Raw genomic sequence first — 224,993 nt, 5'->3', positions numbered from 1 at the left:
CGGGGCACGAAATATGATCACTCCCGACCCTGATCCACTTCCGAAGTGGGCCTCGGGAGGACGACGGTACGACCGGGCGGTCTCCCGGGCGGGCCGGGTCAGCGTGTTCACCTGCGCGGACGACCGCCCGCGACGGAGGATGGGCCGCGAACCGGTGACCCGGCCGGCCCCGGACAGCGACCGAGAGAGCGAGGGTGCGCCCGTCATGCCCCAGAGCCAGATCCCCACCGAGAGCCCGACCGAGGGCCCGAGCGAGGGCCAGGAGCAGACTCCGCCGGAGTTCCGGAAGGTGACCACCGCCGTGGTGACCGGCAGCGCCTCCGGCGTCCCGTACCACGTGGACGTCCGCTCGGGGACGCACCACCTCACGGCCGACGAGCCCGTCCGGCGCGGCGGGTCGGACAGCGGGCCGGAGCCGTTCGCGCTGCTGCTCTCCGCGCTCGGCTCGTGCACCGCGATCACCCTGCGGATGTACGCCGGGCGCAAGGGCTGGCCGCTGGCCGACGTCAAGGTCCGGCTCGGGTACGAGACCGACGGCCGGAGCGGCCGGATCTCCCGCCGGGTGACCCTGGGCGGTGAACTGGACCAGGAGCAGCGCGCCCGGCTGCTGGACATCTGCGAGCGCACCCCCGTCACCCTGGCCCTGCGGGAGGGCGTCGCGATCGACACCACCGAGGAGCACTGATGGGCGAGCAGCCCGAGCAGTACGACGTGATCGTCCTCGGCGCCGGCCCGACCGGGGAGAACCTGGCCGACCGCACCACGGCAGCCGGGCTGCGGACGGTGATCGTCGAGAGCGAGCTGGTCGGCGGCGAGTGCTCGTACTGGGCCTGCATGCCCAGCAAGGCGCTGCTGCGCCCGGTGGCCGCGCTGGCCGGCGCCCGGGCGCTGGCCGGCTCCCGGGAGGCGGTGGGCGACGCCACCCTGGACGCCGCGGCCGTACTGGCCCGGCGGGACTCCTTCACCTCGCACTGGCGGGACGACGGCCAGGTCCAGTGGCTGAACGGCGCCGGCATCGACCTGGTCCGGGGCCACGGCCGGCTGACCGGTGAGCGGACCGTCACGGTCACCGGCCCGGACGGCGCCGAGCGCCGGCTCACCGCCCGGCACGCGGTCGCGGTCTGCACCGGCAGCCGGGCCGTACTGCCCGCGGACGTACCGGGCCTGGCCGAGGCCCGCCCGTGGACCAGCCGGGAGGCGACCGCCTCGCCGAAGGTGCCCGGCCGTCTGGTGGTGGTCGGCGGCGGCGTCGTCGGCGTGGAGATGGCGACCGCCTGGCGGGCGCTCGGCGCCGAGGTGGTGCTGCTGGTGCGCGGCGGCGGTCTGCTGCCGCGGATGGAGCCCTTCGCCGGCGAGCTGGTCGCGGACGGACTGCGCGAGGCCGGGGTGGACGTCCGCACCGGCGCGTCGGTCGCCTCCCTGGAACGCCCCGCGGCGGACGGTCCGGTGACGGTCGTGCTGGCGGACGGCGAGCGGCTGACCGCCGACGAGGTGCTGTACGCGACCGGCCGGGCGCCCCGCACCGACGACCTCGGCCTGGAGCTGGTCAGCCTGCGGCCCGGCTCCTGGCTGGAGGTCGACGACAGCTGCGCCGTACGCGGCGTCGAGGGCGGCTGGCTGTACGCGGCCGGCGACGTCAACCACCGGGCCCTGCTCACCCACCAGGGCAAGTACCAGGCGCGGATCGCCGGCAACGCGATCGGCGTGCTGGCCCGCGGCGGCACGCCGGACACCGGGCGCTGGGGCGCGCACGCGGCCTCCGCGGACACCGCCGGCCCGCCGCAGGTGGTCTTCACCGAGCCGGAGGCCGCCTCGGTGGGCCTGAGCCTGGCCGAGGCGAAGCGGGCGGGACTGCGGGTGAAGGCGGTGGACCACGAGCTGGGCCAGGTCGCCGGCGCCTCGCTGTACGCGGACGACTACCGGGGCCGGGCCCGGGTGGTCTTCGACCTGGACCGGAACCTGCTGGTCGGGGCGACCTTCGTCGGCCCCGGGGTCGCGGAGCTGCTGCACTCGGCGACCGTCGCGGTGGTCGGTGAGGTCCCGATCGACCGGCTGTGGCACGCGGTTCCCTCGTACCCGACGATGAGCGAGGTCTGGCTGCGCCTGCTGGAGGACTGCCGAGGCTGAACCCCGCCGGGCCCGGGCACCCGCCGCGCGCGGGGCCCGGGCCGGGCGGGTCGGGCCCGCCCAGGTCACGGGCGGACGGGCGGGCGCCCGCGGACGCGGACGCGGACGCGGACGCGGCGCGACCGGCGCGGCAAGGTGAACGGGCGGGCGGTCGGCGGGACACTGGCACAGGGGCCGAGACGCTGACCAGGTGGTGTGTTGTGATGACCGAAGTGTTGCTGGCCGTCGGGACGGAGAAGGGCCTGTTTCTCGGGCGCAGCCGCGACCGGCTGGACTGGGAGTTCAGCGGACCGCACTTCCCGATGAACGCGATCTACTCGGTGTCGGTGGACCGCCGCGAAGGCCGGGTCCGGCTGCTGGTGGGCGCCGACAGCAGCCACTGGGGGCCCTCGGTCTGGCGCTCGGACGACCTCGGCGCCAGTTGGTTCGAGCCGCCGCGGCCCACGATCAGGTTCCCCGAGCACACCGGCGCCTCGCTGACCCGGGTCTGGCAACTCCAGCCGGCCGGCGAGGAGGCGCCCGGGGTGGTCTGGGCGGGCACCGAGCCGGCCGCCCTGTTCCGCTCCGAGGACGGCGGCGAGAGCTTCACGATGGTCGAGTCCCTGTGGACGCACCCACAGCGGCCGGAGTGGGGCGCCGGCTACGGCGGCCAGGGCCTGCACACCATCATCACCGACCCGCGCGACCCGCAGAAGCTGCTGGTCGCGGTCTCCAGCGGCGGCGTCTACCGGACGAAGGACGGCGGGCAGAGCTGGCAGCCGTCCAACCAGGGCCTGCGGGCGGAGTTCCTGCCGGAGGAGAACCAGTACCCCGAGTTCGGGCAGTGCGTGCACAAGATCGCCACCGACCCGGTCGACCGGGACCGCCTCTACCTGCAGAACCACGGCGGCGTCTACCGCAGTGACGACGCCGGCGAGAGCTGGCGGTTCATCGCCGACGGCCTGCCCGCCGACTTCGGCTTCGCGATCGCCGCCCACCCGCGGCGGGCCGACACCGCGTACGTCTTCCCGCTGGAGGGCGCCGGCAGCCGGATGCCGCCCGGGCGCCGCTGCCGGGTCTTCCGGACCGAGGACGCCGGCGACAGCTGGCAGCCGCTGGCCGAGGGCCTGCCGGGCGAGGACCACTACGGCGTCGTCCTGCGCGACGCGCTGCGCACCGACGACGCCGACCCGGCCGGCCTCTACTTCGGCAACCGCAACGGCGAGGTGCACGCCAGCGCGGACGAGGGCGCCAGCTGGCGGCTGCTGATCTCCCACCTGCCGGACGTGCTCTGCGTCCGGGCCGCCGTGATCGGCTGAGGCTCCGTCCGGCCCGGACCGCCGCCTGCGACACGCCCGGCGGGACGGGCCGGGCCCCGGCCGGTACCGGGTGGCCGACCGGGTGCCCGGATGGCAGCTGAGAGCCCGCCGCAGCACTTCGGCCCGCATCTGCGACGACCCGTCAGGATGCCCTCTGACCTGCACATTCGTAGCGACTAGGGTGGGATTCGGCACGATCGGACGTCACCTGTTTCCCTGATCGAGAACGAGGCATTCCCCATGAGCCTGAGCATCCGCAACCAGCTCCCCGGCACGGTCACCGCTATCGCCACCGGCGAGGTGATGGCCACCGTCAAGGTCCGGCTGGGCTCCGGCCAGGAGGTCACGGCCGCCATCACGCTGGACTCCGTCAAGGACCTCGGCCTCGCCGAGGGCAGCAAGGTCCGCACGCTGGTGAAGTCCACCGAGGTTTCGCTGGCCACCGGCCCGGTGACCGGGCTGAGCATCCGCAACCAGATCCCCGGCACCGTCGTCGAGGTGGCGACCGGCGGCGCGATGGCCGGGGTGAAGGTGGCCGTGGACGGCGGCGAGCTGACCGCGGCGATCACCGCCGACGCGGTGGCCGACCTGGGCCTCGCGGCCGGTACCCCGGTGGTCGCGCTGATCAAGTCGACCGAGGTCTCGCTCGCGACTGCCTGACACCGGGCGACGTCGTCGCGCCGAGCGCCCCTGGCCCTGCCGGGGCGCTCGGCGGCGTCCGGCCGTGCGGGACCAGTCCCCCTGCCGCGCCGGGCGGTCTCCCGGCCGTGCCGAGCGGTCTCCCCGCCGCACGGGCGGCGACGCGCCACGCCACGCCCTCGTCCGGGTGAGATGCCGGGGCGGCGAGGCCGCGGGCGGTAGCTGTTGACGCATGATCAGCCCCTTCCGGTGGCGCGCGGCGGCGACCGCCGCGGTGTTCGCCGCCACCTTCAGCACCTTCGCCCACGCCGTCACGGCGCAGCCGGTCCCGCTCCCGGACGGGGTGGCCGGGGACCGGCTCACGGTCACGGTCTCCGACGGCGACGGGCCCGCCTCCGGCGGCACCCACGAGCTCTTCTGCCACCCCGCCGGCGGCGACCACCCGGCCGCGCAGGCCGCCTGCGACCGGCTCGACTCGCTCACGACCTGGGGGCGGGACCTCTTCGCGGCCGTCCCGCCGGACGCCGTCTGCACGCTGCAGTACGGCGGCCCGGCCACCGCGCGGGTCACCGGCCACTGGGCCGGCCGGCCGGTGGACGCCCGCTTCTCCCGCCGCAACGGCTGCGAGATCGCCCGCTGGGACTCCTTCGTCCCGTTGCTCCCGGGCGGTGACGACCCGCAGGCCTGAGGTGGCGGCGCCGGGCCCACGCCGGCCCCCGGGACGGCGGAGTGCGGGCCCGAGCCGGGCTCAGGCCCGAGCCGGGCTCAGGCCCGAGCGGCTCCGGCCGGCTCCGCGCCGGGCGCCGGCCCGAGCCAGACCGCCGTGACACCGCTGACGTAGCGGGCTCCGCAGTGGTCGGCGGGGACGACCAGCTGGGGGCCGCTCTCGTCCAGCGGGGCGCCGTCCATGCTGGTGGCGAGCAGGATCCGCTGGCCGCCGAAGTCGGGGTCGATCTCGGCCCAGGAGACCACCGCGCGGTGGCCGTCCGAGCCGGTGACGGCCAGCAGGAACTTCAGCCGGGGCTTGCGCGCGGCCAGATCGACCTTGGGCCCGGCGGCGCACAGCACGTCCCAGAGGGTGGGCCCCTCGTACCCGTGGCGCTGCTCGCCCTCCGTGCGGCAGTCGAAGCTGACCTGGACCCGGTGCGAGGGCAGGTCGCGGAGCTGGCCGATCGTCAGCTCGGCCGGCCGGTCCAGGTGACCGTGCAGCCGGACGGTGGCGGGGTGTCTCATACGGCATGCTCCTCCCGGCCCGCGGGGTGCGGCCCTGGAGGGTGGTACCCGAGGCGGGTGCCGCTCATTCGCACCTGCGGCCGTGGAATCATTCCAGCAGCCGCAAAAGCAAGGGATACCACTCATTTACCGTCGCAAGTGCGGATTCGCCAGCACTGCACGAGCCGCAACGATCCGCGGGCACCGCGTTGCACCGCGCGGAGTCCGCACGAGCGCCGCCGGAGCAGGCCACCGGACAGGTGCGTCAGCCCCGAACCCGAAGGCTGATCCCAGGACCTCCGACACCGGTCAGCCGGCGGGGCCTGGCGCCACCACGCCCCTGGCAACCACGATCGTGACCGCCGGCGCCCGGGAACTCAGGCGGCCGACACCCGGAAAGGATCGGTGGGGATGATCCGCGCCTCGTCGAAGAGCCGCTCCAACGCCTCGTGCCCATGGCGCCTACGGAACTCGATCTCGGCCGTCGTCACGGGTAGGGCCCACAGGATGCGGGCGTGACCCCCGGGGACGGGACAGTGTTCGAGGTCCGGGCCGTGGAGATAGGGCAGGCTGATCAGCAGATGGTCGCAGGCCGACCCCGGCACCCACGGTTCGCCGATGGGCATGCTGTGCTCCAGGTCGAGCCGATGTCCCCCGCGGTGGTAGTAGGCGATCATCGCCATGAGCTCGACGAAGCGCTGGTCGCGGACGTGGGCGGTCATGACGAACTCAAGGCCGTGACCGTCCTTCCCGGTCGCCGCCCAGCACCCGGCGGTCACATAGGCCCAGCCTTCGCCGCGGGGGCCGGGCCCCACCACGAGCACGCGCAGATCGGGCACCACCTCCCGCCGTACGGGCCCGAGGCCGGGGTCGACGACCTCCACGGAGTGCCCCTCGAAGAACGCCCGGACATGTGACTCGACGGCCTCCGCCGCCAACACCCTCGCATCGCTCACCGGGCGATCCTCCCACCGCGATCGGCCGCCGTGGACGGCGCACCCACGGTCATGGGCGACCGGCGTCGGCCACGGATGCGCGGCGCCCCGACGGGCGGGCCCACCGTGCCGCCCTCGGGCCGCGCACTCCCCCGACGCCCCCCGATGCCGCCCCTCAAGTCCGCCCCACCGATGGGAGCAGGAGCGCAATGTGCGGGACGACCGGATCCGAGCACCGTCCGAGGGTGCCTGCCCTGGAGGATCGACCAAGGCGGATTCCGGTTCCCTGCCTTGCATTTACGATGCTTGTGCGCACTTCGCGCTTGCACCTGCAAGGCGAAGTCCGGCGCGGAGCACAAGGAGCAAAGAGCATGATCGTCGGAGACCTGCTGCACCTGGACGACCTGGACATCCGGCTGGCCTGGGGCACGCCCGAACTCCTGGCCCGCCAGGTCACCGGCGTGACCTCCACCGACCTCCAGGACCCGGCCCGGTACCTGCAGCCCGGCGAGCTGGTCCTGACCGGGTTGGTCTGGTGGCAGCCCGAGGACGGCTCGGCGGCCCTGCGCTTCGCCACCGCCCTGCGCAGCGCCCGGGTCGCCGCGCTGATGGCCGGCGAGGGCACCCACGGCGCCGTGCCGTCGAGCCTCGCCGAGGCCTGCCGCACCCACGGCATCCCGTTGCTCGCCGTCCCCGCCGGCACCAGCTTCCGCGCTGTGACCGACCGGGTCTACCTGCGACTCTGGGGCGGGCTGCAGGCCGGTGTGCAGGACGCCGCCGCGATCCCCGAGGCGGCCCGCCGGGAGCTGGCCGGCCTGATCGACTCCGGGGCGCAGGCCGCGGAGGTGCTGGCGCACGCCGTCAGCCGGCTCGGGGTGCCCGAGTGCTCGGTGAGCACCACCGGCGGGCGGGTCATCGCCGAGCCGCCCGCTGCGGCCGCCGCACCGCCGACCGGCCGGGCCTCCAACGCCGGCTCCGGCTCCGGCTCCGGCACGGGCACGGGCACCGGCACCGGCACCGGCACCGGCACCCCACTGCCGGTCGGCCCGCAGGAGAACTCCCCCTTCGACGGCTGGCTGCTGCACGGCGGCCCCGCGACCGAGGGTGCGGCCACCCCGATGCTCCGCGGCCTGGCCGACCTGCTCGCCCCGCTCGCCGCCCGGGCCCACGCCGAGGCGGCCGCGCGGCGCCAGGCGGCCGGCCGGCTGCTGGGCCTGCTGGCCGCCGACGGCCCGGCCGACCTCGCCGAGGCGCTCGCCGCCTGCGGCCTGCCCGCCGAGGGCCCGCTGGTCACCGTCGCCGCCCGGATCGACGGCGGCCCGCACGACTGGGCGGCGCACGCCCTCGCCGAGGCGCTGCACCCGCTGGGCGTCCCGTTCGCCGCCGGTGCCGACCCGGCCGGGCGCACCGCCGCCCTGGTCGCCGCGCCCGCGGCCCAGGTGGCGGAGCGGCTGCGCCGGGCCCGGCCCGCCCTGCAGGCCCGGCTGACCGGGCGCCGCGGCCTGCGCGCCGGGGTCGGCCCGGCGTCGCCGGCGGCCGCCGGGCCGCTGCGCGCGGCCCTCGTCCAGGCCCGGTACGTGCTGGCCGGGTCCGCCGGGCCGGTCGGCAGTACCGCCGAGCTGGACTCGCTGGCCGGCCTGCTGCGCGGGATACCGCCGGAGGTGACCGCCGCCTTCCACACCAGGCTGCTGGCGCCGCTCGCCGCGCACGACCGCGAGAACGCCGTCTCGCTGCTCGGCACCCTCACGGTCTTCCTGGACCACGACGGCTCCTGGGCCCGGACGGCCGAGTCGCTGCACATCCACGTCAACACCGTGCACTACCGGATCCGCCGGATCGAGGAGCTGACCGGCCGCAACCTGGCCAGGCTGCAGGACCGCCTCGACCTGCGGGCCGCGCTGCTCTGCGCGCCGGCCGGGCGCTGAACCGGGGCGGCCGACACCCGGTGCGGGCTCTGGACGACCCTCATTACCGCTGAGTAAGGTTCCCGGCATGCCTACCGGCCGCAGCTACGACATCGTCCTGTTCGGCGCCACCGGGTTCACCGGTGAGCTCACCGCCGAGTACCTCGCGCGGCACGCGCCCGCCGGCACCCGCTGGGCGCTGGCCGGGCGCAGCCCGGCGAAGCTCGCCGCCGTCCGGGACAAGCTGGCCGCCGTCGACCCCGCGCTCGCCGGGCTGGACCTGCTGACCGCGGAGGCCTCCGACCCGGCCGCGCTGCGGTCGGTCGCCGAGGCGGCCCGGGTGGTGGTCAGCACGGTCGGACCGTACCTGCGGCACGGGGACCCGCTGGTCGGCGCCTGCGCGGCGGCCGGCACGGACTACCTGGACCTCAGCGGCGAGCCGGAGTTCGTCGACCGCAGCTACCTGCGCCACCACGCCACGGCGGTGGCCAGCGGCGCGCGCCTGGTGCACTGCTGCGGTTTCGACTCCGTCCCGTACGACCTGGGGGTCCGGTTCACGGTCGAGCAGCTGCCGGAGGGCGTGCCGGTCACCGTGCGGGGGTTCGTGAGCGCGTCCGCGACCTTCTCCGGTGGCACCTTCCACTCGGCGCTCACCGTGCTCTCCCGGCTGCGCCCGGCGGCGCGGGCCGCCAAGGAGCGCCGGCGGGCGGAGGCCGGGCCGCCCGGCCGCCGGGTGCGCGGGCTGCCCGGCCTGCCCAAGCGGGAGCGGCGGATCGGCGCCTGGGCGCTGCCCGCCCCCACCATCGACCCGCAGATCGTGCTGCGCTCGGCCCGCGCCCTGGAGCGCTACGGCCCGGACTTCGCGTACGGCCACTACCTGGCGGTGCGCCGGCTCCCGGTCGCGGCCGGACTGGCCGGCGGGGTGGGCGCCCTGGTGGCGCTGGCCCAGATCGGGCCCGTCCGGGAGTGGTTGCTGGGCCGCCGCCGGCCGGGCGAGGGGCCGTCCGCCGAGAAGCGGGCGAAGTCGTGGTTCCGGGTGGTGTTCCTCGGCGAGGGCGGCGGGCGGCGGGTGGTCACCGAGGTGTCGGGCGGCGACCCGGGGTACGGCGAGACGGCGAAGATGCTCGCCGAGGCGGCGCTCTGCCTGGCGTCCGACCGGCTCCCCGACACCGCCGGCCAGGTCACCACGGCCGTCGCGATGGGCGAGGCGCTGACCGAGCGGCTGATCGCGGCCGGCATCGGGTTCAAAGTCCTGGAGAGCTGACCGGGACCGTCGCGGGTACCTCGCGGCAGGGCGCGGCGGCCGGCTCCGGCGGTCAGCCCCGGCGGGCGGCCAGGTGGTCGGCCGCCGTCCGCCAGGCACCGGTCACGGCCGCGTGGGCCCGGGCGGTGGCGGCCTCCACATCACCGCCGAGCACCAGCGGCGCCCCGACGTGGACGTGCACGCCGGGGCGGCGCAGCGGTGCGGTGAACAGGCCCGCGACCTGCTTGGCCGTGGACCCGGAGCTGATCCGCCGGGCGCCGGCCTGCCCGAGCGGGACGACCGGCGCGCCGTCGGCGGCGAGCCGGGCCAGGCCGGTGCGGAACGGGCCGGGCGCGCTGTCGGCGGCGTCCACCCGGCGCGGGAGCCGGCCCTCGGCGTAGATGACCACCACCCGGCCGGCGGCCAGCGCGGCGGCGGCTGCCTCCAGTGCCTCGGTGGCCCGCTCGGTGCCGCGGTGCACGGGTATGTGCCCCTCGCGGACCAGCGCGCCGGCCAGCACCGGGATCCGCCACAGCCCGGCGGTGGCCAGCACGACCGGTTCGACGCCGAGCCGGCGGACGGCGGCGAGCACCACGCCGGGGTCGACCAGCGAGGAGTGGTTGGGGGCGACGATGCTGCCGGGGGCCAGGACGGCGTCGTCGTCCGTGGTCACGGTGAAACGGCCGAGGGCCGGGACGACGGCGCGGGCGACGGCGCTCAGCATGGGTGGTCCTCGGGGTAGGGATCGGGTGCGGCGCGGCCGGGGCGGCCGCCGCCCGCCCATTGTGGCGGCAGCGCGGCCCGCCGGGCCTGAGTGCGGGTACTCAAAGCGGTACTCACCCGGCGCCCCGCGCCCGAGCTGACCGGTGGCCCGGGCCCGCCGCGTGGTCCGCCCGGGGGCGGCGAGGGGCGGCGGCCCGGCCGGTGGTCAGGAACGCTCGTCCGCCCGCAGGCGCCGGCTGACCTCGCCGAGGCCGTCGGCGAGGACGGCGAGCTGTTCCCGGCTGAGGACGTCGATGAGCAGCTCGCGCACCATCGCGAGGTGGCCGGGCGCCGCGCTGCGGACGGCCTCCCGGCCTTGCTCGGTGAGGTCGGCGAAGATGCCGCGCACGTCACTGGGGCAGGAGCGGCGGCTCACCAGCCCGGCCTTCTCCAGCTGGGTGACCTGGTAGGTGAGGCCGCTCTTGGAGGTGATCAGCCGGTCCGCCAGTTCGGTCATCCGCAGGGACCCCTCGGGGGCGGCGGAGAGGTGGACCAGGATCTCGTACTGGGTGTGGGAGAGCCCCGAGTCGTCCTTGAGCTGCCGCTCCAGGCGCCGGTTGAGGAGGTTGCTGGCGGCCACGAAGCCCCGCCAGGCGGCCATCTCGTCCTGGTCCAGCCAGCGGGGTTCGTCCATGGGGGAATCGTACTCCCGTTGTTCGAATTCGAACCAAGGTGTACTCTCCACGTATCGAGGTTCAAATTTGAACTACCCTGTGGCGAGGCACCCCGAACCACCGGCGGAACCACCCGAGGAAGGCCCCGATGAGCACCGCAGCCCCCGAGCGCATGCCAGCCCTCTACCTCTCGCACGGCGCGCCGCCGCTCGCCGACGACCCGATCTGGCCGGGCCAGCTGGCCGCCTGGTCCGCCGGGCTGCCGCGCCCCAAGGCCATCCTGATGATCTCCGCCCACTGGGAGGAGGCCCCGCTCGCCCTCGGCGCGACCACCACCGTGCCGCTGGTCTACGACTTCTGGGGCTTCCCCGAGCACTACTACCGGGTGCAGTACGGCGCCCTGGGGGCGCCCGAACTCGCCGAGAGCGTGCGCAAGCTGCTGCGCGCCCCCGGTACTCCGGTACAGGACATCCCCGACCGCGGCCTCGACCACGGCGCGTACGTCCCGCTGGTGGAGATGTTCCCGGAGGCCGACATCCCCGTCCTGCAGGTCTCGATGCCGACGCTCGACCCGCAGCGGCTGCTGGAGATCGGCCGCCGGCTCGCGCCGCTGCGGGACGAGGGCGTGCTGATCGTCGGCAGCGGCTTCTTCACCCACAACCTGCGCGCCATCAGCCCCGACGGCACGGTGCCGTCCGTGATGGCCGAGTTCGACGACTGGGGCCGGCGCGCCCTGGAGGCCCGCGACCTCGACGCCCTGCTCGACTTCGAACGCAAGGCCCCGGCCGGCCGCCTCGCCCACCCCCGCACCGAGCACTTCGCACCGCTCTTCGTGACCCTGGGCGCCGGCGAGGCCGACCTCGCCACCCAGCGCAGCGTGATCGACGGGTTCTGGATGGGCCTCGCCAAGCGCTCCGTCCAGCTCGGCTGAGCCCCGGGCGCGTCACCCGCCCGCCCCCGCCGCACTGTTGCGACGGGGGTCGCCCGGCTGTCAGGGTCGGGGCATGCGCGCGATGGACGAACGGGACGTCGACCAGGCGGTGGCCGAGCTGCTGGCGGTCCTCGAACCGCAACCGGACGGGCCCCGCTGGCAGGCCCGGGCCGGAACCCTGGACTGGACCTGCCGGGAGACCGCCGTCCACGTCGCGCACGACCTGCTGGCGTACGCCGGACAGCTCACCGGCCGCCCGGCCGCCGGTTACCTGCCGTTCGACCTCACCGTCCCGGCGGGGGCCACGACCGCCGAGGTGCTCCGGGTGGTCGCCGCCTGCGGCGGACTGCTCAGCTCCGCCCTCGCGACCGCCGCCCCCGGCACCCGGGCCTGGCACTACGGGCCCTGCGACCCGGCCGGATTCGCGGCGATGGGCGTCGCGGAGGTACTCCTGCACACCTACGACATCACCCGGGGCCTCGGCGTGCCCTGGCTGCCGCCGGCCCCGCTCTGCGCGGCGGTGCTGGAGCGCCTGTTCCCGGGCGCCCCGGCGGGCGACCCGGTCCAGGTCCTGCTCCGGTCGACCGGCCGGGCCGCACTCGACGGCCACCCCCCGCTCACTTCGTGGAGCTGGCAGGCGGCCGTCGGCTGAACGCACGCCCGGACGGCGGCACCGCACAGGGCCTGCCGGGCCTCGGTGCGGCTCCGACGGCGGCCGACCGGAGGATCAGGCCCGCTCGGCGGCGCTGCGCTCGACGCAGAACTCGTTCCCCTCCGGGTCGGCCAGCGTCACCCAGCCCAGGCCGTCCTCCCGCCGGTGGTCCGAGACCAGGACGGCGCCGAGGGCGAGCAGCCGCTCGACCTCCTCGTCCCGGGTGCGGTCCTGCGGCTGGACGTCCAGGTGGACCCGGTTCTTGACGGTCTTGGTCTCGGGCACGGTGACGAAGAGCAGCACCGCGCCCTCGGAGGCCACCAGGGCCTCGGGATCGCCGGGGTTGTCGTCCTCGTGCACCGAGGCGCCCAGCACCTCCGCCCAGAAACAGCCGAGCCGGTAGGCGTCGGCACAGTCGAAGGTCACGTGTCGCACAAGGGAAGCCATGATCGCCACTATCCCCCCACGGGGCACGGCTGCCCATCGATTTTCCGGGATCTTCACGGGACCGGGGCCGCGGACCGCTGCGGTGGGCCACCCGGTTCCGGAATCAGCCCCGGACCGGGCCGCCGGCGGCCCACCGCAGGTGCAGGTGACCGTCCCTGGGGAACGGCGGCACCGCCGGCAGGATCCGCTCGAAGCCGTAACCGGCCTTCTCGGCGACCCGGCAGGACGCGGTGTTGTCCACCTGGTGCATCAGCTCCAGGTACTCGACCCCTCCGGCGGCGAAGCTCTCGAACACCCAGTCGGTGAGCACCTGCAGCGCTCTGGGGGCGACCCCTCGGCCGCGGGCGTGCGCGGCCGTCCAGTACCCGACCTCGCCGGCCGGCCCCGCCGGCTCCGGGCGCTTGAGCACCACGTTGCCGGCCAGCCGGCCCCCACCACCCGGCTCCTCCTCCAGCACGGCGAAGCTCAGCCGGGTGCCGCTCTCCCAGCCCGCCCGCTGGACCTCCACCCAGTGGGCGGCCGCCTCGGCGTCCGGAACCCCCAGCCTGGTCCAGGCCCGGAGCACCGGATCGCGGTACGCCTCGACCAGCGCGTCGGCGTCCGAATCGGTCCAGCTGCGCAGCAGCAGCGACGGGCCACCGTCGGCGGCCTCCGCACGGAGTACGACGGGCATGGCAATCCCCCTTGAGTGCACCGTCGTTCAGCTCCCGCCCTGCAGGCCGTCCCAGCCCCAGCGCGGCGTGGGGCCGGGGTCACCCAGGTCCTCGCCGACCGGTGCGGCCGAGACGTCGCGGGCGATCCTGGTGCCCCAGTCGAAGTACTCCAGCACCCGGCGGCGCAGCAGTTCGTCGTCCGGGAGCTCCTTCCCCACCGCGACGGTCATCAGCTCCATCCAGCGGACCCGCTGCTCCTCGGTGATGGACAGGCCCAGGTGGGATCTCAACAGCGCCTGATGGCCGCCGAGTTCGGCGGTGAACGCGGCCGGTCCGCCGAAGATCTCGGCCAGCCACACGGCGACGTGCTCGATGTGCGTCCGGGTGAAGTCCGCGAAGACGGGGGCGAGCAGCGGGTCGGCCAGCACGCCGTCGTAGAAGGTGTTGCTCAGGCGCCGGAGCGCCTCCAGCCCGCCGACGGCGTCGTACAGGCTTTCGCTCGGGTTCTGCTCCCCGGTCATCGGACCCTCCCAAGGTCGGTGTCCCCCCACCATGCCCGGCGGCGGGCCCGGAACCAGGCATGTTCGCGATCGGCTCACCGAGCGGAAGGGCCTGATCCTCTTCCACCGCACCCGACGCCCTTGTGCGGCCGTGGTCCTGCCATCACCCTCCCCGGCGGAGCGGGCGGGCGGCTTGACCTTGTCACTGGCGGCAGGGTTGGAGGCTGCTGCCATGACTACCGGCAGCCGACCCACGGCCCCTCCTCCTCTTCCTGCTCTCCCTCCTCCATGTCCGCCCTCGGCGAGCGCGTCGCGAGTCGCGCTGGTCACCGGCGCGGGCAGCGGGATCGGCCGGGCCACCGCGCAGGCCTTCGCCGCCCAGGGCGTCCACGTCCTCGCGGTCGGGCGCCGGCCCGGCCCGCTGGCGGAGACCGCCCGGGCGGCCCCGGATCACATCCACCCGTTCGCGGCGGACGTCACCGGCGCCGGCGCGCCCGAGGAGATCGTCCGGGCCGCCCTGGACGGGTTCGGGCGCCTCGACGTCCTGGTGAACAACGCCGGCATCGTCCGCGCCGGCGGGCTCGGTTCCTACACCCGGGAGTTGATCGACGAGCAGGTGGCCACCAACCTGACCGCCCCCGTCCTGCTCACCCAGGCCGCGCTGCCCGCGCTGGAGTCGGCGGGCGGGGTGGTGGTGAACGTCACCACCTCGGTCGGCCAACGCGGCTGGCCGGGGAACGCGGTGTACCCGGCCACCAAGTCGGCCGTCGAACTGCTCACCCGCAGCTGGGCGGTGGAGCTGGCGCCGCGCGGCGTCCGGGTCGTCGCGGTGGCTCCGGGGGCGGTCGCCACCCCGATCGCCGAGCACTCCGGCCTCTCCCCGGAACAGCAGGCGGCGCTCCGACGGTGGCAGCTCGCCCACACGCCGCTCGGCCGGGTCGGCCGGCCCGCCGAAGTGGCCTGGGCGATCACCCAACTCGCCTCCCCGCAGGCGTCGTTCGTCACCGGAGTAGTCTTGCCCGTGGACGGTGGAGCCGTCGTGGCATGACGAGGAAGGGGTGCCGGCCCGTGCTGATCGGTGAACTCGCGGCGGCCACCGGCGCCTCGGCGCGGGCCCTGCGGCACTACGAGCAGGCCGGGCTGATCAGTTCGGAGCGGGCCCACAACGGCTACCGGGTGTACGGGGAGCAGGCCGCCGTCCGGGTCGGCAACATCCGGCGGCTGCTCGCCGCCGGGCTCACCCTGGACGACGTCCGGGCCTTCCTGCCCTGTCTGGACGGTGACCTGACGGCCGGGCCGCCGTCCGCGAAGGCCCTGCGGATCGCCCGGGAGCGGCTGGCCGTCCTCGAACGGCGGATCGCCGCCCAGAGCGAGGCCCGCGACCGGCTGGCGGCCGCGCTGGACGGCGCCGGCCCGGGCCTTCCCGAATCCGGGCCGCCCGCGCCGGCTCCCCCGGCGGCGGAGCCGCTCGGGACGCGCGCGGTGGCGGCGGCGGTGCGACCGTCCGGGTGACGACACCCCCGTTCGGGGGTGTGCAGCGGGCAAGACCGGTAGCAGAGTGAGGGGTATGCAGACTCCACTCTCCGTGATGGACTTCCTGGACCGGGCCGAGCTGGTCTACGGCGACCGGGTCGGGATCGTCGACGAGCCGGTGCAGCCGGCCCGGTCCTGGGGCGAGCTCAGCTACCGCAGGGTCGCCGAACTCGCCCGCGCGCAGGCCGCCGGACTCGACCGCCTCGGCGTCGGCCCCGGCGAGCGGGTCGCGATCGTCTCGCACAACTCGGCGCGCCTGATGACCTCGATGTTCGGCGTCAGCGGCCACGGCCGGGTGCTGGTGCCGGTCAACTTCCGCCTCCGCGCCGACGAGGTCTCCTACATCGTCGAGCAGAGCGGCGCGTCCGTCCTGCTCGTCGACCCCGAACTCGCCGAGCCACTGGCCGATGTGAAGGCCCGGCACACCTACGTCATCGGGGCCGAGAGCGACGCCGTGCTGTACGACTTCGACCACGCGCCGCAGCGGTACGAGATCGCCGAGTCCGACACCGCCACCATCAACTACACCAGCGGAACCACCGCCCGGCCCAAGGGCGTTCAGCTCACCCACCGCAACATCTGGCTCAACTCCGTACTGATGGGCCTGCACTTCGGCGCCAGTGACCGCGACGTCTACCTGCACACCCTGCCGATGTTCCACGCCAACGGCTGGGGTCTGCCGTTCGCGCTCACCGGGCTGGGCGCGCAGCACATCGTGCTGCGCAAGGTGGACGGCGCCGAGATCCTGCGCCGGGTGGAGCGGCACGGGGTGACCTTCCTGTGCGGGGCGCCCGCCGTGATCGCCATGGTGCTGGAGGCGGCTGCCGAGTGGGACGGACCGGTGCCCGGCCGCGACCGGGTGCGGATCATCGTGGCGGGCGCGCCGCCGCCGACCTCGGTGGTGCAGCGGATCGAGTCCGAACTCGGCTGGGAGTTCATGCAGATCTACGGCCTCACCGAGACCTCCCCGCTGGCCACCGTCAACCGCGGCCGGGCCGAGTGGGACGAACTGCCGGCCGTCGAACGGGCCGAGAAGCTGGTCCAGGCCGGCGCGCCGGCGCTCGGCAGCCAGGTGCGGGTGGACGCCCAGGGCGAGGTCCTGATCCGCTCGAACAACGTCCTGGAGGGCTACTGGGAGCAGCCGAAGGAGACCGCCGAGGCACTGAAGGGCGGCTGGTTCCACACCGGCGACGGCGGCACCATGACGGACGGCTACCTCAGCATCTCCGACCGCAAGAAGGACGTCATCATCACCGGCGGGGAGAACGTCTCCTCGATCGAGGTCGAGGACTGCCTCTACGACCACCCCGCCGTCGCCGAGGTCGCCGTGATCGGCGTGCCGGACGAGAAGTGGGGCGAGACGGTCAAGGCCCTGGTGGTGCTCAAGCCGGGCACGAGCGCCGACGAGGCGCAGCTCATCGCGCACTGCAAGCAGCGGCTGGCCGGCTACAAGTCGCCCACCTCGGTGGAGTTCCGGGAGGTGTTGACCCGGACCGCCACCGGTAAACTGCAGAAGTTCCGCCTGCGCGAGCCGTACTGGGAGGGACGCGAGCGGGGGGTCAACTGACGCCGACTCCCGCCGGGCGGCCCGACATCCTCAGCCGAGCAGGCCGGACTCCCTCGCCGTCAGGGCCAGTTCCACCCGGTTGCGGACGCCCAGCTTGTGCATCGCACTCTTCAGATAGCCCGTGACGGTGTTGCAGGTCAGCCCCAGCTGGGCGGCGATCTCCGGATTGGTCCGGCCGGTCGCCGCCCAGCGGAGCACCTCGTGCTCGCGCGGGGTCAGCCGCGCCGGCGGCCGGGCCCGGGCCGCCGGGTGGCCGGCGGACGGTCGGTGCGGCGCCGGGAGGTCCGGCCCGCCCGGCCGCGGGCGGGGGCGAGCGGCGGGGCGCCGGTCGTCCGGCCGGGCCCAGGCGGCGGCTCCGGCCAGCGCCCGGGTGGCGGTGGCCGCCAGCTCGGCGACCGCCCCGATCCGTACGTCGCCGAACGGGACGACGTCGCGCAGCGCCGCGTACACCACGCCGTGCACCGCGCCGTCGTGGAGCAGGGGCACCGTCAGCATCGCGTACAGGTCCTCGGCGTCGACGGCGGCGTCGTGCTCGTGCGAGATGGTGGTGGCGGCCCGGTAGTCGGGCACCCAGGTGGCGGCCCGCTCGGCCAGCGCCCGGCCGCCGAGGCCGGTCCCGCTGGGGACGACCAGATCGTGCAGCAGGCCGGCCCGGGTGCCGGACCAGTGCCGCAGCACCATCCCGGCCGGCCCGCCGTCGCGCCCGCCCGCCTCGCCGGTACCGGCGCCGCCCCCGCCACCGCCGGGCGGCGGACCTGCCGGGGACGGGGCCGCGCCGATGCGGGGCCGGGGGCGGTCGGGGACCCCGACCAGGCCGACGTCCACGCCGCAGTCCGCCACCACCCGCCGGGCGAGATCCGCCAGGACGGCAGCCCTGACCAGCTCCGCGGCCCGGGCGTCGAGGCCGCCGGCCGCCCGGGCGGGGGTGTCCGCAGCCCTTGTCATCGCGCGATTCTCACACGCGCCGAGGCGGCTGGCGAGACCTGCGCAGGGCCGGCTCCGCGCTCCCGGGCGGCCCGCGCGCCGCCCGCCGGCCCGATCGCCGGCCCGGGCCGCGCCGTCCTGGTCCCCGCCGACCTCCCGCCGTAGTCTGCGGCCGTAGCCTGTGCCACACACCCGCGGGCCCCGGCCCGCGGACGCCGGCGGGCCGGCCGGACGACCGAACCGGCCCGAGACCAAGGGGAGACGATCATGACGAGCCCGGACGGCCTGCTGGCCGACCTGCGCGCGGAGAACGCCGAGCTGGACGCCCTGGTGGCCGCACTCGCCCCGGCCGACTGGACCCGGCCGACCCCGGCCGAGGGATGGACGATCGCCCATCAGATCGCCCACCTGGCCTGGACCGACGACTGGACGGTGCTCTCCGCCTGCGACCCGGAGGGGTTCTTCGGCGCGGTGGAACGGGCCTTCGTCCCCGGCACCGACCCGGTCGGCGAAGGCGCGGCGATCGGGGCGGCCGGCCCGCCGGCCGGACTCCTCTCCCGTTGGCGGGCCGGCCGCGAGGAGGTGCTGGCGGTGCTGGCCTCGGCGCCGGGCGACGTCCGGCTGCCGTGGTTCGGACCGCCGATGAAGCCGGCCTCGATGGCCACCGCCCGGCTGATGGAGACCTGGGCCCACGGACAGGACGTGGCCGACGCGCTCGGCGTGGCCCGGGTACCGACCGCCCGGCTGCGCCAGGTGGCCCACCTCGGCGTCCGGACCATGGGCTTCGCCTTCGTCCAGCACGGCCGGCCGGCACCTTCGGAGCCGGTGCGGGTGGAGCTGACCGGCCCGGACGGGGAGCTGTGGACATGGGGGCCCGAGGAGGCGGCGGACCGGATCACCGGACCGGCCCTGGACTTCTGCCTGCTGGTCACCCAGCGACGGCACCGGGACGATCTCGCCGTGACGGCCTCGGGCGCGACCGCGCTGGCCTGGCTGCCGATCGCCCAGGCCTTCGCCGGCCCGCCCGGCAAGGGCCGGGCCGCGGGCACCGGGGGCTCGATCGGGATCTGACGAAACGTCAATCTTACTGACGCAAAGCCAAACCACACCTTTCGGGGATGGCGGAGCTTCGCCGACGAATGATGTGATCCGTCCCATGTTCTCCACTCCGAGGTACCGCACCGCCGTCGCCGGCGCCGCCCTGCTGGCCGCCGGCGGCGGCCTCGTCGCCACCCCGGCCGGCGCCGTCGCCCACTCCCCCAGCGACACGCCCCCGATCAGCCACGCCGTCCGGGCCGGACCCGCCGAGACGCAGGTCAACGCCTTCTTCGAGGAGTACCGGCTAGCGATGCTCGGGGAGATCGACGACTCGCCCCGGGCCGTCCGGCAGAAGTACCTCGGCGCGCCCCTGAACCTGAGGCTGGACACCTGGGCCGCGCACAACGGCGTCGACCCGGTGTTCCGCGCCCGGAGCATCCCGGTCTCCTGGTCGGTGCGCGAGGTCGGCACCTCCCCCGGCTACGCCACGGTCCGCCTCGGCGAACACTGGGGAGACGGCACCGACCGTGAAGTCCGGTACACCGTCCGGCTCGCCGACCGCCGGATCACCGACCTCGAGGACGAACCGTCCCGCTGACGCCTCCCCGCCCCCGTCTCCCCGCCCCCGTCTCCCCGCCCCCGTCGCGGCGGGGCCCACGGCATCGGAGCCACCACATCGGGGCCACCGCATCGGGGGCCCACGGCCTCAGCGGGACGCGTCGAGGACTTCGTGCAGGCGGGCCGCGAACGCCCGGGGGTGGGTGGTGTTGCCGTTGTGGCCGCCCGGGAACTCCACGATGTCCGTACCCAGCAGGGCGGCCAGCTCCTCGGCGCACCGGTAGTTCCAGGCCTGGCCCGAGGTCCGTCCGGCGGCGGGCACGATCCGGACCCGGCGGGTGGCCGGGGCGGCGAGGTCGGCCGCGCAGAGCGTGCTGTCGCGCAACTCGGGGAGGTCGTTGGACAGGAAGAACTCGATGTTGGCGATGCGCCGCGCGGTGGTCGCCGGCATGGTGAAGCCGGGCTCGGTCTCCATCGCCGCGGGGTCGATCGCGACGGCCTCGGCGATCCGGCGCATGGCGGGGGCCCAGCCCGCACTCCGGTGGGTACGGACGATCCCGTCCAGGGTCCGACGGATGCCGGCCCGGTCGGTGGCAGGGAGCAGGCCAGGCGTGGCGGGGTCGTGGGCCACGAGCGTCCGCACCTGGTCGGGGTGGGCGGCGACCAGGTGCAGACCGTAGAGGGCACCGAGGCTGCAGCCGAGCAGCAGGGCGGGCCGGTCGGTCAGCGCGGCGAGGAGGTGGTGCAGATCCTCGGCATGGGTCTGCGGGGTGACGGGCCCCTTCGCCTCGAGGCGGGTGCTCCGCGACAGGCCTCGCCGGTCGTAGGTCGCGACGGTGTAGCGGTCCGCGAGATGGCCGACGAGCGCCTCGGTGCGGTCGGCGTCCCCCTCCCCGCTCTGCGCGACGAGCAGCAGGGGGCCCGTGCCACGGAGTTCGTAGTGGAGCATGGCGCCGGGCACGGACAGCGTGTTGCGTACGGCAGTGGTCATGGGGTGCTCCCGTCCGGTGGCGGCCTCGGTGGCCTGCCTGCTCCTTCACCGTAAAGCATCCGAATAGATACATCAAGATAGATGCATCTTCTTCGATACATCTCACCTGATGTATTCTCCTGGACATGAACGGAGTCGAACTCTTCCTACTGGGCCGCACCCTGATGAAGATCGGCGAGGAGGCGCTCCCCCAGCCCGCCGGCGACCACGGGCGCCGCCCCGGCGGTACCCGCTCGGTCCTCGTCGTGCTGAGCGACATCGTCGAACACCCGGACAGCGCCGTGGGCGAGATCGCGGCCCGCACCGGCCTGCCGCAGAGTCAGGTCTCCACCGCGGTCGCCCGACTGAAGGAGGCGGGCTCGATCACCACCGCCCCCGATCCGGCCGACCGCCGCCGCCTGCTGGCCCGCCCGGCCGCCGAACCCTCGGCCCGGGTCGCCGAGGTCCGCACCGGGACGATCGACACAGCACTCGCCGCCGCCCTCGGCACCGACGACCCCGCGCGCGTCGAGGAAGTCACCGCCGCCCTGGACATTCTGGCCCGGCACCTGACGCCGGCGACGCTGTCCCGACTGCGCGGCTGACGGCTGTCCCGTCCCGAGAGTGGGGACCATGCGCCGCGGTGGCCCTGGACCTGCGGCGCGTGCCCGGGGAGGCTTCGACGATGGGATCCGACGAACCGCTGTCCGAGGACGAGCTGTCCGCGATCGAGCGGCGTGCCGCCGCTGCCACTCCGGGCCCGTGGATCGGGTGCCTGGAGAGCCGGCACGGGATCGGCGGCTCCAGCTTCATCGAGCTCCCCGGCGACGAAGAGGTGCACGACGAGTTCTACCTGACGCGCGCCACCGGCGGCCGCCAGGTCGGAGGAGTGGACGCGCAGACCGACGCGGACATCGAGTTCATCGCCGGCGCGCGCCAGGACGTGCCGCGACTGCTCGACGAGGCGAGGCGACTGCGCGCCGCCCCGGAGGCGGCACGGCGCGCCGGCTGACGAGCGCTTCCGGGTCGTCACCCCCGCACGCCTCGCCGGGAGGCCGGTGGCAGGCGTACTGCCGTCGAGGCGTCACGGTGTCGAGCCGGTAGCTGCCGGCCTGGCTGTGGAATTCCGCGTCCGTGGTCAGTTCCCGGGCGGGCGGCTCCCCGGCCCGGCCGGCTGCAGGCCGACGTACCTGCGCAGTTCAGCGAGGCCGGTGGGCAGTCCGTGAGTGCCGAGGTTCTCGCCGAGGTCACCCGCCGAGTTCCACCGCCCTTCGCCGAGGTCGGCGAGGGCACGCAGGAGCCGCTGCTGAGGATGGGTGAGGTCGGCTTACAGCGGGCGGGGGTCCGGCAAGGGGCTGGGGAACAGGTCCGGCAGGACCGTCCTCGCCCTGGACGTACTTGGATGATTCGGGCGTGCGTTCAGGCGGGATGATCCGGCGTCGTGCGCCCGGCAAGATCCGCCGGACAGGCCCGAGGGCCTGCGAGAGCGATCCGGGCGAGGAACGGCACCACGTACGGAGATGCCTGACAGCGGGTGCCCTGGTACGCGAGGTGGTTGAACAGGCAGGCGAGGGAATCCTCTTGTGCCTGCTCGTCGTCTCCGCACAGGGCGCGCAGTTGACCGGGGACGTCGCCGGCCGTCCCGAAGGCGTGGTTCAGGTTCGCCCAGTCCAGTTCGTCCAGGCCGGACAGCAGGTCGGTTTCGTTCCCGGTGATCACGGCCGGATGATGTCAGAGACCTCCGACATGGGCGCAGGGGCCGCCGGAGGTCCGGAGGCCGTGCTCAGAACCACTGGGCCCAACCGAAGGTCAGCAGGTAGCTGCGGCGGAGCAGATCGCGGCCGCGGGCCCCGGTGGCGAAACGGCCGGCCAGCATCGCGCAGAAGAGTGCCAGGAAGGCAGCCGGCACCACCGCCCCGAAGCGGATCCCCTTGAAATATCCGACGGCCACCGCGACGAGCGTCATCAGGCCGAGACCGAGATGCGCGTGAGGCAGTTCCGCGCGAAGTGCCTGCCGGGCGGCACCGCGGGTCTCCCGCATGTCGTGCTCGTACCGCGCGCGGGCCGCGTCCGGATCAGCCGCGGAGCCCTCGGGCCATTCCTGCCGGCGGGCCGGGGCTCCCGCGATCGACGGGGTGGCGCCCGTACGGGCCTTACGGTGGCTCAGCGCCACTCCTCCATCCGCTCGACCGCCTCCTTGGCCTCGCGCAGGTCGGCGCCGGTGATCTCCCGGTAGGCCTTGATCGCGTGGATCTTCTTGCCGTCCCGTACCAGGGCCGCCACCCGCTGGAGGGCGGGCTCGGGGCCGTCGTCGGCGGGGTGGGCGCCCAGGTGATCGATGATCAGGCCGAGCCTGCGGTCCATGGCGACGAGCCTGCGGTCCATCCCGCGGAGCCTGCTCTCCATCCCGGAGACCAGCAGCCCGAGGGCGACGACCAGGACGAGAACGATGATCAGGGCAGTGTCCATGGTCGGCGATTCTAGCCAGCGCGCCCCGGCGCCTCTCCGGGCGGAGGGCCGGGGCCGACGGCGGCGGCCGGAATCAGCAGGACCGGGCGAGCCGGAACCCGAGGTCGTCGATCCGCAGGGTGGGGTGGCTCTTGCGGCGGCAGGACGCGCGGCAGGAGCGGGGCTTGTCGTACGCCCCGCCGCCGCGGAACACCCGGTAGGCGCCGTAGACCCGGGGGTCGTAGAGGTCCCAGCACCACTCCCAGACGTTGCCGATCATGTCGTGGAGGCCCCACGCGTTCGGCTCCCGGGTCGCGACCTCGTGCACCTCGCCGCCGGAGTTCCCGTCGTACCAGGCGATGGCGTCCAGGTCGCCGGGGCGGACGTCCGTGCTGCCGGCCCGGCAGGCGTACTCCCATTCCGCCTCGGAGGGCAGGCGGTAGCCGTCGGCCTGCGGGTCGCAGAGCACGTCCTGCGCGTCGGGGTCCTCCCCCGTCGTGTAGCAGGGCCGGAGCCCCTCCTGCCGGGAGAGCAGGTTGCAGAAGCGGACGGCGTCCTGCCAGGAGACCTCGGTCACCGGTGTGCGCGGGCCCGCCGCGCTCTCGGGTGCCTTGCCCAGCACGGCGGCGTACAGCTCGCGGGTCACCGGGTACGGGGCCAGCCGGAAGGCGGCGACGGGGACCGTCCAGTCGGTCAGCGTGCCCTCGTCCCGCAGGACGATCTCGCCGGCCGGCAGCGCGATCAGGGGATCGGCGGCGGCCCGGTGCGGCATCGGTAGCAGGCTCATCGCGGCCCCTCAGAAGGTCGTTGGACGGTCGGTCGGGGCCCCTGGGCACACCGGCCGGACGACCGGGCCGGCGGACGGCCGACGCCGAGGACGGAGACCTCGTGCGCTTCCACGAGCTCCCGGGTTGTCATGGGCCGATCCTACAGACCCGGCGAGTGGGCCCCCGAGCCTTCGGCGTCGCGCCGGCCCGCACGGTACTTTGCCTGACCACCCCTCATGTTCCGTCCGGCGAAGGGCCGGTGCTCGGCGGCGGCGCCGGGCTGGCAGATCGCCCCGGCGCGGTGCTGCCGGGGGCGGGGGCCCGGGCCGGTGGACGATTCGGGATCATGGACCGGTGCCGGTACACCCGGAAACCGGCCGAACCGACCCGGACCAAGGGAATTGGAGCTGTCGATGGACAAGTCTCAGGTGGACGCCTACCTGGCCAGGATCGGGGCCGAACGGCCGGAGCGGCCGGACGCGGCGGCGCTGCGGGTGCTGCAGCGGGCCCATCTGGGGGCCGTCCCGTTCGAGAACCTCAGCATCCATCTCGGCGAGCCGGTGCTGCTGACCGAGGAGGCGCTGCTGGCCAAGGTGGTCGACCGGCGGCGGGGCGGCTTCTGCTACGAACTGAACGGCGCCTTCGCCGCGTTGCTCACCGCCCTCGGCTACCGGGTGACCCTGCTCGGGGGCCGGGTATTCTTCGGCGAGCGGCTGGGCTCGCCGATGGACCACCTGGCCCTGCGGGTCGACCTGGACGAGCCGTGGCTGGTGGACGTGGGGTTCGGCCGATTCAGCCACGGCCCGCTGCGCCTGGACGAGCGCGGCGACCAGCAGGACACCGCGGGCGTGTTCCGCCTGTCGGAGCACGGGGAGGACCTCGACGTCCTGCAGGACGGCTCCCTGCAGTACCGGCTGGAGCCGCGCGCCTTCGCGCTGGCGGACTTCGGGCCGACCTGCTGGTGGCAGACCACCTCGCCCGAGTCGCACTTCACCAAGGGGCTGACCTGCTCGCTGCTGACCGAGGACGGCCGGGTCACGCTCAGCGGCACCCGGCTGATCCGGACGGCCGGCGAGGAGCGCCAGGAGACCGAACTCGGCGAGCCGGAGGCCCTGGAGGCGTACCGGAAGTGGTTCGGCATCGCGCTGGACCGGCTGCCCGTGGCGCCGCCCGCCCCGGCGCAGCCGGCGGGCTGACTCCCCCGCCGTCTGCCCCGGCGCGCCCGGCGGGTCGATCCCCCGACGCGCCGGGCGGGCCGGGCCCCGAGCCGGGGCCCGGCCCGGTCCGTCAGCGGCGGGTGCTCAGGCCGAAGCCGTACGCGAACAGCGGGTCGTACTGCTCGTCGCCGATGTTGATCGGCTCCTGGGCCTCGCTGCGCGGCCAGCTGACCGGGAGCTTCCCGGTGAACGGCCGCTTGCCGAAGAGTACGTCGGAGACGCCCGCGCCCTCACTGCCGGGCAGCCAGGACATCACGAACGCGTCGGTCTTGGGCAGTTCGTCGGTGACGATCTGGGGGCGGCCCGCCACGTCGAGGACGACGCAGGTCCTGATCGCGCCGCAGACCCGGTCGATGTTTGCCCGGTCGGCGGCCGAGATGTTCAGGGTGTGGCCGTTGCCGACGTCGCCGACCCCCTCGGCGTACGGGGTCTCGCCGATCACGACCACGCCGACGTCGTAGCCGTCGGTCGGCGCCGAGGCGTCCGCGCTGTAGGTGGTCCGCGCGGCGTTCTGCCGGATGCCCTGGAGGATCGTGGTGCCGGGGATGGTGGCGCCGGACTGCCCCTGCCAGGTCACCGTCCAGCCGCCGGCCTGGTTGCCGATGTCGTCCGCGTCGGTGCCGGCGACGTAGATCCGCTGGGAGGGCCCCAGCGGCAGCGCGTGGCCGTCGTTCTTCAGCAGCACCTGCGACTCGGCGACGGCCTTGCGGGCCACCGCCCGGTGGGCGGGCGAGCCGATCGCGGCCGCACCCGACCGGTCGGTGTACGGGTGCTCGAAGAGTCCGAGCCGGAACTTGGCGCGCAGGATCCGGCGGACGGCGTCGTCGATCCGGGCGCCGGTGACCCGCCCGGCCTGCACCTCGGCCAGCAGGGTCTGCTCGAACTTGTCGGCGCTGTACGGCTCCATGAACATGTCGAGCCCGGCGTTGACGGCGGTCCGCACCTGGGTGGCGTAGTCGCCGGGCAGCTGATGAACGGCGTCCCAGTCGCTGATCAGGAACCCGTCGAAGCCGATCTTCTGCTTGAGGACGTCGGTCAGCAGCTCCTTGTTCGCGCTCATCTTGACCGGGTTGCCGATGCCGTCCTCGGTCCAGTCCACGCTGGAGTACGAGGGCATGATGCTGCCCACGCCGTGCTCGCGGACGGCCGCGACGTACGGGGCGAGGTCGATCGTCCGGAAGTGCTCGCGGTCGGTGATCGTCACGCCCTGGTCCAGCTTGTAGGCGCCGTTGGTGGAGCTGCCGTAGGTGGTGTCGCCGTCCCCGGCGAAGTGCTTGGCGGTCGCCAGCACCCGGTCGGGGCGGGCCAGGTCCCGGGGGTTGTCACCCTGGAGGCCGTCGATCGAGGTCTCCATCCGGGTGACCAGGTCCGGGTCCTCGCCGTAGCTCTCGTAGGTGCGGCCCCAGCGGTCGTCGCGGGCCACGCAGACGCAGGGCGCGAACACCCACTGCGGGCCGGTCGCCCGGGTCTCGGCGGCCGTGATCCGGGCAGCCTCCCGGACGAGCTCGGGGTCACGGGTCGCGCCGAGGCCGATGTTGTGCGGGAAGACGGTGGCGCCGACCAGGTTGTTGTCGCCGTGCACCGAGTCGATGCCGTAGAGCAGCGGGATGTGCAGCCGGGTGTCGAGGGCGCGCTTCTGGTAGCCGTCGATCATGTCCGCCCAGGCCTGCGGCGTGTTCGGGGTGGGGGTGGAGCCGCCGCCGGAGAGCAGCGAGCCGAGCGCCAGGGTGGTGATCCGGCTCTGGTCCGACTCGACGGAGTTGCGTTCGGCCTGGGTCATCTGGCCGATCTTCTCCTCGACGGTCATCCGGCCGAGGAGGTCCCTGACCCGCTGCTCCACAGGCAGTCTCGGGTCGAGGTAGCTCGTGGCGTCCTGGCCGGCGGGCGCGGCCCGGGCCGCGGTGACGGGTGTCGCGCCGAACGCCAGTGCTGTGGCGGCGAGCAGCGCGCCGCCCAGCAGGGTCCCGCGGCGGGCGCGGCCGGTCGTGCCGTTGGGGTGGATTTTCACCGGTGTCTCTCCGTCTCGAAGGGGTGCTACGAACGGGGTGGGACCGCCGGCCGCGCTCCGTGCGCGGCGAACGGGGTGCGGGCGACGAGCAGCGGACCAGGTCCTGAGGGCGCTGAAACTGACGGGGTACCGGGAACGGGCACGACGGCCCGCATGCCGACCGGACGGGCCCTGACGCCGTGTCCGGCCGGGTGCGACGGCTGACATGCAATCAGACCTACCGACCACTTGGTAAGTATCGTGCGCCGGCTTTTTTCAGGACATGACATATCCGGCCGTCGTAGGCCCTTCGCTCGGGCCGCGAGCCCGCGGGCGCCGGCCCGTAGACTTCGCCCGGTGACACCCAGAAGCACGAACAAGGCGGCCGGCGGCGGCGCGACGCCCGCGACCGCAGCCCGCCGGGCCTCCGGTGCGCAGCGACGCGAGGAGATCCTGCGGATCGCGGTCGAGACCTTCGCCACCCGCGGCTACCACAACGCCTCACTGGCCGAGATCGCCGAACGGGCCGGCCTCACCCAGGCCGGGCTGCTGCACCACTTCCGCTCCAAGACGGCGCTGCTGAGCGGCGTTCTGGAGCTCCGGGACACCTCGGAGATCGAGCGGCTGGGCCCCGAACGCCCGCGTGGTACCGCCTTCCTGGACCACCTGGTGGAGACCGTCCGGCTGAACTCCACCCAGGAGGGCATCGTGCGGCTGTACGCGGTGCTGTCCGCCGAGAGCGTCACCGAGGGCCACCCGGCCCAGCAGTTCTTCCGCGACCGTTACGAGGGCCTTCGGGTGCTGGTGGCCGAGGCGCTGCGCGAGGCCTGCGAGCTGGGCGACGCGGACCCGGACCTCGACGTCGAGGGCGTGGCCAGCGCCGTCATCGCCGTGATGGACGGCCTCCAGGTGCAGTGGCTGCTCGCGCCCCGGTCCGTCGACATGGCGGCGGTGACGCGGCGGGTGCTCTCGGCGCTGCTGTCCGACCTGCGGCCGCCGGCCGCCGGGCCGGGCGGGAACGGGCCGGGCGGAAGCGGGCCGGGCGACACCTCCGGGCCGGGCTGATCCGGGGCCCGGCCGCACGGGCCGTCGACGGGCACCCCCGCCTGCGCTGATGGCCGGGGACGGCGGGCTCCTCGGATAGCCTGGGTCGACCATGAACCGTCTGACCACATCGTGGGGCGAGTACGACCTCACCCGCTTCCCCGAGGACCCGCGCGACCAGCTCCGTGCCTGGGACACCGCCGACGAGTACCTGCTGCGGCACCTCGACGGCACCGCCGGCACCGGCGCGGGACCGGGCACCGGCACGACCCCGGGGGCCCCGGCCGAGCCGCCGGCGGCCCGGCCGGTGGACCTGAGCGGCACCGTCGTGGTGCTGGGCGACCGCTGGGGTGGGCTGGTCACCGCGCTCGCCGGGCGGGTGGAGCCCGGGGCGACCCGGCTGGTCCAGATCAGCGACTCCTACCTCGGCCAGCAGGCCACCCTGGCCAACCTGGCCCGCAACAGCTCCGACAGCGCGGACGGCTCCCCCGGCGCGGCCGGCCGCCCGGACGGCGCGGAGCGGCCCGCCGGGCCCGGCACCGTCGAGCTGCTCTCCACCAGGGACGCGCCGCCTGAGCGGATCGACGTCCTGCTGGTCCGCGTCCCCAAGAGCCTGGCGCTCCTGGAGGACCAGCTGCACCGGCTGGCCCCCGGTGTGCACGCCGGCACCGTGGTCGTCGGCACCGGCATGGTCACCGAGATCCACACCTCCACGCTGAAGCTGTTCGAACGGATCCTCGGCCACACCCGCACCTCGCTGGCGGCCAAGAAGGCCCGGCTGATCTTCTGCGCGCCCGACCCGGCGATCCCCCGTACGCCCGGCCCGTGGCCGCACAGCTACGCGCTGCCCGAGGACATCGGCGTGGTGGGCGGGCGGACGGTGGTGAACCACGCCGGCATCTTCTGCGCCGAGCGCCTCGACATCGGCACCCGGTTCCTGCTGCGCCACCTGCCCGAGCGGCGCGGCCCCGAGCGGGTCGTCGACCTGGGCTGCGGCAACGGCGTGGTCGGCACGGCGGCGGCGCTGGCCAACCCCGAGGCCGAGGTGCTGTTCGTGGACGAGTCGCACCAGGCGGTGGCCTCGGCCCGGGCCACCTACCGGGCGAACACCGATCCGGCCACGCACGCCGGCGCCGAGTTCCTGACCGGTGACGGCCTCGCGGGCGTCCCGGCCGGGTCGGTGGACCTGGTGCTGAACAACCCGCCGTTCCACACCCACCAGGCCACCACGGAGGCGACCTCCCGGCGGATGTTCACGGGTGCCCGGGACGCCCTGCGACCCGGCGGTGAACTCTGGGTGATCGGCAACCGGCACCTCGGCTACCACGTGAAGCTGCGCCGGCTGTTCGGCAACTGCGAGGTTGTCAGCAGCGATCCGAAGTTCGTCATCCTACGGGCCGTCAAGAGCTGAACTCCGGGAGCCCGCGCGGCCGGACGCGCACGTCCGGCCCGCGGCTCCCCGGTCGTCGCGCCCCCGTGCCGGCGGCCCGGCGGCAGCGATCCCGCCGGCTTCGACCCCTGGTGCCGACGCCCCGGACGAGTAAGATCATCCCATCGGGTGGTGACCGACCGTGACGCGCCGGCTTGCTCGCGCGAGCGCCGACACCGCCCGCGACACTGGGGGGTGGGTGACTTGTCCGTGCGGTCCGGGCTGCGCGCGCTGGAACGGCTCGCGGGTCGACTGCCGTCCGGTGTCGACCTGTACCAACTGCGCCCGGACGGCCGGGTGCTGCTCGCCGACCGTCAGGGCGCCCGCGAACTGGGCCCGCAGGACCCGGGCGGCGGGGAGCTGCTGCGCTTCATCGACGACGGCCAGTTCGCGCACTACCTCGTGGGCGACGCCAAAACCTCGCCCGAGCGCCCCTCCAACGCCACCTACAAGCTCGGCATCGTGGGCCCGCGCAGTGCCTTCACCCCGCACGCGCACGGCGGCGAACACCTCGTCCTCAGCCTCGGCCACGCCTCCTGCGGCCTCTACGACGCCGAACGCCGACGGGTGGTGGACCTCCCGCTCGCCCCGGGCCTGCTGGTCCGGATCCCGGAGCTGATGCCGCACTCCTTCGCCAACCGGGGCACCGGACCGCTGAACATCCTCGCCGCCAACACCGGCTTCGGCATCGACCACGAGGACTACGCGATCACCGCCGCCGAGGCCGAACGGCGGTCCGACACCGAACTCGCCGCCCAGCTCCGGGAAGTGGAACGGACCCAGCGCCTGGGTACGGTCACCGCCGGAGAGCGGCTGGCCGCCCGGCTGCGCCGCCTCGCCACCGCGCTGGAGGTCCCGAGATGATCTGCCCGCACTGTTCGGCGAACCTGCTGTACAAGGAGCGGACCGGCAACACCTGCTCGAAGTGCCGCAAGTCCTTCGCGCTGGAACCCAAGTCGACGCCGCACGGCCTCAGCGACGTCGGGCTGCGGCGCGCCGTCGAGCGGCTGACCGCGAACGGACGGATCACCGTCACCGTCGGCCAGCTCTACCACGGCACCGGCCGCCGGCACCTGGTCGGCGGGGCCGACCCGGAGCGGCGCGGCAGCCTCGGCTGCGCGATACCCGCCCTGCTGGTCGGCCTGCCCGCGCTGGGCTTCGCCCTCCCCCACCCGGCCGGCGCCGGCGCGGTGGCCGCCGTGATCGGCCTCGTCCTGGTCGCGATCGGCATCGGGTCCGCCGTCCGCTGGACGAAGTTCAAGCCGATGAAGCCCCGCGAACTCGTCTGGAGCCCCGACGGGTTCCGGCGCTCGGTGACCGACATCTGGCAGCGGCACTACGGCGGGCTGCCGGCCGGGCTGGTCACCGAGGACAGCGTCCGGCCCCGGCCGCCGGCCGCGCCCGTCGCCGCCGTGCTGTGCGAGGACCGGACCGTCCGGGCCTTCCTCCAGGCCAACGCCTTCGAGGAGCGGAGCCGTGTGGTGGTCGTCCCCGACCCGGCCTCGGTGCCCGCCGGCCTGCCCGTCGTCGTGCTGCACGACGCCGGCGCGGAGGGCTGCCTGTCGGCCGGCCGGGCCCGCGCCGCTCTGCGCGGCCACCGGGTCCTCGACGGCGGCCTGCCGCCGCGCGTGGTGATGGCGCAGCCCAAGGCCCTGAAGCTGCGGCGGCCGGACGTCCTCCCGCAGACCGTGGAGCGGCTCCGGGCCGAGGGGGGCCTCGCCGAGGCCGAACTCCGCTGGCTCGCCGAGGGCTGGTGGAGTCCGCTGGCCGCCGTACCGCCCACCGCCCTGCTGGACGCCGCGACCCGGGCCGTCGAGCGGCTGGCCGGCGCCGTGCGGGCCGAGGACGACCCGGCCGAGGTACGCCGCCGGGCGCTCGCCGTCGGCTTCCTCACCTGGCCCGAGCAGAGCGCGTGACGACACCCCGGAGCACCCGATGAGCCCCCGGCCGCCGATGGACCGCACCCGGCTCGGCCGCACGCTGATCGGCCTCGCGCTGATCGACCGCGCCCTGGCGCGGGCCGCCGCCCGCGCGGGCGAGCCCGGCGGCATCCGGTTCACCGAGCGCCAGCTGTACTACGAGCTGTGCCGGGTGCTCCGGCCGCTGCACGCCGGGCCGCGCCGGATCCCGTACACCCTCGCCCCGCCGGTGACGTACTCGCGGTTCCGCGAGGCGCTCGCGCGGACCGGCGGCCTGCCCGGCCTGCTGCCCGCGCCGGCCCCGGCGGCGCCCGTCCGCACGACCGAGAGCGACCTGTACGACTACGGCTTCCCCCGGCTGCTGGTGTGCCAGGACCGGGCCGTCGCCCGGATGCTGATCGCCAACGACCTGCACCTGGAGGCGGCCTGCCCGGTCTTCGCCGCCGAGGAACTGCCGCTCGACCCGCGGCTGCTGGCCGCGCTCGACCGGGCCGGGGACGCCGTGATCCACGTCCTGCACGACGCGAGCCCCGCCGGGCTCGCCTGCTACCGGCGGATCCGCGACGCGCACGCGACTCCGACCCGCTCGATGGGCCTGGTGCCACGGCACGCGGGCACCCTGCACCTGACCGCCGGGCGGGCCCCGAAGCCGTTCCGGGTCCCCTTGCCGGAGCACCTCACCGCCGGGCTGCGCCCCGCCGAACGCGCCTGGCTGGCCTCGGGCCGCTTCACCGAGGTCGCCGCCGTCAATCCGGCCCGACTGCTGCACGCGGTCATCCGCACCGTACGCGGCACCACCGGCACCCGCACCCCGGTCCGCCACCACCTGCGCGGCCTGCGCGAAGCCGGCTTCATGACCTGGCCGACGCCATGATCCCCACCCGCGAGGACCTCGGACGATGACCCAGCCACGCCACCTCACCTACTCCGACGAACTGCTGGCCGACGGGACGGCCCACCGCCGCTACGAGGACGGCCGCAGCGAGTGGCGCCGCCGGGGCGCCGACGGGCTGGTGCACTGGCACGACACCCTCGGCGACGCCGGCACCGACGAGCGGCTCGGCAGCGACCTGATCAAGCGCGTCCACGCGGACGGGCGGGTCGGCTACGGCCGCGACATCGGCTACGGCCGCACGGTCTGGGGCGACGGGACGACCGTGCTGGTCAACCGCACCTCGTTCGGGGGCCGGCTGGGCGTGGTGCTCACCGCCCTCGGCCTGGCCGGCGCGGTCGCCGTGAGCCAGTACCCGCCGCTCACGCTCTCCCCGGAGGAAGAGGAGGAGCTGCGTGCGCAGGCCCGCGCACAGGCCGCCGACAGCTCGGCCGCGGACGGCGGTTCCGCAGGCTCCGGGGACTCGGGCGGCGGCGACTACTCCGGCGGCTGGGACGACGGCGACGACGGCGGCTGGGACGGCGACGACTTCGGCTGACGGCCGCCGCACCCCGTGACCCCGGACGCCCCACCGGGCCCCGGGCCGAACCGACCCGCTCCCGGCTGAGAGGCACCTCCCCCATGGCACGCTGCTGCGCCTGCGCAGGACCGGACGACGACCGGGCCCGCACCCAGCTGGCCGCGATCACCGGAGCCCCGGCCCGCCCCGACGCGGCGCCGGCCGCCCTGATCGACGGCGAACCCGGCCACGCGAGCGGCCCGTTCACCCTCGACGGGCTCACCGCGGTCGGCGAGGTCACCCTGCACAACCGGTCCGAGCTGCTGGCGGCCCTCGCCGCGGCCGGCGCCGCCGCACCGGCCGGCTGCCCCGACGGGGAGCTGCTGCTGCGCTGCTGGGCCAGGCTCGGAGCGGCCGGGGTCCGGGCCGCCGAGGGCATGTTCGTGCTGATCGTCGTGGACGGCGCCGACCTGGTCCTGATCCGCGACCAGGTCGGTGCCCGGACGGTCTTCTACGCCCGCGCCGGCGGCTGCTGGGCCGCCTCCACCTCGCTGCGCTCGCTGCGGCACTGGCCGGCGCTCGGCACCGGGTTGAACCTCGCGGCCGTCCGGTCCTTCCTGACCTTCGCCTACCTGCCCGGCGAGGAGACCCTGCTGAGCGGGGTGCTGGAGGCGCTGCCGGGCCGGATCCTGCGCCTGGCGGCCGACGGCACCAGCACCCAGGAGTCCTACTGGGAGCCCTCGGACGCCGTCGCCCGGGCCGACGGGCTCCCCGCCGGCGAACTCGGCCCCGGCGTCTACGCGTCGCGGCTGCGCACCCTGCTGGAGGACGCCACCCGCAGCCGGCTCCCGCAGGGCGAGAAGGTAGCCGTGCTGCTCTCCGGCGGCGTGGACAGCTCCCTGGTGACCGCGCTGGCCGCCGAGCTGCACACCCACCCGGTGCACACCTACTCGATCAGCTTCGGCGACGAACTGCCCAACGAGCTGGGCTACTCGGGCCTGGTGGCCGAGCACTGCGGCACCCGGCACCGGATCCTCACCGTCTCCGGCGACCAGGTCGCCGCCCGCCTCGCCGACACCGTGGCCCTGCTGGACAGCCCCGTCGGGGACCCGCTGACCGTGCCCAACCTGATGCTCGCCGAGGCGGTGGCCGGCGACGGACTGCGGGTGTCGCTCAACGGCGAGGGCGGCGACCCGGTGTTCGGCGGCCCGAAGAACCTGCCGATGCTGGTGCACGAGCTGCACCGGGACGACCCCTCCCCCGGCGCCCGGGCCGAGGCGTACCTGCGGTCCTACCGCAAGTGCTACCAGGACCTGCCCGCGCTGCTCACCCCCGAGGCGCTGCGGGCGCTGGCGGACGAGCCGCACCCGGAGCGCTTCGTCGCGCCGTACCTGCGCCCCGGGGCGATGCAGTCGCTGCTGAACCAGCTGCTGCACTGCAACCTGCGGACCAAGGGCGCCCACCACATCCTCACCAAGGTGGAACGGCTCACCGCCTCGCAGGGTGTCCAGGGCCGCTCGCCGCTGTTCGACCGGCGGGTGATCGACCACGCCTTCGCCACCCCGCCGCGCTGGAAGCTCAACGGCACGGTGGAGAAGTGGGTGCTCAAGGAGGCCGTCCGGGACCTGCTGCCCGACACCGTCACCGACCGCCCCAAGAGCGGCATGCGGGTGCCGGTGCAGAAGTGGCTGCGCGGCCCGCTGCACGAGCTGTCCGGCGACCTGCTGCTCGGCGGGCGGTCCCGGCAGCGGGGGCTGCTGCGCCCCGACACGATCCGGACCTGGATGCGCGGCGAGGGCGCCCTGCTGCCGCGCCAGGGCGGCAAGTTGTGGCTGGTCCTCACCCTGGAGCTGTGGCTCCGCGCCTACGACCTGTGAGCCGCCGACGACCCGGCCCGCGACCCGCGACGCGCCCGCGACCCCCGAAAGGCACCCCCTTGGACACCTCCACCGGCAGCCCCGACGCCACGCCGACCGGCAGCGCCCCCGCCCCCGTCCTCGATCTGACCGACCCCCGTACCGGCCTGCGCCGGGGCACCCTGGAGCCGGCCCGCGCGGAGCGGGTCACGGCGGCCGTCGGCGCCGCCCGCGGCGCGCTGCCGGCCTGGCGCGGCCTGACCCCCCGGGAGCGGGAGCGGCGGCTCGACGCGCTCGCCGACCTCGTCGAGGAGTACCAGGAGGCGTACGCCGAGCGGGAGCGGGCCGGCACCGGCAAGCCGCTCGCGGAGGCGCTCGGCGAGGTTCGGCAGGTCGCCGACCTGTTCCGCTTCTACGCGGGGGCCGCCCGCGCCGGCAGCGCGCCCGCCGCCGGCCGGTACGTCCCGGGCCACGAGAGCTGGGTGCGCTGGGAGCCGGTCGGGGTGATCGCCGCGATCGTCCCGTGGAACTACCCGCTGCTGATGGCCGCCTGGCGCTGCGCACCCGCCCTCGCGGCCGGCAACACGGTGGTCGTCAAGCCCGCCGAAACCACCCCCGACTCGGTGGCGCTGCTGGCCGAGCACGCCCGGCAGGCACTGGGCGAAGGTGTGCTGGCCGGCCTGCCGGGTGACCGGACCACCGGGCGGCTGCTGGCCGCGGCCGCCGTCGACATGATCGCCTTCACCGGCAGCGCCGCCGCCGGGGCCGAGGTGGCGGCGCTGGCCGGCGGCCGGCGCACCAGCCTGGAACTGGGCGGCAACAGCCCGGTGCTGATCCTCCCGGACGCCCCCGCGCACACCTGGGCCGACCTGGCCGCCGCCTGCACCTACAACGCGGGCCAGAGCTGCGCCGCCCCGGCCCGGGTGATCACCCTCGCCGAGAACCACGACCAGGTGGTCGCCGAACTGACCGCCGCCCTGGCCGCCCGGCAGGCCGGCCGGGACTTCGGGCCGCTCAACAACCCCGACCAGGCGGCCCGTTACGACCGGATCGTGGCGGCCTCCGGCGCCACGTACTCGGTGGCGGCACCCGGGCGCACGGACGGCCTCTGGCGGCCGGCCCGGCTGCTGGCCGAACTCCCGGACGACGACCCGGCCGTGCTGGAGGAGGTCTTCGGCCCGCTGCTCACCGTGCAGCGGGCGGCCGGCCCGGAGCAGGCGCTCGCCCTGGCCGACGGCGTCCCGCAGGCGCTGGCGGCCAGCGTCTGGACGAGCGACCTGTCGGCCGGGCTGGACCTGGCGGCCCGGCTGAACGCCGGTGAGGCCTGGCTCAACTGCCATCTGGTGCAGTCCGCCGAGCTGCCGCACGGCGGCCGGGGCGCCTCGGGCAGCGGCACCGACCTGAGCGCCCTGGCCCTGCACGAGTACCAGCGGCCGAAGACGGTCACCGCCCGGCTGGGCCGGCCGGTCTGACACGCCGCCGGCCCCGGCACCGTACGGAACGGTGCCGGGGCCGGTGCGAGTGCCGGGGCCGGATCAGCCCTCGACGGCGCCGTCCTGCGGCTCGCTGGCGCGGAGCATCTCCGCGCGCTCGACGACCTTGATCCGCTCGCGGCCCTCGCGCTCGCCGAGCGCGCGCTCGTGGGCGTCCAGGCGGTGCCAGCCCTCCCAGGTGGTGTACCGGACGCCGCGACCCTCCAGGAAGGCCGTGACGGCGTCCTCGGCGGGGGCCTCGGGGGTGCGCAGCCGGCCGCCCTTGAAGTCGTCGACCAGGCAGGCGACCGTCTCGTTGGCGTCGCCCTTGGTGTGGCCGATCAGGCCGACCGGGCCGCGCTTGATCCAGCCGGTGACGTACGTGGACGGCAGGTGGGTGCCGTTCTCGACCACCCGGCCGGCCTCGTGCGGGACCGTCCCGGAGATGGTGTCGAAGGGCAGCTTGGGCAGTTCGGCGGAGCGGTAGCCGACGGCGCGGTAGGCGGCCTGGACGTCCCAGTCGCGGAACCGGCCGGTGCCTTTCACGTTGCCGGTGCCGTCCAGCTCGGTGCGCTCGGTGCGCAGCCCGACGACCCTGCCGTCCTCGCCGAGCACCTCGACCGGCGACTCGAAGAAGTGCAGGAACAGCTTGTGCGGCCGGTCGCCGATGTCGCGGATGGCCCAGTTCTCCAGGGTGGAGGCGACCATGTCGGCCTGCTTGTTGCCCCGGCGGGTGGCGATGCTGCCGTCGTCGTAGTCGATGTCCTCGGGGTCGACGACGACCTCGATGGTCGGGGAGTGGTCGAGCTCGCGCAGCTCCATCGGGCTGAACTTGGCCTGGGCGGGGCCGCGGCGGCCGAAGACGTGCACCTCGACGGCCTTGTTGGCGGCCAGCCCCTGGTACACGTTGGCGGGGATCTCGGTGGGGAGCAGTTCGTCCGCGGTCTTGGCCAGGATCCGGGCCACGTCCAGGGCGACGTTGCCGACACCGAGCACCGCGACCTTCTCGGCGTCCAGCGGCCAGTCGCGCGGCACGTCGGGGTGGCCGTCGTACCAGGAGACGAAGTCGGCCGCGCCGTAGGAGCCGTCCAGCTCGATGCCGGGGACGGTGAGGTCGCGGTCGGCGTCGGCGCCGGTGGAGAAGATCAGCGCGTCGTAGAACTGGTGCAGCTCGTCCAGGCTGATGTCGCCCGGGTAGTCGACGTTGCCGAAGAGGCGGATCTGCGGCTTGTCCAGCACCTGGTGCAGCGCGGTGATGATGCCCTTGATCCGCGGGTGGTCCGGCGCGACGCCGTACCGGATCAGGCCGAAGGGCGCGGGCATCCGCTCGTAGAGGTCGATCGACACACCCGGGTCCTGGGCCACGTCGGACTTCATCAGCGCGTCCGCGGCGTAGATCCCGGCGGGACCGGCTCCGACGATGGCCACACGTATGGGACGGGGCATGGGGCGTTCCTCCGACTGGCAGGGCGGGCGAGCGGGCGACGGATCCGGGCGGGCCGGGGCAGCCCGGTGCTGCAGGGACCACGATTTCCCGGCCGGCGCCCGTCCGGTAGACGTGCTGGACCTATGGACCCATAGACCAGACCTATGCCCGGACCCGTTTCTTGTTAGGACACCCTTACACAGTCCGCGGCCGAATGGGGAGCCACCCCCGCCCGAACGGCCCGCCGCGACCGCCCCACCGACGACTTTCGGCCGTCCCTGCCACCTCCCGAACCACCCGCCGCCCGCCGGCCCGCCGACGGCGGTGTGCGGTCAGCGGTGCGCCCTCAGCGGGCCGCCGGGGCGTAGCCGCGGGTGACGATCCGCTCCGCGCCCTCCTCGTAGTAGCCCGGGTCGGCCGGCAGCTCGGTGTCGAGGCAGGTCACATAGCGGTTGTACAGGCAGAACGCCGCCGCGATCAGCACCGTGTCGTGGATCTGGTCGTCGTCGGCGCCGGCCGCCCGGGCCTGCGCCACCAGCTCCGGCGGCAGTGCTCGGACGGGCCCCCGGACGGCGCCGGCGATCCGCAGCAGGGCCCGCAGCCGCGGCGTGACGGGCGCCTCGTCGAGCCCGTGCAGCACCGCCTTCACCAGCTCCGCGCCGCCGTCGAGCTGCGCCGCGGCGAAGGCGCTGTGCGATCCCGAGCAGAACTCCGTCTCGTTGAGTTCCGAGGTGTACGCGGCGATCAGCTCCCGCTCGCCGCGGCTCAGCGACAGCGGGCTGCGGAGCAGCGTCTCGGCGAGCTGGTTCAGCGGGGCGGCGGTGTCGGGGCGCCGGGCCATCAGGCCGCTGATGCCCGGGAGACCGTTGGTGATGCTGATGTGGGGCATGACTGTTCTCTCCGCAGGGTCGGCCGGACGAACGGACGGTCCATGCTGGGGCCCGGGCCACTCGCGTGCCTACTCCCAGGTTGCCCTCCTCGCCCCGCCGGGCGGCCGGCGCGGACGCCCGCCGGCTGCGGCCCGCCGCGCGCCCGGCTTCTTGACGAACCGTCCACGCTCGCGGAGCCTGGCCTTGAGAATCCACCCGGTGCGGGGAGGATCGGCGATGGACGTACTCGCGGCGGGACATTCCCGCACGGCGGCGTGGCACACCCCACAGCAGGCTGCTCGCCCGCCGCCGACCCGGTGATCTAGGCTGGACGACGTGCTCATACTCGTCAGCCGTCGCCACGTGGACCTGCTCCGCGTCACGAGCATGTCCTGTCGACGCTCCGGCTGACCCTCCCCACACCTTCACGGCGGGCCCCGCGGGGCCCGCATCCCCCTCCCGGCCCCGCGGCCCCCGCCCTACCCGGCGCGGCCTCGGCGTCCCCGGTCACCACCGGGCCCGGCCGGGACGAGACACAGCGGATGTCACCCATGACGCAGCAGGCACCCATCCCTTCCTCCGGCTCCACCCCCGACGGCACGCCCGCCGCCGGACTTCCGGTGATCGACCTCTCGCTCGCCGCCGGCGCCCCGGAGGAGCGCGCCCGGCTGCACGACGACCTGCGGGCCGCCGCCACCGAGGTCGGCTTCTTCCAGCTCACCGGCCACGGCATCACCGCCGAGGAGACCGCCGCGCTGACCGACGCGATGCGGGCCTTCTTCGCCCTCCCCGAGGCCGACCGGCTGGCCGTGAGCAACCTGAACTCCCCGCACTTCCGCGGCTACACCCGCACCGGGGACGAGCGCACCGGCGGCAGCCAGGACTGGCGCGACCAGCTGGACATCGGCGCCGAGCTGCCGCCGCACGTCCCCGCCCCCGGCGAGCCGCCCTACTGGTGGCTGGAGGGCCCGAACCAGTGGCCGCAGGCCCTGCCGGAGCTGCGCGCCGCCGCCCTGCACTGGATCGACCGGCTCAGCGCGGTCGCCGAGCGGCTGCTGCACGAACTGCTGGCCTCGATCGGGGCGCCGGCCGACTTCTACGACTACGCCTTCGCCGGCCACCCGCACCTGCGACTGAAGCTGGTGCGCTACCCCGGCACCGCCCCCGACGGCGCCGGCCAGGGCGTCGGCGCGCACAAGGACTACGGCTTCATCACCCTGCTGCTGCAGGACAGCGTCGGCGGCCTGCAGGTGGAGCGCGCCGACCGGTCCTTCCTGGAGGTCCCGCCGATGGAGGGCGCCTTCGTGGTCAACCTCGGCGAACTGCTGGAGGTCGCCACCGACGGATACCTCAAGGCCACCAACCACCGCGTGGTGAGCCCGGCCGGCGCCCGCGAGCGGTTCTCCGTCCCGTTCTTCTACAACCCGCGCCTGGACGCCCACATCGAACCGCTGGACTTCCCGCTCGCCCACCACGCCCCGGGCGCCACCCAGGACCCGGGCAACCCCCTCTTCGCCGACTTCGGCCGCAACGAGCTGAAGGGATACCTGCGGGCACACCCCGAGGTGACCCGCCGGCACCACGCCGACCTGCTGGAGAGCGGCTCGCGCTAGTTCATCGGGCGGGCGGGCGGCCCCTAGGCTGGCTCCATGTCACGACGAAAGCCGCCGCCCGCCCCCGCCCTCTCCGCCACCGCCGCCTGCCCGTGCGGCCTGCCCGCCTCGTACGGGGACTGCTGCGGCCGGTTCCACCGGGGTGAGGCCGTCGCCCCGACCGCCGAGCGGCTGATGCGGTCGCGGTACAGCGCCTTCGTCGTCCGGGACGAGGCGTACCTGCTGCGGTCCTGGCACCCGGGGACCCGGCCGGCCGGGGTGGACTTCGATCCGGGGCTGCGCTGGCAGCGGCTGGAGGTCCACGCCGGCACCGAGGGCGGGCCGTTCCACACCGAGGGCACGGTCGACTTCAGCGCCCACTTCACCGACGGCGGGAGCCCGGACGTGCTGCGCGAGCACAGCCGCTTCGTCCGGGTGGACGGCGCCTGGGTGTACCTGGACGCCCTGCCGCCGGGCCGCTGATCCCGGCCGCCCACGGTCCGGCGGGCGGGTACCGGTGCGCCCCGGCCGGGCGGTGACCCCGGGGCGCTAAATTTTTTTCGCGGCATCCCGCCGAGGATGTCGAAGGCGCGGGGCCGGCTTCGACCTGTCCGTGAAAGCGCCCCCACCGGGCGCACCGATCAGAGGAGCAGGCCATGAAGTACATGCTGTTGATGCAGTTCAGCCAGCAGACCGCCGATTTCGCGCCGATCGACAGCTGGACGCCGGAGGAGCTCCGGGCGCACATCGGCTTCATGCGGGACACCAACCTGAAGCTGGCCGAGTCCGGCGAGCTGGTGGACGCCCAGGGCCTGGCCATGCCGGACACCGCCAAGATCGTCCGCTCGCACGCGAAGGGCGCCCCGGTGGTGACCGAGGGACCGTTCGCCGAGACCAAGGAGTTCCTGGCCGGCTGGTGGATCGTGGACTGCGAGGAGCCCGGCCGGGCGGTGGAGATCGCCGCGGGCATCTCGGCGGCCCCCGGCCCGAAGGGCGAGCCGCTGAACATGCCGATCGAGGTCCGCCAGGTGATGTCCGGCCCGCCCTCGGACCTGTGACGGAGGCCGTGGACACCGTGATGGACACAGCGGTGGACGGAGCGGTGCGCTGACCCGCCCCGTGAACGCCGTCAACGACCTGCTGCGCGAACTCGCGCCGCAGGTCGTCGGCGTGCTCACCCGCCGCCACGGCGACTTCTACGCCGCCGAGGACGCCGTCCAGGAAGCGCTGCTGGCGGCCTCCGCGCAGTGGCCGGCGGAGGGTGTGCCGAACAACCCACGGGGCTGGCTGATCCAGGTCGCCTCCCGTCGGATGACCGACCAGGTGCGCAACGAGCAGGCGCGCCGCCGCCGCGAGGACCTCTCCGCCCGGCAGGTGCCGGCCGACCGGCTGGCGGCCCCGCCGGCCGACGAGGAGGACCCGGTCGGCCGCGACGACACGCTGACCCTGCTGTTCCTCTGCTGCCACCCCTCGCTCTCGCCGGCCTCCGCGATCGCCCTCACCCTGCGCTCGGTGGGCGGCCTGAGCACCGCCGAGATCGCGGGCGCCTTCCTGGTGCCCGAGTCGACCATGGGGCAGCGGATCAGCCGCGCCAAGCAGCGGATCCGGACCTCCGGGCTGCCGTTCCGGCTCCCGGAGCCGCAGGACCGTCCGGCCCGGCTCGACGCCGTGCTGCACGTGCTCTACCTGATCTTCAACGAGGGCTACACCAGCAGCGCCGGCCCCGACCTGCAGCGGGTGGAGCTCTCCCACGAGGCGATCCGGCTGACCCGGGCCCTGTACGCGCTGCTCCCCGAGGACGGCGAGGTCGCCGGGCTGCTCGCGCTGATGCTGCTCAGCCACGCCCGCAGCACCGCCCGGACCGGACCGGACGGCGACCTCGTCCCGCTCACCGAGCAGGACCGTACCCGCTGGGACGCGGCCCTGGTCGCCGAGGGCGTGGCGCTGATCACCGCCGCCCTGCCGCGCGGCCCGGTCGGCCCGTACCAGCTGCAGGCGGCGATCGCCGCCGTGCACGACGAGGCGCCGACCGCGGGCGAGACCGACTGGCCGCAGATCCTGGCCCTGTACGAGGTGCTGGAGAGCGTCTCGGCCGGCCCGGTGGTCACCCTCAACCGCGCGGTCGCCGCCTCGATGGTGCACGGCCCGGCCGCCGGGCTCGACATCCTGGCGGAGCTGGAGGCGGACGGCCTGCTGACGGGCCACCACCGCCTGTACGCCGTCCGGGCGCATCTGCTGGAGCAGGCCGGCGACCCGGCCGGCGCCGTCGAGAACTACCGCGCGGCCGCCAACCGCACGGCCAGCCTCCCGGAGCGGCACCACCTCACGCTGCGGGCCGCCCGGCTCGCGGCCGCGACTCCCCCACCGGCGGCCGGCCCGGCCGGGCACTGACGCGGCAGCCGGCCCGGGCCGGGCCCAGGTCGGCCGGGGCGCCGCCTGGTCCGCCGAGGGAAATTCCTTTGTCCGGCGCACCCGCCCGCCCCGACAATCCGGATATGTCACGTTCCTTCGAAGAGCTGGTCGGGGAGGCCGAGGCCGTCCCGGTGGACGGCTGGGACTTCTCCTGGCTGGACGGCCGCGCCACCGAGCAGCGCCCCTCCTGGGGGTACCAGCGGACGATCGGCGAGCGGCTGGCCCGGGTGGACGCCGCGCTGGACCTGCAGACCGGTGGCGGCGAGGTGCTCGCGGGCGTCCCGAAGCTGCCGCCGGTGATGGTCGCGACCGAGGGCCGGCCGCCGAACGTGGCCCTGGCGACGCGGCTGCTGCACCCGCTCGGCGCGGTCGTCGTCGCGGACGGGGAGGAGGGGCCGCTGCCGTTCGCCGCGGAGGCCTTCGACCTGGTCACCAGCCGGCACCCGGTGGCCGTCCGGTGGGCGGAGATCGCCCGGGTGCTCCGACCCGGCGGCAGCTACCTCGCCCAGCACGTCGGTCCGGCCAGCGTCTTCGAACTCGTCGAGTACTTCCTCGGGCCGCAGCCCGAGGCGGTCCGCCGGGGCCGCCACCCCGACGACGCCCGCCGGGAGGCGGCGGCCGCCGGGCTGGAGGTGGTGGACCTGCGCCTGGAATCGCTGCCCACCGAGTTCCGGGACATCGGCGCGGTGGTGTACTTCCTGCGCAAGGTGATCTGGATGGTCCCCGACTTCAGCGCCGACCGGTACCGCGACCGCCTGCGGGAGCTGCACCGGCGGATCGAGGCCGAGGGGCCGTTCAGGGCCCGCACCACCCGCTACCTGATCGAGGCCCGCAAGCCCGGCTGAGTGCGCCCCGCCCACCCGCCCACCCGCCCACCCCGCGCACCGCGCCGGCCCCGCCGCCACTACAGCGGGTCGCCCGGGAGGTCCAGGTACTTCTGCCGCAGCAGGTCGATCACCGGGTGGCTGCCCGGCAGCGCCAGCCCGTCGACGGCGGAGATCGCCTGGACGCCGATGGCGACATTGGTGGCGAAGGCCGCCTCGAAGCCCGCCAGGTCGGCGAGCCGCACCGGCTCGGTGGCACCCCCGTGCACCTGCTTGACCAGCTCCATCGTGGTGCCCACCAGGCACCGCGCGGCCGGCCAGAGGACTTGGCCGTCCCGGACGAAGCCGACGTTCCAGGTACCGCCCTCGGAGATTTCCTGCTCGGCGTCGGTGAACAGGGCGTCGTCGAAACCGGCCAGCTGGGCCGCCCGGCGCTGCCGGAGTGAGCCGAACAGGCCGACACTCTTGATCTCCGGCGCGTCCCGGAGGAACTCCACCGACCGGACCCGCAGGGGTGGCAGCGGCAGCGCACCGGCCGGCCGGGTCGTCACCAGCACCTGCGGGCGGCCGCCCGCGCCCAGCCGGCCGATGTCCAGCGCCGGGTCGAAGACGGTGACCCGCACCACGCCGGTGCCGGCGGCCGGCGCCGCGCGCCGGGCCAGTCCGCGGACCCGCCCGGTGTCCAGCTCGACGCCGAAGACGGCCCGGCAGTCCCGGGCCAGCCGCTCCAGGTGCAGCGCCAGGCCGCGGACCCGGCCGTCCTCCACCCGCATGGAGGTGAAGTGGCCGTAGTTGGTCAGGGCCAGCGCCTGCAGCTCGTCCGCCCCGACGGGCCTGCCGTTGAGTTCCGCCATGCGCCCAGCATGCCAGCAGCTCCCGGGGCGTCGGGCCGGCACCTGCGGGAGGGCCGGGCGGGGCGGCTCAACTCGTCTCGGGATGCACCCGGTGCAGGCCGCGGCGGTCGTAGTAGGTGGTCATCGCGAAGCCGAAGACCAGTGCGGCGACGGTGGCGATCGCGATCATCACCCAGGCCCGGGCCAGCCCGGCGTCGGCCTGCGCCCCGAAGTACAGGATCGACCGGACGCCGTCGCTGAGCTGGCGCATCGGCTCGAACACCGCCAGCCCGCGGTAGAAGGTCGGCAGCGCCTGCAGCGGGATGGTGGCCCCGGAGGAGGGCAGGGACAGGGCGATGAAGATGAACATGGCGATCAGCTGCCCGATCCCGCCGAAGGCCGCCAGCAACGCCTGGACCCCGAGCCCGACGGCGGCGCTGGCACAGACCGAGAACACCCAGAGCAGCGGCAGGTGCGAGGCGTCCATGTCCAGGATCACCACCGTCGCCAGCATCACCAGGCTGGACGTCAGCATCGCCAGCACCGCGGACATCACGCTGGTGACCGCCAGGGTCCCGGTGCGGCTGATCCGGACCAGCGGCAGCTGGGTGCGCAGCGGGCCGAGCTCGCTGGCCGCGTACCCCAGCGAGACGTCCACGCCGTTGCTGATGATGTTGGCCCCGAGGAACCCGCAGAGCACCAGCAGCAGGGTGTAGTAGAAGGCCGTCAGGCCGAGTCCGCTGTGCGGGCCGATCGGATGGCCCACCTGGACCACCACCGCCAGCGGGTCGGCGACCAGCAGCCGGGCCGCGTTGGTCGCCGCGCCGCCCTGGGCCGCGGGCAGCGCGCTCAGAGTCGCGCCGAGCTGCAGCGAGGCCTGGTGCGCGGCCTCCTGGGAGATGGCGGAGGCCAGCGAGGAGGCCAGGCTGCCCACCCCGGGGTTGGTGAGAACGAGCATGCTCGGCCGGGCCGGTTCCGGCTGGGCCGCGGCGCCGAGCGCCGCCACCGCGGCGGTGAGGCCGGCCGGCGCCTCCAGCACCCCGTACAGCTTGCCCGAGGCCAGCTGCTCCGTTGCGGCGGCCTTGTCGAGCGGCCGCCAGGAGACCTGCTGCTGCGGGTCCGGCGCGGCGAGGACGCCGGCGGTGATCCGCGCGCCGAGGTTCTCCTGCTGCCCGCCCAACTGGGCGCCCTGGTCGGAGTTGACCAGGCCGATCGGCAGCCGGTGCAGATCCGTGCGCGGGTTGACGATGCCGCCCATGTAGAGCAATGAGAGCAGCAGTGCGACCGCCCCGACGATGATCGTCGGCAGCGCCCAGACCTTGGGGTTGCGCAGCACCTGCCAGGCGCTCACCCCGGCCCCGGACTGGTTCGAAGTCATGGCTCTCCCGCGAGCGTCGGTCGGGCGGCCCCCGCAGCAAGTTAGCCGCTCACGGCCGGACGGCCTCGGCGCCTCGCCCGCACCGACCCCGGGTCGGACCCGGTCGGCGGCGCCGCCGAGTCGCGCCGGCCGCGCGCGGAGAAGTGAAGTGGTGCCCGATGGGACGGCCTGCCGGACCGACGCCCTCGGACCGAGTCCCTGTCGTCGGGGGTGTGACCATTCAGCGGATGGACAACGTCGGCATCGTCGTCCACGACCTCGAGGACACCCTCGCCCGCCTCCGCCCGCACGGCGCCGAACTCGTCGGCGAGGTGACGCGGTACGAGGACAGCTTCCTGCTCTGCTGTCTCCGCGGACCGAGCGGAATCATCCTCGCGCTGGCCGAGCAGTTGGGCTGAGAGGGCGGCTGAGAGGGCGGGAGTCCGCTCCTGGCGGAGGACACCGGGTGGGCGGCGCGGCCGCCGGGGGCGGGCCCGGGCCGGTTCGCCGGCCGGGCCCGCCGGGCGGGAGCCGTCAGGCCTTGCCCTTCAGCCCCGCCGCCAGCTGGCCGGCCAGCTTGGTCGCGGTGGCCGTCCCCTTGTCGGCGCCGCTGCTCGCCAGCACCGTCACCACGGCGGTGCCCACCCGGGCCGCCACCAGGGTGGTGCCGCCCTGCCAGGCGGGGCTGGTCTGGGTGATCACGTAGGCCTCGTCGCCGACGCCCGGCAGCGCCTTCTCGGTGACCGTCACCTTGCTGCTGGTCTGCGGGTCGGTGTAGCCCGGGCAGGCCAGCGAGAGCTTGCCGAGCGCCCCGACCACCGTCTGGGCCGTCTTGTCCCGGTAGACGTCGATCTCCTGGGCCGACTCGGCTGAGGCGTTCTTGTCGATGTAGGCGTTCTCCGCGAACGAGACCCCGGCGATGCCGGTGATCTCCGTCCAGGAGGTCCCGCCGAGCCTGGTGCAGTCCGGCTCGGGCACCTCGGTGACGGCCGGCAGCTGGTAGGTGTCGCCGGTGTCGCGGGTGCTGGCGGCGTCGATCGCGAAGCCGGTGGCGAAGGCGGTGGCGGGCGCCAGCAGGGCCTTGAGCTGCGTCCCCGTCAGCAGGCCGGCGTTGGGGTCGGCGGCGGCGGGCGTCGCGGCGGGGGTGGCGGAGGGTGCCGCGGCCGGGGTCGCCGGGGCGGCCGCGGTGGTGGCCGGCGCGGGGGCGGCGGCCTGCGGGGAGGTGGCGGAGCAGGCGGTCAGCGCCAGCGGGAGCACGGCGACGGCAAGGAGTCCGGCGGCAGGGGTGATGAGACGCACGATGGGGCCCGACCTCGATGTTCGAATGATGCGCGCACCGGATCGTCCGGGCGCTCGGAGGTGTCCGCGGCCCGATCGGAGGGACCGCCGCCACGGCCGGACCCGTCGCCGGCCCGCCCGGCCGCCGGCCCCTCGCACCGGGGCGGCGTGGTGGCGCTGCGACGGCGGGCGGGGCGGGCAAGGCGGCGGGGCGGGCCGGGGTACGGGCCGGAACGGGCGGGTCGGCGGGGCGGCGGACGTCGGGGGACGTCGGCCAAGATCGGCGGAAGGACTCGCGCATCCCATCGGGTAACCACCGGTAGGACAAGGGTCCGGCGGAAGTCTTTGCCGGGACATGTGAAGTGTTTGCCAAAACGCCTGCGATCGAAGCGGATCAGGCGTATAAGCAAGGACGTCCTACCGCTCGGGACCCCGGCCGTGGCCTTCGCCGCCCGTACCGGCCCCGCCGCGGCGGAGCCCGCCCGCACCGGCCCCCCGGGCCGGGCCGGGTCTGGACGCACCGACTACCGTCGGTGTCACACTGCTACTGTCACAGCGAGAGTGTCCCGACCGGTCACCGCCGACAGGTTCCCCCGAGCAGCAAAGGCGCCGAGCCATGACAGCCACGCCCGCCACGCCCGGCCTGTCCGCCACCCCCGCCGCACCCGCGGTACCCGGCTCCTCGGCGGCATCCGACTCGGCAGCATCCGGACCCGCCGCCCCGGCCGCCGGCGACGCCCCGGGCACCCCGCCGCTGCGGCTCACCGTCGACGAGCTGGCGGCGCGGGCCGGTGTCACCGTCCGGACCTTGCGCTTCTACAGCACCAAGGGCCTGCTGCCCCCGCCGGAACTGGGCCCGCGCCGGGTCGGCCTGTACGGGGTCGCGCACCTGGACCGGCTGGAGCTGATCGAGGAACTGCAGCGGCAGGGCCTCACCCTCGCCGCGATCGAGCGCTACCTGGCCCGCCTGCCCGAGGACATCAGCTCGCTCGACCTCGCGATCCACCGCGCGCTGGTCGCGTCCTGGATGCCGGAGACCGCCGAGGAGACCGGCCGGGCCCAGCTGGAGCGCCGGGCCGGGCGCGCGCTGTCGGACGCCGACATCGCCCGGCTGGCCGCGATGGGCGCCCTGGAGCGGACGGCCGACGCCGACGTGTTCCGGGTCGACCCGGGCCTGCTCCCGCTCGGGGTGCGGGTGCTGGACGTGCCGATCCCGCTGGAGACCCTGGTGGCGGCCCGGGCCGTGGTGCTCGGGCACAGCCGGGCGACGGCGCACGAGCTGCACCGGCTGTTCCGGGAGACGGTCTGGAAGCCGTACCGGGAGAGCGGCCCGGCGCCGGCCGAGCTGGAGCGGATGAAGGGGCTCACCGACCACATCCAGCCGATGATCGCGCAGGCCCTGGTGACGGCGTTCCAGCGCTCGCTGCGCGAGGAGCTCGGCGAGGACCTGGGCGACCAGGCCGACGGGCCCGCCGAAGGCTGACCCTGACCTCGGCCCCGGGCCCCGGCCGGGCCGGCCCGGCAACGACGGACGGCGCCGCGCGCGGGTGTGATCCCCGCGCGCGGCGCCGTCCTTACCGGTCCGGACCGGTCCCGCAGGTCCGGCTCAGTCCGCGAACCGGCCGCCCTCGGCCGCCAGCCGCTCCAGCATCGCCGGCGGCTGGAACCGCTCGCCGTACGCCGCCGCCAGCTCCCGGGCCCGGGCGGTGAACCCGGGCAGGCCGCCCCGGTACCCGTTGATGTACTGGAGCACGCCGCCGGTCCACGCCGGGAACCCGATCCCGAGGATCGAGCCGACGTTGGCGTCCGCGACCGAGGTCAGCACGTTCTCCTCCAGGCAGCGGACGGAGTCCAGCGCCTCGGCGAAGAGCATCCGCTCCTTCATGTCCTCGAACGGGATCTGCGCCTCGGCGCCCCGGGTGAAGTGCTCGCGCAGCCCGGGCCACAGCCGGACCCGGCGGCCGTCCTCGTACTCGTAGAAGCCCGCGCCGCCGCTGCGGCCGGGGCGGCCGAACTCGTCGAGCATCCGGTCCATCACCACGTCGCCGGGGTGCTCGGCCCAGGTGCCGCCGGCCTCCTCGACGGCCCGCCGGGCCTCGCCGCGGATCTTGCGCGGCAGGGTGAGGGTGAGCTCGTCCAGCAGCGAGAGCACCTTCGCCGGGTAGCCGGCCTGGGCGGCGGCCTGCTCCACCGAGACCGGGTCGACGCCCTCGCCCACCATGGCGACGCCCTCGTTGATGAACTGCCCGATCACCCGCGAGGTGAAGAAGCCGCGCGAGTCGTTGACCACGATCGGCGTCTTGCCGATCAGGCGGACCAGGTCGAAGGCGCGGGCCAGCGCCTCGGCGCCGGTCTCCGGGCCGCTGATGATCTCCACCAGCGGCATCTTGTCGACCGGCGAGAAGAAGTGCAGGCCGATGAAGTCCGCCCGGCGCTCGACCCCCTCGGCGAGCAGCCCGATCGGCAGGGTGGAGGTGTTGGAGCAGAGCAGCGCGTCCGGCGCGACGACCTGCTGGACCTCCTGGAACACCTTGTGCTTCAGCTCCGGGTTCTCGAACACCGCCTCGATCACCACGTCGCAGCCCGCCAGGTCGGCGGCGTCGGCGGTCGGCGTGATCCTGGCCAGCAGCTCCGCCCGCTGCGCCTCGGTGGAGCGGCCGCGCGCCACCGCCTTGTCCAGCAGGCCGGCGGAGTACGCCTTGCCGCGCTCGGCCGCCTCCACGGTGACGTCCTTGAGCAGCACCTCGACGCCGGCCTTCGCGCAGGAGTACGCGATGCCCGCGCCCATCATGCCCGCGCCCAGCACCGCGACCTTGCGGACCTCGCGCGGCGCCACGCCCTTGGGGCGGCCCGCACCGGAGTTGACGGCCTGCATGTCGAAGAAGAAGGCCTGGATCATGTTCTTCGAGATCTGGCCGCAGGCCAGCTCGGTGAAGTACCGGGCCTCGATCACCATCGCGGTGTCGATGTCGACCTGGGCGCCCTCGACCGCGGCGGCCAGGATGTTGCGCGGGGCCGGGTAGTCCGCGCCGGCCAGCTGCTTGCGCAGGTTGGCCGGGAAGGCCGGCAGGTTGGCCGCGAACGCGGGGGTGCTCGGGGTGCCGCCGGGGATCCGGTGGCCCTTGACGTCCCAGGGCTGGACGGCCTCCGGGTTGGCCGCCACGAAGGCGTGCGCCTTCTCCAGCATCTCCTCGCGGGTGGAGGCCAGTTCGTGCACCAGGCCGTTCTCCAGGGCCTGCGCCGGGCGGTACTGCCTGCCCTGCAGCAGGACCTTGAGCAACGCGTCGGTGATGCCCATCATCCGCACGGTGCGCACCACGCCGCCACCGCCGGGCAGCAGCCCGAGGGTGACCTCGGGCAGTCCGATCCTGCTGCCGGGCGCGTCCATCGCGATCCGGTGGTGGCAGGCCAGCGCGATCTCCAGACCGCCGCCGAGGGCCGCGCCGTTGATGGCGGCGACCACCGGCCGGCCGAGCGTCTCCAGGGTGCGCAGGGCGCGCTTGATCCGCATCGAGTTGGCGAAGACCTGGTCGGCGCTCTCCGGCGTCGCCGCGGAGATCAGCCGCAGGTCGCCGCCGGCGAAGAAGGTCTTCTTCGCGGAGGTGACGATCACGCCGCGCAGGCCCTCGGTGGCCTTCAGCCGCTCGACCGTCGCCTCCAGGGCGTCGATGAAGGCGGCGTTCATGGTGTTGGCGGACTGGGCGGGGTCGTCGAGGACGAGGGTGACCACGCCGTCCTGGTCCTGCTCCCAGCGGATGGCAGTCGTGTTGCTCATGAGGTGGAGGTCTCCCGTTTCAGATGCGCTCGATGACGGTGGCGACGCCCATACCGCCGCCGACGCAGAGGGTGGCCAGGCCGTAGCGCAGGTCGCGGCGCTCCAGCTCGTCGATCAGGGTGCCGATCAGCATCGCGCCGGTCGCGCCCAGCGGGTGCCCGAGGGCGATCGCGCCGCCGTTCACGTTCACCTGGTCGTGGCGGAAGCCGAGTTCGCGGATGAAGCGGAGTGCCACGGCGGCGAAGGCCTCGTTGATCTCGACCAGGTCGATGTCGGCGGCGGTCAGGCCGGCCTTGGCCAGGGCCTTGCGGGTGGCGGGGGCCGGCCCGGTCAGCATGATGGTCGGCTCGGAGCCGGAGACCGCGGCGGACACGATCCGGGCCCGCGGGCGCAGCCCGTACCGCTCGCCGATCTCGCGGGAGCCGATCGCGACCAGGGCCGCGCCGTCCACGATGCCGGAGGAGTTGCCGGCGTGGTGGACGTGGTCGATGGACTCGACCCAGTGGTACTTCTGCAGGGCGACGGCGTCGAAGCCGCCGGCCTCGCCGATGCCGGCGAAGGAGGGCTTGAGGCCGGCCAGGGTCTCCACCGTGGTGCCGGGGCGGATGAACTCGTCGTGGTCCAGCACGACCAGGCCGTTGACGTCCTTGACCGGGACGACCGAGCGGTCGAAGTACCCGTCGGCCTGGGCCTTGGCGGCGCGGGCCTGGGACTCGGCGGCGAAGGCGTCCACGTCGGTGCGGGACAGGCCCTCGATGGTGGCGATCAGGTCGGCGCCGATGCCCTGCGGGACGAAGCCGGTCTGATAGCTGGTCATCGGGTCCATCGCCCAGGCGCCGCCGTCGGAGCCCATCTTCACCCGGGACATCGACTCGACGCCGCCGGCCAGGATGAGGTCCTCCCAGCCGGAACGGACCTTGGCGGCGGCCAGGTTGACGGCCTCCAGGCCGGAGGCGCAGAAGCGGTTCTCCTGGACGCCCGCGACGGTGTCCGGCAGGCCGGCCGCGATGGCGGCGATCCGGGCGATGTCGGAGCCCTGGTCGCCGATCGGGCTGACCACGCCGAGCACGATGTCGTCGATCGCGGCCGGGTCCAGCCCGGGGAACCGGGCCTGCAGTTCGTGGATCAGGCCGACCACGAGGTCGATCGGCTTGGTGCCGTGCAGCGATCCGTTCGCTTTGCCCCGGCCTCGCGGCGTGCGGACAGCGTCGTAGACGTACGCTTCGGTGGTCACGGTGGGTGCCTTTCCGGGAGGGTCTAGCCGAGGAGGGAGCGGCCGACGATCTCTTTCATGATCTCGGTGGTGCCGCCGTAGATGGTCTGGATCCGGCCGTCGGTGAATGCCTTCGCCACCGGGTATTCGGCCATGTAGCCGTATCCGCCGTGCAGTTGGAGGCAGCGGTCGGCGGTGCGCTTCTGCAGTTCGGTGGCCCACCACTTGGCCATCGAGGCGTCCACCGGGGTGAGCGCCCAGCGGTTGTGCTCGGTGATGCACCGGTCCACGAAGGCGCGGGTGACCGCGCACTCGGTGGCCAGTTCGGCGATCTCGAAGCGGACGTGCTGCAGCTTGGCGAGCGGTCGACCGAAGGCCTCGCGCTGCTTGACGTACTCGGTGGTGATCTCGACCAGGTGCTCGGCGCCGGCGATCGCGGACACCGCGATGGCGAGCCGTTCCTGGGCGAGGTTGCGCATCAGCGAGACGAAGGCGCCGTTCTCCTCGCCCAGCAGGTTGGCCTTCGGCACCCGGACGTCGTTGAAGAACAACTCGGCTGTGTCCTGGGCCTTCTGGCCGATCTTGTCGAGGTTGCGGCCGCGCTCGAAGCCGGGCATCCCGCGCTCGACCACCAGCAGGCTCAGCCCGTGCGCGCCGCCCTCGGGGGTGGTGCGGGCGACCACCACGACCAGGTCGGCGAGGATCCCGTTGGAGATGAAGGTCTTGGAGCCGTTGAGCAGGTAGTGGTCGCCCTGGTCGACGGCGTGCGTCCGGATGCCCTGGAGGTCGGACCCGGCCCCGGGTTCGGTCATCGCGACGGCGGTGACGAGCTCGCCGCTGCAGAAGCCGGGCAGCCAGCGGCGCTTCTGCTCCTCGTTCCCCAGCGAGGTGAGGTACGGGCCGATGATGTCGTTGTGCAGGCCGAGCGCCAGGCCGGAGGCGCCGGCCCGGGTGAACTCCTCGGCGAGGACCGCGCTGTAGCGGAAGTCGCCGCTGCCCCCGCCGCCGTACTCCTCGGGAACGGCCAGGCCCAGCAGGCCCTGCGCGCCGGCGGCCGTCCAGGCGGAGCGGTCGACGATGCCGGCCCGCTCCCAGCGGTCGTGGTGCGGGAGCACCTCCTTGGCGAGGAAGGCCCGGACGGTCTCCCGGAAGGCCTCGTGCTCCTCGGTGTAGATGTCTCGCTGCACTGCGGTGTCCTCTCGGGGCGGTCGGAGCCGGGGCGGCGGTCAGCGGGGGGCGAGCGCGGGTACGCCCCAGTCGCGGGCGACCTCGGCGGTGTCGGCGCCCGGGCGGGCCGGGGGCCGGCGCAGCGTGCCGGGAGTGGCGGAGAAGCGCGGGGCCGGGGCCGGCTGGGTGACGCCGTCGACCTGGGTGTAGGTGCCGCGCGCCGCCAGGTGCGGGTGGCCGGCCGCCTGCCGCATGCTCAGCACCGGCTCGACGCAGGCGTCGGTGCCGTCGAAGACGGCGGTCCATTCGGCCAGCGTGCGGGTGGCGAACCGGGCGGCGATCCGGGCCCGCAGCTCCGGCCAGCGCGGGATGTCGAACTGGCCGGGCGCGTCCGGTCCGAGGTCCAGCAGCTTGCCGAACTCGGCGTAGAACTGCGGTTCCAGGGCGCCCACCGCGAGGTGGCCGCCGTCGGAGGCCTGGTACACGGCGTAGCAGGGCGCGCCGCCGTCGAGCAGGTTGACGCCGCGCCGGTCCTGCCAGCGGCCGGCGGCGAGCAGGCCCCAGAGCATCGAGGTGAGGTGGGCGGCGCCGTCCACCACGGCGGCGTCGACGACCTGGCCGGTGCCGGTCTCCCGGGCGTGGTGCAGGGCGGCCAGCAGGCCGACGACCAGGTAGAGCGAGCCGCCGGCGTAGTCGCCGAGCAGGTTGGCGGGGATCGCCGGCGGGCCGTCCGGGTCGCCGATCAGGCCGAGGGTGCCGGCGAGCGCCGTGTAGCCGATGTCGTGGCCGGCCCGGGCGGCGAACGGGCCGTCCTGGCCCCAGCCGGTCATCCGGCCGTAGACCAGGGCGGGGTTGCGGGCGAGGCAGGCCTCGGGGCCGACGCCGAGGCGTTCGGCGACGCCGGGGCGGTAGCCCTCGATCAGCAGCTGGGCGCGCTCGACCAGGCCGAGCACCTGGCCGGGCCCCTCGGGGGACTTGAGGTCGACCAGGACGGACCGCTTGTTGCGGTTGGTGACGTCGTACGCCGGGTCGATGCTGAGCGGCCCGGCGCCGGGGCGGTCGACCCGCACCACGTCGGCGCCGAGGTCGGCCAGCAGCATGGCGGCGAACGGGCCCGGGCCGATGCCCGCGAGCTCCACCACCCGCACGCCGGCCAGCGGGCCGGGGTTGGTCGCGCCGTCCACTGCTGCCCCCTTCGTCGGTTTGACAGTAAAGCTGTAACACTGGCGATGATAGATAAGCGACCCGCCGGTAACAAGGGCGGCGCGCACCCGGTCCGCGGGCGCCGGCCGGGACGGCCGGGGCACGCCGGCCGGCTCCCGCCACCGCCCCACCCCGCCCCACCACCGGGCCGTCACCAGGCGGTCACCGACCCCCGGCCCCGGCCGGTTCCGGCCACCGACCGCGCCGCTGCCCGCCGCCGCTGCGGGCGGCCCGGCACCTGACGTACAGTCGGTCCGGTGAACGCGGGGGTACGGGGGATCGGCAGCGCGCTGCTCGGACGGCGGCCGCGCCGGCGGTGGGTGCATCTGGTGCTGGGCGGCGCCCTGTTGATGCCGTACTGGCTGCTGTCCTCGGTGATCCTGGGCGCGCTCTACCCGGGTGGTGAGCCGCTGCGACGGGTCGCCCTGCAGTTCGTCGCCTTCGGCACCGCGCTGCCGCTGGCGGCGGTCACCGCACTGCTGCCGATGGTCCGGGTGCTGGAGGGCACGGCCGCCCGGGTGCTCTGCGCCGGGGCCGCCGGAGAGCTGTCCACCGGACCGGCCCGGTCCTGGGCGGCCCGGCGGCGGACGGCCGCCTGGTACGTGCTGCACCTCTTCCTGGGCGGCGTGGTGAGCGGGATGTCGCTCTCCGTGCCGCCGGCCGCCGTGACGCTGCTGCTGCCCTTCGGCGCCCTGGACCACGCCCCCACCTGGTGGCGGGAGCACCAGTGGTTCGGCGGCCCGGCGCTGGGCCTGGCGCTCGTCCTGCTGCTGCTGGCCGCCAACGCCGGGGCCGGCGCCGTGCTCGCGCGGTCGGCGCCGGCGCTGCTCGGGCCGACCCCGGAGGAGCGGCTCGCGGCGGCCGAGCAGCGGGCCACCGTGCTGGCCCAGCGCAACCGGCTGGCGCGGGAGCTGCACGACTCGGTGGGGCACGCGCTGAGCGCCGTCGGCCTGCAGGCCGCGGCCGCCGCCCGGGTGCTGACCGACGACCCGGCGTTCGCCGCCGAGGCCCTGCGGGCCATCGAGCGGACCGCCCGCGAGGCGGTGGCCGAACTGGACAGCGTCCTGGGCCTGTTGCGCGAGGAGGAGTCGGCGGGGTCGGCGCCGGCCGGTCCGACGCTGGCCGTCCTCGACGACCTGCTGCGCCAGCTGGAGCGCACCGGCGTCAAGGTCCGGGCCTCCCTCCCGCCCGGCCTGCCCGGGCTGCCGCCGGCCGTCTCCCGGGAGGCCTACCGGATCGTCCAGGAGGGGCTGACCAACGTGCTGCGGCACGCGGGGGCGGCGCCGGCGGTGCTGCGCATCGAGCTACGTCCGGACCGGCTCGAGCTGGAGCTGACCAACCCGCTGGCCGCCGGGCGGTCGCCCCGGCCGGGCGGGGGCCGGGGGCTGCGCGGGATCGCCGAGCGGGTCACCGTGCTGCGCGGGGGCTGCGAGGCCGGGCCGACCCCGGACGGCGGGCACTGGCGGCTGGCCGTCCGGCTGCCGCTGCGCACGGCGGCGGACCCGGCACCGGCGGGCAGCCCGACGACGGGGAGCCCCACGGCAGGGAGCCCGACGACGGGGAGCCGGACGACGGGGGCGACACCATGACGGGCGCCGTCGGGACGGCCGGACGCCGCGAGCACCGCGAACCCGCGCAACGACAGGGTGGACATGATGACGGGGGCGACGACATGACGACGGCGGACGGTTCGGCACAGGACGGTTCACCGACGGGCGCCGCGGCGGCCGGGCGGGCCCCGGGTGAAGGCCCGGAGCCGATCCGGGTGCTGGTCGCCGACGACGAGCGGCTGGTGCGGATGGGCCTGCGGGTGGTGATCGATGCCGAGCCGGACCTCACCGTGGTCGGCGAGGCCGCCTCGGGCGCCGAGGCGGTGCCGCTGGTGCGCGAGCTGCGGCCGGACGTGGTGCTGATGGACGTCCGGATGCCGGGGATCGACGGTATCCGGGCCACCGAACAGCTGATGGCGACCATGGACGAACCGCCGAGGATCCTGGTGGTGACCACCTTCGAGCACGACGACCACGTCTACGACGCGCTGCGTGCCGGGGCCGCCGGGTTCCTGCTGAAGCGGGCCAGCGCGGACGAGATGGTGCAGGCCGTCCGGCTGGTGGCCCGGGGCGACTCCCTGCTGTTCCCGGCCGCCGTACGGGAGCTGGCCCGGCGGCAGGCCCCCGTACGCCGCCCGGACGCCGGCCTCGGCCCGGTCGGCCGGCTCACCGGGCGGGAGGGCGAGGTGCTGCGGCTGATGGCGGCGGGGCTGAGCAACGCGGAGATCGCCGGCCGGCTGGTGCTGAGCACCGAGACGGTCAAGACGCACGTCGGCGCCGTGCTGGCGAAACTCGGCGCGCGCGACCGCACCCAGGCGGTGATCGCCGCGTACGAGTCGGGCTTCGTGCTGCCCGGCTAGCAGCGCCCGAACCCCTGGCCGGGCCCTTCCCGACCTGCGGCCGGGCCCGGCCGGCCCGCGTACCGCCGACCCGGCGGCGCCGACCCGGGATGATCCTTCACGACCGCCCCTACCAGCCAGTAGAGTGCGACGACCTTCCCGTCCGATACCTCCCGAAAAGATCAGGTGACAGTATGACCGTCTGGACCCGGCCCGCGCTCTGGTGGCGCCTGGCCATCGTGATATCGGCGGCCACGGGCCTGACCCTCGGCACCGGCTCCCTGGTCTACTTCACCATCCAGAGCAACGTCTTCGTGCTGGCCTACTTCGCCGGCGCGGTCTACTGGATGAAGCAGCGCGGCACCGCCGACGCCCCCGCGCCCCGGCTGCGCGGCGCGGTCACCCTGTACATCCTGATCACCGGGCTGGTCTCGCACATCCTGCTGGAGCACGGCGCCAACCCGCTGCCCGGCCTGTTCGACGGGCCGGACAAGCTCCAGCACTGGTCCTCGTTCTTCCTGCACTACGTCACCCCGGTGCTGGTGATCCTCGACTGGCTGACCCTGCGCCCCCGCAACGCCTCGCACTGGCGCGACATCCCGCTCTGGCTGGCCTTCCCGCTCGGCTACGCCGGCATCGTCATGGCCCGCTCGGCACTGTTCTCCAACTACCCGACGCCGTACCCGTACTTCTTCTTCGACCCGACCGAGAAGGGCTACGGCTACGTCTGGGGGCAGATCGTGCTGCTCACGGTCGAGTTCGTGGTCCTCGCGGCCGTCGTGGTCGGCCTGGACCGGCTCGGCACGCTGGTCGCCGGCAAGCTCCGGCGGACCGTGCCGGCCGAGGCCTGAGCGGAAGTGCCCGAAGGGCGGTGCGGTGTCCGGGCAGGACACCGCACCGCCCTTCGGCCTGCCGGTCCCCGGCCGCCGCGGCACCGGGCGGCGCGCCCGCCCGGATCAGGCCGTCGGGCCCGGCTTCGCCGCTGTGTACAGCCAGGCGTCGAACAGCGGGCCGAGCTCCCGGTGGGAGATCTTCTCGGCCAGCCGGAGCAGGTCGCAGGTGTTGGCGTTGGCGTGCCGGTAGGTCGCGGCCCACTCCCGCAGCAGGGTGAAGAAGTCCCGGTCGCCGATGGTGTCGCGGAGCGCCTGCAGGGTCATCGCGCCCCGGGTGTAGACCACGTCCCCGTTGAAGATGTCGTCGTGCCCCGGGTCACCGGTCTTCAGCAGCCAGAACGGGTCCGCGGCCGGCGTCGCGTAGAAGCCCTCGAAGGTCTCCTTGGCACTCGGACCGCCGTGCTCCTCCTGCCAGAGCCACTCCACATAGGTGGCGAAGCCCTCGTTGAGCCAGATGTCCTGCCAGGTCTCGGGGGTAACGCTGTCGCCGAACCACTGGTGGGCCACCTCGTGCACGACGGTCAGCTCGTCCGGGGCACCGTCGTAGACCGGCCGGCTCTGGGTCTCCAGCGCGTAGCCGACCCCGACCCGGTCGATGATCCCGCCGGTCGAGTCGAACGGGTAGCGGCCGAACCGCCCGGCCTCCCAGGCCACCGCCTCGGCCGTGCTGCGCTGCAGGAAGGAACCGTCGCCGCCGGCCGGGTCGTACGCCGTGATGTTCGGGATGCCGCCCGCGTCGCCGCGGGTCACCGTGAAGTTCCCGATCGCCACCGTCGAGAGGTAGCTGGCCATCGGCTCGCGCATCTCCCAGACGGCGGTGGTCCGGTCGCCGTGGGTCCGCGGTTCGCCCTGCGGCTCGCCGTTGGCCAGCGCCCGCACCCCGTTCGGCGTGCTGAGGCGGAAGGTGTAGGTGGCCTTGTCCCGCAGGTCGTCGTTGACGGGGTACCAGGTCCGGGCGCCGTCCGGCTCGTTCAGGGCGACCGCGCCGTCGTCGGTGTTGAACCATCCGTAGTCGCCCAGGACGCTGTCCCTGATCGGCTCCGGGACGCCCCGGTAGCGGACCTTGACGGTGAACTCCGCGCCGGCCCGGATCGCGCGCGCCGGGCGGATCTCCAGCTTCTGCCCGCTGCGCAGGAACTCCGCGGGCTGCCCGTCGACCAGCACGCTCTCGATCCGCGGCCCCGAGTAGTCCAGCTGGAAGCGCTGCAGACGCTGCCCCGCCGTCGCCGAGACGGTCGCCTCGGCGGCCAACTCGTGGGAGGCGGGCGTGAAGTCGAGGTCGAGGTCGTAGTGCCGGACGTCGTACCCCTGGTTACCGGTCAGCGGGAAGTACGGATCTCCCGCGCCGGCCGGACCGGGCGCACCGGGTTCGGGCCCGCCCGCCGAGGCGGGCACGGCGGCCAGCAGGACCAGGGCGCAGGCCGCGGACACGGCCGCGGTCACACGTGTGCTTCTCGTCATGGGCGTCATGCTCGGACACGGCTGCCCCCGGCCTGATCTGACGCGCCGCGGGGCGGCCCGCGATGCCTCGCATGGCGTCACCGGGCCCCGGCGGCCCGGGCGTGCTCAGATCCGCCAGGCGCGGATCCGGCCGGCCGCCGCGAACACGTCGGCCGTACCCGCCGCCACGTCCCGGGCCAGCTCCACCAGGGCGCCGTACGGCGGGTCGATGCCCTCCGCGGCCGCGTGCATGTACGCGGCCGTCGCCATGCAGGCGTACAGGTTGTTGCGCACCGGCAGCGGCCGCAGCAGCACGATGGTGTGCATCAGCGTCGCCGCGCACCAGGCCGGGTCCGCGGTGTGCCCGAGCTGCGCGGTGTTGACCCGGTGCCGGGCCACCGCCGCCTGCAGCGCCGAGTAGTCGCGCACGCTGAGATCCTCGGGCGAGGCCTGCTCCTGGACGTCGAGCAGCCAGCGGATGTCGACGTGCAGGATCATCACGCCGCGGCGGGCCTCGCCGGGGGCGCGTCCTCGGGGAAGGCCGCGTCGAACTCCTCGACGTGCTCGTTCCAGAACGCCACCGCGTGGTCGACGAAGGTCCGCCGCTGCTGCTCGCGCACGCTCAGGTCGTGGACGTACGCCTTCACGCTCTTGCCGTCGGCGGCCGCCGCCTCACGGATGGCCGCGAGTTCGTGCTCCGTGTACTCGATGTTCAGGGCCGGCATGGCGCCGATGGTACCGGCGGGGTACCGGCCGCGGTACCCCGCCGGAGCGGGAACCGGGCCGGCCCGCGGCCGCGCCGGCCCGTCACCTCGGACCGGTCGGCCGCAGCGCACCGTCCAGTTCCAGCCAGCGGGTGACACCGATCTCCCGCAGGAAGGGCAGGTCGTGGCTCGCCACGACCAGCGCGCCCCGGTAGGCGGCCAGCGCCTGGGTGAGCTGGCGGACGCTGGCGAGGTCCAGGTTGTTGGTCGGCTCGTCCAGCAGCAGCAGTTGCGGGGCCGGGTCGGCGAGCAGCAGGGCGGCCAGGGTCGCCCGGAACCGCTCTCCGCCGGACAGGGTGCCCGCGAGCTGCTCGGCGCGCCCGCCGCGGAACAGGAACCGGGCCAGCCGGGCCCTGATCGCGTTGTCGCCGGCCGCCGGGGCGAAGGCCTTGACGTTGTCGGCGACGCTCAGCGAGTCGTCCAGCAGATCGAGCCGCTGCGGGAGGTGGCGCAGCGGTACGGGGGTGGTGATCTCTCCTTCCAGCGGGGCGAGTTCGCCCGCGATCGTGCGCAGAAGGGTGGTCTTGCCGGAGCCGTTGCGCCCGACCAGGGCGATCCGCTCGGCGCCGCGCAGCTCCAGGTCGGCCGTCACGCCGTACGGCAGCCGGACCTTGGCGAGGCTGAGCACCGTCCGGCCGGCCGGCACCGAGGTGCGTGGCAGGTCGACCCGGATCTCGGCGTCGTCGCGGACCGCCTCCTCGGCGGCGGTGAGCCGCTGCCGGGCCTCGTCCAGGCGGTCGGTGTGCATGCCCTGGAGGCGGCCGGCGGTCTCCTGGGCCCGGCTCTTGAAGGTGCCGGCGAAGATCTTCGGGTCGTTGCGGGTGACCGCGCGCTTCTTGCCATAGCTGGCACTGCGGTCCAGTCGGATCCTGGCCTCGGCCAGGTCCCGCTTCTGCCGCTGGACGTCGGCCTCGGCCGTCCGGAGCAGCCGCTCGGCGGTCTCCTGCTGGGCGGCGACCGTCCGCTCGTACTCGGCGAGGTTGCCGCCGTACCAGGTGACCGCGCCGTCCCGCAGGTCGGCGATCTGGTCGACGTGCTGGAGGAGTTCGCGGTCGTGGCTGACGACCACCATCACCCCGCCCCAGCTCGCGACCGTCTCGTACAGGCGACGGCGGGCTGCCAGGTCGAGATTGTTGGTGGGCTCGTCCAGCAGCAGCACGTCGGGGCGGCGCAGCAGCAGGGCGGCCAGCCGCAGCAGCACCGCCTCGCCGCCGGAGAGTTCACCGGTGGTGCGGTCCAGACCGAGCCGGTCCAGGCCGAGCCGGTCCAGGGTGGCGCGGGCGCGCTCCTCGACGTCCCAGTCCTGGCCGACGGCGTCGTAGTGCCGCTCGTCGGTGTCGCCGGACTCGATGGCGTGCAGCGCCTCGCGGGCGGCCCGGATGCCGAGTGCCTCGTCCACCCTGAGAGTGGTGTCCAGGGTCAACCCCTGTGGGAGGTAGCCGAGTTCACCGTTGACGCGGACGCTGCCGGCGCTCGGGGCGAGCTCGCCGGCGATCAGCCGCAGCAGGGTGGACTTGCCTGCCCCGTTGAGGCCGATCAGGCCGGTCCGGCCGGGGCCGACGGCGAGCTGGAAGCCGTCGAACGCGGTGGCGCCGTCGGGCCATTCGAAGCCGAGGCCGGTGCAGAGGACGGAGGTGGTGGTCGGTTGAGCCATGGTCGGCCTCCCGGTTGGTTGCTGGGGGTGGTGGTGGAGGTAGCAACACGGGGAGACACCGCGGGCACGACATGGTGCGGCGGGGTACGACGGGGATGCCGCGACGGCCGGCCGGGCCGGGTCGACGGAGCTGCCTGGGCCTACGGGGCCGGCTCACCACTGGGGTCGCACGCTCGCGCGCCGCGCTCTTCGAGGGCGCGGGGGCGGTGTCTCAGGACCTCAGTAGAGCAACGGCCTTCTCCTGTTCCGGCGGGGGCAACGCGTTCCACGGTACGAGAGGCTTCCGTCGACCCGCAACCGGATTTCCGGCAGGCGCCCGCCGAAGGCCGTCCCCGGGCTGCCCCGCGTCGGCGCGGATCGTTCGCGTCACCGGCCACCGGACCGGGTGGACGAACCGGGGGGTGCCTGTCGGTGGCCGGAACGCGACGTGGGAGACTCCCTGCTGCTGTACCGGCGGCCTGAGGCCGTTCGGGGAGTCCAAGGGGGAAATGATCTCGTGTCACCTGTATTTCGTGCTGCCCGCGACCAGCATGCGAAGAGCGCCCGCACCGGCCGTGGCGCCCGCACCGCCCGCGCCGCGCTCACCACGTCCGTCGCCGCGCTGACCCTGCTGGCGGCCGCCGCCTGCGGCCCGGAGAACAGCGAGCCCGTTCCGGACGGACCGCCGCCCGCGTCCGCCGCCGGCACCCCGGGCGGGGCCGGGGCCGCCGCCGCGCTGCACCTGCCGACCCTCGACGAGCTGAAGAGCTGGAAGTTCGAGGACTGGGACAAGTGGGCCCAGCAGAACGTGGTCAAGCCGGCCATCGCGGGCTACTGGAACATCCAGCGGATGCTCGACGCCAAGCCGCCGACGCAGGCACCGGACGCGCCGGTCCCGAGCGCCAAGCCGACCGGGCAGCCGAGCGGCCAGCCCAGCGCGAAGCCCAGCGCCAAGCCCGCCGACGGCGGCAACGACCCGCGGCCCGCCCGGATCGAGGCGAAGCCCGTCGCGCACCCGTTCGCCAAGCCGTTCCACGTCAACGGCAAGATCTTCTTCCAGTCCGGCGGCAAGGACTACGTCTGCTCCGGCACCGTGATCTCCGACCCGGCGCACCCGGGCAAGAGCAACCTGGTGTGGACGGCCGGCCACTGCACCCACGAGGGCAAGGGCGCCGGGTACCACGAGAACATCATGTTCGCCCCGGCCTTCAACAGCACCGCGGCCCTCAGCGGCGGCAAGAAGGGCGCCATCGAGCAGGCCGAGCCGTACGGCGAGTGGGGCACGGTCGGCGCCATCGTCTCCCCGCAGTGGGCGGGCGAGGCGGAGCCCGAGGGCGCGCTCAACGGGTCGATCCACTACGACTTCTCGATCATCAAGGTGGCCAACCCCAAGGCGGGCGGCAAGTCGCTGGAGGAGACCGTCGGCGGCTCCGTCCCGGTCTGGTTCAACGCCCCGCGCGACCAGCTGAGCATCAACACCTACGGCTACCCCGCGGCCGACCCGTACGACGGCTTCGAGCTGGAGACCTGCGCCGGCGGCAAGCCGGTCCGGCTCTCCAAGGACGCGAGCCGTCCGCCGCTGCTCACCGTCGGCTGCAGCAACACCGGCGGCAGCAGCGGTGGCGGCTGGTTCAGCACCAAGGACGGCAAGCCCGCCCTGGTCAGCAACACCTCGATCGGCAACGACGAGGGCGGCTGGCAGGCCGGCCCCTACCTGGACGACGTGGCCGCGCACGCGCTGGACTTCATGTCGAAGAAGTGACGCCGGCGAGCTGACACCCGCAGCACCCACGACGGCCCCGGGCCCCGCACGGCGGCCCGGGGCCGTCGCGCTGCGTCACCGCCGGCCACCGCCCGGTCCGGGCCCGGGGAGCAGGGCGGCGCCCCCGATAGGATCGGGGCATCATGAGCGCCACTCTCGTAGTCAAAGACCTCAGCGCCGGCCACGGCGACCGCACCCTCTTCTCCGGCCTGGACCTGGTCGTCGCCCCGGGCGACGTGATCGGGCTGGTCGGGGCCAACGGCGCCGGCAAGTCGACGTTGCTGCGGTTGATGGCCGGGCTGGACACGCCGGAGGGCGGCTCGCTCAGGCTCAGCCCGCCGTCCGCCAACGTCGGGCACCTCCCGCAGGAGCCGGAGCGGCGCGCGGGCGAGTCGGTCCGGGACTTCCTGGCCCGCCGGACGGGCGTGGCGGCCGCGCAGGCGGCGCTGGACGCGGCGACCGAGGGCCTGGTGGAGGGGCGTGCCGGGGCCGACGACGCGTACGCGGTGAGCCTGGACCGCTGGCTGGACCTCGGCGGCGCGGACCTGGAGGAGCGGGCCGAGGAGGTCGCCGACTCGCTCGGGCTGAAGGTCGGCCTGGACCTGCCGATGACGGCACTCTCCGGCGGCCAGGCCGCCCGCGCCGGACTGGCCTCGCTGCTGCTCTCCCGCTACGACCTGTTCCTGCTCGACGAGCCCACCAACGACCTGGACCTGGACGGCCTGGACCGGCTGGAGGCCTTCGTCAAGGGCCTGCGCGCGGGCACCGTGGTGATCAGCCACGACCGTGAGTTCCTGGCCCGCACCGTCACCCGGGTGCTGGAGCTGGACCTCGCCCAGCAGCAGGTCAACCTCTACGGCGGCGGCTACGACGCCTACCTGGAGGAGCGGGCGGTGGCCCGCCGGCACGCCCGCGAGGACTACGAGGAGTACGCCGACACCAAGGCCGGCCTGGAGTCGCGGGCCCGGATGCAGCGCGGCTGGATGGAGAACGGCGTGCGCAACGCGCGCCGCAAGTCCAGCGACAACGACAAGATCGGCCGCAACATGCGGTCGGAGTCCACCGAGAAGCAGGCCGCCAAGGCTCGGCAGACCCAGCGGATGATCGAGCGGCTGGACGTGGTGGAGGAGCCCCGGAAGGAGTGGGAGCTGCGGATGGAGATCGCCGCCGCGCCGCGCTCCGGTTCGGTGGTCGCCACCCTGCGCGGGGCCACCGTGAAGCGCGGCGACTTCGGCTTCGGCCCGGTGGACCTGCAGATCGACTGGGCCGACCGGGTCGCCATCACCGGCGCGAACGGCGCCGGCAAGTCGACCCTGCTGGCCGCCCTGCTCGGCCGGCTCGAACTGGACGGCGGCAGCGCCTCGCTGGGCTCCGGCGTGGTGGTCGGCGAGGTCGACCAGGCGCGCGGGCTGTTCCTCGGCGGCGAGCCGCTCTCGGCGGCCTTCGAGGCCGCGGTGCCGGAGCTCACCCCGGAGGAGGTCCGCACCCTGCTCGCCAAGTTCGGGCTGAAGGCGTTCCATGTGACCCGCCCGGCGGCGACCCTCTCCCCCGGCGAGCGGACCAGGGCCGCACTGGCCCTGCTGCAGGCCCGGGGCGTGAACCTGCTGGTGCTGGACGAGCCGACCAACCACCTGGACCTGCCCGCGATCGAGCAGCTGGAGTCGGCCCTCTCCTCCTACACCGGGACGCTGCTGCTGGTCACCCACGACCGGCGGATGCTGGAGGCGGTGACCGTCAACCGGCGGCTCGAAGTCAGCGGTGGTCTGGTCCACGAGAGCTGACCGGGCGGGGGCGTCCGCGCCCTTCCGCCGACGGGCCGTCATGTGCTGTGCTGGCCACCATGGTTGACATCGATGCGGCCGGGACGTCCTACCCGAGCGTCCCGCACCGCCCCATGACCGTGCCCGCCCACGAGGCCGAGGCACGCAGCAGGTCCTTCCACGACGTGATGGCCCGGCGCCGGACCGTCCGCGACTACTCGACCCGGCCGATCCCGGACGGCGTGCTGGAGTGGGCGGTCCGGACGGCGTCCACCGCGCCCAGCGGCGCGCACGTCCAGCCGTGGCGGTTCGTGGTGATCACCGATCCGGAGCGCAAGCGGCGGCTGCGGGAGGCCGCCGAGGCGGAGGAGCGCGAGTTCTACACCCACCGGGCCTCGGCCGAGTGGCTGGCCGCGCTGGCGCCGATCGGCACCGACTGGCAGAAGCCGTTCCTGGAGGACGCCCCCGCCGTGATCGTGGTCTTCGAGGTGCACAAGGGGCCGCGGAGCCCGCGCCCGTACTACACCAAGGAGTCGGTGGGCATCTCGGTCGGCCTGCTGCTGGCCTGCCTGCACCAGGCCGGGCTGGCGACCCTGACCCACACCCCGAGCCCGATGAAGTTCCTGGGCGAGGTCTGCGAGCGCCCCGCCGAGGAGCGGGCCGCGTACGTGATCCCGGTCGGCTACCCGGCGGCGGGGGCGCGCGTCCCGGACCTGCACCGCAAGGAGCTGGACGAGATCCTGGTCCGCCTCTGACCCCGGGAAATCCGCTGGTCGGCGGCCCGGGTGGAGCGGGATACTCGCGGCCATGAGCCGAACGCCCCAGACAGTGGTCCAGACCTTGGTTCAGACCACTACCGCCCGACCGCCCGAGCTGCTGACCGTCGCCGACGGATACTCCCTGCACCGTCGCACGGACGCCCACGCACCGGCGCTCAACGCGCTGGTGCGGGCCAACCTCGACCACCTGCACCCGTGGATGCCCTGGGCCGACCACGCCCCCGCCCCGGAGGCCACCCTGGCGATGGTCCGGGCCGGCGACACCGCCTGGCAGGCCGGCACCGACTTCCTGTACGTGCTCACCCCCGACACCGAGCCCACCGCCGTGGTGGGCGCGTTCGGCCTGCACGGCCGGATCGGTCCGGGCGTCCTGGAGATCGGCTACTGGACGGACGCCGGACACGGCGGCCGGGGCCTGGCCACCGCCGCCGCCCGGGCCCTGACCGCTGCCGCGCTCGCCCTGCCCGGCATCACCCGCGCGGAGATCCACTGCGACGAGGCCAACACCCGCAGCGCCGCCGTCCCGCGCAGACTCGGCTACCGGCTGGACCGGACCGACGCCGCCCCGGTCACCGCGCCCGGCGAGACCGGCCGCAAGATGATCTGGATCCAGGCCCGCGCCACGTCCTGACCGGACCTTGCCCCGACCGGCCCCTGCCCCGGCCGCCGGCCGCGGCCGGGCACAGCTGCAGGACCGCCCCCACCCCGTCGAGAAACCATCGAGAGACCGAGGACCCATGGCCGGGATCGCCTACGACAGACAGACCGCCGAGGACTACCGGATCGCCCGCGAGGTCCCCCGGGCCGGGCTGGACGCCTGGCGCGCGGCGATCGCCGACGAGGCCGCCCTCGCCCCCGGCGGCACGGTGCTGGACGTCGGAGCCGGGACGGGCGCCTTCGCCGCCGCCTTCCACGACTGGTTCGGCGTCCGGGTGCTCGCCGTCGACCCGGCCGAGGCCATGCGCGCGATGATCCCCCGGACCGACGGCATCACCGTCCTCGACGGCCGCGCCGACGCCCTCCCGGTGCCGGACGGCTGCGCGGACGCCGCCTGGCTGGGCTCCGTCGTTCACCACCTGCCCGACCTGGCGGCCGCCGCCGCGGAGCTGCGGCGGGCCCTGAAGCCCGGGGCCCCGGTGCTGATCCGCAACATCTTCCCCGGCCGCGCCGACCGGGACCTGCGGGTGCGGTTCTTCCCCGAGACCGAGCGGCTGATCGAGGGGTACCCGACCGTCGAGCAGGTCTGCGCGGCCTTCGCCACCGCCGGGTTCACCCGGACCGCCCTGCGCGCCGTCCCCCAGGAGAGCGCCGCCGACCTGGACGCCTTCACCGCCCGGATCCGCCGGGACGCCGACTCCAAGCTGCGCGGCCTCACCGACGAGGAGTTCGAGCGCGGCATGGCCCGACTGCGGGCCACCGCCGCGGCAGCGCCGGGGCACCCCGCCACCAGCTGGATGGACCTGCTCGTACTGTCCTGAGCCGGGAGCCGCCCGGGTCCGGCGAAGTCACCGGGGCCCGGGCGGCCGGGTGCTCAGTACCGCGTGCCGGTGGGTGCGGGCAGCCCGTCCAGTTCGGCGAGGTCCCCGGCGGTGAGCAGCAGATCGGCCGAAGCCGCGTTGTCCGCCAGGTACTTGGGCGTCTTGGTGCCCGGGATCGGCAGCACCAGCCGGCCCTGGGCCAGCACCCAGGCGAGCGCGACCTGGGCCGGCGTGGCGCCGCGCCGGTCGGCGATCCTCCCGACCCCCGCCACGATCGCCTGGTTGGCCGCCAGCGCCTCCCGCTGGAAGCGCGGCAGCGCCCGGCGGAAGTCGTCGGCCGGCAGGTCGTCCGAGGAGCTGAAGCGGCCCGCCAGGAACCCCCGGCCGAGCGGTGAGAAGGGCAGGAACGCGATGCCGTGCGCCTCGGTGTAGGGCAGTACCTCGGCGAGCGCGTCCCGTGTCCAGAGCGAGAGTTCGGACTGCACGGAGGCGACCGGGTGGACGGCCCGCGCCCGCTCGATCTGCTCGACGCTCACCTCGGACAGGCCGATCTGTCGGGCCTTGCCGGCCGCCACGACCTCCGCCAGGGCGCCCCAGCTCTCCTCGATCGGCACCTCCGGGTCCACCCGGTGCAGCTGGTAGAGGTCGACGTGGTCGGTGCCCAGCCGGCGCAGGCTCTCGTCGATCGAACGGCGGATGTGGTCGGGGCGGCCGTTGTTGACCACCGGCCGCTCGCCGTCGCTCACCACCAGGCCCACCTTGGTGGCCAGCACGGCCCGCTCGCGGTACCCGCCGCCCAGCGCGGCGCCGACCAGCTCCTCGTTGCTGTAAGGCCCGTAGACGTCGGCCGTGTCGATCAGGGTGACCCCGAGATCGAGGGCGGCGCGGATCACCCCGGTGGAGGTGGCATCGTCGCGCCCGCTGGGGTCGTAGGCCCAGGTCATGCCCATGCAGCCGAGACCCACCACGCCGACCTCGGGACCGCCGGCCCCGAGTGTGCTGCTACGCATGACTGATACTCCTTCAGGTACGGGACCGGTGTACGGGGACAGCCTGCACCTTCGAGTGCACTCGAAGGCAAGCATGATCGGCCCGGCGCGGCGGGCCTACGCCGCCGACCCGTGCCCGGGACCGGCCCCTGGCAGCACCCCCGGTGCCGGGGGTGCTGCCAGGGGTACTGCCGGAGGTGCCGCCGGGACTACTGGCCGAGGCCGCTCGCGATCGCGTTCAGCAGCGTGCCGGACGCGTCGTCGTTCTCCAGGGCGAAGGCGAACATGCCGCCCAGGCCCTTGTTCCTGGCGTAGGCCGCGCGGGCCTGGATCGCCTGCGGGGTGTCACCCGTCCAGAAGTTGGTGCCGTCGTAGATCCACGAGCTCTCCGTGGTGGCGTCCCAGTGGGTGTTGGCCGCCGTCGGGGTGAGCTCCTTCCAGGCGGCGAGACCGGACTCCGCGCTCAGCGGCTTGGCCGCCGTCGGGCCGGTCGCGCTCTGGTAGAGGCCGAAGTTGGCGCCGGCCGGCACGCCCGTCCAGCCGCGCCAGTAGAACGGGATGCCCAGCACGATCTTGGCCGCCGGGAAGCCGCCCGTGATGCCGTACTCGGGCAGGCCGGCGGTGTACGCGGTGAGCGTGGTGTCCACGTTGTACTTGCGGGTGCCCGGGGTGATCGGTGTGGTCGGGTCGGCGGGGCTGTCGTGCAGCGGGTCCTGGTGGTTGGTGGGGCCGGTGGCGTCCCAGGCGCCGTGCATGTCGTACGTCATGATGTCGGCGTAGTCGAGGTAGGCGCCGATCTTGTCGGTCTCGATCCAGCCGATCTTGTCCTGACCGCTCGGCAGGGCCGCGGTGAGCAGGAACTTCTTGCCCACGGTGGCGCCGTAGGCGTCCAGCTGGGTGCGGAACTCCTTCAGCAGCAGGGTGAAGTTGGCCTTGTCGGCGGCCGAGTAGTGGTTGCCGGTGTGGCCGCCGGGCGAGCCGGGGTACTCCCAGTCGATGTCGATGCCGTCGAAGAGGCCGGCCGCCGAGGCGACGCCGCCGGAGGCGTCCCCGGCGATGTTCTTCGGCAGGTTGCCCTTGAGGAACATGTCGACGCAGGAGGAGACGAAGGCCTTGCGGGAGGCGTCCGTGGCGGCCGCGTCCGAGAAGTACTTCGAGTAGGTCCAGCCGCCCAGCGACATGGTCAGCCGCAGGTCGGGGTACTTCGCCTTGAGCTGGCGGAGCTGGTTGAAGTTGCCCTTGATGGGCTGCTCCCAGCTGTCGGCGGTGCCGTCCACGCTGTCGGCCGCGGCGAAGGTGGCCTGGTAGTCGGCGTACGCGTCGCCGGCGCCGTCACCGGCGTCGGGGTTGTCCTCGTGCGCCGCGTCGGAGGCCTTGACCGCCTCGAAGCAGGTGTGCGAGGTGGGGTGGACGTTGCCGAACGCGTAGGTGATGACGTCGAGTTTGCCCGCCGCGCCGCTGCTGGCGACGTTCTTCGGGAAGTAGGCGTTCTCGTAGATGCCCCACTGGTCGAAGTAGGCCGACTTGACCGGCTTCGCGGCGGGGGCGGCCGCCGTGGTGGTGGAGACCGGCGCGGACTGGCCGGAGGCGTGCCCGCTCGCGTCGTACCCCTGCACGGTGTACGTGTAGGAGGTGTTGGGCAGCAGCGAGGTGATCGCCACCTGGGTGCCCATCGAGGTCGCCACGACCTGGCCGTTGGCCCAGACCTTGTACGCCGGGGTGTCGCCGTTCTGCGAGTTGTCGGTGGACGCGTTCCAGCTGAGCACGATCGCGTTGTGGGTCACCTTGCCGACGGTCACCCCGGTCGGAGTGGTCACCTTGCCGTCACCGGTCGGCCCGCTGGTGGTGGTCGCGGTGGCCGTCGCCGTGCCGGTGGTGGTGGCGGTCGGGCTGGCAGTGGTCGACGGGCTCGCGCTGCTCGACGGGGAGGCGCTGGCGGACGGACCGGCGGACGCGCTCGCGCTGGCCGAGGCGCTCGGGCTCGCGGTCGAGCCGCCCGGGCCGGCGAGGCTCAGATCGTCCGCCTTGTAGGCGCCCTGGCCGTACCAGCCGTGCGTGAAGACGGTCACCGAGGTGGTGCTCGCCCCGGTGGTGAAGGTGGTGGAGAGCTGGCTCCAGGCGGCGGACGAGGGCGCCCAGACGGTGGAGTTGACACCCGTACCGGTCGCGCCGAGGTAGACGTAGCTGCCCTGGACCCAGGCCGACAGGGTGTACGCGGTGTTCGGCTGGACGGCCACCGTCTGCTGGCACTGCCCGGTGTCGGACGCCGAGGCGCCGCCGTTCAGCGCGTACGAGCCGCTGTGCACGGGGGTGGTGACCACGGACCCGTTGGAGCAGCTCCAGCCGCTGAGGGTGCCGGTCTCCAGCCCCGGGTTGGCCAGCAGGTTCACGGTGGCGGCCGAGGCGGAGCCGAAGGTCGTGGCGAGGGCCGCGCCTCCGGTGGTGAGCACGGCCGCCAGGGCCAGTGCTCCGGCTCTGCGACTCGGGTGGGCCCGGTGCGCGGACGCGCGTTCGGGCATGGCTCGGTCGAGCATGGACAGTCCTCCGGACAGTGGGGTTTCCGGCGGTGCAGCGACCCGGGATGGATCGGCGGGGAGCCCGGGCATGGAGGTGCGACGGGCTCCCGGTGAGGCGGGGCCCGCGCGGAGCGACGTCGCGGTACGGCGGCGCCTCGGGTGGAGGCGCCGGGCGGCCCTGCGACGACGCGGGGCTTGCGATGGTGCGGTGGTGCGGTGCTGCGGTGGATCGGTGGTGCGGGTGCGGTGCGGGCGTGCGGGACCGTCCGAGGCGGGCGCTCCACCGACTTCGGCGGAGCGGGACTCGGCGGCACCGCACCCAAAGATTGGACTGGACCAATCCTGGCGTCAAGGGCGATCCCGGAGGACAGGTCGGCACGCGGGCGGGACTCTGTTGACACTCCGTCAACAGGGTGCCCGGTATTGCGTCGGTTCGACCGGTGGCCCCGGGCGGGCCGGCCCGCCCGGGGTGACGCTCGGTCATCGAGAATTTCGCTCCACCCCGTAGCGCCGGGCCCCTGCCCTTCAGGGCGCCCAGGCGGGGCAGCCAGGAGTGCGGGAACCTCCGAATACTCGTTCTGCTGCTGGAGCGGGCTTCGCTGCGAGCCGAAATCACCCGACTCCCGGGTCAGTTGGCGATGCCGACGGTGTGCCCGACGCTCTCCGGCTCGCCGAGGACGCGCAGCATCAGATGGGCGACGTCGGCCCGGGAGGCGAAGGCCCCGCCGCGGATGTTCCGGTCGAAGGCCGTCCGGTAGTCGGCGGTCAGCGGCTTGTCGGTCAACCGGGGCGGGCGCACCACCGTCCAGTCCAGGGCGCCGGCACGCAGCACGTCCTCCATCCGGGCCAGATCGGCGTAGTGCTTGCGCAGCGCCGCCCGGACGATCGGGGTGCCGAGTCGGCTCATCAGGAACCCGTCCCCCGGGTCGCGGCGCGGCGGGTTCGGACGGCCCGGCGAGGCCACGGTGCCGATCGGTGCGGCGCTGACCACGACGATCCGGCGAACGCCGGTCGCCGTCATCGCCGAGCTGATCGCCCGGGTGCCGCGCCAGGCCACCCCGGCCTCGGCGCTCGACCGAGCGCCGAGGCCGGAGAGGACGGCGTCCGCCCCGGCCACCGCGCTCTCCAGCACACCTGGATCGGCGGCCGACAGGTCGGCCCGCACGGCCCGCACCGGCCGGGACAGCCGGTCGGGATCGCGGACCACCGCGATGACCTCGTGGCCTGCGGCGAAGGCCTGGTCGAGGAGTTCGCGGCCGATGCCGCCGGTGGCCGCGAGGATGACGATCTTCATGTCGATCTGCCTCTTTTCAGGGAGGTGCTCGGTGTTCGGGGAGGGCTCAGGAGTGCTTCGGACGCGCAAGGCCCGGCGGGCGTACGGCACGCCCAGGGGTTCGCCCAGGGGCGCATTCGCCGAGCCACGCGCTCGTTCAGGCGCGCGGCGCTCAGGCGCGGAAGGCGTCCGCGTGGTCGGTGGCCCAGTCGGCGAAGGTGCGGGCCGGGCGGCCGAGGAGGGCGCCCAGCTGGTCGGTGCCGGGGTGCTGGGGCTGCCGCAGATGGGCGGCGTACCGGGCCATCAGGGCACGGACGAACGGCTCGGGCAGGCCCTGCCGGAGCATCCCTTGGACGGCGGCCTCGGGCGGGACCTCCGCCATCCGCAGCGGCCGGCCGAGCACCTCGCCGAGGACGGCCAGCATCTGCTGGTGGGAGAGCGACTGCGGTCCCGGCAGTGCCAGCCGCCGGCCGGCGTACTCGTCGGTGAGCAGCGCGCGGGCCGCCACCTCGGCCAGGTCCCGCTCGTCGGCCGGCGACTCCTGGAAGTCCGGGTGGACGTAGCGGACCACGTCGCCGGCCCGGATCTGGGCGCCCCAGGCGGTCAGCGCGTTGCCGGCGAAGGAGCTCGCCCGCAGGCTGGTCCACTCCAGCCCGCTGGTGGCGGCGGCCTCCTCGGCCTCCTTGTTGCGGTCCCCTCGGAAGCGGGAGGGCTGCTGGTCCAGCGGGTCGTCTACGTTCAGTGCGGACAGCGCGACCACCCGCCGGACGCCGCGGTCGCGGGCCAGCGCGACGAGTTCGGCGGCGGCGTCCCCGACGGCGCGCGGGTGCAGGAAGAGGGCCGTGACGCCGTCCAGGGCGGGGGCGATCGAGGCCGGCCGGGACGGGTCGCCGCCGACGGTCTCGACGCCGGCGGGGAGGTGGGCCGTGGCCGGGTCGCGGGTGACGGCGCGGACCGCCGCGCCGCGCGCGTGCAGGGCGGCGGTCAGCGGGTGTCCGACGGAGCCGGTGGCACCGGTTATCAGGATCATCGTCTTTCCTTTCGAACGGCCGGCTGGTGCGGTCAGGCCTGATCGGCGGCCGGGTCCAGCCGGGAGAGCTTGTCGGGGTTGGTCACGAAGTAGATGCCGCGGACCGTCTCGCCGTCCGGGTCGAGGTCCAGCACCAGGACGGCGAAGGGCGAGCCGGCGATCAGCAGAACCGCCGAGGGGCCGCCGTTGACCTGCTGGAAGCGGATGTCCAGCCGGGGTGCCAGGTCCGGCCCCCGGGTGGTCAGCAGGCGGGCGACCCGGTCCCGGCCGTGCAGCGGCCGCAGCCCGGCCGCCACGGCCTTGCCGCCGCCGTCCGCCCAGAGCGTGACGTCCGGGGCCAGCAACCGCAGCAGCGCCTGGAGGTCCCCGTCGTACACCGCCGCCGCGAAGCGCTCGGTCACCTGCTGCCGCAGCCGGGGGTCGGCCTGGTAGCGGGGGCGGCGGGCCTGGACGTGCTCGCGGGCGCGGTGGGCGAGCTGGCGGACCGCCGAGGGGCGGCGGCCGAGGATCTCCGCGGTCTCGGTGTGGGCGTAGCCGAAGACCTCGTGCAGGACGAAGACGGCGCGCTCCAGCGGGGTGAGGGTTTCCAGCACCACCAGCAGGGCCATCGACACCGATTCGGCCCGGTCCACCGCCTCGCCGCCGTCCTCGGGCGCCCGCGGGCCGTCGGCGAGGGTGGTGGGCAGCGGTTCCGGCAGCCAGGGGCCGACGTAGGTCTCCCGGCGGCGGCTGATCACGGCCTGCCGGGCCAGCGCCTTGTTGACCGCGATCCGGACCAGGTAGGCCCGGGGGTGCTCGATCGGGCCGGCCTCGGCCGTCCCGGCGGCCCCGGCCCGCGCCGACCAGGCCAGCCAGGCCTCCTGGAGCACGTCCTCGGTGTCGGCGACGCTGCCGAGCATGTTGTAGACGATCGAGAACAGCAGCTCCCGGTGCCCGACGAAGACCTCGGTGGCGTCCACCGCGACGCCGTACGCGTCCTCGGGCGCGCCTTCCCCCGGTACCGGCGGGGTGTGCTGCTCGCTGTCCTCCCGGGGGCTGCCGGGCGGCGGGACGTCGGTCATGGTGGGGCCTCCTTCGCGGTCGTCATCTGTGAGCCCCTCCGCGCCGGGAATGTGACATCGGGGCCGGTGGCTGTGACGCAGGTCTCACCGCAGGGGCAGCCGCCCGCCCGGCGAGCGGACGCGGCACGGTCCGGACACGCCGAAGGCCCCGGGCGGCCTGGGGCCGTACCGGGGCTCTCGCGGGCCCCGGGCGCGCGATCCGGGGCGGGCCCGGCCGTCAGCCGCCCGGGGTGCTGCCCGCGGCGGTGACGGACTGCTTGTGGTGGAAGACGTTCTCCCGGTCCCAGATGCTCTTCGCCAGCTGCAGCCGCGGGTAGTTCTGCTTGTAGTACAGCCGTGGGTAGAGCGGGGCCGGGTCGGCGGTGGTGCCGAGGTCGACGTCCGGGTAGTTGACGTACGCGCCGTCGGTGCCGAGGTCGTGGCCGGCGTCGCTGATCTCGGGGACGCCGCCGGTCTCGGCGTAGACCTCCCGGTAGAAGCCGCTGAGGAAGTCCAGGTGGGCCTGGTCCTGGGCGGGGCTGGTCCAGTACGTCTGGTACTGCAGCTTCATGAAGGAGTCCCGCTGCGGGACGGCGGTGGCGCAGGGGTCGACGGCGTTCGTCCGGCAGCCGTAGGAGTCGATCTGGACCAGGGTCTGGGTCAGGTCGACGCCGGGGTCGTCGCGGGTCAGCCAGTTCCAGATGCCGGTGACGTTGCCGGCCGAGAACGGCTTGCGGTGGTAGGCCGACTTGTACTTGCCGCGCTGGTTGGCGCCCGACCCGTTCAGCGTCATGGTCGCCTCCATCCAGGGCATCTGCCGGCGCTTCTCCGGCAGCGGCAGGAAGAGGCCGCCCGCGCCGGTCGTCTGGACGGTGGCCTCGGTGGTCAGACCGGCCTGCATCGCCCGCAGGAAGTCGTCCAGCGGGCCGACGTCGTCGCGGACCCACTCGGTGAACAGCGCGATGTTGCCGTTGGTCTTGTGGGTGAGCTTCAGAATGCTGAAGAGGTCCTGGTAGACCTGCTCGTCCGGGCTGCTGTGCGCGGCGAAGAACTCGCCGTAGTTGGCGAGCAGCCGGGGGAAGTCGTCCGGGTTCTTCAGCAGGTCGGCCCAGGGCCAGGCGATGCTGCTGAGCCAGACCCGCGGCGGCGGGGTCGGCAGCTGCTCGGTGAACCAGTAGCGCAGCACCACGCCGAAGTTCCCTCCGCCGCCGCCGGTGTGCGCCCAGAACAGGTGGGCGGTGTCGGAGCCTTCGGGGTCGTCGCGGTGGGCGCTGGTGATCTCGGCCCGGCCGTCCTTCACGGTGACCACGTCGACCTGGACGAGGTGGTCGACGGTGAGCCCGTCGCGCCGGTTGAGGACGCCGTAGCCTCCCCCGCAGATGTGGCCGCCGGCTCCGACCGAGTAGCAGGATCCGCCCGGGATCGCCACGTCGTACTTGCGGAAGAGCTCGGTGTAGACGTCCCAGAGGCTGGCGCCGGCCTCCACGCAGTAGGCGGTCCGGCCGTACTTGTCCCGGCCCCGGCCGACGCCCTTGCGCAGGCTGAGGTCGAGGATGGCGCCGCCGGTGTTCTCGACGAAGTCCTCGTAGCAGTGACCGCCGCTGCGGACGGTGGGGCGCAGGCCCTGCCGCAGGGCGCCGTTCACGGTGGCGACCGCCTCGGCGTCGGCGGTGATCAGCTGGATGTAGCGCGGCTCGCTGGTCCACCGCTGGTTGAAGCCCTGGCTGAGGGCCTGGTAGCGCCCGTCGCCGGGGAGCACCCGCAGCTGCGCGCCCGGGTCGGCCGGCCCGCCCGGCGCGGGGACGGCGGAGTCCGCCCGGGCGCCGGTGGCGAACACTCCGAGCGAGGCTCCGGCGGCCACCGCCCCGGCCGTGCCCAGGAGTCCTCGTCGGGAAATGTCTTGGCTCATGTGCCGGATCTCCTTCGCCCTGCAGTTCTGCGAAAACCACACGAAATGATCGGATTCACCGAGGAAAGCGGGAGCAATTCGCTGACGAATGTTCAAACATGGTCATGGGAAATCGAATTGAAGCTAGCACGGCACCCCGGCAGCCCCGGAGATCCGACACTCCGAGGGGGTGGGGCGAGGCCCGCCCCGGGTACGGCGGGTACCGGGCCGGCCCCGCCCCCGGCCGGGTCCGCGACGAGGCGCACGCCGCCGCCCGGACGGACCCGGGCCGAACCTTAAACCGGACCTAAGCCCCGCCAAGGTTCTTGACGTGCACAGTTGGTCTAGTCCACTTTGATGGCTAGCACCGCGCACACCCCCACTCGGAACCACCCCCGACCCGCCGCCCGGCGCACCCCCACCAGCGCCCGGCAACGGCGAGCCCCGTCCCGGAAGGCTCCCCCCATGGCCCGCGCGCACCACCGCCGGACAACGCCCCGGCGCGCCAAGCTCCTTGCCCTCACCGCCGCCTCGGCGCTCGCCGCCGGCACCCTGGTCACCGTCGCCGTCAACGCCAGCGCGGCCGACACCAACCTGCTCGCCAACCCCGGCTTCGAGAGCGGCTCGCTGGGCGCCTGGAGCTGCTCGGCCGGCACCGGCTCGGTCGTCGGCAGCCCGGCCCACACCGGCTCGTACGCCCTCAAGGGGGCCGCGAGCAGCAGCGACACCGCCCAGTGCGGCCAGAGCGTCGCCGTGAAGCCCAACACCAAGTACACGCTGAGCGCGTGGGTCCAGGGCAACTACGTCTACCTCGGCGCCACCGGCAGCGGTGTCACCGACCCGGCCACCTGGACCCCGGGCGGCGCCAACTGGCAGCAGCTGTCCACCAGTTTCACCACCGGCGCGGCCACCACCAGCGTCACCGTCTACTTGCACGGCTGGTACGGGCAGGGCGCCTACAGCGCCGACGACGTGGCGCTCAGCGGCCCCGGCGGCACCCCGACCACGCCGCCGACCAGCCCCGCGCCGACCAGCGCCTCGCCCACCGCGACCGCCACGCCCACGGCCACCTCCTCGCCGACCGTCCCCGTCCCGAACGTCCCGGTGCCGGCTGCGCCGTACGTGGACATGGGCGCCTGGCCGACCCCCTCGCTGCCCGCGATGGCCACCGCCGGCAACCTCAAGTCGTTCACCATGGGTTTCGTCACCAGCGTGGGCTGCAAGGCCAGTTGGTTCAACGCCTACGACCCGCGGACGGGCTGGGGCAAGGACCAGATCGACGCCCTGCGGGCCAAGGGCGGTGACGTCAAGGTGTCCTTCGGCGGCGCCAGCGGCACCGAACTCGCCGCCGCCTGCGGCTCGGTGGACGCGCTGTTCGCCGAGTACGACGCCGTCGTCAAGGCCTACGGCCTCAAGTACGTCGACTTCGACATCGAGGGCGCGGCGATCGCCGACACCGCCTCCAACGACCGGCGCTCGGCCGCCCTGGCCAAGCTGCAGAAGGCCAACCCGGGCCTGAAGGTCTCCTTCACGCTGCCCGTCCTGCCGGAGGGGCTGACCGCCGAGGGCGTCGCCATCGTCCGCTCGGCCCGTGACGCCGGGGTCGACGTCAACCTGGTGAATGTGATGGCGATGGACTACTACCGCGCCGGCTCCGACTACGGGGACGCCGCGGTCCAGGCCGCCCAGGGCACCTACAACCAGCTCAAGGCGCTCTACCCGGCCAAGAGCGACGCCCAGCTGTGGTCCGCCGTCGGCGTCACCCCGATGATCGGCGAGAACGACGACCACCAGATCTACAACCAGGCGGACGCCCAGCAGTTGGTCTCCTTCGCCAAGCTGCACCACCTGGGCATGCTGGCCTTCTGGGACGCGACCCGGGACGCCAACGCCTGCACCGGCGCGCTCTACAAGTGCACCAACATCGCCCAGCAGCCGTACGAGTTCTCGAAGATCTTCGCGCAGTACACCGGCTGACCTGCCGCTCCGGACCGGGGGCCGGGCCACGGGAGGGATCCCCGTGGCCCGGCCCCCGGCACCCGGCCGGCGGTCAGGGCGCGGCGACCACGGCCCGCGAGCGGTCGGCGGCGATCCGGACGGCGAAGGCCGCCAGCGCGGTGCCCATCAGATAGCGGTGCACCCTGGTCCAGAGCGGGCGGCGGGCGAAGAAGACCGACACCGAGCCGGCCGTCAGCACGAAGACACCGTTCATCGTCAGGCCGACCACGATCTGGGTGAGACCCAGCAGCAGGCTCTGCACGCCAATGTGACCGCGCTGCGGCTCGACGAACTGCGGCAGCAGCGACACGTACAGGATCGCGATCTTCGGGTTCAGCAGGCAGGTCAGCAGCCCCATCGCGAACAGCCGGGCGGGCGGGTCGGCCTTCAGCTCACGCGGGGTGAACGCCGAGTCCCCGCCGGGCCGGACGGCCTTCCAAGCCAGCCGGAGCAGGTAGGCCGCGCCGGCCAGCTTGATCGTCAGATAGATCTCGGGGACGAGCGCGAACACCGCGGCGATGCCGGCGGTGGCCGCGAACAGGTAGGTCAGGAAGCCCACCCCGACGCCGGCCAGCGAGATCAGCCCGGCTCGGCGGCCCTGCGCCACCGAACGGGACACCAGGTAGATCATGTTCGGCCCCGGCGTGAGCACCATCCCGAACGCCACCACCGCGATCCCCGCTATCGCCCCTGCTCCGACCACCATCACGCCTGCCTCCCCCACGCCCGCCGCCAGCCGCCGAGCCGTGCCGATCCTAGACGAACGGCCGTACCCGGACCGCTCACCGGCCCGGTCGGACGGCGGCCCCGCACCCGTCTCCGTAGAGTGCGCACATGCACCTCGGCCGCCGCGACCTGCACCGGGCCCACGCCTCCCTCGCCGCGCGGGCCGGCGACGGCCTCTCCCCGGAGCGCCTGCGGCAGTATGCCGCGGTGCTGGGCGAACTCGAGCGCGCGGCGGCCGCCGGCGACCTCCCCGCGGACCCGCGCGCGCCCCTCACCGCGGACCTGGTCACCGCGTTCCTCGAGCACGCCGAGGCCGGCCGGTACCGCGCCTCGACCGCCGCCACGGGCCCGACCTCCCCGTCCACCAACCGGGTCCGGATCGGCTGCCTCAACGGCTTGTCCGAGCAGGCCGGCCACCCGTACGACCTTGAGCACCGCACCCCGGCGCCGCCCCTGAAGCCGGGGACGACCGCCCGCGAGGCCGCCGACCTGCGCGAGTACCTGCGCTCGCAGAACCGGCGCTCGCTGCTGGACGACGGCCACGCCCGCATCCTCGCCGCGATCGGCATCTGCCTGGACACCGGCGGCCGTTCGGGCGAACTCGCCGCGATCCGGCTGGCCGACCTCGGGCCCGGCCTGCGCACGGTACGGCTGCGCCCGAACCCCCAGCGCCTCGCCGGTCGCGGCCCCGGGCCGGGCGAGCCGATCGGGCTGTACGCGCCCACCCGGGCCGCCCTGGTCCGCTACCTGCCCGTCCGCGAGGGTCTGGTGGCCGCCATGCGGGCCTGGTACGCGCTGCACCCCGACCAGGACGTCGACCCGAACCACGACTTCCTGTTCGTCTCGCTGCGGCCCAACCACACCGGCGGGCGCCCCGCCGTGGAGGGCGGCACTCCCCTGCGCCCCGAGGGTGTGCCGCTCCACCCGCAGGGGCTGCGCCGGGCGCTCGACCGGGCGGCGCTCCGGATCAACGCCGGCCGCCCGAAGGCCCGTCCGCTCCCGACCATGGAGCAGCTGCGGCGGATCACCGACGGGGCCCCCGGCCCCAGGTAGCCGGGTTCTGGTCCTGGACGCCGAAGGCCCTGACGGCACCGGGCCCGTTAATAGCTCAATAATCCCATCGTGCAAGTCATGTGGGCCGTAGTAGCCTCACCGGCACTGCCCAGGCGTGGCGCAGAGGCAGGCGCACCGCTTGCGCAGGGCGGACACGCCGGTTCGAATCCGGCCACCCGGGCAGCACCACGGACTCCGCGGCGCGGCGGCCGGCGCCCCGGAGCACCACTCCGGGCCCGCCGCCCCGCGTCCGGTCGGGTCCACCGACGCGAACGACACGGGGAGCGGCAGTGCGGGACAGTGCGGGCGGGACCGGGGACGGGCAGGACGGCCCGGCCGTTCCGGGCGGCCGTACGGCCGACGAGGTCCCGACGGCGGACGAACTCGCCGCGTTCTCCCGCACCGTCGGACGACTGCGGGCGCTGCCCCTCACCCACCCGGCGAGGTGGCGCGCCGAGCAGGAGGCCGGGTCCTTCGTCCGGGAGGGCCGCAAGCGGCGGCGGCAGGAGAGCCGCGAGCGGGAGCGCCGGGCGGACGCCGAGCTGGTCGCGGCCACCGCGACCGGCGGGCGCGACCGGCGCGAGGACGCGCCGCTCACCCTGCCGTCCGAGACCGCCCCGGTGGGCGAGTACCTCCAGCGCCGGCGTTGCTACGTCTGCAAGTCGACATACCGTCAGGCCGACAGCTTCTACCACTCGCTCTGCCCGCCCTGCGCCGGCGACAACGCCCGCCGGCGCGGCCTGAGCACCGACCTGCGCGGACGGCGGGTCCTGCTCACCGGCGGCCGGGTCAAGATCGGGTTCCAGCTGGCCCTGATGATGCTCCGGGACGGCGCCGACCTCATCGTCACCAGCCGCTTCCCGCACGACACCCTGCGCCGGTTCCGGGCCGCCCCGGGCAGCGCCGGGTGGCTCGACCGGCTATCCGTCGTCGGCATCGACCTGCGCGACCCCCGCCAGGTGCTCGGCCTCTGCGAAGGCCTGCGCGCCGACGGCCGCCCGCTCGACATCCTGGTCAACAACGCCGCCCAGACCCTGCGCCGCCCGCCCGAGTCGTACGCCCTGCTGGCCGCCGGCGAGCACCGCGCGCTGCCGTCCGACGCCGCCCGCGCCGTCACCCACGCCCCCGGGTTCCGCCCGATGCCCGCGCTGGCGCCCGCCTGGCCCGCCGCCGAACTAGACGCCGGCGCGGTCGTCCCGCTCCCCCGCACCGGTGAGTTCGCGGCGCACCCGCCGGCACCGGCGGCGGACGAGGCCGGGCTGCTGCCCGACCCGGCGCCCGCCAACTCCTGGTCCGTCCGGCTCGGCGACCTCGACCCGTCCGAGCTGCTGGAGACCCAGCTGGTCAACGCGCTCGCCCCGGCCCTGCTCTGCGACCGGCTGCTCCCGCTGCTGCTCGCTTCCCCGCACCCCCGCCGCTACATCGTCAACGTCACGGCCGTGGAGGGGCGGTTCGCCGTCCGCAACAAGACGGCCGGCCACCCGCACACCAACATGGCCAAGGCCGCCCTGAACATGCTCACCCGCACCAGCGCGGCCGAACTCGCCGCCCAGGACGTCCACATGTGCGCGGTGGACACCGGCTGGATCACCGACGAGAACCCGGCGCCGAAGAAGTCCAGGATCGCCGACCGGGGGTTCCGGACCCCGCTGGACATCGTCGACGGCGCGGCCCGCGTCTACGACCCGATCGTCCGCGGCGAGGCCGGTTCGCCCGTCTCCGGTGTGTTCCTCAAGGACTACCAGGAGGCGCAGTGGTGACCGGCCCGGGGCGCGGCGAGCGCCCGGCGGCTACTCCCCGCTCAGGAACCGGGCCTCGGTGTCCGGGTCCAGGCCGCAGCGGCTGAGGTCCTCGCGGATCGGGGCGCCCGAGGTCTCCCCCGGCGGGCTGACCAGGTTGTACGCCCCGCCGAGGCCGTGCACCGAGGTGTCCAGGGTCCAGGCCGCGAGGTCGCGGGCGACGGGGGCGGGCGACATGCATGACGGGTGCCCGACTGTGGATCCGGCGCCGTGACGGGCGCCGCAATTCGCTGGAGCGGCGCGACCCGGCGGGCGAGGATGTCACCCATGACCGAATCGCAGCTCACGTACATCGCCGCCCCCGAGGGCGTCGCCCCGGGAACGGGTTACACCCAGGTCGTCACCGGCACGGGCCGCCTGGTCGCCGTCTCCGGGCAGGTCGCGCTCGACGAGCGGGGGCAGTTGGTGGGCGCGGGCGATCCGGCCGCGCAGACCCGGCAGGTCTTCGAGAACCTCCGCCGGTGTCTGGCCGCCGCCGGCGCGACCTTCGACGACGTCGTCAAGCTCACCTACTTCGTCACCGACATCGGCCACCTGCCGGCGATCCGGCCCGTCCGGGACGAGTTCGTCGACGTCCGGCGGCCGCCCGCCAGCTCGGCCGTCCAGGTCGCCGCCCTGTTCCGTCCCGAACTGCTGCTGGAGGTGGAGGCGTTCGCCGTGGTCCCGGAGAAGGCCGGCTGACGGGCGCCCGACCTGGGGCCGGCGGCCGGTACCCGACCCGGGGCCGGAATGGGCCGCGACGCGCGCGAGGTGCCAATGATCTGACAGGCACTCACTCCACCAGCCCCTGAGCACTACGATCAGGCAATGACGGATACCACGGAAACCGCGACGGAACTCACCGACCTGGCCTCCCGGTTCCCGCTGCTGCATGCCCCGCAGCGCTGGACCTGGGGTGGCTACGACGCCCAGTTCTCGTCGGCACTCCCGCCCGACGAGTTGATCACCAACATTCACGTGGTCGGGTTCTCCGACGACCAGGTGGTGCTCTGCCGCGACGCCCGCGGCCACTGGTTCCTCCCGGGCGGCACCCGGGAGGCGGGCGAGAGCGTCGAGTCCTGCCTGGCGCGCGAGTTGCGCGAGGAGGCCGGCGCCCGGCTGACCGGCTCGCCGGTCTGGATCGGCGCGCACAGATGCGTGACGGACGACCCCGTCCCGTACCGGCCCTGGCAGCCGCACCCGGAGAAGGCCTGGCTCTGGGGCTGGGCCGAGGTCGACGTCGACTCCGCGCCGACCAACCCGGCCGACGGCGAGGAGGTCGTCGAGGTGCGGGCGGTCGACCCGGAGGAGGCCGGGCGCCTGCTGGTACGGGCTCGCGAGGGCTGGTGGCGGGAGCTCGTCCAGCTCGCGGTGGAGTCGCACTCCCGGCCCTGAACCGGCCGTGGAACTGCCCTGACCGGGCACTCGACCGGCGCGGCGGCCGGGAGCCGCCGCGCCGGTGGTGCAACGCGCGATGCGCCCCTGGCCCCTGTGGTGGGGTCAAAGGCGCATCGCGGTGAGCGGCGGGCGGAACGGCCCGGGGGTGTTGCTTACTTGGTGAGGCCGGCCTTGACGGAGCAGACGGGCCAGGCGCCGGGGCCCTGGGCGGCGAGGACCTTCTCGCCGACGGCGATCTGCTGGGCCTTGGTGGCCTGGTGGGCCTGCGGGGCGTAGGCGGTGCCGCCGAACGCCGCCCAGGTGGAGGAGGTGAACTGCAGGCCGCCGTAGAAGCCGTTGCCGGTGTTGATCGCCCAGTTGCCGGTCGCCTCGCACTGCGCGACCTTGTCCCAGGTCGACGCCGGCGCGGCGGAGGCGGAGGTGGCCGTGACGAGGCCTGCCACCGGCAGGGCCAGCACGGCGCCCGCCATCAGAGCCGTCCGCACCCGGTTGCGCTTGACGGCGGTCTTGGCGGTGGCAGCGGCGGTCTCGTTACGGAAGATCATGCACAGTCCTCTCCAGAACCCCGGGCAGGCATGCGGAACCGGACCCCGTGAAGGGCCTACGACTTCCAACGCCTCGACTGGACGAGCGACGACCACCGGACGTCAGGGACGCACCGTGCCGGAAGAACCCGGCGGGGCCGTGCTGCGGGATGAACCCGGGCGGTGCTCGTTGCACCGACAACAACGAAGCTACGGACCCACCAGGTTTACATCAAGCAATTCCACGTTCCCCCAGGCCACAGGCCCGTTACCGGCCGTACCGATCAAGAAAAAACGCCCGGAACCACCCGAAACCACCCCAAATCCATGATCCAACAAGCCCCCGAGTGCCCCCGCTCACACCACACCCCCTGTGACCCCACCCACACCATCCACCCACCGTCACCACCACCCCACCCACCGCCCAACAACCCACCCCCACACCCACCCACCACAGTGACCCCCACCACAACCACCACCCCCAGCCACCACACCACCACCCCCAGCCACCAAAACCCCACCCCCGACCGACCAAGTCCCGCACAGCGGCCGCCCACGGCGATAGGCCGCCGTAGGCCGCACCCGCCGCAGCGGCGCAGTCCGTACGGCGGCCCTCGGTCGCGGCGACCCTTACCCGGCGGCGGCCCTCACCCGGCGGCCCCGGGAAGGTTCCGGCCCGCCGGTACCCCCTCCTGTCGCTCGCCCTGCTCCCCCGTCGGCTCCGGCCGGGTGTCCCCGGGGAGCGGCCCCCCGAGCAGCCAGGCGGCACCGAAGGCGACGGCGGACAGCACCGCAGCCCCGACCAGCACACCGTGCAGACCGCTGACCACGGCGTCCTGCACCGCCTCGCGGACGACAGCGGGTACGTCCCGCAGCAGGGCCGGGGTCAGCTGTCCGCCGGTGACCAGCCGGTCCGCGGTCTCCCGCCCGAGCCGGCCGGCCAGGACGGCGTCGGTCCGTCCGGTGTAGACGGCGCCCAGCGCGGCGACCCCCAGCGAGCCGCCGATGGTGCGGGCCAGCGTGACCGTACCGGTGGCCGCGCCCATGTCGCGGGGTGCGGCGCTGCTCATCGTGGTGAGCAAGGTGCTCTGCATGACCAGGCCGATGCCGAGACCGCTGACCAGCGTGAGCGCCGAGGCCGACGCCGTCGGGGTGTCCCGGCCGAGCAGGAGCAGCAGCAGGGTGCCGGCCACGGCCAGGGCGCCGCCGAGGACGGCCGGGCCGCGCTGCCGGGCGCCGGTCCGGCCCAGGTACCGGCCGGTGGCGAGCTGTGCGCCGAGCATGCCGAGCATCAGCGGGAGCAGCAGCAGGCCGCCGCCGGTCGAGGAGGTGCCCCGGACGAGCTGCAGGTAGAGCGGCAGGTGGATCATCACCGCCAGCATCAGCGCGCCGACCAGGAAGCTGAGCAGCTGGGCCACGGTGAAGGTGCGGCTGCGGAAGAGCCGGGGCGGGATCACCGGCTCCGGGGCCCGCCGCTCCACCCGGACGAACCAGGCGAGGGCCCCGGCGCTCACCGCGCCCAGGGCGAGGATCCGCGGCGAGGACCAGGGGTAGGAGGTGCCGCCCAAGCTGCTGAGCAGGGTGAGCCCGAGAATGGCGACCGTGAGCAGAGCGGCGCCGGCGAAGTCGATCCGGACCCGGGTGCGGGCGGTCCGCAGCCGGACCCCGACACCGACGGCCAGCAGGGCCAGTGCGCCGACCGGCAGGTTGACGTAGAAGGCCCAGCGCCAGCTCAGGTGGTCGGTGAGGAACCCGCCGAGCAGGGGGCCGCCGACGAAGGCGACCGGCATCAGTACGCCGATCATGGACTGGATCCGGCCGCGGTCCTCGGCGGCCACCAGCACACCGATGATCGACAGCGCGCCGACCATCAGCCCGCCCGCCCCCAGCCCCTGGAGGGCGCGGAAGGCGATGAGCTGGTTCATGTCCTGGGCCAGGCCGGAGAGCACGGAGCCGGCCAGGAAGACCACCACCGAGGACAGGAAGGCGCCCTTGCGCCCGTACAGGTCGCCGAGCTTCCCCCAGATCGGGGTGGCCGCGGCGGCGGTGAGCAGGTAGGCCGTCACCACCCAGGAGAGCCGGTCGAGGCCGCCGAGGTCACCCACCACGGTGGGGAGCGCGGTGCTGACGATCTGCCCGTCCAGGGTGGCCAGGAAGATGCCGAGCATCAGTCCGAGGACGCCCGGGTAGGGCAGCGGCGGGCGGCCCGCGTCCGGCGGCCCGGTGGTCGTGCTGGTGGCGGCGCCCGGGTCGGTCACGTCGTCCCCTCCCCTCCCGCCGTTCGTGTCCTTCCCGCCGTTCCCGCCGCTCATGTCATTCATGTGGTTCACGCTCTTCATGCTGTTCACGCCCCTCCTTCCGGTCCGCCCGCCGTCGCCGTCAGGCGGTGTAGGGACGCAGGCGCTTGGCGTCGCGCAGAGCGTGGGCCCACCAGGCCAGCTGGTCGAGCATGGTCTTGGCGGCGCCCTCGGCGGCCGGGTCGAGCACGTTGCCGTCGGCGTCGAACTTGTCGCCGTAGTCGTGGAAGCTGACGGTCTCGCGGAGGGTGACGGCGTGCAGTTCGGCCAGCACCGGGCGCAGCTGCTCGACCGCGCGCAGGCCGCCGGAGCGCCCACCGTACGAGACGAAGCCGACCGGCTTGGCGTGCCACTGGTGGGTGTGGAAGTCGATGGCGTTCTTCAGCGGTGCCGGAAAGCTGTGGTTGTACTCCGGCGTGACGATCACGAAGCCGTCGGCGGCCTCCAGCCGTGGTGACACGGCGGCGAACTGCGCCTGGACGTCCTCGGGCAGCGGTGCGCCGAAGGCGGGGAAGGCGCTGGGCAGCGGGGTGGCGACCAGGTCGACGAGGTCGGTCTCCAGTTCCCCGTGTTCGGCGGCCCGGCCGAGCAGCCAGTCCGCGACGACGGGTCCGAACCGCCCCGCCCTGGTGCTGCCGAGGATGACGGCGATCCGCAGTCGGTGGCCGGTCGGGTCCGCAGGGTCCGGCTGCCTGGCCTTCGGCCCGGTCGTCTCCTCGTCCGCCCCCTCGATCGCCTGGCCGGTGGCCTGCGCGGTTCCGTTCGTCGTGGTCATGGGAATCCCCCTCGATGTGTACGCCGTATCGATTGAGATACAACGTACACAGAAGCGTATACGTTGTCCACTGCTGATACGGTGTACACATCACCCCCGGACCGAGGAGCCAGCCCATGCCCGCCGACCAGCAGCAGGACAGCCGGGCGAAGGGCGCGGAGAAGCCCCGGACCTCCCTCTGGGAGCGGCTCGAACGACCGGCGCCGGCCCCGCGCTCCACACTCACCCCGGAGCGGATCGCCGCCGTCGCGGTCGGTGTCGCCGACGCCGAGGGGCTCGACGCCGTCACCATGCGCCGCCTCGCCACCGAACTGGGCGTCGCCCCGATGGCCGCCTACCGGTACGTCTCCGGCAAGGACGAACTCCTGGAGCTGATGGTCGACTTCGTCTACGGCGAGCTGGCCCCCGCCGGGACCGGCGCCGACTGGCGGGAGGTCATGCGCGGGCTGGCCCTCCGCACCAGGACCCTACTGCTGGACCACCCCTGGATGACCCAGGCCTCGGTCCTCGCCCTGACCCCGAACCAGCTGGCCGTACCGGAGCGGGTGCTCAAGGCGCTCGACGACCTCGGCCTGGACGCCGACCGGATGATGGCCGTCTTCCGCACCGTGACGGCCTACGCCAAGGGCGCGGCCGAGGTCGAGGTCAACCTCCTCCGCGAGATGCGGAAGCGGGGCTGGACCAGCGGGCACGACACCAGGACGGGGCTGGCCCCGCAGATGACCTGGCTGATGAACACCGGCCGCTACCCGGCCTTCCGCCGGTACGCGCTGACCGCCACCCGCAAGGACGACCCGCAGTGGCAGTTCGAGACCGGGCTGGACTGCGTCCTCGACGGCATCGCGGCCCGGATGGGCATCTGACCGGGCCGGGCCGGTGACCGCCCGCGCCGGCGACGGCTCGGGCCGCGGCGAACGGCCGGGCCGCGCCCGGGCCCACGAACCCGGACCGTAACGGCCGCAGGAAAAGGGACGGGAACAGGGACGGGAACAGGGACGGGCCGGCGGACGCGATGTCCGCCGGCCCGTCCCGTCCTCAGGTGTCGCGCGCTCAGCGGCGTCCGGACCTGCCGCCGGAGCCGGAGCCCGACCCCTGGCCCGGTCCCGAGCCGCCGGCCAGACCGGCCCGGCGCAGCGCGTCCGCCATGGCGCTGTTGCCGGCCGGGGCCGGGGCACCGCCGCCACTGCCGGAGCCACCGCCGCCGGAGCCGCGCCGGTCCTGCCGCGGCGGGCGCGGTCCGCGCTCACCGCCCCGGTCCGCGCCGCGCTCACCACGCTCGCGGCCACCGCCGGAACCGCCGCCCTGCGACCGGCCGACCTCGTCGTCCAGGCGCAGCGTCAGCCCGATCCGCTTACGCGGCACGTCCACCGCGGTCACCCGGACCTTGACGATGTCGCCGGGCTTGACCACCTCGCGCGGGTCCTTGACGAAGTTCTTCGACAGGGCGGACACGTGCACCAGGCCGTCCTGGTGCACGCCCACGTCCACGAAGGCGCCGAAGGCGGCGACGTTGGTGACCACGCCCTCCAGCACCATGCCGACCTCCAGGTCGCCGATCTTGTCGACGCCCTCCTTGAAGGTGGCGGTCTTGAAGGCGGGGCGCGGGTCGCGGCCGGGCTTGTCCAGCTCGCCCAGGATGTCGGTGACGGTCGGGACTCCGAAGGTGTCGTCCGCGAAGTCACCGGGGCGCAGGGCCCGCAGAGCGGTGCTGTTGCCGATCAGCGCGGGCAGGTCGCCGCCGGTCGCGGCGAGGATCCGGCGTACCACCGGGTAGGCCTCGGGGTGCACGCTGGAGGCGTCCAGCGGGTCCTCGCCGCCGGGGATGCGCAGGAAGCCGGCGCACTGCTCGAAGGCCTTCGGGCCGAGCCGGGCGACGTCCTTGAGCGCCCGCCGGGTCCTGAACGGGCCGTTGGCGTCGCGGTGGGCGACGATGTTGTCGGCGAGCGTGCCGGTGATGCCGGAGACCCGGGTGAGCAGCGGGGACGAGGCGGTGTTGACGTCCACGCCGACGGCGTTGACGCAGTCCTCGACCACGGCGTCCAGCGAGCGGGAGAGCTTCAACTCGCTGAGGTCGTGCTGGTACTGGCCGACGCCGATCGACTTGGGGTCGATCTTGACCAGCTCCGCCAGCGGGTCCTGCAGGCGCCGGGCGATGGAGACCGCGCCGCGGATCGAGACGTTGAGGTCGGGCAGCTCCTGCGAGGCGTACGCGGAGGCGGAGTACACCGAGGCACCGGCCTCGGAGACCATCGCCTTGGTGAGCTTCAGCTCCGGGTGCCGCTTGATCAGGTCCTCGGCGAGCTTGTCGGTCTCGCGGGAGGCGGTGCCGTTGCCGATCGCGACCAGGTCGACGTCGTGCTTCTTCGCCAGCGCCGCGAGGGTCGCGATCGAGGCGTCCCACTTGTTGGCCGGCTGGTGCGGGTAGATGGTGTCGAACGCGACCACCTTGCCGGTGGCGTCGACCACCGCGACCTTCACACCGGTACGGAAGCCCGGGTCCAGGCCCATCGTGGCGCGGGTGCCGGCGGGCGCGGCGAGCAGCAGGTCGCGCAGGTTGGCGGCGAAGACCCGGACGGCCTCGTCCTCGGCCTCCTGTCGGAGCCGGGTCCGCAGGTCGATGCCGAGCCGGACCAGGATGCGGGTGCGCCAGGCCCAGCGGACGGTGTCGCCCAGCCACTTGTCGCCCGGACGGCCGTGGTCGGCAACGCCGAAGCGGGCCGCGATCCGCTGCTCGTACGCGCTCTGGCCGGGCAGGTCCCCGGAGTCCTGGCCGTCCTCGGGCGAGAGTTCGAGGTCGAGGACCTCCTCCTTCTCCCCGCGCAGCATCGCCAGGATGCGGTGCGAGGGGAGCTTGGTGTAGGGCTCCGCGAAGTCGAAGTAGTCGGAGAACTTGGCCCCGTCCTGCTCCTTGCCGTCCCGGACGGTGGCGACCAGCCGGCCGCGGGTCCACATCCGCTCGCGCAGGGTGCCGATCAGGTCCGCGTCCTCGGCGAAGCGCTCGACCAGGATCGACCGGGCGCCCTCCAGCGCGGCGGCCCGGTCCGCGACCGACTCGTTGAGGTAGCCGTCGGCGGTCGCCTGCGGGTCCAGGCCCGGATCGGCGAGCAGCGCGTCGGCGAGCGGCTCCAGGCCGGCCTCGCGGGCGATCTGCGCCTTGGTGCGGCGCTTGGGCTTGAACGGGAGGTAGATGTCCTCCAGCCGGGCCTTGGAATCGGCGGCCAGGATCTGCCCGCGCAGGGTGTCGTCCAGCTTGCCCTGCGCCTCGACGGACTCCAGGATCGCGCTCCGCCGCTCCTCCAACTCGCGCAGGTAGCGCAGCCGCTCCTCCAGCGCGCGCAGCTGGGCGTCGTCGAGCTCGCCCGTCGCCTCCTTGCGGTAGCGCGCGATGAAGGGGACGGTCGAGCCGCCGTCGAGCAGGTCGACCGCCGCCTTCACCTGCCCCTCGCGGACGCCGAGTTCCTCGGCGATCTTGCGCTCCACCGCCCGCTGGGCCGCCTGTTCGACTGCCGTGCTCACTAGCCGGTCACCTTCTCCAGTGTCGCCGCGTTGCCGGCGCCGTACGCCCAGCATGTACGCCCAGCATTCTGGCAGCCCCGGGCGCGTGCGCGGCCCCCGACATCCGTCTCTCCCCCGCTGAACCTTCCCCGGCCTTCCCGGCACCCATGTCCGTCCCGGTGCCGCGCCGCCGCCCCCGTACACTTCCGCCCATGGACGCCACGCCCGAGCAGCTCGAACGCATCATCCGCCTCGCCGCCGGGAGCTACCTGCTGGTGACCACGTACAAGAAGGACGGCAGCACCGTCGCCACCCCCGTCTGGGTCGTCCGCGACGGCAACGCCCTCGGCATCTGGACGGTCGCCGACTCCTGGAAGGTCAAGCGGATCCGCAACCGCGCCGACGTCCTGGTCGGCCCCTGCGACGTCCGCGGCAACCCCACCGGCGAGTCCGTCCCCGCCACCGCCGAGATCCTCTCCCCCGCCGAGACCGCCGCCTACCGCACCCTGCTGCGCCGCAAGTACGGCCTGCTCGGCGTGCTGACCCTGGCCGGCAGCAAGCTGCGGCGCGGCGACAAGGGCACCGTGGGGATCCGGATCACGCCGACGGACTGAGGCCGTTCCGACAACCCGTCGCGGTCCGACACCGGCAGCATCTGTCGCCAGAGCCCGTCGGACCGACTGCGGTGCCGAGCACCGCCGGGCCCGATGTCTCACGACAGCGGGCCCTGACCTCCGCACCCGTACGGGTCCAGCCGTCCCGCGGGGCAACCGAATCCGCGCCCACCGATGGCCGTTCGGCAACGGTGTCCTACCTACGATCCGCCAGACGGCGGCCTTGCTTCGAGACGCTCACCACCATCGGGGCGCTCCGGACCCAGCATGAGAAGCAGGTCGCTGAAGCTGTTGGAAACCGTTCGCCAGGCCCCCTCCTCCCCGAGAAAGACGACTCTCGGATCAGCAAAGGAATCGCGGTAGTCCAGGGCAAAGAGCAGATCCGGCCCGATACTCCCGATGATCACGGTCTTCATCCGCGACATGTACTCAGGCGCAGAGAACTCTTCGGATGTGCCGAAATAACATTCCATCGTCTCGTCATCGAGGTCTTCGCGCCACCACTTGGTGGTTGCAACGATCCCCGCAGTCGAGTAGAAGCGGGGCTGCACGGGGGCCTGCCCGAACGTCTCCCTCAGCCTGGGAGAGCCGGCGAGGGCCATCCAGCTGAGATCTTGGATGGATTCAATCAGACCGCGAGGGAGAGGCATGCCGAAAATCGAGTCACAGAACTCTGCCTCGGCCTTCATCGCGACCTCACCGCCATACCCGTGGCTGATGCTATCGCGTCCATGATTCCCTGCCTTCCACCGAGAGGCGCCATGGGATCCCCATGATTCCTCCTATTGACACTCCGAGAGAACCAGGCTACAGATATGCCGTCTTCTTCGAAGAACATATTGAATGCAACGGTGTCCCGAGACCCCTGGAAGTGCCAGAAATTGACCTCTCCGTGCCCCCCGGACGACAAGACGGCGTTCGGGAATTTCGCAGGGTTCTTCTCCTCGACGCTCAAGCGGGCGTAAAAGGTCCCGCCATTCGGATCGTAGACTCCACTGTAGACATCTCCGGCAGCGGCCTGGGAGAGCTCTGCCGAGTTATCGAAATCCTCCGCGTTGGAGAGGATGTTCTTGTTGCAGTTGTGGACCAGGACCGGAGCGGCACCCGCCAGCACATAGTACGTGTGCACGTTTGCGACGGTGAGATTCCGTACCGTCGTCTGTTCGGTCCAGCGCCGGACAGAGTCGATCTGGACGTACGTTCCGGCGCTGGTCCGGAGCCACTGGCCGGCCTTGAGGTCGGTGGCGTCGGTCCAGGTCTGCGTCTCGGCGATCCAGAACGGGTGGTGGTCGGTGGCCGTGATGGTGTCGGCCTTGGCTCCAGCGAGACCGTCGGTGTCGACGGTGATCTCGACCAGGTTCTTGCTGCCGGTGCCGATGATGGTGGCGAGGACGGTGTGGCCCCCGTCGACCTCCTGCTCGGGCTCGGTGGTGGCGACCTGGTCGCCGACCTGGACCTGGTCGATGGGCCTGGTGCTGCCGTCGGCCATCAGGACCGGGGTGTCTGGTGTGAAGCTGTTGACCTCGCAAGACGGACCCGCGCCGCCCGGCGCATCGTCCACCTTCCCCGCCCCCGGCGGTTCAGGTGTCCCCTTCTTCGCCAGTGCCGCCTTGAGGTCGTCCGCCTTCCTGGACGCGTACGCCGCCGCGTCGTCGGCCCACTTGAGGATGGCGTTGGCCTCGGTGAGGCGCTTCTCGAAGGAGCGGTAGGCGTCGTAGGCCTTGTCGAGGGCTTTGACGATCTTCTTGGCCTTGAAGATCTTGCCCCAGGGGATGACACCGATGATCATCGAGGCGCAGGCGCCGATCGAGCCCTTGGTGAAGCAGTCCCTGATGTCGTTGATCCCGAGGACCTCCATCAGGATCTCGCCGCCGGCCTCGACCACGACGTCGACCAGGGTCTTCTTCTTGGTCTTCTTGGCCTCCTCGACCTTGTCGGCCGGCGGCGCCGGGATCGGCGGGTCGGCGTCGTCGCTGCCGCCGCCCCCGTCGTCCTCGTAGCCGTTGGGAGTCGGCCAGCCCTTGCCGTCGTTGCAGCTGTCGCAGTAGAGGCCGCTGGGGTCGCTGCTGGTGACCGGCGAGTTGTTGGAGTACGCGTAGGCGTTCATCAACTGGGAGTTGCCGGTGTCGAGCACCGGGTCCACCGAGACGAAGCGGCCGGTGGCGGGGTCGTACTCGCGGGCGCCGAGGTGGACCAGGCCGGTGGACTCGTCCTTGGTGCCGCCTACGAAGCCCTTGGTGCCGGGCCACAGGGTGGGGGCGGTGCCGCGCTCGCCGCCGAAGGGCATCGACTTGCGTCGGGTGACCGTGCCGGTGGCGGAGTCGATGGAGAGCTGGGCGGTGCCCTGGTGGTCGGCGGTCTGGATGGCGATCTTGCCGTCGCAGCCGCGGACCAGGGTGGGCGAGGAGCCGTGGCTGTAGTAGCGGGTGCCGCAGACGGCGGCGGACGGGGTGCCCGCGCCGGTGAGCTTCAGCTCGGTGGTGCCGAGGTAGAGCGTCACGCCGTCCGGGGCACGCTTGATCAGCCTGGAGCCGTCGGCGCTGTAGAGGTAGGAGGTGACCTTGGGCCCCTCGGTCACCTTCGCCAGGTGGCCCTCGGTGTCCCATTCGAGGCTCTGCTCGGAACCGGAGATCCGCCGGGTGATCTGGTTGCCGGCCGCGTCGTAGACGTACTCGTCGAGGCGGGTTCCGCCGGGGCCGGTGGAGGTGGTGGAGGTGGAGGCGTGCGGCCGGGCCGCGCCCGGCGCGGGGTAGGCGAGGGTGCGGTTGATGTTCTTGGTGGTGTCGCCGGTCGGGTCGTTGACCGTCTCGGCGATCCGGTTGCCGGTGACGTCGAAGCCGTAGGTGTTCCAGTAGGCGTCCGGGCCGCCGACGGTGGTGGCCGCGTTGGCGGCGGTCGGGGTGGTGGCGCAGTCGGTCTTCGCCGTCCAGGCGGCGTTCATCCGCCGCAGGTAGTCGTAGCGGAAGCACTGCTGGTCGACGGCTCCGGTGTCGGCCGTCTCCTTGATGCCGGTGATGTTCCCGGCCTTGTCGTAGCTGTAGGTGGTGGCGGAGATCTCGGAGACCGTCCCGGTGGTGCGGGAGACCACGGAGTCGGTGAGGCGGTGGGTGCCCGTCTCGTAGTAGTAGGCCTGGGTGATGGGGTTGGCGGCGCTGCCCACGACGTGCGCGAGCACCTCGCCGCTGTCGCTGTAGGTGGTGCCGCGCACGTAGGAGGTGGCGCCGCTCAGCGAGGTGGGCTGGCCCATCGAGGAGTAGCCGAAGACCAGGTTCTCCAGCGGCAGGCCGCCGGCCTTGGGGAGCAGGGTGGAGCCGAGGGCGCCGACCGAGGTGTACGACATGCTGGTGCTGTAGCTGCCGGCCAGCGGTTCCTCGCCCGGGACGGACGGGATGGTGACGTTGGTGCCGAGCGGCTGGCCGGCGGCGTTGTAGCCGGTGACGGCGGTGGTGTAGGACGCTCCGCCGGCCACCCGGGTGGACGAGGCGGGCAGGCCGAGGCCCTTGGTCGCGGTGTCGAAAGTCCAGTTGGCGAGGGTGGTCCCGGTGGCGGCGTCCTTGATCGCGGTCTTGCGGCCGAGGACGTCGTACTGCGGCTGGACGGTCCTGCCTCGCGCGTCGGTGCTGGTCAGCACTCGGCCGGCGAAGTCGTAGGTCGCGGTTGACCGGCCCTTGTCGGGGTCGTTGATCTCGACCGGACGACCGCGCAGGTCGTACGTCCAGCTCCAGGTGTTGGCGCCGGTGGCGTCGACCACGGAGGCCTGCTCGCCGCGCTTGGTGTAGGTGTATCGGGTGGTGTCGTACGCGGTGGCGGTGGCGTCGATGGCCGGGACGGCGCTCTGCGAGTGGTACTGCCGCATCTCGGTCGGCCGGCCGGTGGCGTCGTTGACCACCAGGGTGCGGGTGCCGCCGTCCGGCGGGACGGTCGCGGCCCAGTTGCCGCCGTAGGTGGTGGTGGTGCGCCACTTCTCGACGGCGAGCGAGTAGGTGATCTCGTCGGTGGGGCGGCCCTGGCCGTCGAACAGGAAGCCGTTCTGGGTGGGGATCTTGTTGTCGGGGATCGCCGCCACGGCGCCGTCGGGGGCGCCCTCGGCCATGTGCGGCGGGTTGGTCTGGTTGACCGCGCCGAGCGAGTTGTAGAAGGTGTCGGCCACCATCCGGTTGGTCACCGTGGTGCTGGTGGACTTGGCGCCGGGCTCCTGGGTCTGCCGGATCCGGCCGAGGCCGTCGAAGATCTGCTGGGAGGTGCGGTAGCCGCCGGCCTCCATCCGGGTCGAACTGCTTGAGGAGACGGGACCGTTGACGTTGTTGCCGGCGTCGACCGGCAGGGCGTAGCCGAAGCTGCTGCTGGGCTGGGTGGGGTGGGCGGCCTTGGTCCAGGCGGGCAGCCAGACCTTGGCGAGCCGGCCGGCCGCGTCGTACTCCAGGTCGGTCCGGTTGGCGTTGGCGTCCTCGGAGCCGGTCTGGTCGCCGCGCAGGCCGTCCAGGTAGGTGGTGCTGGTGAGCCACTTGGTGGCCGGGCGGTCCATCGGCACCTTGGTGGTGACGGACGTGGTCAGGCCGTTGGTGTTGGCGGTGTAGCTGGTGAGGGTGGTGTCCCCGTAGGCGTCGGTGGAGGTCAGCGGGCGGCCGTTGGCGTCGAATCCGGCCCTGGTGAGGGTCTGGTACTGCGGGGTCTGGCCGCTGTACGAGGCGAGCTCCTCCGTCCTGGTGACCAGGCCGCGGGTGGGTGCGGCGGTCAGGCTCGCGGAGTCGTCGTAGTAGATCCGGGCGTCCTGGACGCTGTCGGCCGGGTAGGACGGGGTGGTGGCGCAGTCGACCGCGACCTTCTCCGTCCGGTAGACCTTGTCCTTGATCCGGCCGCCGCTGTCGGTGTACCAGAAGCGGGTGCAGGAGTCGTCGTCGGCGCGGGTCGGGTCGCCCTCCTCGTTGACCGTGGAGATCCGGCCGAGCGCGTCGAAGGTCTTGCCGAGCTCGGTGCTCTGCCAGGCGGTGGCGCCGGCCGAGCTGGTGGTGACGAGGGTGCGGGAGACGACCTTGGCGGTGTCCCGCCGGTAGCCCTTCAGCGGGCCCGGGGTGCCGGCCCGGTTGCGGGTCGCGGTGGCGTCCGAGCGCCACGGCTCGTAGGAGACGGTGCCGGTGGGGCTGCCGCTCTCGCCGGAGTAGGTGATGCTCTCGCGCAGGGTGCCGGTGAGGCCGTCCTCGTCGGCGATGGCCGTGCCCTGGGAGTCGGCGACCGTGACGCTGCGGGTGCCGTTGGCGAGCTTGTCGCCGTTCATCCCGCGGAAGTAGACGGATTCCGTCCGGGTGACCTTGTCCCCCTGGCCGGCGTCGCCGTGCAGGGTGCGGACCAGTCCGTAGCCGCGGTAGTCGCTCCAGGTGCGGTCGGCGTCGTCGGTGCCCTCACTGGTGTCGTAGTGCCAGGCGGCGCCGCCGAGGTACTCGTACCGGGTGGTCTTCGAGCGGGCCTTGACCAGGCGGTCGCTCTCGTCGACCCGGGTGACCACGTACTTGTGGAAGAGGTCGTCGTGGGCGATCTGGCTCTGCGGCGGCGTCCAGTGCACCGGGAAGCAGCGCAGGGTGTTCTGGTCGAGGGCACCCGGCAGCACGGCCGGCGCCTCGCGGCGGCACTCCGGTTCGGAGTAGGTGACGTCGATCTGGCCACCGGAGTCGAGTCCCACCGCCGTGATCCGCAGCCTGGCGAGGTAGGGCAGCGGGTCGGTGCCGCCCCAGACCCGGTTGGCCATCGGCTTGCCGGTGAAGACGGTGCGCGGGAGCTTGACGGCGGCTCCTCCGATGCCGGCGCCAGCGGCCTTGCCGGTCCGGGTGACGGCGTTGAGCCAGAGCGCCGGCGAGAAGGCGTCCTCGGCGCTCTTGAACTCCTGGTCCAGGTTCCAGGTGTCGATCTCCTGGTAGCCGGTGCCGTTCCAGACCTGGGTGGTGATGGCGGTCAGCCGCTTGCGGTTGAAGAAGGAGGGGGTGTGCTGGGTGCAGGTGGTGGCCGAGCAGACCTGGTCGAACGGGACGTCGGGCCAGTTGGCGGCGTGCGCGGCGTCGAAGGCGGCGCAGTTGGCGGTGCAGCGCTCGTCGGTGGCGAAGTTCACCTGGGCGGGCGCGGTGGCGTAGAGGTTGTCCGCCCGCAGACCGTAGTCGATCCGCTTCAGCTGGCCGCCGCGGACGTAACTCACGGCGGTGCTGCCCATGTTGGGGGCGTAGTTGTTGGTCTCGGGCTCGTAGTAGTACGACATCGCGTTGCCGTGCACGTCCTCGACCAGGTCGAGGTTCCAGCGCCAGCCGAGGTTGGCGCACTGCGAGGCCGCGTAGGTGGCCGCGTGGCAGGGCTCGCCGGGGTGGTTGCCGTAGACCGGCTCGGTGAAGACGGACTTGCTCTCGGTCTTCCCGGCGGACCAGCCGGGCAGTTGGCCCTTGCCGAAGGTGTAGCGGGTGCCTTCGGGAGTGGTGACCACCCAGTGCTCGCCGCCGTAGGCGCCGTTGGCGGCGCCGGTCTTCAGCTCCACGGTGCTGCCGTCGTCGCTGGCGGGCTTCCACTGCCCGGTGGCGTCGTCCAGGATCAGTTCGGTGGAGCGTCCGTTCAGCGACATCGCGACGACCGGGCCCGCGTAGCAGAGGTCCCCGGTGTCGGCGCTGTTGTTGGGCGACTGGCCGGCCAGGTTCTTGCCCTTGTCGTCGGCGCACTGGCGGTAGCGGCGCTCGACGTAGCCGCCGGCGCCCACCTCCCAGCCGTCGCCGATCGCGGAGGCCTGGCTGTTGGTGGCGACGGTGCGGCCGTCCACCGAGCCGGAGGAGTAGGTGAGGCCGACCTGCGGGGACGGTCCGCCGAGCGAGGGCGGCACCTCGATCGGGTAGGAGTAGGTGAAGTCCCCGGCCGAGCCGCCGACCTGCCAGGACCCGGACGGTGAGAGCGAGGTGGCGCTGTAGGTGCCGCCCGAGCCGGACGGGCCGGCCTCGGCGGCGAGCAGCGTGGTGCCGGAGCTCGCGGGCGTCGCGGAGCGGGCCTCCGGTCCGGTCGCGGCCACGGGCGCGGCGGGGACGCCCACCTCGGCGGTGAGCTTCGCGCCGGCCAGGTCGTTGGCCGTGGGGACGGGCTTGCGGGTGCGGCACTCCGCCAGTTCGGGCGTGCTGAGCGCGCAGGCGGGCAGCTCGACCAGGGTGAGCCGGGAGGCCCAGTCGCCGCCGTACGCGTTCTTGAAGGAGGAGTAGTCGATCTCTGCCGTGACCGTGCCGGGCGCGGCGGCGCCGTCGGCGCGGGCCAGGCCGAGCAACAGGCCCTGGACGCCGGCCCGTTCGGTGGCCGAGCGGTCGAGGGTCTGCACCCTGACCTTGGCGGGGGTGCCTGCCTTGGCGGGGGTGCCCGACGGGGCGGCGGCCTCGGCGCCGGGCGCGGGCTGTGCAGCGGCACCGGGCTGGGCGCCGGCGGCGCTCGCGGTCGGGGCCGCCGAGATCCGGACCGGCAGCGAACCGGCCTGCCGCCCGGCCGGCGGCGCGGCCTCACCGGACGTGGCGCCGGCGGACTTCCCCTCGGTGGACCTGCCCTCGGCGGAGGTGGCGGCGGGCGCCGGCTCGACCTCGGCCGACTGCGCGGCCGGCCAGCTCACCGGCCCCGGGCCGGTCCATCTGTGCTCGGCCGGCTTGGCCTCGTCGAACGGCTTGGCCGCCACCGGGCCGCCCTTGACCGGCGCGTCCTTCTGCAGGGCCCGCGCCGCCGGGGGCTTCTTCCCGGCGGCCAGCGCGGGCATCGGCGACAACAGGGAGAACCCGAGCGCCGACACCACCGTCACGGCGATCGCCGCGATCGGGCGACGATGCAGGGGAATCCCTGATATCCCCGATTTCCAGTACGTCCTCATGCCGGGCACAGGCACGTCGCAACCCCCCACAGTGATCAGCGGCCCGTGGAACGTACCAGTGCGGCAACCGCCCTGCACAGCCTTTTCCGCAGCGCATTTCCAAAGGCAAGACAAATCATCCCGGAGCACCGCAGGAACAATTCAGACATAGTAAACCGAACGCCATGAGCCGCTTTTTAGCGGGCAAGTGATCCCCCATCAGGCACTGGGGAACCACAGGTCACATCGGACATGCCAGCCTAAATGGCGACATCGTCGCACGCTTTTGTCGCGCCTGCGGAGGATTGTCCGAATCATATTTGGCCAGCAGATTTCCGACGCAGTGAGTAGGGTGACCCTGCTATTCGATATTCACCCGGAGGAATTACGTGAGATTCAGAAGAATCGGCGGTCGGGGGCTCGTACCCCTCCTGGTCGGCGGCCTGGCCCTGTCGGTCGCCGGGATCCCGGCGACACCGGCGGGCGCGCTGGCACCGCGGTCGGACTCCGGGCAGAGCGCGCCGGCCGCCGAGGAGGAGACCGCCCGTCAGCGGGCGGCCCGCACCGGGACTCCGGTGGAACTCCTCACCTCCCGGACCGAGGTGAGTGAGCAGGTCGTCAACCCGGACGGCAGCCACACCGTCACCCAGCACCTGCGGCCGGTCCGGGTCCGCGCCGGCAGCGGCTGGACGCCGGTGGACCCGGCTCTGAAGACCTCCGCCGACGGGACGGTCCGGCCGGCCGCCTCCGCCGTGGACGTCGCATTCTCCGGTGGCGGCAGCAAACCGCTGATCACCCTGGTCAAGGGGCCGCGCAAGCTCAGCATCAGCTGGCCCGACGCGCTGCCGGCGCCGACCCTGGACGGCGCCACCGCGACCTACCCGGCCGTCCTGCCCGACGTGGACCTCAAGGTCACCGCCACCGGCGACGGGTACACCCAGGTCCTGGTGGTGAAGACGCGTCAGGCCGCGCTCAACCCCAGGCTGGCCGATCTCCGGTTCCGGCTCGACCGTCAGAACGTCGCCGTCTCCACCGGGGAGGGCGGCGGCCTGGAGATCAAGGACAGCACCGGCGCGACGGTCTGGGCCGGACCCAGCGCCCTGATGTGGGACTCGCGCGGCGACGCGGCCGCTGCGGCCGCCCCCGCACCGGCAGGCACGGCCGCGAAGACTCCCGCCGCCAAGGGCGCCCAGGGCAGCCAGGGCGCGGTCGCCACCGGCGACTCTGCGGCGGATGCCGCGGCCGGCCCGCAGGACATCCCCGCCGAACAGGCCCCCGACCCGACCGACCGGACGGCCCACCTGCCGATCTCCGTGGTGGGCGACACCCTGGAGGTGAAGCCCGACGCGCGGTTGCTCACCGCCGCCGACACCGAGTTCCCGCTGGTGATCGACCCGTCCGTGACGGCCTTCGGCCGCCAGGCCTGGACCAGGGTCGACAAGAGCTACCCGGGCCAGGCGTTCTGGAACGCCAACGACATCGCCCGGGTCGGCCACGAGGACCAGGACGGCGGCACCAGCCGGTCGTTCTTCCAGATGGACAGCTGGAACTTCACCCGGCCGGGCGTGCGGATCAACAGCGCCCGGTTCGAGATCGTCGAGACCCACGCGTGGAGCTGCTCCGCGCGGCCGGTGGAACTCTGGTGGACCGGCGGGATCAACTCCACCACCAACTGGAACAACCAGCCGGGCTGGGGCGGTCTCTCCGACACCCAGAACGTCGCCAAGGGCAACGAGGCGCACGGCTGCGGTGACGACTGGGTCTACTTCAACGCGTACAACGCCGTGATGGCGGGCGTCCAGAACCAGTCGCCCAACCTGACCCTCGGCCTGCGGGCCGGCAACGAGAGCGACACCTACGGCTGGAAGAAGTTCGACAACAACCCCCGGCTGGTCGTCAACTACAACTACCCGCCGAACGCGCCGAACGCCTACGGCACCAACCCGTCCACGGTCTGCGCGACGGCCGCCACCGGCGCGACCGTCCTGGGCGCCACCACCGGGACGAACCTCATCCAGCTGCAGGCCACCGTCAGCGACCCGCAGGGCGACCAGGTCCGGGCGCACTTCTGGCTCGCCGACGACGACACCAACACCCTGGTGACCGACTGGACGTCGGGCTTCGTGAACAGCGGCACCCCGGTGAGCTTCTCGATCCCGGCCCAGTACATCCCCACCGACCGGCCGATCAGCCTGCGCTGGCAGGTCCGGGCCGAGGACGGCACCGACGCCTCCCCCGGCGTCCCCGCAGTCCCGTGCCACTTCAAGGTGGACCCGCTGGGCCCGAAGAACCCGCCCACCGTCGCCTCGGCGCAGTACCCGGCGCAGCGCTTCGGCGCCCCGGCCGGCACCCCGACCAGCTTCACGCTGAACGGCGGGGGCGACCCCGACGTGGTGAAGTACGTCTACTCGTACGACACCGACACCCTCAACGGGACCGCCGCCACCACCGCGGGCGGCCTCGTCACCCTGCCGTCCTACACCCCGACCAGCGCCGGCCTGCACACCCTGTACGCCGCGAGCGTGGACCCGGCCGGCAACCGCTCCTCCACCGCCGCGTACCGCTTCTACCCGACCAGGCCGGCCGCCGCGCCCAAGGTCGCGGGCGACTTCGACAACGACGGGTACGTGGACCTGGTCGGGACCTCCACCGACGAGGACCGGCTCTACTTCTACAAGGGCACCGCGTCCGTCGACAACGCCACCGGCCTGGTGTCCTCCACCTTCGCCCGGGACACCGAGCCGCTCTCCGCGTACCCGCCGGCCTGGCAGGGCGCCCTGGTGGCCCGGGGCGGCGACTACGTCAACGACGGCATCCCCGACCAGCCGCCGGCCGGCCAGGCCCGGGAGAGCTGGGACGACGGTGCCCAGGACGTGCTGGCGATCCAGCCGGACCTCGCCGACCCGGCGCGGCGCGCGCTCTACCTCTACGCCAACGACGGCGGCGGGCCCGACGCGGGAACGGTGCACTTCCAGAACACCATCGGCACCACCGTCGCCGATCCGAAGCTCGCCGGAGCCCCGTTCGGCTGGGCCGACGTGACCCAGCTCGCCGCCGCCGGCGACTTCGGCACCTCGGCCACCGTCACGGCCAAGGACAACCTCCAGGATCTCCTGGTGGTGGCCGATGACAAGCTGTACGCCGTCTACGGCCGGCCCTGCGTCACCAACACCGAGTGCGTGTTCGGCGCACCCCAGGAGGTCGGCTCCTCCGGGTGGGCCGGGATGGACATCGTCCGGGCGGTGGACCTCACCGGTGACGGCTACCCCGACCTGATCGCCCGCTCCCGCACCTCCTCCACGGACGGCCTGCGGATGTACCCGTACGTCGCCTCCGCCGGCGCGACCAGCCTCGGCTCCGGCACGACCCGGGTGCCGCTGGGCACCACCGGGTGGGGCACCGCCGCGCTGAAGAGCCTCTCCGCCCCGGGCGACCTCGACCTCGACGGCAAGGTCGACCTGGTCGGCGTCACCGTCGACGGCAGCATGCGCTTCTGGCACGGCGACGGCGCCAACGGCTTCACCAGCTCGGTCTCCGGCAGCATCACCGGCGTCGGCAACAAGTGCGTCGACGTCGCGTTCGCGCAGACCGACGTCATCCTGTTCACCTGCCTCGGCGGTGGCAACCAGCACTGGACCTGGAACAACAACAGCCTGATGACGCTGGGCAAGTGCCTCGACATCACGGTGCCGCCCAACTCCAACGCGCTCGGCGTGCTCGCTCCCTGCAACGGCTCGCCGAACCAGCAGTGGCTGGGCCTGCCGGACGGCCACCTGCAGAACCGGGGCTACGACGGGGTCAACGGGGTCAACTGGTGCCTGGCCTCGCCGGCCGGCAGTACGGCGGACAGCACCCGGCTGATCCTCTGGCAGTGCATGCCGTACACCGACCAGGTGTGGCAGTCGCCCGTCCAGCTCGGCCCGCGCGAGACGCTGGCGGGCGGCTGGTTGTCGACCGCCCGGATCGCCTGACCGGATCGCACAACCGGCCCCGCCTGACCGGACGGGCCGCAGGGCAGTACCGCCCCCACGCCGGGCCCGCAGCGCGCTCCTCGCGCCGCGGGCCCGGCCGGTTTGCCGGGTCGGTGTCAGCGCAGGGCCAGGGCCCCGGCCGCCGCCGGCTGCCGCGGCGCCGGCGGGACGGGTGTGTCGGGGCCGCAGGCGGTCTTGACCACGATGGCGTCCAGGGCGGCGGTGGCGCGGGCCGGGTCGGCCTCCTCGTAGGGGTTGGCGGAGATCGCCACCTGGTGGCGGCCCGCGAGGTCGCCGAAGAGGATGGTGCTGTAGCCGGCGATGCCGCCGTCGTGGCCCCAGACGTCGCCGCAGGGCAGCGTCCGGCGGGTCAGCCCGAGGCCGTACCCGAAGGTGCCCTCCTCGTCGATCGGGACGGTGGTGGTCATCTCCTTCAGCTGGGCGGGGCGCAGCAGCCGGCCGCCGAGCAGGGCGGCGTTGAAGCGGGCCAGGTCGTCCGTGGTGGAGATGCCGGCCCCGGCGGCGTAGGCGATCGAGGGGTTGAGCCGGCTGACGTCCACGCGCTCGCCGGACTCCCGCTTCAGGTAGCCGTGGGCGTAGCGGCCGGGGATCGCGGTGGAGGTGGTCGGCATGGTGGTGTGGTCGAGGCCGAGGGGGCGGATGATCCGGCGTTCGACCTCCTGGTTCCAGCTCCGGCCGGTGACCTTCTCGATCATCATGCCGATCGCCACGTAGTTGGTGTTGGAGTAGCTCCACTGCTGGCCGGGCGGGAAGTTGGGGGCGTGCCGGCCCGAGATGTCCAGCAGTTGCCGGGGCTGGTAGGTGGTCCACCGGCCGGTCGTGAGCCAGCTGCCGAGCTCGGTGTCGTCGTGGAAGTACACGCTGGGGTCGCCGAGGTAGTCGTACAGGCCGCTGGTGTGGTTGAGAAGTTGGCGGACGGTGATGCCTTCGCCGCCGCGCACCGCGCCGGGCAGGTAGCGCTCGATCGGCGCGTCCAGCTCGACCTTGTGCTCGGCGACAAGTTGCAGGACGACGGTGGCGACGAAGGTCTTGGTGACGCTGCCGATCCGGAACCGTCCGTCGGCGCGGGCGGCGGCGCCGGTGTCCAGGTCCGCCTGGCCGGAGGCGCCGCGCCACACCGTGCGCCCGTGGTCGCGGACCTCGCCGAGCGCCGCCGAGACGCCGGCTTCGGTGATCAGCGCGTCGAGGGCGCGGTCCAGGGCGGCGGAGTCGCCGTGGCGGGCCTCGGCCGCCCCGGCGCCGGCCGGCTCGGGCGGCGCGTCGGCGGCCGAGGCGGTGGGCGCGAAGGCCAGCAACGCGGCTCCGGCCAGCACTCCGGCGGCGATCCGGCGGGCCGTGCGACCGCCGGATCGGCGGGCGCGCGGATCCGGCGACTGTACGTCAGGCATGGTGTTCCCTCCCGGGCCGGTCCCCTCCGGCCTCACGGCCAGCCTGGCACCGGCCCGGAGGTTCGGGCATCGTCCTGCGGAGCGGTCCGGTCTCACCCTGCGGGAGGGGATCCGGTCAGCCTCGGTGAGGAGGGGTGGCCGGATCCGGCTCGGGGTCACCGCTCGTGAATGCGGGTGTCACCGCGCCGCGGCTGTCCGGGACGTCCACTGCACCCGGGTGGTTCAGGCCATCCAGAAGAAGACCGCCGTCATACGTTTCTCCTCCAGGGTGCTGCCCCAGTAGCCGGTGGCGGTGTGGATCAGGTTGGAGGTGTAGAGCAGCAGGCGGTTGTACCGGTTCGGCACCCGGACGTCCTCGGTGAACGCGTCGGCGGGGACGAAGCGGGTGCCCAGGGCGTCCACCAGGTTGTTGTGCGGGGCCGTCACCAGATTGCCGCCGAGCCGGCCGCCGGGCATGCTCTGCCGGTAGAAGCTGGTGCCGGTGTCCTTGGGCACGTCCGGGTTGAGGTAGAGCACGGCGGCGTAGCGGCAGAGCGCCCGGGAGTCGGTGTGCGGTCGGGGCTCGCACTCGTCCTTGCCGACCACCTGGACGCAGTTGTGGTTCAGGGTGGCGCCGCCGGGGGCGGTCTCCGCCCACAGCCGGGTGGCGCCGGTCGCCCGCCGCACCTGCTTCTCGATGTGGGCGAGTTCGTCCGGTTCGAGGCCGGGCATGGTGCGCAGTCCGGGCCAGCTCTCCGGCTTGTGCGGGTAGCCCTCGGCCCAGTCGTCGCGGGCGAGGACGCGGGCTCGGACGGCGTCGATGTCGGGCAGTGCGTCGTCGAGGATCCAGTAGTCCCGCCCAGGTGTGGGTTTGCGGTAGGGCAGCACGGGGAGCCCCGAGGGCCTCCGGGGTTGTGAGGGCATATCGGTGACGATACGGACGGGGTTCGTCAGCGCTCGCCCCCGCTTTGGTCAATGTTCATCAAAATGGTGGCCGACTCCGGCGCCGGGCCGGCCGCCCGGGCCCCCTCGGCCCTCTCGGCCTGCTCGGCCTGCTCGGCCTGCTCGACCAGCCGCAGGGCGCTCTCGGTGGACGCGATCAGGTCGAGGTCCTCGGCCGCCCGCCGCCTGCGCAGGGCCTCCTCCAGAAACGCCCTGGCCTCGGCGGTACGACCCTGGTCGAGGCGCTGTTTTCCGAGATGCTGGAAGCAGTAGGAGAGCAGGTGCGGGGCATGGGCGTGCGCGAGGCGCAGCGCCTTCCGGTAGGCGGACTCGGCGGCGTCCAGGTCGCCCCGGTACCGCTGGGCGTCACCGAGGTTGAGGTGGACGGCGACGGCTCGGCCGTCGTCACCCGCGAGGGCCGACGCGCGCCGCAGCAGGCGGACGGCCTCGTCGTGGCGGCCCAGCACCAGCAGTCCGACACCGGCCCGGCGCAGCACGTCCGGCCGGTCGAGGGGGCCGCCGAGCAGGTCGGCCACCGCTCGCTCCAGTGCTTCGCGGTCCTTGGGGACCATCCGGCCGCCCGCGTCCAGAACGATCAGACTCATCACCCGGCCCAGCCTGGCAGACCTGCCCCGGCGAGAAGGGGCTCGCTCGCCGCACCGGGCCCCCGGGCCGGCCCACGGCCCCTCGGTGCCGGGCCCGGGCCCGGGCGCCGACTGTCGGTGCCCTCCCAGTCGTGTCCGACGCTACCGTCGGGCCATGACCTTGGAGAAGAGTGACCTGATCGCGGCCCTGCGCCGGGACGCGGCCCGGCTGGCGGCCGCGGCGGAGCACAACCTCGGCGCGGTGGTGCCGAGTTGCCCGGACTGGACGGTGGCCGACCTGGTCCGGCACACCGGCGTGGTGCACCGGTTCTGGCGGCTGGTCGCCGCCGGGGAGATCGCCGGTCCCGGGGAGCATGTCGAGCCGCCACGACCGGCCGACGCGGACCTGGTCGCCTGGTTCGCCGAGGGCGCCGAGCGGGCTGCCGCCACCCTGGAGGGGCTGGACCCCGCACTCCCCCGGTGGAGTTGGGCGGACCGCAAGGACGTCGGGTTCATCCAGCGCCGGATGGCGCAGGAGACCGCCGTGCACGCCTGGGACGCGGTGAACGCCGCCGGCCGGGACGAAGCCGTCGAGCGGGTCCTCGCCATGGACGGGGTGGACGAGTTGCTCGCGCACTTCCTGCCACCCGCCGCGCCCGCCGGGCTGGCCGAGGCCGGACTGCACCTGCACGCCACGGACGGTGCGGCGGGCGAGGCCGGCGGCGAGTGGACGCTCCGGGCGGTGGACGGCCGGTGGCTGGTCGGCCGTCTGCACGGCAAGGGCGCGGCCGCCGCCCGGGGCACCGCCTCGGACCTGCTGCTGCTCCTCTGGGGCCGCCGCCCGGCCGAGCGCGTGGAGGTCTTCGGCGATCCGGACGCCCTCAAGGCCTACCTGGCGAACTTCGTCCGCTCCTGAGTGGCGGGCGGGCCCGCCCGCGTTCCCCGACGTGGGCGGGCGGCGCGGGCGGGCGGGCGGCTACTTCTGGCCGTTCACCCAGGTCAGGCCCCAGCCGTAGGCCTGGTCGATGAACTGGTGGTCCGAGAAGTCGGGGGTGCGCTGGTAGTACTGCCCCTGCCGGTGGACGGTGAGGCCGGTGCCGTCGTTCTCCAGCAGCGCGACCACGCAGCTGGTGGCCGGGAACTCGCAGCCGTCGACGGCGAGTTCGACCGGGGGCCCGGCGGCCGGGAAGAGCGTGGCCAGGCCGTTGAGGCCGGTCAGCGGACGGAGGTCGAACGCGAAGGCGAAGATCAGCAGCCGCTTGATCTCGGCGACCCGGTCGAGATTGATCCAGAGGTCCTCGCCGGTGGCCAGCGAACCGGTGCGGTCGTCGTTGGCCAGCTGGATGAACGGCGGCGCGTAGAGGTTCCCGAACTTCTGGCCGACCGCCTGAACGATGTCCTTGCTGCCGTCCTGGAGTTCCCAGAGGCAGGCGAGGTCCAGGTCGCGACCACTGTCCTGCGGTGCCTGGCCGGCGCTCTGCGCGCCCCGGAGCTTCTTGCCGAGCCAGCCACCGCGCTCCGCCCCCTTCGGCGGGGCGCCGGCGGGCGTCCAGTTGAGGTTCACCCGCATCAGGCCGCCGGTCGCCCCGTGCTTGGTCAGCGAGAGGGCCGGGTCCTTGGCGGTCAGCGAGACCTTGCTGAGGTTGAGCGGCGCGGCGGCGGGCAGGGCCTGGGCGTGGCCCCCGTACGGCGGCTGGGCCGGGCCCGGTGCCGGTTCGGGGTACGGCTGCGGGCCGGGCGCCGGGTACGGGCCGGGCGCCGGGTAAGGGGCGGGCGCCGGGTACGGGCCGGGCGCCGGGTACGGGCCGGGCTGGGCGAGCGTCGGGGCGGGCGGCATCGGCGCGGCCGCGAACTGCCGGGGGTCCGGCGCCGAGGGCAGCGGTTGCGGCGGGTAGGGGGCCGACGGGTACGGGGCTGGGGCCGGCAGAGCCCCGAACTGCTCCGGCGGCGTGTACTGCTGGGGGTCCGGGAGCTGGAAGTGCTCCGGCTCCGGCGCGGGCGCGGACGGTACCTCGGGCTGCGCCGCGGGCACGGCGAACGGGTGCTGCGGCGCTGCGGGCACGGGAGCCGGAGCAGACGTCGGAACGGACGTCGGCGTCGGCGTCGGCGTCGGCGTCGGCGTCGGCGTCGGCGTCGGCGTCGCTGTCGGCGTCGGTGTCGGTGTCGGTGTCGCTGTCGGCGTCGGTGTCGGTGTCGCTGTCGGCTCCGGATCGACCTGGATGCCGTAGTCGGTGGCGAGCCCCGCCAGCCCGGAGTCGTAGCCCTGTCCGACCGCCCGGAACTTCCAGCCCTCGCCCCGCCGGTACAGCTCACCGAGGACGAACGCGGTCTCGGTGCTGGCCCCGGTGTCCTCGAAGCGGACCAGTTCCTGGCCGGAGTCCGCGTCCAGCACCCGCAGGTGCAGGCCGGGCAGGCTGCCGAAGTTCCCGCCGTCGCTGGAGGCCGCCAGCAGGACGGTCTGTACGGCAGGTTCGAGCGCGGCGAGCGAGACCGTCAGCGAGTCGACGACGCCGCCGGAGAGCTGCTGCTTCCCGAGGTGGCGGACCGCGCCGGAGGCGTCCTGCGGCTGGTTGTAGAAGACGAAGTCGTCGTCGGAGCGGACCTTGCCGCCGGCGAGCAGCAGGGCGGAGGCGTCGGCGTCGGGCACGCCCGGTCCGCTCCGCCAGCCGAGTTCGACGCGGACACCGGCCGCGGCCAGCGGCACGTTCGCGCCCTTCGGTATCACCATCAGCGGCCAGACCTTCCCCTGTGCTCAACAGACCTGCGTCGCCCAACCGTAGCGCCGGACCGGCCACGCGCGTGCGGGAGTACCGGGCGCCGGGCGGTACCGGGCCCGGGACAGTGCCGGGCGCGGGACCAGGTCGGGGCCCGGGCGCCTACCCTGTCCGGATGGGCGGGCGCCGCGGCGGCAGGCGCTGGTAAGCCCCGGCCCGCTCCCGGACGCTCGCCCGCGCCCCTCACCCGCCCCCGCCGGGCCGTCCTCGTGGCGGCCCGCCCCACCACCTCCGGAGTTCGAGGACATGACCGACTTCCTGGTGATCGGCGAGTGCGTCGCCGACATCGTCCGCGTGCCCGGCCGGGCCGACGTCCCGCACCCGGGCGGCAGCCCCGCCAACGTGGCGTACGGGCTGGCCCGCCTGGACCGGCCGGTGACGCTGTTCACCCAGCTGGGCCGGGACGCGATGGGCGGGCTGATCGGTGCCCACCTGCGTTCGGCGGGCGTCCGGGTGCTGACGGACGGCAGGCCGGAGGTACGGACGCCGACGGCGGTCGTCACCCTGGACGGGGAGGGCCGGGCCTCGTACGCCTTCGACTTCGACTGGACCTTGCGACCGGTGGAGCTGCCGGCAGCGCCGCGGCATGTGCACCTGGGGTCGGTGGCCGCCGTCCGGGAGCCGGGCGCGACGACGGTGGTCGCGCTGGCCGGGCGGCTGCGGGCGGACGCCTCGGTGAGCTACGACCCGAACATCAGGCCGGCGTTGTCGGGGTCCCGGGCCGAGGCACGGGCCGGGGTCGAGCGCTGTGTGGCGCTCAGCGACCTGGTGAAGGCCAGTGACGAGGACCTGGCCTGGCTGTACCCGGGCGAGCCCGTCCGGCAGGTGGCGGACCGCTGGCTGGCGGCCGGGCCGGCGGTGGTCGTGGTGACCCGCGGCGGTGACGGCGCGGTGTGCTTCACCCGGTCGGCCGAGGTGGCCTGCCCGGCGGTCCGCACCGCGGTGGTGGACACGGTCGGCGCCGGCGACTCGTTCATGTCGGCGACCCTGGACGCCCTCGCCGCCCGCTCCCTGCTCGGCGGCCCGGCCCGGCCGGCGCTCGCCTCCCTGGACGGGCCGACGCTGGCGGAGATCCTGCGGCACGCCGTGCTGGCCGCCGCCCTGACCGTGTCGCGGGCCGGTGCGAATCCACCGGACGCGGCGGAGCTGCGCGAGCGGGAGGCCTGAGCGGCCTGGAGGTCTGCCGGACGGGCTGCGTGAGTGGCGGGGCTACGGCCCCGGCGGACCTTGCAGGCGAACTCGTGCTCCTCCGAGGGAGTTGGCCTGCCGTGTCCCCGCGGCCGCGAAGCCGGTCGAGGGGTGGCGGGTGGCGGGCCCCCGGGCCTCCGCCGTGGGGCCCGCCCCGGGCCCGTCAGGCGCTCAGGCCGCGCAGTGCGGTCATGAGTTCGTCGGGCGCGGCGATCGAGAAGGTGCGGGTTGTCGGGTCGATCCGGGTCAGGCAGGTCACCGCGCCCCGGTGCCACCAGTAGAGGCGGGGCGAGAGCGGGCCGGGGTTGTCCTGGTGGGCGCCGAGGCCGAAGGCGGCGAGGTCGTTGACCGCGCCGACCGCGTGCCGGTCGGCCACCGGGTGGAACACCAGCAGGTGCCGGCTGGGGACGGTGAACAGCACGCCGTGCTCGGGGACTTCACGTCCGGTCAGGGAGCGGACGAGGTCGGCCAGGACGAGGGCCTTGCTGGCGACGAACAGCGACGGGCCGGAGACGCTGTGCAGGGTGGCGCCGCTCTCGGTGGGTATCACCTCGTACTGGGTGGGCTCGGCGAGCAGGTTGGCCCGGCCGGCGGTGCGCAGGGCGTCGAGGCCGGCGCGGGCGACGTCCTGGTCGGTGAGGAGCCGGACGGAGTCGGGGAGGTCCAGTGCGAGGGCCTCCAGCAGTCCGGTGGCGACCGGTCGGGTGTAGCGGAAGGAGTCGGCCATCGCCTCCGGCGGGAGCGAGTCGTCCGGGATCAGCCGCAGGTAGGCGCCGCGCAGGAGTTGGTCGGCGTTGTCGTCCATCGTCCGGCCGGCGTTCGCCAGCGCGCCGAAGTGCTGTTCCACCAGCCGGGGCCAGCTCTGCGGGTCGGACCGCCGGCACGTCTCGGCGAGGTTGAACAGGGAGTGGGTGCCCTGGGGCGCGTGCGCGGTGTCGCCGGCGACCGTCACGGCGACGCCCCGGCGGGCGAGTTCGTGGCGGACCAGTTCGCGCAGGCGCTCGGCCTCGTCGACGGTCAGGGCGGGCAGGTGCGGGTCGGACGGGGCGGCGGTCTTCTTCGACCTGAAGAACATCATGATCACGACTCTATTTCGGGGCGCCGCGGCGGCCGCATCCGGCCGTGGCCCCGGACGGCGCCGCGCAGTCCCGGCCGGCGTCCCGGCGGTCGGCGGCCCGGCGCCGGGCCGTGGGTGTCCGTCAGCTCTGCCTCGGACCGCTGAGCTTGCCCGGCGGACGGCCCGGCGGACCGGCCGACCGGCTGACCGGCCGACCGGCTGACCGGCTGACCGGCTGACCGGCTCAGGCTTGGGCCGGCCCGGTCGCTTCCGGGTCCGGCCGTTCGGCTGCGGGCACCGCATGGCCAGGGCCCGGGCCCTGGTCCTGGTCCTGGGCCGGGACGGCCGGGCCGGACCGCTCGGTGTCGTCCGGGACGGGCCGGTCCGGAACCGGCTGGGCAGGCTGGGCAGGGACGGGCTGATCCGGAACGGACCGGGCGGGCTGGGCCGGAACCGGCTGGAAACCGGCCGCCTGCGCCAGGGCGACGTCCAGGCTCTCCCGGCGGATCCGGCGGTCGACGTACAGCAGCGCGTTGGTCACCGGCGTCAGCGGGGCGCCGACGACCCCTGCCACCAGCAGGCCCGCGATCAGGCTCGCCGACAGACCGATCATGGACCCGGCGCTGGGCTCCCACGCACCGTCGGCCCCGGTCCCGCCGAGCGCGAACATCAGCACGAAGCCGAGGAAGAAGAACGGCGCCATGAGGATCTGGGCGGCCGCCGAGCCGATCAGGTTGACCAGGTACGGGATGCCCAGGCTGCGCCACCAGGCACCTTCGTTGAGGCGCCACGCCCGCCGGAGGGCGGCTGTCGGCCGGACGTCCTCCAGGATCAGCACGGGCATCTGCAGCACCAGCCTGACCTGGGCGTACATCCCCGCGCCCAGGGCTATGGCCGCCACCGGGAGCAGCAGCAGCGAGAACGGTCCGGCGCCGGCCAGGCCCGCGATCGCGGCCGGCAGCAGGCCGACCAGCAGGAGTGCGGCCACCGCGAGCGCCAGCAGCAGGAAGGAGCCGAACACCCGCCACAGGTACGGCCGCGCCTCGGCGGCCAGTTGGCGGGCGGTGACCGGCAGGCCCAGCACGGCGTGCCGCACCAGTTTGGTGCCGGTGGCCGTCGCGATGACCTGGACGGCGAGGAGGAAGCCGAAGAGCAGCAGGTAGCCGGCGGCGGCCACCGAGATCAGTGCGGCGACCTGTCCGCCCGTCGCCGTGTAGAACGGATCCCGCCGGGCGTCCTCGATGATCCCGGACAGTGCGGCATCGGCGAAGACCGCGTAGGCCGGTACGACCAGCAGGGCCCCGACGGTCACCCCGAGCAGCTGGCGGTAGAGGACCTTGCCGTACTGGCGGATCACGGCGACGACCGCGCGCAGGATGTCGCCCAGCCCGAGCGGGCGCAGCGGGATCACCCCTGGTTGGGGTGCGGCGGGAGTGTACGGCCATCCTTGCGGGCCGGGCCACCGTCCGGGCGGGGGCCCGCCGGGCGGGCCGGAGGCGTCGGGCGGAGGTTTCTGGTGGACGTTGCTCACAGCTTCTCCCCCAATTGATCAAGAACGTGGAGCGCCGCAGCCTACCGCCCCGCCCGCCCGGCTCGAACACGAACCCCCGCCCCGGTTCGCCGGCCCTTCGGACGGCCACAACCACGCCCCGGTCAGCCGGCCCTGAGGTCGAGTCCGGAGCGGCGCCGGGCCCTTGGTCGGGACGTCTCCGCGCCCACAGGACGCACCCCGCACACCCGAGCGGGACGTACCCGCTGTCGTCGCCCGTCGACAGCGCGACCAGCCTCAGGGCGCCGGTGGCGAGGTCGATCCGCAGCGCCTCCACGCGCTCGGGCGGCGCCGGGCGGGGTCGGCGTTCCGGGACACCACGTGCGCCGCTGCCCTTCCCCACTGCCGTGGAGGGCGGATCGGCGGGAGACGCCGGCCCGGGCCGTCAGGAACGACGGGACAGCTCCCGGGCACCCCGGATCGCGTCCACCAGCCCGGCGACCAGGCCCGCCCGCTCGGCCATGGCGTCGACCACCAGGTACTCGTGGTCGGCGTGGGCGCCGCCGCCGACCGCGCCGAGGCCGTCGAGGGTCGGCACTCCCAGGGCGGCGGTGAAGTTGCCGTCGCTCCCGCCGCCGACCGATCGGCCCTCCAGGCCGGGGAGCAGCTGCCGGGCGAGCGCGAAGAGCCTGGCCGAGGCGGACTCGGGCATCGGGGGCCGGCCGACGGAGCCCTGGACGGTGATCCGCGCGCCGTCCAGGTGCGGGGCGAGGGTGGCGAAGGCGGATTCGACGCGCTGTGCCTCCTCGGCCGTCTCCACCCGCACGTCGACGATCACGGTCGCCTCGGCGGGCACGACGTTGTCGAGGGTGCCGGCGGCGGCGACGGTCGGGGTGACGGTGGTCCCGGCCTCGGGGCGGCCGAGCGCCGCAATGTCGAGCACCTGGTGCGCGGCCTCGATCAGGGCGTTGATCCCTGCCTCGGGCTCCAGGCCCGCGTGCGAGGCCCGGCCGGTGACGGTGACCTCGAAGGTGCCGCAGCCCTTGCGGCCGGTCTTCAGGGCGCCGCCGTCGGCGGCGCCCTCCAGCACCAGAACGGCGCCGCAGGCGAGGGCCCGCTCCTCCAGCAGGGCGCGGGAGGAGCGGGAGCCGACCTCTTCGTCGGCGGTCACCAGGATCTCGACGCCGGACGGGTCGTCGAGGGCGGCCACGCCGTGCACGGCCTGCACCAGGCCGCCGAGCATGTCGAAGACCCCGGGGCCGGTGGCGTGCCCGCCCTCGACCTGGAACGGGCGGCGGGCCAGGGTGCCGAGCGGGAAGACGGTGTCGTGGTGGCCGAGGATCAGCACCCGGGGCTCGCCGCCGCCCGACCAGTGCACGTGCGGCCCGGCGTCGCTCTCCACCAGGGCGGCCCGCCCGCCGAGGCGGCTCTCGATGACGGCGGCGACGGTTTTGGCCGAGGCCGTCAGGGCCTCGTGGTCGCGCGAGGGGGACTCCACCTCGACGAGGGTCCTGAGGTCCTCGATCATCGCGTCAACACTCACCCGGGCGGTCCTGTGCGTCGTCATGCCGGAAGCCTAACCAGCACCCGAACCGCGATGATCTTCCGCCCCGCACCGGGACGCGCCGCCCCGCACCCGACGGTCCACCCCCGTCCGCCCCACCCTCACCCCTTGCTTCACCTATCGAAACTCGATAGATTCCAATCGTAACTCGATGGAGGGATGGGTATGGGAAAGCTGACTGTGCGTGCGCTGCGCGCCGTCCTCATGGTGGTGCTCGCCGGCACCGGGTGCGTACAGGCGTTGATGGTGTGGGTGCTGGCCACCGGGAGCGACCCGGAGGACGGGTCGCTCCCGCTGACCGCGTTCCGCGTGATCACGATCCTGGGGCTGGTCGCGGTCCAGGTCGCCCTGGTCTGCGTCTGGCGCCTGGTGGCGATGGTGCGACGCGGGACGGTGTTCTCCCACGCCGCCTTCCGGTACGTGAACGGCGTGATCGGATCGATCGTGGCGGTCGCCCTCGTGTGGTTCGCGGTCACGGCCGTCAACGCGCCGGGCCAGCGGGAGGATCCGGGCGTCACCGTGATCATGGCCGGGATCGGCGTGGCCATCCTGGGGGTCGCGCTGGTGGTGCTCGTGCTGCGGATGCTGCTCACCCAGGCCGTCGCGCTCAACGTCGAAGCGGCCCAGTTGAAGGCCGAGTTGGACGAGGTGATCTGATGCCGATCACCGTCGACATCGACGTGATGCTGGCCCGGCGGAAGATGTCCGTCGGCGAGCTCGCGGAGCGCGTGGGGATCACTCCCGCCAACCTGGCGGTGCTCAAGAACGGCCGCGCCAAGGCGGTGCGCTTCGCGACGCTCGCCGCACTCTGCGAGGTGCTCAAGTGCCAACCGGGCGATCTGCTGCGGTGGGAGGCCGAGGACGCCGCGAGCGGATGACGGGCCCCGGGGCGGGCGTGGGGAGCGTTTGGCGCGGGCGGATCGCCGCCGCGCCGCCGCCCGCCCGGGGGCAGCTCGACGCCGATCGCGTCGATTCCGGGCAGCGGCACCGAACTCCCCGCGACGTACGTCCACCACTGCCACATTCTCGGGCACGAGGACGACGACCTGACGCGTCCGTGGACGATCGTCCAGGCCGACGGCTGACCGGAGGGCGGTGGACAGGTCGGCGAGGAGCGGGGGACGGCGGGCACGGCGGACGGCGGGCGGGTTCGGGGCGCCCGCCGGGGCCGGGCAGCTGCGCTCCGGTGGCGATGGGCGCCCGCCTCGCCGACCCTGGACCGGACAAGTCCTTCGTCCACGATCTGGCTGTCCGAAAGGATCTCCATGGCTGTCACCACGACGGACCACCTGGTCCCCCACACGTCCACCGTCCCCGCCAACAAGGGCGAACACGTCGAACTCTTCGTACGTGAGCGCGACGGCACACCCTCCGGCCCGCCGTCGGCCCGCAAGGTCGTGCTCATGCTGCACGGCAGAAGCGTGCCGGTGCTGGCCGGCTTCGATCTCCAGCACACCTCGTACGGGTGGGCCGACGCACTGGCCCAGGCCGGTTACGACGTCTTCATGATGGACCTCCAGGGCTCGGGCCGGTCGCCCCGCCCCCGGATGGAGGACCCGTGCAACGTCAATCCCAAACAGCAGAGCGCCGTCGTTCCCCCGCTGCAGGCATCGGACATCCCGCGCTCCCCGAGTTACCCCTTCGTCCTGACCAACTCCCAGAGCGACCAGGACGAACTCAGTGCGGTGGTCGACTTCATCCGGACCAAGCGCAACGTCTCGAAGGTCGCCTTCATCGGCTGGTCGGCGGCGGCCTTCGCCATGGGGCCGTACGCGGTCAAGAATCCGGGGAAGGTGGAGAGCCTGTTCCTGCTCGCGCCGATCTTCCCTCCAGCGGGCCCGCCGAACCCGCCGGTCCTGCCGGTGTCCGGTTTCCCCACCCACGTGCTCACGCAGCTGGGCCTGGACCAGGCCTGGTCCAAGGAGGTGGGCTGCGCCACCCAGCGCGAACCCGACATGGTCGACGTCGCATGGGCCGCCCTGATGGAGAACGACCCGATCGGCCGCACCTGGGGCACGATCGACGCGACGACCGGCAAGCCCGCGGGCGCCAGCCGGTACCGGAACTTCGTCTCATGGGGCTGGAACAACGCCACCGCGGCCCAGGGCGGCATCCTGGGCGGCAGCGTGCCCGTGCTCATCGTGCACGGCGAGTTCGACCGGACCGCCAACACGACACCGCCCACCCCCGCCCTCCCCGCGCTCGACTTCCACGTCCCCGCGCTCTACAACGCCATCACGGGGCCGCACAAGCTGCTGATCACGGTGAAGTGCGCCGGCCACTCGATGCCCTGGGAGGTGCAGCACAAGAACCTGCACAACCTGTCCAAGCACTGGCTGAAGCACACCGACGTCGACGGCAAGACCAACGGCCTCTTCGACATGGACCTGAACGGCACGATCAGTCCGTCGCCCTAGGGTTCGCACCGGGGTTCGCTCCGGATCTCGCCCCGGAGGGCCCCGGCTCTCCGGGGCCCGGCGGGCGGACTTGAGGTCCGCCCGCCACCCGGCCGCCCGGCTCGACGGCGACCAGCTCCACCCGGACCCGGACGGCGGTCCGGCCGGCCTGGGCGATCTCGCCCGCGAAGACCGTCGCACCCTCGAACGGCCGGTCGGCGTCCAACGCCCAGAGCAGATAGGCCCGGACGGGGCCGATCACCTCCTTGAGGGTCCGTGGCCGCCCCTCCTCGTGGGCCCGCAGGACGGCCGCCCAGAGCGCCGCCGGTCCACGCCTGCTCACGCGGCCGCCTCCCGACCCGTGGCGCCCTGCGCGGGCACGTCCGTCCCGGGCCGCGCCGGTGGTTCCCCTCCGGTCGGGGCCACCGGCCCGACCACCGCCCAGACGCACTTGCCGGCCCCGCCCGCGCGCGGGCAGCACCCCCACGCGGCGGAGAGTTCGCGGACCAGCCACAGCCCCCGCCCTGACTCCTCCTCCGGCGCCGGCTCCCGCACCTCCGGCAGCTCGTTGCCCGCGTCGTGCACCTCGATCCGCAACCGTCCCGCCGTCACCGCGTACCGGACCTCGACCAGCCGCCCGGACGGGCCCCGGGCGTGCTCGACCGCGTTCGCCACCAGCTCGCCGGCGAGCAACTCGCCCAGCTCCAGCAGCTGTTCCCCGCCGTCCAGAGGGCCCAGGAAGGTCCGTAGCAGCCGCCTGGCCGCACCGGCCGAGCGGCGGTGCCGGGGCAGCCAGGCGGCGAAGTCGACCGTCACGGCGGGTGACGGTCTGTCGAGGGTTCCGGGCATGGCGCAGCCACCTCCGAGGGAGCGGAAATTCCTGGTCAGGGGCGTGATCCGGCGCACGGCGGAGAGACCGGGCGCGCGGAGTCACGCAGAGCGAGCAAGCTGACTCGTTCTGCCACCAAGCATCGTCGCGTGGAGCTACCGTGACGAGAGATCAGCCGGTTCCACCGGCCTCTCTGACACCTGGGGACCCACCATGACCCGTGTACCGCGCAGCGGACCCCACCTGCGATCCAGTGCCGCCGCCCTGTTCGGAACGCTCCTCCGGCGGACCCGCGAGGCCCGCGGGATGTCGCAGGGCGAACTGGCCCGCCAGATCCCCTGCAGCCGCCCGCACCTGACCCGGATCGAGAACGGGAGCCGGGTGCCGCAGCACGACCTGGTGACGGTTTGTGACCGCATTCTGGAGACCGGCGGGGAGCTGCTGGAGATCTGGGAGGAGGTCGACTGGTACGCGCAGGTCGATCACCCGAACTGGTTCCAGCGGTTCGTACTCATCGAGGCGAAGGCGGCGAGCATCCAGGAGTACCAAACCCCGTGGATCTCCGGGCTGCTGCAGACCGAGGCATATGCACGCGCTCTGATCTCCACCGGGAACGCAGCGGGGGATCACCGGCTGATCGACGAACGAGTTGCGGCCCGTCTGGCCCGCCAGCACCGCCTTTCCGGGCCCGATGCATTGCAGCTGACAGTGATCCTCTCAGAGGTCACGCTGCGCCAGAACGTGGGCGGAGCACAGGTGATGCACGATCAGCTCAGGCATCTTCTGCGTGCGGGCCGTCAGCCCAACGTGACGATCCAGGTGGCCCCCTTCACCCTCGGCGAGCGTGTCCAGTTCGGCACCTCGCTGATCCTTCTCACATCGCCGGACGGGAAAACGCGCGCCTATTCCGAAAGCCTGGCCCACGGCCGTTTCGTCGAAGATCCACAAGAGGTCCAGCGGTGGCAGCAACGGTATGATCTGCTCCGGGCCGAGGCTCTCTCGGCCCAGGACAGTGCGCGCCTGATCCGCAGTGTGATGGAAGGACTGCTCAACATGGACTCCACCATCCCCGATCTCTCCAAGGCATCCTGGCGCAAGGCCAGTTACAGCGACTCCGAGAGCGGCCAGTGCGTCGAGGTCGCCGACAACATCCCCGGCGTGGTCCCCGTCCGTGACTCCAAGGACCCTCAGGGCCCCGCCCTGCTGTTCCGAACCGACGCCTGGCAGTCCTTCGTCACCGGCGTCCGCAACGGCGAATTCCCCGCCGTCGACCGCTGAACGATCAATTCCGCAGGTCTCGCGGGCACTTGACCACCGACCGGACGACGGCCCGCCGCGTTCACGGATTCTCCGGTCAGAACACGGTGGTCCAGTCGTTCTTCATGCTCACGACCGTCCAGCCGAGCTCTGCGGCCATCGCGAGCGAGGCCTCGGCGCCCTTGGTGTAGGCGAACTCGCGCTGCTCGTCGTCGTGGTCGACGAGCAGCGCGAACCGGGCGCTCCGGAGCATCTCGATGTCCACGTCGGCGTTGCCGCCGGCGAGGACGGGCAGCCGGCCGGTGTGGGCGAAGATGTTCTCGGGCTTGCCCGCGCCCAGGTTCAGGTCGCCGAGGAGCTCGTGGGAGCGGACGAGTCTCCCGTCGGCGTAGGTGTACGCGGCCGCCGAGCCGATCACGTTCTCCTTGGGGATCCCCCAGGTCTCCTCCGCGAACACGCGCATGAAGTCGCGGCCGCCGCCCGAGCACACGAACACCCGGAACCGGTTCTCGCGTAGGAGGTCGAAGAGCTCCAGCATCGGGCGGTAGACCAGCTCGAGGTAGGGGACGTCGAGCTTCGGCTGCTTCGCCGTCCTCATCCACTCGCGCACCTGCGCCTCGAACTCCTCCGGCGTCGTGCCGGCCCACGAGCGGGCGAACGCCTCCAGCAGGGTCGACACCACCTGCGGTTCCTGCGCGGCCAGCCCCTCGAAGAACGCCTGGTCCCGTTCGATCAGCGCCTTGTACGGCTGCCGGGCGGCGAGCGACGGGTCGGTCCTCGCCTCCGCCTCCCAGATGCGGAACACGAAGTCGAACTGCGGCGGCAACGGCTGCTCGACCCACAGCGTGCCGTCGTTGTCGAACGTGGCGATCCGATCGGCCACATCGACGAACGCTGCCCCCGGCGTCGTGGCCGCGTGCACGAAATCCAGGATCGCCTGCCTGACCCGGCCGTCCTTCCAGCTCGCCAGCACCTTCTCGGTCACGGGTACTCCTCGGCTCGGCGGTCGCGCCGTCAGCAGATGCGGCAGTCGACCAGTGACCGTGCCCGGCCTTCGGATGCTCTCAAACCGAATGAGACGGTTTGCCACTGATCGGGGTACTGGCGATCGGGCGAACGACCCGTCGAACGTGATCACTCGTTCTGGTATTCGCCGGACAGGGAAGCGGCCTTCGTCTGATCCTGTGCTCCGACCAAGGATGCACACAATCACGACGAAGGCCGTGGGCATGAGTCGGCTGCACGATCGCGCCGGGCATGACGAACTCGCCGAACTGTCAAGCTTCCGGGGTGAGTTCTACTCCTGTTTGACCAAGCGTGGCGATGCCCTGTTCGAGCTGGCGGACGCGGTGCGCTGCGCCGGCGTCGCCCTGCTCGGTTACCTCTGGTCGCGCTCGCGCTTCACCAGCACCACCACCCGCTGAGCACCGGAACGTACGCGGCGGGGCGCTCACTCACCGACCGGGAGTGGCGGGCCCCGCCCCTCGGCGCTCCCGCCGTCCGGCGTCCCCGCCGGCTCCCGGTCGGAGCGGGAGCCGCCCGGCGAGCTGCTCCCACTCCCGCACGGGCGGGATCTGCGGCGTGGCGGTGACCAGGTGAAGGCTGACGTGGTCGGCCCCGGCGTCGAGGTGCTCCTGAACGCGACGGGCGATCGTCCCGGCGTCGCCGTGGGCCACGATCGCGTCCACCAGCCGCTCCCCGAGCGCGTCCACGTCCCGGTGTCCCAGCTCCTGCAGCAGGACACGGCGGTTGGGCAGGGCCGCTGCCGCCGTGTCCCGGGCCGGCCCGGCCGTACGGGAGCGGTCGGAGCCGAGCACGCACAGCTGGGTGACGGCCAGCAGCGCGTCCGGGCCGAGCACCACCCTCGCCCGGCGGGTGTGCTCGACCGGCATGCCCAACACGGTGGCGCCCCAGGTGCGTTCGGCGGCGAGCGCGAGCATGCCGAGATCCAGGGCCGCCAGCACACGGTGCGGCTCGGCCGCGGGGGCGGGCGGCCCGAACGGCGCGGCGTCCAGCGCGTCGAGGTACGAGCGCATGGCCGCCGGCGCGGGCCGGAAGCGGTGACCGCGGACCTCCTCGGCGAGGCTGGGGTGGCTCTCCCACAGGCCGAGCAGGAACCGGCCCGGGAACGCCTCCGCCAGGGTGCGCCGGGCGGCGGCGGTCGTCACCGCGTCACGGGCGTAGATGTCCGTCATGCCGGCGGCCACGGTGATCCGCCGGGTGGCCGACAGCAGGATCGCGGCCTGTGCCATCGCCTCCCGCCCCGCCGTCTCGGCGAACCACAGGGCGCCGTAACCGAGTTCCTCCACCGCCGCGGCGGCGGCCCGGAGACCGGAAGCCGGGTACCCGTCGCTGTCGCCCGCCCAGATCCCGACGCGCCCGAGCGCGGGCCGACCGGCGCTCACGCGGACCGCCCCGCGCCGGCCCGGCAGCCCGCCGCCCCCGTCACGACGACCGGTGCTGCTGTCCGTTCCACGGTCTCCCCCTCGCCCGCCCAGCCCCGCAGAGGCCGCCGCTCAAAGTGGGGCGGCCCTCCGTTTACCGTTCGCTACGATATGGGGGACCACCCCGGTTAGCAAGCCGCCAGGAGCCCCCGTGCCCAAGGACGCCGCCACCCCACTCGCATCCCCACATCCCGAGCCGCAGGCGCAACCGATGCGAGCGGACGCCCGCCGCAACTACGACCGGATCGTGGCCGCCGCCGGGACCGTCATCGCCGAACACGGCGCCGAGGCCTCCCTGGAGCAGATCGCCCGCCACGCCGGAGTCGGCTCCGCCACCCTGCACCGGCACTTCCCGACCCGGCGGGCACTCCTGGAGACCGTCTTCAAGGGCCGGGTCGAGGCGCTCTGCGCCAAGGCCGAGGACCTGCTCCCCGACCCCGACCCGGCGGCCGCGCTCATCAGCTGGCTCCGCGCCGTCGGCGCCCACGCGGTGGCCAACCGGGGCCTGGGGGCAGCCCTGATGCAGGGCGCCCCCGGCGGGGACCCGTCCCTCGGCACCACCTGCCACACCATGATCATTGACGCCGGCGACGCCCTCCTCGCCCGCGCCCGCCAGGCCGGCACCGTACGGCCCGAGGTCACCACCACCCACCTGCTCAAGCTCGTCAGCGCCATCGCCCTGGCCACCGAGCGGGAACCCGACGGCCCGGCCGAGGCCGACCGACTGCTCACCCTCGCCGTCGACGGGGTGCGCAGCCACTGACCGCCCGGCCGGCGCGGGCATCACCCGCGCCGGACCGGCGCACGGTCGGCGCCGGCGATCGCCCTGCCCCGCCCGCCGACCGGCCTTTCGGCCAGAGATTCGAAATCCCCTGCGGGGATCGGGAGTTGCCGCGAAGCTGGACATGAGCCGAGGCCGATCAGGCGGCCGAGGGGACGGCTCGTCATCGGTGGGCAACGGCCTTCACCGGTCCGCGCCCGTCGGGGGGAGCTCCACCAAGGGGAGGGCACGATGAAGGGAACAGGACGGACCAGGGGCCTGGCCATCCGCGGCGCCGTGGCGGTGACGGCGGTCGCCCTGGCGGTGACCGTGACGCCGGCCGGTGCGGCGGGCGGACCGGCCCGGACCGAACAGGTCAGCGTCGGAGCGGGCGGCGTCCGCGCCAACGCCCAGGCGTACGGCGAGTCGCTCAGCGCCGACGGCCGCTTCGCGGTGTTCAGCTCCGAGGCCGACAACCTGGTGCCGGGGGACACCAACGGCTTCTACGACGTGTTCGTCCGGGACCTGCGCAACGGCCGCACCGAGCGCGTCAGCGTGGGCACGGGTGGCATACAGGGCAACGCCTTCTCCTCCAGCGGCGTCGCCAGCGCCGACGGCCGGTACATCGCCTTCGCCTCGGACTCCGACAACCTGGTGCCGGGCGACACCAACGGCACCGAGGACATCTTCGTCCGGGACCGGCAGACCGGACGCACCGAGCGGCTCACCACCGGAGACCCGGCCCAGCAGCAGCCCGGCGGCTCGGACATGCCCTCGATCAGCTGGAACGGCCGCTACGTGGCGTTCGCCTCCGGCCGCAGCGACCTGGTGCCCGGGGACACCAACAACGCGGCGGACATCTTCGTCGTCGACCGGTGGACCGGGACCACCACCAGGGCCACCGTCGGAGCCGACGGCACCGAGGCCGACAGCGCCTCCACCCGCCCGGTCCTCTCCGCGGACGGCAGCAAGGTCGGCTTCACCTCCCGGGCGGGCAACCTGCTCCCCGGGGCGCCGGCCCGGGCCGAGGCCCTCGCCGGCCCGGCGGACCCGCAGATCAACAAGCCCCGGGTCTACCCCTACTACGTCCGCGACCTGCGGGCCGGGCGCACCGTCGGCGGCAGTGTCGGGGCCGACGGCGAACTCACCTGAGCCAACACCGGATCGCTCAGCGCGGACGGCCGGTACGTGGTGTTCAGCACCAACGCCGAGACCGTGGTCCCCGGCGACACCAACCACCAGATCGACGTCTTCGTCCACGACCTGGTCACCGGCACGAACAGGCTGGTCAGTGCGGCGGCCGACGGCACCCAGGGTGACGGGATGTCCTGGGACGGCGTCATCTCGGCCGACGGCCGACGGGTCTACTTCTCCTCCGAAGCGGCCAACCTGATCCCCGGCGACACCAACCAGGCCCAGGACGTCTTCCGACGCGACCTCCGGACCGGCCAGGTCGAGCGGGTCAGCGTCGCCGCGAACGGCGCCCAGTCCCCCGGCTTCTCCTCCGGCGCGGTGATCGACGCACTCGGGACGAACGTCCTGTTCAGCTCCGGCGACGGCACCCTCGTCCCCCAGGACACCGACGGCCACTACGACGTGTTCCTGCGCCGGCTGCCGGTCGGCTGACCGGGTCACCCGACCGGAGGGGCGTTCCACCCGTACCGGGCGGGACGCCCCACCGTCCGCCGGTCGAACCGAAAGGTCGCGCCCGTCCGGCCATTCACCCCCGATGGGCATGGGACACCACAGCGAACACCTGGCCATGCGGCCTCACATCGGCAGATCGGCGCGGGCCGGGCGAACACACCTGTCATCCCCGCGATCAAGCCGGTCGGTTTCTTCAGGACTTCGAGTTGTCGACGATTTCGGCGATCTCCACGAACTCGATGGCCGGGGCTGCACCATAGAGGTCGGTCACGCGCTCGCGCAGCTCGGGAGAGAAGAACTGCTCCGCCGCCTCCTTGGACTCCCAGACGTAGAAATTGACCGCCTGTTGCTCCTTCTCACTGAAGGTGAAGAACTTGAACCGCACGCCTGGCATGCCTTCGAACATGCCGCGTGCACCCTCGGCTATCTTGATCACCTGCGAGCGATCGAGGCCGCTGGGGTAGGAGAAAGTGACGGTGACACCGATCATGATTACTCCCCTGTCGGCGGGGTGAGATCAACTTAATATTCTACAGGGAAGCCGCAGTTCGTGACCTTCGGTCTGACGGGGAGGGTACGCCGGTACGCCGGCCCGGCCGGGGGCGGACAGGGCCCGGACGCCGTCCCGTGCGGCAGCCACGCGGCGGCCGCACGGCCAGGCGGCAGCGCTGTTCCTGGTGATCACGCGAACGTGCCGGTGGCTGTGCCCGGCGCGATGCGCACCCCGAACACCCCCACCGGCCGCGCGCCGAAGCGAGCCGAAGCGGGCCGGAGGCACCCCCGTCCACCGGGTCGAATCGGAGGATCATCGACTGATTCCGTCATGGGATCAACCAGGAAAAACCGGCCGAGGCGGTCGGACCCGGGTGGCCCTGCCCGCGATCCGGCCCGTCAGGGCCTCGAACACCCCCTGCCGGGGTGCCGGGACCGTGGGGCGGCCTGCGGCCACCGCGTGCTCGTTCGTCGTCCTTCACTGCCGGAGGAGTTCGCAGAAGCGGTCCAGGGCGCGGTCGGTGCGGTGACGGTCGCCGGTGTTGGTGAGGTCGAACAGGAGGCCCCGGATGACGGCCATGACCAGCGTGGGAGTAACGGTGTCGTCGGCGCCGTCGGCGATGTCGCGGAAGGTGGCGCCGAGGGTGTCGAACCAGTCCGTGATCGCCTCGGCCCGGTCCGGGTAGTTCTCCGGGTGGGCCAGGCCGTCGGCGTGCACCTCGAAGAACAGCCGGACGAACGCGGCCCGCTCCGGTGCGCTGATCCAGGCCCAGATGCCGCGCAGGCGTTCCTCCGGGGAGGCTGCCTCGGAGGGGAGGTTCGCGGCCAACCGGGTCGCACCGCGGCGGCGGGCCTCGGCGAGGACGGCGGCGACCAGCTCCTGCTTGCTGCCGAAGTCGTAGAGCAGCATCCGCGGGCTGGTGTCGAGCGCCGCGGCCAGCGGCCGCAGGCTCAACCCGGCCAGGCCATGACCCAGGACGTAGTCGGTCGCCCGCGCCAGCGTGCGCTCCCGCCGGGCGGGATCTGGCGGTCGCCCCACGGTGGATCGTCCTTTCTCTCCTGCGGATCCGGGCCTGCGTCAGTATATGGTACGACTGTTTCAACAACGGGAGGGAGACAGTCGTGCACACCATCGACCGAGCGCTCGCACTGGGCGCCGGAGGCCCCGTCGGTGCGGCCTGGACGGCCGGACTGGCCCACGGGCTGCGCAGCGGCGGAGTGGACCTCGGCGAGGCCGACCTGATCGTCGGCACCTCGACCGGCGCGATCGTCGGCGCGGTGCTGGCCAGCGGTCAGGACCCCGACCTGCTCGCCACCCCGGTGCGCCCCGGCGGTACCCCGCCCCAGGTGGACGGCCGCCGGCTGGGCGAGGCGTTCGCCGTGCTCGGTGACGCCGCCTCGAACCCGGCCGAGGCGTGGCGCCGGGTGGGCCGGATCGCGCTCGCCGCCGAGACCGGCCCCGAGCAGGCACATGTCGCCCGGATGAGGGCCCTGACCGGCGCGGACGACTGGCCGGACCGGAAGCTGCTCATCACGGTGATGGACGCCGAGACCGGCGAGCCCGAGGTCTTCGACCGCGCCGGTGGCGCACCGCTGCCCTCCGCCGTGGCCGCCAGCACGGCCTTCCCGGGGATCTACCCGCCGATCACCGTCAACGGCCGCCGGTACATGGACGGCTCCCTGCGGTCGGCGACCAACGCCGGCCTCGCCGCCGGAGCCCGCACCCTCGTCGTCATCGACCCGCAGGCACACCTGTTTCCCCGCGAGTTGCTCCACCAGGAGCTGGCGGCCGCCGCCGCGCACACGGTGGTGACCATCGAGCCCGATCCGGCGGCCATCCGCGCCTTCGGCCCGAACCTGAACGACCGGACGGCCTGGGAACCGGCCTACCGGGCAGGTCTTCGCCAGGCCGTCGATGCCGCGGAGCAGCTCCGCCTCGCCTGGAAGACCGGATCCGACACGGACTGACCGCGCCGCCCGATCCGGCACCGGAATACCTGGCCGCCCGTTCCGCGCGGAAACCGCCGGGCGGAGCTGGTCGCCCCCGGCGGCCGGGCGCGCCGAGAGTCTCGGCGCGCCCGGGCCAGGGAGCAGGCCCCCGGCGCGGGCGACGGGGCGGACGAAAACCCGGGTGCCGCCGCGGCCGGCCCGGCGCCATACTCACCGGAGTCCACGATCCCGCGCGCCGGGCGATCCGTCCGGCCGCCGACGGAAGGAACCGGAGTCGGTGAGCTTCAAGCTCGAAGGGCCCCTCCTCGAAGGCGAGCTGGTCCGCCTCGAACCGCTCGGCCACCGGCACGCGGCGGATCTCGCCCTGGCCGTGGCGGAGGGCCGGGACACCTACGGTTTCACCTGGGTGCCCACCGCCGCCGAGGTCGGCGCGTACATCGACGCGCAGCAGGCCCGCGCCGCCACGGGCCGGCTCGCGCCGTACGCCCAGATCGACCGCACGTCCGGGCGGGCCGTGGGGGCCACGGCGTACTGGGAGCCCCGGGTGCGGCCGGAGTCCGGCGAGCTGTACGCGGTCGAGGTCGGCTTCAGCTGGCTCGCGCAGTCGGCGCAGGGCACCGGGCTGAACACCGAGTCCAAGCTGCTGCTGTTCCGGCACGCCTTCGAGCGGTGGGGGGTGGCCCGCGTCGATCTGAAGACGGACGCCCGCAACAGCCGCTCACGGGCGGCGATCGCCGGGGTGGGAGCCCGGTTCGAGGGCGTGCTGAGGAGCTGGTCGCGGTCCTGGGCGCCCGGTGAGGACGGGCTGCTCCGGGACGCCGCGATCTTCTCGATCATCGCGGCGGAGTGGCCCGAGTGCCGCGTCCGGCTGGAGGAGCGGCTCGCCCGCAAGCGCGGCGCCGCCGCCCCGCGGCACTGATCGAGCGACCCGGCGGGCCGGCGCCCCGGCCGGCCGGGGCACGACGCCGGCCAGGGAGCAAGGCCTCCCGGGGAGCAAGGCCGGCCGGGGCGAGGCCCGCCGCCCCCGTGTCCGTACGGTCACGGGGTGTCCCGGTCGGCCGTCGGGCACCCCGTTCTGATTACGGTCGGTAGCCGATCTTGAGGAATGTTGGTCTAGACATGCACGGACGGCCTGGGTCACCATGAGACGCGAACCGGGAGGTTTACGGACATGGCCGACACCTGCCATCCCGCCCCACCTCCCCGAGGCCGACCCCGTCGGCGAGACGTCCCCCACCCGGACGCCCCGCCCCGCGCCGCCGACCCCGCCGCCGACCGCGGCTCCCCTCGTCAGCGTCCGGCCCGCACCCACCGCCGTGCCGGCGGCCACCCCCACCGGCCGGACCCCACAGCCCATCGCGCAGCCCTGCCGGGCCCGCGCACCCATTCGCCTCCTCGCGACAGCACGCCCTGCGGCAGTCGGCCGGAATCCCGACCGACACATAACGGAGGAGGTCATCACTGGGACACCAGGGACCAGCCCGCTCGACGAGGAGCGACGATGACGATCAAACCCACCAACCGGGTCAGAACCGCGGCCTATCTGCGCTGCTACCCCTATGACGACTGGCAGATGCAGGCCCACGCGCAAGCGCTGGAGGACCACGCCCGCCGGCTCGGCCTGGGCACCCCTCGACAGTTCCTGGACAACGGCGTCTCCTGCCGTGGCGTCCAGCCCCAACTACGCCTGCTGCTCTCGCTGGCCTCCGTCGAACTCATCGACACCGTTCTGGTCCCCGGCCGCTGGGTCTTCTCCCTCGACGAGCGCACCGCCAACTCCGTCGCCGACTTCCTCGCCGGCGCCGGCACCAAGGTCATCGAACTGCCCCGGCGTGACAACAGCCCGCGCCCACCGCGCCCCCGCTTGGTCAGCATCATCGAGAACACCGGCCCGGCGCCCCGGCTGCCGTACCAGGCGCAGCAGCCCTGACCGACCCGCGCGAGTACACCGCGGGAACGGCGGCGCAGGCCCGGTCCTCGCCGGTACCCGGGGTGCGGAGATGTCCGCACCCCGGCCCAGTCGTGCCGGGGGTCGACCGGGTGGGGCCGGGATCCGGGGCCCGCCACCGCTCCCCCGCCGGCCGCTCCCCCGCCGACCACCCATCCCGATCACGTGGCCCGATCCCGTGGCCCGATCACGTGGCCCGGTCCCGCGAGCCCGGCGCCGCCGCTACCCCAGCTCGGCCGTGAACAGCTCCCGCACCCGCAGCCAGGAGTCCTCGGCGGCCGCCTTGTCGTACGGTTCCCGGCCCGGGAAGAAGAACGCGTGCCGCGCCCCCGGGTACACCACCAGCTCGTGCCGCACCCCCGCCGCCGCCAGCTCCGCACCGATCCGGTCGCGCTGCTCCGCGTCGATCACGTGGTCCAGCTCCGCGAAGAACATCAGCACCCGGACGTCCCGCTCCGCGATCCCGCCGGTCACCGCGGCCAGTAGCGGCTCCGGCCGGCTCAGCGCCGTCCCCTCGCCGGGCAGCCACCCCGGGTAGAAGATCGCCGCCGCCGCCAGCTCCAGCCGCCCGGCCGCGAAGTAGACGATGTGCCCGCCCAGACTGAATCCGAGCACACCGGCCTTCCCGGTGGCGTCCTCCCGGTCCCGTACGTACCCGAGGGCCGCCCGCAGATCGGCCTCCACCTCGTCCCGGGTCAGCCGGCCGAGCAGCTCGAAGCCGCGCGCCCGGTTCTCGTCGCTCTCCACCAGCCCGCCGGCCGTCCCCGCCCCGGAGCGGTGGTACAGGTTCGGCGCGATCGCCACGTACCCGAGCGCCGCCACCTGCCGCACCACGTCACGGACCTCCTCCGTCACGCCCCACAGCTCCGACCCGACCAGCACGGCCGGGTACCCGTCGGCGCCGGCCGGCGCCGCGGGCCGGGCCAGGTAGGCGGTCATCGGGGCCTCGCCGCCGACCTCGATCGCGACTTCCCGGGCGACGATCTCGTGAGCCATGACTCCCCCTCGTACAACGCGTAACAGTGGTCACAGGGACAACTCTGCGACTGTGTCATATCTCTGACGGCCGGTGGCACCGACGGGACACCGCGTGGCCGCCCCCCGGGGGTGCCGGTCCCTGCCCCCGTACGCGACCGGGCCCGTACATCCGCAGGATGACCGGCCCTGCGGTTTACATCCGGGGGCGGATGCCCGGACCACCCCGCCACCAGCATGACTACGGACAGTTCGAGGTGGGGCGCCGGGCACACGGCCGACGCCCGGCAGCAGTACGGCCACCGGACCGGCCCCCGGCACGCATCGGGACACGCATCGGGGCGCGCCGCGTGAGGAGGTCGGCGACCCCGCCGCCACGGCCGCCGCCCGCGCCGCCGGCTACGCGGCGGCGACCCCGTACATCCACCCGCTGGCCACCCCGCACCAGTCGAACCACGCGCTCGCCCCCGCCGTGCAGACGGCCCGCGCGAGCGAGCTCGCGGCGGGCGACGACACCGCCGTCGGCGACCGGGAGATCCGCTGGGCGGTCGAGCACGCCCCGCCGGCCGTCCGCGGCATCCTGGCGCAGCTGCCGGCCGGCGCCCCCGGCCGCAGCCGGCCGGAGGTGCTCCGCCGGCGGCTCGACGCGGCCCTCCGCGTCTGACCGCGGCGGCCGCCCGCGGCCGGGGGTGCAGGCGGCCGTGGGGTGCGGGCGACGGCATGGCCGGCGTCCGCCGTGGGTACACCGACACCGGACACCTCTGTCTGAGCGTCAACACACCGGTACGCCAAGAGAATACGAGGATCCGATGAGCGTGTCCCTGCTGGTGCCGGTCCTCTGGCTGGTCCTCGCGCTGCTGCCGCTGGGCCACGGGCCGGTGCGCCGGCTGTTCCTGGGCCTCCTGGTCGGGCTCTCGGCACTGGCCGTCGTGATCATGTTCTTCTACGCCCAGGACGCATCCCAGCGGGCCCGTTGGACGAGCGACGGGCAGAACTGGTGGCAGGTACCCCTGCTCACCGCCGCCCTGCTGGCCCCGGGCGCGATCGTGGCGCTGGTCCGGCTGACCCTGGCGCGGCCGGGCGGGGCCCGGCGGTAGCGGCCCGGACGATTCCCCTGGCCCAGGATCACGTCCGAATCCGGGGCCCGGGCCGGTGTCAGGGTCCACCCGGCGGGAACGGCCGGACAACAGGATGATCCCAGGGCGCCGCCCACGGCACAGTGGCCGCGGACGCCTCCCGGTCCGACTCCGGCAAGGTACTGCCGTTCATCAGCGCGGCCGTCAACAGCTTGCTCACCGAGGGCACCATGCCGCCGCCGGGACCACCTGCCCGAGCCGCTGAGCCCGCCCTTCGTCCTCGCGCCGCACACTTCCTCGGCGCGGGGACGAAAGACACGTGCACAATGGCAGGTATGACCGGCCTTCCCGCGACCAGACGAGCCGAACTGTTCCCCGACACCCGGTCGGAGGAGCGCTTCAGCACCCCCGCCACCGTCGACGAGCGCACCATGCTGCTCGACTTCCTGCGCGCCCAGCGGGCCACCCTGGAACTCAAGTGCACCGGCCTGGACGGCGAACTCGCCCGGCGGGCGGTGGAACCCTCCACCCTCTCGCTGCTCGGGCTCGTGCGGCACCTCGCCGACATCGAGCGGGGCTGGTTCCGGCGGACCCTGGCCGGGCAGGACGCGCCGCCCCGCTTCTCCTCCGAGGCCTCCCCCGACCAGGACTTCGACGGGGCCGCGCCCGACCCGGCGCTCGTCACCGAGGCCTGGCAGGCCTGGCACGAAGAGGTGGCGTTCGCCGAGGAGTTCGTCGCCGCCGCGCCCGACCTGGAGGTCAGCGGCGTGAACCCCTGGCGCGGGCCGGTGTCGCTGCGCTGGGTACTCATCCACATGATCGAGGAGTACGCCCGGCACAACGGGCACGCCGACCTGCTCAGGGAGCGGATCGACGGGGCGATCGGCATCTGAGGCTCGGTGAACGGCCGGACACCGGACACCGGACACCCGGCGCCGCTGACGGAACGTCATGTGCCTATGATCGAATAGTCCGTCCAGGCCTGCATCGGAGATTCGAACCCCATGTCCGACCAACGAGTTGTCATCGTCACCGGCGGCGGCACGGGCATCGGCGCGGCCACCGCCCGGCTGCTCCGCGCCGAGGGCCACCAGGTGGTCGTCTCCGGCCGTCGGCCCGAACCGCTGCACACGGTCGCCGAGGAGACCGGGGCGGTGGCCCACCCCTCCGACACCGCCGACCCCGCCGACGTGACGGACCTCGTGGCATCGACCGTGGCCAGGTTCGGACGGCTGGACGGGCTGGTCCTCAACGCCGGCATCGGACGCGGCGGCGCCGTCGGCGACCTCTCGGTGGAGGACTGGGAGGCCGTCATGCGGATCAACGTCACCGGCCCCTTCCTGCTCCAGAAGGCCGCCCTGCCGCACCTGTTGGAGTCCCGGGGCGCGGTGGTCGCGGTCGCCTCGGTCTCCGCCCTGCGCAACGGCACCGGCAACGCCGCGTACGCCACCTCCAAGGCCGCACTGCTGCAGCTCTGCCGCTCCCTGGCGGTCGACTACGGCCACCGCGGGCTGCGGGCGAACATCGTCTGCCCGAGCTGGGTGCGCACCGAGATGGCCGACCGCCGGATGGCCCGGTTCGCCGAGGAGGAGGGCCTGCCCGGCGGCGTCGAGCAGGCCTACCGGGAGGCGACCGGCCTCACACCCGTCCGCCGCCCCGGCGAGCCGCGCGAGGTCGCCGAGGCCGTCGGCTGGCTGCTCTCGCCCGCGTCCAGCCTCGTCAACGGCGCCGTCCTGACCGTGGACGGCGGGGTCACCGCCTTCGACCCCGGCACGGCCGCGTTCGACGTCCACCTCGGCCCGCGCCGGTAGCGAAGGCGCACCGCAGGACCGTGCCGGTGGCGGCCCCGGTCAGCGCTGCGAGGGGACGGTCCCGGCCAGCGCCGCCGCACTCTCCCCCGCCGTCAGCACCCGGACCATCACCAGGTCGCCCGGGATGCCCGGGATGAACCGGCCGGCCGGCCAGCTCCGCCGGTAGGGCGGCGGGTCCAGGACGAGCGTGCGGACGCCGTCCACCACCGGGATGTCGCTCGGCGTGCCCTCGTTCCAGATCCACGAGCCGTCGGGCGCCAGCAGGTTGAACGAGCCCGTGGTGTGCGGCCGCCGCTCCGGCGGCACGTCCGCGGCGCGGCAGGCCTCCACCGCGGCCCGCTCCGGCCCCTCACCCGCGAGGTGCCGCCCGGAGATCAGGACGTGCGCCAGCAGGGTGTGCAGTTGGAAGTTGTCCACCACCCCGCTCATCCGCATCAGGTACCCGGTGCCGGACGGCCGGTCCAGCACCAGCAGCGGCTCCTCGTCCAGCGTCGCCGCCGCGTACGTCAGGCACTTGAGCTCACGCTGCACCCCGGCGTACCGGTCCGCCAGGCCCAGCAGGTCGGCGAGCACGCCGGAGCCCGCCGCGGCCCGGCGGACGGCGGCGTGCGAGAGCACCGCCACCGAGGCCATCTCCCACAGGTGCAGGGTCCACCAGGCGGTGACGACCCGACGGACCTCCCGGGCCTCCGGGGCGTCCGGATCCGTCCCGCCGAGCAGCAGCTCGGTCGCCGCGTCCGGGTCCGCGTCGTCCTCCGGCTCCGGCAGCTCCTCGCCGCCGCCCGCCCGCTGCCAGGCGTCGGCGAACCGCAGCGCACCCTCCAGGGCCTCCCGCACACCGGCCAGGATCGGACCCGAGCAGGCCACCGGGTCGGCGCCGTTCTCCACGCAGGCACCCGTCATCACGGCCAGGTACGCACGCGGCCACGGCGGCACCCCGGCCAGCATGGCCGCCAACCGCGGCCCGGCCTGGCCGAGTTCGGCCGGCGTGGCGCGGCCGATCGCCTGCTGGAGGTCCCGGCAGGCGGCCTCGAACGCCGCCGAGTCCTCGGCCGCCACGGCCGCCTCCAGCCGGGCGAACCCGGCCGCCAGGGCCGACCGGACCGGCTTGCGGCCGGGGCGGTGGAAACTGATTCGATCGAACATCATCCGCGCAGCCTAGGGCGCGCCCCCGACAGCGGATCAGCGGCCCCGGTCCTGGTCCTGGTCCTATTCCTGGTCCTGGTCCTGGTCCTGGTCCTGGTCCTGCACCCGGTCCCTTTCCCGATCACGGGCAGGGGCAAGGCCGGCGACGGAGGCTCGTCAGGATGACGCGCGGGAACCCGGCCGGGCCGTACCGCGCCGCCCTACGGCGGTGCGGTACGGCCCGTGGTGCGGTTCCGGCGGCGGCCCGGCCCCGGCGATCGGCACCGGGTGGGTCACCGGCCCGGGTGCACGTCCCCGGGCCGCCGGGCGTGGGTCACCGCGCCTGGGTCACCGCGCCCGGGTCACCAGGCGGACGGCGCCGGCGGCGCGACCACCGGCGGGCGGTCGTCGCAGGTGATGGTGTTCGGCAGCTCCCAGCCGGCCAGCCAGGGGCCGGTGGTGCCGCCACCGTCGTTGCCGCCGAGGTCGTTCAGTGCGAACTCCGAACCGGCGGGGGTGAAGTGGAAGGTCCCGCAGTTGTTCACACCGACCGCGCCGACGTTGCGGGCGTCCACGTTCTCGAAGGTCGCGGAGCCGGCCGCGCGGGCGCTGACCACGGAGGTACCGGTGCCGTCGACCTTGATGTCCTTGAAGTGGACGTTGGTGATGGAGTACTGGTCCTTCACCGGCCAGTCGGCGACCAGCATGATCGCGTTGTAGGTGTTGTCGAGGAAGTTGTCGCCGGTCACCCGGATGTCCGCGTCGATGCTCTTGTCCAGCGCGGAGAACCAGATCGCGCCGAGGCCGATGTTCCAGTTCAGCTCGTAGGTACCGCCCCGGACGGTGGTGTTGTCGGTGATCGACAGCCGCCCGGTGAAGGCCTCGGCGCCGAAGCGGGAGCCGACGTGGATGGCGCTGCCCTCACGGACCGGGTCGGCGATCAGGTTGCCGGAGACGGTGTTGTCGGTGCCGCCGTAGATCGCGATGCCGTTGGCCAGCACCGGTGTCTGGACGGTGTTGTGGTCGAAGGTGTTGTTCGCGTCCGCGATCTTCTCGGACCACATGGCCAGGCCGTCGTCGCCGGAGTTGCGGACGAAGTTGTTCTGCACCAGCGAACCGGTCACACCGGTGTGGAAGTTGAGGCCGTCGGCGATCTGGTCGGCGATGACGTTGCGGGTGATCCGCAGGTTCTTCATCGGCCCGTCGAACCAGAGGCCGACCTTGGTGTGGTGGATGTACAGGCCGTCGATGGTGGAGTCGCTCAGCGCGCCGCCGATGCCGTTCACCTGGTCGGTGTCGATCCGCTCGCGGACGTCGCCCTCGATCGCGAAGCCGGACAGGTGGACGTTGTGGCTGCCGCCGGCCGCCGCGTCCTTGCCGTAGAAGCCGACGCCGGTGTGCACCGACTGGTCGGGCGCCGGGGTGGCCAGGTCGACCTGGTGGCCCTTGATGATCGTGTACCAGCTGCCGGCGCCCTCGATCGTCACGTCGTCCACGACGATGTGCCGGTTCACCTGGTAGGTGCCCGGCGGGATGTAGACCTTGAGGTGCTTGCGCTGGGCGAAGGCGATCGCGCGGTCGATGGCGTCCGCGGAGTCCCGCCGGCCGGTCGGGTCGGCCCCGAACGCCAGCACGTTGGCGGCGAGCAGCTCGACGTGCGGCAGTCCGACCAGCTCCGAGTCGACCAGGTCGACGACGGTCCAGGCGGCGTTGCTGCCGGCCGGGACGGTCAGCCGGACCTTGTCGCCCGCGCGGTACGTCCGGCCGAGCAGCAGGCGCTGCTCGTCGTAGAAGTGGTTCGGCCGGAACGGCTTGGCGATCTCGGGGGCCGGCGTGGTGGCGGCGGGCACGCAGCCGCACTCGGTGATCCACCAGTCGGGGTGCAGCAGGCCCGCGCCCGGGTCGTTGCTGAACGGGTACTGGTTGTAGAGCCAGGAGTACTGCGAGGTGAGCGTCGCCGTGGTGCGGTTCTTGCCGTTGACCGTGACGTCCAGGGGTGCGGTGATGCCGCCGCCGCCCGGCGCGTCCGGGATGCTGTACCGGACGGTGAGCGCGTTGGCCGCGCCGGGCAGGGTGAACTCGACGTACTGGCCCGGCGTCAGCTTGACCGCCTTACGGCCGGAGGCCTCCGCCGGCAGGGTGTACGCGGTGCGGTCCGGGCCGATCACCGCGCCGTTGGTGGCCGCGTTCTCCGCCTCCTGCTCGGCGAAGCCGACGCTGGCCCCGCGGCCCGCGACGAGCGAGGGGTCCAGGCCGGCCCGGGTCACCACCGGTGCCTGAGCGCCGCCCGCCGCCGGGCCGGCCCCGGCCGCGAAGGCCGGGCCGGTCATCAGGACGCCGAGGCCGACCGTCGCCGCGGTCACCGCCGCGACCGCGGCCCCCGCGGCCCCGCCGTTGCCGCCCGACCGCCGAGCGGGCCGTCTCGCTTCGGTTCCTGTGACGTTCCGTGACATCGCACTGCTCGTTTCTCTCGGGAGGGCGGGTGCCTGGAGACGCTGCGCGGCACCCGCGAACGCCTTGAGGGTGAGGCGACAGTAGGGCGCGCACGCTTCGCTCCACAAGCCTTCTGCCAAAGACTTGCAAAGCTGTGCCATCAAGCTTCATCAGAGACATTTGTTTTTGCGCACTGGGGCATCGCTCGTTGCGGAACCCCCGCAGACGAACGACCGCCGGGACAACCCCAGGAGGGCAGGGAAGCAGCACGATCAGCGACCGCGAGCCGGGCGAACGCCCGTTGCGGGACCACCACGGCCCGTCCGGGCCACCCGCCGGAGGCACCCCACCGGGAGACCGTCCGACGCGTACCGCCCAGCAGTTGCGACCGCGGGGCGCCACCGTGCCGGTCAGTGACCGGCCCCTCCAGCCCGCACACCACGCGGACGTGTCGGACACCGCCTACGACGACCGCGCCGGGCGGTTCGCCGCCTGCCTCACCGGCCGGCCGCCGGCACGCGGCCTGCTCGCCGCTTCCGGCGCACTCGTCCTGGTCGCCGACCGCGGCCGGTGGCCGACCTCGACCGCGGCCCGATCGGACCGCCGGCCCGGCGCACCCTCTCCCCCGAACGCGGGGCCCGGCCGCAGCGCGAGCCGGGGAAGGTCTGCATGAACCTGAAGAGGCTGGCACGAGTCGGACTGGCCCTGGCGGCAAGCGCGATCATGGTTGCCGGGTTGGAGGGGTCCGCCTCCGCCAGCGGGCTCAACGTGTCCGTCAACAAGAGCTGGGGCAGCTCGACCTTCTACCCGGACGGTGACTGGCTGTACAGCACCGACCTCTCCGCCGACGGCTACTCGGTGCACGGCAAGATCCAGCAGCTGGTCTGCGCCGACGTCGGCTGCGACGGGTACACCTGGCAGGACCTGCGCACCGGTTGCCACGACACCACCAGCATCGGCGACAACGGCAGCGAGATCCGCCAGTGCAACTACGACATCACCGAGAACCTCACCGTGCGCGTCTGTGAGGCCCGCTACAGCGACGGCACCCGCTACGGCGACTGGTACTGCAGCAACGAGACCAAGTCCTGATTCCGGGTGCGGTCCTGGCCCGGACGTCGCCGTCCGCCCGACCGGGCTGGCAAGCTGTGCTGATCGGGATGCCACCGGCCTCCCCGGGGCGAGGGGGTCCGGTCGTGGCCGACCACGGAATGCCGCAGCAGCGCGACCGCGGCCCGGCGGCCCGGCAAGCACCGCCCTTCGACGCGGAGTTGGGCGCCGCCCTGGCCGCCCGGGGAGCAGCGGCCAGGGAGCCGGTCACCCCGGCGGGCCTCGCGGCCGCGCAGCGGCGGGACGCCGTGGCCCGGCCCAGGCCGACGCTGCGCCAGCTGCGGGCCGACGGCCGGTTCGAGGTGCGGGAGCTGCGCCTGCCGGGCGGCCGGGACGGGACGGAGGTCACGCTGGTCGTCGCCCGGCCCGCCGGGATCCCCGGACCGCTGCCCGTCCTGTACTACCTGCACGGCGGCGGAATGATCATGGGCAACGCGTGGTCCGTGCTGCCCCGGCTGCTGCGCGAATGGGCCCTCCCGCTGCGGCTCGCCGTCGTCTCCGTCGAGTACCGGCTGGCGCCGGGGGCGCAGTACCTGGAGCCCGTGGAGGACTGCTACACCGGACTCGTCCGGGCCACCGGCCGGGCGGCCGAGCTCGGCCTCGACCCGGACCGCGTCCTCCTCGGCGGGAAGAGCGCCGGCGGCGGACTCGCCGCGGCGCTCGCCCTGCTGACCCGCGACCGCGGCGGCCCGGCCCCGATCGGCCACCTGCTCCTCAGCCCCATGCTCGACGACCGCGGCAGCACCTTCTCCAGCCACCAGATGGCCGGTGTCGACACCTGGGACCGGACCTCCAACGCGACCGCCTGGCAGGCCCTGCTCGGCGACCGGTACGGCGCCGCCGACCTCTCGCCCTACGCGGCCGCCGCCCGGGCCACCGACCTGTCCGGGCTGCCGCCGGCCTACATCGAGGTCGGGTCGGCCGAGACCTTCCGGGACGAGGCGGTGGCCTACGCGGACGCGATCTGGCGAGCCGGCGGGGAGGCCGAACTGCACGTCTGGCCGGGCGCCTTCCACGGCTTCGACACGGTCGCGCCGCGGGCCGCCCTCAGCCAGGACGCCCGCGAGGCCCGCACCCGCTGGCTCCGGCGGGTCCTCCTCCGCTGAGCCCCGCCGGCGAACGCCCCGCTCGACCAGGGCCGGCCGGGCGGCCGTACCACTCAGCGCCGGGATGAGGCACCGCTCAGCGCAGGGCGTCGAGCGTCCCCAGCAGCTCGTCCAGGCCCTCCGTCAGGCGGGCCCGGGTCTCGTCCGCCGGACGGTCCGCAGCCACCGGTATCGGCCCCCACCACCAGTTCGCGGCCTCGTGGGCCGGTGTGAACCCGGGGCCGGGGAAGTCGGACCCGACCCAGAGCCGGGCGGCCAGGCCCATGTACGCGCGGTGCAACGGCTGCTTCAGCTCCTGCGGGACGTCCGGGCTCCAGATGCCGAAGGTGAGCGGGGTCGGGAAGTCCGGGGACCACTTCTCGGGCTCGTAGCCGACATAGAGGTGCAGCCCGCCGACCGCGTACCGGGCGCGGAAGTAGACGCCGTTGCGGTCCACCCACTTGGGATTGCCCGTCCGGGTGGTGCGGGCGTCCCGGTCCATGCCGTCGAAGAGCAGCTCGGCGGTGGTGACGGCCTTGCGGAAGGTGCCGCGGGTGACGCCCTGTTCGAGTTCGGCGCGCGACCACTCCACCAGTTCCTTCTCCAAGCGCCCCACCAGCCCCTCCAACTGATCCACCTCGAAGTCCAGCTGGGGGAACCCGCCGTCCGCGGCCGCCCGGATCCGCCGCAGCAGCACCGGCCAGGAGGCCACCACCAGGTGCCGTCTGCCGCTGGTCGTCATGACCTGCAGCCCGGTGCCGTCCGGGGTGAACTCGTCGTAGCCCAGGCCCTCCTGGCGCACCCGCTCGGCCAGCTCCGCACAGAGCGGCTCGATCCGGGAACTCGGGCAGAGAAACAGCACCACGCCGCCCTCGGAGACCCCGCGCAGGTAGCCGCACGGCTGCGCGGCGGTCAGCTTGGCCCAGAACTTCCCCTCGACCACCACCCAGCGCTGCCCGTCGCGCTCGCCGACGATGTCGGGCCGGCCCTGCGAGTCGGCGGCCACGGCCTCGGGCCGGTACAGCAGGCGCTCCCGGTCGGCCGGGTCCACGGCCGACAGCGCGCCGAGCACCTCCCGCACCGGCGGGTACTCCCGGGCGAGGTAGTACAGCCCCGCGGTCGCCACCTGCTCCCGGCGGGTGACGAACTGATCCACGAGGTGCACGAGCAGGCCGTCCGGCACTGTCCCCCCAGGGTGCGCGCTGTCCGATGCCGAGCGACTCTACAGGTTCGGCGACGGGGGGCGCCGGGCCGTGCCCGGGGGTGGACAGCCCGGGGTGCCCGCCCGGGTGGCCGGGGCACCTGGACAGGCCGCCCGGGCGGGCAGGCCGCGGCCGGACCCTGGTGCGGGCGCGGGTGCGGGCGCCCTGGGCCTACCGGCTCCCGGCGCCGGCGGCGCCGTGCGGCAGTTCCTCCGCCCAGGGGCGCTCGCCCGGCGCGGGCATCCCCAGCCAGGTGATCACGGTGGGGACGACCCGGCCCAGCTCGGGGCGGAAGTGCGCACCCGTCCGTCCGTCGCCGGAGGAGCGGCCGGTGAGCCGGCGGCCGATCCACGGGCCGAGGTGGGAGCCGAGCCAGCGCAGGTCCGAGCGGAGCTTCGCGACCCGGCCGAGGGGCGCGGCGGCCGGCAGCGGCGCCCGCCAGTCGAAAGTGGCCGGGCGGCCGAGGGCCTCCAGGACGGCTTCGGCGACCCGGCGGTGGCCCTCCGGCGAGAGGTGGAGGCGGTCCTCGGCCCAGAGCCGGCGGTCGTCGAAGCAGGGGGCGGAGAACAGGTCGACGACAGCCACCCGGGGATCGGCGGCGAGCCCCTCCACGAAGGCCTTCATCCGCAGGATCGGGGGCAGCAGCCGGGCGCTGCCGCCCATCCGGCGGGTCGGATCGGTGCTGGTGAAGAGCACGACGACGGCGCCGGAGTCGAGCAGCGCGGCGGCGGACCTGCCGAGGAGTTCCTCCACCCGGTCGACGTCGCAGCCGGGCCGCAGGACGTCGTTCAGACCGCCGGCCAGGGTGACCAGCTCGCCGCGCAGGCCCGCCGCCTCGCCGATCTGCTCGTCGTGGATCTGGCCGATCAGCTTGCCGCGGACGGCGAGGTTGGCGTACCGGAATCCCGCGCCCTCGGGCTGCTCCGCGGCCAGCCGGGCGGCCACCCGGTCGGCCCAGCCGCGGTATCGGCCGTTCGGGAGCACGTCGTCGCACATGCCCTCGGTGAAGGAGTCCCCGACGGCGACGTAGCTGGTGAAGCTGGTGCGGCGGTCGGGGCGATCGGAACCGCGGGACACGCTGGAAGTGGCTGAGTTCTCCATGGCGCGACGATCGTACGCGCACTGGCACGGGCCGCCGCGACTGCCCCTACCCGTCCGTAACCCGTGCGGGCTCCGGCCGCCGCCCGCCCGCCGTCCGTCCCGGCGGGGTCGGCCGGCACCCGGTGCCGGTCACCAGACCGGGCGGATCCGCCCGGTGGGGCCGAGCCGGGCGAGGTCCTCGCGCAGCTCGCGGATCCGCCGCTCGCCGAGCAGCTCGGCCCACGGGCGGACGGCGTCGGCGGCGGCCTCGTCGGCGGCGCGGGTGCAGGCCCAGCCGCGTTCGGTGAGGACGACGAGCCTGGCGCGGGCATCGGTCGGGTGCGGGCGGCGCTCGACGTAGCCCTTGCGGATGAGCTCGTCGACCAGCTGGCTGGCCGCCTGCTTGGTCACGCCCAGGTGCGCGGCGATCTCGCCGACGCCGGCACCGTCCGGGGCGAGCCGGACGAAGGCGAAGCCGTGGGCGGGGCGGATGTCGTCGAAGCCGCGGGCCCGGACGCCGGCGTCGATGGTCTGCAGGAGGTCGGTGGCCAGGCCGAGGATCAGCGGGACGAGGGAGCTGTCGGCGTTCTCGGTCATGCCGAGGAGTCTGCCAGAGCGCTTGACAGGGTGGTCAATCTCCTTGACCATATAGTCAATCCGCTTGACTACTTTGCTCGACCGCCCGGAAGAGGAACCCGCCCATGCCCTTCGTCCCCGCCGACGCCGCCACCGTCCACGAGATCCACGGCGCCCGCTTCACCTCCTACGCGTCCACCGCCTCCGGCAGCACCGAACTGTGCGCCTGGCGGCTGGACGTCCCCGCCGGCAGCGTGGGCGTGCCGCACACCGTCGGACGCGAAGAGATCCTGCTGCTGCTCAGCGGCTCCCTGCTGATCACCCTCGACGACGAGGAACGCAAGGTGCTGCCCGGTGACACCGCGATCGTCCCGGCCGGCACCGTCCTGAAGGTAGACAACCCCGACGACCGGCCGGCCCGGGCCTGGGTGACCACCAGCACCGGGCTCACCGCCACCCTCCCCGACGGCTCGGTGTTCACCCCGCCGTGGGCCTCCTGACGGCCGGACCCGGTCGGCGCCGACCCCCGACCCGAAGACCGACCCGAGGACCGGACCGCCGTCCCGAGCCCGAAGAGCCGGGACGGGACGAGCAGTCACCCCGTGCGACCGGCCCCCTCCCGGCCACCCGCCCAACCCCCGGGACGGGTCTGCGGCATGCTGGAGATCCGTACGCAAGGGGGAAGGTCCGGATGAACACACCGTCGTGGCCGGAAGAACCGCTGTCGCCGCATGGACGGCAGACCGCCGCCCGGGCCCGCCGGGCCGCGGACACGCGATGACCGGCACCGTCCGGCGCCCGGCCCCCGCGCCCACCGCTGCCCGCTCCGCCGTGCCCGGCCTCGACGCCCCCGGCCCCGGCCCCGGCCCCGACGACTTGGGGCAGCCGGACGGCTACAGCATCGGCGAGCTGGCCGAGACCGCCGGGGTCAGCGTCAAGACCGTCCGGTTCTACTCCGACTCCGGGCTGCTCCCCGAGGCCGGACGCAGCCCGGGCGGCCATCGCCGGTACGGGGCCGGGGCGTTGGAGCGGCTGCGGACGGTCCGGCGGCTGCGGGCACTGGGCCTGGCCCTGCCGGCGGTCGCCGACGTCCTGCACGGCGAGGCCGAGTTGGCCGGCGCGCTGGCCCGCCAGCGCCAGGAGACCCATCGCCAGATGGCCGAACTCCGCTGGCGGGAGGCCGCCCTGGCGGCCTTCGAACTGGCCGGCCCGGAGGGCCTGGAGCTGCTCGGCGAGGCCCTGGACAGCCCGCCGGGCCCGGACGTGCTGGCGGCGTTCTGGCGCCGGATCCTGCCCGTACGGCTACCGGCCCGGCTGACGACCGCGATCGTCGGGTCGGCCGTCCCCGAGCTGCCCACCGACCCGACCCCGCAGCAGGCCCTGGCGTACGCCAGGCTGCACGCACTCGCCTCGGACCGGGCCGCCGCCGCGTCCATCCGGGAACTGACCGGCCCCGGGCCGGGGTGCGACGCGGTGAAGATGTACGACGGCCTCGGCGAGGCGTACGAGCTGGCCGGACAGGAGCTGCGGGCGGGCCGGCCGCCGGCGGCCGGCGGGGCGCTGGACTGCTTCGTCCAGGCCCACGCGGCGGCCGAGCGCACCACCGACTCGGCCGACTACCGGCGCGGGCTGGCCGCCCGCACGATCGGGCGGCGCGACCCGCGGATGGAGCGCTACTGGTCGCTGGCCGCCGAGCTGCGGGCGGACGGCGAGCCGGACATGGGATCGGCCCACACCTGGCTGGCGGCCGCCCTCAAGACCTCCGTGCGGTACGCCTGACGGCAGGGGCAGCCCCGGCCCGGCCGGTGTTCAGTCGCCGGCCGTGACACCCTGCACCGGCGCCGGGCCGAACCAGTGCTCCCGGACGGCGTCGGTCGGGCGCTGCTCACCCAGCAGGTCGGTGCCCCACTCGCCGAGCGCGAGGACGACCCGGCGCAGCGCGGTGCCGCGGTCGGTCAGCTCGTACACCACTGCGTTGGCGGGCCGCTCGAGTTTGCGGCGCAGGACGAGGCCGTCGGCCTCCAGCTGCTTGAGGCGGGCGGCGAGGATGTCGGTGGAGACGCCGGGCAGGTCGGCGTGCAGGTCGGTGTAGCGGCGTGGGCCGCCGAGGAGTTCACGGACGATCAGAAGACTCCAGCGCTCCCCCACCGCGTCCAGGGCGCGGGCGACGGCGCAGTACTGGTCGTAGCTTCGGCGTGACATGGGGATCAGCATAGCCAAAAGGTTGGACTTTCCAAGTGGTTACTTGGTAGAACAAAGCGACCAGGTCGTGAGGGTGAGGGTCGGGAGGCCGCTGATGGAGTTCCGCCAGTCCAGCAAGCTCAAGGGTGTCTGCTACGAGATCCGCGGGCCGGTGGTCGACCAGGCGAACGCGCTGGAGGAGGCCGGGCACAGCGTCCTGCGGCTGAACACCGGCAACCCCGCGACCTTCGGCTTCGAGGCGCCCGAGGAGATCATCCAGGACATCGTCCGCAACCTGCCGAACGCCCACGGCTACAGCGACTCCCGCGGCATCCTGCCGGCCCGCCGCGCCGTGGTGCAGTACTACCAGCAGCGCGGCGTCGGCGGCGTGACGGTCGACGACGTCTACCTCGGCAACGGCGTCTCCGAACTGATCCAGATGTCCGTGCAGGCCCTGGTGGACGACGGCGACGAAGTCCTCGTCCCGGCCCCCGACTTCCCGCTCTGGACGGCCGTGGTGCGCCTCGCCGGCGGCAAGGCCGTGCACTACCTCTGCGACGAGGAGGCCAACTGGTACCCCGACCTGGACGACATCGCCTCCAAGATCTCCCACCGCACCAAGGCCATCGTGGTCATCAACCCCAACAACCCGACGGGCGCCGTCTACCCGAAGGAGCTGCTGGAGGGCATCCTCGACCTGGCCCGGCGGCACAACCTGATGGTCCTCGCCGACGAGATCTACGACAAGATCCTCTACGACGGCACCGAGCACCACTGCCTGGCCGCGCTCGCCGACGACGTGGTCACCCTCACCTTCAACGGCCTCTCCAAGTCCTACCGGGTGGCGGGCTTCCGCAGCGGCTGGCTGGTCGTCTCCGGCCCCAAGGCCCGCGCCAAGGACTACCTGGAGGGCCTGACCATGCTCGCGGGCATGCGACTGTGCCCCAACGTCCCCGCCCAGTACGCCGTGCAGGCGGCGCTCGGCGGCCACCAGTCCATCAACGACCTGGTGCTGCCGACCGGCCGGCTCGCCGAGCAGCGCGACGTCGCCTGGCGGGCCCTCAACGACATCCCCGGCGTCAGCTGCGTCAAGCCCAAGGGCGCGCTGTACGCGTTCGCCAAGCTCGACCCGGCCGTGCACAAGATCGTCGACGACGAGAAGTTCGTCCTGGACCTGCTGCTCCGCGAGAAGATCCACATCGTCCAGGGCACCGGCTTCAACTGGCCCCGCCCCGACCACTTCCGCTTCGTCACCCTCCCGCGCGCCGACGACCTGGAGACCGCCATCAGCCGGATCGGCCGCTTCCTGACGACGTACCGGCAGTAGGCGGCCGAGCCCGGCCGCCGGACCGGACGCCCCGCCGGCCTCAGGTGCCGCGCGGGGCGTACATGATCACCACCACGCCGGCCAGACAGACCAGCGCGCCGATCACGTCGTACCGGTCCGGCCGGTAGCCGTCCAGCGCCATCGCCCAGGCCAGCGAGCCGGCCACGAACACCCCGCCGTACGCCGCCAGGATCCGGCCGAAGTTCGCATCCTGCTGGAGGGTGGCGACGAAGCCGTACGCCCCGAGCGCGACCACACCCGCGCCCACCCAGGCCCACCCCCGGTGCTCCCGCACGCCCTGCCAGACCAGCCAGGCGCCGCCGATCTCCAGCACGGCGGCGAGGACGAACAGCAGGGCGGAGCGCAGCACGGTCATGCCCCGACCCTACGACGGCCCGCGGCCCGGGTTGCCGTCGGTACGGCGGGTCGGCGGCCGGGCGGTGGTCGGTGCGGGCCGGCCCGCACCGACCACGGGATCACTCCACGGGCGGCGCGGTGACCACCGAGAAGTTGAAGTCCACCGGGCCGAGCACCCCGTACAGCCGGAGCCACAGCGGCATCAGCAGCTCGGTCGCGCGGGCACTCGACAGGTCCCCCAGGTCGACGATCCGGTCCGGCGCCCAGCCGAAGGACTCCAGGATCGCCGAGACCTCGGCCTTGGCGCCCGCGTCGTCGCCGCTGACGAAGACGTTGTGGTGGCCCGGAACCCGGCCGGGGTCGACCATCACGCTGTTGTTCATCGTGTTCAGCGTCTTGACGACCCGGGTCTCCGGGAACGCCTTCTGCAGCTGCTCCGCGAGGCTGCCGCCGTCCGGCGTGACCACGCTCGGCGGGAAACCGGCGGAGAAGTCGAGGGCGTTGGACACGTCGACCAGCACCTTGCCGCGCAGGTTGTCCGCGCCCGCGGCCTCCAGCACGGCCATCGAGACCAGGCCGCCGGTGGCGTTCACCACCAGCTCCCCGGCCGCGGCGGCGTCCGCGAAGGTGCCGTGCGCACCGCCGTTGTCCGCGGCCCACTGCTTCGCCTCGGCGTTGTCCGCCGTGCGGGAGCCGAGGGTGACCTGGTGGCCGAGCGAGGCGAGCTTGCCGGCCAGCCGACGGCCGACCTCACCGGTGCCCAGTACCGCGATCTTCATCTGCTTGCTCTCCTTCGTGTCCTTGCGTCATCACCGTGCGCGGGCCGCGATTTCTGCGGCCACGGCGTCGGACCGATCATCCCGGTCGGCGGCGCTGCCGGCAGGCGGTTCCCGATCTTGGATGCTCACCCAAACGCTCCGGAGCCTGGAGGGCGACGGCATCGTCCGCCGGGTGTCCTTCCCGGTCGTGCCTCCGCACGTCGAGTACTCGCTCACCCCGCTCGGCGACTCCCTCTCGCCCCTGCTCGCGGAACTCTGCCGCTGGGCCGAGAACCACCTCGGCGAGATCCGGGCCGCCCGAGCCGGGGACGCCCCCGGCCGGCCCGACAGCTAACCGCCGGCCCGAAGGACGGCAGGTCACCGTCCACGCACCCCACCGTCACCCGCCCGGGCGACCCACCACCACCCTGCGGATCCCCACCCGGCGCCGCGCCGGGCCGGCCGACAGCCCGTACGCCACGGCAGCAACCCCGTTGGCAGGCCGGGAAGGCACCCACGACGCCCGGCGGCACGGGCCTCGGCACCGGGACGACTTCCCCCGCCGGCCCCGGCCCGAGCACGGGACCACTCGGGCGAAAGGCACCCCGCACCTGCGGCGTAAGGTGCGATGAGGCGACCGGCGGCCCCACCTCCGTCGCCGCGGCACCCTCGCACCACCTTCCCCGAACGTCCCCACTCCCCCCCGGAAGGCCCCACCCTCATGCCCAAGCCCCCCGAGCCCGGCAGCCAAGCCCCCGAGTTCACCCTCCCCGGTGTCCTGCTCGACGAGGACATCGCCGAACGCCGCGACTACCGCCTCACCGAAGCCAAGGGCAACCCGCTCGTCCTGGTCTTCTACCCCGGCGACGACACCGCCGTCTGCACCAAGCAGCTCTGCTCCTACACCTCCGACCTGGACCGCTTCAAGGACCTCGGCGCCACCGTCTGGGGCATCAGCCCGCAGGACCTCGACAGCCACGAACGCTTCGCCCGCAAGCACCACCTCGCCTTCCCCCTGCTCGCCGACACCGACCGCGCCATCGCCCGCGCCTACGGCATCGCCGTCCCGGGTCTCGGCCTGCGCCGCTCCGTCTTCATCCTGGACGGCGACGGCACCGTCCGCTGGAAGCACGTCGCCCTGGCCGGTCTGACCTTCCAGCACAGCGACACCCTCGCCGCGCAGTTGGCGGCCCTGAAGGCCTGACGGCACGGGCGGCGCCGCCGGGGGAATTCGTCCGCAGGAATTATGCCGACCATTGCGGCCGCCTGACGAAGCGATCCACCCGGCGGCGCCGCCCGAACATCCTCGGGGCCGAACCCCGAGCCGATGGAATTCATCGAATTCACCCCCGCCGACCCGCTCCTGTTCCGTACGTTTCTCCCACCGAGAGGCACCCTCGGAGAGACCGGACCGCTGATGTTCCGCTGCTTGACGTTCCCTCAGGCGCCTGCGTGCCGACGCCCGGTGAAGGATATTGACCGTCACTCCGTCAGACCTCCCTGATAGCGTCCGAAGGCCCCGCGCGGCACACGTGCCGTCGGTGCCCGAATCATGGGAGGAATTTCCTACATGCCCCCGCTTCACACGGGTAGGTCGTCCGCCGCGACCGCCGATCCCGTAGCCGCCCGCCCCGGGCCGACCGGCCGCCGCGCCGGGTCGGTCCTCGCGGTCCTGCTCGCCGCCGGCGCCGTCCAGATACCCGCGCAGGCCTCCTTCGCGAGCACCCACCCGGCAGTCGCAGCGGCGCTCACCGCGGACACCGTTGCGCCGACCGAGCCCACCATCACCTCGGCGGACGGGTACGACCTGGCCAGCGGCGGGCTCGCCCCGGGGGTCACCCGCCGGGTCCGGTTCGCCTCCAGCGACGCCGAGGGTCTGGCCGGGTTCTGCTACAGCGTCAACGCTCCGCTGCCCACCCAGGCCGACTGCGGCGGCTACTGGGTCGCGGCCGGGTCCGACGGCAGCGCCACGGTGGGCATCGCCCCGGCTCTCTGGCCGACGAACCAGCTGACCGTCGAGGCCAGGGACAAGGCGGGAAACACCGCGTCGGCGAGCATCACCATCTCGACCGGCCTGAACACCCCCGCCCAGGTACCCGTCACCTCGCTCACCAAGGCGGCGAACGGCACTCTGGTGGCCTTCCGGGGCAACAGCGACGGCAGCCTCTGGGCCACCAACCAGACCAGCCCCACCTCGGGATTCCGGTCCTGGTACCAGGTCGGCGCCCCCGGTCACCGTGGTACCCCGGCCACCGTGCTCTCGCCGGCGGCAGGTGGCACCGTGCACGCTTTCGTCCGCGGCAGCGACAGCAGGATCACCGAGTACGCGCAGTCCGGTCCGACCTCGTCCTTCGACTCGACGACGGTGCTCGGCGGGCCGCTCGACGTCTTCGTCGGTGACCCGGCGGCGGTGCTGGCGGCCGACGGAACGATCGTCGTCGCGGGCGTGGACGCCATGAACAACCTGAAGGTCACCCGGCAGTCGTCCCCCGGCGGTGCCTTCGAACCCTGGGCCACCGTCGGCACCCGGGTCACCGGCGCCGTGAGCGCCGTCCTCTCCCCGGCCGGCGGCGGTACCGTCCAGCTGCTGGCACGGTCCGTGGACGGCCACCTCAAGGCCTACGCCCAGACCGGCCCCGGCTCGGCACCGGCCGCCGGACCGGCGCTCCCCGCCGGCACGCCGTTCTTCGCCGGCGACCCGAGCGTCACCGTGTCGGCCGGCGGCGGTCTGATCGTCGCGGCCGTCGACGTCAACGGTGACGTCTGGGCCACCGACCAGGCTTCCACCGGTGGCGACTTCCGCTACTGGTACAAGATCAGCCTCTTCGGTGGACTCTCCGGTGCCACCAGCCTCGTGCTCTCCCCCGGCGCCGACGGCACCGTCAACATCGTCGCCCGCACCACCGACGGCCACATCGCCCTCTTCGGCCAGAGCGGCCCCACCTCCGGCTTCAGCAGCGGCAGCTACCTCGGCACCACGAGCCCCACCTTCGCCGGCGACCCCCGCGTCGCCCTCGCCGCCAACGGTTCCATGATCGTCACCGCCACCGACACCACCGGCACCACCTGGGCCATCGACCAGCCCGCACCCGGCGCCGGCTTCCGCACCTGGTACCGCCTCTGACACCGCTCTCCGGCCGACCGACCCGCGTCCGTACCGCAGACTGTCGATCACGACATCCCGACCGGACGGACGAGCATCGGCGGCGAAACGCCGGAGCCGGGCCCCTGGGGATCAACTCCCCAGGGGCCCGGCTCCGTTCAGCTCGACCTCCGTGAGGGCTACCAGCCCCAGCCGCCGCCCTCGCCGTCGTCGTCGGTCTTGCTGTCCCAGCCCTCGCCGACCTTGCGGAGGATGGTGTAGTGGTCGACCTGGGTGCCGTTCTCGGCCAGTGCGGTGACCTTCATCTCGGACTTCTGGCCCAGGTGGGCCGGGGTGACGTCGACCTTGATGAAGGAGTAGCCGGTGTAGCGCACCCGGGACCACTCGACGGTCTCGGTGACCTTCACGCCGCCCTGGGCGAAGTGGTAGGTGTTCACCGAGTCCTGGTGGTCCTCGTGGCCCTCGTAGGTGTCCGGGGCGTCGAAGCTGTACAGGCTGCGGCCGGCCGCGCCCGCCGTCACGTAGACCACGCCGTCCTTGGCGGGCTCGACGGTGGCGCCGCTGGGCACCGCCTTGGCGACCTTGTTGCCGAGGATGGCGTCGGTGCGCTCGTAGACGTGGTTGTGACCGTTGATCACCAGGTCCACCCGGTACTTCTCGAACAGCGGCACCCAGGCCTCGCGGACGCCGCCCTCGGAGGCGTGCTGGTGGGTGGTGGAGAAGGCGCAGTGGTGGAAGAAGATGACGATGAAGTCGACCGTCTCGTCGTTCCGCAGGTCCTTGAGCTGGCGCTCCAGCCACTTGGTCTGCTTGCCCGCCGAGATGCCGAGGTTGGCCGGGATCTCGTACGAGACGTCGTTGGCGTCCAGGGAGATGACGCCGACGTTCTTGTAGCGGAAGGTGTAGACGCCGGGGACGGTGCGCGGGTCCGGGCCGTTGTCCGGCAGGAAGAAGCGGTGGTTCTCGCCGCCGTAGCCGTTCGCCGAGTACCAGGCCTCCATGTCGTGGTTGCCGTAGGAGACCATCCACGGGACCTTGGAGGCGACCGTCTCGGTCTGCGCGAGGAAGGCGTCCCAGGTGGTGGCGTTGAACGCGGCCTTGTCGGAGTCCTGGCCGGAGCCGGCCGCGTCGGCGTAGCAGATGTCGCCGGCGTGCAGGTGGAAGGCCGGGTTCTGAGCCAGGATGATGTGGTCGTTGCCGGCCGCGTGGGCGCTGACGCCCTGGTCGCCGAAGGCCGTAAAGGTGAACGGCTCGTAGACCTTGCCCCACATGTGCTCGCGGGCGGGCGCGGTGCGGAAGGTGCTCAGGGTGGAGACGGCCTGCTGGGAGGCCGGGTCGAAGCCCTGGTGGCCGACGCCGTAGTAGTACGTGGTGTCGGGCTGCAGGTCCTCCAGCGCGACGTGCAGGTAGTACTGGTCGACCGGCGCGCCGGTCTGGACGAGCGCCGGCGTGTGCAGGGCACGCACCTCGGCGGCGACCTTGTGGCTGAGGTCCCACGGCTGCTTGCCGAAGCGCAGGAAGGGCTTCTTGACCGGCGCGGGGACCTGCCAGGAGATCCGGAACTGGGTGTCCGGCTCGGGCCCGAACGAGAGGTGACGGCCGATCGGGGCGACCAGCGAGCCGTCGATGCCGTCCGTGGTGGCGACCGGGGCCGGCTGCGGCGCCGCGGAGGCGCTGCCGGTGCCGAGCGTGCCGCCGACCGCGAGCGCGCCGACGGTGATGGCGCCGGTGCGCAGCATCCGGCGGCGGGAGAAGCGGCTGCGGAGGTACTCGTGCTGCTCCGCCATGCTCATACGGTCGGCGAGCTTCTCGGGCACGCCCATGCGTGGGATATCCATGGCCCGGACTTTTGCAGCGCCGGATTGCCCGGACACGGACATCCGGTGAACGAGCACCGGCGCGCCGCCCATTCGAACTCCAATGTTCGACCATGGCCAGGCAAAATGATCCCGCCGCGCGGTGCGCCGTGCCTGCGCGGCCCCACCCCGCGCCGGTGGAGGGGTTCTCACGCCGGCTCAGAGCGGGTCCCCGGGCCACAGCCCCTTCAGTGCACGCAGAACTCGTTGCCCTCCGGGTCCTGCATGACGCTGTAGCAGGAGCCCGTGTCGGGCGAGTCCTCGCTCCGCAGCCGGGTGGCGCCGAGCTGCTCCAGCCGGGCGGCCTCGGCATGGACCCGCTCCCGGCGGGTCTCGAACGGGACGCCGCGACCGCCGCTGACGCCGAGGTCGGGGTGCAGCCGGTTCTTGACCGCCTTGGCCTCGGGCACCTGCTGGAACCAGATCCGCGGGCCGGTGCCGTCCGGGTCCACGATCGAGTCGCTGCAGTCCCCCGTGCCGAGTTCCTCCTCGGGCACGCCCTGGTCGAGCCAGTAGGCCCGCCAGGTCGGGAAGGGCGCGGGGGCGGGCTCGACCCGGTACCCGAGGGCGGCGGCCCAGAAGGCGGCGAGCCGGTCGGGATCCGCGCAGTCGACGGTCAGCTGGAGCTTGGGTTTCATGACGGACAGCCAACAACGCCGCCGTCGCGAAAGCCAGCCCCGGGGCGGGCCGGCCGGCCTGCGTGTCCCCCGTGGCGGTAGGCCGGTCCGGCCGTGGCGGTAGGCCGGTCCGGCCGCGGCGGGTGTCAGGTCCGGCGGGCGCTCAGTCCGTCCAGGGTGAGGTCGAGAAGCCGTTCGGCCTGGGTGCGCTGCTCGGGCCGGCCCGAGGCGAGGGCGATGCCGCTGAGGGCGGCGAACATGTCGGCCGGACCGATGTCCGAGCGGATGGTGCCGGTCGCCACCGCGGCGTCCATCAGCGAGGTGAGTGCTTCGAGCATCATCCGGCGGCTGTGGTCGTAGGGGTCGACGCCGGACGCGACGACGGCGCGCAAGGCCTCGGCCATGCCGAGCTTGGCACTCGCGTAGTCGAGGAAGCGGCCCGCCCAGTCCCGCAGGGCGTCCTGCGGCGGCATGGTCGCCAGCAGCTCGGGGACGGCGTCGCAGAGCCGGCTCAGCTCGTTGCGGTAGGCGGCCTCGATCAGGAGTTCCCGGGTGGGGAAGTTCCGGTAGAGGGTGCCGGTGCCCACGCCCGCTTCCTTGGCGATGCGTTCGAGGTGTGCGTCCAGGCCCTGTTCGGCGAAGACGCGCACCGCGGCGGCGAGGATCTTGTCGCGGTTGCGCTGCGCGTCGGCGCGCAGCGGGCGCCCTGCGTCGGTGGCCATGTCGAGTCTCCTGTCGTCCCCGCTTGCTATCCGGAGGCGCCTCCGCTTACCTTGAAGCGAAGCGGCGGCGCCTCCACATTCACTCTAGGCCATGCCCCGCCCGCCCCGTCGGGAGCCGAATCCCGCCTGCCCGGACAGCCCTCGTCCGCATACGCACGACACCCTCGAACCCACGGCCCGCCGCTCGGCGGGCACCGACGAACCGTCATAGGAGAAGCACATGAGCCGTCCGCTCGAAGGAAAGACCGCCGTCGTCACCGGCGCAGCGTCCGGGATCGGCCTCGCCGTCGCCAAGGAGTTCGTGGCGAACGGCGCCGACGTCGTCATCACCGACCTCGGGCAGGCCGAGCTGGACGAAGCGGTCGCCGCGATCGGCCCGAAGTGCTCGGGCATCGTCGCGGACGTCTCGAAGCTCGCCGACATGGAGGCCGCCTACGCCGAGGTGATCGCGCGGCACGGACGGCTGGACGCGGTCGTGGCCAACGCCGGCATCGGCGCCCACGCCCCGCTGCACCGGATCACCGAGGAGGAGTTCGACCGGACCTTCGCCGTCAACGTGAAGGGCGTCCTGTTCACCGTGCAGCCGGCGCTGCCCCTGCTGCGGCCCGGCGGCACGATCGTGGTCATCGGCTCCACCGCCTCGATCCGGCCCCCGGCCGGGATGAGCCTGTACGGCGCGTCCAAGGCCGCCGTCCGCGCCTGCGTCCGCGGCTGGATCCAGGACATCAAGGGCTCCGGCGTCCGGATCAACGTGCTGAGCCCGGGAGCGGTGGACACCGAGTCCCTGCGCAGCGCCCTGGCCATGGCCCAGGGCGCCGAGGCCGTCCCGGCCGCCGTCCGGACGATGGGCGAGGGCAACCCGACCGGCCGGATCGCGGACCCCCGCGAGATGGGCACCGCCGCGGTCTTCCTGTCCAGCGACGCCGCCGGCTTCATCACCGGCGTCGAGCTCTTCGCGGACGGGGGCATGGCCCAGGTCTGACGGCCTGCCGGCGCCGGCAGGCTCGGGGCAGGGGGCGCGGTCGGGTCCACCGTCAGTGGCCCTTCCTAGGATCGCTGCATGCCTGATGCCTTCACCGTCCTGTGGACCCAAGACACCTGCCGTGCACTGCGCAAGGCCGGTCGGGTGGGGGAACGGCCACCGGTCGCCTTCAGCGGGGTCCACACCTCCCTGCCCGCCTGGTCGGGTGCCGCGGCCGGGGACGAGGTGTACGCCCTGCACGTCAACCGCTGCGTCGTGCACGTGGTGAGCCGGATGCGGGTGGTCGACACCGACCGGGGCGACTGCTGCGGCGCCGCCCCCGCGACCTGGCAGGACCCGGCCTTCCCCGGGCACGACGACTGGTCGATGCTCGGCGCCGGCGGCTGCGGCGCCGTGGCGGTGCACGTGGACGCGACGCCCGTCCGGCTGGACCAGGCCGTACCCGGTGACCTGCTGGAGCGGCTGACCTGGCAGAACCGCCGGGGCCGGACCCGCTCCGCGAAGTACGTGGTGGACGGCCGCCTTGAGCACTCGATCAGCCTTCAGGGCTTCTACCGGCTGACGTCCGAGTCGGCCGGCGAGCTGGCGGCGGTCGTGGACGGCGGCGCGCGGTGATGCCCGCGGCCGGGCGGTCCGCGGCCGCCCGGGGCTCGCCGACCGCGGCCTACGTCGAGATCGTCTCGTCCCAGGTGCTCGGCGCGCGGTTGCCGGTGCCGTCGCAGGTACGGCAGACCTCTTCGCGGTAGGCGTGCTTGGCGCCGCTGGCGTCGACCCGGTAGCGGACGTAGATGCCCGTGCCGTCGCAGAGGAAGCAGTTGCCGCCACCGCCGCCGACCTCGGTGGTGCCGGTGCCCTGGCAGGTGCGGCAGCTGAGGCCGGCCGTCCGTCCGGTGCCGGCGCAGATCCGGCAGACCGTGGTCACCGCGGCACCCCGCCGGGGTGGGCGGCGTCCCGCGTGGTCCTGGCCATGGTGATCCCTCCGTCGTCCGGCACCACCGGCCAGCGTAGACCCGCGACACCCGGCCCCGCACCGAAGTCGGCGGACCTGGCGTCCCGCCGGGCGGACGCACCCACGGTGCGGGCCCGGGCGGGCCCGCACCGGCCGGGCGGTCCGGACCTCAGCCGGGCAGGCCCTCACGGAGCCGGCGGGACACCGCGAACTCCTGGAGGTCGAGCGTCCCCGGCGGGTCGGCGAGGCCGGGGCCGCCCGCCCGGACCCAGTCGGTTATCTCGTCCAGCATGTCGTCCGCCAGCACCCAGCCGAGCCAGACCGGACGGCCGCCGGCCCGCCGGCCCTCGGCCGACGGGCTGACCACCACCACGTTGGAGTGCGCGCAGGCGTCCAGGCACTTCACCGCCCGGACCTGGCCACTGCCGCCGACGCCCGCGCGCAGCCGCTCCAGCTGCACCCCGTGGTCCACCCCCGGGTGCTTGGTCTCGGTGCCGCAGCAGCAGCCCCGGCAGACGGTGACGGTCACCGGGGACGGCGGCGCCGCCTTCTCCGCGCGGTTTCGACGACTCATGGGGCTCCCTGCTCGTTGTGGTCCGGTCGGTCTCCGTACGGCAGCCCGACCGCTGAAAGCTCGATCACCGGGGGTCGGTCACCGAAGGTCGGTCACCGGCCGGTACGTCGGCGGACGGTGACCGGCCGTCCGACCGTGCCCGGCGACCCCGAGCGGCAACGGCAGGCTGCCGATCAAGTCCCAGGTCACCAGCACGGTGATGAACACCCCCGCGATCACAAGATTCTGCACCACCAGCTGCCGGGCCCGCCGCGAGAGGGCCACCACCGCGGGCACGGCCACCAGTTCGTCCCGGACGACGACCGCGTCGGCGCTCTCCAGGGCGAGGTCGGAGCCGGCCCGGCCCATCGCCACGCCGGTGTGCGCGGCGGCGAGCGCGGGCGCGTCGTTGACGCCGTCCCCGACGAAGAGCACCCGGTGCCCGGCGGCGGCCAGTTCGCCGACGGCGGCGGCCTTCTCCTACGGCAGCAGGCCGCCTCGGGCGTCGGTGAGGCCGACCTCGGCGGCCAGCCGCGCGGTGGCCCCCGCGTTGTCGCCGCCGAGCAGCGCCGGCGGGCGGTCGGTGAGCGCGGCCAGGGCCGCCACGGCGGCCGCCGCCTGCCCGCGCGGACGGTCGGCGAGGCCGAGGACCCCGACCACGACGCCTGCGCGCCGGACCACCACGACCGTACGACCGGCCGCCTCCAGCTCGGCGACGGCCTCGGCCGGCTCCGCGAGGGTCCCGTCCGGGCCCGCGGTCGGCGCCTTCGCAGCGCGTTCGCCGGACCTCGCGCGGGCCGGGGCGCCGACCTCGGTCACCACGCCGTCGACCACCGCCCGTACGCCGACGCCCGGCGTCGACGCGAAGCCGCTAGCGGCGGCGAGGGCGAGACCGCGGGCGCGGGCCGCCTCGACCACCGCGCGGGCCAGCGGGTGCTCCCTGGGGTGCTCGACGGCGGCGGCCAGGGCGAGCAGCGCGTCCGGGGTGAGCGCGGCCGGCGCCCGACGGGGGCGGCCGGTCACCCGGCGGCGGGTACTTCCGGACGGTCGATGATCCGCAGCCAGGTCCCGTCCGGCTGGCGGCGCGCGACCTGGACCCGGCCGCCGGTGCCGTCGGCGTCACGGGTGGAGGTGAGGGCGAGGTCGCCGTAGCGGACCGTCGGCAGCGGCTGCTCCACCGGGAAGGGCAGCGGCGCGTGCTCCAGCATCCGCTCGCAGACGGCGCGGATCGCCTCCCGGCCGACCGTCGAGGCCCCCGCCGGGTAGGCGAGGACGGCGTCCTGGGCGTAGAGCTCGGCCAGTCCCTCGGCGTCGCGGGCGTTGGCGCGCTCCACGAACAGGCGGGCCAGGTCCTCCGGGGTGGTGGCGCGGGTGCGGTTCTCGGTCATGGTCGTGTCCTTTCGCTCACCTCAAGCCTGGCGTCCGGCTGATCAGAAGTCCAAGAGCTGGAAAGTCTGGGAACTAGCATGATCGGTTATGGAACTGCGGCAGCTCGAATACCTCGTGACGGTGGCCGAGGAAGGTAACTTCACCCGGGCCGCCGAGAAGCTGCACGTCGCCCAGCCCGGGGTGAGTGCGCAGATCAGGCGGCTCGAGCGCGAGCTGGGCCAGGAGCTGCTGGACCGCTCCGGCCGCTCGGTGCGCCCGACCGAGGTCGGCGCGGCCGTCCTCCCGTACGCCCGGGCGGCGCTCGCGGCCGTGCAAGGCGTCCGGCTCGCCGTCGACGAACTGACCGGACTGCTCCGGGGTCACGTCGCGGTCGGGACGGTGACCTCGCACAACGTCGATCTGCCCGGCCTGCTGGCGGACTTCCACCACGCGCACCCGGCGGTGGAGATCACCCTGTCCGAGGCGAACTCCGAGCAGCTCCTGGAAGGCCTGCGGACCGGACACCTGGACGCGGCGGTCGTCAGCGTCGGCAGCGACGACCCGGAGGGCCTCGGCGTGCTGGTCCTGGAGGATCAGCCGATCGTCGCCGCCGTCGGCCACGACCACGAACTCGCCGTCCACCAGGTCATCTCGATCGACACCCTGCGCGGCCGGCCGCTGATCAGCCTGCCGCGCGGCACCGGCCTGCGGGCCCGGCTCGACGAGGCCTGCGCGGCGGTCGGCTTCGCGCCCCGGATCGCCTTCGAGGCCAGCGACCCCGGACTGCTCGCCGAACTGGCCGCCCGCGGCCTGGGCGCGGCGATCCTGCCCGGCGCGTTCGCCACCGCCCGCGCCGATCACCTGCACGTGATCACCATCGACCGGCCCCCCCTGCGCGGCCGCCTGGTCCTCGCCTGGCGCGCCGAGGGCCCGGCCGGCCCGGCCGGGCGCGCCCTGCTCCAGCGGGCCCGCCGCAGGCTCGGCAGCCGCACGGGCGGGGGCGAGGGCGAGGGCAGCCGCACGGGCGGGGGCGAGGGCGAGCATCCGGCAGGGTGACGGGTGCACCGCACGCCCGGCGGACGCAACGGCCACGGCCGCCCGGCGCGGTGATGGCGGCGCGGTCTCAGGCGTCGGCACGGTCTCAGGCGTCGGCCGCGTACCGCCAGAAGTCGCGCATCAGCGAGGGCGGGGTCGGGCCGGCCATCTCCAGCTGACCGAGCAGGATGCTGACCGCGCCGGTGGACGGGGTCAGGTGCGCCGCCGTACCGGTACCGCCGACCCACCCGTACCGCCCCGGAACGTTCCAGGGATCGATCGCCTCGACGTCGACCGAGCCGCCGAAACCCCAGCCCTGTCCCTCCAGGAACAGCTCCCCGTCGACTTTCTGACGTGCGGTCAAATGGTCGGTGGTCAGCTGCCGGACGGACTCCGCCGAGAGCAGCCGGCGCCCCGCCGCCGCGCCCGCGGCCACCGGTCCGGACGCCCGCGCGGCCACGCCGTCCGCGAGCAGCATCCGGGCGAAGGCCAACCAGTCGTCGGCGGTGGAGACCAGCCCGCCGGCGCCGGACGGGAAGGCCGGCCGGCTGCTCCACTGCCCGTCGGGGGCGTCCACCAGCACCGGGCCGCCGTCCGGGCCCGTCCGGTAGTAGCCGGTGAACCGGCCGAGCTTGCCGGACGGCACCTCGAACCCGGTGTCGGCCATGCCGAGCGGCTCGAACAGGCGCTCCGCCAGGAACTCCGGCAGCGGACGGCCCGAGGCCCGGGCGACCAGCACGCCCTGGATGTCGGAGGAGGTGTTGTAGAGCCACGCCTCGCCCGGCTGGTGCAGCAGCGGGATGCCGGCCAGTGCGGCCATCCATTCGTCGGGCGGGGCGATCACCTGTGGCTGCGGCGGGCCCTGCTTCAGCACGCTGAACAGCAGTCCGACCGCCGGCAGCGAGAAGTCCGCCGGAAAGCCGTGCCCGGCACGGGAGGTGAGCAGGTCGAAGACGGTGATCGGCCGGGCGGCCGGCACCACGTCGTCGACCGGTGCGGCCGGCGTGCGGACGACGGACGGCGAGGCCAGCTCCGGCAGCCAGCGGTCGACCGGGTCGGCCAGGGCGATCCGGCCGTCGTCGACCAGCATCATCACGGCTGCGGCGACGACGGGTTTGGTGAGCGAGGCGACCCGGAAGATCGAGTCCCGGGCCATCGGGACGGTGCCCTCGACGTCCGCCGATCCGACGGCCGCCACCTCGACCCGGTCGCCGACGGCCAGCAGGCCGACCGCTCCCGGCAGCGGTCCGCTCCCGACGTGCCTGGCCAGCGTGTCGTGCAGCTCGGTCATGGATCCGCCTTCCCGGGGTGCCGTAGGGACCAAACCTGCCGCCGCGGCCCCGATTCCTCACGGCGACGCCGCCGGGGCGCGGGGCGGCCACCCGATCGGCCGCGCGATCGGCCGCGCGACGCGGACCTGCGGCCGCCCGCCGGTCCGGCCGGCGCCCGGTTCAGGAGGCCGGCGCGGAAACCTGTTTGACGCTCCGCCGTCCGGGGCGGTTTCCTGCCCGGATGACCGAACAGAGCGGTGGGCGGGCCGAACTCCGGATCACGCGGGTGGCGGACGAGGCCACGCTGCGTGACTGGCAGCACGTCCACAACGTGATCATCCCCACCGACGTGCTGTCGCTCGACCAGGTCCGCGAGCGGGCCCGGCGCAACCGGCTGGAGGTGGCCCACCTCGGCGACGTCCTGGTGGGCTGCTCGACGGTCCGCCCGCCGGCCGCCGACCGGGCGCCGGGCGACCCGGCGACGGCCACCGTGATCGCCCGGGTGCTGCCCGCCCACCGGCGGCAGGGCCTCGGCGCGGCGCTCTACGCCCAGGGGCTGGCGGCGGCCCGCGCGTCCGGCGCCGAGGTGATCGGGACGGTCGTGCTGGCCAGTAACCCGGACGGGCTGCGGTTCGCGCTGGCGCACGGCTTCGTCGAGGTCGAGAGGTACCTGCTGCCGGGCGACCAGGTGCCCTACATCGACCTGCTGCTGGCCTGAGGCCCGGGCCCCGCAGGCCCCGCCCGGAGACAGCGGGCCGAGTCACCACCCTGTGTCACCACCCGGTGTCACCGGGCCGAGTCACGGCCGTGACGCGCCCCGGCCCGTCGTCGGCCAGGACACGCCCCGGCGCCGGACGGATCAGCCGGTGGCGCGGACGTAGACGTCCCCCGCGCCCGCCGGGCCGTTCTCCGCCGGGGCCACGTAGATCTGCCGGTGCCCGTCGCTGCCCGCCGAGCCGGGCAGCACCGGCGCCACGGCCGGCTCCTCCCCCGGCAGGGCCTGCACCAGGTCGCCCGGCAGCTGCGCGGGCGTGCCCGGCTCGGGGAGGTTGTAGGTGCGCAGGAAGTCGTCCACGTTGACGTCCTCGCCGCCGTCCAGCCGGTAGTGCAGGTACCCCACCTCGGACCCGTCGGCGGTCCGGGTGAGCACGATCTCGTCCGGAACGTAGTACCGGCCCTGCCCCGGATGCTGGGAGGAGAGCAGGCCGGCCAGCCGCTCGGCGCGGCTCAGGTCGGTCTCGGGCGGGGTGTGGTCCCGCGTCAGCGCGACCACCCCCCACCCGACCACCAGTACGGTGAACACCCCGCAGAGCGCCAGGAACACCCCGACCGAGCGGCGCAGCGCCGGACGCTCCCGCAGCTCCGGCCAGGCGTCGCCGACCCGCCCGCCGGGGACGTCCGGGGCGACCGTCGGATCGGGCACCGGTCCGGCGGCACCGGCCCAGGCCTCGCCCCGCGGTGCGTCCCGCGCCCCGTCCGGGGCTCCGTCCGGTGCCTCGCTCGCTGTCGGGCGGGGTGTCATGGCATCACACCTTCCTGGTCCGCATGTCGCTGTTGCCGCCCATGTCGAACTCCTGGGCCAGGCCGGTCCGGTGCAGGTTCTGGATGTCCTGGTCGGTGACCGTGCCCATCCCGGGCACCTCGGTCTGCTTCCCGTGGTCCCAGTTGTACCGGTCCCTGACGTGGGTCTGGTAGGTGACGGTGACCTCCGGCGGGGCGCCGGGCGCGGCGGGCTTGACCTCGATCTTGGCCTGGGTGTTGTAGTGGAAGGAGCCGACCGCGTAGTACCAGTCCGTGCTGCTGTCGGGGGTGGCGGACATCGGCTGCCAGCCGGTGTCCTTGACCAGGGCGACCGGCTTCCCCGTGCGGTTGTACTCGGCCAGGGCCTGGGCCTGCCAGCCGGCCAGGTTGCCGTCCAGGGCCGTGTTGACGCTCTCCTGGAAGTCGGGGATGTCCTTGAGCATGTCCTCGACGTCGAGGTTGAGCGGCTCGCCGGTGCCGGAGAGGTAGTGCGCCATGTTGGCGCTGGCGTTGACGTCGCCGGCTTGGAAGGGCATGCCCACGATGCCGGCGCCCAGGGTGTTGGCGAGCTGCCGGTCGCGGTCGTTCGGCTGCTGCGAGTTGTAGACGCCGGCGCCGCGGTCGTACGGGTCCGGGGGCAGCAGGACGCCGCCCCGGCCGCCGAAGACCTTGTCCAGGTCGCGGGCGCCGGCCAGGTCCTCCCCGACGACCCGCTTGGTCCAGTCGTCGAGCCGGTCGTAGCCGACGGAGGCGGTGATCCGGTCCAGCTCGTGGCCGGCGGTGTCGCTGACGTCGGCGGCGTAGCTGAGGGCTGCCGTCACCAGGTTGCGGACCTCGCCGGCGATGCCCGCCAGCCGGCGCGCGTCGGCCTGGGCGTCGGGGTCGTTGTGCAGCCCCACCTGCGGCGGGACCCGCACATCGCCGTCGTCCTCGACCGCGAGGCCGTTGGCCCTGGCCAGGTCGTCCGCCTCGGTCATCCAGCGCCGGGCCAGCGCCAGGCCGTCCGAGGCGCTGCCGAGGGTGAGTTTCGCGGCCTCCATCTCCTGTTCGGCGATGGAGAGTTCGTCGATCAGGTCGGCGAGTGCGCGCCGGCCGAGCTCGGCCGCCTCGCCGCTCCAGCCCTCCTGGAGGGTGGAGAGTACGTCCACGGCCTGGAAGCGGGCCTCGGCGGCCGCCGTGGACAGCTTGTCCCACTCCTCGGCGGCCCGGTCGAAGGCGGCCGGGTCGGCCTCGCGCAGCTGGGGCACCGTCACCGCTTTGTCGAAGCGCGGCTTGTGGTCCTCCGAGCCGGGCCGGAATCGGCCGTCGTGGCCGCCGTCGTCCGCGGGCATCAGCCGTTCCCTCCCAGCAGGGTGGCGGCGCGGCGCAGCTGTTCGGCGACCGCGACCTCCTGCCCGTGGTAGTTGGCGGCGGTCGTGCGCAGACCCTCCGCGAGCTGCTTCATCGCGTCGACGGTGCGCTTGGTCTCGCCCTCCCAGCGGGTGGCGCAGGCGCCGAGCGCCCCGCCGACCTTCCAGCCGGCGTGGCGCCGGGCGGCCACGTCCGACTCGCCGAAGCCGCCGTCGGCGCTGACGAGCTTGCCCGCGCCCTCGTCCAGCTGCCCTGCGGCCACCGGGAACCGTTCGGGCTCCGAGATGTATCCACTCATGCCATACCCCCGTGTATCCGTACTGGTCGTTCCACTCTTTCCGGACGCGGTCCGGGCGACCGGGGTTCCGACGGTGTCCACCTCCTGCCCGGTGGCCCGTTCCCTCACGACTGCCCCGGCGCCGCACCCTCAAGCATCGGGAGCCCGAGATCCGGCCGGCCCCGGGGCGTGACCGCCCCCGGGCCGAGGCCGTCGCCGGCTCAGGCCGTGGCGGCCGCTGCCGCGCGGCCCGCGGCCCGGCCGGAGAAGATGCAGCCGCCCAGGAAGGTGCCCTCCAGCGAGCGGTAGCCGTGCACGCCGCCGCCGCCGAAGCCGGCCGCCTCACCGGCCGCGTACAGGCCGTCCAGGACGCTGCCGTCGGCCCGCAACACCCGGGACGAGAGGTCGGTCTGCAGGCCGCCGAGCGACTTGCGGGTGAGGATGTTGAGCTTGACGGCGATCAGCGGCCCGGCCTTGGGGTCGAGGATGCGGTGCGGCGCGGCGGTGCGGATCAGCTTGTCGCCGAGGTAGCGGCGGGCCCCGTGGATGGCGGTGACCTGGAGGTCCTTGCTGAACGGGTTGGCGAGCTCGCGGTCGCGGGCCTCGATCTCACGGCGCAGCGCGTCGCCGTCGATCAGGGCCTGCGGGGTCTTGGCATTCATGCCCAGGACCAGGTCGGGGAGGTTGTCGGCGACCACGAAGTCGGCGCCGTGCCGCTTGAAGGCCTCGACCGGCGCGGTGGCGCCGGGCAGGGCGCGGCCGAGGACGTCGCGGATGCTGCGGCCCGTCAGGTCGGGGTTCTGCTCGGAGCCGGAGAGGGCGAACTCCTTCTCGATGATCTTCTGGGTGAGGACGAACCAGGTGTGGTCGTGGCCGGTGGTCATGATGTGTTCGAGGGTGCCGAGGGTGTCGAAGCCGGGGAAGAGCGGCACCGGCAGCCGGTTGCCGCGGGCGTCCAGCCAGAGCGAGGACGGGCCGGGCAGGATCCGGATGCCGTGCGCGGCCCAGATCGGGTCCCAGTTCTCGATGCCCTCGGTGTAGTGCCACATCCGGTCGCCGTTGATCAGGTTGCCGCCGGCCTCCTCGGCGATGCCGAGCATCAGGCCGTCGACGTGGGCGGGGACGCCGGAGAGCATCCGGGCCGGCGGGGTGCCGAGCCGGGCGGGCCAGGCCTTGCGGACCAGGTCGTGGTTGCCGCCGATGCCGCCCGAGGTGACGACGACGGCCTGGGCCCGCAGCTCGAAGGCGCCGGTGGCCTCGCGCGAGCTGGCGACCCCGCGGTCGACCGTGCTGGGCACCAGGATCTCGCCGGTCACGGTGTCGGTGACGCCGCCGGTGGCGGCCAGGCCGGTGACCCGGTGCCGGAAGCGCAGGTCGACCAGGCCACGGGCGGCTGCCGCCGCCACCCGGCGGGCGAAGGGTTCGACGATGCCGGGGCCGGTGCCCCAGGTGATGTGGAACCGCGGCACGGAGTTGCCGGGACCGGTGGCGAGGAGTCCGCCGCGCTCGGCCCAGCCGACCACGGGGAAGAAGCGGACGCCCTGGGCATGCAGCCAGGCGCGCTTCTCGCCGGCCGCGAAGTCGACGTAGGCCTCGGCCCAGCGGCGGGGCCAGTGGTCCTCGGGGCGGTCGAAGCCGGCCGTGCCCTGCCAGTCCTGCCAGGCGAGTTCGTGCGAGTCGCGGATGCGCAGCCGGCGCTGCTCGGGCGAGTCGACCAGGAAGAGCCCGCCGAAGGACCAGTGCGCCTGGCCGCCGAGCGAGGCGGCCGGCTCCTGGTCGAGCAGGATGACCTTGCGTCCGGCGTCCGCCAGTTCCGCGGTGGCGACCAGGCCGGCCAGGCCGGCCCCGATGACGATGACGTCGGCGTCGAATGCCATGCGGGGGTCCTCCGTGAGCGGCTGGGCCGGTGGGGGCGGCGGGGCGGGCGGTGCCCGTGGTGCGCCCGGCGGACGGTGACCCGCCCGGTGGGTGGCTCCGATACTGCGGGTTGGCGATCACGCAGTCAACCGGTCGGTAACAAGCGCGCACCGAATTTCGCTCCACCGTGGAGCAGAATTCCGGGAACAGTCGGACCGCCGGTAAAGCGCTACGCGCCGGAGCGTAATTCCGGGAATTCTTTCTGACTGTTTTTCAGGAATCCGTGCCAATACTGTGGACGCGTACGAAACCTGGCAGTAACTTACCGAGTAGTAGTAGCTGTGGCCCGGCATCCGCTCACCCCCCACCCACCCTCGTTTCTCTCCCCCAGGAGGAACCGTGCTCAGCCCTGCCCGGAAACTCGCGTCCCTGCTGGTCACCAGCCTCACTCTGGTGCTCACGCTCGCCCTGACCACCTCCGACGCGAGCGCCGCCACCGGCTCGCACTACGTCGCACTCGGCGACTCCTACGCCGCCGGCGCCGGTGTCCCCGGCCAGTCGGCGGGCCTGTGCCTGCGCTCCGACCACAATTACGGCCACCTGGTGGCAGCGTCGCTGCATTCCACCTCGTACACGGACGTCACCTGTTCGGCCGCCAAGGTGAAGGCCATGACCTCCGCCCAGTACGACGCCTTCATCCGGGTCAACGACCCGCAGCTGAACGCACTGCGCGCCGACACCGACCTGGTGACCGTCGGCATCGGCGGCAACGACCTGGGCGTCGGCGACCTGGGCGTCGGCGAGATCATCGCCACCTGCATCGCGGGCGCGGTGGTCAACCCGTTCGGCACCCCGTGCCGGGACGTCTACAACCACGGGCACTGGAGCTGGAGCAGCTGGTCCTGGGAGTACGGCAACGACGACCTGGCCGACCGGATCGCGGGCGCCGCCCCGCAGCTGGCCGACGTGCTGGCGCGGATCCACGCCAAGTCCCCCGGCGCCAGGGTGCTGGTGGTCGGCTACCCGTCGGTGCTGCCGGAGAACTCCTCCGACTGCCTGGGCCGCCAGCCCGTCACCACCGGCGACGTCAGCTACCTGCGCGGCGTCCTCGGCAAGCTGAACGCGATGCTCGCCGCCACGGCCGCCGCGAACGGCGCCGGCTACGTGGACACCGCCGGCCCGACCCGTGGCCACGACTCCTGCTCGGCCACGCCCTGGATCGAGGGCGCGCTGCCCGGCTCCCCGGCCGTCCCCTTCCACCCGAACGCCAAGGGCGAGCAGGTGATGGCGCAGGCCGTGCTGGCCGCACTGAAGTAGACCGCGACGGCTGCGGGAGAACGACGGCGGGGCGTGCCCGGGAGTACCGGTCACGCCCCGCCGCCTTGCCCGGGTCAGGGCTTGACGCGCACGATCTGCGGGTCGTGGTCGCTCGCCTGCTGGGCGAACTCACTGTTGATGTGCACCACGTCGTACTTGGCGTAGCCGACCTCGGGGCTGACCAGGATGTGGTCCAGCACCTGCGAGTTGCCCTGGTAGACGTACGAGTACTGCTCCTTCTCGGGCAGCTCGTTCACCAGGTCGCGCAGCACGCCGCCCTTGGTGAGCGCGGCCAGCGCCGGGGAGAACTGGTAGTCGTTGAAGTCGCCGACCGAGACGATCTTCGCGGTGGGGTCGGCGGCGAGCAGCTTGGCCACGAAGGCCTGCTCGACGACGGCCTGCTTGCCGCGCTGCACCTCGGAGCTGCGGGCCGGGGCCTGGAACCGGCTGTCGATGCCCAGGTCACCGCCCTTGCTGTTGAAGTGGTTGGCGATCACGAAGAGCTTCTTGCCGCGGAAGCTGAACTGGCCGATCAGCGGCTTGCGGCTGTTGGCCCACGCCTCGTCCCCCGGCTCGATCCGCCCGGGCGAGGCGGTCAGCGAGGCGGCGGCGCCGGTGCCCGCCACGTCCACCGCGGTGTTGGTGGGGTCGGCGGTCGGGATGTCGGTGAAGGAGATCCGCTGCGGGTTGAACAGGAACACCTGGCGGATGTTGCCGCCGGGCTCGCCGCCGTCCTTGCCGTCCACCGGGTTGACGGAGCGCCAGTCGTAGGCCGGGCCGCCGGCCGCCTGGATGGCGGCGATGAACTTGGCGACGGTGACGCTCGCGTCGACCGTGCCGTTGCTGGTGGCGCCGTTGTTGTCCTGGATCTCCTCCAGGGCGATGACGTCGGGCGAGCGCAGGTTGGTGACGACCGCCTGGGCCAGCTCGGCGAACTTGCTGTCCGGGTTGCCGGGGGCCAGGTTCTCCACGTTGTACGTGGCGATGGTGGCCTCGCGGTCGGCCGCCGGGGCGGTCACCTCGCGCTCCAGGTGGTTGTCCTGGACGGCGCCGATCGAGGTGGCGGCCAGCGTGTAGCCGCCGAAGGAGTTGTAGTCCAGCGGACCGGTGGTGGCGCCGGTGAGCACGTCGCCCACGTTGGCGACCGGGAACGGCTGCTGGGCGACCGGGGCCAGCTGCTGGATCATCAGGCGGCCGACGTTCGGCTCGCGGTACGACTCGTAGAGCACCCCGCCGCGCTTGCTCTTCTGGTCCTGCGCGTCGGCGGCGACCCAGAGCTCGTTGTACTTGTCGGTCGCCTGGATCACCCGGGTGTCGGAGACCTGGACGTTCATGCCCTCCAGGGACTCGTAGAAGTCCAGGGTGTACTTCTCCGGCAGCAGCGGCAGGCCCTCGATGGAGCCGCCGGCCGCGTCCTGGGTGTAGGTGCCGGGGATGTTGCGGGTGCTGACCACGACCGGCGCCGGGACGGCGTTGCCGGAGGAGACCACGGTGATCGCCGGGGCGGTCAGCTGGGTGAGCGACTGCGAGCCGCCGGCGAAGTTCGGGTAGTACTCCGCGACCTTGCCGGTCACCAGCACCGAGTCGCCGACCTGCACGGTCGGGACCTTGCTGCCGGTGTAGACGAACAGGCCCTCGCTGGTGGCCGGGTCGGCGTCGGCGTTCGGGTCCTGGATCCAGAAGCCCTTGGAGCCGTAGCCGCGCACGCCGGTGACGATGCCGGGCACGCCGGGGACGGTGTTGCCCAGCTGCGGCGAGACGCGGGTGGTGCCCTGGATGTCGTGGATGCGCAGCGGGCCGGGCTCGGTCGGGCCGGTCGGGCCGCCCGGCGTGGTGCCCTCGGCGGACTCGCCGTAGCTGTTGACCGGGGTCGGGTCACCGGCCACCAGGTCGGCGGAGTTGTCGTCGGTGTCGGCGAGGTTCGCGCGGCGGGCGACCGAGGCGGTGTTGCTCGCGCCGGTGACCGGGGCGCCCTCACGGACGACGGCGGTGCCGAAGCCGACCAGGTCGCGCACCCGCGGGTCGGCGGCGCAGTCGGCGGCGGTCTTGCAGGTCAGCGGGTCGGTGCCCTGGACGAGCGCGACGGTGCCGGCGGTGCCGGAGAGCGCCAGGCTGCCGGTGGCGTCCGGCGTCGGCAGCGCGACGGTGCCGCCCGCGCCGGCCCCCTCGGCGACCAGGTAGCGCCCGCCGGGGGCTATCGAGCCGGTCAGCGGGGTCACGGACCACTGCGAGTTCGCGCCCGGCGAGGCCGAGATGTACTGGACGCTCCAGCCGGTGAGGCCGAAAGCCGCGCCGCCCTTGTTGGCCAGCTCGATGAAGTCGTTCTTCAGCGTGGCGCCGGAGTTGCCGCCGCCGCCGTAGACCTCGGCGATCACCGCATCGGCGGACGGCGCGGCGAAGGCGGACGGCAGCGGGACGAGCACGAGCGAGGCGGCCAGGCCGGCCGGGAGGAGGGTCGCGCGCAGCAGCGCCCTGCGGGAGCGGGGGCGGGGAGCGGTGGGCGTGGTCACCGGGGCAGGACTCCTTAAGCTGCCGGGTCATTGCCATGACGCGGCGTCCGGGTGCAGCACGATGCCCCGGCTGCCGTGGGGGCGCCGGGACGTGAGGGTGGTTCAGGTGGCGCGCCTCGGCGCACTACCCGCGTAGACGCGACGTCAGGAAGCGACGCCGCAGCGCTCAAGATACGCGCGTAGAAAATGACGCGACAAGCCCTCTGCGGTTAACTCTTGGCACCGGATCACCGCGCCCCCGCCCGGCCGCGGCCGGATGGAGGGGCCGGACCCCGCGGGCCCGACCGCCCGGAGCGCTCCGGAAGGACGGCACCGCGCGTCCTCCGGGGGCAGGGCTCGAACCTGCGGCCGCCCGGCGTGCGAACAGGTCGCCGTACCGGGTGAGGCGGGACGGACCGGGAAAGCGCCCGGCCCCCGTCGTCCCGAGGAACGACGGGGGCCGGGGCCGGGGCCGGGGGCCGGGGCCGGGGGCCGGGGGCCGGGGCCGGGGGCCGGGGCCGGGGGCCGGGCCGCGGAGCCGTGCGGGCGTCAGTCGGTGGCGGAGACCGCCGCCTTGTTCAGGCCGGCCGACCACTTCTCCTCGACCTTGCCGAACTTCCAGAACGCCAGCGCCCCGGCCCAGGTGAGGACGAACAGGCCGACGATGGCGTAGCCCACCATGTTGAGGTCCAGCTCGCCGATCCAGGCGACCGGGCCGCTGGTGATGTCGAGTTTCTCGCCGAGCAGGCCGACCAGCTCGATAACGCCGATGACCAGGGCGACGATCACGGACAGGCCGGTGACGGTGAGGTTGTAGTAGATCTTGCGGACGGGCTTGGAGAACGCCCACTCGTACGCGAAGTTCATGAACGAGCCGTCGATGGTGTCCAGCAGGCTCATGCCGGCCGCGAACAGGACGGGCAGCACGAGCAGGGCGTACCAGGGCAGCGAGAAGGCCGCGGCGCCGCCGGCCAGCACCAGCAGCGAGACCTCGGTGGCGGTGTCGAAGCCGAGGCCGAAGAGCAGGCCGACGGGGTACATGTGCCAGGGCTTGGTGACGGCCCTGGTGACGCGGCCGAGGATGCGGTTCATGAAGCCGCGCTTGTCGAGCTGGCGCTCCAGCTCCGCCTCGTCGAACTCGCCCTGGCGCATCTTGCGGAAGACCTTGAGGATGCCGTTGAAGGCGCCGAGGTTGATCAGGCCGATCAGTACCAGGAAGACACCGGAGACGGTGACGCCGATCAGGCCGGTGGCGGTGTGCAGGGCGGAGTCGTCGGACTCGACCTGGCCGGCCAGGGACTGGATGCCGAAGGCGAGCAGCGCGCAGAGCCCGAAGACGATCGACGAGTGGCCGAGCGAGAACCAGAACCCGACCGAGAGCGGGCGCTTGCCCTGGCCCATCAGCTTGCGGGTGGTGTTGTCGATGGCGGCGATGTGGTCGGCGTCGAAGGCGTGCCGCATGCCGAGGGTGTAGGCGGTCAGGCCCATCCCGACGCCGAAGACCTGGCCGCCGACGTCGTAGTGCTTGGGCGCGATGACCGCGAGCAGGGTGAACCAGCCGATCACGTGCAGGGCGAGGACGAAGCCGCCCATGCCTGCCAGGCGTATCCACTCGTCCCGGGTGAGCCGGTCGCGCCATCTGATCGCGGGGGCCACCTGGGTGACTGGGGGCGCGCTGGTCATGGCGGCGTCCTCTCGGGGAACGGGCGGTGAGGGCAGGGAAGAGCTGGACCAGTTTTCCCCCTTCGGGGAAGTACTTGCAAGTCATGTGCAATTAATCGGACCAGGCATCCACTGCGCGGACACCCGAACCCCGTCCCGCGTAGACCACGCACCCGTACCCCCGGGGCTTTCGAAGCTCCCGCCACCAGCGGGCCCCACCCGCAGACACACTCGCGGACGCCCTCGCCGCCGGACCCCCGACTCCGCGCCGGGACAAGAAAGCTGACTCTTCATCAGCTGGTCCGCCCCGAGGCCGCCCCGGCCGCCGGCGTCCGTACCGCCCCGGCCGACCGGGGCCGGACCGGGCAGGGCCGGCCGAACAGGGCCGGCGGGCCGATGCCGCCCCCGGGGAACTCCGCCGTCCACGGCGGGCGGAAAAAGCAAAAGGCAAGGAGTACGACCACTCCTCGCCACTCTCAACATATAGCCCACCGGGGGCCTTGCGGCAAGGCCCCCGTCGTGCTGCACAATCGTCCACCGAAGCCGGAATCGGCCGAAATCTGGGATTCGCGACATATGCGTCGGTTTGACGCCGTACGGATCCCACGGTGCCGTGGTGGGCACGACGCGCGGGAAGGACCGCGCGCCGGGGTGCCCGCCACCGGGCCGGGCCGAACAGCCGGCCGAACGGACAGTGTCGAACGGGGCGGTTCTGAATGATTGACGTGATCGTTGCCGGCAGTGGACCGACCGGCTTGATGCTGGCCGGCGAGCTGCGGCTGCACGGCGTGCGGGTGCTCGTCGTGGACAAGGAGGCGGAGCCGACCAAGCAGTCCCGCGCACAGGGGCTGCACGCACGCAGTGTCGAGGTGATGGACCAGCGCGGCCTGCTGGAGCGGTTCCTCCCGCTCGGCCGGAAGTTCACCGTCGGCGGGTTCTTCGCCGGTCTCGGCACCTCCTGGCCCGAGGGGCTGGACACCGCTCACAACTACGTCCTGGCCATCCCGCAGGAGGTCACCGAGCGGCTGCTGACCGAGCACGCCGTCGAGGCCGGTGCGGAGATCCGGCGCGGCTGCGAACTCGTCGGGCTCAGCCAGGACGAGGACGGGGTGACCGTCGAGCTGGCCGACCGCGGCGAGGACGGAGCCGCGGCCGGCGGGGAACGCACCCGGCTGCGCGCGCGGTACGTCGTCGGCTGCGACGGCGGCCGGAGCACGGTGCGCAAGCTGCTCGGTGTCGGCTTCCCCGGTGAGCCCTCCCGGGTCGAGACGCTGCTGGGCGTGATGGAGGTGGGCGCGCCGGCGGAGACGGTGGCCAAGGTGGTGGCCGAGGTCCGCAGGACCCAGCTGCGGTTCGGCCTCGCGCCCATGCCGGACGGGCCGTACCGGGTCGTGGTGCCCGCCGAGGGGGTGACCGAGGACCGGACGGCCACGCCGACCCTGGAGGAGTTCAAGCAGCAGCTGCGGGCGCATGCCGGCACCGATTTCGGCGTCCACTCACCGCGCTGGCTCTCCCGCTTCGGCGATGCCACCCGGCTGGCCGGGCGCTACCGCGTCGACCGGGTACTGCTGGCCGGGGACGCGGCGCACATCCACCCGCCGACCGGCGGTCAGGGGCTCAACCTCGGCGTGCAGGACGCGTTCAACCTGGGCTGGAAACTGGCGGCCGAGATCAACGGCTGGGCTCCGGAGGGACTGCTGGACAGCTACCACGAGGAGCGGCACCCGGTGGCCGCCGAGGTGCTGGACAACACCCGCGCGCAGATCCAGCTGATGTCGACCGAGCCCGGTCCCCGCGCCGTGCGCCGGCTGCTGGCGGAGCTGATGGAGTTCGAGAACGTCAACCACCACCTGATCGAGAAGATCACCGGGATCGCGATCCGTTACGACTTCGGCGAGGGGCACGAGCTGCTCGGCCGGCGGATGCGGGACGTCGCGCTGAAACGGGGGCGCCTGTACGGGCTGATGCACGCCGGCCGGGGCCTGCTGCTCGACCGGACCGGACGGCTCTCGGTCGCGGGCTGGGTGGACCGGGTCGACCACGTCGTCGACGTCAGCGAGGAGCTGGACGTGCCCGCGGTGCTGCTGCGGCCGGACGGCCATGTGGCCTGGGTCGGCGACGACCAGCAGGAGCTGCTCGACACGCTGCCGAAGTGGTTCGGCGCCCCGGTCGGCTGAGCGGGGCGCCGGGCTCCCTGCCCCCGGGCCGCGCACACCCCCTGGGTGGGCGGAGATCGCGGGCCGACCCGGAGCACCTGCCCCCGGGCGTCACACGTCATCAGGAAATCGGACATAGCCTCCACTATCGTCTGATTCTGATTGACCACCCGGAGGGCGGGCGGCCCCGCGCCGGCCCGCCCGCACGGTGATCCGGGCCGTGACACCGAGGAGGGGCCATGCCGCAGACCGCGCAGCACCCGGCGTCCTACGCGTACCGGACCGTCCGGGAGGACGTTCGCGTCCCGCTGGCGGACGGGGTCGAGCTGCACGCCCGGATCTGGCGCCCGGTGACCGAGGAGGCCGTGCCCGCCCTGCTGGAGTACCTGCCCGGGCGGATCGGCGACGGGACGGCGGCCCGCGACTCCCAGCGCCACCCCTGGTACGCCGGGCACGGCTACGCCTCCGTCCGGGTCGACGTCCGCGGCCACGGCAACTCGGGCGGGGCGCCCGGCGAGGAGTACTCGGCGCAGGAGCTGGCGGACGGCGTCTCCGTCGTCGAGTGGCTGGCCGCGCGGCCCTGGTGCAGCGGGAACGTCGGGATGTTCGGACTGGCCCGGGGCGGCTCGACCGCCCTGCGGATCGCCGCGCTCGCACCGCCCGCGCTGAAGGCCGTGGTCGCCGTCTGCGCGGGCGACGACCACCCCGACGGCGCCGCCCACCCGGGCGGCGCCCTGCTCGCTGCCGACACCCACGCCCGGTCCGCCGGTCTGCTGTCCCTCGCCGCCTGCCCGCCCGACCCGCGGTACGTCGGCGACGACTGGCGCCGGATGTGGCTGGACCGGCTGGCCGCCCTCGAACCCCCCGCCCACCACCTGCTCACCCACCGGCCGGGCGAGGAGCGGACGCGCCCGGGCCCGGACGGCGGGGAGTACCGCGCGATCAGGGCCGCCGTGCTCGCCGTCGGCGGCTGGGCTGCCCCCGGCCGGGACACCGTGCTCCGGCTGGTCGAGCAGCTGGCCGCGCCCGTCCGCGGCCTGATCGGCCCGTGGTCGCAGCAGTACCCCGACCAGGGCCTGCCGCCCGGCCCCGCCGTCGGCTTCCTGCAGGAGACCCTGCGCTGGTGGGACCACTGGCTCAAGGGCGCCGACACGGGGGTGCTCGCCGAACCGGCGCTGCGCAGCTGGATCGACGGGTCCGGGCCGCCCGCCGGCGGGGACGGCGCCCGCCCGGGCCGCTGGTGCCGCGAGGAGTCCTGGCCCTCCCCCGACGTCCGCGGGATCCACTACGGCCTGGACACCGCGCTGCGCGCCGCCGGCACCGCCTCCGACGACCGCTTCGTCCACGTCCGCTCGCCGCAGCACACCGGGGTGGACGCCGGGAGCCCGCACCCGGCGGGTAGTGCCGCCGACCTGCCGCCCGACCAGCGGGAGGAGGACGGCCGCTCGGTCTGCTTCGACTCCACCCCGCTGCCCGAGCCGGTGGAGATCCTCGGCCGGCCCGCCCTGCGGCTCAGGCTGCGCGGCCGGAGCCCCCGCGGGCAGGTGGTCGCCCGGCTCTGCGACGTCGCGCCCGACGGCTCCTCGACCCTGATCACCCGCGGCGTGCTCGCCCTCGCCGGCCGCCCGGACGGCGGGCCGGCGCCGGCGGATACGCCCGACCGCGCCCTGGACGCCACGGTGGACGCCACCGTCGACCTGGCCGGCACCGGGTACGCCGTGCCGCCCGGCCACCGCCTCCGGCTGGCCCTGTCCTCCGCCTACTGGCCGTGGGTCTGGCCGCAGCCGCAGGACGAGGGCTTCGACCTGGACCCGTCCCGCAGTGCCCTGACCCTCCCCGTCCGCCACCTCGCCGCCGACGCGGGCAGCGCGCCGATCCGTTTCGGGCCGCCCGAGCAGGCCGCGCCGCTCGACGTCCGCCGCACCGAACCGCTGACCAGCCGCCCCGAACGCCTGGTGATCAGGGACGTCGCCGCCGGCGAATGGCGCCTGGAGGTGGACCCGGGCTACGGCGGCCCGCGCATCCACCCCGACGGGCTGGTCCACGAGGAGCGGACCGTCGAGGCGTACCGGATCCTCTCCGGCGACCCGCTCAGCGCCACCGCCCGCACCGACCGGACCGTCCGCCTGGAGCGCCCGGACATCGGCTGGGACGTCACCGTCCGGACCCGCTCCCAACTCGACTGCGACGCCACCCACCTCACCGCCCGCAGCCAGGTGAGCGCGCTGGAGGCCGGCTCGGTGGTGTTCAGCCGGGAGTGGGAGCGGCGGATCCCGCGCCGGGCACCCTGAACACAAGGGATCCCGCGCCGGGCGCCCTGAACACGCCGGACACCGCGCGCCGGGCCCGGACCGCGCGGCCCGGCCGGCGCCCTCCGGCGGAGGACGGGCCGGCCGGTCGGCGTGCGCCGGCCGGCCCGCCCGCCGTCACGGCTGCGGGTACGAATCCGCCGGTACGTCAGTCGTCCTGGCGTTGCCGCCGGCCACCGCCTGCAGGCTGAGCGTCCAGGTGCTCCAGCGGATCTCGGAGGACGTCCGGGTGGTCTTGAAGTCCAACGGCTCGTCGAACTTGCTGAAGTCGCAGTTCTGGGTGAAGGCCTTGGTGGCGGAGTCCCAGTCGGAGCCGCCCGCGAAGAAGACCTCGTAGGTGCCGTCCTCGATGCCCTTGAACTTCGCGGTCTGGCCCTTCCCCACATAGATCGAGTGGACCGACTTGCCGTCCTTCGCGAGGGAGAGCACCGCGTCGCCGCTGCCGCCGTTCTCGATGCTCAGCTCGCCCCGGCCGTCGAGGCCGCCCTCACGGACCATGGTGCCGTTGTCGAGCACCCGCTCCTGCAGCTGGCCGGTCGGCGGCACGGTCAGGGTCGCCGGGTAGCCGGCCGCGGCCAGCGTGGCCAGCGCGGCCGGAATGGTCGTCAGCGCCTCGGCCTGGCCGAAGCGGGCCAGGGCGGAGCTGGTCGCGCAGAACTTGCCGCGGTGGATCTCCTCCTGGACCGTGTCGACGTGGTCGCTGAGCGCGGCGAGCGCGACCAGCAGCTGCCGGTGCGCGGCGGAGGCCGCCGCCGGCGCGGTGGCCAACTTCAGACCGGTGCCCGCCAGCACGGCCCTGGAGCCGACCGCCTTCAGGCCCGCCCCCAGCGCGATCAGGTCGGCGGCCTGCGGCAGCTTGGCGAGTTCGACGTCCAGCGGCCCGATCCACTTGGCCAGGACCGGCCCGTACGGGGTCGGGGTCGGCGTCGGGACGGGCGGCGGCGTGGAGGTGCGCGGGGCGGCGGTCGTCCGCCCGGCGTCGGAGGCGGAGCCCGTCGAGCCGCCGCTGCAGCCGGCCAGCACCAGGGCGGCCGAGGCCAGCAGGGCGGCGGCGGCCAGTACGCGCGAGGTGCTCCGGGTACGGACCGGCGAGGTGGTCGTGGTGGTGCCCGGCGTGCTGTCCCGGGCCGTACCCGGCGCGGTCCTCGCGATCGGGTCCGGCGTACTGGTCGACGTCCCGCGTGTTTCGGCCAAGACAGGCCCCCCGTTGCCTTGTTGGTGCTGATCCCCGTCATGATGGTCCCGGGCCGCGCGGTACCGGTCAACACGATTGCGCCGGGCCGGCGGGGCGGTCGGGGGCAGCACCGGGCGTGCGAGGGGCGCGCGCCGGGGCGCACATGCGGGTCCACTACGATCAGGGAGTGTTCAGCCTCACCGGACTCCCGCTGCAGATCATCGCCGTCGTCGCGGCGCTCGCCGTGTTCGCCGCCACCATGTGGCTCTGGCCCAGATTCGGCGGCCGGACCTGGAAGGCTTGGCTCGGCCGGATCGGCGCCTTCTTCGCCACCCAGCTCGCCGTCCTGGTCGCGATGGGCCTCATCGCCAACGGCTACTTCGGCTTCTACAGCTCCTGGAGCGACCTGCTCGGCTCCGACGGCGGGCCCGGCACCGTGGTCGACCACCGGCCGAACGCCGCCGTGGCCGTGATGGGTGAACAGCGGGTCTACTCCGCCCAGGGATCGGTGCGGGAACGCTCGGGCCTGATCCAGAAGATCGACGTGAACGGGGCCGCCACCGGCCTGCGCAGCGAGGCGTACGTCTACCTGCCGCCGCAGTACTTCCAGCCCCGGTACGCCAAGCACGCCTTCCCGATGGCCCTGGTTCTGGCCGGCTACCCCGGCTCGGCGGAGAAGCTCATCACCCTGATGCAGTACCCGGCCTCCACCCTGCAGGCCATCGAGCAGAAGAAGCTCCCGCCGACCGTCCTGGTGCTGATGCGCCCGACCATCGCCGGCAACCGGGACACCGAGTGCATGGACGTCCCCGGCGGCCCGCAGGTGGAGACCTTCTTCACCGCCGACCTGCCGAAGGCGCTCGCCACCACCTACCGGATCTCCGACGACCCCGGCGCGCGAGCCGTGATCGGCAACTCCACCGGCGGGTACTGCGCGTTGAAGTTCGCGCTGCGCAAGCCCGACGCGTACCGCTCGGCGGTCTCGCTGTCCGGCTACTACACCGCGCCGATCGACCAGACCACCGGCGACCTGTTCGCCGGCGACGACCGGCTCAAGCAGGAGAACGACCTGCTCTGGCGGCTGCGGAACAAGCCGGCCGCCCCGGTCTCCCTGCTGCTGGCCACCAGCTACGACGAGAACAACTACCAGGAGACCCAGGCCATGGTGAGTGCCTTCAAGGCCCCCACCATGCTCTCCACCATCACCCTGGACACCGGCGGCCACAACTTCCACACCTGGACCCGGGAGATCCCGCCCGCCCTGGAGTGGCTCGGCAAGCACCTGACGGTCCCCCAGGAGGCCTAGCTCCGCGCCTTCGGCCGGCCGGACCCGACGGCCCGGAGCGGCCCGCCCGGGGGAACCGACTGCGGGCGGCCACCGCGCGCACCGCGTGGGTCGAGGTGCGCACGGTGGCCTGTGCAGGAGCGGGACGCCGGGCCAGTCCTACTTGTTCGCGTCCGGGCCCGGCGTCCCGTCCGGCCAGACGCACGGGGAGCTGACGGTCAGGGTGAGCTTCTTGCTGCTGTCCAGGCTCTCCTTCAACTCCGCCGTGAAGCCGTTCGACTTGTTCTTGTAGTACTCCCAGTCCGCGTTCTTGTTGAAGGGCTCGAAGCCCTTCTCCACCAGGTGCTTGCGGAAGGTCTCGAACATCTCCGGATTGCGCTCCACGGCGACGACGCCGAGCCCGTGGTCGCTGCTGTGCAGGCGCACCCTGCCCTTGGGGCCCGGCTGGGAACTGGTCTCGCACTCACTGCTGGAGGGCTCGGACACCATGGCCTGCTGCTCCCCCAGCAGGGTGGACAGGATGTCCAGGTCGTACGCCATGACCTGCTGCTTCGCCTGGGCGGCCGTGATGGTCGGCTTGGCGGCGCCGGTCTTGCCGCCGGAGCCGCAGGACGTCAGGGCCAGGATCGCGACGGCAGCGGTCGCGGCGGTACGGAACCGGGTCGGGCTGTGCATGGTCTCTCCGTCACTTCCCTGCGATGATGTTGCCCATGGCGTCCAGGGACGCGCCCTGCCAGTAGTCGGAGTGCTCGGTTCCCGGGTCGGTGGGGATCTCCCTGCCGCCGAAGTGCCCGTTGGCGGGATCCCGTCCGAAGGCCAGGTGGTTGTCCGCCTCGGAGTGGAATCCGGAGTACGGGTTCAGGGCGCCGAAGCCGTTGCTGATCTTCGTACCGAATTCGCTCACGCCGTCCCTGACGTAGTTGGCGGGGTTCTCCGGCAGGGCCCACTCGATCGCGTCGGCGTCGCCGCGGCCCGCGTAGACGTGGTTCGGGTCGACGTGGAGGTCCTTGGCGTTGTCGACCCCGACGCCCGGACTCCCGACGAAGATCACGTCATCGACCGGCAGACCCTTGTCACGCAGGGCGTAGCCCACCGTCGTACTGCCGTAGCTGTGCCCGAGGATGGTGTTGTGGGAGGGCTGGCCCTCGTGGGTCGCGCGCAGACCCGTCTCGAAGGAGTGCAGCTTGTCCCTCGCGCCGTCGGCGTAGGAGTCGTCGGCCGCCTGCGGGAAGATGTTCTGCGGTGCGTCGTAGCCGACCCAGGTGATCGAGGAGGTCGTCTTCGTCGAGTCGGCCGAGCGCGCGGCTCCGACCATGCTGTCGGAGCGGCCGATGTCACCGGGGATGCTGCCGAGCCTGGCACCGGTACCGGGGACGTAGGTCACCACGTTGTCGGCGGTGTCCGGGTTGTTGATCGCCACGGCGGCGTGACCCTTGCCCTCGGTGTCGAAGGCGAGCAGGTACGACTTGGGGTGATCCGCCGTCACGGTGTCGTCGAGCCGGCCCTGGATGGCGTTGATGCCCTTGAGCTTCTCCTCGAGGTCGGCGTGCTTCTCCCGCCACTGCTTGTGCTCCAGGCTCTCGGCGTAGACGACCTCACCCGGCATCAACCTCTCCACGGGCTCATCACCGAGCTTGTCGAACTCGTCCTGCAGCCGGTCGTGCTCGCGCTTGAGCGTGAGGCGGTTGGCCTCGTCCCGGCCGACCGCGGGGATGCCGTCGCGGTTGCCGATCTCCTCGGGGTGGTTCTGGATCAGCTGTTCCTGCTCGCCCGGGGTCAGCCCGTTCCACCAGGCCTTGACCTGCTCGGGGGTGGCCTTGGCGTCGGGAATGTCCAGGCGGCCCTGGTTGGCCTTGCGGTCCGCCTCGGCGGTGGCGCCGTCCAGACCGGTGCCGCTGGTGGCGTTGTCCACGAAGTGCCGCAGCCGCCTGGAGATCTCCTGGTCGGCGTGGTCGGCCTCGCTCAGGGCGTCCCTCAGCCGCAGGCTCAGTGCCTCGGCCTTGTTGGCGGCGCCCGGGCCGGCGAAGGAGCTGGAGTCACGGTCGTTGTTCCAGGACATGCTGCCGTCCGGCTTGACGGTGATGCCGGCGGCCTTGGCATCGTCCATCACCTGGATCAGCTTCGACTGGGCGAGCGCGATGGACCGGTGCGCCTCGGCCAGCGCGCTGCCGACCAGGACCAGCTCCTGGTCGGCGGCCTTGAGCTTGGCGGCGAAGACCCGGAGGTCGCCGTGGACCTGATCCGCCGTGGAGCCCGTCCACCGGGAGCGTTCCAGCCGGTCGACCACGGTGGTCTGCCAGGCCTCGATGTGCTTGGCGAAGGCGGACGCCAGGCTCTCGTAGGCGAACCTGGCGGTCAGCAGGTTGTTGAGGTTGACGTCGTAGAGGGTCTTGGTCTCCACGCTCAGACCGCCTGTCGGGCGCGGCCGCCGTGCACGGTCGTCCCGAACGGATCGGGGCCGCCGCCCGCAGCCGCCGTGGGCGCGGACCGCGTGCCGATGGCGTTCAGCTTCGCCGCGACAGCCAGGTCGTTGGCGCGGTACTCCTGCGCCATCTTGATCATCTTGGTGCCGTAGGTGTCCATGTCGGTGGAGAGCTTGTCCAGCAGGACCTTCCAGTCGGCCGTGCAGTCGTGCAGCGCGCCGCCGAGCTGCCAGCCCTTGAGCGTCGCTGACGCCTGATCACTCGGGTCCACGACCTTGGTGGTCTCGCCGGGCACCAGCCCGGCGACCTCCTTGGCACTCTGCCCGCTGCCCTCCAGCTCACCCGGGCTCACCCGGTAGCCCCCGTCACTTCCGTCTGCTTCGCGCATCGTTCCCCCGTCCGATCCCCGTTTCGGGAAGCACGAAGTCACTGCGACTCCCACACCCCCCGTGTGCTCAGCACAGCACCGATCGTCGCACAGGCCTTCGGGTCAACTACAGGCGGGCCATGGGGAAAGGGCCGGAGCGGGAGTGCCGGTGCCCACCGGCCGCGCGGTGGGTGTCCTGCGGGGAGGGCCGGTACGGCGGGGAGGGCCGGTACGGCGGGGAGGGCCGGTACGGCGGGGACGGCGGGTTCACGAGCCGAGGATCCGACGCCCGAACCCGCGTCGAGGCGCCCTCCCCGGACGGACGGCCGGCACCCGGGCGATCGCCCGCCGCGGCACCACCCGTGTCCGCACCGGCCCCGACGCCCGCAACGGCGGCCGGCCCGCACCTCCCACCGCGGCGGACGGGGCGTCAGGCCGAGGTCTGACGCCGCATCACGGCGAAGCCCGCAGGCCGGCCGGGAGCCGGGCACCCCCGGAACCCGGCCCGGGGCGGAGGCCGCCGCGAGGATCCCGGTCGGCCGCCGACCGGCCCGTCGCATGATCGCGGCAAGATCACAGGCCACTCATAGCCGGGTCTCATCCTGCTCTCAGCCGTCCGGCCGAGGTTATCCCCATGACCACGACCAGTTCCTTCCCTCCGACCAGCGACCCGTGGCCCGAGGCTGCGAACTATCCGCCGCCGCAGGCCCCGGCGCGCGCCACGGTCGACCCGATCTTCCCGCCCGCCGCCCTGCCCCCGCGCGGCCCGAAGGGTCCGGCGTCCTGGGCCGGGCGCCTGCGCACCCTGCCGGCCCGCACCTGGCGCGGCCGTGAGGACGACCCGCGGTGGGCCCGGCCGGCCCTGCTCGGCCTGCTGGCGGCGACGGCCGTCCTCTACTTCTGGAACCTCAGCGCCTCCGGCTGGGCGAACTCCTTCTACTCCGCCGCCGTCCAGGCCGGCAGCCAGAGCTGGAAGGCCTTCTTCTACGGCTCCTCGGACGCCGCCAACTTCATCACGGTCGACAAGCCGCCGATGTCGCTCTGGCCGATGGCGCTCTCGGTGCGGATCTTCGGCCTGAGCTCGTGGGCGATCCTGGCCCCGCAGGTCCTGATGGCGGTCGCCACCGTCGGCACCGTGTACGCGGCGGTGCGCCGGCGCTTCTCCCCGCTGGGTGGCCTGGTGGCCGGCGGCGCGCTGGCCCTCACCCCGGTCGCGGCGCTGATGTTCCGGTTCAACAACCCGGACGCGCTGCTGGTGCTGCTGCTCACCCTGGCCGCGTACGGCGTGCTGCGGGCCACCGAGACGGCCGGCACCCGCTGGATGGTGTTCACCGGTGTGATGTTCGGCTTCGGATTCCTCACCAAGACCCTGCAGGCCTTCCTGGTACTGCCGGCCTTCGCCCTGATCTACCTGGTGGTCGCGCCGACCGGCCTCGGCCGGCGGGTCCGCCAGCTGCTCCTCGGCGCACTGGCGATGGTCGTGTCGGCCGGCTGGTGGGTGGCGGTCGTGCAGCTCGTCCCGGCCGCCGACCGGCCGTACATCGGCGGCTCGCAGGACAACAGCTTCCTGTCGGTGACCTTCGGCTACAACGGCTTCGGCCGGATCACCGGCAACGAGACCGGCAGCGTCGGCGGCGGTGGCGGCGGAGGCGGTGCGGGCGGCGGTGGCGGCATGTGGGGCAGCACCGGCATCACCCGGCTCTTCGACGGCGACATCGGCGGCCAGATCGCCTGGCTGATGCCGGCCGCGCTGATCCTGCTGGTCCTCGGCCTCTGGGCGACCCGCCGCACCCCCCGGACCGACAGTGCCAGGGCGGCCTTCCTGGTCTGGGGCGGCTGGCTGCTCTGCACCGCCCTGACCTTCAGCTTCATGTCCGGGATCTTCCACCAGTACTACACGGTGGCGCTCGTCCCCGCGGTCGCCGCCCTGGTGGGCATGGGCGTGGACGGCCTCTGGCGGGTCCGCCACCGGCTGCCCTACGCGGCGGTGCTGGGCGCGACCCTCGCCGTCACCGCGATCTGGGCGTACGTCCTGCTCGGGCGCAGCTCGGACTTCCTGCCCTGGCTGCGCTGGGCGGTGCTGATCGGCGGGCTGGCCGCGGCGGCGGCGCTGCTGCTGGCGGGCCGGCTGAGCGCGCGGCTGGCCGCGGTGACCGGGCTGGTCGGCCTGGCGGCGGCGCTGGGCGGCCCGGCGGCGTACGCGGTGGACACGGTGTCCACCGGGCACTCGGGGTCGATCGTGACGGCCGGACCGCAGGTCCAGGGCGCGGGCTTCGGCCCGGGCGGCGGCGGGCGCGGCGGCTTCGGCGGTCGCGGCGGCGCGCTGGAGCTGTTCGGTCCCGGGCAGCAGGCCCCGGGGCAGAACGGGCAGGGGCAGATTCCGGGCCAGGGCCGGAACGGCCAGGCACAGGGCCAGGTTCCGGGGCAGAACGCCCAGGGCCAGGGCGGCCAGGGACGCAACGGGTTCCCCGGGATGCCGCAGGGCGGCTTCGGCGGCCGGGGCGGCGGCACGGGCGGCGCGGGCGGCGGTGGCGGCATGGGTGGCCTGCTGAACGGCGCCCGGGTCGACAGCGAGCTCGCCGCGCTGCTGAAGCAGGGCGCCGACCGGTACACCTGGGTCGCGGCCGCGGTCGGCTCGCAGAACCAGGCCAGTTACCAGCTGGCCTCCGGTGAGCCGGTGATGGCGCTCGGCGGCTTCAACGGCACCGACCCCTCGCTGACCCTCGGCGCCTTCCAGCAGTACGTCACCGAGGGGAAGATCCACTACTTCATCGGTGGCGGGATGGGCGGCGGGATGGGCGGCGGTACGACCACCGCGGCCGGCACCGAGAACGGGGCCGGCGGTACGGCCGGTGCCGCGGGAGCGCCCGGGGCGACGGGTACGGCCGGCGCGACGGGCGGCAACATGGCGGGCGGCGGCATGGGTGGCTCCTCGGAGTCCTCGGAGATCGCCACCTGGGTGGCGTCCCACTTCACCGCGAAGACCGTCGGCAGCGCGACGATCTACGACCTGACGGCCCCCACCGGCTGACCGGCCCCGCACGACGGGACGGGCCGACCACCGGAAAGGCACCGACGGACGGACGGACCGGACAAGGGTGGGGCGGACCGCGCGAGCGGACCGCCCCACCCTCCCCGCGATACGATCCCTGCGAAAGAGCAGCACCGATCCGCGTACGAGGGACCCACGCAGTGTCCGACGACCGCACCGCCGCACCACCCGCCGAGAGCCGTCCCGACCTGCGGGCCGACTGCTCGAAGTGCTTCGGGCTCTGCTGCGTCGCCCTGCCGTTCGCGGCCTCGGCCGACTTCGCCGTCGGCAAGGACGCCGGGAAGCCCTGCAAGAACCTGCGGACCGACTTCCGCTGCGGCATCCACACCAAGCTGCGCCAGGAGGGCTTCCAGGGCTGCACGGTGTACGACTGCTTCGGTGCCGGGCAGCAGGTCTCCCAGGTGACCTTCGGCGGTCGCGACTGGCGGCAGGCGCCGGAGACGTCCCGGCAGATGTTCGAGGTCTTCCCGGTCGTCCGGCAGCTCCACGAACTGCTCTGGTACCTGACCGAGGCGCTCACCCTGCAGCCCGCCCGCGCTGTGCACGCGGACCTCCGCCGGGCGCTGGACGACACCGAGCGGCTCACCCGGCAGAGCGCCGAGGACCTCGCCGGGCTGGACGTCGCCGCCCACCGCGGGCGCGTCAACGAACTGCTGCTGCGCACCAGCGAACTCGTCCGCGCCACCGCCGGGCGCAAGGCCAAGGACCACCGCGGCGCCGACCTGATCGGCGCCAGGCTGCGCAAGGCCGACCTGCGGGGCGCCAACCTGCGCGGCGCCTATCTGATCGCCGCCGACCTCACCGGCGCCGACCTGCGCTCCGCCGACCTGATCGGCGCGGACTTCCGGGACGCCAGGATCGGCGGCGCCGACCTCACCGGCAGCCTCTTCCTGACCCAGGCCCAGCTGAACGCCGCGAAGGGCGACGCCGCCACCAGGCTGCCGGCCGCGCTGACCCGCCCGGCGCACTGGTCCTGACGCCGGGACGGCCGCCGGGACAGTCGCCGGACCCCAGGGCCGTCAGCCCCCGCACTGCTGGAGCATCGCCTTCTTGTCCGCCTCGGTGACGGGCAGGGCGTACTTCAGCGAGACCTGCGCGAAGCGGACGGCGTACGAGCAGCGGACGGCCGGGTCGGCGGGCAGCCAGACGGACGGCCCCGAGTCGCCCTTCGACGCGTTCTGCTGGCCGTCGGCCGGGACGAGGTTGAGCGGGTCGTTGGCTATCTGCACCCGCTTGGCCTTGTCCCACTTGGCGGCTCCCATCTGCCAGTCGTAGGACAGCGGCATCACGTGGTCTATCTGGATCCTCGACGCCTGCGTCCTGGACCACTTCACGGTCTTGCCGGTGTACGGGTCGTAGATGGTCATCGCGGTCACCGTGCAGTCCGACCCGTCCTTGCGCTCGACCGCCCGGCCGTCCCGGGCCAGCAGGTCGTTGCGGGTGTCGCACTTGTTGTGCCCGAGCGCCACCCCGTCGACGTTGTCCGTCCAGGCGGGCCCGAACTGGTCGCGGTCGTAGCCGTCCTTGGAGCCGGCCGCCGCCGTCCGCACCTTGGCTATCAGGTCCCGGGCCGCGCCCAGGTCCGCCGCCGAAGTGATCGGCGCCAGACCGGGCTTGGTGCCGTCCGGGTTCTGCAGTGGGCTGGTGCCGAGGCCGCCGGACGGGGCGCTGTCGCCGGAGGTCGTCGGGTGGCCGGTGCACCCCGCCAGCGCCAGGGCGCAGAGCAGCAGGGCGGCGGTCGTGGACTGGGCGCGGCGGCGGGCGGGCACGGTGGACTCCCGGGTCGGGTCGGCGGGTGACGGCGCACCAGCAGACCAGCCGCCTCACGCCCGGTCAAGCGTTCGGTACGGGGCACGCCGCGGTCATGTCGAACCTCACATTCCGCATCGCCGGGAGCGCCCCGCCGAACCACCGGGCCCGGCGGGACCGGTCAGGCCGTCCCGGCCCCGGCCCCTGCCCCTGCCCCTGCCCCTGCCCCGGCTCCGGCTCCGGCGGCCCCGGTGAACTCGGCGGCGACCGCGGCCACCACCTCCGCCGCCGGCGTGGCCCGCACTCCGAAGGCCCGTTCGGTGCGGGTGGAATCCAGCACGAAGGGCCGGTGGGTGAGATAGCGCATCTCGGCGACCTCGCCCATGACGCTGACGTCGCGAGCGAGTTCGGCGAGTTCCCGGTCGGTCGTCGCGGTCAGCCGGGGCGCGGGGGCGCCCGCCGCGGCGGCCAGCCGGGCGGCCAGCTCACGGGCGGAGACGGTGGCGAAGCTGGGCACGTGCCAGGCCTCGCCCCAGCCGGTCCCGGCCCGGGCCACCGCGACCAGGGTGCGGGCGACGTCCACCGGGGCGGCCCAGCTGTGCGGCGCGTCCAGGTCGGCGTAGTAGCCGGCGGGTTCACCGAGGGCCAGCCGGCGGCCGGCCATCAACTGGAAGAGCGACTGGGCACCCGGACCGAAGTAGCTGCCGGCCCGGACCTCCGTCGCCCGGACCCGGCCGGCCCGGTGGGCGGCCAGCGCGTCCGCCCACATCCCGGCCCGCAGCTCGCCCTTGACGCTGTTCGGCGCCATCGGCTGCAGCTCGGTGACCGGCCCGTCCACCGGCCCGTAACCGTAGACGTTGCCGAGCATCACGTACCCGGCGCCGGTCCGCTCCGCGGCGGTGAGCAGCGACGCGGCCAGCGGCGGGAACTCCTGCTTCCAGCGGTCGTACGGCGGCGCCGCGCAGTTGACCAGGGCGGCCGCGCCCTCGACCAGCGCGGTGAGGCGGTCCGGGTCGGTGGCGTCGGCGGCGACCCGTTCGATCCGGGGGTGCAGCGGACCGGATCCACCACGGGTGACCAGCCGTACGTCCTCCCCCGTGTCGGCGAGCAGGCGGGCGGTGGCGGTGCCGGTGGATCCGGCGCCGATGACGACGTAACTGGGCATGACTCTCTCCGGGAAGGCAGTTCGGGTGCGGGATCGGCACGACGGGCCCGGCCGGGACGGCGGGGCCGACGCCGGGGCCGGCCGACGCGAGGAGCGCGGCCGTGCGCCGGGCGCGTCGGACAGCTCCACTCTGCGCCCGCGCGCCGGTGTGAAACAGTGACCGTGCTGCCAAGGATCCGGAGGTTCTGGCCATGCACCGGATAGCCGTGGTGGCCGTCCCCCCGGTCACCGCCTTCGACCTGTCGATCCCCGAACTCGTCTTCGGCTCGGCGGAGGTGGCGGGCGGGCCGGCCTACGAGGTGCTGGTCTGCGCCCCCGAGCCGGGGCCGGTGCAGAGCATGGGAAGCCTGCGGGTGATCGTCCCGCACGGGCTGGAGGTGCTGGCCGGCGCGGACACCGTGATGGTGACGGGTTCGGGTGCCCGGAGCGACGCCGACCCCCGGGTGCTGGAAGCCCTGCGGGCGGCCGCCGGGCGGGGCGCGCGGATCGCGTCGATCTGCACCGGCGCCTTCGTACTGGCCCAGGCGGGGCTGCTGGACGGGCGCAGCGCGACCACCTACTGGGTGCAGGCGGGCGCGCTGGGGCACCACTACCCGTCGGTGCGGGTACTGCCGGACGTGCTCTTCGTCGAGGACGGTCCGGTGCTGACCTCCGCCGGGCTGACCGCGGGCGTCGACCTCTGCCTGCACATGGTCCGCACCGACCACGGCGCCGCCGTGGCCAACGCGGTGGCCCGGCTGACGCTCGTCTCGGCGGTGCGGCACGGCGGGGAGGAACAGCCGGTGGCCCGGCCGGTGGTGGCCACCGAAGGCCCCTCGCTGGCGGGCACCCGGGGCTGGGCGCTGGAGCGCCTGGACACCCCGCTCTCGTCGGCGGAGCTGGCCGCGCACGCGGGCGTCAGCGTCCGCACCCTGCACCGGCGGTTCCTGGCCGAGACCGGGGTCAGCCCGCTGCAGTGGCTGCTGACCCAGCGGATCGAACGGGCCAGGGAGTTGCTGGAGTCGACGGACCTGTCGGTGGAGCGGGTCGCCGACCGGAGCGGCCTGGGCGGGGCGGACTCGCTGCGCCGCCATCTGGTGCAGCGGATCGGGCTGACCCCGCGCGCCTACCGGTCGAAGTTCGCCCGGGCGGCCGGCCGGCCCGCCTGAGGCGGCCGGGGCCTCGGCCGAGGAGCCCGGCCGCCGGGAGACCGCGCGGCCGCCGTGCGGACGGTCAACGGCGCGGACGGGCCGCCGTGCGAACGTCAGCCGCCGATGGCCGACATCGGACGGTCCGGCTGGACGAAGTCCGCGGAGTTGATGTCGTGCCCGGGGCCCTTGCGGGCGATGGTGCGGCGCCAGGCCGCCTCGATCGCGGCGTCCTCGGCCGCGCCGCGCAGCAGCGCCCGCAGGTCGGACTCGGTGGTCGCGAACAGGCAGTTGCGCAGCTGGCCGTCGGCGGTGAGCCGGACCCGGTCGCAGCCCCCGCAGAACGGCCGGGTGACCGAGGCGATCACACCGATCACGGTGTCGGTGCCGGCGATCCGCCACTCCTCGGCCGGCGCGTTGCCGTGCCGGCCCACCGGGACGAGGTCCCAGCGGGCGCCGAGGATCTCCAGCAGCTCGTCCGCGGTGATCATCTTGCCGCGGTCCCAGGCTCCCTGGGCGTCCAGCGGCATCGACTCGATGAAGCGCATCCGGTAGCCGTGGCGGGCCGCGAACTCGACCAGCTCGACGATCTCGTCGTCGTTGACCCCGCGCACCGGGACGGCGTTCACCTTGACCGGCTCCAGCCCGGCGGCGTGCGCGGCGGCCAGCCCGGCCAGCACGTCGGCGATCCGGTCCCGGCGGGCGATCTCGGCGTACCGGTCGGCCCGCAGGGTGTCGAGGCTGACGTTCACCCGGTGCAGGCCCGCCTGCTTGAGCGCGACCGCCGTCCGCGCCAGGCCGATCCCGTTGGTGGTGAGCGAGACCTCGGGGCCCAGCTCGGTCAGCCGGGCCACCAGATCGGGCAGTCCGCGCCGCAGCAGCGGCTCGCCACCGGTCAGCCGGACGGAGGTGATGCCCAGGCGCCGGACCGCGATCCGCACCAGCCGGACGACCTCGTCGTCGCTGAGCACCTCGGCCTTGGGAAGCCAGTTGAGACCCTCCGCCGGCATGCAGTACGTGCAGCGCAGGTTGCAGCGGTCGGTGAGGGATACCCGCAGGTCGGTGTGGACCCGGCCGAAGCGGTCGACCAGCGGGGGAGGTGCGGTGTCCATCGACCCAGTACAGGCGCAGACCCTCGGAGAATCCAGCGGCGGAAGACCCTGGGTGCCGCCGCGACCTGCGGGATCGTGTTGTGCATTCGTACAACTGCACAGGTCCGGACGGCCGGGCAAGCTGGGCGCATGGAAGATCAGCCACTGCCGGTCGTCGCCGCCCTGGTCCTGGCCGCCGGGGGCGGCCGCCGGCTCGGGGGCCGGCCGAAGGCGCTGCTCCGCCACCGCGACCGGCCGCTGGTCGAGCACGCGGTCGAGGTGGTCCGGGCGGGCGGCTGCGGCCCGGTGACCGTGGTGCTGGGGGCGGCCCGCGAGCAGGTCCGGTCCGAGGCCCGACTGCCGGATTGCCACCTTGTCGACAATCCGGACTGGGAGAGCGGCATGGGCTCCTCGCTGCGCGCCGGACTGGCCGCCCTCGCCCCGGGCGCCTCCGCCGTCCTGGTGATGCTGGTGGACACCCCCGGCGTCACCCCCGCCGCGGTGGCCCGGCTGCTCGCCGCCCACCGCGCCGGGGCCGACCTCGCGGCCGCCGGGTACCGGGGCCGCCGCGGGCACCCGGTGCTGATCGGCGCCCGCCACTTCGCCGAGGCCGCCGCCGGCGCCACCGGCGACGCCGGCGCCCGCGCGCTGCTGGCCGCGCACGCGGCCGCGATCACGCTGGTGGAGTGCGCCGACGTCGCCGTCCCGGACGACCTCGACACCCCGGCGGACCTCGCCCGCTGGACGTCCGCGCCCTAGCCGCCCGGCCGGACCGGCCGCGCCCCGAAGGGTCCGCCGGGGTGCCGGCGGGCCCCTGCAGTCCGTCAATTCCGAACGTTCGGATCTTTCCTGCCGAATTTCCGTTGTCGGACGGCCACCCACAGGTCTCCCAGGTGTCGCAAGAACACCTGAGGCAGAGGACGTGGACCCGAATGAACAGCGACCACCCCGTGACCGGTCACGGCCGGGCCGAGGAGCGGACCGCCGCCGGCGGGCACGGACGCCGGCGCGGCCGGCGGAAGAAACCTTCCGCCGCGCCGAGGATGTTCGCGGTGCTGGCCGGGTCGGTGGCCCTGGGCGGCGCGGCGAGCTGGTACGCGACGGTCGCCCCGCCGACCGGCCCGGATCAGCGGCCGGCCGCCGCCAGCGCCCCCGACCGGCTGCTGACCGCCCAGCTCGCCGAACCGCAGACGCCCGCCGCTCCGACCGGCTCGCCGTCCGCGAGCGCCGGACAGCCGTCCGCCGCGCCGTCCCCCAGTGCCGCCCCGAGCACCGCCGCGCCCACGCCCGCACCCACCGCCACGGCCGGGACCCCGCAGGCGGCGCCGGCGACCGGCGCGCCCGCCCGGCCGACGGCCACCTCCTCGGCGTCGCCGGCCGCCGCCAAGTCCTCCCCCGCCGCCGGCGCGCCGGCCGGTGGCAAGGCCGCACAGTTCATCGACCAGGTCGCCGCGCTGGTCAACACCGAACGGGCCAACAACGGCTGCGGGCCGGTGGCCGTCAACGCCAAGCTGCAGTCCGCCGCGCAGGTGCACTCGGACGACATGGCCGCCCGCGACTACTTCGACCACGCCGACCCCGAGGGCCACCACGCGGACACCCGGATCAACGCGACCGGCTACAAGTGGAGCCGCTGGGGCGAGAACATCGCCCGCGGCCAGCAGGACGCCGCCGCCGTGATGGAGGCCTGGATGAACAGCCCCGGCCACCGGGCCAACATCCTCAACTGCGACTTCAAGGAGATCGGTGTCGGGGTCACCCTGGGCTCCGGCGGCCCTTGGTGGACCCAGGTGTTCGCCACCGCCGGCTGAGCGTCCCGCCCCGCCTGCCCGCCCCGGCCCGCCCCGGGCGGGTCAGGGCGGGTCAGGGCGGCGGCGGGACCGGGCGCAGGAGCGGCCGGATCAGCGGGTGGCGCCGAGGTCCAGCGTCCACAGCGTGCCGGCCGGGCTCGGCGCCGTGCCCAGCCCCATCGCGGTGTACCGGCAGTCGAGCATGTTGTCCTGGTGGATGGCACCGTCCATCCAGTCGTCCACCACCCCGTCCGGGCTCTTGCGGCCCCGGTCGATGTTCTCGCCCCACAGGCTCCACCGGTAGCCGCTGGCGGTGATCCGGCTGTCGGCTCGGCCGCCGTCGGGGTCGACGTGGTCGTAGTAGTTCCGGGCCGCCATGTCCTCCGAGTGCTTCTGCGCCGCGCTGTGCAGCCGCGGGTCGATCTTCAGGGCGGGACAGCCCCGCTTGGCGCGGGTGGCGTTGATCCGGTCCGCCATCTGCTGCTCGGCCGTCCTCGGGGTGGGGCTCGGGGCGGCGCCGGTCGGGGTGGCCGTGACCGGGGGCACCACCACGGGGACGGGTTCCACGGGCTGCGGGGTGGCGGTCGGCGTCACGGGTGCGGGCGTGGGCGCCGGCGGTGCGGCGGCCACCGGCGGCGGTGCGGCGGCCGGCTCGGGGTCGGCGCGCAGCGCGCCGAGGACGGCGGCGCCGAGCGCGAGCACCACCACCGCCGAGCCGACCGCGCGGCCGGTCCGGCGCCGCCGGCGGCCGGGACCGCCGTGCCCGTGACCGTCCGGGCCACCGTGGCCGCCATGGGCGCCGTGGCCCTCCGCGGGGGAACCGCTCGCCCCGTCGCCCGATCCGGTGTCGCTGCCCGTGCCGGTGCCGCCGCCCGACCCCGCGTCGCCGCCTCCGCTCCCGGCCGAGCCGTCCCCGCCCGGCGCGCCGGACTGCGCGGCCGTCGGCAGGTATCCGCCCGGGTGCTGCGGCAGCGGCAGCAGGCCGAGGCCGGCCAGCAGGCCCTCGGCGGGCATCAGGCCGCGCCGGTGGCCCGCGCAGGCGGCGCAGGCGCGGGCGTGCCGGGCGATCCGCTTGCGCCACAGGGCGGCGGGGCTGCCGTCCCAGGCCTCGGTGAGGGTGTCGAGTTCCGCGCAGCGCGGGTCGGCGGCGAGCGCCCGTACGACCACCCGGGCCGCCTCCAGCTGCTCGCGCATCCGCTGGACCCGCACCGCCGCGTGCTGCGGGGAGAGTTCCAGGGCCTCGGCCAGCTCGGTGCGGGTCAGCTCACCGGCCGTCTCCAGCCACCACAGGGCGAGCAGGTCCCGGTCCCGGTCGTCCAGCCAGCGGGTCGCCTCGGCGACCTCGCGGCGCTGGCCGGAGAGGCCGAGCCGCAGGATGGTGAGGTCCACGAAGTCCGCACCGGGGTCCGGCACCTCCTCGGCGGCGTCCAGGCCGGTCAGGCCGGCCTGCTGCCGGGCCGACCACCGCCGGCGGACCTCGTTCATCGCGACGGCCACCAGCCAGGACCGGAAGGCCGCCGGGTCGCGCAGCCCGTCGAGCCGGCCGATCACCCGGACCATGGTCTCCTGCACCACGTCGTCCACGTCCGCGTGGCCGTCGAGCGCCCGGCCCACCACGTTGTAGACCAGGGGCAGGTAGGCGGCCACCAGCCGCTCCCTGGCGCGCTCGTCACCGGCCTGCGCCGCGACGACCACCGCCGTCCCGACCGCGTCGCCCAGCTGCGCCCGTGTCCCCGTTCGCGCCTGCATCCGCACCGTCCTCAGCTCTCCGAACCCTGACACCCCCGCACCCCTCGGAGACCCCGGCCACCCGGCGGGATAACAGGAAACCGCACTGCTGTGCCCGGACCCGTCGCCGGGGTACCCCGTGGCCGTACCGCCGCGGACGGGGCCGGGCCCGGCCCGGGTCGTGCCTCCACGGACGGTGCCGCTGCCGACCGGGGTCCTCCCGGCCGGGTACGTCACCGAGCGTGTACCCCTGATCTCTCCCTGAGGATTGCGCCATTCCCTGCCACGACCGGGGCGGATCGGGGAGCATGGGAGGCGACCTTCCCCCGGCCTCCGGCCGGGGCGACTTCCATGCCGAACCGAACGGACGGTGCCCGCCATGTCCGGACTGTCACTGCCCGACGACTTCACCGGCCGCGACCCGGCGCCGCACGGCCACGGCGGTGGCGGCGGCGCGCAGGCGATCCGCTGCCCGGCCTGCCGCCGTGAGCACCTGTACGAGCCGCCGTCGCTGCCGTGTCCGTGCGGGGCCTCGCTGAAGGTGCCGCTGCTGCGCGGCGGGGTGCCGGTGCAGGTCCGGTTCCGGTCCTGGGAGGACTCCTGGCTGAGCATGCGCTGCCCGCACTGCGGCCGCTCCGACCAGTGGCCCCAGCCCGAGTTCACCTGCAACTGCGGCGCCACCGTGCGGCTGCCGGTCGACCGGGCGACCCGGCTGCCGGGCGCCGCCGGCACCGGTCCGCAGAGCACCCGCCCGCAGTCCCCCCGCCCGTACAGCGCCCCCGTCCCGGCGCCGCCCACCATGCCGCAGGTCCCGCCGCAGGGGCACTGGCAGCAGCGCGCGCCGTTCCACCCCCAGCCCGTCCGCACCTCGCAGGACGCGGTCTTCACCGCGGCGCGGTACCTGGAGTGGCTGGGCTTCGACGATCTGGAGCTGACGGAGGCCCAGGAGCGCGACGGCGTGACCCTGCTGGGCCGCCGGATGGTCGCCCAGGTGGACGCCTGGACCGAGCCGGCCGACGTGAAGTCCGTCGAGTGCCTCTGGCTGCAGACCCTGCACGCGGAGGAGATGGCGGCGGCCATGTTCACCATGGCCGGGTACTCCCACCAGGCCACCGTCCGCGGCGAGCAGCTGCTGGTGGCCCTGTTCAGCCTGGACCCGGCGGGTGTCCCCCAGCCCGCGAACGGCGCGGCGGAGTCGCTGATGGAGACCGGCTGGACGTCCTGACCCGGGCGTGACCGGGCGCCCCGCGCGCCCCCTTCGGCACGCCGGCGCGGGCCCCTGCCCGGCGGGCCGGTCCAAATCAATGACGCTCGTGATCTGGTGCACAAGCTCACCCCCGTGTTGAATTGCCGCCACAGCAGCCCCGGCTGCTGACAGTCCGGCTTGTCTGGATGGCGCACACAAGGAGGTGGCGTTGTCGGAGCACGGAAAGGCCCTGGGGGGCTGGGACAGAGGGGGCCGGGCTCCGCAGGGGCAGAGGGGTACCGTGTGGCGGCTGCGCTCGAGGGCCTGCTGGCAGGAGGCCGCGGAACTGTTGCGCCCGGCCGCCGAGCACGATCCCACGGCGGCCCTCGAAATGGCCGAACTCCTCATCGAACAATGCATGTTCACCGCCGCGCACTGGCAGCAGGCCGAACAGGCCCTGCGGCTGGCCGAGGCGGGTGTGGCCACCGCGGAGCAGCGCGCGGCGGCCTCCTGCGCACGCGGGTTCCTGGCGTACGTGGCCAGTGTGCTCGGCTCGCGCGACCGGCTGGACGAGGCGCAGGCCGCGTTGGGCCGGACGTCCGCCCTGCTGCCGCCGGACGCTCCCGGGCGTCCTTTACTGGACTTCCGCCGGGGGCTGGTGGCGGAGAACCTGCTGCGCGACCCGACGGCGGCCTGGATCGCCTACCGGCGTGCGCACGACGGCGCGCAGGCGCACGGTGACGAGCTGCTGACCTCGTACACCTGGCGGCACCTGGCCGCGCTGTCCCTGGCGGGCGGGGACACCACGCGCGCCCGGGAGGGCTTCGCCGCCTCGCTGGAGCTGCGCGAGCAGCTCGGCTTCACGGTCGGGGTGGCGCCGGCGCTGGCCGCGCTGGCCGAGGTGTCGGAGCCCGCCGAATCGACCCGGCTGCGGGCGGAGGCGGCGCGGCTGGTGCAGGCGCTCGGAGGTGTACCGGTGTGGCTCGCGCGCCAGCTGAGCGCGGTGCCCGCGCCGGGCGCTCCCCCGGACGGCCGTATCGGGCAGGAAGCGGGGGATGCCATCAGCTAAGGTGAGGCTAACCTGGCCGGGGGGAGCAGCGCCTCGGCCGGGTCAGCCTTGCCGTTCCCGGGCTCCCCCGAGCTCCGGTCGACCCGATGGGGCCCGCACCATGACCGTGAGCAGCATCGAGCCGCGCCCTGCACCCCCCGTCGCACCCGCCCCAGCCGCATCCGCCGTACCCGTCCCGGCCACCCCCGCCGCGCCCTGCACGCGGGCCCATGCCCGGCTGGGCGAGGCCTTCCCGACCCTCCGGGTCCACCACGGCCCGCCCCGGAGCGGCGACGGCTGGGTCAGCGGCGCCCAGCTGCTGCACGACCCGGCAGGACTGCGCGAGCTCATCGACTTCGACGTGCGCGACGGCCTGGACCGCTACGGCACCCTGCTGCGCCCGGACGTCGCGGCGGGGTTCTGCCTGCACCGCTACTGCTGGCCGGTCGGACTGCTGTTCACACTGCCCTGGCTGCTGGAGCGCCGGGTGCCGCTGCTGCCGGCCGAGGCGCTCTCGCTGCGGCGCGCCACCGGGGCGCTGACCGCCGACCTGGGGGCGTTCTTCTGCCTGCCGCAGGATCCGGCGGCAGGCCTGCCCGGCGCCCTGGTGGTGGCGGACGAGGCGGCGCTGCGGGAGCGCCTGCTGACGGCGCTGACCGAGCACTTCACCCCCGTCCTGGCCCTGTTCCGGCCGCAGGTGCGGCGCGGCCCGCGCACCCTGTGGGCCTGCGTGACGGACGCCGTGGTGGAGGGACTGTGGCAGGTGTCCGCGCTGCTCGGCGAGGAGGAGCGCGCGGTGGGCGCGCTCCGTGCGCTGCTGCCGGAGCACGCCGGAGCGCGGACGGCGCCCTTTCTCCCGGGGACGGGCTTCCGCTTCGAGGAGTGCGACGGTTCGGCGCCCGTCCGGACCCGGACCCGGGCCGGCTGCTGCCTGCTGTACACCGTCCGCCCGGCGGACGCGTGCACGGGTTGCCCCCGGATCGCACGAGGTTGACGGCCGGAAACGGTCCGAGGGCCGGAATTCCGGGAAATAGCGCGCCATATTAGTAATACGATGCGCTTTATTTTCCGTCAGAAATCCCCCTCCTCAGCGCATTGACAGCAAATCAGCCATGCCGCACCGCACAATCCGCCATGATGGTCCCCGCCGTCACTACGCAGGAAAGCGAGGCTGGTTCAGGCGATGAAACTGTCCGACATACCACTGGGCTGGGCCGTCAGCGGCGTGGCAGCGCTCGTGATCAGCGCTGTGCTGGTGGCTTTCGCTCGCAGCAGGGGCTCCGCCGGCTCGGTCGGCGGCGATTCCTGGGAGCGTTCCGAGGAACGGCGGCGACGCAAGGAATCGCTCTACGGCGCCGCCTCCTACACCCTGCTGTTCTGCTGCGCCGCCGTCGCGGCCGCGCTCTCCTTCCACGGCCTGGTCGGCTTCGGCGTGCAGAACCTCAACCTCTCCGGGGGCTGGGAGTACCTGGTGCCGTTCGGCCTGGACGGCGCGGCGATGTTCTGCTCGGTGCTGGCGGTGCGCGAGGCCAGCCACGGCGACGCCGCACTCGGCTCACGGCTGCTGGTCTGGCTGTTCGCCGGCGCGTCCGCCTGGTTCAACTGGGTGCACGCCCCGCGCGGCTTCGGCCACGCCGGCGCCCCGCAGTTCTTCGCGGGGATGTCCCTCTCGGCGGCCGTGCTCTTCGACCGGGCCCTGAAGCAGACCCGGGTGGCGGCCCTCCGCGAGCAGGGCCTGGTGCCCCGTCCGCTGCCGCAGATCCGCATCGTCCGCTGGCTGCGGGCCCCGCGCGAGACGTACGCGGCCTGGTCGCTGATGCTTCTGGAGGGCGTGCGCAGCCTGGACGAAGCGGTCGAGGAAGTCCGGGACGACAAGCGGGAGGCGGCCGCCAACCGGGAGCGTCAGCGGATGGCCAGCCGGCGTGAGCGCGCCGAGATCCGCGCCATCAACCGGACGCACAGCGTCTGGCGCCCGCGCGGGGCGGCCCGGCAACTGGAGTCCGGATCCGGATCGGAGTCCGCGATAGCGGGGCCGGACGCGCTGACACCACCGGGCCCGGTGGTGGTACCGGAGGCGCTGACGGACGGGCAGTCCGAATCGGCGGCGACCGCCGCCGTGCTCCAGCCGGGCCTGCCGGTGCGGCCCGGTCGGCGGACCATCGACCTCACCGCCGACGAGGACACCGTGACGCTGCCCCGGCTCGACTCGCTGGAGCAGAAGCTCAAGGACCTTGAGCAGCAGTTCGGCTGACGGCGCCGCGGCCCGCGCGTCCGAAGCCGCCGCGCCCCCGGCGCACCGCCGCCCCGCGACCGGCCTGGCCACGGGGCGGCGCGAGGGTGCCCGCCCGGCGCGGTCGGTACGGGCGCGGTCGGAGCGCCGGCGGCGGGCCGACCGCGGGTCAGTCGGCCTCCGGGCCCGCCGCGCAGAGCTCGAACCACATCCGCTTGCCGGTGCCCCGGGGCTCCACGCCCCAGGCGTCCGACAGGGCCTCCACCAGCATCAGCCCGCGCCCGGAGGAGGCCTGCTCCCCCGGCGTACGGCGGGTCGGCCAGAGGTCCGACTCGTCCTCCACCTCGACCCGCAACCGGGCCCGGTCGGTGGCCGGCTCCCGGTAGAGCCGGGCGGTGAACATCGCGTCCCGGTCGGTGTGCCGGATGGCGTTGGTGACCAGCTCCGAGGCGAGCAGCTCGGCGGTGTCCACCAGGTCGGCGACGCCCCAGCGACGCAGCGCGTCGCGCAGCTCGGCGCGCACCTCGGCGATCCGGGCCAGGTCCGCCTGGCCGATCCGGCGGCGCAGCTGCTGGGCGGCCAGTCCGCCCTCCGGGCCGTCCCAGCGCAGCAGCAGCAGCGCTATGTCGTCCTCGCGCTCGCTGGAGTCGGCGGACTGGGAGGCGACCCGGTCGGCGAGGTCCTCCAGCGGGTCCCGGGCCGACTCGCCGCGGGCCGGGAGCTCGCCCGACAGCACGTGGCACAGCCGGGAGAAGCCGGTGTCCAGGTCCATCGTGCGGGACTCCACCAGACCGTCGGTGCAGAGCAGCACCGTCTCGCCGGGATCGAGGCTGAACCGGGTCACCCGGTACTCCTCGTCCGGCGCGATCCCGAGCGGCAGCCCGCCCGCGACCGGCTGCACGGTGGTCGAGCCGTCGGCCCGCCGGACCACCGGGTCCAGGTGGCCGGCCCGCACCGCGTAGACCACTCCGTAGTCGACGTTCACCTCGGCGTAGGTGCAGGTGGCGAAGTGATCGGTGTCCAGGTCGGCGAGGAAGCGCGAGGCCCGGGCCATCACGGCGGCCGGCGGGTGCCCCTCGGCCGCGTAGGCCCGCAGCGCGATCCGCAGCTGACCCATGATCCCGGCGGCGTGCACGTCGTGGCCCTGGACGTCGCCGATCACCAGCCCGACGTGCCCGCCGGGCAACGGCACCACGTCGTACCAGTCGCCGCCGATCTGCAGGCCCGAACCGGCCGCCAGGTAGCGCACCGCCGTGGAGACCCCGGGGATCGACGGGACGGTGCGCGGCAGCATCACCCGCTGCAGGCCCGCCGCCAGCTCGTGCTCGGCGTCGTGCAGGCGGGCCCTGGCCAGCGACTGGGCGACCAGGCCGCCCAGGGTGGAGAGCAGGGTGCGCTCGTCGGCGTCCAGCTCCCGGTCGTCGTCGAAGCTGACCAGGCAGACGCCGATCGGGCGGCCGCTGGCCACCAGCGGCAGGAAGGCCCAGGCGCTGCGGCTGCTGTCGCTGACCGGACCCCAGGTCTCGGGGTAGCGCTCGCGGTACTCCTCGCGGCTGGCGATGAAGACCGGCGCGCGCAACCGGATCGCCTCGGCGGCGGGGTGCCCGGCGGGCAGCAGCGAGCGGTCGTAGACCGCCATCTCGTCGGGGCGGTAGCCGCTGGCGCCGAGGATCTGCAACCGGCCGGCCTCCTGGGCGGCCAGCACCAGGCCGTCCGGCGGCAGGCCCGGCAGCGGCAGCTCGGTGAAGACCCGGGCGACGTCCCGGACCGTGACCGCCTCGGACAGCGCCCGGGCGGCCTCCTTGATGAACCGCGAGCGCTCCTCGCGCAGCAGCGCCATCCGGTCGGCGCGGTCGCGCTTGTGCAGCTCGACGGTGGCGTCCCAGACGAAGCCGACCATCCGCGAGGCCCGGCCGAAGGCGTCGGCCAGCACCCGGCCGCGGAACCGGACGGCCCGCATGCTGCCGTTCGGGCCGACCGTGCGGTAGTAGGCGCCGCACTGGCCCAGCTCGGCGACGGCCCGCTCGACCCGGCGGCGCACCACGGGCGCGTCCTCGGGGTGCAGCAGGCTCAGGAACGACGTCGAGGAGCTGTCGAACCGGCCCTTGTCCAGACCGATGATCGCGCAGGCCCGGTGGTCGCCCTCCAGGACGTCCCGGCGGATGTCCCAGTCGAAGGAGCCGATGCCGTTGGCGGCCATCGCCGGCTCGAGCCAGTCCGGGGTGGAGTCCCCGGAGGTGGTGGGCAGGCCGGCGGACACCATCGGCGCGAGCCGGCCCGGCGCGCCGCGCAGGGCATGCCTGCGGACCGCCTGGGCGGGCGGGCGTCCGCGACCGGACCCGGCCGCGGACGGAGCGGGGGGAAGCCCCGGCCCCTGTGGCTCGGGCTCTGTGGCCATGCTGCTCCTGCCGCTGCCATGCCGTCCCGTCCGGACGGGCCGCATGACCGTGTGGTGGTGGTCGTACTCGAGGAGGTGGCCCGGGCGGACGGCGGACGGTCGAGGCTCGATCTCCCCGCCGGGTACCGTTCCCGGGCACACGTTCCCACTATCCTGTCTAATGTTCGGCAGAGCGGCAATGCCGACGGCCCGGGAATATTTCGTTCGACGGCGAACGGCGGCGAATGGCCGGGGGTGTACGGAGGCTCCCGGAACTCCCCGAACAGCCGAAACGGCCGCCCGGTCGGGGCGCGCCCGAACCGCTCAGGAATATGCCAACTCGAACCAGGTGACCTTGCCGTCGCCACGCAGCTGCACACCCCAGTCGTCGGCGAGTGCCTCGACGAGCAGCAGGCCCCGGCCGGAGGTGGCGTACTCGGCGACCGGCTCCCGGCGGCGGGGCAGGCGGGCGGTGCCGTCCTGGACCTCGATCCGCAGCCGCAGGTCCGCGGTGAGCACGGCGTCGAACACCGCCCCCTGCCCCGTGTGCAGCAGTGCGTTGGTGACCAGCTCCGAAGTCAGCAGTTCGGCGGTGTCGGCGAGCTCGGGCACGCCCCACTGGTCGAGCGCGGCCCGCAGCCGGCGGCGGACGGCGCCCACCGCGACCAGGTCGGCCGCGTCCAGCGCCAGGTGCAGCCGGCGGTGCAGGGCACAGTCCGGCGCCGGCACCCCCTGCTCGGCCGGCCGGCCCGGTAGCGCGCGCCCGGACGGCCCGCCGCCGGGGGCCACGTACCCGAGGGCGTCACCGGGGCCCTTCCACGACCCCGAACCGGTCCGCTGTCGCGGAAATCGCGCCTGACCGTCCATCACCACACGCCCCCGCCTTCGTCGAACGCCCGCACCGGATCCCCCGAAGGGCGGGCCGCCCTGGTTGCCGACACTCATCCTCATGCCCAGCTGAGGCGCTTTGCAACAGTGTGCGTCCGATCACATGGGGTGAAAGGGGCTCGAACGGGTTGCCGTGATCCAATCACCCGCCTCGGACAGGTTTGCGATGCGGACGAGCCCCCGGCGCCCCCTCGGGAGGGGCTGCCCCGCGGCGGCCGGACGGCCCCGACCGTCGGGCGAGCCGTCCCCCGGATCCGCCGGGGGCCCGATCCGGGGGTCCGATCCGGGGGCTCCCGTCCAGGGGCTCCCGTCCAGAGGCTCCCGTCCGAGGGGTCTCGTCTGAGGGGTCTCGTCTGAGGCGTCTCGTCCGAGGCGTCTCGTCCGAGGGGTCTCGCGAGGAGGTCTCGTCAGGGAGGCGTCGGCGGGTCTCGTCGGCGGGCGACCCGCCCGGGCCCGGCGGCCCCACCCGCGATCCCGTGCCCAGCTCCGCGCGCCGACCCGCCACCACCCTCGCGGGCCGGTCCGCCGGTGCCGGGCCGCCGCGGTGCACGAGCGGTCCCCGCTACGGCAAACGAGTGCCGGCCGGGCCTGTCGGGCGCGGACCGGACGGGCCCCCTCGGCGCGGCGCCCGCGCCCCCAGGCGCCGGGCGGGCAACGCTGGTAGCGCAAGGCCGGGCGGACCCGGCGGGCCCGGGCCACCGCCGGGTGGAGCCGACCGCCGGGCCGGCACCCGCTCCGGGCGAGGCTGGACAGGGCGGCCCCGGCCGGGTTCAATGACAGGGAGAAGTTTGAACGTCGTTCTAACTTCGCCGGGCCGGACCAGCACCCGCCGCCGGTCCGCCGACGCCGGACCGATCCCCGGCCCGGCCCCGCCCGGCACCCGGTCAGGCCCCCGGCCCGACCACCGGTCCGACCCATCAGTGCGACCCACCAGCCCGAGCCATCAGCCCGACCGAGAAACCGACCACCCCCCGGCAATCCGGCGACCGCGAGCGAGGAACCGTGCGACTGACCCCCACCGAGCGGGACCGGCTGCTGATCTTCACAGCAGCCGAACTGGCCCGCGCCCGCCGCGCCAGGGGCGTACGCCTCAACGTCCCCGAGGCGCACGCCCTGATCGCGGACACCGTCTGCGAGGCGGCCCGGGACGGCCGCCGGCTCGCCGAGGCGATCGAGGCCGGCCGCAGCGTGCTCACCGCCGACGACGTGCTGCCCGGCGTCCCCGACGTGGTCACCGTCGTCCAGGTGGAGGCGGTCTTCGAGGACGGCACCCGGCTCGCCGTCGTCAACGACCCCTTCAAGGGCGGCGGCTCGCTCGGCGACGAGGCCCCCGGCGGCGCGCTGATCGGATCCGGCGAGGGCTACGACCCGGTCGAGGAGACGGTCGTGCTGCCCGTCCACAACACCTCCGCCGTGCCGATCTCGGTCACCTCGCACTTCCACTTCTTCGAGGCCAACCCCCGCCTCGCCTTCGACCGGGCCGCCGCGTACGGCACCCATCTCGCCGTCCCGGCCGGATCGTCGGTGCGCTTCGACCCGGGCGCCACGGTGGAGGTCGGCCTGGTGCCGGTCGGCGGCGCGCGGGTCGCCATCGGCTTCGCCGGCCTGGTGGACGGGCCGCTGGACGCGCCCGGTGCCAAGGAAGCCGCCCTGGCCAAGGCCCGCGCGACCGGCTACCTGACCAACTTCGACGACACGGAGGTCGAGTCGTGACCGCCATCACCCCCCATGACTACATCGCGGTGCACGGCCCGCGGGCCGGTGACCGGATCAGGCTCGGCGACAGCGGTCTGATCGTCCGGGTGGAGTCCGACTCGCAGGAGCCCGGCGAGGAGTTCCTGGCCGGCTTCGGCAAGACCGCGCGCGACGGCCTGCATCTCAAGGCCGCCGCCGTCCGCGACACCTGCGACGTGGTGATCAGCAACGTCCTGTTGATCGACGCGGTCCAGGGCATCCGGAAGACCTCGATCGGCCTGATCGACGGCCGGATCGCCTCGATCGGCCGGGCCGGCAACCCCGACACCCTGGACGGCGTCGACGTGGTCGTCGGCACCGGCACCACGATCGTGTCCGGGGAGGGCATGATCGCCACCGCGGGTGCGATCGACACCCATGTGCACCTGTTGTCGCCGCGGATCATGGAGGCCTCGCTGGCCTCCGGGGTGACCACGATCATCGGTCAGGAGTTCGGCCCGGTCTGGGGCGTCGGGGTGAACTCGCCGTGGGCGTTGCGGCACGCGTTCAACGCCTTCGACGCGTGGCCGGTCAACATCGGTTTCCTGGGCCGGGGTTCGTCCTCCGACCCGGCGCCGCTGGTCGAGGCGCTGGCCGAGGGCGGCGCCTGCGGGTTCAAGGTGCACGAGGACATGGGCGCCCACACCCGGGCGCTGGACACCGCGCTGCGGGTCGCCGAGGAGTACGACGTCCAGGTCGCCCTGCACACCGACGGCCTCAACGAGTGCCTCTCGGTGGAGGACACCCTCGCCGTGCTGGAGGGCCGCACCATCCACGCCTTCCACATCGAGGGCTGCGGCGGCGGGCACGTGCCCAACGTGCTGAAGATGGCCGGCGTCCCCAACGTCATCGGCTCCTCCACCAACCCCACCCTGCCCTTCGGGCGGGACGCGCTGGGCGAGCACTTCGGGATGATCGTCTCCGCGCACGACCTCAAGGTCGACCTGCCCGGCGACGCCGCGATGGCCCGCGACCGGATCCGCGCCGGCACCATGGGCGCCGAGGACGTCCTGCACGACCTGGGCGTCATCGGCATCACCTCCTCCGACGCCCAGGGCATGGGCCGGGCCGGCGAGACCGTGCGCCGCACCTTCGCCATGGCCGGCAAGATGAAGGCCGAACTCGGCCCGCTGGACGGCGCCGGCTCCTACGGCACCACCGAGGGCGGCGACGACAACGAACGCGTCCTGCGCTACATCGCCAAGCTCACCATCAACCCCGCGATCGCCCACGGCCTCGCCCACGAGGTCGGCTCCGTCGAGGTCGGCAAACTCGCCGACATCGTCCTCTGGCGCCCCGACCACTTCGGTGCCAAGCCGCAGCTGGTGCTGAAGTCCGGGTTCCCCGCCTACGGCGTCACCGGCGATCCCAACGCCTCCACCGACCGCTGCGAACCCCTCGTGCTGGGGCCGCAGTTCGGCGCCCACGGCGCCACCGCCGCCGACATCTCGGTCGCCTTCGTCGCCCAGGCCGCCGCCGACGGCGCCTACCTCGACAAGGCCGCCGACGGCATGCCCACCCGCCGCCGCCGGGTCGCCGTCCGGGGCACCCGCGGCATCGGGCCGCGCGACATGGTGCGCAACGCCCGCCTCGGCAACGTCCAGGTCGCCGAGACCGGCCTGGTCTCGCTGGACGGCTCGCCGATCCGTTCCGAGCCCGCCGACAGCGTCTCGCTCAGCCGGCTGTACTTCCTCTAGACCCGACTCCCCGCGGGCCGGCACCGATCCGGCACCCCGGGCGGCCCGTCCCCCGAGCCGCCGCAACCCTCCCCCACCGCTTAGGACTTCACCCTCATGACCACTCCCGCCTCGCTCGGCTACCGGATGCCCGCGGAATGGGCCCCGCACGACCGCACCTGGATGGCCTTCCCCACCGCCAACCAGACCTTCGACAGCGCCGAGCACCTGCACGCCGCCCGCCTCGCCTGGGCCGAGGTCGCCAACACCATCGTCCGCTACGAGCCGGTGACGCTGATCGTCAACACCGGTGAGAGCGAGGACGCGAAGAAGTACGTCGCCGAGCAGGTCGAGCTGGTCGAGCGCCCGCTGGACGACGCCTGGATGCGCGACATCGGCCCCACCTTCCTCACCGACGGCAAGGGCGGCGTCGCCGCCACCGACTGGGTGTTCAACGGCTGGGGCGCACAGTCCTGGGCCAGTTGGGACAAGGACCAGCACATCGCCGAGGCCGTCACCGGCCTGACCGGCGTACAGCGCTTCGCCTCCCGCCTGATCAACGAGGGCGGCGGCATCCACGTCGACGGCGAGGGCACCGTCCTGGTCACCGAGACCGTGCAGCTCGGCGAGGGCCGCAACTCCGACTGGACGAAGGAGGAGGTGGAGGCCGAGCTGCACGCGCAGCTGGGCACCACCAAGGCCGTCTGGCTGCCGCGCGGACTCACCCGCGACTACGACGAGTTCGGCACCCGCGGCCACATCGACATCGTCGCCTCCTTCGTCCGCCCCGGCGTCGTGGTGGCCCATGTGCAGCCCGACCCGGACCACCCGGACCACGAGGTCTGCAAGGAGCTGGTGACGATCCTGCGGACCTCCACGGACGCCGCCGGCCGCCAGCTGGAGGTCATCGAACTGCCCGCCCCCACCGTCCTGCTGGACGAGGAGGGCGAGCCGGTCGACTACTCCTACATCAACCACTACGTCGCCAACGGCGCGGTCGTGCTCTGCGCCTTCGGCGACCCTCGCGACCAGGAGGCGGCCGACATCCTCGGCGAGGCCTACCCCGGCCGCACCGTCGAACTCGTCGACGCCCGCGAGATCTTCGCCAACGGCGGCGGCATCCACTGCATCACCCAGCAGCAGCCGAAGGCCTAGCGAGTACACAGGTCCTGAAACCGGCCGGAGCCGAGCCCGCCGTGCACTTCCCGGAAGTGCCCGTCGCGGCTCGACTCCGGCCGTCCGCGCTCCCGGGGCTCCGGCACTTCGCTGTCGAGGCGGTCCCCCCACGTGGCGAGGTGGACCTTGCCGGGCATGACGGTGATCTGCGGAGATGCCACCTCGGTAACCGGGCGATCACAGATCCGCAACTCTGACATTCCGTCACCCTCCGGTCGATACGTTCGCCCCCTGACCATCACAGCCAGGGGACACCATGCGCCGCACCACCCTCACCGTATTCGCGGCCACCGCCGTGCTAGGCCTCGCCGGCTGCGACCCGGCCGCCACCAGTACCACCAGAAGCAGTTCGCCCGCCGCGCCCGCACCGCCCCCGGCCACCCGAACGCCGGGCGCACCGAACACACCTGCGCAGCCGGTCGTCGCCACCCTGCCCGACCTGGTCGGCAAGGGTCTCCAGAGCGCCCAGGACGCCAGCCAGGCCGCAGGGTTCCGCCACCTCACCTCGCACGACGCGCTCGGCCGTGCCCGGAGCCAGATCGACGACAGAAACTGGAAGGTCTGCGCCCAGGCCCCGGCCCCGGGTCGGCAATCGACCGACGTGAAGGTCGACCTCGGGGCCGTCAAGCTCGACGAGACCTGCCCCGCTGCGGACCAGGGCACAGCCCCACCCGCCAAGGCCGGCGCAGCCATGCCCGATTTCAAGGGCAAAGCCGCCTCCGTCGCCCGGAGCACGCTGGACAGGGCGACGTCCCTCACGGTGCAGGACGCCTCAGGGCAGGCTCGCATGGTGATCGTCGAATCGAACTGGCAGGTCTGCTCGCAGGATCCGGCGGCCGGCACCGCGCTGACCGGCCAGCCCGTGGCTTTGAAGGTGGTCAAGTTCACCGAGCAGTGCCCGTGAGGCGATAGCCGGGCCCGTCGGGCACCCGGGCCTGGGATCCTCCTCGCGCCACATCGCCTGCCGGGCGACGTCGGCGCCGACGAGCAATGATCCGTCGGTGCCTAGGAGGAAAGGTGATTGACGTTTCATCAGCTCTGCTGGCCATTCGTCGCGCCGACTGGCTCACCACCGCGACGAGAGTCGACGGAGGCCCTTGGGCGGGTGCGCCTGCGCATCACCGAGATCGTCCACGTGTTCGCGGCGAAGGGGCGAACGGGCGCGGCGCGGCTCGGGTGCCGGCGGCGCGGCGCCGGCCGAACATACGGCGACCGAGCGGTACTTCGGCCCGTCCGTCAGAGGTCGGTTTCAGCAAGGCTCGGTCACGGCTCGGCAACTCGCCCGTCCGGACGGCCGGTCGAGCGATACCGTCCCCTCGCCCACCACCCGCCTCAAGGGGGATCATGCAGACCCGCACCACCACCCTCACCCGCCTCACCCTCACCGCCGTAATTGCCTTGGGCGCCACCGCTTGTGCGAGCGGTGCACCGGCGGTCCCCGCAGCCGAGCCGGCGGCCGTCCCACCGGTTGCCAGCAGAACGACCGCCGCGGCACCACCGGCGGCGGCGCCCACCCCCGGCGCACCCGCCTCCGTCCCCGGGGGCATCCCGCCCACGCCGGACGCGGCCACCACTGCGAAGTACATCGCCGCCCTGACCGCGATCGACCCCGAGATCGTCGACAAGAAACCGGACCGCGCCGTCAGCCGCGGCCGCGACCAGTGCACCTCGATCGGGACCTGGCCGAACGACCGCCAGCGGCTGCTCGACCTCACCGGGCAGCGGTTCACCTCCTCGAAGCACCCGGACGGGTTCGGGCCCGAGAAAGCGTCACTGATCCTGGACGTCGTCCACGCGAACCTCTGCCCGACGTACTGACCCCCGCACGACACCGCGCCCCTCGGCCGGACCGGGGCGCACCGCCGCCGGTCCGGCCGCAGGGCATCCATGGCCCCCGCGCAAAGACCGACGCGCCTCGTCCGCACCCAGGAATGTCTGGACCGACCGGTCTACCTGTTCGGTCACGGCCCTTGTCTGCGCCTACGAATTCCTGGACCGACCGGTCTTCCGAATCAGCCACGACCCTCGTCTGCACCGAATTCCTGGACCGACCAGTCTTCCGAATCAGCCACGACCCTCGTCTGCACCTACAAATTCCTGGACCGACCGGTCTTCTTATTTGTTCCACCCGAACCCGACCCGAACCTCGACATGTACCGGCCGACGACCGAGGACCCGGGACAGCTGCGCCCTGCGCGCCCGCGCCCGAAGCACCCGCGCCCGAAGCACCCGCCAGGAAAGCCCTCCGCACCCCGACGACCACACCAGGGGACCCTCATGCCCGTGCACGTCCGCACCCTCCGACCGAGCACCCTCAAGGCCGGCACCCTCCGCGCCCTCACTCTCCCGGCCGTCACCGCCCTGCTCGCGGCGACGGCGGCCTGCTCGTCCGCCCCGCCCGCCGCGGCACCGCCCGCGCCGGCGGCCGTGAACAGCCAGGCCGTTCCCGCCTCCGGCAGCGGCAGACCCTTGGCGGCCCTGGACGCGGCCGCCGTGACCCAGCAACTGATCAGGGTGATCCCCAGCGTGCAGCTGACCGTCACCTACGACGGCACCACCGACCCCAACGGCAAGCTCGGACGCCCGCACCAGTACGTCAGCAAGAGCGCGTTCGACGACGCCAGGGTCAGCGGCCTCCCGAAGGCCAAGGAGGACGCGTCGCGCGGCCGGCGTGACTCCATCTCCTACGGCGGCACCGTCGAGATCTTCGCCACCCCCGAGGACGCGCAGGGCTGGGCCGATTACATCGACCAGGGGCAGCAGGCGATGGGCTCGCTGCTGACACCCGACTACATCTTCCGCAAGGGGACGGTCGTGGTGCGGGTGTCGCACCTCCTGACGACCGAGCAGGCGTCCGCGTACGGGCGCGCGATCGCCTGAGCCGGTCGTGCGCAGGGCGGGAGTGTCCGCGCCCTGCGCACAACGCGGGCGTTACGGTCAGGTGTTGAGCGCGCTCCACATCCAGGCGCCGCCGACCCGTACGTACAGGCGCTTGTTGACGCTGTCCACCGCGAGGGTTCCGTCGGCCGGGGTGCGGGTGAACGAGGCGTCGCTGACCGGGCCGGCGACCAGGCGCAGCGGCGGGTTCGGCTGGTGCTTGGTGGGGATGGTGCCGCCCTGCTGGCTGCCGCTGTTGCCGTAGCTGTTCTCCACCCGGAAGTCACCGGTGCTGGAGCTCTCGTAGTAGATGTGGCTGCCGGTGGGGTTGGTCATGTAAGCCCCCACCACGTTGCGCAGGACGGCGGTCGTGCCAGGCCCCGCGTACAGGTCGACGCCCGAATTGATCGTTGCCGTCAGGCGGTTGGCGATCAGGACGTTCTCCAGGGCGCTGCCCGAGCCGGCCCAGGCGATGATGTTCTGCGGGGTGGACCAGCCGGGGGCGAAGCCGCCTGCGAAGGCGTAGATGTTGGTCGCGTACACGTGCTTGCAGGACGCGTCGACCTTGAGGTGCGGGCCGCCCTGCAGCTGGGAGGTCTCGAACTTGCAGTCCGTGATGTAGATGCCGTTGGGGTTGTTGTTGGGCACCGGCCCCTGGGTGATCCAGAGCGCGCCGGTGCCGAAGGCCTCGAAGCGGCAGCCGACGAAGTGGACCTGGTTGACGTTGTCGGCGCTGTAGCCCCAGCCGGTGGTGGCCGAGGAGTTGCGCAGCCAGACGTTGGGCTGGGTGGTGCTGCCGGCCGGGCCGGTGCAGGACTCGACGACCAGGTTGTAGAAGCGCGAGTCCCAGAACTCCACACCGTCGATGCACAGGTCGTCGTTGCTCGACATGTAGAGGTCGCGGAAGTAGCAGTTGTCGTTGTAGTACAGCTCCAGCAGCAGACCGGTCCGGTGGTTGCCGTTGAAGCCGAGGTCCTCGATCGAGCAGTAGCGCCGGTGCGAGGCGCCGCTCGGGTCGGTGCCCGTCCCGGACATCCGCAGCAGGATGCCGTTGGCCCCCTTCACCAGCCGGGCGGCCTTGCTGCCCGCACCGACCAGCCGGACGCCGTTGCCGCCGACGGTCAGCGCCGGGTTGCCGCCCGTGGGCGTCACCAGGTACGTCCCGACGGGGAAGTAGACCGTGCCGCCGCCGGCCGTCGCGGCGGCGGTTATCGCGGCCTGGACCGCGGCCGTGTCGTCGGTCGAGCCGTTGCCGACCGCGCCGTACTGCTTCACGTCGAACCAGTCCGGCGAGCCGGTGGCCGCCGAGGCCGGCTGCGCCCCCGCGGCCATCACGACACCTGTCAGCCCCGCGACGGCGCCCGCGAGCAGGGCCCGACGCCGGGTGCTGTCCCCCGAGGTTCCCGATGTGATCACTGCTGTTCCTCCCGTTGCCTGCGGCCTCGTGGCATGGTCCGCCACTCGGCTCGCGACAAGATCGCAGCGAGGGTGAGCAACCGTCAAGCTGCTTCTTGTGCCCAGCCGGTGGGTCCGCCCGGCGCCGGCCGGCCCCGGCCTGCGGAGCTGCCGCGCCCCGGCCGCCGGGCCGCCGGCCCGGGCCGCCCCTTACCCGGGCGGCCCCTGGCGCGGGCGGCCCCTTGCGCGGGCGGCCCCTTGCGCGGGCGGCCCCTTGCGCGGGCGGTCGCGGGGCCTGTTGCATGGGCCCCATGCCAAGTGATCGCGTCCTCCATCTGCTGGGATCCGCTGCGGAGCCCGTACTGGGCGTCCGGGCGGCGGTCGCGCACGCCCGGGCGCTGGGCTGGGACGTCTGCCTGGGGCTCACCCCGACCGCGGCCGACTGGCTGCGCGAGGAGCTCGACACGCTGGCGGAACTCACCGGCTACCCGGTGAAGAGCCGGTTCCGGCGCCCGGGCGACCCGGAGCCCTGGCCGGCCGCCGATGCCGTGCTGGTCGCCCCGGCGACCTTCAACACCCTGAACTCCTGGGCCCTGGGAATCACCGACACCTGGGTGGTCGGCCACGCGGCGGAGGCGATCGGCAAGGGTGTGCCCCTGATCGCGCTGCCGCGGGTGAACAGCGCGCTGGCCGCCCATCCGCAATTCGGCCGGAGCCTGGCGACCCTGCGGGAGGCCGGGGTCGAGCTGCTCCCCAACGCGGACGGCATCCTGGCGGACGGCCTCGCGCCGCTGCCGTCCGTCGCGGGGCCGTCCGGTTTCCCATGGGCGAAGGCCCTCGCCGCCGTGGAGCGCGCCGTACCGCGCGGCTGACGGGAAGCGGCCGCGCGGGTAGCGGCCGGCCGGGAAGGCGGCTGACGGCAGCGGGGCGAGGAGCGGCGCGGGCAGGCCCGCGTCAGGGGTGGTGGTCCTCGGGACTCGCGAACAGGCCGCTCTCCCGCGCGGCGGTCTCGGTGTCGGGCTCGGGCACGGCGTTGCGGTCACCCCTGGCGGCGGACGTGCAGAGCGCGAAGACCGCCACCACGCTGGCGGCGCCCAGGAGGATGGCGGCGGCGGTGAGGATGCGGAGCCAGGTCACGGTTGGCCTCTCGGGGACGAGTGCGGGTTCCGTGGCAGGTATCGGCGCATCCTCGCGGGGAGGCGAGCCGGCGCCGGGTGAACCGTCCCGGCCGCGCCGGGGGCTCACGACCGGCGTACTTGGGTCGTGAACGCACTCTCCGTGCCTACTTGTCGTACTTCCCCAGATGATCGGTCGTCAGCCCGTGCGTGCTGTGCATCGCGATCGAGCTGAACGAGGCGCGAGCGGCGCGGGCCTGGGCATTTCGCTCCCGCTCGACGAGCAGGCCGTCGACGTTCTCGGTGGAACCGGCGCGGCGGGCGACCAGGTAGCCGGCCGGGCCGGCGGTCAGGGTGCCCAGGACTGCGAGAAAAATGATCATAGTGAGCACGGCGGCCCCCTTGGGTTGTCCGTCACCCCTTGAGTACCCGCCGCGCCCACCGGCCGAACCGGGCGGCACGACGGCCGCCCCGCGCGGACAGCAACCCGCCCGGGCCCGGCGCCCACGTATCGTGAGGGACCGACCCGGCCCCTCAGGAGGAGAGCAGCAGATGGCGGACCCCCGGCCGCGCCGCCCGGCGCGCCCCCGCGAGGAGGTGTTCGCCGTCGCCCGGGCCGCGATCGCCGAGCACGGGCTCGCCGGACTCACCATGGCGGGCCTCGGCAAGCAGCTCCAGATGAGCGCGGGGCACCTGCTCTACTACTTCGGCAGCAAGGACCAGCTGCTGCTGGAGACTCTCCGCTGGAGCGAGGAACAACTCGGCGGCCGACGCCGCGACGCGCTGGCCCGCACCGAGGACGGCGTCTGGGACCGCCTCACGGCGTACACCGGGCTGTACCTGCCCGAAGGCCCGGGGGACCCGCGCTGGGTGCTCTGGGTCGAGGTCTGGGGACGCTCGCCGGCCAGCGCCGAGATCCGCCAGGGCCAGCTGGAGATCGAGGCCCCCTGGCAGGCCGACCTGGTCGCCCTGATCGAGGAGGGGGTGGCCTCCGGCGTGTTCGCCCCCGGCCCGGCCAACGACCGGGCCGTGCAACTCCGCGCGCTGCTGGACGGCTTCGCCGTACCGCTGGCGATCGGACTGCCGGGCGTCCGGCGTGCCGAGGCCCTCGCGCAGACGGCGGCGGGCGCGGCGGCCCTGCTGGGCAAGCGCTGAGGGCACGTGGCCGCCGATGCCGGCGTCCGCGCTCCCTCACCGCGACCGCGCTCCCCTCTCCGCGACCGCGCTCCCCTCTCCGCGACCGGTGCACCGCTCATTCCGTCCAGACGGCCGCCGCGGTGCGGTCGTCCGCGTAGCCTTTCGCCCGCACCTGGACCTGCCGGAGGAAGTCCACCGTGCCGGGCGGGTGCGGGTGGGCCCAGTGCGAGGCCAGGAAGTGCGCGACGGCCGGCTCCTCCGCGATCGGCCCGGCCAGCCCCGGCGTGCAGAGCAGCAGGATGTCGCCCGGCGTGGCCGGGACCAGGCGGAACCGGAACGGACGCGGCTCGGGCGCGGCGGCCTCGGGGACCGGGGGCCGCCCGTCCGGATGGTGCAGCAGCCGGGCCCCGTACGCGTCGATCCAGTGACCGGAGCGCAGCAGGTAGAGCCCGCCCGGGCCGATCCCGAACGCCGCCCGGTAGGAGGCCTCCGGGTCCAGCGAGATCAGCAGGCAGTGCAGCGACCCGGGCTGGGAGAGGTCGGGGGCGTCGCCGCCCGGCACGGGCGCCGCCGGATCCGCCCTCTCCGGCGGGGGCGCGGACGCCGGACCGGCGACGGCGCGCAGCGGCGCGGACGCGCTGGTGGCCAGCCGCTGCAGGCCGTAGCGGAGCCGGTCCCGGGCCCCGTCGCGCAGGTCGGCGGAGAGTTCGGCGCGGCTGCGGCCGATCGCGGCAGCCAGCTGCCGGCAGGCCTCGGCGGTGGCGGCGGTGATCTCCCCCGCCGGCGGCGCCGGTTGCCCGTCGACCCGGCCGAAGCCGCCGAGCGCGGCCAGCAGCACCCCGTCCGGACCGTCCCCGAAGCGGGTCACCAGCAGCGAGTCCCGGCGCGGCTCACCCCGGTAGCGGGCCGAGTCACCCCGGACGGACACCGCCCGCAGCGTCGACGCCCCGTACTGGGCCCCCTCCAACGCCGTGTCGGGGACGATCACCCCCAGGTCCTGCGGATCCGCCGGCGGGACGGCCGTGGGCTCCGGACCGTACGTCGGCGGGCGCTCACCGATGTGCGGCACCGGCGGGACCGGCTCGGCGAACGCGGCCCGGGCGGACGGACGGACGACGAGGGGCGGGGCCGGCTCGGGAGCGGGGACGGCTACGGGCTCGGGAGCGGAGGCGGGAGCGGGGACGGGCTCGGGAGCGGAGGCGGCAAAGGCTTCGGTGTCGGGCTCGGGACGGGAGACAGGGACGGCGTCGGGGGACGGCTCGGGCTCGGGGAGCGCCTCAAGGACAGGGACGGCGTCGGGTACAGGTTCGGCTTCGGGTACGGGCTCGGGCTCGGGTACGGGCTCGGCCAAGGTGACAGTCCGCAGGTCCTCGACCGGACCGGTGGAGCTGACGACCGGCGAGGGCGCCCGGCCCGAGGCGGCATCCGGCGCCCACGAGGGGGCGGGGAACAGGTGTGTCGCGTCGACCTCGGTACGGGCGGCCCCGGACACCGCGGCCACCGGCCCGGACTGCGTGGGCGGGGCAGGCGTCGGAAGCGGGGCAGCTGCCGGGAACGGGGCCACCGTCGGGGGCGGGGCCGGTGCCGGAGCGATGTCGGACGCCCGCCGGCCGCCGATCACGCCGACGGCGGTGTCGAACCAGTCGTCGAGACTGTCCTCCTCAGGCCGGGCGGGCGTCCCCGCCCGCTCCAACTCCTCCACCGGCTTCTCGGCCGATCCCTCCGTCACACGGTCCGTCGACCCGTCGGTGGGCCTACCCGCCGGCTCGTCCGCCGGGTTGTCCGCCGGGTTGTCCGTCGGCTTCTCCACGCGGAGCGGCGCCGCCGCGCCAGGGCCTTCGCCGGCCGTCGCTCCTGACACCTCTTCGGGGGTCCGCTGCGTGCTCCTCGGCCGTCCCGGTGTCCCGCCCCCCGTGCCCGCCCGGCCACCCTCGGCGCGATCCGCCGTACCGGGCCGACCCGGTACGTCCGCCGGCCCCGGCGCACCCTCCGGGGCCGCCTGCACCGGCTGCGACCCGTCGCGCTGGGGCCCGATCATCCCGGCGGCCGTCGCGAACCAGTCGTCCACGCTGCCCTCCCCCGCCACGGCGCCCGGGGTGTCCGGGAGGGTGCCCGCCGGCCCCTCGTACACCGCGTCCCACCAGCCGTCCTCCGGCTGGTGCCGCGCGGTTGCGCCCTGGTTGGTCATCTGGCGGCTCCTGGTCGTGTTGCCGTCCCCCGGCGGGGCGCGGGGGCTCTGCCGGGCGGGTCGCACCGGGCCTCGGGCCGAAGGCTGCGAGGTCCCCCGGCCGAGGGCCGGAGGCGTCCCGGACTCGTCGTCATTCTCCCCGTGCGAACGGACGGTGTCCGGGTTTCGGGGACAACTCCGCACCGATCGGGGGACGTCAGGACGAGTGGGCGGCCGGGCCGGCGGCGGTCCGGGCGGGACGGGCCGGCGGATGCCGGGCGGACCGCTTGGTGTCCGCGTGGTGTCCGCGCGGTATCCGATGCGTCCCGCTGTGCCGGAGTTGCCCGGGCGGTACCGATTCCGGGGCTGGTCGGGCGGGGTGAGCCCGAAAGTGGGGACCCCGGAGGGGCATCGCTTCACTCGTTCGGCTGATTAATATGTGCGCATGACCGCGTCGGCGCCCAGAGCAGCTCGGCCGGGGAGGGCCGCTGCGGCGGGCCGCCCGGTGGGCGCTCTGTGGTCCCTGCTGCTGGTCGGGCTGCTGACCATGCTTCCGTGCGCGGGCAACGCCCGGGCCGTGACCGCCGAGGCCGGTGCCGTGCTCGCCCCGCTCGTCGGGCCGACCGGTCCCGGGCGCGGCGAGGCGAACGCACCGGACGGCGCCGCGACCGGCGACACTTCGGACCGGCCCGTGCACACCGCCCCGGACACCTCGCGGGGCGCGGCCCCGGACGCGGCCCGCCGACCGGCGCTCCGTGCCTCGTACGGCGGCCACGGCAGCACCGGCCCCGACCCGACCCGGCACAACGCCGGCCGCCCCGCCGCGGACGGATCGGACCACGCCCTCTGCTCGGCCGTCGACGGTCTCCCGCACGGCGGCAACGGCTGCTCCCGGCACCCGTTCTGCGCGCAGGACTCCCAGCTGCCGAACGCTCCCCCGCAGCCCGTACCCGCCGCACTGCCCAGGCTGGTCACCCTCGGCGCCCTGCCGCCGAGCCTGCCGGTGAGCGCCCCGGCGGCGCACCACCTCGCCCCCGACCTGCACGAACTGCAGATCCAGCGGTCCTGAGCGGAACCCACCGCCGGCCCCGCCCGCACTGACGGGAGGGCCCGACGGCTCCGCGCCTTCTTCCATCTCTCATGCCGCCGTGCCCAGAGCGCACGGCGGGGACAAGGACATCTCCGATGGGTTCCGCCTCCAAGCAGTCCAGCAAGTCGAACAAGCCGACCGGCAAGCAGGCGGGTCTCGACCGCCGCGCCCGGATCGCCGAGCTCCGCGCCGAGGAGCAGCGCCGCGACCGTCGCAACAAGTGGATCGCGGGCGGCGTCGCGGGCGCGCTGGTGATCGGCGCGATAGCCACCGGCACCTGGATCGTGGTCGACGCCAACAACAAGAAGAACGCCAAGCGGGCCGCCGCGGAGGCCGCCGCCAACGCGACCATCGACGGCGTGAAGACCTTCGACAACCTGACCCGCAACCACGTCCAGACGAAGGTCACCTACGCGCAGACCCCGCCGGTCGGCGGCGACCACAACCCGGTCTGGCTGGACTGCATGGGCCACGTCTACGACCAGCCGGTCGAGAACGAGCGCGCCGTCCACTCGCTGGAGCACGGCGCCGTCTGGGTCACCTACAACGCCAAGGCCACCGCCGACGACATCAAGGCGCTGTCCGCGAAGGTGACAGCCACCCCCTACACCCTGATGAGCCCGTACCCGGACGAGGAGGGCACCATCACCCTCAACGCCTGGGGCACCCAGCTGGTCGTGGACAGCGCCACCGACCCGCGGGTCGGCACCTTCTTCGACAAGTACGTCCAGGGCAAGCAGACCCAGGAGCCCGGCGCCTCCTGCACGGGCCCGCAGTGAGCGGGGACCGCGCCGTGAGCGCGCAGGACGCGAGGGACGGCGGGCAGGACGGCGACACCTACGACGTGCCCGAGGAATCGGCCGCGGCGGGTCGCTCCACCGGCCGCCGCAAGCTGTGGTGGCCGGCCGCGCTGGCGGCCTCCCTGGCACTCTGCCTGGGCGTGCCGGCCCTGGTGGCGAGCGGGACCAGTGCCTCCGGCACGGTCTCGGCGACCCCCGCCACGGACTCGCCGGAGGCCGGCTTCGCCCGGGACATGGCCGTCCACCACCAGCAGGCGGTCGACCTGTCCTTCATCGTCCGCGACCGCACCGCGGACGTCCCGGTGCGCAACCTGGCCTTCGACATCATCAACACCCAGGCCAACCAGCGGGGCATGATGATGGGCTGGCTCGACCAGTGGGGGCTGACGCAGTCCTCGCAGGCGAAGCCGATGGCCTGGATGAAGATGGGCCACGCGTACGAGCCGCACGACGGCTCGCTGATGCCGGGCATGGCCACCAACGCCCAGCTCGACAAGCTGCGCGCGCTCAGCGGCCGGGACGCCGAGATCTGGTACCTGCAGCTGATGCTGGAGCACCACAAGGGCGGCGTGGCGATGGCCCAGGGGTACGTCGACCTGGCGGTGAACGAGTCCGAGAAGCGGCTCGCGCAGTCGATGGTGGTCGGGCAGACCTCCGAGATCCAGCTGATCACGGACATGCTCGCGGAGCGCGGCGCCAAGCCGGTCTCCTGAGTCCCGCCGTTCCCCGCTGAACGCTCGACCTTCCTGAACGCATGGCGCCGGGGTGCGGTGGACAGGGGCCGACGGCCCTACGTCCGCCGCACCCCGGCGCCAGGTCCGCCGAGGCCCACCGCCAGGCCGGCGAGGGCCACCAGGGCGATCAGCACCGACCGTCCGCCGGTCGCCGGCCCCGCCAGGTGGACGCCGAGGACGGGCAGCGCCGTACCGAACGCCGTCCCCAGGCTGCGGACCATGTTGACCATGCCGCCGCCCACCGCCGAGCACTCGGCCGGGACGGCCCGCATCACCAGCGCGTTGTTGGCCGGCAGCAGCAGGCCAAGCCCGAATCCCACCACCGGCAGCGCCACCGCCGCGGAGCCCGCCCCCGCCGGCAGCACCGCGAGCAGCGCCAGCCCGGCCCCGGCCGTGCCGGCGCCCCAGCGGCAGCGCGCGCCGTCCGCGAAGTGCGCGGGCAGCAGGCGGCCACCGACCGCTGCGGCGAGGGCGAAGGCGGCCGGCAGCAGGGTGATCACCAGTCCGGCCCGGGCGACCGGCACACCCGCCGCCGCCAGCATCATCGGGCCCAGCACCAGCGGGCAGAACAGCAGCAGGTAGCCGAGCAGGGCGACCGCCAGTCCGGACCGCACGCCCGGGGTGTTGACCAGCCCGGGAGCGATGATCGGCCGCTCGGCCCGTTGCTCCTGCCGGGCCAGCGCCACGGCCAGGCCCGCCGACGTGAGCAGCAGGACCGGGGGCGCCCAGCCCGGCAGCGGGAGCCCGGAGGCGGTCGACAGGGCGAGCAGCAGCGCGCCCGAGGCGCCGGCCAGGAGCAGCAGCCCGGCCAGGTCGAACCCGCCCTCGTGGGCCCGCCCGACGGCGGCCCACCGCCCTCTGCCGGCCCGGCGGCGAGCGGTGTTCGGTGGCGGTCCGGCGACCGGGGGGCGCCCGTCGGGGTGGGTCCGGGGCAGCAGGAACCAGCCGGCCGCGATGCCCAGCACCCCGATCGGTACGTTGATCCAGAACGCCCAGCGCCAGGACGCGTGCTGCACCAGCAAGCCACCCAGGGTCGGCCCGAGCGCGAGTCCCAGCCCTTGGGCGGCCGCCTGGATGCCCAGCGCGCCGCGCATCGCCCGCTCCGGGACGCCCCGGGCCACCAGCGCCACGCTGTTGGCCTGCATCATCGCGCCGCCGACCGCCTGGACCGCCCGGCACGCCACCAGCACCCAGAGGCCGCCGGCCAGCCCCGCCCCGAGCGAGGCGGCGGCGAACACCGCGAACCCCCAGAGGTACATGGTCTTGCGGCCGACCAGGTCGGACAGCCGGCCGACCGGCGCCAGCAGCGCCACCAGGACGAGCAGGTACGCCAGTGCCACCCACTCGACGGTGGCGAGGTCCGCCCGGAAGTGCTGCTCCAGGGCCGGGAACACCAGCGCGGTGATGCTGGCGGTCAGCTGCCCCAGGAAGGCCCCGAGGCAGACCGTGCCGACGGCGAGCCAGTGCGCGTACCGCCAGCCGGCCACCCCGCGCGGCCTGGGGTGCTCGGTGAACAGCCGGCTGCCGAGCAGCCGGCCCCCGAGGGACGGCGGAGGGGCGGCGGGGTGTTCGGTGGCCATGGGAAGAATATATCGGGTGCCGATGTATTCGGCTGACGAGATTCTCTGCGGCAGACACCATCCGTGAGCGAGCCGTTCCGCCCCGGATCTGCTCGGCCCCCGAGCCCTCGCCGGCGAGGAGATACGCTGTCCGCCATGCCGTCACAGCCCACCCCCGACCCGACCGGCCCCGACACCTCGGACGGCGCCCCGGACCTCACCGCCCCCTCCGTCCGGAACGGGAGCGAGGACGCGAACGGAACGGGGCACGCGAACGGGCACGGGACCGAGGCACCGGAGGGCGGCCCCGACGGCAATCCCGACCACCGCGAGCCCCCGCCCGCCGTCGAGCACGCCCGGCTGCTGACCGACGTGGTGACCCGGCTGCGCCGCGCCCTGCGCAGCAGCATCCGCACCGACTACCCCTGGGAGTCGCTGCCGATGGCGCAGATCGAACTCCTGCAGACGCTGGCCGCCGCCCCGCTGCGGGTCGGCGAACTGGCGGCCCGCCAGCGGCTGGCCCCGAACACCGTCAGCGGCCTGGTCAGCAAGCTGCTGGACGCCGGATTCGTCGACCGCCAGCCCGACCCGGGCGACCGCCGCACCGCCCGGATCGCCCTCACCGACGACGGCCACCGGCAGCTGGCGGACTGGCAGCACGCCCACGAACGCCGCATCGCCGGCGCCCTCGGCAGCCTCACCCCCGCCGACCGCGACGCGGTGATGGCCGCGCTCCCCGGCCTGGAGTCCCTCGCCAGGGCCCTGGCGAGCCCCCTCCCGGACGAGCGACCGGCCCGGCCGGCCGCGGGCGAGCGCTGATCTCACGCCCGGCGGCGGCCCGCGCCGCCAGGCCGGCGGCGGCGCCGGGCCGACCGGTACCGTGCCCGGATGAACGGGATCCCGGCGGCGTTCGCGCGTGGCACCGTCGAGCGCGAAGGGGCACCCGGGGCGGCCTGGATCGCCGAACTGCCAGGTATCGTCGCCGAGTTGACGGAGCACTGGGAATGCGTGCCGGACGGCGAGGCCACCCACGGAGGCGTCGGGCTGGTCGTCCCGGTACGGCGGCGGGCCGAGGGGGCCACCGTACTGAAGGTGTCCTTCCCGCACCCCGGCAACGCCCACGAGCCGGAGGCGTCGGCGGCGTGGGGCGGGCGCGGCGCCGTCCTGCTGCACGAGCGCGACGACCAGCACTTCGCCCTGCTGCTCGAACGGGTGCGGACGTCCACCCTGGCGGCCGTCGCGGACGGCGACCGGGTGGCGACCGTCCCGGGGCGCGTCTGCCGCCGCCTGGCCGTCCCCGCGCCGCCCGGTCTCCCCCGGCTGCGGCGGCAGGCCGACCTCTGGGAGGAGCAACTCCGCGCGGACTCAGCACACTTGGCGCACGCCCTGCCGCACCGCGTGGTGGACGCCGCCGTGGCGACCGTCCGCGACCTCGGCCGCGTCCAGCCGGACCTCCTCGTCCACGGCGACCTGCACGCCAGGAACATCCTGCGCGCCGACCGGGAGCCCTGGCTGGCCGTCGACCCCAAGGGGTACGCGGGCGACCCGGCCTACGACGGGGGCACCCTGCTCAAGTCGCGCGCGCCCGCCCTGCTGGAGGCGGACGACCTGCGCACCGCCGCCGGCCGCATCCTGGACGTCTTCGCCGAGGCCGCCGAACTCGACCGCGAACGCGTCCGCCGCTGGGCCCAACTGCACGCCGTCCAGGCCGCGTTCTCCGGCCGCCGGCGCGGATTCCGGATCGCCCGCAGCGGCCCCCGACGCGACCTGCTCACCGCGTTCGTGGACCGCCTGGCGGAAGTGATCACGGAGGACCGGTAGCTCCGGCCTCGCCGGCACGCCGCTCACGGTCGGCCCCACGCCCGCAGACCCCCGCCCGGAAGCCGTCGGCCGGAGATCCCACGGCCGGCACCGCTCAGAACAGCGCCCCGCCCTCCAGGTCCAGCAGCCACCGCTTGCGCTCCACACCCGCCGCGAAGCCGGTCAGGGCGCCGCTCGCGCCCATCACGCGGTGGCAGGGGCGGATGATCAGCAGCGGGTTGGCGCCGACCGCGCCGCCGACCGCGCGGACGGCCCGGGGCGACTCCCCCGCCGCGGCCGCGAGCTGGCCGTAGGTGACGGTGGTGCCGTACGGGATGTCGTCGAGGGCCTTCCAGATCCGCTGGCGGAAGTCGGTGCCGACCGGGGCCAGCGGCAGGTCGAAGGTGGTCCGCTCCCCCGCGAAGTAGGCGGTCAGCTGGTCGACGGCGGGGGCCAGCGCGTCCGGGTCGTACTCCCAGTCGTCGGCGGGCTCGGCCTGGGCGCCCTTCTGGCCGGGGGCGGTCACCGCGGCCAGCGCCGCCGGGCCGTCGCCGTCCCGCACACCGCTGAGCAGCAGCCGGCCCAGGGGGCTGTCCATCATGGTGAATACCGTGGTCATGCCGTCTCACGCTCCGCGTTCCGGTCCGCCGGTCGGTCCGCGCCGACCGGCACGCCCTTCCGGGCCCTGTCACTGGTAACGCCGGTACGCAAGGGGTCGGTACCGGCGTCCGGGACGCCTGCCGCGCCCTCGCCCGAGGAGGCGGCCCACAGCCGGTGCACGGCGTACGAGCGCCAGGGGGCCCAGGCCTCGGCGGTCGTCGCGGCACTCTTCGGGTCGCCGGCGGCGCCGAGCCCGATCAGGCCGTGCCGGACGCCGACGTCGCCGGGCAGGAAGACGTCCGGGTCGGCGAGGGCCCGCATCCGCAGGTAGCCGACCGTCCAGGGGCCGATGCCGGGCAGGGCCAGCAGGTCGGCGGCGGCCTGCTCGCGGTCGACGCCGCCGTCCAGTCGGACGGCCCCCTCGGCCAGGGCCGCGCAGAGGCCGGTGAGGGCGCGCTTGCGGGCGGCGGGCATGGCGAGGTCCGCCGGGTCGGCGACCGCGAGGGCGGCGGCCGTGGGGAAGAGGCGGTCGAGTCCGCCGCTCGGTTCGGGCAGCGCGACACCGTACTTCGCGGCGAGCCGGGCCGCCAGGGTGCGGGCCGCGACGACGGTGACCTGCTGGCCGAGCACGGCCCGCACGGCCAGCTCGTGCGGGTCGACGTGGCCGGGCGAGCGCAGGCCGGGCCGGGCCCGGACGTGCGCGCCGAGCAGGGGGTCGTCGCCGAGCTGCTCGTCCACCGTGTCGGGGTCGGCGTCCAGGTCGAACAGGGCGCGCAGCCGGTGCACGGCGGTGGTGAGGTCCCGAAGGTCGGTGAGCCGCAGGCGGCAGTCGAGCCAGCCGCGGGTGCGGGGGTCGGCGGTGGCGAGCCCGTCCACCTCGGCGATGCCGTGCCCGTACGGGAGCGCGAGCGTACGGCGGTAGGTGCGTACGCCCGGGCGCGTGCCGGGGACGACCTCCTCCACGCCGGGGACGGCGCGCAGCGCGAGGAAGTCGATCAGGTGGTCGCTGTCGAGGGCGCCCCGGTAGGCGAGACGCAGGGTGAGGCCGCCGGCCGGTCCGCTGGTGCGGCGGCCCGCCGCCACCTCCTCGCGCAATCCGCTGGGGGTGCGGTCGTAGACCTCGCGCACGGTGTCGTTGAACTGCCGGACGGAGGCGAAGCCGGCGGCGAAGGCGACCTCGGTCACCGGCAGGTCGGTGGTCTGCAGCAGCAGTCTGGCGGTCTGCGCGCGGCGGGCCCGGGCCAGCGCGATCGGGCCGGCGCCGAGCTCGGCGGTGAGCTGGCGCTGCAGCTGGCGGGAGCTGTACCCGAGCCGGCCGGCGAGGCCGGCGACGCCGTCGCGGTCGACCACACCGTCGCCGATCAGCCGCATCGCCCGGCCGACCAGGTCGGCCCGGTGGTTCCACTCCGGGGAGCCCGGCACCGAGTCCGGACGGCAGCGCCGGCAGGCCCGGAACCCGGCGCCCTGGGCGGCGGCGGCCGTCGGGTAGAACGTGCAGTTGACCCGTTTCGGCGTCACGGCCGGGCAGCTCGGGCGGCAGTAGATGCCGGTCGTGGTGACGGCCGTGAAGAAGACCCCGTCGAAGCGGGCGTCCCGGCTGTCCACGGCCCGGTAGCGCATGTCGTCGTCAATCACGCAGTCCAGTCTGCGGCACCGCCGGCCTCGGGACCGGCGGAAATCGGACGTGGCCGTCCGAGCCGGGCGGGCGCGGTCCGCAGGCTCTCCCGACCAGTAATTGGGAGCGCTCTCAAAAATCCCGCCGCACCGGATACCCTGGCCTTGAGGACAGCGGAACGCGAGAGGAACCCCGGTGACCGAGCACCAGCCCGTCGGCGCACTGCCGCGCCCCACCCTGGAATCCGTCGCCGAACGCGCCGGAGTCTCCAGGGCCACCGCCTCACGCGTGGTGAACGGGGGCGAGGGCGTCCGCGAGTCCCTGCGGGCCAAGGTCCAGCAGGCCGTCGACGAGCTCGGCTACGTCCCCAATCTCGCCGCCCGCACCCTGGTCACCCGCCGCAACGGCGCGGTCGCCGTGGTCGTGGCGGAGCCCGAGAGCCGGCTCTTCTCCGACCCCTTCTTCGCCCAGCACCTGCGCGGGATCAGCCGCGAGCTGTCGGCCGCCGACAACCAGATGGTCCTGCTGCTGGTCGAGGACCAGCACGATTACGAGCGGGTCGGCCGCTACCTGGCTGGCGGCCACGTCGACGGCGCCCTGCTCTTCTCCCTCCACCACAGCGACCCGCTGCCCGAGATGGCCCGCCGGGTCGGCCTGCCCACCGTGATCGGCGGCCGCCCCGGCTGGCCCGGCGCCGAGGCCGACCGCGAGCTGGTCTACGTCGACAGCGACAACCGGGGCGGCGCCCGCCTCGCCGTCCAGCACCTGCGCTCGCTCGGCCGCACCAGGATCGCCACCATCACCGGCCCGCTCGACCAGACCTCCTCGATCGACCGCCTCGACGGCTACCGCGACCTGCTCCCGGACGGCGACCCCGAGCTGATCGCCGAGGGCGACTTCACCGCCGACGGCGGCGGCCGGGCGATGGCCCAGCTGCTCGCCCGCCGCCCCGCCCTGGACGCCGTCTTCGCCGCCTCCGACGCGATGGCCTCCGGCGCCCTGCGGGTGCTCCGGGAGCACGGCCGCCGGGTCCCCGAGGACATCGCGATCGTCGGCTTCGACGACGTCGAGTCGATCGCCGCCTGGACCGACCCGCCGCTCACCACCGTCCGCCAGGACATCGAGGAGATGGGCCGCCTGATGGCCCGCCTCCTGCTCCGCCGGCTCGCCGGCCCGGGCGGTCCCGGCCCGACCTCGATCATCATCCCGACCACGCTGGTCCGGCGGGCCTCGGCCTGACGCTGCGACCGTGGGTTCGCCGGGTGGGTGACGGCGGCCCGCTGGCCCGTGGCCCCGATCCGGGGCCGGACCCGGCGCGTCTTCAGCCGCTTGTACACACTCGCACGGTGCCGAGGGCGCCGAGGGTGCCGAGGCGAATCCCCTGCCGCAAAGGGAATGCACCCGTGGCCGGTCGAGCACGACGTCGCCGTGCGGTCCGGGCCGGACACGCCGGCGGCGGGCCCGGAGTCAAGGGACTCCGGGCCCGCCGGTTCATCGGCCGGGCCGGGCGCGGGATCAGCCGCCCGGGGGCGTCAGTTGAACGGGATCCGCAGCACCGACACGTTGCCCTGGGCCTGGCTCGCGCCGACCCTCAGCTGGGCGGTGGCGTTGCCGAGGGCGGGCCAGACCTCGACCCGGACGGTGCCCTTGGCGAGGTTGCCGAGGGTGCCGGTGGCGGACCGGGTTCCGGCTCCGGCGCCCGAGTAGCGCTCCCAGCCGGTCACCGGGTCGGTGGCGAAGTAGCGGAAGGTCTCGACCCGGTCGAAACTGCCGTCGCCGGTCAGGTCGTAGGAGACCCGGACCTGCTGGGCGAGGCCGACGCTGCCGGCCGCGTCGACGAAGAGGTCGAAGTCCGTCGCGGCCCCGGACTTCAGGGTGCCGGTGACGTTGGTGGCCTGGTACACCAGCGGCTGGTACGGCGTGCCGTCGTGGTTGGCGCCGCCGCCGGCGGCGATGGTGGCGGTGGCCGCGGCCGTACCGGTGGCCGTGGTCAGTGCCCCGGCCGGCTGGAGGTAGAAGGTGCTGCCGGTGGTGGCCGGAACGGTGGCCGTGGGGCTGGCGGTCGGGCTGGCGGTGGCCGTCGGCGAGGCCGTCGCGGTCGGCGAGGCGGTGGCCGTCGGGGAGGCGGACGGGCTCGGGGTGACCCCGCCGGTGCCGCCGTCCGTGAAGGAGCCGCGCTCGCTGGCGGTGGACCTGGCCGGGACGGTCAGGGTGAAGCCGTCCGAGAAGCGGACGGTGCGGGCCGCGGTGGTGTAGTTGTGCGCCACGTGGGTGCGGGTGGAGCCGTTGACGAACACGGCGGCCGTCGGGCTGTCGGCCGTGGTGGCCGGGTCGAGGGTGCCGAGCGTGGCGAGGTTGTAGATCCAGTGGTAGGTGTGCGCCTTGGACTCGCCCTCCTCCGGGGTGTAGCCGGCGTTCCCGGCGTCCCAGTCGGCCTTGGCGGCGGCCGGGTCGGCGAGGGCCTCGAACTCCCAGAGCAGGTCGCGCCAGTCGGTGAACTGGCCGCCGTTGTTGGCCTTGAGCTCGGCCAGGTTGGCCTTGACGGCGTCCTGGCGGCGGCCGAGGTAGAGCGAACCACCGGTGACGGGGAGGACGTTGATGCCGTGGATCATGCCGGGCGCGGCGGTCCACCAGGTGGAGTAGGCGGCGCCGCTGCCCCAGACCATGCCGGCGGTGCCGTGCTGGAAGGCAGCCGGGAAGACCTGCTTGTCGGCGTTGAACCAGTACTGCTCGATGGTCTTGGCCTCGGTCGTGTAGAGGTAGACGCCGAGGTCGCGCATGGCGTTGTCACCGGTCGCGGAGCCGTAGAGGACCAGCGCGGAGGAGAAGTTCATCGACTCCGAGGAGGACTCCTCGTTGTTGCCGGCCGCGAATCCGGCGTGGCCGGAGGCCCAGCCGTGGCCCGCGTACGGGTCGAAGTTGCGCAGCAGCGGGAAGCGCGTGTCGGCCCGGTCGGCGTTGGCGGCGTCCTTGGCGAGGACCTTCACCATGCCGCCCCAGGCGGAGTCGGCGGCCCAGGCCGCGTCGTAGCGGGCGACGGTGGCGGCGGCCTGGATGAAGTACGCGTAGTGGAAGTGGTGGTCGTTGAGCTCGGCGTCGGTGCCGTAGGAGGCCGGGTAGCCGATCAGGGTCTTCCACACGTTGTCGTACGCGAAGGAGGAGGCGTTGGTACCGGTGAACCAGGTCTGCAGCTTGCCCTTGACCAGGCCGATCAGCTTGTCGCGGGTGGCGGTGTCGCCGAGCTGGTCGGCGATCGGGATGAGTTGGGAGAGCTGCCCGAGGGCTTTGCCGACCCAGTAGGTGTCGCTGTAGCCCATGAACGGGTCGGGCAGGTTGGCCACGTCGCGCACGTAGCCGGCGAGCTTGGCGCGGTCGTAGGAGCCGGCGTCCGGCAGCGAGGGGAGGATGCCGTTGACGGTCTGGGTGGTGCTGAAGGAGGCGCCCTCGCGGACCTTCATCTGGCCTTCGGGCGAGGTGTAGGTGAGCGCGGTCAGCGGGTCGGTGGTGGTCAGCCACTGGTGCCGGTAGAGCGCCAGCAGGGTGCCGGTCCGGGTGCCCTCCTGCGGGGTGGTGGTGGCGGTGTAGGTGGTGCGCAGCGTCCCGGCGGCGGGCTGGTAGTCCCATCCGACCTTGGTGTCGGTGACGAAGCTGTAGGCGTAGGTGCGGTAGGTGGCGAGGTCGGCCTGGCTGGGCAGGACGGCGACCGAGTAGTAGTCCTTGGCGCCCAGGTCGGCGCTGATGGTGCTGCCGTTGACGGTCCAGTCCACGCCGGTGGGGGCGAACAGCGCGTAGGTGTGGCCGGCCACCGTGATGCCGAGCACGTTGCCCTGGTCGGACCAGACGGCGGGGGCGGAGGCCGCGGTGATCTGCGCGGCGCCGCCGGTGGCGTGGGCGTAGACGTACGGCAGGCCGTGGCCGATGGTGGCGCTGAAGGTGTGGGCGCCGTCGGCCCAGTAGGGGGTGACCGTCCAGTCGCTCCAGCCGTCGACCTTGGTGTCGGGCGAGTTCAGGCCGGCGACGCCGAGGGTGAGGTCCTTGGTGTGGGTGAAGTCGTACTGCCGGCCGTCGGAGGTGACGGTCGGGTTGGTCGGGTAGCCGACCTCCAGCCCGGAGGCGGCCGCCTTGAAGGTGTACGGGTTGGCGTAGAGGTTCTCGCTGTACGGGTTGCCGGCGTAGCGCTGGTAGATCAGCGAGGACCACCAGTCGTTGGTGGGGGCGGCCTTTCCGGCCATTCTCGCGGTGACCTTGGGGGTCACGGGCGCGCCGTCGGAGTTGCTCGGGCCGACGGTGCCGGCCGGGCGGGCGTCGCGGTATCCGCCGAGGCCGACCGGGACGGTCGCGGCGGAGGCACTGCCGGTGGCGACGGTGGCGGTCAGCGCGGCGGCGGCGGCCAGGGTCAGCGCGGCCACCGCGGCGGTGGGCCGGCGGAGCTGGCGTAGCGGCTTCATTCGGAGGCACCTCATGGGGTGGGGGTGAGGCCGGGACGGTGGGGTGATGGAGCGTCAAGCGTGAGAGCGCTCTCAAAAACCGGAAGGTAGCGGGCCTCCATGGCACCGTCAATGACCTGGACGAGACCGACCCGAAACCCGCAGGAAATTCGCCACAGGACCCTCGGGGCCGCAACAGTCCTAGGTCACGGTCGGATTTCGAGCCCTTGACGGGGGGCGCCACGGCCCGGCAATCTCCTGAAGCAGCGCGTGAGAGCGCTCTCAAACGAGAGCGCTCTCACGATGCCCCACCCAGCGCCGATGAACCGGACGAAGCCAGGAGGCTTCCATGCCCACCAGAGCCCGCCGCACCGCCACCTCCCTCGGCACGGCAGCCCTCGCCGCCATGCTTCTCCTCACCGCCTGCAGCTCGGGCTCCTCAGGCGGCTCCACCGACGCCGCCGACGGCAAGGTCACGCTCACCGTGGACCTCTTCGGCACCTTCGGGTTCAAGGAGACCGGTCTCTACGACGAGTACACGAAGACGCACCCCAACGTCACCGTCAAGCAGAGCGACACCCAGGACGAGGGCCAGTACTGGCAGGCCCTGCAGACCAAGCTGGCCGGCGGCGGCGGCCTCGCCGACGTCCAGGGCCTGGAGGTCGGGCGGATCGCCAGCGTGATGCAGAAGCAGGCCGACAAGTTCGTCGACCTCAAGACCGTCGGCGCCGGCGCCGTCAACGACGGCCTGGTGCCGTGGAAGGCCGCCGCCGTCAAGAGCGCCGACGGCAAGGTGCTGGCCGCCGGCACCGACATCGGCCCCGAGGCGATCTGCTACCGCACCGACCTCTTCAAGGCCGCCGGCCTGCCCACCGACCGCACCGAGCTGGCCGCCAAGTGGTCCAGCTGGGAGGGGTACCTCGCGCTGGGCAAGGAGTACGTCGCCAAGGCGCAGCCCGGCACCGCCACCGACGGGAACAAGTGGACCGACAGCGCGGCCGGCATGTTCACCGCCGAGGTCGGCCAGCAGAAGGTGCGCTACGCCGACGAGTCCGGCAAGCCGGTGTACGACAGCAACCCGGCCGTGAAGACCGCCTGGGCCGACTCCGCCAAGCTGGTCGCCGACGGCCTGTCCGCCAAGCTGCCGCAGTGGACCCCGGAGTGGAACAAGGCCTTCTCCACCGGCAAGTTCGCCACCCTGAGCTGCCCGGCCTGGATGATCGGCTACATCAAGGGCCAGGCCGGCGACGCGTTCGCCGGCAAGTGGGACATCGCCGCCGGCCCCGGCAAGACCGGCAACTGGGGCGGCTCGTACCTGGCGATCCCGAAGACCTCCAAGCACCAGAAGGAGGCCGCCGAGCTGATCAGCTGGCTGACCGCGAAGGAGCAGCAGGTCAAGCTCTTCACCAAGCAGGGCTCGTTCCCCTCCAGCACCGCCGCGCAGGGCGAGATCAAGGCCCTCCAGGACCCGTACTTCAACAACGCCCCGATCGGTCAGATCTTCAGCGAGTCGGCCGGCGCGATGCCCGCGCAGGTGCTCGGTACCGAGGACGGCGTGATCGGCAAGGCGTTCACCGACGCCCTCGGCGAGGTGGAGCGCACCGGCACCGCGCCGGACGCCGCCTGGCAGCACGCCATGGACAACATCAAGAAGGCCAGCGGGAACTGACGCCGGATCACCGGGCGGCCCACCCCACCGGGCCGGGCCGCCCGGCTCACCGAAGGACCATCATGGCCATCACCACCACCCGAAGCCCTCGCCCGGCCGCCCCCGCGGCCGAGCGCCGGCCCCGCGCCCGCTGGGGCGCCCGCGCCGCGCCCTACGGCTACCTGGCGCCGTTCTTCGCCCTGTTCGCGGCCTTCGGCCTCTTCCCGCTGCTGTACACGGCGTACGTGTCGCTGCACCGGGTGGAGCTGCAGACCTCCCAGCAGATGGACTGGGTGGGTTTCCAGAACTACACCCGCCTGCTGGAGGACCCGTTCTTCTGGAACGCGCTGCGCAACACCTTCACCATCGGGGTGCTCTCCACCGTCCCGCAGCTCGTGATGGCGCTGGGCCTGGCCCACCTGCTGAACTACAAGCTGCGCGGGCGGACGTTCTTCCGGGTCGCGATGCTGATGCCGTACGCGACCTCGGTGGCCGCCGCCACGCTGGTCTTCGCGCAGCTCTTCGGCCGCGACTACGGGCTGCTGAACTGGGCGCTGAGCAGCGTCGGGCTGAACCCGGTGGACTGGCAGGCGGACACCTGGGCCTCGCAGATCGGCGTCTCGGCCGTCGTGACCTGGCGCTGGACGGGCTACAACGCGCTGATCTACCTGGCCGGCATGCAGGCGATCGGGCACGAGCTGTACGAGTCCGCGGCGATGGACGGCGCCTCGCGCTGGAAGCAGTTCCTGCACGTGACCGTCCCCGGGCTGCGGCCCACCATCATCTTCACGGTGGTGGTCTCCACCATCGGCGCGACCCAGCTGTTCGGCGAACCACTGCTCTACGAGGGCAACGCCGGCGGCGGGATCTCGCACCAGTACCAGACCCTCGGCCTCTACATGTACGAGCAGGGCTGGAGCTTCTTCCACCTCGGCCGGGCGGCCGCGGTCGCCTGGGTGATGTTCCTGCTGATCGTGCTGCTGGCCCTGGCCAACGCGGCGATCGCCGCCCGGCGCAACCGTACGGACCGGTGAGTGACATGACGACCATTCAGCTGCAGAAGCCGGGGCGACGCCGCCCGGGGACGGGCCGGCGCTCACCGCTGCAGGGCGGCCCGCTCGCGTACGCCGTCCTGATCGGCGCCACCGTGCTGTTCGTCTTCCCGTTCTACTGGACCCTGGTCGGCGCCAGCCGCACCAACGCGGAGATGAGCTCGGCCAGTCCGGCGCTCACCCCCGGCTCGAACCTCTTCCACAACATCGGCGAGGCGCTCGGGCAGGCCGCCATCGGCACCGCGCTGGTGAACTCGCTGATCGTCGCCTGCACGGTGACGCTGGGCGTGGTGCTCTCCTCCACGCTGGCCGGCTTCGCCTTCGCGAAACTGCGCTTCCGGGGCCGGAGCCTGCTGCTGGCCGTGACGGTCGGCACCATGATGATCCCGCCGCAGCTGGGGGTCATCCCGCTGTTCATGG

General features: G+C 73.9%; 199 protein-coding genes, 1 tRNA gene and 4 pseudogenes (2 of these 204 running past the window's edge). 109 read left to right on the top strand and 95 right to left on the bottom strand.

The features are described from left to right. From OG689_RS31930 to OG689_RS31905, 6 genes are all read left to right on the top strand, one after another. Positions 1-33, top strand: partial view of a 1,4-alpha-glucan branching protein gene (locus OG689_RS31930; RefSeq protein WP_266324315.1) — the final stretch only. Its footprint begins 681 nt before the window's first position; 33 of the gene's 714 nt are visible here — the last part of the coding sequence; its start codon lies off the left edge, out of view; the stop codon is at positions 31-33. 172 nt (positions 34-205) lie between these two features. Next, a complete protein-coding gene (locus OG689_RS31925) occupies positions 206-685 on the top strand; it encodes an OsmC family protein (RefSeq protein ID WP_266324314.1) in 480 nt (159 codons plus the stop codon). Further along, on the top strand, positions 685-2,127 hold the full coding sequence (locus tag OG689_RS31920) for an NAD(P)/FAD-dependent oxidoreductase (RefSeq protein ID WP_266324313.1): 1,443 nt from the start codon (positions 685-687) through the stop codon (positions 2,125-2,127). The genes OG689_RS31925 and OG689_RS31920 overlap by 1 nt, the downstream gene beginning before the upstream one ends. A gap of 203 nt (positions 2,128-2,330) precedes the next feature. Further along, positions 2,331-3,425 (top strand): exo-alpha-sialidase, encoded by a 1,095-nt coding sequence (locus OG689_RS31915; RefSeq protein WP_266324312.1) that lies wholly within the window; start codon positions 2,331-2,333, stop codon positions 3,423-3,425. 240 nt (positions 3,426-3,665) lie between these two features. Beyond that, positions 3,666-4,085, top strand: a complete 420-nt coding sequence (locus tag OG689_RS31910) for a TOBE domain-containing protein (RefSeq protein WP_266324311.1) — start codon at positions 3,666-3,668, stop codon at positions 4,083-4,085. 214 nt (positions 4,086-4,299) lie between these two features. Further along, on the top strand, positions 4,300-4,752 hold the full coding sequence (locus OG689_RS31905; RefSeq protein ID WP_266327580.1) for an SSI family serine proteinase inhibitor: 453 nt from the start codon (positions 4,300-4,302) through the stop codon (positions 4,750-4,752). A gap of 77 nt (positions 4,753-4,829) precedes the next feature. Here the strand turns inward: OG689_RS31905 and OG689_RS31900 are convergent, their stop codons facing one another. Both OG689_RS31900 and OG689_RS31895 read right to left on the bottom strand, forming a co-directional pair. Then, positions 4,830-5,297: a molybdopterin-dependent oxidoreductase gene (locus OG689_RS31900; RefSeq protein ID WP_266324310.1), complete on the bottom strand. Its 468-nt coding sequence runs from the start codon at positions 5,295-5,297 to the stop codon at positions 4,830-4,832. 356 nt (positions 5,298-5,653) lie between these two features. Continuing rightward, complete coding sequence (locus OG689_RS31895) at positions 5,654-6,232, bottom strand: suppressor of fused domain protein (RefSeq protein WP_266324309.1); 579 nt, start codon at positions 6,230-6,232, stop codon at positions 5,654-5,656. 350 nt (positions 6,233-6,582) lie between these two features. Between OG689_RS31895 and OG689_RS31890 the strand changes: the two genes are divergently transcribed. Both OG689_RS31890 and OG689_RS31885 read left to right on the top strand, forming a co-directional pair. Continuing rightward, positions 6,583-8,136, top strand: coding sequence for a PucR family transcriptional regulator (locus OG689_RS31890; protein WP_266324308.1), 1,554 nt, complete (start codon positions 6,583-6,585; stop codon positions 8,134-8,136). Positions 8,137-8,203: 67 nt separating this feature from the next. Further along, complete coding sequence (locus OG689_RS31885) at positions 8,204-9,379, top strand: saccharopine dehydrogenase NADP-binding domain-containing protein (protein ID WP_266324307.1); 1,176 nt, start codon at positions 8,204-8,206, stop codon at positions 9,377-9,379. Between the two features lie 52 nt (positions 9,380-9,431). Here the strand turns inward: OG689_RS31885 and OG689_RS31880 are convergent, their stop codons facing one another. Together OG689_RS31880 and OG689_RS31875 are read right to left on the bottom strand one after the other, a co-directional pair. Further along, positions 9,432-10,082 (bottom strand): lysophospholipid acyltransferase family protein, encoded by a 651-nt coding sequence (locus tag OG689_RS31880; protein WP_266324306.1) that lies wholly within the window; start codon positions 10,080-10,082, stop codon positions 9,432-9,434. Between the two features lie 204 nt (positions 10,083-10,286). After that, entirely contained in the window at positions 10,287-10,754 is a 468-nt protein-coding gene (locus OG689_RS31875) for a MarR family transcriptional regulator (protein ID WP_266324305.1), read from the bottom strand. Between the two features lie 128 nt (positions 10,755-10,882). Between OG689_RS31875 and OG689_RS31870 the strand changes: the two genes are divergently transcribed. Beyond that, a complete protein-coding gene (locus tag OG689_RS31870) occupies positions 10,883-11,665 on the top strand; it encodes a class III extradiol ring-cleavage dioxygenase (RefSeq protein ID WP_266324304.1) in 783 nt (260 codons plus the stop codon). 73 nt (positions 11,666-11,738) lie between these two features. Further along, positions 11,739-12,317, top strand: coding sequence for a maleylpyruvate isomerase N-terminal domain-containing protein (locus OG689_RS31865; RefSeq protein WP_266324303.1), 579 nt, complete (start codon positions 11,739-11,741; stop codon positions 12,315-12,317). Positions 12,318-12,392: 75 nt separating this feature from the next. On the opposite strand, the gene OG689_RS31860 is transcribed toward OG689_RS31865, so the two are convergent. The 3 genes from OG689_RS31860 to OG689_RS31850 form a co-directional block, all read right to left on the bottom strand. Next, complete coding sequence (locus OG689_RS31860; protein WP_266324302.1) at positions 12,393-12,764, bottom strand: VOC family protein; 372 nt, start codon at positions 12,762-12,764, stop codon at positions 12,393-12,395. Between the two features lie 103 nt (positions 12,765-12,867). Then, complete coding sequence (locus tag OG689_RS31855; protein WP_266324301.1) at positions 12,868-13,437, bottom strand: GNAT family N-acetyltransferase; 570 nt, start codon at positions 13,435-13,437, stop codon at positions 12,868-12,870. A 27-nt stretch (positions 13,438-13,464) separates the two neighbouring features. Beyond that, the gene (locus tag OG689_RS31850; protein ID WP_266324300.1) at positions 13,465-13,938 is read right to left on the bottom strand and encodes a group II truncated hemoglobin; all 474 of its coding nucleotides are present in this window, start codon (positions 13,936-13,938) and stop codon (positions 13,465-13,467) included. A 211-nt stretch (positions 13,939-14,149) separates the two neighbouring features. On the opposite strand from OG689_RS31850, the gene OG689_RS31845 reads away from it, so the two are divergent. Genes OG689_RS31845 through OG689_RS31835 form a run of 3 tightly spaced genes read left to right on the top strand, consistent with a single transcriptional unit; the run spans position 14,150 to position 17,017 of the window. Continuing rightward, positions 14,150-14,965 carry an SDR family oxidoreductase gene (locus OG689_RS31845; RefSeq protein ID WP_266324299.1) on the top strand — a complete coding sequence of 272 codons (816 nt, stop codon included), beginning with the start codon at positions 14,150-14,152 and terminating at the stop codon, positions 14,963-14,965. Between the two features lie 20 nt (positions 14,966-14,985). Continuing rightward, positions 14,986-15,429 carry a MerR family transcriptional regulator gene (locus OG689_RS31840; protein ID WP_266327578.1) on the top strand — a complete coding sequence of 148 codons (444 nt, stop codon included), beginning with the start codon at positions 14,986-14,988 and terminating at the stop codon, positions 15,427-15,429. 55 nt (positions 15,430-15,484) lie between these two features. Continuing rightward, a complete protein-coding gene (locus OG689_RS31835) occupies positions 15,485-17,017 on the top strand; it encodes an AMP-binding protein (RefSeq protein WP_266324298.1) in 1,533 nt (510 codons plus the stop codon). Between the two features lie 30 nt (positions 17,018-17,047). On the opposite strand, the gene OG689_RS31830 is transcribed toward OG689_RS31835, so the two are convergent. Beyond that, entirely contained in the window at positions 17,048-17,962 is a 915-nt protein-coding gene (locus tag OG689_RS31830) for a LuxR C-terminal-related transcriptional regulator (RefSeq protein WP_266324297.1), read from the bottom strand. 246 nt (positions 17,963-18,208) lie between these two features. Here OG689_RS31830 and OG689_RS31825 point away from each other — a divergent pair, with 246 nt between their 5' ends. Both OG689_RS31825 and OG689_RS31820 read left to right on the top strand, forming a co-directional pair. Next, positions 18,209-19,012, top strand: coding sequence for a TIGR03084 family metal-binding protein (locus OG689_RS31825; protein ID WP_266324296.1), 804 nt, complete (start codon positions 18,209-18,211; stop codon positions 19,010-19,012). 85 nt (positions 19,013-19,097) lie between these two features. Then, positions 19,098-19,577: a hypothetical protein gene (locus OG689_RS31820; RefSeq protein ID WP_266324295.1), complete on the top strand. Its 480-nt coding sequence runs from the start codon at positions 19,098-19,100 to the stop codon at positions 19,575-19,577. Between the two features lie 108 nt (positions 19,578-19,685). Here OG689_RS31820 and OG689_RS31815 read toward each other — a convergent pair whose 3' ends face one another. Next, on the bottom strand, positions 19,686-20,528 hold the full coding sequence (locus tag OG689_RS31815; RefSeq protein WP_266324294.1) for an alpha/beta fold hydrolase: 843 nt from the start codon (positions 20,526-20,528) through the stop codon (positions 19,686-19,688). A 125-nt stretch (positions 20,529-20,653) separates the two neighbouring features. Here OG689_RS31815 and OG689_RS31810 point away from each other — a divergent pair, with 125 nt between their 5' ends. Continuing rightward, the gene (locus OG689_RS31810) at positions 20,654-21,112 is read left to right on the top strand and encodes a helix-turn-helix domain-containing protein (protein WP_266324293.1); all 459 of its coding nucleotides are present in this window, start codon (positions 20,654-20,656) and stop codon (positions 21,110-21,112) included. A gap of 80 nt (positions 21,113-21,192) precedes the next feature. Next, positions 21,193-21,519: a hypothetical protein gene (locus tag OG689_RS31805; protein WP_266324292.1), complete on the top strand. Its 327-nt coding sequence runs from the start codon at positions 21,193-21,195 to the stop codon at positions 21,517-21,519. Between the two features lie 407 nt (positions 21,520-21,926). On the opposite strand, the gene OG689_RS31800 is transcribed toward OG689_RS31805, so the two are convergent. The 4 genes from OG689_RS31800 to OG689_RS31785 all read right to left on the bottom strand — a co-directional run bounded on the left by OG689_RS31800 (position 21,927) and on the right by OG689_RS31785 (position 23,742). Then, complete coding sequence (locus OG689_RS31800) at positions 21,927-22,226, bottom strand: hypothetical protein (RefSeq protein WP_266324291.1); 300 nt, start codon at positions 22,224-22,226, stop codon at positions 21,927-21,929. 64 nt (positions 22,227-22,290) lie between these two features. After that, positions 22,291-22,680 carry a hypothetical protein gene (locus tag OG689_RS31795; protein WP_266324290.1) on the bottom strand — a complete coding sequence of 130 codons (390 nt, stop codon included), beginning with the start codon at positions 22,678-22,680 and terminating at the stop codon, positions 22,291-22,293. Further along, a complete protein-coding gene (locus OG689_RS31790; protein WP_266324289.1) occupies positions 22,671-22,976 on the bottom strand; it encodes a ribosomal protein L7/L12 in 306 nt (101 codons plus the stop codon). Before OG689_RS31790 ends, OG689_RS31795 begins: the two co-directional genes overlap by 10 nt. 73 nt (positions 22,977-23,049) lie before the next feature. Continuing rightward, the gene (locus OG689_RS31785; protein ID WP_266324288.1) at positions 23,050-23,742 is read right to left on the bottom strand and encodes an SUMF1/EgtB/PvdO family nonheme iron enzyme; all 693 of its coding nucleotides are present in this window, start codon (positions 23,740-23,742) and stop codon (positions 23,050-23,052) included. Between the two features lie 393 nt (positions 23,743-24,135). Here OG689_RS31785 and OG689_RS31780 point away from each other — a divergent pair, with 393 nt between their 5' ends. After that, the gene (locus OG689_RS31780) at positions 24,136-24,918 is read left to right on the top strand and encodes an arylamine N-acetyltransferase (RefSeq protein ID WP_266324287.1); all 783 of its coding nucleotides are present in this window, start codon (positions 24,136-24,138) and stop codon (positions 24,916-24,918) included. Between the two features lie 91 nt (positions 24,919-25,009). Here the strand turns inward: OG689_RS31780 and OG689_RS31775 are convergent, their stop codons facing one another. Then, complete coding sequence (locus OG689_RS31775; RefSeq protein ID WP_266324286.1) at positions 25,010-26,947, bottom strand: glycoside hydrolase family 3 protein; 1,938 nt, start codon at positions 26,945-26,947, stop codon at positions 25,010-25,012. Positions 26,948-27,385: 438 nt separating this feature from the next. Here OG689_RS31775 and OG689_RS31770 point away from each other — a divergent pair, with 438 nt between their 5' ends. The 8 genes from OG689_RS31770 to OG689_RS31735 all read left to right on the top strand — a co-directional run bounded on the left by OG689_RS31770 (position 27,386) and on the right by OG689_RS31735 (position 36,037). Beyond that, positions 27,386-27,991: a TetR/AcrR family transcriptional regulator gene (locus OG689_RS31770; RefSeq protein ID WP_266327576.1), complete on the top strand. Its 606-nt coding sequence runs from the start codon at positions 27,386-27,388 to the stop codon at positions 27,989-27,991. 91 nt (positions 27,992-28,082) lie between these two features. After that, a complete protein-coding gene (locus OG689_RS31765) occupies positions 28,083-29,381 on the top strand; it encodes a methyltransferase (RefSeq protein WP_266324285.1) in 1,299 nt (432 codons plus the stop codon). Positions 29,382-29,609: 228 nt separating this feature from the next. Then, complete coding sequence (locus OG689_RS31760) at positions 29,610-30,263, top strand: cupin domain-containing protein (protein WP_266327574.1); 654 nt, start codon at positions 29,610-29,612, stop codon at positions 30,261-30,263. Continuing rightward, positions 30,260-31,315: a hypothetical protein gene (locus OG689_RS31755; RefSeq protein ID WP_266324284.1), complete on the top strand. Its 1,056-nt coding sequence runs from the start codon at positions 30,260-30,262 to the stop codon at positions 31,313-31,315. Before OG689_RS31760 ends, OG689_RS31755 begins: the two co-directional genes overlap by 4 nt. 19 nt (positions 31,316-31,334) lie before the next feature. Then, positions 31,335-32,192, top strand: a complete 858-nt coding sequence (locus OG689_RS31750; protein WP_266324283.1) for a hypothetical protein — start codon at positions 31,335-31,337, stop codon at positions 32,190-32,192. Between the two features lie 25 nt (positions 32,193-32,217). After that, a complete protein-coding gene (locus tag OG689_RS31745) occupies positions 32,218-32,748 on the top strand; it encodes a hypothetical protein (protein ID WP_266324282.1) in 531 nt (176 codons plus the stop codon). A gap of 83 nt (positions 32,749-32,831) precedes the next feature. After that, complete coding sequence (locus OG689_RS31740) at positions 32,832-34,586, top strand: asparagine synthetase B family protein (RefSeq protein WP_266324281.1); 1,755 nt, start codon at positions 32,832-32,834, stop codon at positions 34,584-34,586. Positions 34,587-34,645: 59 nt separating this feature from the next. Then, positions 34,646-36,037 (top strand): aldehyde dehydrogenase family protein, encoded by a 1,392-nt coding sequence (locus OG689_RS31735; protein WP_266324280.1) that lies wholly within the window; start codon positions 34,646-34,648, stop codon positions 36,035-36,037. Positions 36,038-36,100: 63 nt separating this feature from the next. Here the strand turns inward: OG689_RS31735 and OG689_RS31730 are convergent, their stop codons facing one another. After that, on the bottom strand, positions 36,101-37,483 hold the full coding sequence (locus tag OG689_RS31730) for an FAD-dependent oxidoreductase (RefSeq protein WP_266324279.1): 1,383 nt from the start codon (positions 37,481-37,483) through the stop codon (positions 36,101-36,103). 326 nt (positions 37,484-37,809) lie between these two features. Continuing rightward, positions 37,810-38,352 carry a carboxymuconolactone decarboxylase family protein gene (locus OG689_RS31725; protein ID WP_266324278.1) on the bottom strand — a complete coding sequence of 181 codons (543 nt, stop codon included), beginning with the start codon at positions 38,350-38,352 and terminating at the stop codon, positions 37,810-37,812. A 522-nt stretch (positions 38,353-38,874) separates the two neighbouring features. Here OG689_RS31725 and OG689_RS31720 point away from each other — a divergent pair. From OG689_RS31720 to OG689_RS31700, 5 genes are all read left to right on the top strand, one after another. Further along, a complete protein-coding gene (locus OG689_RS31720; RefSeq protein WP_266324277.1) occupies positions 38,875-39,945 on the top strand; it encodes a 2-oxoglutarate and iron-dependent oxygenase domain-containing protein in 1,071 nt (356 codons plus the stop codon). 36 nt (positions 39,946-39,981) lie between these two features. After that, on the top strand, positions 39,982-40,407 hold the full coding sequence (locus tag OG689_RS31715) for a YchJ family metal-binding protein (protein WP_266324276.1): 426 nt from the start codon (positions 39,982-39,984) through the stop codon (positions 40,405-40,407). A 173-nt stretch (positions 40,408-40,580) separates the two neighbouring features. Continuing rightward, positions 40,581-40,982, top strand: a complete 402-nt coding sequence (locus OG689_RS31710; RefSeq protein ID WP_266324275.1) for a YciI family protein — start codon at positions 40,581-40,583, stop codon at positions 40,980-40,982. Positions 40,983-41,043: 61 nt separating this feature from the next. Next, the gene (locus OG689_RS31705; RefSeq protein ID WP_266324274.1) at positions 41,044-42,315 is read left to right on the top strand and encodes a sigma-70 family RNA polymerase sigma factor; all 1,272 of its coding nucleotides are present in this window, start codon (positions 41,044-41,046) and stop codon (positions 42,313-42,315) included. Positions 42,316-42,419: 104 nt separating this feature from the next. Continuing rightward, positions 42,420-43,181, top strand: a complete 762-nt coding sequence (locus tag OG689_RS31700) for a class I SAM-dependent methyltransferase (RefSeq protein WP_266324273.1) — start codon at positions 42,420-42,422, stop codon at positions 43,179-43,181. Between the two features lie 59 nt (positions 43,182-43,240). On the opposite strand, the gene OG689_RS31695 is transcribed toward OG689_RS31700, so the two are convergent. Then, the gene (locus OG689_RS31695; protein WP_266324272.1) at positions 43,241-44,014 is read right to left on the bottom strand and encodes an aminotransferase class IV family protein; all 774 of its coding nucleotides are present in this window, start codon (positions 44,012-44,014) and stop codon (positions 43,241-43,243) included. Between the two features lie 67 nt (positions 44,015-44,081). After that, positions 44,082-45,371, bottom strand: coding sequence for a DUF3533 domain-containing protein (locus OG689_RS31690; RefSeq protein WP_266324271.1), 1,290 nt, complete (start codon positions 45,369-45,371; stop codon positions 44,082-44,084). A gap of 248 nt (positions 45,372-45,619) precedes the next feature. On the opposite strand from OG689_RS31690, the pseudogene OG689_RS31685 reads away from it, so the two are divergent. After that, positions 45,620-45,769 (top strand): annotated as a pseudogene (locus OG689_RS31685) (VOC family protein); the annotation flags it as partial. Positions 45,770-45,884: 115 nt separating this feature from the next. On the opposite strand, the gene OG689_RS31680 reads toward OG689_RS31685, so the two are convergent. Then, positions 45,885-46,649 (bottom strand): hypothetical protein, encoded by a 765-nt coding sequence (locus OG689_RS31680; RefSeq protein WP_266324270.1) that lies wholly within the window; start codon positions 46,647-46,649, stop codon positions 45,885-45,887. 595 nt (positions 46,650-47,244) lie between these two features. Between OG689_RS31680 and OG689_RS31675 the strand changes: the two genes are divergently transcribed. After that, the gene (locus tag OG689_RS31675) at positions 47,245-48,111 is read left to right on the top strand and encodes a MerR family transcriptional regulator (protein ID WP_266324269.1); all 867 of its coding nucleotides are present in this window, start codon (positions 47,245-47,247) and stop codon (positions 48,109-48,111) included. Between the two features lie 123 nt (positions 48,112-48,234). Here OG689_RS31675 and OG689_RS31670 read toward each other — a convergent pair whose 3' ends face one another. Genes OG689_RS31670 through OG689_RS31655 form a run of 4 tightly spaced genes read right to left on the bottom strand, consistent with a single transcriptional unit; the run spans position 48,235 to position 53,967 of the window. Beyond that, positions 48,235-50,403 carry a 3-hydroxyacyl-CoA dehydrogenase NAD-binding domain-containing protein gene (locus tag OG689_RS31670; RefSeq protein WP_266324268.1) on the bottom strand — a complete coding sequence of 723 codons (2,169 nt, stop codon included), beginning with the start codon at positions 50,401-50,403 and terminating at the stop codon, positions 48,235-48,237. Between the two features lie 19 nt (positions 50,404-50,422). Next, positions 50,423-51,637: an acetyl-CoA C-acetyltransferase gene (locus tag OG689_RS31665; RefSeq protein WP_266324267.1), complete on the bottom strand. Its 1,215-nt coding sequence runs from the start codon at positions 51,635-51,637 to the stop codon at positions 50,423-50,425. Positions 51,638-51,660: 23 nt separating this feature from the next. Beyond that, a complete protein-coding gene (locus tag OG689_RS31660) occupies positions 51,661-52,803 on the bottom strand; it encodes an acyl-CoA dehydrogenase family protein (RefSeq protein ID WP_266324266.1) in 1,143 nt (380 codons plus the stop codon). A 39-nt stretch (positions 52,804-52,842) separates the two neighbouring features. Beyond that, complete coding sequence (locus OG689_RS31655; protein ID WP_266324265.1) at positions 52,843-53,967, bottom strand: CaiB/BaiF CoA-transferase family protein; 1,125 nt, start codon at positions 53,965-53,967, stop codon at positions 52,843-52,845. A 276-nt stretch (positions 53,968-54,243) separates the two neighbouring features. Here OG689_RS31655 and OG689_RS31650 point away from each other — a divergent pair, with 276 nt between their 5' ends. From OG689_RS31650 to OG689_RS31640, 3 genes are all read left to right on the top strand, one after another. Then, a complete protein-coding gene (locus OG689_RS31650) occupies positions 54,244-55,575 on the top strand; it encodes a histidine kinase (protein ID WP_266324264.1) in 1,332 nt (443 codons plus the stop codon). A gap of 170 nt (positions 55,576-55,745) precedes the next feature. Then, positions 55,746-56,396 carry a response regulator transcription factor gene (locus tag OG689_RS31645; protein ID WP_266327572.1) on the top strand — a complete coding sequence of 217 codons (651 nt, stop codon included), beginning with the start codon at positions 55,746-55,748 and terminating at the stop codon, positions 56,394-56,396. A 173-nt stretch (positions 56,397-56,569) separates the two neighbouring features. Further along, a complete protein-coding gene (locus tag OG689_RS31640; RefSeq protein ID WP_266324263.1) occupies positions 56,570-57,226 on the top strand; it encodes a Pr6Pr family membrane protein in 657 nt (218 codons plus the stop codon). Positions 57,227-57,331: 105 nt separating this feature from the next. On the opposite strand, the gene OG689_RS31635 is transcribed toward OG689_RS31640, so the two are convergent. The 4 genes from OG689_RS31635 to OG689_RS31620 form a co-directional block, all read right to left on the bottom strand. Beyond that, entirely contained in the window at positions 57,332-58,729 is a 1,398-nt protein-coding gene (locus OG689_RS31635) for a M1 family metallopeptidase (RefSeq protein ID WP_266324262.1), read from the bottom strand. A 105-nt stretch (positions 58,730-58,834) separates the two neighbouring features. Then, positions 58,835-59,206: a toxin Doc gene (locus OG689_RS31630; protein WP_266327570.1), complete on the bottom strand. Its 372-nt coding sequence runs from the start codon at positions 59,204-59,206 to the stop codon at positions 58,835-58,837. Further along, positions 59,206-59,433, bottom strand: coding sequence for a hypothetical protein (locus tag OG689_RS31625; protein ID WP_073925799.1), 228 nt, complete (start codon positions 59,431-59,433; stop codon positions 59,206-59,208). The genes OG689_RS31630 and OG689_RS31625 overlap by 1 nt, the downstream gene beginning before the upstream one ends. Positions 59,434-59,515: 82 nt before the next feature. Next, a complete protein-coding gene (locus OG689_RS31620) occupies positions 59,516-61,126 on the bottom strand; it encodes an ATP-binding cassette domain-containing protein (RefSeq protein ID WP_266324261.1) in 1,611 nt (536 codons plus the stop codon). 496 nt (positions 61,127-61,622) lie between these two features. Here OG689_RS31620 and OG689_RS31615 point away from each other — a divergent pair, with 496 nt between their 5' ends. The 5 genes from OG689_RS31615 (at position 61,623) to OG689_RS31595 (ending at position 66,884) form a co-directional block, all read left to right on the top strand. Beyond that, on the top strand, positions 61,623-62,867 hold the full coding sequence (locus OG689_RS31615; RefSeq protein WP_266324260.1) for a hypothetical protein: 1,245 nt from the start codon (positions 61,623-61,625) through the stop codon (positions 62,865-62,867). Between the two features lie 143 nt (positions 62,868-63,010). Further along, positions 63,011-64,648: an ABC-F family ATP-binding cassette domain-containing protein gene (locus OG689_RS31610; RefSeq protein ID WP_266324259.1), complete on the top strand. Its 1,638-nt coding sequence runs from the start codon at positions 63,011-63,013 to the stop codon at positions 64,646-64,648. Positions 64,649-64,707: 59 nt separating this feature from the next. Continuing rightward, positions 64,708-65,382, top strand: coding sequence for a nitroreductase family protein (locus tag OG689_RS31605; protein WP_266324258.1), 675 nt, complete (start codon positions 64,708-64,710; stop codon positions 65,380-65,382). 52 nt (positions 65,383-65,434) lie between these two features. Further along, complete coding sequence (locus OG689_RS31600; protein WP_266324257.1) at positions 65,435-66,037, top strand: GNAT family N-acetyltransferase; 603 nt, start codon at positions 65,435-65,437, stop codon at positions 66,035-66,037. 106 nt (positions 66,038-66,143) lie between these two features. After that, a complete protein-coding gene (locus OG689_RS31595; protein WP_266324256.1) occupies positions 66,144-66,884 on the top strand; it encodes a methyltransferase domain-containing protein in 741 nt (246 codons plus the stop codon). A gap of 53 nt (positions 66,885-66,937) precedes the next feature. Here OG689_RS31595 and OG689_RS31590 read toward each other — a convergent pair whose 3' ends face one another. The 6 genes from OG689_RS31590 to OG689_RS31565 all read right to left on the bottom strand — a co-directional run bounded on the left by OG689_RS31590 (position 66,938) and on the right by OG689_RS31565 (position 75,641). Then, on the bottom strand, positions 66,938-67,894 hold the full coding sequence (locus OG689_RS31590; RefSeq protein WP_266324255.1) for an aldo/keto reductase: 957 nt from the start codon (positions 67,892-67,894) through the stop codon (positions 66,938-66,940). Positions 67,895-68,082: 188 nt separating this feature from the next. Next, positions 68,083-70,407 (bottom strand): glycosyl hydrolase family 18 protein, encoded by a 2,325-nt coding sequence (locus OG689_RS31585; RefSeq protein WP_266324254.1) that lies wholly within the window; start codon positions 70,405-70,407, stop codon positions 68,083-68,085. A gap of 610 nt (positions 70,408-71,017) precedes the next feature. Next, positions 71,018-71,683 (bottom strand): NAD(P)H-binding protein, encoded by a 666-nt coding sequence (locus tag OG689_RS31580; RefSeq protein ID WP_266324253.1) that lies wholly within the window; start codon positions 71,681-71,683, stop codon positions 71,018-71,020. Between the two features lie 151 nt (positions 71,684-71,834). Continuing rightward, positions 71,835-72,692, bottom strand: a complete 858-nt coding sequence (locus tag OG689_RS31575) for an NAD(P)H-binding protein (RefSeq protein WP_266324252.1) — start codon at positions 72,690-72,692, stop codon at positions 71,835-71,837. 32 nt (positions 72,693-72,724) lie between these two features. Further along, complete coding sequence (locus OG689_RS31570) at positions 72,725-73,753, bottom strand: sigma-70 family RNA polymerase sigma factor (protein ID WP_266324251.1); 1,029 nt, start codon at positions 73,751-73,753, stop codon at positions 72,725-72,727. Between the two features lie 217 nt (positions 73,754-73,970). Then, complete coding sequence (locus OG689_RS31565) at positions 73,971-75,641, bottom strand: BBE domain-containing protein (protein ID WP_266324250.1); 1,671 nt, start codon at positions 75,639-75,641, stop codon at positions 73,971-73,973. A gap of 444 nt (positions 75,642-76,085) precedes the next feature. Between OG689_RS31565 and OG689_RS31560 the strand changes: the two genes are divergently transcribed. Then, positions 76,086-77,597, top strand: coding sequence for a carbohydrate binding domain-containing protein (locus tag OG689_RS31560; protein ID WP_266324249.1), 1,512 nt, complete (start codon positions 76,086-76,088; stop codon positions 77,595-77,597). Positions 77,598-77,670: 73 nt separating this feature from the next. Here the strand turns inward: OG689_RS31560 and OG689_RS31555 are convergent, their stop codons facing one another. After that, the gene (locus OG689_RS31555) at positions 77,671-78,324 is read right to left on the bottom strand and encodes a LysE family translocator (protein WP_266324248.1); all 654 of its coding nucleotides are present in this window, start codon (positions 78,322-78,324) and stop codon (positions 77,671-77,673) included. A 128-nt stretch (positions 78,325-78,452) separates the two neighbouring features. Here OG689_RS31555 and OG689_RS31550 point away from each other — a divergent pair, with 128 nt between their 5' ends. The 3 genes from OG689_RS31550 to OG689_RS31540 all read left to right on the top strand — a co-directional run bounded on the left by OG689_RS31550 (position 78,453) and on the right by OG689_RS31540 (position 81,157). After that, complete coding sequence (locus tag OG689_RS31550; protein WP_266324247.1) at positions 78,453-79,397, top strand: hypothetical protein; 945 nt, start codon at positions 78,453-78,455, stop codon at positions 79,395-79,397. Positions 79,398-79,504: 107 nt separating this feature from the next. After that, positions 79,505-79,580: transfer RNA gene (locus OG689_RS31545), tRNA-Ala, on the top strand. Positions 79,581-79,810: 230 nt separating this feature from the next. Continuing rightward, on the top strand, positions 79,811-81,157 hold the full coding sequence (locus OG689_RS31540; RefSeq protein WP_266327568.1) for an SDR family oxidoreductase: 1,347 nt from the start codon (positions 79,811-79,813) through the stop codon (positions 81,155-81,157). 30 nt (positions 81,158-81,187) lie between these two features. Here OG689_RS31540 and OG689_RS31535 read toward each other — a convergent pair whose 3' ends face one another. Further along, positions 81,188-81,373 (bottom strand): hypothetical protein, encoded by a 186-nt coding sequence (locus tag OG689_RS31535; RefSeq protein WP_266324246.1) that lies wholly within the window; start codon positions 81,371-81,373, stop codon positions 81,188-81,190. Positions 81,374-81,463: 90 nt separating this feature from the next. On the opposite strand from OG689_RS31535, the gene OG689_RS31530 reads away from it, so the two are divergent. Together OG689_RS31530 and OG689_RS31525 are read left to right on the top strand one after the other, a co-directional pair. Further along, the gene (locus OG689_RS31530; protein ID WP_266324245.1) at positions 81,464-81,877 is read left to right on the top strand and encodes a RidA family protein; all 414 of its coding nucleotides are present in this window, start codon (positions 81,464-81,466) and stop codon (positions 81,875-81,877) included. A 126-nt stretch (positions 81,878-82,003) separates the two neighbouring features. Then, entirely contained in the window at positions 82,004-82,570 is a 567-nt protein-coding gene (locus OG689_RS31525; protein WP_266324244.1) for an NUDIX hydrolase, read from the top strand. Between the two features lie 155 nt (positions 82,571-82,725). On the opposite strand, the gene OG689_RS31520 is transcribed toward OG689_RS31525, so the two are convergent. The 3 genes from OG689_RS31520 to OG689_RS31510 all read right to left on the bottom strand — a co-directional run bounded on the left by OG689_RS31520 (position 82,726) and on the right by OG689_RS31510 (position 86,169). Next, positions 82,726-83,118, bottom strand: a complete 393-nt coding sequence (locus OG689_RS31520) for a transglycosylase family protein (RefSeq protein ID WP_323189340.1) — start codon at positions 83,116-83,118, stop codon at positions 82,726-82,728. 626 nt (positions 83,119-83,744) lie between these two features. Continuing rightward, the gene (locus OG689_RS31515; RefSeq protein WP_323189390.1) at positions 83,745-85,436 is read right to left on the bottom strand and encodes an MDR family MFS transporter; all 1,692 of its coding nucleotides are present in this window, start codon (positions 85,434-85,436) and stop codon (positions 83,745-83,747) included. A gap of 40 nt (positions 85,437-85,476) precedes the next feature. Then, positions 85,477-86,169, bottom strand: a complete 693-nt coding sequence (locus tag OG689_RS31510; RefSeq protein ID WP_266324243.1) for an NAD(P)H-dependent oxidoreductase — start codon at positions 86,167-86,169, stop codon at positions 85,477-85,479. Between the two features lie 116 nt (positions 86,170-86,285). Between OG689_RS31510 and OG689_RS31505 the strand changes: the two genes are divergently transcribed. Next, positions 86,286-87,032, top strand: a complete 747-nt coding sequence (locus OG689_RS31505) for a TetR/AcrR family transcriptional regulator (protein ID WP_266324242.1) — start codon at positions 86,286-86,288, stop codon at positions 87,030-87,032. Between the two features lie 187 nt (positions 87,033-87,219). Here the strand turns inward: OG689_RS31505 and OG689_RS31500 are convergent, their stop codons facing one another. Next, positions 87,220-89,685: a Tex family protein gene (locus tag OG689_RS31500; RefSeq protein ID WP_266324241.1), complete on the bottom strand. Its 2,466-nt coding sequence runs from the start codon at positions 89,683-89,685 to the stop codon at positions 87,220-87,222. Between the two features lie 191 nt (positions 89,686-89,876). Between OG689_RS31500 and OG689_RS31495 the strand changes: the two genes are divergently transcribed. Continuing rightward, on the top strand, positions 89,877-90,278 hold the full coding sequence (locus OG689_RS31495) for a PPOX class F420-dependent oxidoreductase (RefSeq protein WP_266324240.1): 402 nt from the start codon (positions 89,877-89,879) through the stop codon (positions 90,276-90,278). Between the two features lie 200 nt (positions 90,279-90,478). Here OG689_RS31495 and OG689_RS31490 read toward each other — a convergent pair whose 3' ends face one another. Together OG689_RS31490 and OG689_RS31485 are read right to left on the bottom strand one after the other, a co-directional pair. After that, positions 90,479-90,967, bottom strand: a complete 489-nt coding sequence (locus OG689_RS31490; protein WP_266324239.1) for an SMI1/KNR4 family protein — start codon at positions 90,965-90,967, stop codon at positions 90,479-90,481. Continuing rightward, positions 90,964-98,073, bottom strand: coding sequence for an RHS repeat-associated core domain-containing protein (locus tag OG689_RS31485; protein WP_266324238.1), 7,110 nt, complete (start codon positions 98,071-98,073; stop codon positions 90,964-90,966). Before OG689_RS31485 ends, OG689_RS31490 begins: the two co-directional genes overlap by 4 nt. Positions 98,074-98,510: 437 nt before the next feature. Here OG689_RS31485 and OG689_RS31480 point away from each other — a divergent pair, with 437 nt between their 5' ends. Beyond that, positions 98,511-102,092, top strand: coding sequence for a ricin-type beta-trefoil lectin domain protein (locus OG689_RS31480; RefSeq protein WP_266324237.1), 3,582 nt, complete (start codon positions 98,511-98,513; stop codon positions 102,090-102,092). Positions 102,093-102,208: 116 nt separating this feature from the next. On the opposite strand, the gene OG689_RS31475 is transcribed toward OG689_RS31480, so the two are convergent. The 3 genes from OG689_RS31475 to OG689_RS31465 all read right to left on the bottom strand — a co-directional run bounded on the left by OG689_RS31475 (position 102,209) and on the right by OG689_RS31465 (position 105,027). Beyond that, positions 102,209-103,501, bottom strand: coding sequence for a serine hydrolase domain-containing protein (locus OG689_RS31475; protein ID WP_266324236.1), 1,293 nt, complete (start codon positions 103,499-103,501; stop codon positions 102,209-102,211). A 222-nt stretch (positions 103,502-103,723) separates the two neighbouring features. After that, on the bottom strand, positions 103,724-104,404 hold the full coding sequence (locus tag OG689_RS31470; RefSeq protein ID WP_266324235.1) for a DUF6445 family protein: 681 nt from the start codon (positions 104,402-104,404) through the stop codon (positions 103,724-103,726). Between the two features lie 26 nt (positions 104,405-104,430). Next, positions 104,431-105,027, bottom strand: coding sequence for a tetratricopeptide repeat protein (locus OG689_RS31465; RefSeq protein ID WP_266324234.1), 597 nt, complete (start codon positions 105,025-105,027; stop codon positions 104,431-104,433). 154 nt (positions 105,028-105,181) lie between these two features. Here OG689_RS31465 and OG689_RS31460 point away from each other — a divergent pair, with 154 nt between their 5' ends. Further along, complete coding sequence (locus OG689_RS31460) at positions 105,182-105,922, top strand: maleylpyruvate isomerase family mycothiol-dependent enzyme (RefSeq protein WP_266324233.1); 741 nt, start codon at positions 105,182-105,184, stop codon at positions 105,920-105,922. Positions 105,923-105,982: 60 nt separating this feature from the next. Here the strand turns inward: OG689_RS31460 and OG689_RS31455 are convergent, their stop codons facing one another. Next, entirely contained in the window at positions 105,983-107,734 is a 1,752-nt protein-coding gene (locus OG689_RS31455; protein ID WP_266324232.1) for a TerD family protein, read from the bottom strand. 292 nt (positions 107,735-108,026) lie between these two features. Here OG689_RS31455 and OG689_RS31450 point away from each other — a divergent pair, with 292 nt between their 5' ends. Next, a complete protein-coding gene (locus OG689_RS31450) occupies positions 108,027-108,947 on the top strand; it encodes a carbohydrate kinase (RefSeq protein WP_266324231.1) in 921 nt (306 codons plus the stop codon). Between the two features lie 184 nt (positions 108,948-109,131). Here OG689_RS31450 and OG689_RS31445 read toward each other — a convergent pair whose 3' ends face one another. From OG689_RS31445 to OG689_RS31435, 3 genes are all read right to left on the bottom strand, one after another. Beyond that, a complete protein-coding gene (locus OG689_RS31445; protein ID WP_266324230.1) occupies positions 109,132-110,046 on the bottom strand; it encodes a hypothetical protein in 915 nt (304 codons plus the stop codon). Between the two features lie 223 nt (positions 110,047-110,269). After that, a complete protein-coding gene (locus OG689_RS31440) occupies positions 110,270-111,436 on the bottom strand; it encodes a hypothetical protein (RefSeq protein ID WP_266324229.1) in 1,167 nt (388 codons plus the stop codon). Between the two features lie 523 nt (positions 111,437-111,959). Beyond that, the gene (locus tag OG689_RS31435; protein WP_266324228.1) at positions 111,960-113,081 is read right to left on the bottom strand and encodes a M20 family metallopeptidase; all 1,122 of its coding nucleotides are present in this window, start codon (positions 113,079-113,081) and stop codon (positions 111,960-111,962) included. Positions 113,082-113,243: 162 nt separating this feature from the next. Here OG689_RS31435 and OG689_RS31430 point away from each other — a divergent pair, with 162 nt between their 5' ends. The 3 genes from OG689_RS31430 (at position 113,244) to OG689_RS31420 (ending at position 115,495) form a co-directional block, all read left to right on the top strand. Continuing rightward, on the top strand, positions 113,244-113,735 hold the full coding sequence (locus tag OG689_RS31430; RefSeq protein WP_266324227.1) for a DUF2975 domain-containing protein: 492 nt from the start codon (positions 113,244-113,246) through the stop codon (positions 113,733-113,735). Beyond that, entirely contained in the window at positions 113,735-113,956 is a 222-nt protein-coding gene (locus tag OG689_RS31425; protein ID WP_266324226.1) for a helix-turn-helix transcriptional regulator, read from the top strand. The genes OG689_RS31430 and OG689_RS31425 overlap by 1 nt, the downstream gene beginning before the upstream one ends. Positions 113,957-114,343: 387 nt before the next feature. Next, positions 114,344-115,495: an alpha/beta fold hydrolase gene (locus OG689_RS31420; protein WP_266324225.1), complete on the top strand. Its 1,152-nt coding sequence runs from the start codon at positions 114,344-114,346 to the stop codon at positions 115,493-115,495. On the opposite strand, the gene OG689_RS31415 is transcribed toward OG689_RS31420, so the two are convergent. Further along, entirely contained in the window at positions 115,479-115,817 is a 339-nt protein-coding gene (locus tag OG689_RS31415; RefSeq protein ID WP_266324224.1) for a hypothetical protein, read from the bottom strand. The two genes, OG689_RS31420 and OG689_RS31415, sit on opposite strands and share 17 nt — an antisense overlap. Next, positions 115,814-116,323: an ATP-binding protein gene (locus OG689_RS31410; protein ID WP_266324223.1), complete on the bottom strand. Its 510-nt coding sequence runs from the start codon at positions 116,321-116,323 to the stop codon at positions 115,814-115,816. Before OG689_RS31410 ends, OG689_RS31415 begins: the two co-directional genes overlap by 4 nt. Before the next feature lie 193 nt (positions 116,324-116,516). Between OG689_RS31410 and OG689_RS31405 the strand changes: the two genes are divergently transcribed. Next, positions 116,517-117,581 carry a Scr1 family TA system antitoxin-like transcriptional regulator gene (locus tag OG689_RS31405; protein ID WP_266324222.1) on the top strand — a complete coding sequence of 355 codons (1,065 nt, stop codon included), beginning with the start codon at positions 116,517-116,519 and terminating at the stop codon, positions 117,579-117,581. A gap of 76 nt (positions 117,582-117,657) precedes the next feature. On the opposite strand, the gene OG689_RS31400 is transcribed toward OG689_RS31405, so the two are convergent. Beyond that, complete coding sequence (locus OG689_RS31400) at positions 117,658-118,545, bottom strand: HAD family hydrolase (RefSeq protein WP_266324221.1); 888 nt, start codon at positions 118,543-118,545, stop codon at positions 117,658-117,660. A 244-nt stretch (positions 118,546-118,789) separates the two neighbouring features. Between OG689_RS31400 and OG689_RS31395 the strand changes: the two genes are divergently transcribed. Continuing rightward, positions 118,790-118,984 carry a hypothetical protein gene (locus OG689_RS31395; RefSeq protein ID WP_266324220.1) on the top strand — a complete coding sequence of 65 codons (195 nt, stop codon included), beginning with the start codon at positions 118,790-118,792 and terminating at the stop codon, positions 118,982-118,984. Between the two features lie 30 nt (positions 118,985-119,014). Here OG689_RS31395 and OG689_RS31390 read toward each other — a convergent pair whose 3' ends face one another. Next, a complete protein-coding gene (locus OG689_RS31390) occupies positions 119,015-119,965 on the bottom strand; it encodes an LLM class flavin-dependent oxidoreductase (RefSeq protein WP_266324219.1) in 951 nt (316 codons plus the stop codon). 250 nt (positions 119,966-120,215) lie between these two features. Between OG689_RS31390 and OG689_RS31385 the strand changes: the two genes are divergently transcribed. From OG689_RS31385 to OG689_RS31375, 3 genes are all read left to right on the top strand, one after another. After that, complete coding sequence (locus tag OG689_RS31385) at positions 120,216-120,767, top strand: TetR/AcrR family transcriptional regulator (RefSeq protein ID WP_266324218.1); 552 nt, start codon at positions 120,216-120,218, stop codon at positions 120,765-120,767. A gap of 249 nt (positions 120,768-121,016) precedes the next feature. Continuing rightward, entirely contained in the window at positions 121,017-121,916 is a 900-nt protein-coding gene (locus OG689_RS31380; protein WP_266324217.1) for a hypothetical protein, read from the top strand. A 36-nt stretch (positions 121,917-121,952) separates the two neighbouring features. Continuing rightward, a complete protein-coding gene (locus OG689_RS31375) occupies positions 121,953-122,390 on the top strand; it encodes a hypothetical protein (protein ID WP_266324216.1) in 438 nt (145 codons plus the stop codon). Between the two features lie 214 nt (positions 122,391-122,604). Here OG689_RS31375 and OG689_RS31370 read toward each other — a convergent pair whose 3' ends face one another. Further along, positions 122,605-122,901, bottom strand: a complete 297-nt coding sequence (locus tag OG689_RS31370) for a hypothetical protein (RefSeq protein WP_266324215.1) — start codon at positions 122,899-122,901, stop codon at positions 122,605-122,607. A 480-nt stretch (positions 122,902-123,381) separates the two neighbouring features. After that, the gene (locus OG689_RS31365) at positions 123,382-123,942 is read right to left on the bottom strand and encodes a TetR/AcrR family transcriptional regulator (RefSeq protein ID WP_266324214.1); all 561 of its coding nucleotides are present in this window, start codon (positions 123,940-123,942) and stop codon (positions 123,382-123,384) included. Positions 123,943-124,025: 83 nt separating this feature from the next. On the opposite strand from OG689_RS31365, the gene OG689_RS31360 reads away from it, so the two are divergent. From OG689_RS31360 to OG689_RS31350, 3 genes are all read left to right on the top strand, one after another. Continuing rightward, positions 124,026-124,871 carry a patatin-like phospholipase family protein gene (locus OG689_RS31360; protein WP_266324213.1) on the top strand — a complete coding sequence of 282 codons (846 nt, stop codon included), beginning with the start codon at positions 124,026-124,028 and terminating at the stop codon, positions 124,869-124,871. A 259-nt stretch (positions 124,872-125,130) separates the two neighbouring features. Then, positions 125,131-125,772, top strand: a complete 642-nt coding sequence (locus tag OG689_RS31355) for a GNAT family N-acetyltransferase (RefSeq protein ID WP_266324212.1) — start codon at positions 125,131-125,133, stop codon at positions 125,770-125,772. Between the two features lie 582 nt (positions 125,773-126,354). After that, positions 126,355-126,783: a hypothetical protein gene (locus OG689_RS31350; protein ID WP_266324211.1), complete on the top strand. Its 429-nt coding sequence runs from the start codon at positions 126,355-126,357 to the stop codon at positions 126,781-126,783. A 240-nt stretch (positions 126,784-127,023) separates the two neighbouring features. Here the strand turns inward: OG689_RS31350 and OG689_RS31345 are convergent, their stop codons facing one another. Then, the gene (locus OG689_RS31345; RefSeq protein WP_266324210.1) at positions 127,024-127,797 is read right to left on the bottom strand and encodes a dienelactone hydrolase family protein; all 774 of its coding nucleotides are present in this window, start codon (positions 127,795-127,797) and stop codon (positions 127,024-127,026) included. A gap of 340 nt (positions 127,798-128,137) precedes the next feature. Here OG689_RS31345 and OG689_RS44895 point away from each other — a divergent pair. From OG689_RS44895 to OG689_RS31325, 4 genes and pseudogenes are all read left to right on the top strand, one after another. Further along, a pseudogene (locus tag OG689_RS44895) lies at positions 128,138-128,440 on the top strand (hypothetical protein); the annotation flags it as partial. A 145-nt stretch (positions 128,441-128,585) separates the two neighbouring features. After that, entirely contained in the window at positions 128,586-128,873 is a 288-nt protein-coding gene (locus tag OG689_RS31335) for a hypothetical protein (protein WP_266324208.1), read from the top strand. 410 nt (positions 128,874-129,283) lie between these two features. Continuing rightward, positions 129,284-129,745, top strand: coding sequence for a DinB family protein (locus OG689_RS31330; protein WP_266327564.1), 462 nt, complete (start codon positions 129,284-129,286; stop codon positions 129,743-129,745). Positions 129,746-129,856: 111 nt separating this feature from the next. Beyond that, positions 129,857-130,663 (top strand): SDR family oxidoreductase, encoded by an 807-nt coding sequence (locus OG689_RS31325; protein WP_266324207.1) that lies wholly within the window; start codon positions 129,857-129,859, stop codon positions 130,661-130,663. Between the two features lie 39 nt (positions 130,664-130,702). Here OG689_RS31325 and OG689_RS31320 read toward each other — a convergent pair whose 3' ends face one another. Further along, positions 130,703-131,812, bottom strand: coding sequence for a hypothetical protein (locus tag OG689_RS31320; RefSeq protein WP_266324206.1), 1,110 nt, complete (start codon positions 131,810-131,812; stop codon positions 130,703-130,705). A gap of 338 nt (positions 131,813-132,150) precedes the next feature. Then, positions 132,151-134,118 carry a glycosyl hydrolase family 28-related protein gene (locus tag OG689_RS31315; RefSeq protein WP_266327562.1) on the bottom strand — a complete coding sequence of 656 codons (1,968 nt, stop codon included), beginning with the start codon at positions 134,116-134,118 and terminating at the stop codon, positions 132,151-132,153. Between the two features lie 772 nt (positions 134,119-134,890). On the opposite strand from OG689_RS31315, the gene OG689_RS31310 reads away from it, so the two are divergent. Further along, positions 134,891-135,313, top strand: coding sequence for a hypothetical protein (locus OG689_RS31310; RefSeq protein WP_266324205.1), 423 nt, complete (start codon positions 134,891-134,893; stop codon positions 135,311-135,313). Positions 135,314-135,417: 104 nt separating this feature from the next. After that, complete coding sequence (locus OG689_RS31305; RefSeq protein WP_323189339.1) at positions 135,418-136,437, top strand: alpha/beta hydrolase; 1,020 nt, start codon at positions 135,418-135,420, stop codon at positions 136,435-136,437. A gap of 76 nt (positions 136,438-136,513) precedes the next feature. On the opposite strand, the gene OG689_RS31300 is transcribed toward OG689_RS31305, so the two are convergent. The 3 genes from OG689_RS31300 to OG689_RS31290 form a co-directional block, all read right to left on the bottom strand. Continuing rightward, positions 136,514-137,581 (bottom strand): hypothetical protein, encoded by a 1,068-nt coding sequence (locus OG689_RS31300; RefSeq protein ID WP_266324204.1) that lies wholly within the window; start codon positions 137,579-137,581, stop codon positions 136,514-136,516. 208 nt (positions 137,582-137,789) lie between these two features. Next, complete coding sequence (locus OG689_RS31295) at positions 137,790-138,719, bottom strand: SGNH/GDSL hydrolase family protein (RefSeq protein WP_266324203.1); 930 nt, start codon at positions 138,717-138,719, stop codon at positions 137,790-137,792. A gap of 129 nt (positions 138,720-138,848) precedes the next feature. Further along, entirely contained in the window at positions 138,849-139,295 is a 447-nt protein-coding gene (locus tag OG689_RS31290; RefSeq protein ID WP_266324202.1) for a MarR family winged helix-turn-helix transcriptional regulator, read from the bottom strand. Positions 139,296-139,399: 104 nt separating this feature from the next. Here OG689_RS31290 and OG689_RS31285 point away from each other — a divergent pair, with 104 nt between their 5' ends. Continuing rightward, positions 139,400-139,774 (top strand): cupin domain-containing protein, encoded by a 375-nt coding sequence (locus OG689_RS31285; RefSeq protein ID WP_266324201.1) that lies wholly within the window; start codon positions 139,400-139,402, stop codon positions 139,772-139,774. 277 nt (positions 139,775-140,051) lie between these two features. Beyond that, the gene (locus tag OG689_RS31280) at positions 140,052-141,053 is read left to right on the top strand and encodes a MerR family transcriptional regulator (RefSeq protein WP_266324200.1); all 1,002 of its coding nucleotides are present in this window, start codon (positions 140,052-140,054) and stop codon (positions 141,051-141,053) included. 69 nt (positions 141,054-141,122) lie between these two features. Here the strand turns inward: OG689_RS31280 and OG689_RS31275 are convergent. Then, positions 141,123-141,476, bottom strand: a pseudogene (locus OG689_RS31275) (winged helix-turn-helix transcriptional regulator); the annotation flags it as partial. Between the two features lie 94 nt (positions 141,477-141,570). On the opposite strand from OG689_RS31275, the gene OG689_RS31270 reads away from it, so the two are divergent. After that, a complete protein-coding gene (locus OG689_RS31270; RefSeq protein ID WP_266324199.1) occupies positions 141,571-142,782 on the top strand; it encodes a pyridoxal phosphate-dependent aminotransferase in 1,212 nt (403 codons plus the stop codon). 40 nt (positions 142,783-142,822) lie between these two features. Here the strand turns inward: OG689_RS31270 and OG689_RS31265 are convergent, their stop codons facing one another. Then, positions 142,823-143,158, bottom strand: coding sequence for a YnfA family protein (locus tag OG689_RS31265; protein ID WP_266324198.1), 336 nt, complete (start codon positions 143,156-143,158; stop codon positions 142,823-142,825). 100 nt (positions 143,159-143,258) lie between these two features. Next, on the bottom strand, positions 143,259-143,918 hold the full coding sequence (locus tag OG689_RS31260; RefSeq protein ID WP_266324197.1) for an NAD(P)-binding domain-containing protein: 660 nt from the start codon (positions 143,916-143,918) through the stop codon (positions 143,259-143,261). Between the two features lie 121 nt (positions 143,919-144,039). Between OG689_RS31260 and OG689_RS31255 the strand changes: the two genes are divergently transcribed. From OG689_RS31255 to OG689_RS31245, 3 genes are all read left to right on the top strand, one after another. Continuing rightward, positions 144,040-144,252, top strand: a complete 213-nt coding sequence (locus OG689_RS31255; RefSeq protein ID WP_266324196.1) for a helix-turn-helix domain-containing protein — start codon at positions 144,040-144,042, stop codon at positions 144,250-144,252. Between the two features lie 366 nt (positions 144,253-144,618). Beyond that, on the top strand, positions 144,619-145,101 hold the full coding sequence (locus OG689_RS31250; protein WP_266324195.1) for a peroxiredoxin: 483 nt from the start codon (positions 144,619-144,621) through the stop codon (positions 145,099-145,101). Between the two features lie 366 nt (positions 145,102-145,467). Further along, entirely contained in the window at positions 145,468-147,021 is a 1,554-nt protein-coding gene (locus tag OG689_RS31245; RefSeq protein WP_266324194.1) for a hypothetical protein, read from the top strand. 158 nt (positions 147,022-147,179) lie between these two features. Here the strand turns inward: OG689_RS31245 and OG689_RS31240 are convergent, their stop codons facing one another. The 3 genes from OG689_RS31240 to OG689_RS31230 all read right to left on the bottom strand — a co-directional run bounded on the left by OG689_RS31240 (position 147,180) and on the right by OG689_RS31230 (position 150,195). After that, the gene (locus OG689_RS31240; protein WP_266324193.1) at positions 147,180-148,838 is read right to left on the bottom strand and encodes a metallophosphoesterase family protein; all 1,659 of its coding nucleotides are present in this window, start codon (positions 148,836-148,838) and stop codon (positions 147,180-147,182) included. A 206-nt stretch (positions 148,839-149,044) separates the two neighbouring features. Continuing rightward, complete coding sequence (locus OG689_RS31235; protein WP_266324192.1) at positions 149,045-149,494, bottom strand: VOC family protein; 450 nt, start codon at positions 149,492-149,494, stop codon at positions 149,045-149,047. Positions 149,495-149,619: 125 nt separating this feature from the next. Then, positions 149,620-150,195, bottom strand: coding sequence for a TetR/AcrR family transcriptional regulator (locus OG689_RS31230; RefSeq protein ID WP_266324191.1), 576 nt, complete (start codon positions 150,193-150,195; stop codon positions 149,620-149,622). Between the two features lie 220 nt (positions 150,196-150,415). On the opposite strand from OG689_RS31230, the gene OG689_RS31225 reads away from it, so the two are divergent. Together OG689_RS31225 and OG689_RS31220 are read left to right on the top strand one after the other, a co-directional pair. Next, positions 150,416-151,177 carry an SDR family oxidoreductase gene (locus OG689_RS31225; RefSeq protein WP_266324190.1) on the top strand — a complete coding sequence of 254 codons (762 nt, stop codon included), beginning with the start codon at positions 150,416-150,418 and terminating at the stop codon, positions 151,175-151,177. Positions 151,178-151,255: 78 nt separating this feature from the next. Further along, positions 151,256-151,792, top strand: a complete 537-nt coding sequence (locus OG689_RS31220) for a hypothetical protein (protein ID WP_266324189.1) — start codon at positions 151,256-151,258, stop codon at positions 151,790-151,792. A 49-nt stretch (positions 151,793-151,841) separates the two neighbouring features. Here the strand turns inward: OG689_RS31220 and OG689_RS31215 are convergent, their stop codons facing one another. From OG689_RS31215 to OG689_RS31200, 4 genes and pseudogenes are all read right to left on the bottom strand, one after another. Continuing rightward, complete coding sequence (locus OG689_RS31215; protein ID WP_073922150.1) at positions 151,842-152,099, bottom strand: hypothetical protein; 258 nt, start codon at positions 152,097-152,099, stop codon at positions 151,842-151,844. A 196-nt stretch (positions 152,100-152,295) separates the two neighbouring features. Then, entirely contained in the window at positions 152,296-152,700 is a 405-nt protein-coding gene (locus OG689_RS31210) for a (2Fe-2S) ferredoxin domain-containing protein (RefSeq protein ID WP_266324188.1), read from the bottom strand. A 135-nt stretch (positions 152,701-152,835) separates the two neighbouring features. Beyond that, positions 152,836-153,660, bottom strand: a pseudogene (locus OG689_RS31205) (HAD-IC family P-type ATPase); the annotation flags it as partial. Between the two features lie 38 nt (positions 153,661-153,698). Then, positions 153,699-154,067: a nuclear transport factor 2 family protein gene (locus OG689_RS31200; protein WP_266324187.1), complete on the bottom strand. Its 369-nt coding sequence runs from the start codon at positions 154,065-154,067 to the stop codon at positions 153,699-153,701. 88 nt (positions 154,068-154,155) lie between these two features. Between OG689_RS31200 and OG689_RS31195 the strand changes: the two genes are divergently transcribed. After that, positions 154,156-155,103: a LysR substrate-binding domain-containing protein gene (locus OG689_RS31195; RefSeq protein WP_266324186.1), complete on the top strand. Its 948-nt coding sequence runs from the start codon at positions 154,156-154,158 to the stop codon at positions 155,101-155,103. 85 nt (positions 155,104-155,188) lie between these two features. Here OG689_RS31195 and OG689_RS31190 read toward each other — a convergent pair whose 3' ends face one another. Next, positions 155,189-156,373 (bottom strand): serine hydrolase domain-containing protein, encoded by a 1,185-nt coding sequence (locus OG689_RS31190; protein ID WP_266324185.1) that lies wholly within the window; start codon positions 156,371-156,373, stop codon positions 155,189-155,191. 221 nt (positions 156,374-156,594) lie between these two features. Between OG689_RS31190 and OG689_RS31185 the strand changes: the two genes are divergently transcribed. Then, positions 156,595-157,071: a GNAT family N-acetyltransferase gene (locus OG689_RS31185; protein ID WP_266324184.1), complete on the top strand. Its 477-nt coding sequence runs from the start codon at positions 156,595-156,597 to the stop codon at positions 157,069-157,071. A gap of 141 nt (positions 157,072-157,212) precedes the next feature. On the opposite strand, the gene OG689_RS31180 is transcribed toward OG689_RS31185, so the two are convergent. From OG689_RS31180 to OG689_RS31165, 4 genes are all read right to left on the bottom strand, one after another. Continuing rightward, a complete protein-coding gene (locus tag OG689_RS31180; RefSeq protein ID WP_266324183.1) occupies positions 157,213-157,875 on the bottom strand; it encodes a hypothetical protein in 663 nt (220 codons plus the stop codon). Between the two features lie 4 nt (positions 157,876-157,879). After that, entirely contained in the window at positions 157,880-159,205 is a 1,326-nt protein-coding gene (locus OG689_RS31175) for a hypothetical protein (protein WP_266324182.1), read from the bottom strand. Continuing rightward, a complete protein-coding gene (locus OG689_RS31170) occupies positions 159,205-159,522 on the bottom strand; it encodes a hypothetical protein (RefSeq protein WP_266324181.1) in 318 nt (105 codons plus the stop codon). The genes OG689_RS31175 and OG689_RS31170 overlap by 1 nt, the downstream gene beginning before the upstream one ends. Positions 159,523-159,722: 200 nt before the next feature. Continuing rightward, complete coding sequence (locus tag OG689_RS31165; RefSeq protein WP_266324180.1) at positions 159,723-161,378, bottom strand: FAD-binding dehydrogenase; 1,656 nt, start codon at positions 161,376-161,378, stop codon at positions 159,723-159,725. Positions 161,379-161,757: 379 nt separating this feature from the next. On the opposite strand from OG689_RS31165, the gene OG689_RS31160 reads away from it, so the two are divergent. Continuing rightward, positions 161,758-162,675: an SGNH/GDSL hydrolase family protein gene (locus OG689_RS31160; RefSeq protein WP_266324179.1), complete on the top strand. Its 918-nt coding sequence runs from the start codon at positions 161,758-161,760 to the stop codon at positions 162,673-162,675. A 74-nt stretch (positions 162,676-162,749) separates the two neighbouring features. Here the strand turns inward: OG689_RS31160 and OG689_RS31155 are convergent, their stop codons facing one another. Beyond that, positions 162,750-165,143 carry a lamin tail domain-containing protein gene (locus OG689_RS31155; RefSeq protein WP_266327558.1) on the bottom strand — a complete coding sequence of 798 codons (2,394 nt, stop codon included), beginning with the start codon at positions 165,141-165,143 and terminating at the stop codon, positions 162,750-162,752. 570 nt (positions 165,144-165,713) lie between these two features. Next, positions 165,714-166,847 carry a HoxN/HupN/NixA family nickel/cobalt transporter gene (locus tag OG689_RS31150; RefSeq protein ID WP_266324178.1) on the bottom strand — a complete coding sequence of 378 codons (1,134 nt, stop codon included), beginning with the start codon at positions 166,845-166,847 and terminating at the stop codon, positions 165,714-165,716. 695 nt (positions 166,848-167,542) lie between these two features. On the opposite strand from OG689_RS31150, the gene rox reads away from it, so the two are divergent. After that, positions 167,543-169,003, top strand: a complete 1,461-nt coding sequence (gene rox, locus OG689_RS31145; RefSeq protein WP_266324177.1) for a rifampin monooxygenase — start codon at positions 167,543-167,545, stop codon at positions 169,001-169,003. 218 nt (positions 169,004-169,221) lie between these two features. Beyond that, the gene (locus OG689_RS31140) at positions 169,222-171,273 is read left to right on the top strand and encodes a CocE/NonD family hydrolase (RefSeq protein ID WP_266324176.1); all 2,052 of its coding nucleotides are present in this window, start codon (positions 169,222-169,224) and stop codon (positions 171,271-171,273) included. A 135-nt stretch (positions 171,274-171,408) separates the two neighbouring features. Here the strand turns inward: OG689_RS31140 and OG689_RS31135 are convergent, their stop codons facing one another. Then, positions 171,409-172,485: a hypothetical protein gene (locus OG689_RS31135; protein WP_266324175.1), complete on the bottom strand. Its 1,077-nt coding sequence runs from the start codon at positions 172,483-172,485 to the stop codon at positions 171,409-171,411. A 167-nt stretch (positions 172,486-172,652) separates the two neighbouring features. Between OG689_RS31135 and OG689_RS31130 the strand changes: the two genes are divergently transcribed. After that, the gene (locus tag OG689_RS31130; protein WP_266324174.1) at positions 172,653-173,771 is read left to right on the top strand and encodes an alpha/beta hydrolase-fold protein; all 1,119 of its coding nucleotides are present in this window, start codon (positions 172,653-172,655) and stop codon (positions 173,769-173,771) included. 138 nt (positions 173,772-173,909) lie between these two features. On the opposite strand, the gene OG689_RS31125 is transcribed toward OG689_RS31130, so the two are convergent. Genes OG689_RS31125 through OG689_RS31115 form a run of 3 tightly spaced genes read right to left on the bottom strand, consistent with a single transcriptional unit; the run spans position 173,910 to position 176,561 of the window. Then, the gene (locus OG689_RS31125) at positions 173,910-174,425 is read right to left on the bottom strand and encodes a hypothetical protein (protein ID WP_266324173.1); all 516 of its coding nucleotides are present in this window, start codon (positions 174,423-174,425) and stop codon (positions 173,910-173,912) included. Positions 174,426-174,435: 10 nt separating this feature from the next. Continuing rightward, complete coding sequence (locus OG689_RS31120) at positions 174,436-176,151, bottom strand: alpha/beta hydrolase (RefSeq protein WP_266324172.1); 1,716 nt, start codon at positions 176,149-176,151, stop codon at positions 174,436-174,438. A gap of 2 nt (positions 176,152-176,153) precedes the next feature. Beyond that, the gene (locus OG689_RS31115) at positions 176,154-176,561 is read right to left on the bottom strand and encodes a hypothetical protein (RefSeq protein ID WP_266324171.1); all 408 of its coding nucleotides are present in this window, start codon (positions 176,559-176,561) and stop codon (positions 176,154-176,156) included. Between the two features lie 613 nt (positions 176,562-177,174). On the opposite strand from OG689_RS31115, the gene OG689_RS31110 reads away from it, so the two are divergent. Together OG689_RS31110 and OG689_RS31105 are read left to right on the top strand one after the other, a co-directional pair. Further along, complete coding sequence (locus OG689_RS31110) at positions 177,175-179,571, top strand: glycosyltransferase family 39 protein (RefSeq protein WP_266324170.1); 2,397 nt, start codon at positions 177,175-177,177, stop codon at positions 179,569-179,571. Between the two features lie 161 nt (positions 179,572-179,732). Beyond that, positions 179,733-180,569, top strand: a complete 837-nt coding sequence (locus tag OG689_RS31105; RefSeq protein ID WP_266324169.1) for a pentapeptide repeat-containing protein — start codon at positions 179,733-179,735, stop codon at positions 180,567-180,569. 42 nt (positions 180,570-180,611) lie between these two features. Here OG689_RS31105 and OG689_RS31100 read toward each other — a convergent pair whose 3' ends face one another. Then, the gene (locus OG689_RS31100; RefSeq protein WP_266327556.1) at positions 180,612-181,307 is read right to left on the bottom strand and encodes an HNH endonuclease family protein; all 696 of its coding nucleotides are present in this window, start codon (positions 181,305-181,307) and stop codon (positions 180,612-180,614) included. A 215-nt stretch (positions 181,308-181,522) separates the two neighbouring features. After that, positions 181,523-182,506 carry an NAD-dependent epimerase/dehydratase family protein gene (locus OG689_RS31095; RefSeq protein ID WP_266324168.1) on the bottom strand — a complete coding sequence of 328 codons (984 nt, stop codon included), beginning with the start codon at positions 182,504-182,506 and terminating at the stop codon, positions 181,523-181,525. A 191-nt stretch (positions 182,507-182,697) separates the two neighbouring features. Between OG689_RS31095 and OG689_RS31090 the strand changes: the two genes are divergently transcribed. Beyond that, on the top strand, positions 182,698-183,654 hold the full coding sequence (locus tag OG689_RS31090; RefSeq protein WP_266324167.1) for a helix-turn-helix domain-containing protein: 957 nt from the start codon (positions 182,698-182,700) through the stop codon (positions 183,652-183,654). A 95-nt stretch (positions 183,655-183,749) separates the two neighbouring features. Here OG689_RS31090 and moaA read toward each other — a convergent pair whose 3' ends face one another. After that, positions 183,750-184,745 (bottom strand): GTP 3',8-cyclase MoaA, encoded by a 996-nt coding sequence (moaA, locus tag OG689_RS31085; protein ID WP_266324166.1) that lies wholly within the window; start codon positions 184,743-184,745, stop codon positions 183,750-183,752. A gap of 129 nt (positions 184,746-184,874) precedes the next feature. Here moaA and OG689_RS31080 point away from each other — a divergent pair, with 129 nt between their 5' ends. After that, positions 184,875-185,483, top strand: coding sequence for a nucleotidyltransferase family protein (locus OG689_RS31080; protein WP_266324165.1), 609 nt, complete (start codon positions 184,875-184,877; stop codon positions 185,481-185,483). Between the two features lie 173 nt (positions 185,484-185,656). Further along, positions 185,657-186,535 carry a CAP domain-containing protein gene (locus tag OG689_RS31075; protein ID WP_266324164.1) on the top strand — a complete coding sequence of 293 codons (879 nt, stop codon included), beginning with the start codon at positions 185,657-185,659 and terminating at the stop codon, positions 186,533-186,535. A gap of 90 nt (positions 186,536-186,625) precedes the next feature. Here OG689_RS31075 and OG689_RS31070 read toward each other — a convergent pair whose 3' ends face one another. Continuing rightward, positions 186,626-188,263, bottom strand: coding sequence for a sigma-70 family RNA polymerase sigma factor (locus OG689_RS31070; protein ID WP_266324163.1), 1,638 nt, complete (start codon positions 188,261-188,263; stop codon positions 186,626-186,628). Positions 188,264-188,621: 358 nt separating this feature from the next. Here OG689_RS31070 and OG689_RS31065 point away from each other — a divergent pair, with 358 nt between their 5' ends. From OG689_RS31065 to OG689_RS31050, 4 genes are all read left to right on the top strand, one after another. Continuing rightward, positions 188,622-189,467 (top strand): hypothetical protein, encoded by an 846-nt coding sequence (locus tag OG689_RS31065; RefSeq protein ID WP_266324162.1) that lies wholly within the window; start codon positions 188,622-188,624, stop codon positions 189,465-189,467. A 211-nt stretch (positions 189,468-189,678) separates the two neighbouring features. Next, on the top strand, positions 189,679-190,497 hold the full coding sequence (locus OG689_RS31060; RefSeq protein ID WP_266327554.1) for a hypothetical protein: 819 nt from the start codon (positions 189,679-189,681) through the stop codon (positions 190,495-190,497). A 100-nt stretch (positions 190,498-190,597) separates the two neighbouring features. Next, positions 190,598-191,470: a (2Fe-2S)-binding protein gene (locus OG689_RS31055; protein WP_266324161.1), complete on the top strand. Its 873-nt coding sequence runs from the start codon at positions 190,598-190,600 to the stop codon at positions 191,468-191,470. Positions 191,471-191,659: 189 nt separating this feature from the next. Next, positions 191,660-192,727, top strand: coding sequence for a DUF2637 domain-containing protein (locus OG689_RS31050; RefSeq protein ID WP_266324160.1), 1,068 nt, complete (start codon positions 191,660-191,662; stop codon positions 192,725-192,727). Between the two features lie 148 nt (positions 192,728-192,875). Here the strand turns inward: OG689_RS31050 and OG689_RS31045 are convergent, their stop codons facing one another. Together OG689_RS31045 and OG689_RS31040 are read right to left on the bottom strand one after the other, a co-directional pair. Further along, positions 192,876-195,104, bottom strand: a complete 2,229-nt coding sequence (locus OG689_RS31045) for a SpoIIE family protein phosphatase (RefSeq protein WP_266324159.1) — start codon at positions 195,102-195,104, stop codon at positions 192,876-192,878. 303 nt (positions 195,105-195,407) lie between these two features. Next, positions 195,408-195,812, bottom strand: a complete 405-nt coding sequence (locus OG689_RS31040) for an ATP-binding protein (RefSeq protein ID WP_266324158.1) — start codon at positions 195,810-195,812, stop codon at positions 195,408-195,410. A gap of 1,161 nt (positions 195,813-196,973) precedes the next feature. On the opposite strand from OG689_RS31040, the gene OG689_RS31035 reads away from it, so the two are divergent. From OG689_RS31035 to OG689_RS31010, 6 genes are all read left to right on the top strand, one after another. Continuing rightward, complete coding sequence (locus OG689_RS31035) at positions 196,974-197,684, top strand: urease subunit gamma (protein ID WP_073922100.1); 711 nt, start codon at positions 196,974-196,976, stop codon at positions 197,682-197,684. Positions 197,685-197,689: 5 nt separating this feature from the next. After that, a complete protein-coding gene (locus tag OG689_RS31030) occupies positions 197,690-199,402 on the top strand; it encodes an urease subunit alpha (RefSeq protein WP_266327552.1) in 1,713 nt (570 codons plus the stop codon). A gap of 96 nt (positions 199,403-199,498) precedes the next feature. Continuing rightward, the gene (locus OG689_RS31025; RefSeq protein ID WP_266324157.1) at positions 199,499-200,536 is read left to right on the top strand and encodes an agmatine deiminase family protein; all 1,038 of its coding nucleotides are present in this window, start codon (positions 199,499-199,501) and stop codon (positions 200,534-200,536) included. Positions 200,537-200,813: 277 nt separating this feature from the next. Further along, positions 200,814-201,461: a hypothetical protein gene (locus OG689_RS31020; protein ID WP_266324156.1), complete on the top strand. Its 648-nt coding sequence runs from the start codon at positions 200,814-200,816 to the stop codon at positions 201,459-201,461. Positions 201,462-201,901: 440 nt separating this feature from the next. Then, a complete protein-coding gene (locus OG689_RS31015; protein ID WP_266324155.1) occupies positions 201,902-202,375 on the top strand; it encodes a hypothetical protein in 474 nt (157 codons plus the stop codon). A gap of 459 nt (positions 202,376-202,834) precedes the next feature. Continuing rightward, positions 202,835-203,437, top strand: a complete 603-nt coding sequence (locus OG689_RS31010; RefSeq protein WP_266324154.1) for a hypothetical protein — start codon at positions 202,835-202,837, stop codon at positions 203,435-203,437. A 57-nt stretch (positions 203,438-203,494) separates the two neighbouring features. On the opposite strand, the gene OG689_RS31005 is transcribed toward OG689_RS31010, so the two are convergent. Further along, complete coding sequence (locus OG689_RS31005; RefSeq protein WP_323189338.1) at positions 203,495-204,850, bottom strand: glycosyl hydrolase family 28-related protein; 1,356 nt, start codon at positions 204,848-204,850, stop codon at positions 203,495-203,497. A 290-nt stretch (positions 204,851-205,140) separates the two neighbouring features. Between OG689_RS31005 and OG689_RS31000 the strand changes: the two genes are divergently transcribed. After that, complete coding sequence (locus OG689_RS31000; RefSeq protein ID WP_266324153.1) at positions 205,141-205,701, top strand: flavoprotein; 561 nt, start codon at positions 205,141-205,143, stop codon at positions 205,699-205,701. 82 nt (positions 205,702-205,783) lie between these two features. Here the strand turns inward: OG689_RS31000 and OG689_RS30995 are convergent, their stop codons facing one another. Beyond that, on the bottom strand, positions 205,784-205,966 hold the full coding sequence (locus OG689_RS30995; protein WP_266324152.1) for a hypothetical protein: 183 nt from the start codon (positions 205,964-205,966) through the stop codon (positions 205,784-205,786). A 145-nt stretch (positions 205,967-206,111) separates the two neighbouring features. After that, positions 206,112-206,336, bottom strand: coding sequence for a hypothetical protein (locus OG689_RS30990; protein ID WP_266324151.1), 225 nt, complete (start codon positions 206,334-206,336; stop codon positions 206,112-206,114). Positions 206,337-206,496: 160 nt separating this feature from the next. Here OG689_RS30990 and OG689_RS30985 point away from each other — a divergent pair, with 160 nt between their 5' ends. Next, positions 206,497-207,099, top strand: a complete 603-nt coding sequence (locus OG689_RS30985) for a TetR/AcrR family transcriptional regulator (protein WP_266324150.1) — start codon at positions 206,497-206,499, stop codon at positions 207,097-207,099. 97 nt (positions 207,100-207,196) lie between these two features. Here OG689_RS30985 and OG689_RS30980 read toward each other — a convergent pair whose 3' ends face one another. Continuing rightward, complete coding sequence (locus OG689_RS30980) at positions 207,197-209,269, bottom strand: hypothetical protein (RefSeq protein WP_266324149.1); 2,073 nt, start codon at positions 209,267-209,269, stop codon at positions 207,197-207,199. A gap of 484 nt (positions 209,270-209,753) precedes the next feature. Between OG689_RS30980 and OG689_RS30975 the strand changes: the two genes are divergently transcribed. The 3 genes from OG689_RS30975 to OG689_RS30965 all read left to right on the top strand — a co-directional run bounded on the left by OG689_RS30975 (position 209,754) and on the right by OG689_RS30965 (position 211,851). After that, a complete protein-coding gene (locus OG689_RS30975) occupies positions 209,754-210,317 on the top strand; it encodes a hypothetical protein (protein WP_266324148.1) in 564 nt (187 codons plus the stop codon). A gap of 116 nt (positions 210,318-210,433) precedes the next feature. Next, entirely contained in the window at positions 210,434-211,117 is a 684-nt protein-coding gene (locus tag OG689_RS30970) for a DUF3105 domain-containing protein (RefSeq protein WP_266324147.1), read from the top strand. Between the two features lie 173 nt (positions 211,118-211,290). Further along, a complete protein-coding gene (locus OG689_RS30965) occupies positions 211,291-211,851 on the top strand; it encodes a DUF305 domain-containing protein (protein WP_266327550.1) in 561 nt (186 codons plus the stop codon). Positions 211,852-211,928: 77 nt separating this feature from the next. On the opposite strand, the gene OG689_RS30960 is transcribed toward OG689_RS30965, so the two are convergent. Further along, positions 211,929-213,452, bottom strand: coding sequence for an MFS transporter (locus OG689_RS30960; protein WP_266324146.1), 1,524 nt, complete (start codon positions 213,450-213,452; stop codon positions 211,929-211,931). Positions 213,453-213,587: 135 nt separating this feature from the next. On the opposite strand from OG689_RS30960, the gene OG689_RS30955 reads away from it, so the two are divergent. Then, a complete protein-coding gene (locus OG689_RS30955) occupies positions 213,588-214,250 on the top strand; it encodes a MarR family winged helix-turn-helix transcriptional regulator (RefSeq protein WP_323189337.1) in 663 nt (220 codons plus the stop codon). Positions 214,251-214,319: 69 nt separating this feature from the next. Next, positions 214,320-215,252 carry an aminoglycoside phosphotransferase family protein gene (locus OG689_RS30950; protein ID WP_266324145.1) on the top strand — a complete coding sequence of 311 codons (933 nt, stop codon included), beginning with the start codon at positions 214,320-214,322 and terminating at the stop codon, positions 215,250-215,252. A gap of 94 nt (positions 215,253-215,346) precedes the next feature. On the opposite strand, the gene OG689_RS30945 is transcribed toward OG689_RS30950, so the two are convergent. Both OG689_RS30945 and OG689_RS30940 read right to left on the bottom strand, forming a co-directional pair. Next, positions 215,347-215,850 (bottom strand): methylated-DNA--[protein]-cysteine S-methyltransferase, encoded by a 504-nt coding sequence (locus OG689_RS30945; RefSeq protein ID WP_073922077.1) that lies wholly within the window; start codon positions 215,848-215,850, stop codon positions 215,347-215,349. After that, a complete protein-coding gene (locus OG689_RS30940; RefSeq protein WP_266324144.1) occupies positions 215,847-217,466 on the bottom strand; it encodes an AlkA N-terminal domain-containing protein in 1,620 nt (539 codons plus the stop codon). Before OG689_RS30940 ends, OG689_RS30945 begins: the two co-directional genes overlap by 4 nt. A 175-nt stretch (positions 217,467-217,641) precedes the next feature. On the opposite strand from OG689_RS30940, the gene OG689_RS30935 reads away from it, so the two are divergent. After that, positions 217,642-218,685, top strand: a complete 1,044-nt coding sequence (locus tag OG689_RS30935; protein WP_266324143.1) for a LacI family DNA-binding transcriptional regulator — start codon at positions 217,642-217,644, stop codon at positions 218,683-218,685. 293 nt (positions 218,686-218,978) lie between these two features. Here the strand turns inward: OG689_RS30935 and OG689_RS30930 are convergent, their stop codons facing one another. Then, the gene (locus OG689_RS30930; protein WP_266324142.1) at positions 218,979-221,894 is read right to left on the bottom strand and encodes a glycosyl hydrolase; all 2,916 of its coding nucleotides are present in this window, start codon (positions 221,892-221,894) and stop codon (positions 218,979-218,981) included. Positions 221,895-222,222: 328 nt separating this feature from the next. Here OG689_RS30930 and OG689_RS30925 point away from each other — a divergent pair, with 328 nt between their 5' ends. The 3 genes from OG689_RS30925 to OG689_RS30915 all read left to right on the top strand — a co-directional run. After that, a complete protein-coding gene (locus OG689_RS30925; RefSeq protein WP_266324141.1) occupies positions 222,223-223,542 on the top strand; it encodes an extracellular solute-binding protein in 1,320 nt (439 codons plus the stop codon). A 62-nt stretch (positions 223,543-223,604) separates the two neighbouring features. After that, entirely contained in the window at positions 223,605-224,555 is a 951-nt protein-coding gene (locus OG689_RS30920; protein ID WP_266324140.1) for a carbohydrate ABC transporter permease, read from the top strand. Positions 224,556-224,560: 5 nt separating this feature from the next. Beyond that, on the top strand, positions 224,561-224,993 hold the beginning of the coding sequence (locus OG689_RS30915; protein WP_266324139.1) for a carbohydrate ABC transporter permease. Its footprint extends 443 nt past the window's final position; 433 of the gene's 876 nt are visible here — the first part of the coding sequence; it begins with the start codon at positions 224,561-224,563; the stop codon falls past the right edge of the window.

It is taken from the genome of Kitasatospora sp. NBC_00240 (assembly GCF_026342405.1).
GTDB lineage: Bacteria > Actinomycetota > Actinomycetes > Streptomycetales > Streptomycetaceae > Kitasatospora.
This window is presented reverse-complemented; position numbering and strand designations above follow the sequence as displayed.

Excerpts from the sequence above, each read along its gene's own strand:
- OG689_RS31925 (WP_266324314.1), top strand. The coding sequence starts at position 206 with ATGCCCCAGAGCCAGATCCCCACCGAGAGCCCGACCGAGGGCCCGAGC.
- OG689_RS31920 (WP_266324313.1), top strand. The coding sequence starts at position 685 with ATGGGCGAGCAGCCCGAGCAGTACGACGTGATCGTCCTCGGCGCCGGC.
- OG689_RS31915 (WP_266324312.1), top strand. The coding sequence starts at position 2,331 with ATGACCGAAGTGTTGCTGGCCGTCGGGACGGAGAAGGGCCTGTTTCTC.
- OG689_RS31910 (WP_266324311.1), top strand. The coding sequence starts at position 3,666 with ATGAGCCTGAGCATCCGCAACCAGCTCCCCGGCACGGTCACCGCTATC.
- OG689_RS31900 (WP_266324310.1), bottom strand. The coding sequence starts at position 5,297 with ATGAGACACCCCGCCACCGTCCGGCTGCACGGTCACCTGGACCGGCCG.
- OG689_RS31890 (WP_266324308.1), top strand. The coding sequence starts at position 6,583 with ATGATCGTCGGAGACCTGCTGCACCTGGACGACCTGGACATCCGGCTG.
- OG689_RS31885 (WP_266324307.1), top strand. The coding sequence starts at position 8,204 with ATGCCTACCGGCCGCAGCTACGACATCGTCCTGTTCGGCGCCACCGGG.
- OG689_RS31880 (WP_266324306.1), bottom strand. The coding sequence starts at position 10,082 with ATGCTGAGCGCCGTCGCCCGCGCCGTCGTCCCGGCCCTCGGCCGTTTC.
- OG689_RS31875 (WP_266324305.1), bottom strand. The coding sequence starts at position 10,754 with ATGGACGAACCCCGCTGGCTGGACCAGGACGAGATGGCCGCCTGGCGG.
- OG689_RS31870 (WP_266324304.1), top strand. The coding sequence starts at position 10,883 with ATGAGCACCGCAGCCCCCGAGCGCATGCCAGCCCTCTACCTCTCGCAC.
- OG689_RS31865 (WP_266324303.1), top strand. The coding sequence starts at position 11,739 with ATGCGCGCGATGGACGAACGGGACGTCGACCAGGCGGTGGCCGAGCTG.
- OG689_RS31860 (WP_266324302.1), bottom strand. The coding sequence starts at position 12,764 with ATGGCTTCCCTTGTGCGACACGTGACCTTCGACTGTGCCGACGCCTAC.
- OG689_RS31855 (WP_266324301.1), bottom strand. The coding sequence starts at position 13,437 with ATGCCCGTCGTACTCCGTGCGGAGGCCGCCGACGGTGGCCCGTCGCTG.
- OG689_RS31850 (WP_266324300.1), bottom strand. The coding sequence starts at position 13,938 with ATGACCGGGGAGCAGAACCCGAGCGAAAGCCTGTACGACGCCGTCGGC.
- OG689_RS31845 (WP_266324299.1), top strand. The coding sequence starts at position 14,150 with ATGACTACCGGCAGCCGACCCACGGCCCCTCCTCCTCTTCCTGCTCTC.
- OG689_RS31835 (WP_266324298.1), top strand. The coding sequence starts at position 15,485 with ATGCAGACTCCACTCTCCGTGATGGACTTCCTGGACCGGGCCGAGCTG.
- OG689_RS31830 (WP_266324297.1), bottom strand. The coding sequence starts at position 17,962 with ATGACAAGGGCTGCGGACACCCCCGCCCGGGCGGCCGGCGGCCTCGAC.
- OG689_RS31825 (WP_266324296.1), top strand. The coding sequence starts at position 18,209 with ATGACGAGCCCGGACGGCCTGCTGGCCGACCTGCGCGCGGAGAACGCC.
- OG689_RS31820 (WP_266324295.1), top strand. The coding sequence starts at position 19,098 with ATGTTCTCCACTCCGAGGTACCGCACCGCCGTCGCCGGCGCCGCCCTG.
- OG689_RS31815 (WP_266324294.1), bottom strand. The coding sequence starts at position 20,528 with ATGACCACTGCCGTACGCAACACGCTGTCCGTGCCCGGCGCCATGCTC.
- OG689_RS31810 (WP_266324293.1), top strand. The coding sequence starts at position 20,654 with ATGAACGGAGTCGAACTCTTCCTACTGGGCCGCACCCTGATGAAGATC.
- OG689_RS31805 (WP_266324292.1), top strand. The coding sequence starts at position 21,193 with ATGGGATCCGACGAACCGCTGTCCGAGGACGAGCTGTCCGCGATCGAG.
- OG689_RS31790 (WP_266324289.1), bottom strand. The coding sequence starts at position 22,976 with ATGGACACTGCCCTGATCATCGTTCTCGTCCTGGTCGTCGCCCTCGGG.
- OG689_RS31785 (WP_266324288.1), bottom strand. The coding sequence starts at position 23,742 with ATGAGCCTGCTACCGATGCCGCACCGGGCCGCCGCCGATCCCCTGATC.
- OG689_RS31780 (WP_266324287.1), top strand. The coding sequence starts at position 24,136 with ATGGACAAGTCTCAGGTGGACGCCTACCTGGCCAGGATCGGGGCCGAA.
- OG689_RS31765 (WP_266324285.1), top strand. The coding sequence starts at position 28,083 with ATGAACCGTCTGACCACATCGTGGGGCGAGTACGACCTCACCCGCTTC.
- OG689_RS31755 (WP_266324284.1), top strand. The coding sequence starts at position 30,260 with ATGATCTGCCCGCACTGTTCGGCGAACCTGCTGTACAAGGAGCGGACC.
- OG689_RS31750 (WP_266324283.1), top strand. The coding sequence starts at position 31,335 with ATGAGCCCCCGGCCGCCGATGGACCGCACCCGGCTCGGCCGCACGCTG.
- OG689_RS31745 (WP_266324282.1), top strand. The coding sequence starts at position 32,218 with ATGACCCAGCCACGCCACCTCACCTACTCCGACGAACTGCTGGCCGAC.
- OG689_RS31740 (WP_266324281.1), top strand. The coding sequence starts at position 32,832 with ATGGCACGCTGCTGCGCCTGCGCAGGACCGGACGACGACCGGGCCCGC.
- OG689_RS31730 (WP_266324279.1), bottom strand. The coding sequence starts at position 37,483 with ATGCCCCGTCCCATACGTGTGGCCATCGTCGGAGCCGGTCCCGCCGGG.
- OG689_RS31725 (WP_266324278.1), bottom strand. The coding sequence starts at position 38,352 with ATGCCCCACATCAGCATCACCAACGGTCTCCCGGGCATCAGCGGCCTG.
- OG689_RS31720 (WP_266324277.1), top strand. The coding sequence starts at position 38,875 with ATGTCACCCATGACGCAGCAGGCACCCATCCCTTCCTCCGGCTCCACC.
- OG689_RS31715 (WP_266324276.1), top strand. The coding sequence starts at position 39,982 with ATGTCACGACGAAAGCCGCCGCCCGCCCCCGCCCTCTCCGCCACCGCC.
- OG689_RS31710 (WP_266324275.1), top strand. The coding sequence starts at position 40,581 with ATGAAGTACATGCTGTTGATGCAGTTCAGCCAGCAGACCGCCGATTTC.
- OG689_RS31700 (WP_266324273.1), top strand. The coding sequence starts at position 42,420 with ATGTCACGTTCCTTCGAAGAGCTGGTCGGGGAGGCCGAGGCCGTCCCG.
- OG689_RS31695 (WP_266324272.1), bottom strand. The coding sequence starts at position 44,014 with ATGGCGGAACTCAACGGCAGGCCCGTCGGGGCGGACGAGCTGCAGGCG.
- OG689_RS31690 (WP_266324271.1), bottom strand. The coding sequence starts at position 45,371 with ATGACTTCGAACCAGTCCGGGGCCGGGGTGAGCGCCTGGCAGGTGCTG.
- OG689_RS31675 (WP_266324269.1), top strand. The coding sequence starts at position 47,245 with ATGACAGCCACGCCCGCCACGCCCGGCCTGTCCGCCACCCCCGCCGCA.
- OG689_RS31670 (WP_266324268.1), bottom strand. The coding sequence starts at position 50,403 with ATGAGCAACACGACTGCCATCCGCTGGGAGCAGGACCAGGACGGCGTG.
- OG689_RS31640 (WP_266324263.1), top strand. The coding sequence starts at position 56,570 with ATGACCGTCTGGACCCGGCCCGCGCTCTGGTGGCGCCTGGCCATCGTG.
- OG689_RS31635 (WP_266324262.1), bottom strand. The coding sequence starts at position 58,729 with ATGACGAGAAGCACACGTGTGACCGCGGCCGTGTCCGCGGCCTGCGCC.
- OG689_RS31630 (WP_266327570.1), bottom strand. The coding sequence starts at position 59,206 with ATGATCCTGCACGTCGACATCCGCTGGCTGCTCGACGTCCAGGAGCAG.
- OG689_RS31625 (WP_073925799.1), bottom strand. The coding sequence starts at position 59,433 with ATGCCGGCCCTGAACATCGAGTACACGGAGCACGAACTCGCGGCCATC.
- OG689_RS31620 (WP_266324261.1), bottom strand. The coding sequence starts at position 61,126 with ATGGCTCAACCGACCACCACCTCCGTCCTCTGCACCGGCCTCGGCTTC.
- OG689_RS31610 (WP_266324259.1), top strand. The coding sequence starts at position 63,011 with ATGAGCGCCACTCTCGTAGTCAAAGACCTCAGCGCCGGCCACGGCGAC.
- OG689_RS31605 (WP_266324258.1), top strand. The coding sequence starts at position 64,708 with ATGGTTGACATCGATGCGGCCGGGACGTCCTACCCGAGCGTCCCGCAC.
- OG689_RS31600 (WP_266324257.1), top strand. The coding sequence starts at position 65,435 with ATGAGCCGAACGCCCCAGACAGTGGTCCAGACCTTGGTTCAGACCACT.
- OG689_RS31595 (WP_266324256.1), top strand. The coding sequence starts at position 66,144 with ATGGCCGGGATCGCCTACGACAGACAGACCGCCGAGGACTACCGGATC.
- OG689_RS31590 (WP_266324255.1), bottom strand. The coding sequence starts at position 67,894 with ATGCGTAGCAGCACACTCGGGGCCGGCGGTCCCGAGGTCGGCGTGGTG.
- OG689_RS31585 (WP_266324254.1), bottom strand. The coding sequence starts at position 70,407 with ATGCTCGACCGAGCCATGCCCGAACGCGCGTCCGCGCACCGGGCCCAC.
- OG689_RS31580 (WP_266324253.1), bottom strand. The coding sequence starts at position 71,683 with ATGAAGATCGTCATCCTCGCGGCCACCGGCGGCATCGGCCGCGAACTC.
- OG689_RS31575 (WP_266324252.1), bottom strand. The coding sequence starts at position 72,692 with ATGATCCTGATAACCGGTGCCACCGGCTCCGTCGGACACCCGCTGACC.
- OG689_RS31570 (WP_266324251.1), bottom strand. The coding sequence starts at position 73,753 with ATGACCGACGTCCCGCCGCCCGGCAGCCCCCGGGAGGACAGCGAGCAG.
- OG689_RS31565 (WP_266324250.1), bottom strand. The coding sequence starts at position 75,641 with ATGAGCCAAGACATTTCCCGACGAGGACTCCTGGGCACGGCCGGGGCG.
- OG689_RS31560 (WP_266324249.1), top strand. The coding sequence starts at position 76,086 with ATGGCCCGCGCGCACCACCGCCGGACAACGCCCCGGCGCGCCAAGCTC.
- OG689_RS31555 (WP_266324248.1), bottom strand. The coding sequence starts at position 78,324 with ATGGTGGTCGGAGCAGGGGCGATAGCGGGGATCGCGGTGGTGGCGTTC.
- OG689_RS31550 (WP_266324247.1), top strand. The coding sequence starts at position 78,453 with ATGCACCTCGGCCGCCGCGACCTGCACCGGGCCCACGCCTCCCTCGCC.
- OG689_RS31535 (WP_266324246.1), bottom strand. The coding sequence starts at position 81,373 with ATGTCGCCCGCCCCCGTCGCCCGCGACCTCGCGGCCTGGACCCTGGAC.
- OG689_RS31530 (WP_266324245.1), top strand. The coding sequence starts at position 81,464 with ATGACCGAATCGCAGCTCACGTACATCGCCGCCCCCGAGGGCGTCGCC.
- OG689_RS31525 (WP_266324244.1), top strand. The coding sequence starts at position 82,004 with ATGACGGATACCACGGAAACCGCGACGGAACTCACCGACCTGGCCTCC.
- OG689_RS31520 (WP_323189340.1), bottom strand. The coding sequence starts at position 83,118 with ATGATCTTCCGTAACGAGACCGCCGCTGCCACCGCCAAGACCGCCGTC.
- OG689_RS31515 (WP_323189390.1), bottom strand. The coding sequence starts at position 85,436 with ATGAAGAGCGTGAACCACATGAATGACATGAGCGGCGGGAACGGCGGG.
- OG689_RS31510 (WP_266324243.1), bottom strand. The coding sequence starts at position 86,169 with ATGACCACGACGAACGGAACCGCGCAGGCCACCGGCCAGGCGATCGAG.
- OG689_RS31505 (WP_266324242.1), top strand. The coding sequence starts at position 86,286 with ATGCCCGCCGACCAGCAGCAGGACAGCCGGGCGAAGGGCGCGGAGAAG.
- OG689_RS31495 (WP_266324240.1), top strand. The coding sequence starts at position 89,877 with ATGGACGCCACGCCCGAGCAGCTCGAACGCATCATCCGCCTCGCCGCC.
- OG689_RS31490 (WP_266324239.1), bottom strand. The coding sequence starts at position 90,967 with ATGAAGGCCGAGGCAGAGTTCTGTGACTCGATTTTCGGCATGCCTCTC.
- OG689_RS31475 (WP_266324236.1), bottom strand. The coding sequence starts at position 103,501 with ATGCCTGACGTACAGTCGCCGGATCCGCGCGCCCGCCGATCCGGCGGT.
- OG689_RS31470 (WP_266324235.1), bottom strand. The coding sequence starts at position 104,404 with ATGCCCTCACAACCCCGGAGGCCCTCGGGGCTCCCCGTGCTGCCCTAC.
- OG689_RS31465 (WP_266324234.1), bottom strand. The coding sequence starts at position 105,027 with ATGAGTCTGATCGTTCTGGACGCGGGCGGCCGGATGGTCCCCAAGGAC.
- OG689_RS31460 (WP_266324233.1), top strand. The coding sequence starts at position 105,182 with ATGACCTTGGAGAAGAGTGACCTGATCGCGGCCCTGCGCCGGGACGCG.
- OG689_RS31455 (WP_266324232.1), bottom strand. The coding sequence starts at position 107,734 with ATGGTGATACCGAAGGGCGCGAACGTGCCGCTGGCCGCGGCCGGTGTC.
- OG689_RS31450 (WP_266324231.1), top strand. The coding sequence starts at position 108,027 with ATGACCGACTTCCTGGTGATCGGCGAGTGCGTCGCCGACATCGTCCGC.
- OG689_RS31445 (WP_266324230.1), bottom strand. The coding sequence starts at position 110,046 with ATGATGTTCTTCAGGTCGAAGAAGACCGCCGCCCCGTCCGACCCGCAC.
- OG689_RS31435 (WP_266324228.1), bottom strand. The coding sequence starts at position 113,081 with ATGACGACGCACAGGACCGCCCGGGTGAGTGTTGACGCGATGATCGAG.
- OG689_RS31430 (WP_266324227.1), top strand. The coding sequence starts at position 113,244 with ATGGGAAAGCTGACTGTGCGTGCGCTGCGCGCCGTCCTCATGGTGGTG.
- OG689_RS31425 (WP_266324226.1), top strand. The coding sequence starts at position 113,735 with ATGCCGATCACCGTCGACATCGACGTGATGCTGGCCCGGCGGAAGATG.
- OG689_RS31420 (WP_266324225.1), top strand. The coding sequence starts at position 114,344 with ATGGCTGTCACCACGACGGACCACCTGGTCCCCCACACGTCCACCGTC.
- OG689_RS31410 (WP_266324223.1), bottom strand. The coding sequence starts at position 116,323 with ATGCCCGGAACCCTCGACAGACCGTCACCCGCCGTGACGGTCGACTTC.
- OG689_RS31405 (WP_266324222.1), top strand. The coding sequence starts at position 116,517 with ATGACCCGTGTACCGCGCAGCGGACCCCACCTGCGATCCAGTGCCGCC.
- OG689_RS31395 (WP_266324220.1), top strand. The coding sequence starts at position 118,790 with ATGAGTCGGCTGCACGATCGCGCCGGGCATGACGAACTCGCCGAACTG.
- OG689_RS31385 (WP_266324218.1), top strand. The coding sequence starts at position 120,216 with ATGCGAGCGGACGCCCGCCGCAACTACGACCGGATCGTGGCCGCCGCC.
- OG689_RS31380 (WP_266324217.1), top strand. The coding sequence starts at position 121,017 with ATGAAGGGAACAGGACGGACCAGGGGCCTGGCCATCCGCGGCGCCGTG.
- OG689_RS31370 (WP_266324215.1), bottom strand. The coding sequence starts at position 122,901 with ATGATCGGTGTCACCGTCACTTTCTCCTACCCCAGCGGCCTCGATCGC.
- OG689_RS31350 (WP_266324211.1), top strand. The coding sequence starts at position 126,355 with ATGACGATCAAACCCACCAACCGGGTCAGAACCGCGGCCTATCTGCGC.
- OG689_RS31345 (WP_266324210.1), bottom strand. The coding sequence starts at position 127,797 with ATGGCTCACGAGATCGTCGCCCGGGAAGTCGCGATCGAGGTCGGCGGC.
- OG689_RS31335 (WP_266324208.1), top strand. The coding sequence starts at position 128,586 with ATGAGCGTGTCCCTGCTGGTGCCGGTCCTCTGGCTGGTCCTCGCGCTG.
- OG689_RS31330 (WP_266327564.1), top strand. The coding sequence starts at position 129,284 with ATGCTGCTCGACTTCCTGCGCGCCCAGCGGGCCACCCTGGAACTCAAG.
- OG689_RS31325 (WP_266324207.1), top strand. The coding sequence starts at position 129,857 with ATGTCCGACCAACGAGTTGTCATCGTCACCGGCGGCGGCACGGGCATC.
- OG689_RS31320 (WP_266324206.1), bottom strand. The coding sequence starts at position 131,812 with ATGATGTTCGATCGAATCAGTTTCCACCGCCCCGGCCGCAAGCCGGTC.
- OG689_RS31315 (WP_266327562.1), bottom strand. The coding sequence starts at position 134,118 with ATGACCGGCCCGGCCTTCGCGGCCGGGGCCGGCCCGGCGGCGGGCGGC.
- OG689_RS31310 (WP_266324205.1), top strand. The coding sequence starts at position 134,891 with ATGAACCTGAAGAGGCTGGCACGAGTCGGACTGGCCCTGGCGGCAAGC.
- OG689_RS31295 (WP_266324203.1), bottom strand. The coding sequence starts at position 138,719 with ATGGAGAACTCAGCCACTTCCAGCGTGTCCCGCGGTTCCGATCGCCCC.
- OG689_RS31290 (WP_266324202.1), bottom strand. The coding sequence starts at position 139,295 with ATGACCGAGAACGCCGACAGCTCCCTCGTCCCGCTGATCCTCGGCCTG.
- OG689_RS31285 (WP_266324201.1), top strand. The coding sequence starts at position 139,400 with ATGCCCTTCGTCCCCGCCGACGCCGCCACCGTCCACGAGATCCACGGC.
- OG689_RS31280 (WP_266324200.1), top strand. The coding sequence starts at position 140,052 with ATGACCGGCACCGTCCGGCGCCCGGCCCCCGCGCCCACCGCTGCCCGC.
- OG689_RS31270 (WP_266324199.1), top strand. The coding sequence starts at position 141,571 with ATGGAGTTCCGCCAGTCCAGCAAGCTCAAGGGTGTCTGCTACGAGATC.
- OG689_RS31265 (WP_266324198.1), bottom strand. The coding sequence starts at position 143,158 with ATGACCGTGCTGCGCTCCGCCCTGCTGTTCGTCCTCGCCGCCGTGCTG.
- OG689_RS31260 (WP_266324197.1), bottom strand. The coding sequence starts at position 143,918 with ATGAAGATCGCGGTACTGGGCACCGGTGAGGTCGGCCGTCGGCTGGCC.
- OG689_RS31255 (WP_266324196.1), top strand. The coding sequence starts at position 144,040 with ATGCTCACCCAAACGCTCCGGAGCCTGGAGGGCGACGGCATCGTCCGC.
- OG689_RS31250 (WP_266324195.1), top strand. The coding sequence starts at position 144,619 with ATGCCCAAGCCCCCCGAGCCCGGCAGCCAAGCCCCCGAGTTCACCCTC.
- OG689_RS31245 (WP_266324194.1), top strand. The coding sequence starts at position 145,468 with ATGCCCCCGCTTCACACGGGTAGGTCGTCCGCCGCGACCGCCGATCCC.
- OG689_RS31240 (WP_266324193.1), bottom strand. The coding sequence starts at position 148,838 with ATGGATATCCCACGCATGGGCGTGCCCGAGAAGCTCGCCGACCGTATG.
- OG689_RS31235 (WP_266324192.1), bottom strand. The coding sequence starts at position 149,494 with ATGAAACCCAAGCTCCAGCTGACCGTCGACTGCGCGGATCCCGACCGG.
- OG689_RS31230 (WP_266324191.1), bottom strand. The coding sequence starts at position 150,195 with ATGGCCACCGACGCAGGGCGCCCGCTGCGCGCCGACGCGCAGCGCAAC.
- OG689_RS31225 (WP_266324190.1), top strand. The coding sequence starts at position 150,416 with ATGAGCCGTCCGCTCGAAGGAAAGACCGCCGTCGTCACCGGCGCAGCG.
- OG689_RS31220 (WP_266324189.1), top strand. The coding sequence starts at position 151,256 with ATGCCTGATGCCTTCACCGTCCTGTGGACCCAAGACACCTGCCGTGCA.
- OG689_RS31210 (WP_266324188.1), bottom strand. The coding sequence starts at position 152,700 with ATGAGTCGTCGAAACCGCGCGGAGAAGGCGGCGCCGCCGTCCCCGGTG.
- OG689_RS31200 (WP_266324187.1), bottom strand. The coding sequence starts at position 154,067 with ATGACCGAGAACCGCACCCGCGCCACCACCCCGGAGGACCTGGCCCGC.
- OG689_RS31195 (WP_266324186.1), top strand. The coding sequence starts at position 154,156 with ATGGAACTGCGGCAGCTCGAATACCTCGTGACGGTGGCCGAGGAAGGT.
- OG689_RS31190 (WP_266324185.1), bottom strand. The coding sequence starts at position 156,373 with ATGACCGAGCTGCACGACACGCTGGCCAGGCACGTCGGGAGCGGACCG.
- OG689_RS31185 (WP_266324184.1), top strand. The coding sequence starts at position 156,595 with ATGACCGAACAGAGCGGTGGGCGGGCCGAACTCCGGATCACGCGGGTG.
- OG689_RS31180 (WP_266324183.1), bottom strand. The coding sequence starts at position 157,875 with ATGACACCCCGCCCGACAGCGAGCGAGGCACCGGACGGAGCCCCGGAC.
- OG689_RS31175 (WP_266324182.1), bottom strand. The coding sequence starts at position 159,205 with ATGCCCGCGGACGACGGCGGCCACGACGGCCGATTCCGGCCCGGCTCG.
- OG689_RS31170 (WP_266324181.1), bottom strand. The coding sequence starts at position 159,522 with ATGAGTGGATACATCTCGGAGCCCGAACGGTTCCCGGTGGCCGCAGGG.
- OG689_RS31165 (WP_266324180.1), bottom strand. The coding sequence starts at position 161,378 with ATGGCATTCGACGCCGACGTCATCGTCATCGGGGCCGGCCTGGCCGGC.
- OG689_RS31150 (WP_266324178.1), bottom strand. The coding sequence starts at position 166,847 with ATGACCAGCGCGCCCCCAGTCACCCAGGTGGCCCCCGCGATCAGATGG.
- rox (WP_266324177.1), top strand. The coding sequence starts at position 167,543 with ATGATTGACGTGATCGTTGCCGGCAGTGGACCGACCGGCTTGATGCTG.
- OG689_RS31140 (WP_266324176.1), top strand. The coding sequence starts at position 169,222 with ATGCCGCAGACCGCGCAGCACCCGGCGTCCTACGCGTACCGGACCGTC.
- OG689_RS31125 (WP_266324173.1), bottom strand. The coding sequence starts at position 174,425 with ATGCACAGCCCGACCCGGTTCCGTACCGCCGCGACCGCTGCCGTCGCG.
- OG689_RS31115 (WP_266324171.1), bottom strand. The coding sequence starts at position 176,561 with ATGCGCGAAGCAGACGGAAGTGACGGGGGCTACCGGGTGAGCCCGGGT.
- OG689_RS31110 (WP_266324170.1), top strand. The coding sequence starts at position 177,175 with ATGACCACGACCAGTTCCTTCCCTCCGACCAGCGACCCGTGGCCCGAG.
- OG689_RS31095 (WP_266324168.1), bottom strand. The coding sequence starts at position 182,506 with ATGCCCAGTTACGTCGTCATCGGCGCCGGATCCACCGGCACCGCCACC.
- OG689_RS31090 (WP_266324167.1), top strand. The coding sequence starts at position 182,698 with ATGCACCGGATAGCCGTGGTGGCCGTCCCCCCGGTCACCGCCTTCGAC.
- moaA (WP_266324166.1), bottom strand. The coding sequence starts at position 184,745 with ATGGACACCGCACCTCCCCCGCTGGTCGACCGCTTCGGCCGGGTCCAC.
- OG689_RS31080 (WP_266324165.1), top strand. The coding sequence starts at position 184,875 with ATGGAAGATCAGCCACTGCCGGTCGTCGCCGCCCTGGTCCTGGCCGCC.
- OG689_RS31075 (WP_266324164.1), top strand. The coding sequence starts at position 185,657 with ATGAACAGCGACCACCCCGTGACCGGTCACGGCCGGGCCGAGGAGCGG.
- OG689_RS31070 (WP_266324163.1), bottom strand. The coding sequence starts at position 188,263 with ATGCAGGCGCGAACGGGGACACGGGCGCAGCTGGGCGACGCGGTCGGG.
- OG689_RS31065 (WP_266324162.1), top strand. The coding sequence starts at position 188,622 with ATGTCCGGACTGTCACTGCCCGACGACTTCACCGGCCGCGACCCGGCG.
- OG689_RS31055 (WP_266324161.1), top strand. The coding sequence starts at position 190,598 with ATGACCGTGAGCAGCATCGAGCCGCGCCCTGCACCCCCCGTCGCACCC.
- OG689_RS31050 (WP_266324160.1), top strand. The coding sequence starts at position 191,660 with ATGAAACTGTCCGACATACCACTGGGCTGGGCCGTCAGCGGCGTGGCA.
- OG689_RS31045 (WP_266324159.1), bottom strand. The coding sequence starts at position 195,104 with ATGGCCACAGAGCCCGAGCCACAGGGGCCGGGGCTTCCCCCCGCTCCG.
- OG689_RS31025 (WP_266324157.1), top strand. The coding sequence starts at position 199,499 with ATGACCACTCCCGCCTCGCTCGGCTACCGGATGCCCGCGGAATGGGCC.
- OG689_RS31020 (WP_266324156.1), top strand. The coding sequence starts at position 200,814 with ATGCGCCGCACCACCCTCACCGTATTCGCGGCCACCGCCGTGCTAGGC.
- OG689_RS31015 (WP_266324155.1), top strand. The coding sequence starts at position 201,902 with ATGCAGACCCGCACCACCACCCTCACCCGCCTCACCCTCACCGCCGTA.
- OG689_RS31010 (WP_266324154.1), top strand. The coding sequence starts at position 202,835 with ATGCCCGTGCACGTCCGCACCCTCCGACCGAGCACCCTCAAGGCCGGC.
- OG689_RS31000 (WP_266324153.1), top strand. The coding sequence starts at position 205,141 with ATGCCAAGTGATCGCGTCCTCCATCTGCTGGGATCCGCTGCGGAGCCC.
- OG689_RS30985 (WP_266324150.1), top strand. The coding sequence starts at position 206,497 with ATGGCGGACCCCCGGCCGCGCCGCCCGGCGCGCCCCCGCGAGGAGGTG.
- OG689_RS30980 (WP_266324149.1), bottom strand. The coding sequence starts at position 209,269 with ATGACCAACCAGGGCGCAACCGCGCGGCACCAGCCGGAGGACGGCTGG.
- OG689_RS30970 (WP_266324147.1), top strand. The coding sequence starts at position 210,434 with ATGGGTTCCGCCTCCAAGCAGTCCAGCAAGTCGAACAAGCCGACCGGC.
- OG689_RS30960 (WP_266324146.1), bottom strand. The coding sequence starts at position 213,452 with ATGGCCACCGAACACCCCGCCGCCCCTCCGCCGTCCCTCGGGGGCCGG.
- OG689_RS30955 (WP_323189337.1), top strand. The coding sequence starts at position 213,588 with ATGCCGTCACAGCCCACCCCCGACCCGACCGGCCCCGACACCTCGGAC.
- OG689_RS30950 (WP_266324145.1), top strand. The coding sequence starts at position 214,320 with ATGAACGGGATCCCGGCGGCGTTCGCGCGTGGCACCGTCGAGCGCGAA.
- OG689_RS30945 (WP_073922077.1), bottom strand. The coding sequence starts at position 215,850 with ATGACCACGGTATTCACCATGATGGACAGCCCCCTGGGCCGGCTGCTG.
- OG689_RS30930 (WP_266324142.1), bottom strand. The coding sequence starts at position 221,894 with ATGAAGCCGCTACGCCAGCTCCGCCGGCCCACCGCCGCGGTGGCCGCG.
- OG689_RS30925 (WP_266324141.1), top strand. The coding sequence starts at position 222,223 with ATGCCCACCAGAGCCCGCCGCACCGCCACCTCCCTCGGCACGGCAGCC.
- OG689_RS30920 (WP_266324140.1), top strand. The coding sequence starts at position 223,605 with ATGGCCATCACCACCACCCGAAGCCCTCGCCCGGCCGCCCCCGCGGCC.